Annotated in this window: 203 protein-coding genes, 9 tRNA genes and 1 pseudogene (2 of these 213 running past the window's edge); 24 read left to right on the top strand and 189 right to left on the bottom strand. The window is 43.2% G+C overall.

Going from position 1 to position 230,686, the window contains the following annotated elements; genetic code table 11:
- The 47 genes from fdhF (SRRS_RS10270) to SRRS_RS10040 all read right to left on the bottom strand — a co-directional run.
- On the bottom strand, positions 1–1,453 hold the 5' portion of the coding sequence (gene fdhF, locus SRRS_RS10270; protein WP_371368503.1) for a formate dehydrogenase subunit alpha. 689 nt of this gene lie to the left of the window's left edge; the window shows 1,453 of its 2,142 coding nt (coding positions 1–1,453); the start codon lies at positions 1,451–1,453; the stop codon falls past the left edge of the window.
- 219 nt (positions 1,454–1,672) lie between these two features.
- The gene (gene fdhF / locus SRRS_RS10265) at positions 1,673–3,814 is read right to left on the bottom strand and encodes a formate dehydrogenase subunit alpha (RefSeq protein WP_371368501.1); all 2,142 of its coding nucleotides are present in this window, start codon (positions 3,812–3,814) and stop codon (positions 1,673–1,675) included.
- Between the two features lie 261 nt (positions 3,815–4,075).
- Positions 4,076–5,290, bottom strand: coding sequence for a gephyrin-like molybdotransferase Glp (glp, locus tag SRRS_RS10260; protein ID WP_371368499.1), 1,215 nt, complete (start codon positions 5,288–5,290; stop codon positions 4,076–4,078).
- Between the two features lie 49 nt (positions 5,291–5,339).
- On the bottom strand, positions 5,340–6,137 hold the full coding sequence (fdhD, locus tag SRRS_RS10255) for a formate dehydrogenase accessory sulfurtransferase FdhD (RefSeq protein ID WP_371368498.1): 798 nt from the start codon (positions 6,135–6,137) through the stop codon (positions 5,340–5,342).
- A 4-nt stretch (positions 6,138–6,141) separates the two neighbouring features.
- Positions 6,142–6,987 carry an aminotransferase class IV gene (locus SRRS_RS10250; RefSeq protein WP_371368496.1) on the bottom strand — a complete coding sequence of 282 codons (846 nt, stop codon included), beginning with the start codon at positions 6,985–6,987 and terminating at the stop codon, positions 6,142–6,144.
- 19 nt (positions 6,988–7,006) lie between these two features.
- A complete protein-coding gene (gene pabB, locus SRRS_RS10245; RefSeq protein WP_371368494.1) occupies positions 7,007–8,413 on the bottom strand; it encodes an aminodeoxychorismate synthase component I in 1,407 nt (468 codons plus the stop codon).
- Entirely contained in the window at positions 8,413–9,015 is a 603-nt protein-coding gene (pabA, locus tag SRRS_RS10240) for an aminodeoxychorismate/anthranilate synthase component II (protein ID WP_371368492.1), read from the bottom strand. Before pabA ends, pabB begins: the two co-directional genes overlap by 1 nt.
- 114 nt (positions 9,016–9,129) lie before the next feature.
- A complete protein-coding gene (locus tag SRRS_RS10235; RefSeq protein WP_371368490.1) occupies positions 9,130–10,875 on the bottom strand; it encodes an NADH-dependent [FeFe] hydrogenase, group A6 in 1,746 nt (581 codons plus the stop codon).
- 2 nt (positions 10,876–10,877) lie between these two features.
- On the bottom strand, positions 10,878–12,179 hold the full coding sequence (locus SRRS_RS10230; protein WP_371368488.1) for an NADH-quinone oxidoreductase subunit F: 1,302 nt from the start codon (positions 12,177–12,179) through the stop codon (positions 10,878–10,880).
- A complete protein-coding gene (locus SRRS_RS10225) occupies positions 12,167–12,676 on the bottom strand; it encodes an NAD(P)H-dependent oxidoreductase subunit E (protein WP_371362176.1) in 510 nt (169 codons plus the stop codon). The genes SRRS_RS10230 and SRRS_RS10225 overlap by 13 nt, the downstream gene beginning before the upstream one ends.
- Positions 12,677–12,947: 271 nt before the next feature.
- Complete coding sequence (locus tag SRRS_RS10220) at positions 12,948–13,901, bottom strand: methylenetetrahydrofolate reductase (protein WP_371368487.1); 954 nt, start codon at positions 13,899–13,901, stop codon at positions 12,948–12,950.
- Positions 13,898–14,566, bottom strand: a complete 669-nt coding sequence (locus SRRS_RS10215; RefSeq protein WP_371368485.1) for a methylenetetrahydrofolate reductase C-terminal domain-containing protein — start codon at positions 14,564–14,566, stop codon at positions 13,898–13,900. Before SRRS_RS10215 ends, SRRS_RS10220 begins: the two co-directional genes overlap by 4 nt.
- Positions 14,567–14,587: 21 nt before the next feature.
- A complete protein-coding gene (locus SRRS_RS10210) occupies positions 14,588–14,995 on the bottom strand; it encodes a hydrogenase iron-sulfur subunit (RefSeq protein ID WP_371368484.1) in 408 nt (135 codons plus the stop codon).
- Between the two features lie 2 nt (positions 14,996–14,997).
- Positions 14,998–17,829 (bottom strand): FAD-dependent oxidoreductase, encoded by a 2,832-nt coding sequence (locus SRRS_RS10205; protein WP_371368482.1) that lies wholly within the window; start codon positions 17,827–17,829, stop codon positions 14,998–15,000.
- 117 nt (positions 17,830–17,946) lie between these two features.
- Positions 17,947–18,810 carry a CoB--CoM heterodisulfide reductase iron-sulfur subunit B family protein gene (locus tag SRRS_RS10200; protein ID WP_371368481.1) on the bottom strand — a complete coding sequence of 288 codons (864 nt, stop codon included), beginning with the start codon at positions 18,808–18,810 and terminating at the stop codon, positions 17,947–17,949.
- Positions 18,807–19,400, bottom strand: coding sequence for a 4Fe-4S dicluster domain-containing protein (locus SRRS_RS10195; protein ID WP_371368480.1), 594 nt, complete (start codon positions 19,398–19,400; stop codon positions 18,807–18,809). The genes SRRS_RS10200 and SRRS_RS10195 overlap by 4 nt, the downstream gene beginning before the upstream one ends.
- A 36-nt stretch (positions 19,401–19,436) precedes the next feature.
- Positions 19,437–20,228 (bottom strand): methyltetrahydrofolate cobalamin methyltransferase, encoded by a 792-nt coding sequence (locus SRRS_RS10190; protein ID WP_371368478.1) that lies wholly within the window; start codon positions 20,226–20,228, stop codon positions 19,437–19,439.
- A 91-nt stretch (positions 20,229–20,319) separates the two neighbouring features.
- A complete protein-coding gene (gene cdhD / locus SRRS_RS10185) occupies positions 20,320–21,288 on the bottom strand; it encodes a CO dehydrogenase/acetyl-CoA synthase subunit delta (RefSeq protein ID WP_371368477.1) in 969 nt (322 codons plus the stop codon).
- 21 nt (positions 21,289–21,309) lie between these two features.
- Entirely contained in the window at positions 21,310–22,065 is a 756-nt protein-coding gene (locus tag SRRS_RS10180) for an AAA family ATPase (RefSeq protein ID WP_371368475.1), read from the bottom strand.
- 39 nt (positions 22,066–22,104) lie between these two features.
- Entirely contained in the window at positions 22,105–24,075 is a 1,971-nt protein-coding gene (locus tag SRRS_RS10175) for an ASKHA domain-containing protein (RefSeq protein WP_371368473.1), read from the bottom strand.
- Between the two features lie 67 nt (positions 24,076–24,142).
- Entirely contained in the window at positions 24,143–25,486 is a 1,344-nt protein-coding gene (gene acsC / locus SRRS_RS10170) for an acetyl-CoA decarbonylase/synthase complex subunit gamma (protein WP_371368472.1), read from the bottom strand.
- 124 nt (positions 25,487–25,610) lie between these two features.
- Positions 25,611–27,740: an acetyl-CoA decarbonylase/synthase complex subunit alpha/beta gene (gene acsB / locus SRRS_RS10165; RefSeq protein ID WP_371368470.1), complete on the bottom strand. Its 2,130-nt coding sequence runs from the start codon at positions 27,738–27,740 to the stop codon at positions 25,611–25,613.
- Between the two features lie 77 nt (positions 27,741–27,817).
- Complete coding sequence (cooS, locus tag SRRS_RS10160) at positions 27,818–29,758, bottom strand: anaerobic carbon-monoxide dehydrogenase catalytic subunit (RefSeq protein ID WP_371368469.1); 1,941 nt, start codon at positions 29,756–29,758, stop codon at positions 27,818–27,820.
- A 194-nt stretch (positions 29,759–29,952) separates the two neighbouring features.
- Positions 29,953–31,719 carry a formate--tetrahydrofolate ligase gene (locus tag SRRS_RS10155; RefSeq protein ID WP_371368468.1) on the bottom strand — a complete coding sequence of 589 codons (1,767 nt, stop codon included), beginning with the start codon at positions 31,717–31,719 and terminating at the stop codon, positions 29,953–29,955.
- Between the two features lie 59 nt (positions 31,720–31,778).
- Positions 31,779–32,549, bottom strand: coding sequence for an AAA family ATPase (locus SRRS_RS10150; RefSeq protein ID WP_371368467.1), 771 nt, complete (start codon positions 32,547–32,549; stop codon positions 31,779–31,781).
- A 116-nt stretch (positions 32,550–32,665) separates the two neighbouring features.
- On the bottom strand, positions 32,666–33,313 hold the full coding sequence (locus tag SRRS_RS10145; protein WP_371368465.1) for a DUF3786 domain-containing protein: 648 nt from the start codon (positions 33,311–33,313) through the stop codon (positions 32,666–32,668).
- Positions 33,314–33,366: 53 nt separating this feature from the next.
- Positions 33,367–34,230, bottom strand: a complete 864-nt coding sequence (locus SRRS_RS10140) for a bifunctional 5,10-methylenetetrahydrofolate dehydrogenase/5,10-methenyltetrahydrofolate cyclohydrolase (protein WP_371368463.1) — start codon at positions 34,228–34,230, stop codon at positions 33,367–33,369.
- A gap of 18 nt (positions 34,231–34,248) precedes the next feature.
- The gene (locus SRRS_RS10135; protein ID WP_371368461.1) at positions 34,249–34,881 is read right to left on the bottom strand and encodes a cyclodeaminase/cyclohydrolase family protein; all 633 of its coding nucleotides are present in this window, start codon (positions 34,879–34,881) and stop codon (positions 34,249–34,251) included.
- Positions 34,882–35,117: 236 nt separating this feature from the next.
- Complete coding sequence (locus SRRS_RS10130; RefSeq protein WP_371368460.1) at positions 35,118–35,975, bottom strand: UbiA-like polyprenyltransferase; 858 nt, start codon at positions 35,973–35,975, stop codon at positions 35,118–35,120.
- A complete protein-coding gene (locus SRRS_RS10125) occupies positions 35,968–37,428 on the bottom strand; it encodes a menaquinone biosynthesis decarboxylase (protein ID WP_371368458.1) in 1,461 nt (486 codons plus the stop codon). Before SRRS_RS10125 ends, SRRS_RS10130 begins: the two co-directional genes overlap by 8 nt.
- A gap of 31 nt (positions 37,429–37,459) precedes the next feature.
- A complete protein-coding gene (gene tatC / locus SRRS_RS10120; RefSeq protein ID WP_371368456.1) occupies positions 37,460–38,299 on the bottom strand; it encodes a twin-arginine translocase subunit TatC in 840 nt (279 codons plus the stop codon).
- A gap of 9 nt (positions 38,300–38,308) precedes the next feature.
- Complete coding sequence (locus SRRS_RS10115; RefSeq protein WP_371368454.1) at positions 38,309–38,518, bottom strand: twin-arginine translocase TatA/TatE family subunit; 210 nt, start codon at positions 38,516–38,518, stop codon at positions 38,309–38,311.
- Positions 38,519–38,686: 168 nt separating this feature from the next.
- Positions 38,687–39,661, bottom strand: a complete 975-nt coding sequence (locus SRRS_RS10110; protein WP_371368452.1) for a polyprenyl synthetase family protein — start codon at positions 39,659–39,661, stop codon at positions 38,687–38,689.
- Between the two features lie 78 nt (positions 39,662–39,739).
- The gene (locus SRRS_RS10105; RefSeq protein WP_371368451.1) at positions 39,740–39,988 is read right to left on the bottom strand and encodes a 4Fe-4S binding protein; all 249 of its coding nucleotides are present in this window, start codon (positions 39,986–39,988) and stop codon (positions 39,740–39,742) included.
- Between the two features lie 12 nt (positions 39,989–40,000).
- On the bottom strand, positions 40,001–40,717 hold the full coding sequence (locus tag SRRS_RS10100; protein ID WP_371368449.1) for a 2-oxoacid:acceptor oxidoreductase family protein: 717 nt from the start codon (positions 40,715–40,717) through the stop codon (positions 40,001–40,003).
- 3 nt (positions 40,718–40,720) lie between these two features.
- Positions 40,721–41,491, bottom strand: a complete 771-nt coding sequence (locus SRRS_RS10095) for a thiamine pyrophosphate-dependent enzyme (protein WP_371368447.1) — start codon at positions 41,489–41,491, stop codon at positions 40,721–40,723.
- A 20-nt stretch (positions 41,492–41,511) separates the two neighbouring features.
- Positions 41,512–42,588 (bottom strand): ferredoxin oxidoreductase, encoded by a 1,077-nt coding sequence (locus SRRS_RS10090; protein WP_371368446.1) that lies wholly within the window; start codon positions 42,586–42,588, stop codon positions 41,512–41,514.
- Between the two features lie 265 nt (positions 42,589–42,853).
- Entirely contained in the window at positions 42,854–43,237 is a 384-nt protein-coding gene (locus SRRS_RS10085) for a phosphate acyltransferase (protein WP_371368444.1), read from the bottom strand.
- Positions 43,234–43,719 (bottom strand): AsnC family transcriptional regulator, encoded by a 486-nt coding sequence (locus tag SRRS_RS10080; protein WP_371368442.1) that lies wholly within the window; start codon positions 43,717–43,719, stop codon positions 43,234–43,236. The genes SRRS_RS10085 and SRRS_RS10080 overlap by 4 nt, the downstream gene beginning before the upstream one ends.
- Positions 43,720–43,768: 49 nt before the next feature.
- On the bottom strand, positions 43,769–44,218 hold the full coding sequence (locus tag SRRS_RS10075; protein ID WP_371368440.1) for an Lrp/AsnC family transcriptional regulator: 450 nt from the start codon (positions 44,216–44,218) through the stop codon (positions 43,769–43,771).
- Positions 44,219–44,283: 65 nt separating this feature from the next.
- Entirely contained in the window at positions 44,284–44,922 is a 639-nt protein-coding gene (gene yihA / locus SRRS_RS10070) for a ribosome biogenesis GTP-binding protein YihA/YsxC (protein WP_371368438.1), read from the bottom strand.
- Positions 44,922–47,237, bottom strand: coding sequence for an endopeptidase La (gene lon / locus SRRS_RS10065; RefSeq protein WP_371368437.1), 2,316 nt, complete (start codon positions 47,235–47,237; stop codon positions 44,922–44,924). Before lon ends, yihA begins: the two co-directional genes overlap by 1 nt.
- 147 nt (positions 47,238–47,384) lie before the next feature.
- Positions 47,385–49,079 carry an ATP-dependent protease LonB gene (gene lonB / locus SRRS_RS10060; protein ID WP_371368436.1) on the bottom strand — a complete coding sequence of 565 codons (1,695 nt, stop codon included), beginning with the start codon at positions 49,077–49,079 and terminating at the stop codon, positions 47,385–47,387.
- Between the two features lie 177 nt (positions 49,080–49,256).
- Positions 49,257–50,519, bottom strand: coding sequence for an ATP-dependent Clp protease ATP-binding subunit ClpX (gene clpX / locus SRRS_RS10055; RefSeq protein ID WP_371368434.1), 1,263 nt, complete (start codon positions 50,517–50,519; stop codon positions 49,257–49,259).
- 12 nt (positions 50,520–50,531) lie between these two features.
- On the bottom strand, positions 50,532–51,137 hold the full coding sequence (gene clpP / locus SRRS_RS10050) for an ATP-dependent Clp endopeptidase proteolytic subunit ClpP (RefSeq protein WP_371368432.1): 606 nt from the start codon (positions 51,135–51,137) through the stop codon (positions 50,532–50,534).
- 22 nt (positions 51,138–51,159) lie between these two features.
- Positions 51,160–52,449, bottom strand: coding sequence for a trigger factor (tig, locus tag SRRS_RS10045; protein WP_371368431.1), 1,290 nt, complete (start codon positions 52,447–52,449; stop codon positions 51,160–51,162).
- Positions 52,450–52,693: 244 nt separating this feature from the next.
- A tRNA-Gly gene (locus SRRS_RS10040) sits at positions 52,694–52,768 on the bottom strand.
- A gap of 232 nt (positions 52,769–53,000) precedes the next feature.
- On the opposite strand from SRRS_RS10040, the gene SRRS_RS10035 reads away from it, so the two are divergent.
- A complete protein-coding gene (locus SRRS_RS10035; protein WP_371368430.1) occupies positions 53,001–54,248 on the top strand; it encodes a radical SAM protein in 1,248 nt (415 codons plus the stop codon).
- Positions 54,249–54,600: 352 nt separating this feature from the next.
- On the opposite strand, the gene SRRS_RS10030 is transcribed toward SRRS_RS10035, so the two are convergent.
- The 23 genes from SRRS_RS10030 to SRRS_RS09920 all read right to left on the bottom strand — a co-directional run bounded on the left by SRRS_RS10030 (position 54,601) and on the right by SRRS_RS09920 (position 75,970).
- Positions 54,601–55,182 carry a hypothetical protein gene (locus tag SRRS_RS10030; protein WP_371368428.1) on the bottom strand — a complete coding sequence of 194 codons (582 nt, stop codon included), beginning with the start codon at positions 55,180–55,182 and terminating at the stop codon, positions 54,601–54,603.
- A gap of 110 nt (positions 55,183–55,292) precedes the next feature.
- Positions 55,293–55,375, bottom strand: a tRNA-Leu gene (locus SRRS_RS10025).
- 92 nt (positions 55,376–55,467) lie between these two features.
- Positions 55,468–55,543: transfer RNA gene (locus SRRS_RS10020), tRNA-Lys, on the bottom strand.
- Between the two features lie 357 nt (positions 55,544–55,900).
- Positions 55,901–55,976: transfer RNA gene (locus SRRS_RS10015), tRNA-Lys, on the bottom strand.
- Between the two features lie 119 nt (positions 55,977–56,095).
- A tRNA-Gln gene (locus SRRS_RS10010) sits at positions 56,096–56,171 on the bottom strand.
- Between the two features lie 9 nt (positions 56,172–56,180).
- Positions 56,181–56,256, bottom strand: a tRNA-His gene (locus SRRS_RS10005).
- A 175-nt stretch (positions 56,257–56,431) separates the two neighbouring features.
- On the bottom strand, positions 56,432–58,915 hold the full coding sequence (gene hrpB, locus SRRS_RS10000; RefSeq protein WP_371368426.1) for an ATP-dependent helicase HrpB: 2,484 nt from the start codon (positions 58,913–58,915) through the stop codon (positions 56,432–56,434).
- A gap of 61 nt (positions 58,916–58,976) precedes the next feature.
- Positions 58,977–59,618 carry a hypothetical protein gene (locus SRRS_RS09995; RefSeq protein WP_371368424.1) on the bottom strand — a complete coding sequence of 214 codons (642 nt, stop codon included), beginning with the start codon at positions 59,616–59,618 and terminating at the stop codon, positions 58,977–58,979.
- A gap of 218 nt (positions 59,619–59,836) precedes the next feature.
- Complete coding sequence (mglC, locus tag SRRS_RS09990; protein ID WP_371368422.1) at positions 59,837–60,850, bottom strand: galactose/methyl galactoside ABC transporter permease MglC; 1,014 nt, start codon at positions 60,848–60,850, stop codon at positions 59,837–59,839.
- An 18-nt stretch (positions 60,851–60,868) separates the two neighbouring features.
- Positions 60,869–62,386: a sugar ABC transporter ATP-binding protein gene (locus tag SRRS_RS09985; RefSeq protein WP_371368420.1), complete on the bottom strand. Its 1,518-nt coding sequence runs from the start codon at positions 62,384–62,386 to the stop codon at positions 60,869–60,871.
- Positions 62,387–62,567: 181 nt separating this feature from the next.
- The gene (locus tag SRRS_RS09980) at positions 62,568–63,602 is read right to left on the bottom strand and encodes a galactose ABC transporter substrate-binding protein (protein ID WP_371368418.1); all 1,035 of its coding nucleotides are present in this window, start codon (positions 63,600–63,602) and stop codon (positions 62,568–62,570) included.
- A 166-nt stretch (positions 63,603–63,768) separates the two neighbouring features.
- The gene (locus SRRS_RS09975) at positions 63,769–64,953 is read right to left on the bottom strand and encodes an ROK family protein (protein WP_371368416.1); all 1,185 of its coding nucleotides are present in this window, start codon (positions 64,951–64,953) and stop codon (positions 63,769–63,771) included.
- A gap of 8 nt (positions 64,954–64,961) precedes the next feature.
- The gene (galE, locus tag SRRS_RS09970; RefSeq protein ID WP_371368414.1) at positions 64,962–65,948 is read right to left on the bottom strand and encodes a UDP-glucose 4-epimerase GalE; all 987 of its coding nucleotides are present in this window, start codon (positions 65,946–65,948) and stop codon (positions 64,962–64,964) included.
- Positions 65,945–66,886, bottom strand: coding sequence for a hypothetical protein (locus tag SRRS_RS09965; RefSeq protein WP_371368413.1), 942 nt, complete (start codon positions 66,884–66,886; stop codon positions 65,945–65,947). Before SRRS_RS09965 ends, galE begins: the two co-directional genes overlap by 4 nt.
- Before the next feature lie 8 nt (positions 66,887–66,894).
- Positions 66,895–68,061, bottom strand: a complete 1,167-nt coding sequence (locus SRRS_RS09960) for a galactokinase (RefSeq protein ID WP_371368411.1) — start codon at positions 68,059–68,061, stop codon at positions 66,895–66,897.
- Positions 68,054–69,046 carry a galactose-1-phosphate uridylyltransferase gene (gene galT, locus SRRS_RS09955; protein WP_371368409.1) on the bottom strand — a complete coding sequence of 331 codons (993 nt, stop codon included), beginning with the start codon at positions 69,044–69,046 and terminating at the stop codon, positions 68,054–68,056. The genes SRRS_RS09960 and galT overlap by 8 nt, the downstream gene beginning before the upstream one ends.
- Positions 69,047–69,193: 147 nt before the next feature.
- Positions 69,194–70,462 carry an ATP-binding protein gene (locus tag SRRS_RS09950; RefSeq protein ID WP_371368407.1) on the bottom strand — a complete coding sequence of 423 codons (1,269 nt, stop codon included), beginning with the start codon at positions 70,460–70,462 and terminating at the stop codon, positions 69,194–69,196.
- 31 nt (positions 70,463–70,493) lie between these two features.
- Entirely contained in the window at positions 70,494–72,164 is a 1,671-nt protein-coding gene (gene ilvB, locus SRRS_RS09945; protein ID WP_371368405.1) for a biosynthetic-type acetolactate synthase large subunit, read from the bottom strand.
- Between the two features lie 3 nt (positions 72,165–72,167).
- Positions 72,168–72,410: an ACT domain-containing protein gene (locus tag SRRS_RS09940; RefSeq protein ID WP_371368403.1), complete on the bottom strand. Its 243-nt coding sequence runs from the start codon at positions 72,408–72,410 to the stop codon at positions 72,168–72,170.
- Between the two features lie 410 nt (positions 72,411–72,820).
- Positions 72,821–73,537: a class II aldolase/adducin family protein gene (locus tag SRRS_RS09935; protein ID WP_371368401.1), complete on the bottom strand. Its 717-nt coding sequence runs from the start codon at positions 73,535–73,537 to the stop codon at positions 72,821–72,823.
- 11 nt (positions 73,538–73,548) lie between these two features.
- Complete coding sequence (locus SRRS_RS09930) at positions 73,549–74,016, bottom strand: pyridoxamine 5'-phosphate oxidase family protein (RefSeq protein ID WP_371368400.1); 468 nt, start codon at positions 74,014–74,016, stop codon at positions 73,549–73,551.
- Between the two features lie 61 nt (positions 74,017–74,077).
- Positions 74,078–74,896, bottom strand: a complete 819-nt coding sequence (mutM, locus tag SRRS_RS09925; RefSeq protein WP_371368398.1) for a bifunctional DNA-formamidopyrimidine glycosylase/DNA-(apurinic or apyrimidinic site) lyase — start codon at positions 74,894–74,896, stop codon at positions 74,078–74,080.
- Positions 74,897–74,899: 3 nt separating this feature from the next.
- Positions 74,900–75,970 (bottom strand): GNAT family N-acetyltransferase, encoded by a 1,071-nt coding sequence (locus tag SRRS_RS09920; RefSeq protein ID WP_371368396.1) that lies wholly within the window; start codon positions 75,968–75,970, stop codon positions 74,900–74,902.
- Between the two features lie 258 nt (positions 75,971–76,228).
- Here SRRS_RS09920 and SRRS_RS09915 point away from each other — a divergent pair, with 258 nt between their 5' ends.
- On the top strand, positions 76,229–76,633 hold the full coding sequence (locus SRRS_RS09915; protein WP_371368394.1) for a hypothetical protein: 405 nt from the start codon (positions 76,229–76,231) through the stop codon (positions 76,631–76,633).
- 72 nt (positions 76,634–76,705) lie between these two features.
- Here the strand turns inward: SRRS_RS09915 and SRRS_RS09910 are convergent, their stop codons facing one another.
- From SRRS_RS09910 to citD (SRRS_RS09880), 7 genes are all read right to left on the bottom strand, one after another.
- Positions 76,706–77,566 carry a YitT family protein gene (locus SRRS_RS09910; protein ID WP_371368392.1) on the bottom strand — a complete coding sequence of 287 codons (861 nt, stop codon included), beginning with the start codon at positions 77,564–77,566 and terminating at the stop codon, positions 76,706–76,708.
- 27 nt (positions 77,567–77,593) lie between these two features.
- Positions 77,594–79,213, bottom strand: a complete 1,620-nt coding sequence (locus SRRS_RS09905; protein ID WP_371368390.1) for an ABC-F family ATP-binding cassette domain-containing protein — start codon at positions 79,211–79,213, stop codon at positions 77,594–77,596.
- Between the two features lie 124 nt (positions 79,214–79,337).
- A complete protein-coding gene (locus SRRS_RS09900; RefSeq protein WP_371368388.1) occupies positions 79,338–80,687 on the bottom strand; it encodes a pyruvate carboxylase subunit B in 1,350 nt (449 codons plus the stop codon).
- Between the two features lie 27 nt (positions 80,688–80,714).
- Positions 80,715–82,103: a triphosphoribosyl-dephospho-CoA synthase CitG gene (gene citG / locus SRRS_RS09895; RefSeq protein ID WP_371368387.1), complete on the bottom strand. Its 1,389-nt coding sequence runs from the start codon at positions 82,101–82,103 to the stop codon at positions 80,715–80,717.
- Positions 82,104–82,411: 308 nt separating this feature from the next.
- On the bottom strand, positions 82,412–83,950 hold the full coding sequence (gene citF, locus SRRS_RS09890; protein ID WP_371368385.1) for a citrate lyase subunit alpha: 1,539 nt from the start codon (positions 83,948–83,950) through the stop codon (positions 82,412–82,414).
- 16 nt (positions 83,951–83,966) lie between these two features.
- Positions 83,967–84,839 (bottom strand): aldolase/citrate lyase family protein, encoded by an 873-nt coding sequence (locus SRRS_RS09885; RefSeq protein ID WP_371368383.1) that lies wholly within the window; start codon positions 84,837–84,839, stop codon positions 83,967–83,969.
- A gap of 13 nt (positions 84,840–84,852) precedes the next feature.
- Positions 84,853–85,125, bottom strand: a complete 273-nt coding sequence (gene citD, locus SRRS_RS09880; protein WP_371368381.1) for a citrate lyase acyl carrier protein — start codon at positions 85,123–85,125, stop codon at positions 84,853–84,855.
- Between the two features lie 328 nt (positions 85,126–85,453).
- Here citD (SRRS_RS09880) and SRRS_RS09875 point away from each other — a divergent pair, with 328 nt between their 5' ends.
- From SRRS_RS09875 to SRRS_RS09865, 3 genes are all read left to right on the top strand, one after another.
- The gene (locus SRRS_RS09875) at positions 85,454–86,338 is read left to right on the top strand and encodes a LysR family transcriptional regulator (protein WP_371368380.1); all 885 of its coding nucleotides are present in this window, start codon (positions 85,454–85,456) and stop codon (positions 86,336–86,338) included.
- 223 nt (positions 86,339–86,561) lie between these two features.
- Positions 86,562–87,860 (top strand): CitMHS family transporter, encoded by a 1,299-nt coding sequence (locus SRRS_RS09870; protein ID WP_371368378.1) that lies wholly within the window; start codon positions 86,562–86,564, stop codon positions 87,858–87,860.
- 119 nt (positions 87,861–87,979) lie between these two features.
- On the top strand, positions 87,980–89,032 hold the full coding sequence (locus SRRS_RS09865) for an AbrB family transcriptional regulator (RefSeq protein WP_371368376.1): 1,053 nt from the start codon (positions 87,980–87,982) through the stop codon (positions 89,030–89,032).
- On the opposite strand, the gene SRRS_RS09860 is transcribed toward SRRS_RS09865, so the two are convergent.
- On the bottom strand, positions 89,029–89,241 hold the full coding sequence (locus SRRS_RS09860) for a hypothetical protein (RefSeq protein WP_371368374.1): 213 nt from the start codon (positions 89,239–89,241) through the stop codon (positions 89,029–89,031). The genes SRRS_RS09865 and SRRS_RS09860 overlap by 4 nt on opposite strands.
- Before the next feature lie 173 nt (positions 89,242–89,414).
- On the opposite strand from SRRS_RS09860, the gene SRRS_RS09855 reads away from it, so the two are divergent.
- The 4 genes from SRRS_RS09855 to ltrA all read left to right on the top strand — a co-directional run bounded on the left by SRRS_RS09855 (position 89,415) and on the right by ltrA (position 93,945).
- Complete coding sequence (locus SRRS_RS09855) at positions 89,415–89,693, top strand: hypothetical protein (protein ID WP_371368372.1); 279 nt, start codon at positions 89,415–89,417, stop codon at positions 89,691–89,693.
- Positions 89,694–89,697: 4 nt separating this feature from the next.
- On the top strand, positions 89,698–90,147 hold the full coding sequence (locus SRRS_RS09850) for an acid shock protein (protein ID WP_371368371.1): 450 nt from the start codon (positions 89,698–89,700) through the stop codon (positions 90,145–90,147).
- A 460-nt stretch (positions 90,148–90,607) separates the two neighbouring features.
- On the top strand, positions 90,608–91,849 hold the full coding sequence (locus SRRS_RS09845) for an IS110 family transposase (RefSeq protein ID WP_371369785.1): 1,242 nt from the start codon (positions 90,608–90,610) through the stop codon (positions 91,847–91,849).
- 713 nt (positions 91,850–92,562) lie between these two features.
- The gene (ltrA, locus tag SRRS_RS09840) at positions 92,563–93,945 is read left to right on the top strand and encodes a group II intron reverse transcriptase/maturase (RefSeq protein WP_371361643.1); all 1,383 of its coding nucleotides are present in this window, start codon (positions 92,563–92,565) and stop codon (positions 93,943–93,945) included.
- A gap of 118 nt (positions 93,946–94,063) precedes the next feature.
- On the opposite strand, the gene SRRS_RS09835 is transcribed toward ltrA, so the two are convergent.
- The 15 genes from SRRS_RS09835 to SRRS_RS09765 all read right to left on the bottom strand — a co-directional run bounded on the left by SRRS_RS09835 (position 94,064) and on the right by SRRS_RS09765 (position 111,771).
- A complete protein-coding gene (locus SRRS_RS09835; protein WP_371368369.1) occupies positions 94,064–97,198 on the bottom strand; it encodes an efflux RND transporter permease subunit in 3,135 nt (1,044 codons plus the stop codon).
- A 12-nt stretch (positions 97,199–97,210) separates the two neighbouring features.
- Positions 97,211–98,344, bottom strand: coding sequence for an efflux RND transporter periplasmic adaptor subunit (locus SRRS_RS09830; protein ID WP_371368367.1), 1,134 nt, complete (start codon positions 98,342–98,344; stop codon positions 97,211–97,213).
- The gene (locus tag SRRS_RS09825) at positions 98,341–98,994 is read right to left on the bottom strand and encodes a TetR/AcrR family transcriptional regulator (RefSeq protein WP_371368366.1); all 654 of its coding nucleotides are present in this window, start codon (positions 98,992–98,994) and stop codon (positions 98,341–98,343) included. The genes SRRS_RS09830 and SRRS_RS09825 overlap by 4 nt, the downstream gene beginning before the upstream one ends.
- 157 nt (positions 98,995–99,151) lie before the next feature.
- Positions 99,152–100,198, bottom strand: coding sequence for a glycosyltransferase family 9 protein (locus tag SRRS_RS09820; RefSeq protein WP_371368365.1), 1,047 nt, complete (start codon positions 100,196–100,198; stop codon positions 99,152–99,154).
- A gap of 34 nt (positions 100,199–100,232) precedes the next feature.
- On the bottom strand, positions 100,233–102,422 hold the full coding sequence (locus tag SRRS_RS09815; protein WP_371368363.1) for a DNA topoisomerase III: 2,190 nt from the start codon (positions 102,420–102,422) through the stop codon (positions 100,233–100,235).
- Positions 102,423–102,562: 140 nt separating this feature from the next.
- Positions 102,563–103,528 (bottom strand): EamA family transporter RarD, encoded by a 966-nt coding sequence (rarD, locus tag SRRS_RS09810; RefSeq protein WP_371368361.1) that lies wholly within the window; start codon positions 103,526–103,528, stop codon positions 102,563–102,565.
- Between the two features lie 39 nt (positions 103,529–103,567).
- Positions 103,568–104,212, bottom strand: a complete 645-nt coding sequence (locus SRRS_RS09805; protein WP_371368359.1) for a YitT family protein — start codon at positions 104,210–104,212, stop codon at positions 103,568–103,570.
- A gap of 283 nt (positions 104,213–104,495) precedes the next feature.
- The gene (locus tag SRRS_RS09800) at positions 104,496–105,026 is read right to left on the bottom strand and encodes a 2-oxoacid:acceptor oxidoreductase family protein (protein WP_371368357.1); all 531 of its coding nucleotides are present in this window, start codon (positions 105,024–105,026) and stop codon (positions 104,496–104,498) included.
- Positions 105,023–105,775 (bottom strand): thiamine pyrophosphate-dependent enzyme, encoded by a 753-nt coding sequence (locus tag SRRS_RS09795; RefSeq protein WP_371368355.1) that lies wholly within the window; start codon positions 105,773–105,775, stop codon positions 105,023–105,025. The genes SRRS_RS09800 and SRRS_RS09795 overlap by 4 nt, the downstream gene beginning before the upstream one ends.
- A gap of 2 nt (positions 105,776–105,777) precedes the next feature.
- On the bottom strand, positions 105,778–106,848 hold the full coding sequence (gene vorB, locus SRRS_RS09790; RefSeq protein WP_371368353.1) for a 3-methyl-2-oxobutanoate dehydrogenase subunit VorB: 1,071 nt from the start codon (positions 106,846–106,848) through the stop codon (positions 105,778–105,780).
- 17 nt (positions 106,849–106,865) lie between these two features.
- On the bottom strand, positions 106,866–107,075 hold the full coding sequence (locus tag SRRS_RS09785; RefSeq protein ID WP_371368351.1) for a ferredoxin family protein: 210 nt from the start codon (positions 107,073–107,075) through the stop codon (positions 106,866–106,868).
- Between the two features lie 169 nt (positions 107,076–107,244).
- Complete coding sequence (locus tag SRRS_RS09780; protein ID WP_371368349.1) at positions 107,245–107,871, bottom strand: cyclodeaminase/cyclohydrolase family protein; 627 nt, start codon at positions 107,869–107,871, stop codon at positions 107,245–107,247.
- A 121-nt stretch (positions 107,872–107,992) separates the two neighbouring features.
- Positions 107,993–108,883: a glutamate formimidoyltransferase gene (gene ftcD, locus SRRS_RS09775; protein ID WP_371368347.1), complete on the bottom strand. Its 891-nt coding sequence runs from the start codon at positions 108,881–108,883 to the stop codon at positions 107,993–107,995.
- Positions 108,884–108,977: 94 nt separating this feature from the next.
- Complete coding sequence (gltS, locus tag SRRS_RS09770) at positions 108,978–110,222, bottom strand: sodium/glutamate symporter (protein WP_371368345.1); 1,245 nt, start codon at positions 110,220–110,222, stop codon at positions 108,978–108,980.
- Between the two features lie 181 nt (positions 110,223–110,403).
- A complete protein-coding gene (locus tag SRRS_RS09765) occupies positions 110,404–111,771 on the bottom strand; it encodes a sigma-54-dependent transcriptional regulator (RefSeq protein WP_371368343.1) in 1,368 nt (455 codons plus the stop codon).
- Positions 111,772–111,971: 200 nt separating this feature from the next.
- On the opposite strand from SRRS_RS09765, the gene SRRS_RS09760 reads away from it, so the two are divergent.
- Positions 111,972–112,586 carry a HutD family protein gene (locus SRRS_RS09760; protein ID WP_371368341.1) on the top strand — a complete coding sequence of 205 codons (615 nt, stop codon included), beginning with the start codon at positions 111,972–111,974 and terminating at the stop codon, positions 112,584–112,586.
- Between the two features lie 110 nt (positions 112,587–112,696).
- On the opposite strand, the gene nifJ is transcribed toward SRRS_RS09760, so the two are convergent.
- From nifJ to SRRS_RS09700, 12 genes are all read right to left on the bottom strand, one after another.
- Positions 112,697–116,203 carry a pyruvate:ferredoxin (flavodoxin) oxidoreductase gene (gene nifJ / locus SRRS_RS09755; protein ID WP_371368339.1) on the bottom strand — a complete coding sequence of 1,169 codons (3,507 nt, stop codon included), beginning with the start codon at positions 116,201–116,203 and terminating at the stop codon, positions 112,697–112,699.
- Between the two features lie 735 nt (positions 116,204–116,938).
- The gene (locus SRRS_RS09750; RefSeq protein ID WP_371368337.1) at positions 116,939–117,106 is read right to left on the bottom strand and encodes a DUF1540 domain-containing protein; all 168 of its coding nucleotides are present in this window, start codon (positions 117,104–117,106) and stop codon (positions 116,939–116,941) included.
- A gap of 372 nt (positions 117,107–117,478) precedes the next feature.
- Positions 117,479–118,717, bottom strand: coding sequence for a peptidase T (pepT, locus tag SRRS_RS09745; protein WP_371368335.1), 1,239 nt, complete (start codon positions 118,715–118,717; stop codon positions 117,479–117,481).
- 61 nt (positions 118,718–118,778) lie between these two features.
- Entirely contained in the window at positions 118,779–120,152 is a 1,374-nt protein-coding gene (gene dcuC, locus SRRS_RS09740; RefSeq protein WP_371368333.1) for a C4-dicarboxylate transporter DcuC, read from the bottom strand.
- Positions 120,153–120,515: 363 nt separating this feature from the next.
- Positions 120,516–121,430 carry a response regulator gene (locus SRRS_RS09735; protein WP_371368331.1) on the bottom strand — a complete coding sequence of 305 codons (915 nt, stop codon included), beginning with the start codon at positions 121,428–121,430 and terminating at the stop codon, positions 120,516–120,518.
- On the bottom strand, positions 121,430–123,499 hold the full coding sequence (locus SRRS_RS09730) for an ATP-binding protein (RefSeq protein ID WP_371368329.1): 2,070 nt from the start codon (positions 123,497–123,499) through the stop codon (positions 121,430–121,432). Before SRRS_RS09730 ends, SRRS_RS09735 begins: the two co-directional genes overlap by 1 nt.
- Positions 123,500–123,514: 15 nt before the next feature.
- Positions 123,515–124,231, bottom strand: a complete 717-nt coding sequence (locus SRRS_RS09725; protein ID WP_371368327.1) for a LuxR C-terminal-related transcriptional regulator — start codon at positions 124,229–124,231, stop codon at positions 123,515–123,517.
- A gap of 171 nt (positions 124,232–124,402) precedes the next feature.
- Complete coding sequence (gene hpdA / locus SRRS_RS09720; RefSeq protein WP_371368326.1) at positions 124,403–125,350, bottom strand: 4-hydroxyphenylacetate decarboxylase activase; 948 nt, start codon at positions 125,348–125,350, stop codon at positions 124,403–124,405.
- Between the two features lie 41 nt (positions 125,351–125,391).
- The gene (locus tag SRRS_RS09715; RefSeq protein WP_371368324.1) at positions 125,392–126,693 is read right to left on the bottom strand and encodes a nitrate/nitrite transporter; all 1,302 of its coding nucleotides are present in this window, start codon (positions 126,691–126,693) and stop codon (positions 125,392–125,394) included.
- Between the two features lie 90 nt (positions 126,694–126,783).
- Entirely contained in the window at positions 126,784–127,050 is a 267-nt protein-coding gene (gene hpdC / locus SRRS_RS09710) for a 4-hydroxyphenylacetate decarboxylase small subunit (RefSeq protein ID WP_371368323.1), read from the bottom strand.
- Positions 127,051–127,054: 4 nt separating this feature from the next.
- The gene (hpdB, locus tag SRRS_RS09705; RefSeq protein ID WP_371368321.1) at positions 127,055–129,769 is read right to left on the bottom strand and encodes a 4-hydroxyphenylacetate decarboxylase large subunit; all 2,715 of its coding nucleotides are present in this window, start codon (positions 129,767–129,769) and stop codon (positions 127,055–127,057) included.
- A gap of 316 nt (positions 129,770–130,085) precedes the next feature.
- Positions 130,086–131,294, bottom strand: coding sequence for an MFS transporter (locus tag SRRS_RS09700; RefSeq protein WP_371368319.1), 1,209 nt, complete (start codon positions 131,292–131,294; stop codon positions 130,086–130,088).
- A gap of 205 nt (positions 131,295–131,499) precedes the next feature.
- On the opposite strand from SRRS_RS09700, the gene SRRS_RS09695 reads away from it, so the two are divergent.
- Positions 131,500–132,147, top strand: coding sequence for a 3D domain-containing protein (locus SRRS_RS09695; RefSeq protein WP_371368317.1), 648 nt, complete (start codon positions 131,500–131,502; stop codon positions 132,145–132,147).
- A gap of 1,193 nt (positions 132,148–133,340) precedes the next feature.
- Here SRRS_RS09695 and SRRS_RS09690 read toward each other — a convergent pair.
- From SRRS_RS09690 to SRRS_RS09665, 6 genes and pseudogenes are all read right to left on the bottom strand, one after another.
- Complete coding sequence (locus tag SRRS_RS09690) at positions 133,341–134,495, bottom strand: amidohydrolase (protein WP_371368316.1); 1,155 nt, start codon at positions 134,493–134,495, stop codon at positions 133,341–133,343.
- Positions 134,496–134,684: 189 nt separating this feature from the next.
- A pseudogene (locus SRRS_RS09685) lies at positions 134,685–135,637 on the bottom strand (ABC transporter ATP-binding protein).
- Complete coding sequence (locus SRRS_RS09680) at positions 135,604–136,629, bottom strand: ABC transporter ATP-binding protein (RefSeq protein WP_371368314.1); 1,026 nt, start codon at positions 136,627–136,629, stop codon at positions 135,604–135,606. Before SRRS_RS09680 ends, SRRS_RS09685 begins: the two are co-directional and overlap by 34 nt.
- Before the next feature lie 15 nt (positions 136,630–136,644).
- A complete protein-coding gene (locus SRRS_RS09675; protein ID WP_371368312.1) occupies positions 136,645–137,532 on the bottom strand; it encodes an ABC transporter permease in 888 nt (295 codons plus the stop codon).
- A gap of 23 nt (positions 137,533–137,555) precedes the next feature.
- Positions 137,556–138,485, bottom strand: coding sequence for a nickel ABC transporter permease (nikB, locus tag SRRS_RS09670; RefSeq protein WP_371368310.1), 930 nt, complete (start codon positions 138,483–138,485; stop codon positions 137,556–137,558).
- Between the two features lie 84 nt (positions 138,486–138,569).
- On the bottom strand, positions 138,570–140,126 hold the full coding sequence (locus SRRS_RS09665; protein WP_371368308.1) for a glutathione ABC transporter substrate-binding protein: 1,557 nt from the start codon (positions 140,124–140,126) through the stop codon (positions 138,570–138,572).
- Between the two features lie 346 nt (positions 140,127–140,472).
- Between SRRS_RS09665 and SRRS_RS09660 the strand changes: the two genes are divergently transcribed.
- Together SRRS_RS09660 and SRRS_RS09655 are read left to right on the top strand one after the other, a co-directional pair.
- Positions 140,473–140,709 (top strand): hypothetical protein, encoded by a 237-nt coding sequence (locus SRRS_RS09660; protein WP_371368306.1) that lies wholly within the window; start codon positions 140,473–140,475, stop codon positions 140,707–140,709.
- A 38-nt stretch (positions 140,710–140,747) separates the two neighbouring features.
- Entirely contained in the window at positions 140,748–140,924 is a 177-nt protein-coding gene (locus tag SRRS_RS09655) for a hypothetical protein (RefSeq protein WP_371368304.1), read from the top strand.
- Here the strand turns inward: SRRS_RS09655 and SRRS_RS09650 are convergent, their stop codons facing one another.
- The 13 genes from SRRS_RS09650 to istA all read right to left on the bottom strand — a co-directional run bounded on the left by SRRS_RS09650 (position 140,925) and on the right by istA (position 152,379).
- Positions 140,925–142,193: an MFS transporter gene (locus tag SRRS_RS09650; RefSeq protein ID WP_371368302.1), complete on the bottom strand. Its 1,269-nt coding sequence runs from the start codon at positions 142,191–142,193 to the stop codon at positions 140,925–140,927. It abuts the gene before it with no gap.
- 205 nt (positions 142,194–142,398) lie between these two features.
- The gene (locus tag SRRS_RS09645) at positions 142,399–142,743 is read right to left on the bottom strand and encodes a hypothetical protein (protein ID WP_371368300.1); all 345 of its coding nucleotides are present in this window, start codon (positions 142,741–142,743) and stop codon (positions 142,399–142,401) included.
- A gap of 125 nt (positions 142,744–142,868) precedes the next feature.
- A complete protein-coding gene (locus SRRS_RS09640; protein WP_371368298.1) occupies positions 142,869–143,036 on the bottom strand; it encodes a hypothetical protein in 168 nt (55 codons plus the stop codon).
- A gap of 378 nt (positions 143,037–143,414) precedes the next feature.
- Positions 143,415–143,462, bottom strand: coding sequence for a hypothetical protein (locus SRRS_RS09635; RefSeq protein WP_371369783.1), 48 nt, complete (start codon positions 143,460–143,462; stop codon positions 143,415–143,417).
- A gap of 301 nt (positions 143,463–143,763) precedes the next feature.
- Positions 143,764–144,270, bottom strand: a complete 507-nt coding sequence (locus SRRS_RS09630; RefSeq protein WP_371368296.1) for a hypothetical protein — start codon at positions 144,268–144,270, stop codon at positions 143,764–143,766.
- A gap of 213 nt (positions 144,271–144,483) precedes the next feature.
- Positions 144,484–144,873 (bottom strand): hypothetical protein, encoded by a 390-nt coding sequence (locus SRRS_RS09625; RefSeq protein ID WP_371368295.1) that lies wholly within the window; start codon positions 144,871–144,873, stop codon positions 144,484–144,486.
- 107 nt (positions 144,874–144,980) lie between these two features.
- Positions 144,981–145,631, bottom strand: coding sequence for a hypothetical protein (locus SRRS_RS09620; RefSeq protein ID WP_371368293.1), 651 nt, complete (start codon positions 145,629–145,631; stop codon positions 144,981–144,983).
- Positions 145,632–146,174: 543 nt separating this feature from the next.
- The gene (locus SRRS_RS09615) at positions 146,175–147,218 is read right to left on the bottom strand and encodes a hypothetical protein (RefSeq protein ID WP_371368291.1); all 1,044 of its coding nucleotides are present in this window, start codon (positions 147,216–147,218) and stop codon (positions 146,175–146,177) included.
- A 417-nt stretch (positions 147,219–147,635) separates the two neighbouring features.
- Positions 147,636–148,070, bottom strand: a complete 435-nt coding sequence (locus SRRS_RS09610; protein WP_371368290.1) for a hypothetical protein — start codon at positions 148,068–148,070, stop codon at positions 147,636–147,638.
- Entirely contained in the window at positions 148,063–148,404 is a 342-nt protein-coding gene (locus SRRS_RS09605) for a contact-dependent growth inhibition system immunity protein (protein ID WP_371368288.1), read from the bottom strand. The genes SRRS_RS09610 and SRRS_RS09605 overlap by 8 nt, the downstream gene beginning before the upstream one ends.
- Positions 148,405–148,759: 355 nt before the next feature.
- Positions 148,760–149,164 (bottom strand): hypothetical protein, encoded by a 405-nt coding sequence (locus SRRS_RS09600; RefSeq protein WP_371368286.1) that lies wholly within the window; start codon positions 149,162–149,164, stop codon positions 148,760–148,762.
- Positions 149,165–150,062: 898 nt separating this feature from the next.
- Positions 150,063–150,839: an IS21-like element helper ATPase IstB gene (gene istB / locus SRRS_RS09595; protein WP_371363668.1), complete on the bottom strand. Its 777-nt coding sequence runs from the start codon at positions 150,837–150,839 to the stop codon at positions 150,063–150,065.
- On the bottom strand, positions 150,829–152,379 hold the full coding sequence (gene istA, locus SRRS_RS09590) for an IS21 family transposase (RefSeq protein ID WP_371363667.1): 1,551 nt from the start codon (positions 152,377–152,379) through the stop codon (positions 150,829–150,831). The genes istB and istA overlap by 11 nt, the downstream gene beginning before the upstream one ends.
- A gap of 68 nt (positions 152,380–152,447) precedes the next feature.
- On the opposite strand from istA, the gene SRRS_RS09585 reads away from it, so the two are divergent.
- Positions 152,448–152,666 carry a hypothetical protein gene (locus SRRS_RS09585; protein ID WP_371368284.1) on the top strand — a complete coding sequence of 73 codons (219 nt, stop codon included), beginning with the start codon at positions 152,448–152,450 and terminating at the stop codon, positions 152,664–152,666.
- Between the two features lie 215 nt (positions 152,667–152,881).
- Here the strand turns inward: SRRS_RS09585 and SRRS_RS09580 are convergent, their stop codons facing one another.
- From SRRS_RS09580 to SRRS_RS09530, 11 genes are all read right to left on the bottom strand, one after another.
- Positions 152,882–153,496: a hypothetical protein gene (locus SRRS_RS09580; RefSeq protein WP_371368282.1), complete on the bottom strand. Its 615-nt coding sequence runs from the start codon at positions 153,494–153,496 to the stop codon at positions 152,882–152,884.
- Positions 153,497–153,508: 12 nt separating this feature from the next.
- Positions 153,509–162,013, bottom strand: coding sequence for a hemagglutinin repeat-containing protein (locus SRRS_RS09575; protein WP_371368280.1), 8,505 nt, complete (start codon positions 162,011–162,013; stop codon positions 153,509–153,511).
- Between the two features lie 15 nt (positions 162,014–162,028).
- A complete protein-coding gene (locus SRRS_RS09570; RefSeq protein ID WP_371368278.1) occupies positions 162,029–163,732 on the bottom strand; it encodes a ShlB/FhaC/HecB family hemolysin secretion/activation protein in 1,704 nt (567 codons plus the stop codon).
- A 224-nt stretch (positions 163,733–163,956) separates the two neighbouring features.
- Positions 163,957–164,295 (bottom strand): hydrogenase maturation nickel metallochaperone HypA, encoded by a 339-nt coding sequence (locus SRRS_RS09565; RefSeq protein ID WP_371368277.1) that lies wholly within the window; start codon positions 164,293–164,295, stop codon positions 163,957–163,959.
- Positions 164,296–164,323: 28 nt separating this feature from the next.
- Positions 164,324–167,023, bottom strand: coding sequence for an FAD-dependent oxidoreductase (locus tag SRRS_RS09560; RefSeq protein WP_371368275.1), 2,700 nt, complete (start codon positions 167,021–167,023; stop codon positions 164,324–164,326).
- A gap of 194 nt (positions 167,024–167,217) precedes the next feature.
- Positions 167,218–167,892: a hydrogenase nickel incorporation protein HypB gene (gene hypB / locus SRRS_RS09555; protein ID WP_371368274.1), complete on the bottom strand. Its 675-nt coding sequence runs from the start codon at positions 167,890–167,892 to the stop codon at positions 167,218–167,220.
- Positions 167,893–167,898: 6 nt separating this feature from the next.
- Entirely contained in the window at positions 167,899–169,305 is a 1,407-nt protein-coding gene (locus SRRS_RS09550) for a TolC family protein (RefSeq protein ID WP_371368272.1), read from the bottom strand.
- Positions 169,306–169,344: 39 nt separating this feature from the next.
- Positions 169,345–170,508 (bottom strand): ABC transporter permease, encoded by a 1,164-nt coding sequence (locus SRRS_RS09545; RefSeq protein WP_371368270.1) that lies wholly within the window; start codon positions 170,506–170,508, stop codon positions 169,345–169,347.
- Positions 170,493–171,659 (bottom strand): ABC transporter permease, encoded by a 1,167-nt coding sequence (locus tag SRRS_RS09540; RefSeq protein WP_371368269.1) that lies wholly within the window; start codon positions 171,657–171,659, stop codon positions 170,493–170,495. The genes SRRS_RS09545 and SRRS_RS09540 overlap by 16 nt, the downstream gene beginning before the upstream one ends.
- A gap of 1 nt (position 171,660) precedes the next feature.
- Positions 171,661–172,683 carry an HlyD family secretion protein gene (locus SRRS_RS09535; protein WP_371368267.1) on the bottom strand — a complete coding sequence of 341 codons (1,023 nt, stop codon included), beginning with the start codon at positions 172,681–172,683 and terminating at the stop codon, positions 171,661–171,663.
- Between the two features lie 24 nt (positions 172,684–172,707).
- Positions 172,708–173,310 (bottom strand): TetR family transcriptional regulator, encoded by a 603-nt coding sequence (locus SRRS_RS09530; RefSeq protein ID WP_371368265.1) that lies wholly within the window; start codon positions 173,308–173,310, stop codon positions 172,708–172,710.
- 655 nt (positions 173,311–173,965) lie between these two features.
- Between SRRS_RS09530 and SRRS_RS09525 the strand changes: the two genes are divergently transcribed.
- From SRRS_RS09525 to SRRS_RS09515, 3 genes are all read left to right on the top strand, one after another.
- Positions 173,966–175,945: a sigma-54 interaction domain-containing protein gene (locus SRRS_RS09525; protein ID WP_371368263.1), complete on the top strand. Its 1,980-nt coding sequence runs from the start codon at positions 173,966–173,968 to the stop codon at positions 175,943–175,945.
- A gap of 165 nt (positions 175,946–176,110) precedes the next feature.
- Positions 176,111–176,689 (top strand): TetR/AcrR family transcriptional regulator, encoded by a 579-nt coding sequence (locus SRRS_RS09520; RefSeq protein WP_371368261.1) that lies wholly within the window; start codon positions 176,111–176,113, stop codon positions 176,687–176,689.
- Between the two features lie 111 nt (positions 176,690–176,800).
- Positions 176,801–177,781 (top strand): DUF5692 family protein, encoded by a 981-nt coding sequence (locus SRRS_RS09515; protein ID WP_371368259.1) that lies wholly within the window; start codon positions 176,801–176,803, stop codon positions 177,779–177,781.
- Positions 177,782–178,090: 309 nt separating this feature from the next.
- On the opposite strand, the gene SRRS_RS09510 is transcribed toward SRRS_RS09515, so the two are convergent.
- Positions 178,091–179,080 (bottom strand): beta-ketoacyl-ACP synthase III, encoded by a 990-nt coding sequence (locus SRRS_RS09510; protein WP_371368258.1) that lies wholly within the window; start codon positions 179,078–179,080, stop codon positions 178,091–178,093.
- A 207-nt stretch (positions 179,081–179,287) separates the two neighbouring features.
- On the opposite strand from SRRS_RS09510, the gene SRRS_RS09505 reads away from it, so the two are divergent.
- Together SRRS_RS09505 and SRRS_RS09500 are read left to right on the top strand one after the other, a co-directional pair.
- Complete coding sequence (locus tag SRRS_RS09505) at positions 179,288–180,211, top strand: RluA family pseudouridine synthase (protein ID WP_371368256.1); 924 nt, start codon at positions 179,288–179,290, stop codon at positions 180,209–180,211.
- Positions 180,212–180,230: 19 nt separating this feature from the next.
- Entirely contained in the window at positions 180,231–180,869 is a 639-nt protein-coding gene (locus tag SRRS_RS09500; RefSeq protein ID WP_371368254.1) for a YigZ family protein, read from the top strand.
- Positions 180,870–180,909: 40 nt separating this feature from the next.
- On the opposite strand, the gene uraA is transcribed toward SRRS_RS09500, so the two are convergent.
- The 19 genes from uraA to SRRS_RS09405 all read right to left on the bottom strand — a co-directional run bounded on the left by uraA (position 180,910) and on the right by SRRS_RS09405 (position 199,451).
- A complete protein-coding gene (gene uraA / locus SRRS_RS09495; RefSeq protein WP_371368252.1) occupies positions 180,910–182,217 on the bottom strand; it encodes a uracil permease in 1,308 nt (435 codons plus the stop codon).
- A gap of 234 nt (positions 182,218–182,451) precedes the next feature.
- A complete protein-coding gene (gene bioA, locus SRRS_RS09490; protein ID WP_371369781.1) occupies positions 182,452–183,831 on the bottom strand; it encodes an adenosylmethionine--8-amino-7-oxononanoate transaminase in 1,380 nt (459 codons plus the stop codon).
- Positions 183,831–184,568 (bottom strand): dethiobiotin synthase, encoded by a 738-nt coding sequence (gene bioD, locus SRRS_RS09485; protein ID WP_371368251.1) that lies wholly within the window; start codon positions 184,566–184,568, stop codon positions 183,831–183,833. Before bioD ends, bioA begins: the two co-directional genes overlap by 1 nt.
- 4 nt (positions 184,569–184,572) lie before the next feature.
- The gene (gene bioF / locus SRRS_RS09480) at positions 184,573–185,748 is read right to left on the bottom strand and encodes an 8-amino-7-oxononanoate synthase (protein WP_371368249.1); all 1,176 of its coding nucleotides are present in this window, start codon (positions 185,746–185,748) and stop codon (positions 184,573–184,575) included.
- Complete coding sequence (locus SRRS_RS09475; RefSeq protein ID WP_371368247.1) at positions 185,732–186,514, bottom strand: 6-carboxyhexanoate--CoA ligase; 783 nt, start codon at positions 186,512–186,514, stop codon at positions 185,732–185,734. The genes bioF and SRRS_RS09475 overlap by 17 nt, the downstream gene beginning before the upstream one ends.
- Entirely contained in the window at positions 186,504–186,995 is a 492-nt protein-coding gene (locus SRRS_RS09470; RefSeq protein WP_371368245.1) for a hypothetical protein, read from the bottom strand. The genes SRRS_RS09475 and SRRS_RS09470 overlap by 11 nt, the downstream gene beginning before the upstream one ends.
- A gap of 3 nt (positions 186,996–186,998) precedes the next feature.
- Positions 186,999–188,006, bottom strand: coding sequence for a biotin synthase BioB (gene bioB / locus SRRS_RS09465; RefSeq protein ID WP_371368243.1), 1,008 nt, complete (start codon positions 188,004–188,006; stop codon positions 186,999–187,001).
- Between the two features lie 363 nt (positions 188,007–188,369).
- A complete protein-coding gene (locus SRRS_RS09460) occupies positions 188,370–189,452 on the bottom strand; it encodes a nitrogen regulation protein NR(II) (protein WP_371368241.1) in 1,083 nt (360 codons plus the stop codon).
- Between the two features lie 159 nt (positions 189,453–189,611).
- The gene (locus SRRS_RS09455) at positions 189,612–190,280 is read right to left on the bottom strand and encodes an oxidoreductase (protein WP_371368239.1); all 669 of its coding nucleotides are present in this window, start codon (positions 190,278–190,280) and stop codon (positions 189,612–189,614) included.
- A 13-nt stretch (positions 190,281–190,293) separates the two neighbouring features.
- Positions 190,294–191,439 (bottom strand): HD-GYP domain-containing protein, encoded by a 1,146-nt coding sequence (locus SRRS_RS09450; protein WP_371368238.1) that lies wholly within the window; start codon positions 191,437–191,439, stop codon positions 190,294–190,296.
- A gap of 137 nt (positions 191,440–191,576) precedes the next feature.
- Positions 191,577–192,320: a DUF169 domain-containing protein gene (locus SRRS_RS09445; RefSeq protein ID WP_371368237.1), complete on the bottom strand. Its 744-nt coding sequence runs from the start codon at positions 192,318–192,320 to the stop codon at positions 191,577–191,579.
- 209 nt (positions 192,321–192,529) lie between these two features.
- Positions 192,530–192,685: a hypothetical protein gene (locus SRRS_RS09440; protein WP_371368235.1), complete on the bottom strand. Its 156-nt coding sequence runs from the start codon at positions 192,683–192,685 to the stop codon at positions 192,530–192,532.
- Positions 192,686–192,801: 116 nt separating this feature from the next.
- Positions 192,802–193,239 carry a ribonuclease HI gene (gene rnhA / locus SRRS_RS09435; RefSeq protein ID WP_371368233.1) on the bottom strand — a complete coding sequence of 146 codons (438 nt, stop codon included), beginning with the start codon at positions 193,237–193,239 and terminating at the stop codon, positions 192,802–192,804.
- Positions 193,240–193,525: 286 nt separating this feature from the next.
- A complete protein-coding gene (locus tag SRRS_RS09430; RefSeq protein ID WP_371368232.1) occupies positions 193,526–193,708 on the bottom strand; it encodes a Spo0E family sporulation regulatory protein-aspartic acid phosphatase in 183 nt (60 codons plus the stop codon).
- A gap of 347 nt (positions 193,709–194,055) precedes the next feature.
- Positions 194,056–195,774, bottom strand: coding sequence for a methyl-accepting chemotaxis protein (locus tag SRRS_RS09425; protein WP_371368230.1), 1,719 nt, complete (start codon positions 195,772–195,774; stop codon positions 194,056–194,058).
- A gap of 250 nt (positions 195,775–196,024) precedes the next feature.
- Positions 196,025–196,813 carry a basic amino acid ABC transporter substrate-binding protein gene (locus SRRS_RS09420; protein WP_371368228.1) on the bottom strand — a complete coding sequence of 263 codons (789 nt, stop codon included), beginning with the start codon at positions 196,811–196,813 and terminating at the stop codon, positions 196,025–196,027.
- 280 nt (positions 196,814–197,093) lie between these two features.
- Positions 197,094–197,516, bottom strand: coding sequence for a DMT family transporter (locus SRRS_RS09415; RefSeq protein WP_371368226.1), 423 nt, complete (start codon positions 197,514–197,516; stop codon positions 197,094–197,096).
- 267 nt (positions 197,517–197,783) lie between these two features.
- Positions 197,784–197,966: a hypothetical protein gene (locus tag SRRS_RS09410; RefSeq protein ID WP_371368224.1), complete on the bottom strand. Its 183-nt coding sequence runs from the start codon at positions 197,964–197,966 to the stop codon at positions 197,784–197,786.
- Between the two features lie 264 nt (positions 197,967–198,230).
- Positions 198,231–199,451 (bottom strand): aminotransferase class I/II-fold pyridoxal phosphate-dependent enzyme, encoded by a 1,221-nt coding sequence (locus SRRS_RS09405; protein WP_371368223.1) that lies wholly within the window; start codon positions 199,449–199,451, stop codon positions 198,231–198,233.
- A gap of 228 nt (positions 199,452–199,679) precedes the next feature.
- Here SRRS_RS09405 and SRRS_RS09400 point away from each other — a divergent pair, with 228 nt between their 5' ends.
- From SRRS_RS09400 to SRRS_RS09390, 3 genes are all read left to right on the top strand, one after another.
- On the top strand, positions 199,680–200,492 hold the full coding sequence (locus tag SRRS_RS09400; protein ID WP_371368221.1) for a CoA ester lyase: 813 nt from the start codon (positions 199,680–199,682) through the stop codon (positions 200,490–200,492).
- 24 nt (positions 200,493–200,516) lie between these two features.
- Positions 200,517–201,068, top strand: coding sequence for a MaoC family dehydratase (locus tag SRRS_RS09395; protein WP_371368220.1), 552 nt, complete (start codon positions 200,517–200,519; stop codon positions 201,066–201,068).
- A 340-nt stretch (positions 201,069–201,408) separates the two neighbouring features.
- Positions 201,409–201,954, top strand: a complete 546-nt coding sequence (locus tag SRRS_RS09390; protein ID WP_371368219.1) for a nitroreductase family protein — start codon at positions 201,409–201,411, stop codon at positions 201,952–201,954.
- 49 nt (positions 201,955–202,003) lie between these two features.
- Here SRRS_RS09390 and SRRS_RS09385 read toward each other — a convergent pair whose 3' ends face one another.
- From SRRS_RS09385 to SRRS_RS09220, 34 genes are all read right to left on the bottom strand, one after another.
- Positions 202,004–202,165, bottom strand: coding sequence for a hypothetical protein (locus SRRS_RS09385; RefSeq protein WP_371368217.1), 162 nt, complete (start codon positions 202,163–202,165; stop codon positions 202,004–202,006).
- Between the two features lie 355 nt (positions 202,166–202,520).
- Complete coding sequence (locus SRRS_RS09380) at positions 202,521–203,000, bottom strand: hypothetical protein (RefSeq protein ID WP_371368216.1); 480 nt, start codon at positions 202,998–203,000, stop codon at positions 202,521–202,523.
- 137 nt (positions 203,001–203,137) lie between these two features.
- The gene (locus SRRS_RS09375; protein WP_371368214.1) at positions 203,138–203,917 is read right to left on the bottom strand and encodes a Zn-ribbon-containing protein; all 780 of its coding nucleotides are present in this window, start codon (positions 203,915–203,917) and stop codon (positions 203,138–203,140) included.
- Positions 203,918–203,963: 46 nt separating this feature from the next.
- Positions 203,964–204,515, bottom strand: coding sequence for a hypothetical protein (locus tag SRRS_RS09370; protein ID WP_371368212.1), 552 nt, complete (start codon positions 204,513–204,515; stop codon positions 203,964–203,966).
- Positions 204,516–204,788: 273 nt separating this feature from the next.
- Positions 204,789–205,070 (bottom strand): hypothetical protein, encoded by a 282-nt coding sequence (locus SRRS_RS09365; RefSeq protein WP_371368211.1) that lies wholly within the window; start codon positions 205,068–205,070, stop codon positions 204,789–204,791.
- A gap of 131 nt (positions 205,071–205,201) precedes the next feature.
- Positions 205,202–205,277 (bottom strand) — tRNA-Arg (locus SRRS_RS09360).
- A 19-nt stretch (positions 205,278–205,296) separates the two neighbouring features.
- Positions 205,297–205,370, bottom strand: a tRNA-Gly gene (locus tag SRRS_RS09355).
- 20 nt (positions 205,371–205,390) lie between these two features.
- Positions 205,391–205,467, bottom strand: a tRNA-Pro gene (locus SRRS_RS09350).
- A gap of 113 nt (positions 205,468–205,580) precedes the next feature.
- Entirely contained in the window at positions 205,581–206,138 is a 558-nt protein-coding gene (locus SRRS_RS09345) for a Fe-S-containing hydro-lyase (RefSeq protein WP_371368210.1), read from the bottom strand.
- 14 nt (positions 206,139–206,152) lie between these two features.
- Positions 206,153–206,998, bottom strand: coding sequence for a fumarate hydratase (locus tag SRRS_RS09340; RefSeq protein WP_371368209.1), 846 nt, complete (start codon positions 206,996–206,998; stop codon positions 206,153–206,155).
- A gap of 14 nt (positions 206,999–207,012) precedes the next feature.
- A complete protein-coding gene (locus SRRS_RS09335; protein ID WP_371368207.1) occupies positions 207,013–208,242 on the bottom strand; it encodes an NADP-dependent malic enzyme in 1,230 nt (409 codons plus the stop codon).
- Positions 208,243–208,292: 50 nt separating this feature from the next.
- Entirely contained in the window at positions 208,293–209,717 is a 1,425-nt protein-coding gene (locus tag SRRS_RS09330) for an aspartate ammonia-lyase (protein WP_371368205.1), read from the bottom strand.
- Positions 209,718–209,890: 173 nt separating this feature from the next.
- A complete protein-coding gene (gene citC / locus SRRS_RS09325) occupies positions 209,891–210,937 on the bottom strand; it encodes a [citrate (pro-3S)-lyase] ligase (RefSeq protein WP_371368203.1) in 1,047 nt (348 codons plus the stop codon).
- 145 nt (positions 210,938–211,082) lie between these two features.
- Complete coding sequence (gene citF, locus SRRS_RS09320) at positions 211,083–212,621, bottom strand: citrate lyase subunit alpha (protein ID WP_371369779.1); 1,539 nt, start codon at positions 212,619–212,621, stop codon at positions 211,083–211,085.
- Between the two features lie 10 nt (positions 212,622–212,631).
- Positions 212,632–213,501 carry a CoA ester lyase gene (locus SRRS_RS09315; RefSeq protein ID WP_371368202.1) on the bottom strand — a complete coding sequence of 290 codons (870 nt, stop codon included), beginning with the start codon at positions 213,499–213,501 and terminating at the stop codon, positions 212,632–212,634.
- Entirely contained in the window at positions 213,501–213,791 is a 291-nt protein-coding gene (gene citD, locus SRRS_RS09310) for a citrate lyase acyl carrier protein (RefSeq protein WP_371368200.1), read from the bottom strand. The genes SRRS_RS09315 and citD (SRRS_RS09310) overlap by 1 nt, the downstream gene beginning before the upstream one ends.
- 20 nt (positions 213,792–213,811) lie before the next feature.
- A complete protein-coding gene (locus SRRS_RS09305; protein WP_371368199.1) occupies positions 213,812–214,753 on the bottom strand; it encodes an alanine-tRNA synthetase second additional domain-containing protein in 942 nt (313 codons plus the stop codon).
- A gap of 25 nt (positions 214,754–214,778) precedes the next feature.
- A complete protein-coding gene (locus SRRS_RS09300) occupies positions 214,779–216,023 on the bottom strand; it encodes a methylaspartate ammonia-lyase (protein ID WP_371368197.1) in 1,245 nt (414 codons plus the stop codon).
- A gap of 47 nt (positions 216,024–216,070) precedes the next feature.
- Complete coding sequence (locus SRRS_RS09295) at positions 216,071–217,522, bottom strand: methylaspartate mutase subunit E (RefSeq protein ID WP_371368195.1); 1,452 nt, start codon at positions 217,520–217,522, stop codon at positions 216,071–216,073.
- Positions 217,523–217,546: 24 nt separating this feature from the next.
- Positions 217,547–218,929: a methylaspartate mutase accessory protein GlmL gene (gene glmL, locus SRRS_RS09290; protein ID WP_371368193.1), complete on the bottom strand. Its 1,383-nt coding sequence runs from the start codon at positions 218,927–218,929 to the stop codon at positions 217,547–217,549.
- Between the two features lie 14 nt (positions 218,930–218,943).
- Positions 218,944–219,354, bottom strand: coding sequence for a methylaspartate mutase subunit S (glmS, locus tag SRRS_RS09285; RefSeq protein ID WP_371368191.1), 411 nt, complete (start codon positions 219,352–219,354; stop codon positions 218,944–218,946).
- 5 nt (positions 219,355–219,359) lie between these two features.
- Entirely contained in the window at positions 219,360–220,337 is a 978-nt protein-coding gene (locus SRRS_RS09280) for a GntR family transcriptional regulator (RefSeq protein ID WP_371368189.1), read from the bottom strand.
- Positions 220,338–220,495: 158 nt separating this feature from the next.
- Positions 220,496–220,906 (bottom strand): RDD family protein, encoded by a 411-nt coding sequence (locus SRRS_RS09275; RefSeq protein WP_371368188.1) that lies wholly within the window; start codon positions 220,904–220,906, stop codon positions 220,496–220,498.
- Between the two features lie 96 nt (positions 220,907–221,002).
- A complete protein-coding gene (locus SRRS_RS09270; protein ID WP_371368186.1) occupies positions 221,003–221,479 on the bottom strand; it encodes a metallophosphoesterase in 477 nt (158 codons plus the stop codon).
- Complete coding sequence (locus tag SRRS_RS09265) at positions 221,476–222,072, bottom strand: XTP/dITP diphosphatase (protein WP_371369777.1); 597 nt, start codon at positions 222,070–222,072, stop codon at positions 221,476–221,478. Before SRRS_RS09265 ends, SRRS_RS09270 begins: the two co-directional genes overlap by 4 nt.
- Before the next feature lie 15 nt (positions 222,073–222,087).
- Entirely contained in the window at positions 222,088–222,831 is a 744-nt protein-coding gene (gene rph / locus SRRS_RS09260; RefSeq protein ID WP_371368184.1) for a ribonuclease PH, read from the bottom strand.
- Between the two features lie 31 nt (positions 222,832–222,862).
- Positions 222,863–224,182: a histone deacetylase gene (locus SRRS_RS09255; protein ID WP_371368182.1), complete on the bottom strand. Its 1,320-nt coding sequence runs from the start codon at positions 224,180–224,182 to the stop codon at positions 222,863–222,865.
- The gene (locus SRRS_RS09250) at positions 224,175–225,851 is read right to left on the bottom strand and encodes a hydantoinase/oxoprolinase family protein (RefSeq protein WP_371368180.1); all 1,677 of its coding nucleotides are present in this window, start codon (positions 225,849–225,851) and stop codon (positions 224,175–224,177) included. The genes SRRS_RS09255 and SRRS_RS09250 overlap by 8 nt, the downstream gene beginning before the upstream one ends.
- A gap of 21 nt (positions 225,852–225,872) precedes the next feature.
- Entirely contained in the window at positions 225,873–226,637 is a 765-nt protein-coding gene (locus SRRS_RS09245; protein ID WP_371368178.1) for an acyl-CoA dehydratase activase, read from the bottom strand.
- A 12-nt stretch (positions 226,638–226,649) separates the two neighbouring features.
- Positions 226,650–227,645, bottom strand: coding sequence for a 2-hydroxyacyl-CoA dehydratase family protein (locus SRRS_RS09240; protein ID WP_371368177.1), 996 nt, complete (start codon positions 227,643–227,645; stop codon positions 226,650–226,652).
- A 66-nt stretch (positions 227,646–227,711) separates the two neighbouring features.
- Complete coding sequence (locus SRRS_RS09235; protein WP_371368175.1) at positions 227,712–228,383, bottom strand: coenzyme F420-0:L-glutamate ligase; 672 nt, start codon at positions 228,381–228,383, stop codon at positions 227,712–227,714.
- A 12-nt stretch (positions 228,384–228,395) separates the two neighbouring features.
- A complete protein-coding gene (locus tag SRRS_RS09230) occupies positions 228,396–228,935 on the bottom strand; it encodes a hypothetical protein (RefSeq protein WP_371368173.1) in 540 nt (179 codons plus the stop codon).
- A 43-nt stretch (positions 228,936–228,978) separates the two neighbouring features.
- On the bottom strand, positions 228,979–229,809 hold the full coding sequence (murI, locus tag SRRS_RS09225; RefSeq protein ID WP_371368171.1) for a glutamate racemase: 831 nt from the start codon (positions 229,807–229,809) through the stop codon (positions 228,979–228,981).
- An 88-nt stretch (positions 229,810–229,897) separates the two neighbouring features.
- Positions 229,898–230,305, bottom strand: a complete 408-nt coding sequence (locus SRRS_RS09220; protein ID WP_371368169.1) for an acyl-CoA thioesterase — start codon at positions 230,303–230,305, stop codon at positions 229,898–229,900.
- A gap of 212 nt (positions 230,306–230,517) precedes the next feature.
- Here SRRS_RS09220 and SRRS_RS09215 point away from each other — a divergent pair, with 212 nt between their 5' ends.
- Positions 230,518–230,664 carry a hypothetical protein gene (locus tag SRRS_RS09215; protein WP_371368167.1) on the top strand — a complete coding sequence of 49 codons (147 nt, stop codon included), beginning with the start codon at positions 230,518–230,520 and terminating at the stop codon, positions 230,662–230,664.
- Positions 230,665–230,668: 4 nt separating this feature from the next.
- Positions 230,669–230,686: the beginning of a hypothetical protein gene (locus SRRS_RS09210; RefSeq protein ID WP_371368165.1), read on the top strand. Its footprint extends 216 nt past the window's final position; the window shows 18 of its 234 coding nt (coding positions 1–18); its start codon is at positions 230,669–230,671; its stop codon lies beyond the right edge, outside the window.

Here is a 230,686-nt window from a genome sequence, read left to right as displayed (position 1 = left end):
ATTCGCCAATAATAATCCAGTCGTCCTTAACATCACCTTTAGCATCGACAGCCTTTCTAAAACGTTGGAAGCGGCGGTCAGCCCCGCTGAATACCCCGCCATGCTCACCCCAGGCTGTGGCCGGCAGGATAACATCAGCAAAGTGTGCTGTTTTGTTCATAAAAATATCCTGGAATACAACAAATTCTAACTCCGTAAGCGCTTTGCGCAACCCAGCAGAATCAGGATCACTTTGTGCCGGATCTTCGCCAATAATATAAAAGGCTTTCAGTTTGCCTGCGGCAACCGCATGTGGAACCTCCGTTATGGTAAAACCAACTTTATCCGGCAGCTTCTCTACACCCCATGCCTTGGCAAACTTGTTGCGGTTAGCTGCATCAGTAACTGCCTGATACCCAGGATAGACATTAGGTAATGCTCCCATATCACAGGCTCCCTGCACATTATTTTGCCCACGTACAGGCCCCACCCCGGAGCTCGGCTTGCCAATTTGCCCTGTCAAGAGGCAAAGCGAACCAAGCCCTCTTACCACATCAACAGCCTGACCGAATTGAGTTACACCCATCCCCCACAAAATGAAGGAGTTCTTAGAATGAGTGTAGAGCTTCATTGCCTCTTCCACTAAACTTGGTGCAATCCCGGTAATGGTCTGAGCATATTCCGGCGTATAGCGCTCCACCGTTTTACGATATTCGTCGAAACCCTCGGTAAAACTGCCAATAAACTTATCATTTTGCCAGTTATTAGCTAAAATAACATTAGCAAAACTATTGACTAACGCCATATTAGAGCCGTTATTAAGCTGCAACCACAAATCCGAAATACGGGCAGCCTCAGTTCTGCGCGGATCTACAACAATGATTTTTGCTCCTTTTTGTTTAGCCCGTATAATCCGCTTGGCTACCAAAGGATGAGCCTCAGCAGCGTTATAGCCAAGAATCAATAAACAATCAGCGTTTTCAATCTCAGGTATTGAATTTGACATAGCTCCGCTACCAAAAATTAATGACAGACCGGCAACAGAAGGTCCATGGCATACCCGGGCACAATGGTCGACATTATTGGTCCCAATAACTGCTCGCATGAACTTCTGCATAACATAGTTAGTTTCATTACCTGTACCACGAGCCGATCCAGTACCCATAATCGCATCAGGGCCATATTTTTCTTTAATGGCCTTAAGCCTGTCGGCGACATAGTCCAAAGCTTCATCCCATTCAACTTCGTGCAAAGGTTCGTCGCGGTTATATCGAAGCATAGGTTTAGTAAGACGTTTACTCAAGATTTTAGTGTCGTTTAAAAAATCCCAGCCATAGTGGCCTTTCAAACATAATTCGCCTTCATTGATTGCTCCATTTGCAGGTTCAGCGCCAACAACCTTGTTGTTCTCAACCAAAAGATACATTTGACAGCCTGACCCACAGTATGGACATACTGTTAGTACTTTTTCCAACTAAATATCCCCCTTTATTAAGAAAATCCAATCTATAATAAAACGCCGGGGGAATTATTTAGTGAAGTAAGCAAAACAATCAGCATATAATTTTTTTAATTGCTGAATTTACTCCGCTAAGGCTTAAAGTTCTAGTAAAGCAGCACTAATCTTACGTAAACGCTTACTTATTCCTATTCTGCAAGGCTCTTCTAAACAGATTATCTATTGCAAAATAATCTAGGAAACAACAGCACCCAGTTTACGTTTAAGATCATTGTATGCCGCAACAAGCTCTTCCTCTGCCTTATTCTGATCTTTGATAGCTTCTACTTTAACTGCACAGTACTTATATTCAGGTGTTTTAGAAATAGGGTCAACTACGTGAATGGTGAGTTCATTACAAGCTCCAACCCACCATTGATAGGTCATATATACAACCCCTACGCCCACCCGATCAGTTACAAGGGCCCGGGTTATAACAGAGCCCCGCCGCGTAGATACACGTACAAGCTCCTCATCAATTATACCAAGTTTTTCAGCATCTTTAGGATTAATCTGGAGATACCCAGGTTCGTCGGCCAATTTTGCAAGACCCCAGCAATTGCCTGTCATGGTACGAGATGAATAATGTCCCACTTCACGTACAGTAGACAATACCATCGGATACTCAGCATCAGGCTGTTCAACAGGCGGACGCCACTCAGCAGCAAAGAAATTGCCTTTTTTGCTTGGAGTTTGGAACACATTACCCTTGAACAAGTATGGAGTACCGGTTTCTCCTACAGTACGGCAAGGCCACTGAATACTGCCCAACTGCTCAATCTTCTCGTAAGTTGCTCCTGCAAAGCTCGGCGTCAGGCTAATCATTTCGCTCCAGATTTCTTCCGTATCTTTATAGTTCATTTCATAGCCGAAACGTTTCGCTAACTCACTAATAATTACCCAGTCGTCCTTAACATCTCCTCTAGCATCTACTGCTTTACGGAAGCGCTGGAACCGACGGTCGGCGCCACTGAACACGCCGCCATGCTCGCCCCAGGAGGTGGCTGGTAATATGACGTCGGCATGCAGTGCCGTTTTATTCATAAAAATATCCTGAAGAACAACCAGTTCCAGTTCATCCAGTGCCTTTCTTACGCCAGCGGCGTCGGGGTCACTTTGAACCGGATCTTCACCAATAATATAGAAGGCTTTCAATTTACCTTCTTCAACGCAGTGGGGAACATCTGTCAGCATATAGCCAACTTTTTCCGGCAGGCTTTCCACGCCCCACGCTTTCGCAAATTTTTCACGATTGGCAGGATCAGTAACAGGTTGATAGCCAGGGAATACGTTAGGAAGCGCACCCATATCGCAAGCACCCTGTACATTGTTTTGTCCGCGTACAGGTCCAATTCCCGAGCTGGGCTTTGCAATTTGGCCTGTTAACAGGCATAAGCCACCAAGACCTTTTACTACGTCTACTGCCTGATTGTATTGGCATACGCCCATGCCATAAAGAATAAAGGATCTTTCCGATTTAGCGTAAATTTCCATCGCCTGTTCCACAAGTTTAGGATCAAGACCTGTGATCTTTTGCGCATACTCAGGCGTGTATTTAGCAAGAACTTTTCTATATTCTTCGAAACCTTCCGTGTACTTTTCGATATATTCTTTGTTTTCCCAGCCTTTGGATAAAATAAGGTTAGCAAAACTATTAACGGCGGCCATGTTTGAACCATTCTTTATCGGTAGCCAAATGTCTGCAATCCGTGCTGATTCCGTTTTACGAGGATCAACAACAATAATTTTGGCTCCTTTTTCTTTGGCCTTCACAATTCGCCGAGCAACCAACGGGTGAGAATCTGCTCCGTTATATCCAAAGATAAATAAGCAGGTAGCATCTTCTATTTCCGGAATGGAGTTTGTCATAGCTCCACTGCCAAATGTAGTAGCCAGACCGGCTACAGAGGGAGCGTGTCAAACACGGGCGCAATGGTCGACGTTATTGGTGCCGATCACCGCGCGCATAAATTTCTGCATCAGGTAGTTAGGCTCATTGCCCATACCACGGGCTGATCCTGTCCCCATTATGGCATCGGGACCATATTTTTCCTTAATAGCCTTGAGCTTACCAGCTACAAAGTCCAAAGCCTCATCCCATTCAACTTCATGAAACTCTTCGCTTCTGGTGTGTCTGAGTAAGGGCTTTGTCAAACGTTTGCTTAAAATTTTGGTGTCATTTAGAAAATCCCAGCCGTAGTGACCTTTTAAACAAAGTTCTCCCTCGTTGATGTGCCCGTTTGCCGGTTCAGCGCCAATTACTCTGTTGTCTTCAACTAACAGATACATTTGACAGCCAGCCCCACAATACGGGCATACTGTTAGAACTTTCTCCAAATTGTTCCCTCCCATCAAAATTTTTCGACATTTGAGTAAGCATTTTTGGCATTTCAGCATTAAATTATTGCGTCTAGGACTCGTAATCGTTATATTCTGAATTTATTCCATCTTTTTCAAAAAACTCCTGCTATCTTTTGAAATTTTTTTCACAAAGTCCTTATCGCTACATCTGACGGCTTTTTACCTATATATATTAACTGAAAATAATACAAAAAAAAAGCTGATTTAATCAGCCTTTTTTTTGCAATTTATACAGTTTTAGGCATCTGCCAATAAAATTACCTCTACTTCGGTACCAATTGGTAATGGAGGTGAATTCTCTGGAATAACAATCAACGCGTTTGCCCCCATAGCCGATTTTAGCATACCATTACCTTGAGCACCTGATGGTTCAACTAAAATATCAGTACCTGTTTGCCAACACCGAGCCCAAACGAAGCGCTTAGCACCTGTCTTTTTCTTAAAAGGGGCAGCGAGGACAGCCTTGATTCTTGGCCGCCACCACGTTTTGCGTCCACTCATTTTCATTAGAACAGGCCGTACCAACTGTTCAAAAGAAATAGCAGCAGCAGCTGGGTTACCTGAAAGTCCAAGATAGATTTTACCATCGCGGATACCCGCTAAAACAGGCATTCCCGGTTTAATGCTTACTCTATCAAATAATAACGTAATACCCATTTTTTTATAAACTTCACCAATAAGATCATAATCTCCTACCGAGGCTCCACCTGTTGTTATGAAAACATCACAATCCGAAGCTGATTCTAACAAATGCGATATTTCGTCAACATTATCTGATGCATTTCCTAACAAAATAGTCTGGGCCCCAGCCTCAGCAACTTGCGCGCTTAACATATAACTATTCGAGTTACGGATTTTCCCTGGTACTAGCGGAAAATCAACCGGAATAATCTCGCTGCCTGTAGCAACAAGAGCTACGCGGGGCTTGCGAAAAACATAGGGGCGACTCTTACCGAGTACTGCCAACATCCCCATTACACCCGCATTAATAATAGTCCCCTCTGAGACTATCTCTTCGCCGGTAAAGAGTTCTTCCCCCCGGAAACATATATTTTTATCGGCACCTCTACCATCTAAGATTGTCACATTGTCTCCGTTTACAATTGTATCTTCCAGCCTTACTACACCTGTAGCTACCGGCGGTAAGGGCGCTCCAGTCATGATACGGCAGGCAGTACCAAAACTAACGGAAGTATTGGGAGTGCCTCCGGCCGGAATATAATCAATTTGTTTGAGACATACGGGATTTTCCGGGGTTGCATTGACTACTTCTTCAGCAATAAGTGCGTAACCATCAAGCGGCGATCTGTCGAAAGGCGGAAAATCCATGTCTGATCTTACTGTTTCCCCTAAGATACGTCGCCAGCACTCAGATAACGCCACTCTTTCCGTAAGCATTACCGTTACTAAATTTAACAAAATATCCTGCGCAATTTCCAATTTAACTGACATTAACTTACCTCTCCTTTACCTCCGAACAAGCCAACAAAAGATTTACCGGTTAGAGTCCTAAAACCCGTTCCTTATGGCTATATATATTGCAACGTTGCCCTCTGGCAAAACCGATAACGGTAACACCAAGCTCTTCCGCCATATCAATCGCTAGACTTGTAGGAGCCGAACGAGCAATAATAACAGATATATTCATTTTACTCACTTTAAGTAGAATTTCTGAAGATACCCGTCCTGAAAACACCAGTATCTTATCATAAGTACTAATTCCTTCCGTTAAACAACGTCCGTAAAGTTTGTCAAATACATTGTGCCGCCCAATATCCTGACTCCAGCACACTAATTCGCCATTTTTAGCCAAAGCTCCTCCATGTACGCCGCCTGTCAGTCGAAATGTTTCAGACACCGCTTCCAGCAATTCGGAGTATTGCATAACTTCTTTGATCGATATAGTAAGTTCCGTACTTACAGTCTTTGCTGTCAATACATCATTGACAAAGTAAAAAGCGCTACGTCCTTTGCCGCAGCAAGCAGTAAGATAACGTTTTAAGAACATCTTCTCAGCTGCTGTTTCGCCCGATACTGTTGTAACATGGATGACCCCCTGCATTACATCAATATCAAGGGTCTTTATCTCATTTATATTTTGTATAATACCTTCGGTCGCCAAAAAACCGATAACAAGATATTTTTCTTCTCCGGCGGCAGCCAGCATAGTAACAAGTTCCTTGCCATTCAAAAAAATAGTAAGTGGTATTTCCTCAATAACAGGTTCATTCATGCTTTCAATACTCTGACCGTTAATTTTTACAATTTGATAGTTGGTTGTACCCTTGCACGCGTTCATAGCCTCACTCACTTTCGGCAAGTTTCCTATATGACTGGGCAAGCATTAAGGTTGTCTCACCTGGAACAGGTGCATGACCTACCGGCCGGCCGTCAAGAACAGTAACAGGAATAACTTCCATGATTGAGCTCGTTAGAAATATCTCATCGGCTTCAGCAAGTTCTTCCGGATTAACTTTCCGTTCTTCGACAGTTATCCCCGCGGCTTGCGCAAGTAAGATAACTGCATTTCGGGTAATACCCAGCAAAATGCCACTCTCGCCATCAGGCGTAATTAATCGGCCATTTGAGACAATGAAAATGTTACTCATCGAGCCTTCCGCAACAAGGCCGTCCGTATTCAGCATAATGGCTTCGTGAGCGCCCCGTTTCTTAGCTTCAGCTCGTGCCAACATATTATCAAGGTAATTCGCAGATTTTATTTTAACAAGCGGTGATGACAAGTTGCGGCGTAAACTTACTGTTGTTAAACTCCAGCCTGCAGCTGGCAGTGGTTTTGGCAAAGGTGAAGCATACACAGCAATCGTTGGTTGACCGCAACTGGCAGCATCCGGTCTTGCAGCGCCAATACCGCGAGATACAGTTAACCGTACCGAAGCATCTGGAAGGTTATTTGTTACTAAAACACTGTTTACTGCCTCGGCAAACACTTCTCTGTCAGGCAATACCGGCCAGCCAAGATACCCTGCACTAGTCTCCATCCGTTTCATATGGTCTACCAATCGAAAAACTCTACCTTTATAAGAGCGCATTGTCTCAAATAAGCCATGACCATACAGAAAACCATGATCGAGCGGCGATACAACACATTCTTCAGAAGAAACAATCTTTCCATTAAAATAAATAAACATTTATATCACCAGCCTTAATTTAGACCTGATAACCTAAAGCTCTCATAAGCGCCCGAGCCTTATCCAGACTCTCCTCATACTCTAGTTCAGGTACTGAGTCAGCTACAATTCCACCGCCTACCTGGTAATACGCCCGGTCTCCCTTAATAACGAACGTGCGTATAACAATATTTAGGTCAGCATCACCATTAAAATCTATATAGCCGATAGATCCGGTATAGATACTGCGGCGAACTTTTTCAAGTTCGTCAATAATTTCCATCGCCCTTACTTTAGGTGCACCAGTAATGGAACCTCCCGGGAAAGAAGCCGTTACCAAATCTATAACATCTTTGCCTTCACGTAGTTTGCCAACAACAGTGGAAACCAAATGAAATACTGTCGCATATTCTTCCAGGCGGATTAAGTCCGGTACCCGTACACTGCCGAACTCACAAACCCTTCCTAAATCATTTCGCTCTAAATCAATAATCATAACAAGCTCAGCCCGGTCTTTCTCGCTGGTAATCAGGTCTTCTCTAAGCTTACGATCAGATTCCGGATCTTTACCCCGCGGCCTTGTCCCTTTAATAGGCCTGGTTTCTACCATTTCATCGGTCACCAAAAGATAGCGTTCCGGTGAAGCACTGGCAACAATGACTTCTCCAAAATTCAAAAAGGCCGCAAAGGGCGCGGGATTGATATGCCGCAAGTAACGATAAAGTTCATAAGGAGGTACTGTTACTTTGGCATTAAACCGTTGGGTCAGATTAACCTGGAAAATATCACCGGCAGCAATATAATCAATACCTTTTTGGACCATATCACAATGTCCTTTATGGGTAAAATTAGACTGGTACTCTCCATCTGGTATCTGTGGTTTAGGTTCAGAAAGAGGTTGGGCCTTAGTTATCAGGGAAGTAAGTTCGTCAATACGAGCTTCCGCCCGTCTCTGTTGGGAGATAAAATCTTTTTCAGGAAAACCATTTGAGGAAATGTAAATCTTATTGGTGTAGTGATCAAAAATTAGTACCGTATCATAAAATCCGAAAACGCAATCCGGATTCTCTAAGTCATCTATACTTACAGCCGGAATTGTTTCCAGCAAATATCCCATGTCATAACCAAAATAGCCAATAATACCGCCAGTTAACGGAGGTAAATCCGGCATTTTTGGGGTTTTATAAATTCTTAATAGCTGTTGCAGTTCGTAAAAAGGATCGCTTTCAAAAGTTCTAATTTTTTGCTTATCTTTTATGTAGACGGTCCGGCCTTTGCTGGAAAATACCAAGAAAGGATCACGAGCAATAAAAGAGTACCGCCCCATACCATCAAAGTCTTTACCACTGTCTAAGTATACGCTGTAAGTTTCTTCGGAAAACACCGCAAAAATTTCAGCAGGTGTCAGTGTTACGGATACCTCACGAATAATTGGTGTCGGATGCATTACCGGCTGGCCCCTTTCCATTTGCTTGTCCAGTTAGGATTTAATGCGAGGAAGTTTTGCAGCATAGCATGTCCTTCTTCAGTCAAAATGGATTCCGGGTGAAATTGAAGACCTTCAATCGCGTATTCTTTGTGACGAATCCCCATAATTTCGTCAGTATCGGTCCAAGCGCTAATTTCGAGGCAATCAGGTAAGGTTTCTTTCTTTACAATAAGAGAATGATAGCGCGTAGCAATAAGGGGATTTTTGATACCGGCAAAAACACCTTTTCCGTCATGATAAACTACTGAAGTTTTGCCATGCATAAGACGGGGAGCGCGCACTACATCACCACCAAAAGCCTGCCCTATACTCTGTTCGCCAAGACAAACTCCCAACATTGGAATTTTTCCTTTAAAGTGCTGAATTAGTTCTAGGCTGATACCTGCTTCATTGGGTGTGCAAGGTCCCGGGGAAATAATAATGTGATCTGGACGCATATCTTCAATTTGAGGAATTGTTATTCTATCGTTGCGGAAAACCCGTATATCTTCTCCCATTTCGCCAAGGTATTGGACTAGGTTATATACAAAGGAATCATAGTTGTCGATCATTAGTATCATTTTCCATTCCTCCTCAGCACTATTTTATCATAGCCTTCTCCACTCTACAAAGGCTATCACAATATTATCTAATAAATGAGGACGGCTATTTTGAAGCCGCCCTCATTAGGTTGGTTACTTATGACGGGGATGGTAATGAGTGTGGAGAAGTTCATGAGACTTATGGCCAAGCGGTTTACCCAGGAACTCATCGTATAATACCTTAACAGCCGGGTTTTTATGTGACTGTCTGATTGGTAAATCGCGGTCAGCTTGATAAAGACCAGCCATACGCGCTTCTTTAGTAGCCTTAGTTGTTCCCCAAGGCTGACCGCCGCCACCGATACAACCGCCGGGACAGCACATAATCTCAACAAATTGATAATCACATTCGCCGGCCTTGATTTTATCAAGAATTACGCGAGCATTTTTCAAGCCATTCGCAATAGCCACCTTGACTTTTTTACCTTCTAAGTCAACTTCGGCTTCTTTTACGCCAGTCAAACCGCGAACTCCTTCAAAATCAACATTGGTAAGGTCTTTGCCTGTAACAACTTCGTATACAGTACGAAGCGCTGCTTCCATAACACCGCCGGAAGTGCCGAAGATAACGGCTGCACCAGTTGATAAGCCCATCGGATCATCAAATTTTTCATCAGCAAGTGTATTGAAGTCAAAACCAGCCTGTTTAATCATCCGGGCTAATTCCCGCGTAGTAAGAACAACATCAACATCCCGATAGCCACTGCCGCTCATTTCCGGACGAGCACTTTCGTACTTTTTAGCAGTACATGGCATGATGGATACTGAAAAAATCTTACTGGGGTCGATGCCTGCTTTTTGCGGGTAGTAGGATTTTACCAATGCACCAAACATTTGTTGTGGCGATTTACAGCTAGATACATTTGGCAATAACTCAGGATAGAAAGTCTCAACAAAGTTAATCCAGCCTGGGCTGCAGGAGGTAATCAGAGGCAGTGCACCGCCATGTCCCATGCGCTCCAACAATTCATGCCCTTCTTCCATGATGGTCACGTCAGCAGAGAAGTCGGTATCAAACACCTTATCAAAGCCTAACCGTCGTAAAGCGGCTACCATTTTACCGGTTGCAACGCTGCCAGGAGCCATTCCGAATTCTTCGCCAAGCGCTACCCGTACAGCCGGAGCTACCTGAACGACAACATGCTTATCAGTAGCAGCGATAGCCTGCCAAACTTTTTCAGTTTCATCTTTTTCATATAAAGCGCCTACCGGACAAACCGAGATACATTGTCCGCAGTATACACAAGTGGTATCTTGAAGCGGCCGGTCAAACGCAGTAGTAACTTCATATTCTCCCGAACGGTGAGCCGTGTTAATTGCACCTACGGTTTGTACTTCTTGGCACATTTCCACACAGCGTCCGCATTTTACACATTTAGCCATATCACGGACAATAACGCCATTAGAATCTTCAACTGGAATTTGTTTCGGCTCATTTTTGAAAATCGGGTTACTAAGACCAAAGTCATTAGCTAACTTTTGCAGTTCACAGTTGGTATTACGTACACATTTCAAACAATCCTGCGGATGCTCCGCCAAAATAAGCTCAAGAATATCTTTTCTGGCTTGGCGGATTGCCGGGCTGTTGGAAATAAACTCAGCACCGTCCCAAACTTCATTACTGCAAGCCGTCTTAAATTTTCTCTGCCCCTTCAGTTCTACTATACAAATACGGCAGGTAGCCCGTACTTTAAGGTCTGGATGATGACACAGCACAGGAATTTCGATGCCAGCCATTTTGGCAGCGTCCAGAATCATTGTAGTTTCAGGACACGATACAGGAATGCCGTCAATTGTAATATTTACTATTTTGTTAGGATCTGACGCATGATGACCCATTACTATTCACCTCTTCCCTGTTCAGTAAAACAAACTTGTGCCGGACATTTCTTGTTTAGGTGATCTTCAAATTCAGATTTGAAGTGTTTCCAGCAAGTATTTAAAGCTACTGCTGCCGCTTGCCCCAAACCGCAGAAGGATGCATTGGTCATGGTATCAATCAAGCGCCGGAGTATTACCATATCATCTTGGGAAGCTTCGCCCTCGGAAAGTCTACAAAGGATTGCGTAAATCTGCTTATTGCCTTCCCGACAAGGAGTGCATTTACCACAAGACTCGTGAATGAAAAATTCAGTAACACCCTTAAGGTAGTCAATAACACAAACATCCTCGTCCATTACTACGATTGCACCTGAACCTACACTCAAACCGGCATTACGAAGCGCTTTATAACAGTATGTAGTGTCAAGTTGAGCTTCACCGCCGATAGGACCGGACTGACCACCTAAATGGTAAAATTTCAGTTTCTTACCGTTAGGAATGCCACCGCCCAATTCAGGGTCATAAATGGCATCCCGTAAACTAATACCAAATGGAATTTCGTACACGCCCCGGTTAGCAACATTACCAGATAAGCAAATTAACTTGGTACCGCCACTGTCTTTTGTACCATAGCTAAGATACTTGTCGCCGCCCTCAAGAACGATCGTCGGAATGTTCGCAATGGACTCAACATTGTTAACAAGTGTCGGCAGTAAGAATAAGCCAACTTCAGCCAAATGTGGCGGCTTAATACGCGGACGGCCGGCTTTGCCTTCAATAGAATTTAATAAGGCGGAGTTTTCGCCGCATACATAAGCACCGGCACCTGTCATAATATGAATATTAAATTCAAAGCCGGTACCCATAACGTTTTTGCCAAGATAACCGGCTTTTACAGCATTGTCAATTGCACTTTGAAATACTCTTTGAATAGCACGATATTCACCGCGAATATAAATATAGCCGTCGTGGGAATTAAATACATGGCCGGCAATGGTCATCCCTTCAATTACCCGTAAAGGATCTTGGGCTAACAATATTTTATCTTTAAAAGTGCCGGGTTCACCTTCGTCGGCATTAATAACAATATATTTAGGAAACTCAGGAATTTCCAGAAGCTGTTCCCATTTTGAACCGGCAGGGTATGCTGCACCGCCGCGTCCTAATAGTTTAGCTTTTTTAACTTCATCAATAATCTCTTCGGGTTTCATGGTAAAAGCCTTTTTCAGACCTTCATAACCACCGGCTTTTACATAGTCTTCAACACTGTCAGGGCGAATGACGCCGCAATTGTTAGAGATGAGCTTATTTATTTTTGACATGACGACACCCCCCGGTAACTAGTAACAATCTCGGCTACCTTGGCTGCTGTCAGGTTACCATAGACTTCATCGCCAATCTTGGCAACCGGCCCAATATCACAGGCGCCAACACAGCTCGTGTGCATCAATGTAAACAGATTGTCGGGCGTGGTCTCGCCAAGTTTAATTCCCAGAGCTTCCTCAAACATAGCCACTACTGCGTCTGCTTTCGTTACATGGCAGGGTGTACTTTTGCAGATTTCAATGACGTATTTTCCTTTTTGTGAAATATTGAACATGGCGTAAAATGTCAATACATCATGTACCTTGCTAATCGGCAATCCCAATTGGCTGGCGACTATTTCGGCCCATTCCTCGGCCACGTAGTTTTCGCCAGAGGTAGCTTGGATATCCAGCAAAATAGATAACAGTTGCTCCTTAGCCTTGCCATACCGATTAATGATTGCTAAGACTTGATCGTATCTTCTAACGATTTCTAATGCTCGGTCTTTTGTCACTTTTGAACAACACATTCTTGTTATCTCACCCTTTCTTTTGACGTCTCGCAACACCAGGATAAGCCAGCATCTAGAGGTAAATAACAATGATGAGTAGTATATATAACAAAATAAATCAATTGTGAAAATTGGCACAATTCCAGATATGTATAGTAGATATGCGACATATAGAAGATAGGGTCAGCCAACTATTTCTGAGGCTGACCCTACCATTCTGTCTGGACTTATCCTTTTAACCAATGCTTAGCCAGATGATGGAATGGTCACTAAATTAAACTTTGGGGCGTGGCAGGAAACCGGCTCCTTTAACAATTTCAGGCAACGCTGCTTCCCAGCCAACAGGCATAATATGAATACCGGCTACACCCGGAATCTTTTTGAGTTGGTTACATAATTCAATTGAGATTTTGATACCCTCGGCCTTAGGATCTTCGGCTTTTTTCATCCGTTCAATCAGGCTGTCAGGAATTTCCATACCGGCAACATCTTTCTTCATGTACTGCAGCGCCTTTACTGAGCGTACAGGCAAGATGCCAGCCGTAATTTTTGTTCTTTCATGAATACCACGGGCTACTACCATTTCCATGAAGCGGGCAAATTTCTCGATATCAAAAATTGCCTGAGTTTGGATGAAGTCAGCACCAGCATTCACTTTCTTTTCCAGACGAATCGCCCGGAATTCAAATGGATCACCGAACGGATTTTCAACGGCGCCGATAAAGAAGCGCGCTTCATCGGTTTTTATAGGAGCGTCAGACAAAAATTTCTTTTCGTCCCGCATTTTCTTAACCATGGAAATCAATTGAACAGAGTCAACATCATATACATTTTTACTTGTTGGGTGGTTACCAAAAGATTGGTGGTCACCGCTCAAGCATAAAACGTCGCGAATTCCCAGGCTATAAGCACCAAGCAAATCACTTTGCATAGCAATACGATTACGGTCCCGGCAAGTCATCTGAATGATAGGTACTCCGCCGCCCTTTAAGACATGTATACCGGCAGCGATACTGGATAACCGGACAATCGCTGTTTGATTATCGGTAAGGTTGAAGCCGTCAACTATGTCTTTGAGCTCACCCGCGTGATGCTCTAATTCATGACCATTGGCATGCTGGGGCGGCCCAAGCTCACCAGTTACCACAAAATGGCCTAAGGAGTACAGTTTCTCTAGTTTGCTGTCTGTTTTTAGTACAGCTTGTTTATCAATCGCTACTTCGCTCATAACCGCACATCCTCCCTCACAATTTTGCGGGGGCCGCCGTCTCTGTTCTTCGACCAGTTTTTAGCCGGCAGAACTTCTGTCATAAGATCTAAGCGGTTTTGACCTTTGAGGCGATCATAGATAAGCTGCCAACCGCAAGGAGTGTCTTTGCTAATTTCGCAAACACCGTTCTGCGAACCACCGCAAGGACCGTTCAAGAGGCTCTTGGAACAACGGATAATAGGACATACGCCGCCTGTTTTGGCAAGTACACACTCACCGCACAGCATACAGCGTTCTTCCCATACACCGTGCTCAATAGCGGCACCGGCAAATTTGGTATTTTGACCAGGAACAAAGATAATGTCAGGATAGTTCTCGGCCATGAATTGGACGCCAACGCCGCAAGCCATGGACACAACAACGTCAACATCTTTGAGATGCTCTTTAAATCTTGCAGCATACTCGGGATCACATTGACGCTCATAGGTAGCAGTTTCGATTTGCATCGGGTGGCCGTCAACTTCCATCTTCATACGAAGAGCGCTGGCCAGCATGTCCGTTTCCTTCTGACCGCCAGACAAACATACAGTTACGCAGCCGCCGCAACCGGCAACCAATACCTTTTTTGCGCCTTTTATAGTCTCGGCAATTTCTTCTATAGGCTTGATTTCTGCAACTATCATATCGCTTGACTCGTCTCCTTTCTAGGCCTTCCGGGCCTTAAGCGGACTCGGACCCAATTTCTCTAAGAGGCCGGCCATATCCCGGGCGATATGGGCGAAACGCGGACCATGGGTACCGGATACGTTGTACATAACTAAACGCTCTCCGCCTACCCCTACTTGATCCAAAATTTCTCTAACATGCTCCAAACGTTTCCGGGCACGGGAACTGCCTTTGACGTTCATACACTCGTCTTCTGGGCAGCCAGCGACAAATACGGCGTCTGCGCCTTTTTCAAACGCTTCTAACAGCAGTCTGCCGTCAACTTTACCAGCGCAAGGCAATTCGACGGTTTCGATTCTTACGTTAACGTCGGCTGGAGGGCCAAGGTCAGAGGTAATTAGCGCACACATACGGCATACAAAGCCAACTACTTTCACATCACTCATTATTAGCCCACCTCCGTCAACGCGGTCTTAACCCGGGCGAGTACCTCATCGTCCTGGTAATGATGTACGAATATAGCCTTGTTCGGACACTCCGATGCACACATGCCACAACCACGGCAGTCAGCAGGTGGAATATAGGCAGCACCCATTGCCTTCTTCTCCCGGGTAATTTGTGGAATAGTATACGGGCAAGTCCGCACACAAGTCAAGCAAGCAGCACATTTTTCCCATTCTACTTCGGCCACCATGCCACCCATCATGAGTGCGGGCTGTGCCAAAATACGGGCTGCTCTTCCTGCTACCCCTTTAGCTTGGGTCAAGCAGTCAACGACCGATTTTGGGCCATGGGCTGCACCGGCGATAAAGATACCACCGCCTGGGAAGGCAATTGTGCCGAAATTGGAGTGAGTTTCAGAAAGGAAACCATCTGAATTGACTTGAATTTTAAATAGATCAGCAAGCTGTTTTGCTTCGGGAGACGCTGTCTGCGCAACTGCCAAAATTACTTGGTCAGGCTTTAAGTTCAAAGTAATGCCGGATTGCGGATCAATAACCGTCATAACAAGGTCACCGGCACTATCTTTTACTAAAACAGGTTTAGCAGCTTCTTCGTAATGAACAAATACTACCCCAGCTTTGCGTGCTTCACGGTATTTAAGTTCAAGATAGCCAGGAGTACGCATATCACGAGACAATACGAACACCTTGGCATCAGGATTTTGCTCTTTGATCTTCGTAGCAGCATAAACCGTTTCACCACAACAAGTGCGGCTGCAGTATTTATGCTCTTCGTTGCGGGAACCAACGCATTGTACAAAGACGTACGTAGGATCACCTTTTGCCGGTATACGGGCATCTGCCAAACGATACATAGCCTCAACACCAGTAATAATCCGTGGATCCTGTCCATACATATACTCGGTGGGAACATAGGTAGTCGTCCCTGTTGCCAGGATAACAACACCATGCTCAACCTTTTGGGGTTGACCCTGCCTGGTTGTCACAGTTGTAATAAAGTGGCCTTGACGACCTGTAAAACCAACAACTTCAGAGCTAGTTAATACCTCAATCTTATCACTCTTGCTTACTTGTTTTTGTAAGTCTTCCAGAGTTCTATCAAGGTTATCCGCTTCCAGGCTGCCGGTGAGATTACGAACATAGCCGCCAAGTTCAGCGGATTTTTCTACTAGTGTGGAGCTAAAGCCACGATCGGCTAAAGCCAGCGCAGTAGCCATACCGCTGATACCACCGCCAACAATAAGTGCACGGGAAACAACGGGTTCAGCATGCCATCTTAACGGCTTGTAGTCCTTAACATCAGCTACAGCACGGACGGCCAGAGCGACAGCGGCACTTGTAGCCTTATCGGCATTATTGCCCCAATCTTTAACTGGCACAGAAGGCATTTCAACAAGCATCCGGTTAAGTCCGGCATTTTGAGCAGCTTCTTGGAACAGATTCAGATTATGCTTCAGCACACAAGGAGCTACAACTATACGGTTGAGACCTTGTGTGGCAATTAGATTCTGAATTTTGGCTATGGACTCCGGTTGACAGAGGGATTGCTCACTCTCTACTACTGAGACTTCGCCTTGCCCCTTAGCGGCTTGAAGTACAGCATCAGCAGCAGCTCCCATCGCCTCTAAGCCGGCTTTACAAAGGAATACACCAACACGTGTCGGTTCCTTGGTAACGTCACGCTCGGGAACCGGCTTACGGCCAGGCCGTCCTTCTGCTTTACCAAGCACTCTGGCAGTAGCAGCAGCTGCTGCACTAGCTAAAGCCATGGTTTCCGGAACATCAAGCGGCCCTTGGCTGCCACCGATTGAAAAAACGCCTTGCCGTTTGGTAACAACAGGGTTGAGCTCGTCTACTTGAACAAAACCAAATTCGTTAAGCGGAATTTGTAAAATTCCGGCAGTTTCTTGTAAACGGGTAGAAGGACGAATGCCTGCAGCCAGAACTACAAGGTCAAACTCTTCCTTAACCGGTTTACTGGCTGCCGCGTAATTAATTGACAATTTTTCTGTAACAGGATCTTCTTTAACCTCTGAAATCATGGTGCGTACATAGTTAGCACCAAGTTCCTGAGCTCGCGATAAAAATGTATCAAAGTTTTTGCCACAAGCCCGAAGATCAAGGTAATATACGGTGACATCGGTCTTAGGAGCAAATTCTTTGGCAAGTATCGCTTCTTTAGCGGTAAACATGCAGCAAATTGCCGAACAGTATTCGCCTTTGGAAACTACATCCCGGGAGCCAACACACTGTATAAAAGCAATTTTTTCAGCGCATTTTCCGTCCGAAGGGCGTCTGATACAGTCTGAGCGATAGCGGCTTTCGGATAAGAGGTGTTCGAATTCTAAACTGGTAACAACATTTTTGTGATACCCATATCCGTATTCGCCTTTTTGGGAGACGTCATACATACTGAAACCGGCTGCCAGAATAACCGCTCCGACGACGAGTTCTTGGGTGCGCTTGCCTGTTGCGACATCGCTTATGGTAGCCTGGAAATGTCCTACATCTCCTTGCAATTCATCCAGTTTGCTGCCGGTATAAATGCTAAGAAGAGGATTGTTGTAGGCCCGGGTAATGAGTGAACCCAATACCGTACTGGATGCATGGAGATTACCACCCAAATACAAAGCAGAAATGTTAACCTGGTCGCTCCAGACACATGCCTGGCTGCTTGTTTTTGCCGAATCCACCAGTTTTCCGCCCAGATTTGTTTCATCTGTTACCAAATGAACGGGATATCCTGCCCCAGCTAATTCCAGAGCCGCCTGCAGACCGGCAATGCCACCGCCAATAACGAGCACATCCTTTTGCATGGCTCTCACTGCCTTTCGAATAAAAATATCTTTACTTTGCCACCATTACATAAAGCTGTATAACCAGAGAGAAACCGGACATACCTAATAATAGTTCTGCCGGTTTCTCCAAATTGGTTACAACAATTGCAATGATGTCAAGAGCGGTACGGGATCAATTATATGTTTCTTCAGCCATTTTTTCGCATCAGGATGTCCGAAACTAATCCCTAGCAATTCGGTGAAGAAAAATACAGGTATTGGTTTTTCTATTTCTTTCTGCCGGGTTTCCAGAGTCATCTGGCACAGCGGGCAGGCAGTTACGATGGCATCTGCGCCTGCTCGCTGGGCCGCAGTTACCAAATTCTTAGTTATCTCATAAACAACGTCAGTACGTGGTACTGTCAAGCTGCCACCACAGCAGTCGGTTTTATACGACCACTTTTTAACGTCAGCTCCGGCAAGCTTCATAAGCTTATCCATTGCCTGTGGCTGCTCTATATCGTCAAAAGCAACGTAGGTTGGTCTGGTCAACAAGCATCCATAATATGGAACAAGCTTGAGGCCTTTAAGAGGCCGTTTAACCTTTTCGCCTACTTGACTAAGATACTCTTTTCTCATGATAACTTCTAAAGGATGTGTAACATGAACGTTGCCGCTGTACGACGACCCCATTATGCTTTTGAGTTCTTCGTTAGCCTCTTTGGCTTCCGGAGTCCCCTCCCGCACGTAATGGTCAGCGGCTTTTACGAGATTATAACAGGCAGCACAGGGCAGCATTAACTCTTTTTGCTGTTCGGCTTCAGCGATAACAAGGTTTCTAAGGGGCAAGGCAAGCGCGAGAAAACGATCGGTGGAGTGTCCGGCGGTCGCCCCACAGCAATTCCACTCCGGAAGCTCAGCCAGTTCTAGGTCCAAGGCATCAAATACAGCCTCGGTAGCCATATTATACTCGGCTGCTGTGGAGTGTAGTGAACATCCCGGATAATAACCTAGTTTCATCGTGCCTTTTTCTCCTTTGCTCTCTGGAATATTTTCTTGATTTCGCCTTTGCGCTTTTTCAGTGCATTATGCGGTAAGAATGGCATCTTACCGCGCTTTGTCATTTCTTTGCCGAGATCCATGTCTGCCAAATACGTTCCTGTACACATTTTGTAAAGTCCCATGAGTCCAAGTTCATAACCGCGGCCTTCACCGCCGATGATCGGGAACCCTTTCATAGAGTCAAGGAACAATTCATAGAACAACTTGATATTGTAATGACTCGCTGGAATCTTGTCTTCCGCAATGGTTTCCATTTTAATGGTATCCATAACTTTCGACGTGTCAATTCCGTTCGGACACCGTACTGCGCAAGTCTTACAGCCAACACATAACCACGGAGTATTACTTGCAAATACTTTGTCCTTCTCCCCCAGCTGAATCATACGCAATATTTCGTAGTTATTATGTTCCATGACAAAGTTAATCGGACATCCACCCGCACACTTCATACAATGATAACACGAAGATATCGGCTGGTGAGATTTTTCCTCAATTTCGCGGCAGAAAGAAGCTTTACCTTTAACAGGTTGATTCACCGTTGACATCATTGACCTCCTTTCCGGGCGTACACCCCCAGCGGAAAATTACCGCTGTCTGAACACCTTAGCGTAGGAGTCGCAGTAAATATCTTGGTTAAGGATTAAGCGTGCAGTAGCAATGGCATCTACCAAAGCTTCGTCATTTGCATCGCAAATAGCTGAATCAAGGCCGGCAGTCATAGCCATTACAGCAAAAGTGCGGTTGATAATCGGACGGTGCGGGCTCTTCTGTGAAATGTTGGAAAGACCAACTGTAGTTTTGGGAGGAGGATTGGAAATCATCTTAATTTGGCGAATTGTTTCTAATGCTTCAATGCCATGCTCTTGTGCAACGTTTACAGGCAGAATGATCGGGTCAATGAAAAGATTGTCAGGTTGCAGACCATAAGCTTCCGCATTGGCGACAAATTCCATAGCCATAGCAACACGGTCTTCAGCGCTCTTAGGAATACCTACTTTGTTAATGCAGAGACAAACAACATCAGCTTGATATTTAGCAGCCATTGGGAAAACGCGGTCAATTTTTTCTTGCTCGCAGCCAATGGAGTTAATTAATGCACCTGGTTTGCCATAAGCTTCAAGAGCAGCTTCCATAGCATCATAGTTAGTAGTGTCGATAGCCAGCGGCAGATCGGTGCACTCTTTCAAAACATTAACCATCCAAGGAAGATCTACTGTTTGGTCTTCGGAGTTAGGTCCGGTGTTAACGTCAAGGTAGTGAGCGCCACCAGCTTTTTGCTTAGCAGCCCACTCTTGCAGGGGTTTCGGATCGTGTTCACGGATAGCCTGACCAATGTCTTTAAACATACCATTAATTCTTTCGCCAATAATTAACATTAAGTAAATCCTCCTCATATATTAAAATTTAAAAAACGCAAATTAAATAAAGGTATCAGATATCCAAATGAGATTATTGTTATTTTTGAGCTTAAATTTCAGGTTTAACCATTAAAGCTTCAGCATTTTTCTTGACAAGACGAACTGCTTCCGGATGACGAAGTACCATAATATGCGCACCGCCTTGAAGAAGACCAGTTGCAGTCATTGCTTCCCAAAGGATAGCACGTTCTTCTTGGTTGCCCCAGTTGGGGAAATCTTCTTCAGGAGCAACAGCTTCTTTAGCGCGCCATGCTTCATAACCAACTTGGCAAATTACTGGTTGGGACAGCATTTTGTCGCCGGCAAGAGCGCCCAGACGGCCGCGCTCAAGGATGGAGTAGGTATACTCGATACCATAACCCAGAGCAGCAGTAGCAGGGTCAATAATAACATTGTCAGCTGATAAGCCAAGCTCGGAAATAAGAATGTTCAGCTGTTTACAAATATTGATATCAAGTGGGCTTTGCGCCAGTACTTTGTGTTTATGAACCATAGCTGCAGCGGCAACAGACTTATAGTTGTCTTGTTTTGCCAAACCGATGAGCATATTTTCGCCAGAGGCAGCTTCTGCAACAACAGGCAGAACAGCGTTGTCCTTTTCGTCATCGCCACAGCCAATTACGATTAGAGGTACGCCAACAGCGCCAAGGACATCTTTTACAACTTTAGCACACTCTTCCGGGCTCTTATTGCCAGTATCCGGATGAGCACCCGCAAGTTTAAGATAGATCATGTCTGCGCCGAACTCTACGCATTTTTTTGCCCAAGCAACCGGGCAATCCATAACATCGGCAAATACCTTATTTAAAACAGGATGCCAGTCAGCTTTAATATCCTGAATTTCCATTGCAACTACCGGCTTTAAAGGCATATCGCCTTCGAAATGGAGGAACGGCATTGTGGCGTCGCCGCCAACTGTTACTGTGCTGGTACGGGTGCCACCCTGTTCTTTGGTTGCACCGAGGGTAACGGTATTGATTTTACCGGTATATTTTTCTTTCAACATATTAGTTGCCATAGTTACGCTCCTTCCAAACTTTTAGATTTTTGCTTCTTTACAAATGGCGTTAACTGCCTGAACAGCCACCGAGTTCTCAGGTAAATCAAACAACGGTTGGCTTAATAGGTCATACTTGGCTACCTGTGCATCATAAGGGATTACGCCGATTAGCGTAAGACCGGTTTTATCGATCTCGCCTTGTAATGCAGCCATATCCTCGTCGTTTTGGGTTTTAGTAACAATTAGGTATATATTTTTAACATCCGCTTTCAGGGTATCTACAAGCTGGCGTACGCGACCTGCCGAACGAATACTCCGTGCGGACGCATCACTGACTACAAACATATAATCAATGTCTTGAGTCACCCGGCGGCTAATATGTTCCAGCCCGGCTTCATTATCCATGATTACATAGCCATAGTTTTTACCAAGCTTATCCATGAAACCTTTGAGCAGATTGTTTGGGAAACAATAGCATCCAGGTCCCTCGGGTCCCCCCATCACTAGCATATCAACATGATCTGATTCAACTAATGACGATTGGAGTTTATATTCAATATACGTTTCTTGAGTCATACCAGCTGGTATATTTCTCGGGTTCTTCGTACTGGTTATTAATTCGGATATAGTTTGTTCTACATCCATACCTAAGGCTTCGTTCAGATTGGCATTCGGATCTGCGTCCACTGCCAGAATGGAGCCTTTGTTATTTCTAACCAGATATCGAATGAGTAGTGCGGTAAACGTAGTTTTACCGGTACCCCCTTTACCTGCCACTGCTATTTGTTTTGCCATGTCTTAAAACTCCTTTCAATACACCCATTGCCGCTTCTATCAAAGCCTGACATTGGGGAATAAAGTTAAATCAGTATGAGGGATAAATAATGATGAGACAAATTCATCCATAAATAAATTGCCTGCCGACAATTCAATATAAGTCAGTTTGCTTGCCAAATTGTTGGCTTCAGCCCAGGCCTCCTGTGATAAGAGTGCCATACAGGCTCCTTTTGCCGAGGTATTACCTACATACTTGTACTTCTCTAAAGGGATATCAGGCAATAATCCTATAGCAATGGCATCAGGAATATTGAGATAATTACCGAAACCGCCAGCAACATAAATGTGTTCGATACTTTCTAATTCAAAGCCGACTACATTTAAAAGCGTACGGATTCCGGCAAATACCGCTCCTTTCGCTCTGAGCAGATTTTTGACATCAGCTTCACTAATGATGATATCCCGGTCAAGGTCTGTCTCCTCTTGCCATACCAGAACAAACTCAGGACCTGCCTCACCAATGCGCATCCGTTCAGTAGGCAGGCTGGTTTGAAACTTGCCAGCCCTGTCGATGATACCAGTTTGACGAAGCTTGGCCAGACAGTCTATAAGACCTGATCCACAGATTCCCATTGGCTTGCCATTACTAACGGTGGTATAGGACACTTCATAAGTTTGAGGATCTATTTCCATGCGCTCGATGGCACCATACATAGCCCTCATCCCAAAAGTTATCCCCGATCCCTCAAAGGCCGGGCCAGCAGAACAGGAACAAGTTACCAGCCAGTCTCCGGCGCCTAATACCATTTCACCGTTGGTACCGATGTCAATTAATAAGGATATTGGTGCATCTTCATTGCCCATACCGGTAAACAAAGTTCCTGAAACAATATCTCCGCCAACGTAACTGGCTACTGACGGATAGCTAAATACCAAGGCATCTGCATTTATTCTAATTCCTAATTCCTGTGCCTTAACAACCGGGTAAAAATTAGCTGTGGGAATATAAGGCTCAAGGCGTATGAACTTGGGATTAATCCCCAGGAATAAGTGTGCCATTGTTGTATTGCCAGCTGTCATCATTACACGGATATCGTTCTCTTTAATATGTCTTTGCTTTACCAATAAGTCCATTATCAGTGTATTTATAGTGTCGATTATAGACTGATGAATGTTTTTCATTCCATCTTCCTCATCGACAGCATATACAATGCGGCTAATAACATCATCACCAAACCGTGCTTGACGATTATGTGTACCTGCCGTTTCTAGAATTCTGCCTTTATCCAAGTCAAGTAGGTAAGCAACCACAGTAGTGGTACCGATATCTACGGCAACACCGTATAACGGCTTAGACTCATGTCCTGGCACAATAGCAAGAACTTCCGCTTTACCATTAACCTCAGACAAGAGTACTCGTACTCTAAAATTATCAGCCCTGATAATTTCTCCCAAATTACGAATGATCGAGAGGGGAACATTAATGTCCGTACATTTGGTTTCTTTCTTAAGAGCCATTGTCAGTCGGTTAAGGTCATCGCGATTATCTTGTAAATTCGCAGGCGGCAAGGTCAGCTTAATCCGGCGACATAATGGATTAAGGGGATACCCGTTGAGCGCACACTCCTGCTTTTGTTGAAAAAGCTCCTTTAGCTGCCAAACATGCAATAAATAATCGCTCAAAGCCTCAGACATACCTTGACCTGCCGTACTGCTGTCAACTAGTACCTGATGCTTACTCATTGCCGAAGTTTTAGGTATTTCTACAACTAAATCCTCGTCTTGAACTATAGTCTGACAAGCCAGATTATAGCCCTTCTCTGCCATCCTTGCAGCTAAGTGACTGTCTCTGCGAGCTTTTGCGGTTCCACTCGTGAGCTTAACCGCACATTTACCACACGTACCGTCACCACCACAAGGCGCCTTAATCTCAATGTTAGCTTTGCTTGCAGCTGTAAGTAAGTCCGTTCCTGACTCTACCTCGACTTTGACTCCAGCGGGAAGAAATGTTACGAACTTTTTGTTCATCCTAAATTACCCTCCTAATTCGTTAGCAAGGCTGTTGATATCATTTTATAGCGTGTTTAGGGGGTGATTACTTCACGAGCTGCGGGTAACGTGCTTTAGCAAAAGCCGGAATGCCAGCAGCTTCCTGAGGTCCTACGATTACATCTAACCCAGATTTTTCTTTTAGTTTACCACTGATAATGGCAACATACCCTGGGATAACGATGTTTTTGTGGTTTACTTTGCTCATAATGCCTGTCTTCTCAACGAATTCAGCGATAGGCTCGGCAACAAATTTACCAGCAGCCCAGGCAGTAAGAACGGAAGAGCCATCAGTGTCAACAGCCACAATATAGCCTGGAATCTTGCTGCCAACAACTTCGCCTTCAACTGCAAAGTAGGTAAGAGCAAAGTTGGTGCAAACATATACAGGACAATCAGGTGTAACATCACCAATTTCATAAACTTTAGCTTCAACAGCCATTGGTTTTTGTGGATCAGTGTAAATATTCATGCGCCATGCCATTAACGGCAGAAGCTGGGATTGTTCGTCAGCTTTCATGCAAACGATGCTAGCATATTTAGCAACATAAGTAGCAGCTTCAACGATCTCTTCTTTACTTTCAGTTGCTAAGGTGAATGCAATCATCGGATAGCCGAAAGGACGGAATTTTTTCTTGATAGCCAAACGACGGGCATTAACCATTTCAGCCAAAGTTTTGGATTGAACTTGGCTACCGAAGTCTAAAACAAGTTCTTTATATTGCAAAGCCACTTTTTCAACTAAAGCAGCGGTGTCATCAAGACCGTTGCCTTTTACCACTACAGGGCAGTTATTAGCTTTTGCAAGAGCTACAACTTTCTCCCAGTTTTCAGCAGTAGCGGCATGAAGGAGCGGTTTTTTAGCAGCAACGGCAGGGACAGCGGCTTCTAAACCGGCTGCGTCCGCAACTAACATAAGAGCAAATTCAGTTTTAGCAGCTATGGTTTCAACAGCAGCTTTAAAGGTAGCAGCGTCGCCGGAGCAGTTAGTAACAGCAACCATTTGAATGGCAATTTTTTGACCAACGCGATCCATAACTAAAGCGTTAACTTTAGCGATTTTAGCATCAAGCTCAGCGCCGGACAATTTATCGGAAATTTGGATAGCTAGAGCGGTAGGATGATAGAAAGTTTTGTCATGACGGAAGAGGACAGTTTCGTCACCCATCACGATTTCATTTTCGCCTACACCAACTTTTACAGTACGTACGGGAGGTGCAGTTGCTGCGCCCAAAGTTTCTTTAGCAGCCTCGGTTGCATGTGGACACATGTCAAGGGATGCTTTACCATTAGCCATTGCCATTGCAAAAGCCAGGCAGGTAGGTGAACCGCAGTCTTTACAGTTAGTTTTGGGTAGTTGTTTGAAAATATCCAAACCTGTTAATGCCATTTTCTCTTCTCCTTTCGAATATAAGAACTTATTTTGATAAATATGAGAACCGGGACACATCTGGATGCTCTCTATTATGCGGCCCCGGGATGTGCCCCGAATTCTTACTATTAAGTAGTTAGAACTACATCATCGGATCCATTTTAAGAGCCGGATGTTGTTTTTCTTCAAGGAACGGCAGAATTTCTTCTTCAGTGATACCTACAGTTTCGTCAGCAATCTTGTTAACGAAGTCTGCGCCTAACCCTTCACGCTCAGCAGCATCAATTAGATCCTGACCGAGGTATTCTTTAAGTTCTTTCGGCATCCAGACAATACGTGCCATGCCGCCGTCAGCAGGAATAAACTTAGAGCTTGTAAGATAACGACGGCCTATGCCCATGAAGCCAGGGGTTTGCACGCCACCGCCGCAAGTACCGGCCAGAGCAGAGAAGGTCATACCGGAAGGAGTATCGCCACTATGCTCACGAGTAGTTATCATAATGCCGTTACACATCGGTAATATCGCCATGATAGCCTCAAAGCATCCGCAGGAGGTCATTGGGTCTTCCATCATAGTGTAGAAGTTTACATTTTCTACAGTGCGGTTGGAGTTAGCATAGATGAACTCATTTAGGTTCTTCCAGCTGCCTTTTACGGTGTCAGTGCACTCGCCTTTATCAATCGGCTGGTTCGGGCCAGTCGGGGTAATTTCGTTAGAAGCTTTAGCGTCAAGCCAGCTAACCGCACCGCACAAGCCTACGCGCTCAGGGGAAACAACGCAAACGTGATTCGGCGCAAAGGATTGGCAAAGGGTGCAAGAATAGTAGGTGTCAACCGACTCGTCAGTAAGCCCCTTAAGACGAGCGTCACGAGCTGCGTATTTTTCAATAGCAAGCTTGATTTTTTCTTCAACAACGCTTTGATCAGTAATGATAGTAACTTGTACCCGGTCAATAATAGCCGGATAATCGGATTTGTATTTTGCAATAAGAATTTCGCCAAGATCTTTAATTTTGAATCCAGCTGCATGCGCATTCTTACCAATACGTATCCACATCATATTACGTTGGGCAACGTGCCACAAACCTTCACCGTAGTTGATGAAATAGTGAACCCGGCGCTCAAGTACGCCCTCGAAGTCTTCCTGCATCTTACGACCATAGACGTCAACCATAATACCGAGCGGGAATACGCTGCCTTCCGGCATTTCATCAATTTCAGGTCCGATAACTTGGATTTTGCCGTCTTCAACCTCGTCAGCTTCGCACATCCGAACAAGCTCGAAGCTGGTAGAACGACCGCCGCCGAACTCAACATAGGCGTCTTTCTTACGGATTGTTTCACCTTCGAAAGCAGGTCCGATGGTGATAGGTACAGGGATATCAACGATCTTAATTTTGATGCCGCGCATTTCAAGACCGAGCTTGCCAATCTTTTCATAATCTGGTTCGGATTGATACCAGTCAGGAATTTCTTCGGCTACCGGTTGGTCGGTAACTGTCGGGAAGCCCATGAACATAGCACCGAACTCAGCAGCATATTTAACAACATCATTAGGTCCAAGCTGAATAACAAAGGCCAGAACGCGTTTTGCTTGATATTCGATAGCGCGCTCACGAGCACCGGCAGGAATACCGCCGAAAGCAAGACCGGCACGGAAAGCAAAGTTAACGGCATGAATAACTTGGGTGAAATTACCAAGCGGGAAGGTAATGAAGTCAGCGCCGATTTTAACGTTTTCTTCAATACATTGTTCAATTACTTCATTGACCAAGAAGAGCATAATGCCTTTTGCCTGAAGGCCTTTTACTAGCTTGGCAGTAGATTTGCTGTCTTTACCTTTACCGACGATAACAGCAACGCCAGGAATAGTACCGTCAACCAAAGGAACACCGAATTTACGAATTACCGGGTCGGCAATGAAGCCGGTATAAGGATATTGATCAGGCTGAGCACCATTCAAATAACGAAGAGCCTCTATAACTTCAGCAGCATACAAAGTTGCTTCGCCGTTAAGTTTAGCGTTTTCGAGGTTTAATTCTTCTCTAATATTGGTAGTCCGAATCCGGTTTAGAATCGGAGCAAGATCACCAATTGTGTTTACTTCCTCACCGCTCAGTGAAGTAATTACAGGCAATCTGTAAGCAGTATTAGGATATTTAACCGGACAGTCAGCACCATGTTCCTTTATAGCTTTAGCCAGAAGAATTTCCGCATAGCTGGTAGCTGTGACGGCACCTTCGTAGGCGCCTTTAAAAAGCTCCATAGACATATTGTTTTTCGTCCTCCTTCATAGAGTCAATTCTCATTATCTATTGGGGTAGTACACGATTACGTCCTAACTCTTATCTATTCGGCAGCCGCTTTGGCATCACGGGCTTTTTTACGCATAGCATTCTTCCAGTTACGTTCTTCAATGATTTCTACCAGCCGTTCAGATGCTTTCAGTGCATCAGGCTCCCAGAAGAAGAAACCACCGAATACATCTTCAGCAATTTTTGTAACAACATCGTTAACAAGCTGACTGCCAACAGTCGGAGCAATTACGCCAACATGGGTAGGATTACCATAAGCTACGTTCCAGGAACCGATAGCTACAGCTTTCTCAGACATAGCTTCCGGAGCGCTGACAACATAAGGAACTTCGTGGTTTTCTACACCCATTTCCTTAGCGAGCATGTTAACAAGATCTTGCTGCCGGCTATAGTCAACACAAGAACCGGTATGGAACATCAGCGGTAACTCAGTAGTTAAGCCTGCAGCTGCGTTCAGACGGGCAAAAAACTTTTTCAAGCCTTCGCCGGCATACTTCTTAACAGCTTCGCCATTCATCATGCCTGCTAAAGCATGAGCTTGCGCCGAGCAGCCACCTGCTAACAGGAAGACGTCATTTTTAGCTAATTCGATAGCAATGGCAGTGTGGTTTTGGTCATGAGTACCTTTAAGGTTATTACAACCGATAAGTGAAGCTATACCCTTAATTTCGCCAGCTTCAATTGCATCAACCAGTACGCGAATTGGGTTTTCCGGATTAATTTTACCAAAGATATTGAGTATGGATTCTAAGCTGAAACCGGCAACGACAGTATTCTTAATTTCAGGAATACTAACTTTTGATGCATCACGGTTTTTGTAAGCTTCAATAGCCAAACGGATGATTTCTTTTGCACTGTTGATAGCATTATGCTCGTCAAATGCAAAGTGATAGGATCCAGGAATCTTCATAATAGGCATTGTGGTTACAATTTTAGTGTGGAAGCACTCAGCTGCAGAGCGTAAGCTTGGCATGATACACTGAACGTCAACAACCATAGCATCCATTGCGCCGGTCATAACTGCCAATTCCTGGGTAGCAAAGTTGGTAGCTATGGCAACGCCTTCACGCATGAGAACCTCGTTACCGGTACAGCAGATACCAACAAGGTTAATGCCGGTAGCACCAGCAGCTTTAGCTTCGTCTTGCATTTCTTTAGCGGCATTAACAACCATTTGGCTTAAGAGAGGATTATGGCCATGAAGAGCAATGTTAACTTTGTCAGCTTTGATAGCGCCAAGGTTAGCTTCAGTTACTACAGGTACACCGGTACCAAAGAGAATATCAGATAAGTCGGTAGCAAGATGCTGACCGTCAATATCACACAGAGCAGCCTTCAAGCCGCCGAAGATAATATTAACAGGATCAGAGTCAGTACCAACGTGGGTTTGGTGTAATAATTGAGCAAGACTTAAGTTGATACCGCTAGGCATAATGGTAGTTTTACGCCACAGGTCAAGTCTCTTCTCATCAGTATAAGCGTTAATCCAGGTAAGTTCCTGAGTTTCGTCAACACGACCAAACTCAGCCAGAGCAGCGCTAGCAACGTCTTTAGTAATTGCCATTACATCGCGGCCTTCAGTTTCAACACCGATACGTTTTGCAACACGTACAAGTTTATCGGGATCGGTAACTTTATAGTCATGGAGCTTGCCTTCAGCAACATGCAGAAGGGTTTCAGCAATGTGACGGCCATGATCGGAGTGAGCAGCTGCACCGCCAGCAATGTAACGAACGGTATTTCTAGCAACGATGGTGTAATCAGCGGCACCACAAATACCTTTATTACCGCCTGGCTTCTTGGGCAGAATACGGCAAGGGCCTTGCAGGCAAATACGGCAGCAGATACCGGTGTTACCGAAAGTACAGCGAGGCTCTTGAGCTTTGGCGCGGTCAAATGTTGTTAAAAAGCCGATTTCTTTGGCTCTATCCAGCATTTGAGTGGCTGCCACGTCGATTGTTTTATGTTCGGACATTCTTCTTCTTCCTCCCTATGTTCATCATAGTTGTTTTTCAGGTGAGTCCACTTACAAGGAGCTTAGCTACTCAGGGTCATCTGTAATATGAGGATTTTTTCACATACTCTGTATACAGGTATTCGCTCTATGGTGAGCGAATACCTGCAAGTTTTTGAAAAAATTTGACTTGTTTATAAATTTTCAGTGTCAGCTTAGAATAAGCCGCTAACCTTACCAGTTTGAACGTCAACATCAATCCGACGATACGCAGGATCGGAACTGGTTCCCGGCATTAAGCTGATAGCGCCGGCCATCGGGCAGAGGAACTTGGCGCCGCCATAAACGAGGACGTCGCGGATCGGCAGTCTCCATCCTTTAGGTACACCTTTCCAAGCCGGCTCATGCGACAAGGACAGGTGGCTCTTAACCATCATTGTGCAGTAATCGGCATACTTGGGATCAGACTCAAATCTCTTAGCTTTTTCTTCAGCAAGCGGAGCCCAGTCAACACCGTCAGCTCCATAAACTTCTTTTGCAATTCTTTCAACACGTTGACGGAGCGGCATTTCCAGCGGATACAGGTATTGGAAGTTAACTTCTTCTTTACAAGCATCCATAACGGCATCAGCCAGATCAAGAGCACCGTCGCCGCCTTTGAGCCAATGCTCAGAAACAGCTGCACGAGCACCTGCCTGTTCAGCAATGCGTTTAACCAAAGCATGTTCAGCAGGAGTATCAGTATAGAAGGCATTGATACAAACAACCGGCTTAATACCGGATTTTTTGATCATGTTGATCAAATGTACCATATTTTCGCAGCCTTTTTCTAAGAAACCAAGGTTTTCTTTGGTATATTCATCAGGCAACGGACGACCCGGTACAACGGTAGGTCCACCACCATGCATTTTGAGAGCGCAGACAGTAGCAACAAGAATCGAAACATTAGGTTTCAGTCCGCTCAGGCGGCACTTAACGTTCCAGAATTTCTCGAAGCCGATATCAGCAGCAAAACCGGACTCAGTAACATGATAGTCGAAGCATTTCAGACCAATGCGGTCTGCAATAATGGAGGACTGACCAATAGCAATGTTAGCGAACGGACCAGCATGAACAAAGCAAGGCTGACCTTCAACGGTAGCACACAGGGTAGGATTAACGGTATTACGCATCCAAGCAGTCATAGCGCCGTCAACTTCGAGGTCACCAGTAGTTACAGGCTCACCTGCTCTGTTATAGCCAACAACGATGTGCTTGAAGCGTTCACGCATATCAGCCAAATCTTTAGCAACAGCCAGAATAGCCATTAATTCGGAACCAACAGCAATACCGAATTTGGAATGCATCATGAAGCCATCTTTTTTGCCGCCAAGACCCATGATAATGTTACGGAGACCTTGAGCAGCAAAGTCGATAACCCAGCCCATTTCAATATTTTTGGGGTCGATGTCGAGGCGCTTAAGATTTCTCTTAGCGAGTTCAGCATCGGTATAGTTAGCTTCGTGTTGCATTCTAGCGTTCATAGCAACCATAGCTAAGTTATGGGCGTTCATAATATCGTTGATATCACCGGTTAGACCAAGCGAGAATTCGGTCATAGGAATTAGAAGTGCGTTACCGCCGCCGGCAGCAGTACCTTTTACGTTCATGGTAGGGCCACCGGAAGGCTGCCGCAATGCGCCACCAACGTTTACGCCGCGTTTTCCAAGACCTTCCATAATTCCAATAGAAGTAGTTGATTTACCTTCACCAAGTGGGGTAGGAGTAATGGCGGTTACCTCAATGTATTTGCCATCTGGTTTATCTTTCAGACGGTCAATAACCTTCAAAAAGTCAACTTTTGGAGTTTTGCCGTAAGGAATAATTTCATCTTTTTGCAGCCCCATTATTTCCATGTACTTTTCAGTAGTAGGAATTCTTCCTTCTGCCTCTGCTGCTTCGGCAATTTGCCAGTCTTTCAATACCGTAGGATCCCAAGCCATAAATCTAAATCCCCCTTTTTTTAATTATTTCAGACTGCGTTGGTTCTTGTCTTACTGCATTACTTTTTGTCTTGGCAGTCTGTAATGACGCGTGAATAAATTTCTTCCATACTCGCTTTAAAGGCTCCGGTAAGTATGTCTGCTTCGTTTCCGAGAGCAACATCCAGCAGCTCGTCATCAAAACGAATGACGCCTAACAGTTCTTGAGCCGTAAACTGTTCCTGGATGAATTTTTCTTCTTTGGGAGAACGAATTTTATTAGCAACTACCTTTATTGCTTCAATGCCCAAATCTTTAGCTAACTGCATTACCACCCTAGCTGTCTGAACACTGGTCTTGCTTGCTTCAGTAACCACAATCATAAGATCCATGCCTTTTGATGTGCCCCGGGTAAGATGTTCAATTCCTGCCCCCATATCAAGGATAACTACATCCTCTTTATCCAAAATCAGGGAGTCAACAACTGAGAATAAAAAAGCATTTTCACGGCAATAACATGCCGACCCGCCCGGTTTAACAGCGCCCATCCTTAAAAACTTGATGTTACCCACGCTAATGGAATACTCATCTAATATGTCATCGACGTCGGGATTAAGGCTGTAGAGCAATCCACCACCGGCGCTTTTCTCCTTAATCACTTCCTCCATGTCAATTAGCGGAATTACTTTAGCCAAGATATCATCAGGAATACCTAGCGCAAGACCTAAGCTTGCATCAGGATCGGCGTCTACTGCATAAACCCTGCGACCCGCACAGGCAAATAATTTAGCTAAACTGGCAGAGACAGACGTTTTACCGACGCCGCCTTTGCCGGAGACTGCGATTTTCAAATCTTCACCTCCTCCGCTACGTGTTTCTATCTAAGGATAGATATTCGCGGAAAATTTCGTATTACCTTTATTTGTGGAAATATTTGGCAAGTTAATTAGACATTGTGCCAATTTGTTTAGCTCAGAGTTTTGGCCGTCTTGCTTAACAAACTGGCGCCAGCCGCAGCCGCCACTACTAAATCTTCGGTTGGCAGATAGTACTGAGCCGTGAAGTCAAATAATGCCGTCGCATTAGCCGGAAACTCTTCGTCACCTTCCCAGATAACATAGGTAATTGGAAGCTGAGGCAAAACATTCAGGGTGACAGCAGCATCGCCAAAGCGCGCAATTTGTCCGCCAAGCTTTTCACCTGCTTGGGTTAGAAGATTGGCTTTCTTGCCAAAAACCGCTTTAAAGAAGCCCAATACCCGACCATTAAAGGGCTGTAAATAAATCATACCACCTGGAATTTCTTTAAAAGAAACTAGCTGTCCAGATAAGGGCTGTCCGCCTGCAGTGAGCAAATAATGCAGCAATACAACTTTAGCAGCCACCGGCACAAAATCCTGACGTCCAGCAAAGTTTACCTCGCCTTCAGGATAACTTACGGTATATACGTCCTTTAGATATTTAATAGTAAAAAGACTCTTATTACTATCAAATTCAGCGCCACTGTTTGTAGCCATTGCTTCAGGGTTATTCGCGGCGAGACCAGCGCAAGCTTTTTCATAAGCCAGTTGATAGCCATTTTGCAGATGCTGGGGAGTGCTGTTATCTGTTTGCATCAAACGTGCCTCCTAGTACAATTAAGAGAATTATCGAAGGTTGTTATCTTTACTTAAACTAAGCCATTTTGCATTTCGCAAGCCTGGATCGTTTGTTTACAAAGCACGACAGTGGTTACTGAGCCAACGCCGCCGGGAACCGGAGTGATTTTTTCAACTATCGGCTCTACCTCGGCATAATCCACGTCTCCACAATACTTGCCAGGATTATCCGGATCTTCGTTAATACCTACGTCAATTACTACTTGACCAGGTCTAACAAAGTTAGCTTTAACCATCTTGGCACGACCGACAGCAGCAATAAGAATATCGGCATCCGCACAAACTGCCGGTAAATTATCGGTACGGGAGTGGCAAATTGTTACAGTTGCATGTTCCCGAAGAAGCAGCATAGCAACAGGTTTACCAACTACTTGAGAACGCCCCAGTACAACAGCTTTTTTTCCTTTTAAAGAAATATTATAGAATTTGAGTATATCCATACAAGCAGTAGGTGTGCAAGGAGGGAAGCCGGTAGGATCATCGGTGTAAACCTTAGCTGCACTGCCGATAGTCATACAGTCAACATCTTTTTCCACCGGAATCAAACTGCGAATTTTCTTCTCATCTAATTGCTTGGGCAGCGGTGCAAACATCAAAATACCATTAATTTCTTTGTCAGCACCCACTTCCATCACCGCTTTTTCAAAGGCGGCTTGCTCAATGTCTGCGGGATACTCGAAAACTTGATAAGCCATTCCTATAGAATCACAGGTCTTTTTTGCTCCGCCTTCATAGAAAAGGTCGTCAGGACGAGCACCAACCCGGATAATGCCTAACTTGGGAGTAATCCCTTTTGCCTTGATCGCTTCTACCTTCTGTGCAAGTTCCGTTTTCATGGCATCGGCGACCGCTTTACCGGCTAATCTTTCGGCCATTCCAGATTCCTCCTATTTCTATTTCTTTATTTTGTTAAGCACTAATTCCAGGGTGGCATCAGCGATCTTAGAGCCTTCAGCCAGCAATTTTTCCATTTCCGCCCGATTTTTATTAACATATTCCTGATCCTTAATGGTGTTAAGATTAATAACAACATTAAGCATACCGCTGATAAGAGCCGATTTTAAGAAAACAACACCGCAGCCTACATCGGAAATTGCCAAGTTAGTACCAATTTGCCCCATACGTTCATGGATTTTGATACCTTCGAAGCATTTACGCATAATTTCCATAGGCCCTTCGCAGGCATCTTTAGAACATTTCTCCATAACCTGTTCTTTATAAGCGATTTGCTCCGGAGTATCTTTTGGCAATCCATAAGCTTTGGAAAGAGGCTCAAACACCGCAGCGTCCTCATCCACTAAATGTTTTAAATCAGCAATTACTTTTTCGCCTTTAATGATTAACTCTTTGACTTCATCTTCTACTTCGGCGTATTTCTTTTTGCCTACAGTTAAATTGCCGACCATGTTGGAAAGAGCCATCCCGATAGCACCGCCAAGAGCTGCAGCACCGCCGCCGCCAGGTACCGGAGCCTTTGAGGCCAGCACTTCAAGAAAATCGGAGCAAGATTTGTCTAACATACTCATGATTTTTTCCTCCCAATCCTTCCGTTCTTTTTTGAAATAACAACTGCAAAAAAGTTTCAAAATTAATTAGTTTGTTATTTCACATACATTCCAATGGAAAAAATTCGCTTTATATTCTAAAAATCCTGCTAATTTTTAATTGTCGCAAAAAAATATTATTGTCAAACATTGTCGACTTTGAGCATAAAATAAAATGTGCCTTCCTGTCAGAATTCAGGAAGACACAAATAAAAAAATTAATAATTGCTTTTCATTAAAGCTATAACTGTAGTAAAAAACAATACAACTCCAACCAATCCATTACGCATAAAGTACCGTTGTGTAACCTGACTTAAATCAGTCGGACTGACAATCAGATGTTGATAAATTAGAACAGTCGCCGCGATAATAACACCCAAATAATAAATCGTTGGCAAACCGACAATCACACCCACAAGGATAAAACCAAGAATGCTAAAGGTATGCATAACTCTTGCTATTCTTAAAGCTCCGTCAACACCAAACCGAACAGGCATTGAATTTAATCCATGAGCTTTGTCAAAGGCAACATCCTGACAGCCGTATATTACATCAAATGCCGCAATCCATATTCCAACCGACAATCCCAAGGTAACAGCAACAAGGGATATATCTCCCCTAACAGCTACCCAGGAACCCACCGGCGCTACTGCCAGAGCCAATCCTAACACCAGGTGGCATGTCCATGAAAAACGTTTCATGTACGGATAGATCACTAATGGCACCAACGCCAATGGCCACAGTTTTAGACATAATGGTTGAAGCTGCGCTGCGGCCAACAGAAACAGCAATAAACTACCTACAATTAGTCCCACTGCCTCCCATTGTTTAACTTTGCCAGTAACCATGGGACGCTGGGTGAAGCGCGGATGCAAACGGTCATACTTTAAGTCTATCAAATTATTAAGGGCTAAAGCGGCACTACGCGCCCCAATCATGGCTAACGTAATCCAAAGGAGATCATGTATTGTTGGCAAGCCGCCGGCTGCTAAAAAGCCGCCCATATAAGCAAAAGGCAATGCAAAAACAGAGTGGGACAACGCAATATTTTCCAAGTGGGCCTTTAGCTTACTCAAGGCCCAAATCCTTCCACTTACTGTCAACTACTTTTTTTATTTCGTCCGACATGGTAATTTCATCAGGCCATTCCCGGGTTTGCCCCTCTTGCGCCCAAGTCTTGGTCGCATCTATCCCTACTTTTGTCCCCCAGTTAGGCATTGGTGAGGAATGATCAAGAACATCCAGCGGTCCATCAACCATAACAATATCGCGCCTGGCATCAATATTGTTAAACACCCTCCACCAAACCTCGTTCATATCTTGCACGTTGACATGAGCATCAACAACAATAATCATTTTCGTAAACATCATTTGTCCCATCCCCCACATGGCATGCATTACCTTTTTAGCATGCTGGGGATAGCTCTTTTTAATTGATACTACCGCACAATTATGGAATACACCTTCTAATGGCAGATTAATATCAATAATTTCGGGAAGTTGCGTCTGCAGTAGAGGTAAAAAAATGCGTTCTGTCGCTTTAGCCAAAAAACAGTCTTCCATTGGCGGCTTACCTACGATTGTTGCCGGATAAATAGGATTCTTCCGGTGGGTTATGCAGGTAATATGAAAAACAGGGTACTCATCAGCAAGAGAATAGTAGCCCGTATGGTCGCCAAACGGCCCCTCTACTCTTAATTCATCCATATTGACATAGCCTTCGAGGATAATTTCCGAGCCTGCCGGCACTTCAATATCAACGGTCTCACATTTAACCATCTCAACTGATTTTTTCCTTAAGAAACCGGCAAATACCATTTCATCAATATCCCGCGGCAAAGGAGCTGTAGCCGAATAGGTTATCACAGGATCGCCACCAATGGCAACGGCTACCTCAATCTTATCTTTACCCAATTCCTGATGGGCACGATAGTTTTCGGCACCGTTTTTATGAATATGCCAATGCATCCCCGTAGTATTCTCATCAAATACCTGCAAACGATACATGCCAACATTGCGTTTGCCAGTAAGCGGATTTTTAGTAAATACTAACGGCAGTGTTATAAACCGCCCTGCATCTCCCGGCCAACATTTGAGAATCGGAAACCTGGCCAAAGACGGTTTATCCTTAATGATAACCTCTTTACACGGAGCGTGTTTCACATACTTGGGGAAGTTGATTGCCCTTTTTGCCGCTGGGATAATTTTTATCAAATCCATCTTATTTTGAAGCGAAATATAGGGGAGTTTCAATATCTGCCTTATTTCCTGGGCAATATCGTCAATCTTCTCGACCCCAAGTGCTAAAGCCATACGTTCCATACTGCCAAAAGCATTCATTAATACAGGCATATCATAGCCTTTCACGTTTTCGAACAGCAAGGCAACGTTTTTATCTCCTTTCATCTTTGAGATCCGGTCGGTAATTTCAGTAATTTCCAGTTCGCAGTCGACAGGCTGAGTAATACGTTTAAGCCAGCCTCTCGACTCTAGTTCAGTAATAAATTCCCGTAGGTCATTATAGGCCAAATTGAAATACTCCTTTCAAACTACGAGATAATTATTTCTTCAATATGTATTTTACGATTAGTAAACTAACTTCATAGAGTAGAATCATTGGAACTGCAATCATGGTTTGGGAAAAGACATCAGGCGTCGGTGAAATTACTGCCCCAACGACAAACGACATTACAAGCACCAATTTGCGTTTAGCTGCAAGAAAAGTCGAACTGATAATCCCCATTCGCGCCATAACCAATATAAATAAGGGCAATTCAAAAATGAATCCGAACGGAATCAAAAAGGAAACGACAAACGATAGATATTGCCCGATTGAAAACATCGGTTGAAGATTCTCTGTGGCAAACCCCATAAAAAACTTAATTCCGGCCGGCAAAACTAAGTAGTAAGAAAATACTAAACCGACAAAAAACAAAATAATGGAAGCAGGCACCAAAAAAATACCGGCAGTGCGTTCATTATTAGTCATAGCCGGCACAATAAAAGACCATAGTTGATACATAACCACCGGAAGCGCAATTAGAAATCCGGCAAAGAAAGAAACTTTAAGATAAGTAAAAAAAGCTTCTGCCGGATTCATATAATAGAGTTTTCCTGCCGGAGCCGTTATCAATCCCGTAATCTCAGCAGCATAAAAATAGCAGCCAATACTACCAATCGCAATTGCCGCTATCATAATAATTATACGGCGGCGTAGTTCTTCCAGGTGTCCAATTAGAGACATTGAATTTTGGGGCTGCTCTTCTTCTATGGACTCTTCTTCAGCAAAGGATTCAGCCGGTGAGTCGTTTTCCCGAATAACCTTATCACTATAAATTAGAACATCAGTTTCCGGTTCCGCCTGTACCGGCGTATTTTCATCACGCGTGTATTCTGGCATCAAACACCCTCACTTTTTCTCGTCAGGTTGCTTAACGTCAGGTTTAGCCTCAACTTTAATCGGTTCCTCTTTTGGATTAGTAATATCAGTGCTGGCCCGACGAAATTCTTGAATACCCTTGCCAATAGCCTTACCAACTTCGGGTAGTTTGCCAGGACCAAATACAATTAAGGCAATTACTAATATTAAAACTAATTCTGGCATGCTGAAACTAAACATTATTACCATCCCCTTTGTTCATACTTACACACATATTATACCTGCCAGTCCCCAAAAACACAATGTGGCAAAATAACAGGAAAAAACGGCCGCCTTGCCTGTCCTAATGCTGGACGGTATAAAGGAGAGCCGCAATTCGCTGTTAGGAAATTTATATTTCTATCCAAGTTAATATTTGCGCAGTCCCACAAAATCAGCGACCGCTACTAATGCTTCTTTTACTTCGCTGCTCAATGTCGGCGGCAAAATATTACGTGCATGCTGCAAATATTTATTTACTTGAGCATAACTGTATTCTATCGCTTCCGTTTGGTGGATAATTTCCAGTCCTCGTTTAACATCATTATCGGTCATGTTCTGCTTTATAATAATGTTTCTCAATTCATCTCGATCAGGACTATTCTTCAGAGCATAAATAACAGGCAATGTTACTATCCCCTGCCGCAGGTCGTTGCCAACCGGTTTACCCAGTTGTTCGGCGGAAGCTGTGATATCTAAAATATCATCAGTAATTTGGAAGGCCATACCTATTGCATTCCCATACTCCTTCACCTGAACAACTTCTCTTTCATCGAGTCCGGCAGCCATAGCGCCCAGCTCACAACTAGCAGCGATAAAATCTGCCGTTTTTTGTGCAACCCTAAGCCGGTAATCAGCCTCATCCTGATCCGGATTAAAGGATTCTTTCATTTGATCAATTTCGCCTTCACACATAACAGAAATTACATCTGTCAAAACCTTCAGCATCTCTTTGTCAGCGCCAACAGCGACGGCTGAAAATGCTTTGGCAAACAGATAATCACCTGTTAACACAGAGCTATAATTACCCCACCGGGCATTAGCCGTCGGACGCCCCCGGCGGGTTGAAGCATCATCAATAACATCATCATGGACTAAAGTTGCCATATGAATGAGTTCAATAGCAACTGCCAACGGCAGCAATTTGTTGTGATCAGGACAGCCGCCACGGGCACATAACAGAAACAAGGCGGGTCGTAAGCGTTTACCGCCCGCCTGCACCAAATGCACACTAATGTCGTTAACTAAGTCTACCGGAGATTGTATTATAGAATACAGTTCCTGCTCCACTGCCACGAGGTCATCTTGAACTATATCAAATATGTTGTTTGGGAATTTGCTCACTAGATAATCACCTACAAGACAAAATCTGTTTCTATAATACACCATTATGCTGGCAATCGTCTACCATAATAATACGTTTTATTTATTTTTTTCCACACGAATTGCGCAATCCGGGCAAACCATTTGACAAATGCCGCAGACAATACACTTTTTCATATCTGCCTCTACGCGCGGCGTGCCGTAGACACCCAAATCCTCCGACCAACTTATACACTTAACAGGACATTTCTCTATGCATAAGCCACATCCTTTGCATAGGTTAGGGAAATTTGCCCAGAGGCCTTTTTCACTGTCATATTTTGCTGATTTCCAGTTAACTTTAGCCATTTTTTCCCCTCCTTACATCGCACTTTTAATGAGTTGATAACCGCGTTCAAGAGCCTTGAAGTTCATCTCACGAAGTTCGGGATTTTTATTAAATTTGTCACCAAGTTTAGTTTCAAGTGCTCGCTTGATGCTATCCATCGGCAGCACTTCAGTTGCTGCAATTACAGCGCCCAGGATAATTACGTTGAAAACGCGTGGATGCATTTCATTTTTAGCAATATCATTGGCTGGGATGGCTACAACTTTCTTAACTTCAGGAATATCATCAGGATCTACCCCCGGCCCCGGCTTAGTAAATGAACAGGTTTTTGGTTCCCCCGCGATCAAGTCTTGCGGCAAATCGGCGTTAGGATGTTCTGCCGTAGGACAAGGCGGGGTTACGTCAAAATATTGAAGACCAATAATGTTGTCATTTACTTCGCCTTCTTGGATCAAAGAATTATCGTAAATATACACGGTATCTTTGCCTGCATATGTTTTGGTACGCTCTACAGCACGTGGACTTACAGGAATAAGAATATCTGCCTTCTGAAACTTAGGTGCACCAATTTCGCCATCACTTACCTGCACAAAAGCAATAGAAACACCACCGCGCTGCTCCACTCCGAAGTTAGGAATATATAAGGCGTTTTTCCCTTCTTCATTTGCCGCTTCAGCCAGTATTTCAGCAATTGACTGAACCCCTTGTCCACCTTCGCCGGCTATTGCAACTTTTATAACTTTTGCCATTGTTTAGCCCTCCTTTACTTGCGGCGTACGCAGTTCGCCGACTTTAAAGTATTGAGCCATATCTTTTTCAACAAATTCCCATGTTTGTTTAGCATTAGTACGCCAGTTAGTGGGACAGGAGGACAGGCATTCTACAAAAGAAAAACCATTACCGTCAATTTGATTTTGTAACGCTTTTTTAATGAACCCCTTGAGTTGGCGGGCATTAGCAATGGTACCCCGAGCAACATACGCACCTTCAGGGGCTACTGCCGCAACCATTTCCGGTCCTTTGGTCGGATGTCCGGTTTGCTCAACATCACGGCCATAGGGAGTAGTTTCTGTTTTCATACCAGGCAACGTTGTTGGTGCCATCTGTCCGCCGGTCATACCATAGTTACAGTTGTTGCACAAAATTACAGTAATTTTTTCTCCGCGGACAGCCGCATTAAATAAATGCTGAGAACCAATTGCGTAGCCGCCGCCGTCTCCCATATAGGCAACACCGACAATATCCTCATTGGCTCGTTTCATACCGGTAATTACCGGAGTAGTCCGCCCGTGATGGGTTTGAACAGTATCCACATTAAAAAAATCCCAGGCCAAAAGTGAACAACCAATATCACAGCCAAATACCATTTTGTCTTTTATCCCCAGTTCATCAATGGCCTCACCAAGACATTTCAAGATAATACCATGGCCACAGCCCGGACAGAACTTATGGGGTTTTGTATCTTCATTCCAGCTTGTCGGAATGGCCGGCTGGAGAATGCCTTTTTCATTTAACTCTTGCATGGTAGTCCTCCCTCCTGTTTCTACAGTTTGTTATATTCTTCAAGGATTTCTTCAGTGGTAATACCAACACCCGGTCGAAGCATGGGGACAAGCTCGATAGTACTGCCGAAAATTTCTTGTTGAACAAGCTTCAAAAGCTGCCCGTAGGCTGATTCCGCGACAAGCAGCTTCTTAGCACCTTTAATAGCTTCTTTTAGCTCTTTACCTGGGAAAGGACGCACAGTAATCGGACGGAAATATCCGACTTTTTTGCCCTGAGACCGCAATTGATTATAGGCGGTTAGGGCTGCGCGGGATACGATACCATGAGTAATGAGTATTACCTCCGCATCTTCACACCCCTTGGCATCCCATTCAACGACTTCTCCAGCCATTTTATCCCATTCATGCTGGTTCTTCATTACCACTTCGTATAATTCATCTTCGGTATTGTACGTATTACGAAGATGCTTAATTTCACGCCCCGGCTTTTCAGTATCGCCAAGGATGGCTTCCGGTTTAACCAAAGACATTCCCTTTTCTTCCGGATCATATATGGTTAACGGTTCGCGCATTTTTGCCTGATAACCGTCACCCAATACAAAGGTAGGAAAACGGTATTTCCAGGCGGAATTAAATGCTTTTATCGTGTAATCAAATAATTCTTGATGGGTAGCGGTTGAATAAACAATACGATGCCCTTCGCCATTACCGCCGAAAGTGGTTAGGGTTGTTTCTTGCTGTGCATAAATTACAGTGGCTGTCGAGGGACCGCCCCGCTGCTGAATTATGTACACGATTGGCAAACGCATCATTTCGGCCATACCAGCCGATTCCTGCATAAGTACATTTCCAGGACCTGCAGTAGCCGTAAAGGCCTTTCTGCCTGTCATAACGCCACCAAGAGTGGTAAAACCGGCAGAGATTTCATCTTCTGTCTGGAGGAAGCGTTTGCCGTGCTTGGGAGCAAGTCTTGTCCAATAATGCATAATCTCATTTTGCGGGGTGATTGGATAGCCATACATAATATCGGCTTTAGCTGCCACCGCAGCCCAGGCACACACCTCATTGCCTGTCATAAAAACTCTTTGTTCACCTTTCAGTGAAACTTCGGCCATAAGAGCACCTCCTGAAATATGTAACCTTGTGTAGTTTCAGATTTTGACTGAAACTACTCAGACCATAGCCTGACTGCCGCCCACAAATGGCTTTATGGACAGTAGTAAAGCTAGGGAGTGCGCGAAGTAAAATAATATGAAGGTGGGTATATTTTCCCCACCTTCATATCATACCCAGTACATACCGTTTCTATATACTAAGTTAAATCTATAAAATTTTATTACTAAAAAAATTCATCCATATAATAATCTAGACATTGCTATGTTAAGCAAACAGGGCTCCTAAAGCAATAGACATGATTTTAGCTTCATAACTATCTGCCCGCGAGGTCACCACTACAGGTTTGGCAGCGCCTAAGATTAGACCGGCTATTTTGCCGTTAGCTATATAAACCAATGATTTGCCAAGCATATTGCCTGCTTCAATGTCGGGTGTAATCAAAATATCGGCCATGCCGGCAACAGGACTGCTAATACCTTTATGCTTTGCCGCCTCGAAATTGATAGCATTATCAAGCGCTAAAGGACCATCAATCAAAGCACCCTTAATCTGACCGTGATCTGCCATCTTGGCAAGCGCGGCGGCATCTAGAGTAGCCTGCATATCAGGGTTAACTACCGCAACGGCAGCCCGGCCATATTCTATCACTCCTTTTTCAGATAGGCGGGAAAATAACTCATACTGGTTTTTTTCCATTCCCGGGTACTGAATAATAAAATATAACCTTCAAGGCCTGCCGCCTGAGCTAATTCAGCGGCTAACATCTGACATTCCGCCCGCGTATGTGCATGCAGCATTGTATAAAAATTATAAGGCCACTCCGGTTGTTCCATGCGGGAGTAACAATGGGTAACCGTGCGATAACCTGACATAAGTCGTCCAACTTCACCGAGACGTGATTGCGGAACTTTCCAAGCACAAAGAGCATTGGCGGCAAAACCCACTTCCCGATGCTTAAGCACCGCACCCATTTTCCTAAGTTGCCCAGATTGACGGTATTTCTCCAATCGTGTCAGAAGTTCTTGCTCATTAATCCCAATCTTAGCCGCTAATTCCTTATATGGTTCAGCAACTAACGGAAAATCTTCTTGCATAACTGCAATAATCTTCTTGTCCAGGTTATCTAGCATAAGGCACCTCACCGACCACTTGATAGTATTTTAAACAGTCTGATTTTTCTTATAAATTGAACTCTACGCTTACCTTGAATTTTTCAACTGCCGGAAGACTGATTAATGCATCAACCCCCGGCAGATTGCGTATAGCCGTGAGCGTTCGCTCCTGTTCGGTCTGTTCAGGAGTGAGTAGAGTAAACCAGAGGTTATATTGCCCTTCGCGCTCATAGTTATGTGTTACACCCTGGTAGGAATTAATAGCTTGCGCAACTGAGCTTACATGTTCCGGTCGTACTCTAGCCGCTGCCAATGTGCTTACATAACCCAAACATGCGGAATCAAAAAAAGCTCCCATACGCCTGATGTAGCCATTTTCCTTAAGCCAAGATAATCGTTCCAAAACAGTGGCTTCATCAACATTCAGCCACTCTGCTACTTTTGCAAACGGACAAGGCTCAAGAGGGAGCTTTGTTTGAATTACATTAAGCAATTCTTTATCAAAATCAGTCAGCATATACCCCTCCAGGTTTTGACGAAAATTAAGGGACAGCCGGCTGACTGTCCCTCCGTATAGCATTATTATTTTAACAAAATGTTCCTGATAACGTCAAGAAGTTCGTCCCGGCCAGTCCCATTTACCGCCGAGTAAGCAATAATTTGGGAATCAGGATTAAGTGCAGGCATTTTAATATCCTTTTTAATTATCTGCACATGCTGCGCCACCCGGCCCCTGGTAATTTTGTCGGCTTTCGTAGCCACTACTTGAACGTTAAGCCCATGCTCAATTAGCCATCGATATACATTAATGTCACTTTCCATTGGCGGATGACGCACATCGATAAGCTGACACACTAGTTTAAGCCGCTCAGAATTCAGCCAGTATTCTTCAATAAATTTTGACCAGGTTGCCCTGGCGGTCTGGGCTCTTTTCGCGTAACCATAACCAGGAAGGTCCACAAGCATAAACTCTAATCGCGATTGATCGGAAAGCTTGCCGGTAATTTTAAAATAATTAATAGTTTGGGTTTTACCGGGTGTACCGCTGGTACGGGCTAAACCGTTATGCCGGCAAAGGGAATTAATAAGTGAGGATTTGCCTACATTAGAGCGACCGATAAATGCAATTTCGGCCAACTCACCTTCCGGATATTGGCTGGCATTGACAGCGGTAGCTGCATAACTGGCATTTATGATAGTAAAGGAAGCCGTCTCAGTCATTATTCTGTCACCATAGCGGTTTTGAGTACTTCATCCATATGTTCGACCAGCACAAATTCAAGACTGCGTTTTACATTAGGCGGAATTTCGTCAATATCACGCTTGTTCTCTTTCGGCAGGATTACTTTTTTTATTCCTGCACGATGCGCGGCCAAAACTTTTTCTTTAACACCGCCAACAGGCAACACCCGTCCACGGAGTGTAATTTCCCCTGTCATTGCAAGATCACTTCTAATAGGTTTACCGGTCAATGCTGAAGCAACTGCCGTTGCCATGGTAATTCCGGCTGATGGGCCATCCTTGGGTATAGCGCCTTCCGGCAGATGAATATGAATATCTAATTTTTCATGGAAATCTTCTTCTATTCCTAAGTCTGTGGCCCGTGAACGAATATAGCTAAAACCCGCCTGAGCAGATTCCTGCATTACGTCACCAAGCTGGCCTGTTAAGGTCAGTTTTCCCTTACCCTTCATCGTAGAAATTTCAACAGCAAGTACATCACCGCCAACTTCAGTCCAGGCCAGCCCGGTAGCTACACCTACCTGACTGTTTTTTTCCGCTTGAGCATGGCGGAATTTGGGTGCACCTAAGAAAGTGTGCAGATTTTGCGCTGTTATTTTTATAACAGGCCCTTTATCTTGAACAATTCTCCGGGCAGCCTTACGGCAAAGATTAGCGATGTTACGCTCTAGGTTCCTCACACCGGCTTCCCGGGTATAATCACGGATAACTTTTTGAATTGTACCTTCAGAAAACGAGATTTGCTTAGCTGTCAAGCCATGGTCGGCAGTTTGCTTGGGTACAAGATACCGTTTAGCAATCTCTACCTTTTCCTCTTCCGTATAGCCAGCAATAGTAATAACTTCCATACGGTCTAACAACGCCCGCGGAATATTATGCATTACATTGGCTGTCACTACCCAGAGTACTCGGGATAAATCATAGGGCAGCTCAACATAATGATCACTAAAGGTATTATTTTGTTCCGGATCCAATACCTCAAGTAACGCTGCCGAAGGATCACCACGGAAATCGGCACTCATTTTGTCAATTTCGTCTAAAAGAAACACTGGGTTTTTAGATCCTACTGTCCGCATTCCCTGAATAATCCGTCCAGGTAAAGCGCCTACATAGGTCCGGCGATGACCTCTGATTTCAGCTTCATCACGAATACCACCCAAAGAAACACGAACAAACTTACGTTCCATGGCACGAGCTATAGAACGCGCCAACGAGGTTTTACCAACGCCAGGTGGTCCGACAAGGCATAAAATTGGTCCTTTCATTTTTTCCGTCAATTTACGAATCGACAAATACTCTAAGATACGTTCTTTTACTTTTTCCAAGCCATAATGGTCTTCGTCAAGAATTTCTTCAGCGACAGTAATATCCAACCGGTCTTCGGTCTCCACATTCCAAGGCAGAGCTAACAGCCAGTCCAGATATGTACGTATAACTCCGCTTTCAGCCACCATCGGCGGCATTTTTTCCAGACGGTCAATTTCTTTATTAATCTTTTCCGTTACATCTTTAGGTAAATCTTTTTCTTTAACCCGCTGCCGGTATTCTTCGACCTCGGCAGTACGTTCATCTTTTTCCCCTAGCTCTTTTTGTATGGCTTTGAGCTGCTCACGCAAATAGTACTCTTTTTGCGTCTTTTCCATTTGTTTGCGAACACGGACATGTATTTTCTTTTCTAGTTCGAGAATTTCCATTTCACGTCCGAGTATTTCACATAACCGCTCTAACCGCTCATTAATTTCTACTGCATCTAATAAAGTTTGCTTATCTTCAATTTTAAGTGATAAATGACTGGCAATAAGGTCCGTTAAGCGGCCGGGTTCTTCTACCACAACAACCGACACCAACGTCTCCGGAGGGATCTTCTTACTTAATTTAACCCATTGCTCAAATTGATTGATGGCAGTACGGGTAAGCGCCTCGATTTCCGGTGTTTTAGGTTCATTTTCGGTAAATTCACGAATTTGGACTTGATAGTAAGGATCAAAGTTAATAAATTCTTCAATTTCGCCTCGATGAAGACCTTCTACCAATACCCGGATAGTACCGCCGGGCAATTTTAATAACTGTTTAATTTCAGCAACAGTGCCGACTGAAAAAATATCTTCAGGCTGAGGCGTATCGTTTTGAGCATCCTTCTGTGAGGCCAGCATAATCAATCGATCTTGTACCATGGCTTCTTCCAAAGCACTAATGGACTTTTCGCGACCAACATCCAGATGAATAATCATATATGGGAATACTAGTATTCCCCTCAGCGGCAAAAGTGGTATTGTACGCCGTTTTTCCGCCAAAATTGCTTCCTCCCTTCGCTAACCATGCGGTATTGTAATGCAATTAGTAGTAGTTTCAACACCACTATCTAAAATATTCTGAGTGCCTATTAAAAAATCCTTTTATTTGCCAATAATAACAGCCGGGCTAAACTACCCGGCTAAAAGTTAAACTTTATCAACACCAGCAGCGGCTAAGACTTCTGGTCTAACTGCCGGTACATCCTGTCTAAGCACTTCGCCAGTTTTGATCATGGCATGTTTCAGTACTTCCTGAAAGGTTTCAACGGGAATGACTTCTATATCCATATTTTTATACAACTCTTGCCAGTTTTCACTTGGAATTATTACCCGTCGCGCTCCGGCTTGTTTTGCAGCCACTATTTTTGCACTTACCCCACCGACCGGCTTAACAAAACCGCGAATAGAAATTTCACCAGTCATAGCCACGGTATTGTCAATAGGAATATTGTTTACCGCAGAATAGACCGCCGCAGCTACCGTTACTCCGGCTGAAGGCCCATCAACAGGAGTTCCTCCAGGAAAATTAACATGTATGTTATATTTATGATATTCAATACCAAACTCTTTGGCTAATACTGTAAGTACATTATCCAGCGACCCTTTTGCCATGCTTTTGCGTCGCATGGTACGCCCCGGGGAACCAATTTCTTCTTCATCCACTATTCCTGTGATAGTCAAATTACCAGTACCATAAGGATTAGGTACTGCAGTTACCTCCAACTCCATAAGCATTCCTATATTTGAGCCATATACAGCTAAACCGTTTACTACGCCAACTTGCGGTTTCAGCGGAATCTTTTTTTCCGGACGCGGACTGTACTGTCCAAAATTGATAACCCATTCCGCATCAGCCTGGGTAATCGTGCGTTCGGCTTTACCGCTGCTCTGCACAATACCTGCTGCAATCTGAATGATATTAACAGCTTCCCTGCCATTTGTTGCAAAACGCTTGATAACTTCCAACGCACCCTCATCTAGTACATAATTAATCTTTTTTGCGGCATTCAGCGCGATGGTGCTAATCTCATCAGGCAGCAAGGGCCGGAAAAATATTTCTACACAGCGGGAACGAATAGCTGGCGGAATATCTTGCGGCATCCGGGTAGTAGCACCAATTAATCTGAAGTCTGCAGGCAACCCATTTTGAAATATATCATGTATATGCTGCGGTATATTGGTATCCTCGCTGTTATAATACGAACTGTCGAGAAATACCTTCCTGTCTTCTAGCACCTTTAATAGTTTATTCATTTGGATATGATGGAGTTCGCCAATTTCGTCAATAAACAATACTCCCCCATGCGCTTTGGTTACAGCTCCGGGTTTTGGCTGGGGAATACCTGCCATGCCTAACTGACCGGCGCCTTGGTAAATAGGATCATGCACGGTTCCAATAAGCGGATCGGCAATTCCTCGCTCATCAAACCTGGCTGTTGTGGCATCAAGTTCGATAAATTTAGCAGTCATGTTGAATGGTGAGTACCCATTTCGCCTTGCTTCGTTTAAAACTAAACGGGCTGCTGCCGTCTTGCCTACCCCTGGAGGGCCATAAATTAAAACGTGCTGAGGATTAGCGCCGCATAATGCTGCACGAAGCGCTTTCAAGCCTTCTTCTTGACCGACGATTTCGGAAAAGTCGGATGGACGAGTTTTTTCTGCCAATGGTTCAGTCAAAGATATTTCCCGCATCTTTTGCAGCTTGTCCATTTCTTTTTTGGATTCACGCTCTACCGCTACTTTATTTCCTTGCTGCGATTTGAGCAGATTCCAAAAATAAAGCCCTATAACCACGGCAAAAAACAGCTGAATCACACTGATAATATTGACAGCATAATCCAAAATTCCATGAACCTCCCTTCCCGGGCAAAGATTTTGGGTGCTTTTTTTTTATCATGAGTCTAGTATAGGCAATGCCAATTATTTTATCCTGGCAAAACCCGGCAAGCTGATTGCACAAAATACAAGTTTAAAACGATTAATGAGCAAAAAAATAAAGGAGCGCAATGCTCCTTTATTTTAAGCAGATTCTTCTTTTTTCTTACTTTTGCGTTCGGCAGCTACCAGCATCGGTTCTTCTTTATTGACGATAACTTCTTTAGTGACAATGCATTTCGCAATATCAGTACGTGAAGGGATATCATACATAACATTACGCATGATACCTTCAATAATTGCTCTGAGTCCTCTAGCGCCGGTATTTCGCTTTAAAGCTTCGGCAGCAATAGCCCGTAAAGCATCTTCTTTAAACTCAAGCTGAACATTATCTATTTCCAAGAATTTTTGATACTGTTTAACAAGAGCATTCTTGGGCTCAATCAGAATACGCACAAGAGCATCTTCGTCAAGTGCATCCAATGTAACAATTACCGGCAGTCGACCAACAAATTCGGGAATAAGTCCAAATTTAAGAAGATCTTCCGGTAGAATGCTTTTAAGCATTTCACCTAATTGTTTCTTTTCTTTGCTGCGTACTTCAGCACCAAAACCCATAGATTTTTTGCCTATTCTAGAACCGATAATTTTATCAATTCCATCAAAAGCCCCGCCACATATGAAGAGAATGTTAGTAGTATCAATTTGGATAAATTCTTGATGCGGATGCTTGCGACCACCTTGCGGCGGTACACTGGCAACCGTACCTTCAAGAATTTTTAGAAGCGCTTGCTGCACTCCTTCACCAGATACATCACGGGTGATTGAGGGGTTTTCCGACTTGCGGGCAATTTTATCGATTTCATCGATATAGACAATTCCCTTTTCTGCCTTTTCCACGTCATAGTCCGCAGCTTGGATGAGTTTTAATAGAATATTTTCTACATCCTCACCTACATAACCCGCTTCGGTTAACGAGGTTGCATCTGCAACGGCAAAGGGAACATTAAGAATTTTAGCCAACGTTTGTGCTAAAAGCGTTTTTCCACTGCCAGTTGGGCCAAGCATAATAATGTTGGACTTCTGCAACTCAACATCGTCCATTTTTGCGCCTAAATTAATACGCTTATAATGATTATATACAGCTACTGCCAGTGATTTTTTAGCTTCTTCCTGGCCGATAACATATTGATCAAGAATATTATTTATTTCCTTAGGCTTAGGAACATCGCGAAGTTCAACATCAATGTCTTCACTTAGCTCTTCTTCAATGATTTCATTGCACAGTTCTATGCATTCATCACAGATATATACTCCTGGCCCGGCAACAAGTTTCTTTACTTGTTCCTGTAGTTTGCCGCAAAAGGAACACTTTAGTTGACCCCTGTCATCACCAAATTTCAACATATTACCACCTCTCTACTTGGGAGTCTCCTTGTGTCTGTCACCCCGCACCACGACTGCATCAATGAGACCATATTCTTTTGCCTGTTCACTGGACATAAAGAAATCCCGTTCGGTATCATTTTGAATTTTTTCCATAGGCTGACCGGTATGGTGAACAAGAATACTATTGAGGTGTTCACGCATGCGAAGGATTTCCCTGGCGTGAATTTCAATATCGGTGGCTTGCCCTTGCGCGCCTCCCAGCGGTTGGTGAATCATAATCCTTGAATTAGGCAACGCATAACGTTTGCCTTTAGCACCGGCGGCGAGTAATAAAGCGCCGGCACTAGCTGCCTGACCTATGCAAATAGTAGAAACATCTGGTTTAACATATTGCATGGTATCATACATAGCCAGGGCGGCAGTCACCACTCCCCCCGGGCTGTTAATGTAAACGTGAATATCCTTATCAGGATCTTCTGATTCTAAAAACAACAGCTGAGCGATTACCAAGTTAGCCACATTGTCGTCAATTGGTCCACCGATAAATACAATACGATCTTTTAATAACCGTGAGTAAATATCATATGCCCGCTCACCACGGTTAGACTGCTCTACTACAATTGGCACATAAGACATGAGAAATCACCTCAAACTAAAATTATTTTGCTGCTACACTATCAATAATGAGTTGAGCAGCCTTTTTCCGCAAAACAGAATCTTGCAGTGCCTGGAAGCGGCCTGTTTCGCGAATAACTTTCATAATTTCTTCCACAGTAGTTTGATAATTCATCGCCATTGACTGAACTTCCTGCTGCATTTCTTCAGGAGTTGCAGTAAGCTCTTCAGCTTTTACAATAGCTTCCAATACTAAGTCGGTTTTAACATTATAGAGTGCAGACTCACGGTAGTTGTCGCGAAGAGCTGCTATATCCATTTTAGTATATTCAAGATATTTATCAAGTTTCATACCGCGTTGCTGCAGGTTAATATCAAAATCCTGAATCATGTTATCAATTTGATTTTCAACCATTACTTCAGGAATATCAAGAGTTGCATTATCTACCGCTGCTTTGATACCCGCTGTACGGAACTCACGTTCCGCTTTCATCTCCGCAGCCTGTTCTAACTTATTCTTAATGTCGGCTTTTAATTCCGCTAAGGTTTCAAAATCGCCGGTTTCTTTAGCAAATTCATCATCAAGTTCAGGCATTTCCTTGCGCTTAATGTCATGAATATTAACGGTAAAAGCAGCCGCTTTACCAGCTAATTCAGCAACAAAATATTCTTCTGGAAAAGACACATTTACTTGACGCTCTTCACCGGTCTTAGCACCGATCAGTTGGTCTTCAAAACCAGGAATAAAGCTGCCGGAACCAATTTCCAGCGGATAGCTCTTGCCTTCGCCGCCTTCAAATGGAATACCGTCAATAAAACCTTTGAAATCGATAACAGCTAAGTCGCTCTGCTGAAGCTCGGCATCTTCAACGACAACCATTTTTGCATTCCGGTTACGTCTCTTTTCAAGCTCGCTATCTACATCAGCATCAGTAACTGGTGCAACAGTTTTTTCTACAGCAAGCTCTTTATATTGACCTAGAGTAACTTCTGGTTTTTTAACCACAGTGGCTTTAAACACCAGCGGTTGATCTTCAGCTAAAGTAACAACTTCTATCTCCGGACGGCCAACAGGGTCAATGGCTTGTTCAGCCAGCGCCTTATTGTAAGCCGCAGGAGCCAATATTTCAAAAGCTTCGTCAAGCAGAGCCTCTTTACCAACACGCGTTTCAACTACCTTGCGTGGTGCTTTGCCTTTACGAAAACCAGGGATGTTGACTTGATTGGCCAGCTTATGGTAAGCCTTGTCCAGGGCTTTAGCCACCTCTTCTTGTGGGATTTCCAGGTTAAGCACTGTTTTATGATTGTCTATTCTTTCCGCTGTTACCTTCATTTATGTATTTCCTCCTTATTAAATTAAACTGCTGACACAGCTTATCGACTGTCAACATAGTCCCTATAGTAGTATTCCCATTATTGACATAATTTTTATGGTTTTCCTGGTATATCCATAAAAAACCTCAACCAGTTTCCATTTTTTGCAGCAATGTCATGCATAATATCATACCACAATTAGCTATTAAAGACAAGATATGAGCAAAAAACCCAGCAGATATTGCTGGGTTTAAATTTCGATATGGAGCGGAAAACGAGATTCGAACTCGCGACCCTCGCCTTGGCAAGGCGATGCTCTACCGCTGAGCTACTTCCGCAATTTCCTTAAGAACGAAATTAATTATATACCATAAAAATGTGTTTGTCAACAAGAATCCAAACAAAATCACGTACAACTATCACCTCCAGCCCCCCCCTGCATATTATGGAATAAACATATAATAACACGGTTTGCGCCAAACCCTGGCCAAAACCACTGTTATCCTATTCTGTTTTCCCATAGCTCCTTGTGTTAAATAGAAAAAAGATGCTTTAAAGGAGGCCGACCAGTTGTATTACTATTTAAAAGACGAATGTATTCTTGTTGAAGGTAAAAAACGAGGCGCCATTTACGATCTAATCTCAGGACGGGTGTACTCTATCAATCGAGGTGCAGTTGAACTTTTAAAAGCATGTAAAACGGAAGCGTTAGAGAATATCCTGGATGCTACAGCTACCGAAAGTAAACCGTTCTTGTCATTCCTCGACAACCTGACAGGCAAAGGGCTTGTTGTAGCCTATAATGATCCCCCCTCTCCAATAGTAAAGAAAAAGCTCCCTACTTATGAGTCCAAACTGGAATTTATTTGGTTGGAACTCACATCCACTTGCAACAACCGCTGCTTGCATTGCTATTCAGCCAGCAGTCCGGATATTGCTGCAGGCTGTGTGTCACATCAACGCTGGCTTGAATTAATTAGTGAGGCTCGACATGAAGGAGCAAATGGCATTCAACTTATCGGCGGTGAGCCATTACTTTACCCGAAGTGGCGCGATTTAGTAATTAGAGCCCGTGAAGAAAATTATGAGCTAATCGAAATATTTACCAATGCTACACTCGTTGATGACGACTGTATTGAATTCTTTAAGAAGTATGATGTAAGCATCGCTACTACCATTTACGCCAATAATGCAGAAATTCATGATAAAGTTACCCTCCATCCCGGCAGCTTTGATAAAACTATTTCAGCCATAAAAAGAATAGTCGCTAAGGGCATTCCTCTTCGTGTTGCCTCAATCATTATGAAAGCAAATGAACACGAAGCCGAAAATATCATGAATCTCTGTGCGCAACTCGGAGTTGAACCTACCCCGCCGGATGTTGTCCGTCCTACAGGCCGTGGTGACGACCTTGACCTGTTGCCGCAGAATTACAGCAAACAGCCGATCAAACCACCGTTTTTTACTGACCCTGAATCATTTAGTAAAGCCAAACAATTCCATAGTTGTTTGGCAGGACGATTAGCAGTAACGGCTACAGGTGATGTTATACCGTGTATTTTTGCCCGCGATCAGATTTGCGGGAACATAGTAACAACCTCTCTTTCTACGATACTTAAGGACCAGGAGTTAACTACCTGCTGGCAAACAACTAAGGATTGTATAACCAAATGTAAAGATTGCGAATACCGCTACGCTTGTCCCGATTGCCGCCCGTTATCACAAAGCCAAGACGCTCAAAAATGCTGGTATGCCGCCCCTGTCGACTGTTCATATAATCCTTATACCGGAAACTGGGAGGACGAATCGAATGCCTAATGATAAATATAAAAATCCAAAATGGGAAACTCCGGAAATGGAAGATTGGGAAGATGAGCTAGAAGAAGACGAATCAGACGATCGTGTTAACAATGTAGGTTGCCAGCCTTCTTGGAGCCCTTGCTGGCCAACTCAGAATGTAGGCTGCTTGCCAACATCAACCCCATGCTATCCTCGGTATTGTTACCCACGTCAATGTTATCCGCGCTATTGCTGGCCACGCCAATGCCGCCCCCGTCAGTGCAAACCGCGTTGTTATTGTAATCCTCGCACGTGTTTCCCGTACAGCCATCGTCCCTGCAATCCACTATAAATTCCAGGACTGCAAAGTGCCCGGCACCTTGCAGTCTATCTATTTTTTAACACTACCACAGCTAAACGACGTTACAACCGTCGCATGAACAGCTCCCAGCAGCGACCCTATTACATCCGCAATTAAATCCAAATTGGTATCAGTCAAACTTGGTTGACTAGGAATACTCGGCTTTGTTACCAGATCACCGATGAATTCCCCAATTTCGTAAAAAACTCCAATACCCAGCCCTAGCGAAACTACTAACACGAAACTGCAAATACGGCTTAATACAGGTTGAGTCAGCTTGCAAAGTAGCGTGTAGGCAAATAACGAAAAAGCATAACTTCCTAAAACATGTTGGATTTTATCAAACACCGTGGACGTCGTGTAGAGGTCAAAATAGAGGCCAATTAAACTATCATTGATAATCACCAACATAACGAACACCCGTATGTAATGATTTATTCCAAATCCATATTTCATTTCCAAAGATGTATAAATAACCCATAAACACGCTTTTATAGCAATATTTTGCGCGTACGTATGGCGGCCTTGGTCTGCCAGGATAAACACTAAGACTAATAAAACAGCAAGAAATACGCCAGTAAATACCAAAGTTATTTTTCCGTAATTAGTCAAAATAACTCCCCCTCCATGCGTCTTATTATTGTCAAGGCATGCCCAATATAATCGTTTGAATAAACAAAAACAAGACTTTCAGGAAATAATCCTAAAAGTCTTGTTTGAATTGGTGCGGGAGAAGGGACTTGAACCCCCACGGTCACCCGCCAGATCCTAAGTCTGGTGCGTCTGCCAATTCCGCCACTCCCGCATATGAGTATTGCAAGTGATATATTATCATAGCAAAATTACTATGTCAATATCTAATTTTTGGATATTCCGCGCAATTGCTCGGAAGTAAAATGGTGACCCACGATGGACTCGAACCATCGACACCCTGATTAAAAGTCAGGTGCTCTACCGACTGAGCTAGTGGGTCATCGTATAAATAAGATAAGCTGTTATACTACGTTAAACTATTTTGAGGAATACTCCTACTGGACATAGTCGCAATAGATGAATATTCAAAGCTACACAGTAGCTACCTACTCGTATAAATATTGATTAATTCTATACTGCAACCTTACTACATTGAGGAATACTCCCATTGTATATAGACGCAACAGGAGAAAATTCAAAGCTACGATAGTAGCTACCTCTTCGTATAAATAAGATAAGCTATTATACCACGTTAAGCTATATTAAGGAATACTTCTACTGAACATAGTCGCAATAGATAAATGTTCAAAGCTACGCCGTAGCTTTCTCCTCGTTTACTCCATCGCAAAAAAAAAGTTGGTGACCCACCCGCGACTCGAACGCGGGACACCCTGATTAAAAGTCAGGTGCTCTACCGACTGAGCTAGTGGGTCAGAACAGTATAAATTTACCAAGAGCCAGCATATGATGTTCCGCGCTACGCTTGGAACTAAGCGATTCACACAGTTTCTCGTTTCGTCTATCGACTCGCGAGAAACTGGTTCTCTGCTTATGGCAGGGGCGGCTGGACTCGAACCAACGCATGACGGAGTCAAAGTCCGTTGCCTTACCGACTTGGCTACGCCCCTATTATTTTTTGGGGTGACTGGAGGGTCTCGAACCCTCGAATACCGGAGCCACAATCCGGCGTGTTAACCGCTTCACCACAGCCACCATTAGTACTTGTCGTTAACGACAGAATTCATTTTATCATACTGCCATCAATTATGTCAAGCATCTATTCCAATGTAAAAAACTACCTTTATCTGAAGGATTTTTCACTTAAATATTTATTAATATAGCATAAGCATCTGGTGTTTCACAGCAATCTTTAGGATCAAAAATACCATTATGGTTTGGGCCGAGTACGATTTGTCGGCACAGCAGTCGTGGGGTCGTCCGGCCAATAATGCTTGGGGTATCGTCCTTTTAAATCCTTCTTTACTTCAAAATATGTATTATCCCAGAAGCTGGATAAATCACGAGTTACTTGCACCGTCCGGTGTGCCGGCGACAATAGATGCAAAGTTAAAGGGACTTTCCCCAAAGCAATACAGGGGGTTTCTTTTAATCCGAACACTTCCTGCAGCCTAACCGCCAAAATCGGGCTCTCCGGTGTACTATAATCTATAGTAATACGCTGACCACTCGGCACCATAATATAAGGTGGAGCATATCGGTCTAGTTCCTGTCGCTCAGACCAAGTAAGCAGGCCTTCCAGGGCAGTAAGCAGATTGATTTTTCCCAGTTCCACCCGGCTTGTTATCCCATAAATATGAGGGCCAAGCCAATCATTAAGCGCAGCAAGCAAATTTTCATCTGAAACGTCGGGCCATTTGTTTTCTTGAAAATAGGCAAACAGTAATCGCTGCTGAAACTGTCGCGCAGCTTTGCTCCAAGGCAGAATTTCCAATCCCTCCAAAGCGATTCCTTTTAATAAAGCTTCAGCAATATCAGACTCATTAGGATTATTGCAGGGAGTCTCCTTTAGAACCAAAGCCCCGAGGCATTCATACGTCCGGGCACGCACAGCCTGGCAGGAAGTATCCCATGCAACCTGTGTTTTATTGACTATCTGCAGATCAAAATATTGTTTTATCTGTTCAAGTTGTACCGGAGCAGCTAGAAAGATCCTGCTATCTGTACCCTGATCGTCAAGATCGGCAGTCACAATATATTGGCTTTGTGCTAACGCTTGTGACTCCGCTATCATTGCACCTCGTCCGCTCTCTAACAGAAACTTACCACAGCCACGTAGCTGCCCAATCCTGTCAGGATAGGCGAAAGCCAACACCAAACCACAGGCTTCGATATCATCTTGCGGTGCTGCATTAATATTAAAATTCTGTTTTAAACGGTTACTTTCTGTTTTGATACGGCGACCTGCCGCATCAGTTACACCAATATGGTTTTTAAAATTGCGAATAGTCTCAACCCTAAAACGCAAGTCAACATCTAGGGCAGCAGCACTACCCCTGAAGAAATCCCGTTCACTTAGAATAGCAGCCAACTCACAACTCAAAGCGCCAAAGCCAATCTCTGTCGCCTTAAGCACCATATGCGCCAAACGCGGATTGAGACCTGTTTCAGCCATTTGACGTCCGTGAACTGTAATAGCTCCGTCAGACTCCAATGCCCCGATTTTGACAAGCAGTGATCTGGCTTGAGTAAATGCCGCTGCCGGCGGAGAATCAAGCCAAAGCAACTCGCTCGGATTGATTACGCCCCAAGCGGCTAATTCAAGAGCCAATGGCGTTAAGTCAGCCGCTAGAATTTCCGGCGTATTATTAGGCACTAGATACGCATCCTCCTGCCTAGTCCATAGACGATAGCATACACCAGGTCTAATCCGGCCGGCGCGACCTCGCCGCTGGTCTGCAGCAGCCCGTGTAACCCGTACCGTCTCCAGCCGGGTTAAACCTGTACGCGACGAATAGGCTGGTACCCGCATCAGGCCGCTGTCAATAACAGTGGTGACTCCTTCAACTGTAAGGCTTGTTTCCGCAATAGCTGTAGCCAAAACCACCTTGCGCTTTCCTAGTAAACTCGGCAAAAGAGCGGCATCCTGAGCTGAGGGAGGTAAATTACCAAAGAGCAGTGCAACTTGCGCATATTTTTCAATACCGCCTGCCAGCAGTTCTGCATGTACACCCCGTATTTCAGCAGCTCCGGGCAAAAAAACCAAAACATCACCATCAGTATAGTTCAAAGCCCGAAACACCGTTTGGGCGACGGCAGTTTCGGCAGAGACTGTCAACTTCCGGTCCAGATAGTGAGTTTCGACAGAAAAACTTTGTCCGCTCCCGCAGATTACCGGGCAATGACCAAGAATAGAAGCTACTGGTTCAGCCTCTAACGTTGCTGACATGACTAGTAAACGTAGCTCCTCTCTGAGTATGGCCTGCACTTCTAGCGCTAGTGTCAATCCAATATCTGCGTGTAAACTCCGTTCATGAAACTCATCAAAAATTATCAAACCTACACCTTCCAGAGCTTGGTCGGTTTGGAGCATGCGCGTAAGGACGCCTTCAGTAATTACTTCTATCCTAGTATCAGCCCCAACACAAGTATCAAGCCTAATACGATAGCCTACTGTTTGGCCAACCTCTTCTCCTAAAGAGCCAGCCATATACCTCGCCGCTGCCCGCGCTGCCAGACGCCGTGGTTCCAGCATCAAAATGCGTTGCCCTTTTAGCCAAGGCTCAGAAAAAAGCGCTAAGGGAATTCGAGTTGTTTTGCCCGAACCGGGCGGCGCCACCACTACAGCATTCCCCTGCGAGCTAAGCGCCGCTTTTACTTCAGGCATTACGTTATCTATAGGCAAAAATTTCATTTGGCACCTCAAAACTGCAAAAATTACTGTATCAATATTATACAGCAAAGCTAACATTACTTCACGGGTTAACTACCCCGGTAAGAGCGCCGATATTGATTACATTGTGATATTCTCCTGAAAGTACAATTCCTTTAGCAGGAAGCGCCAACCCAAAAACAGTAATCGTCCCAGATACAATTAATGGGGCTATTGTCTCTGAACCAACTGTCAACAAAATGCTGCAATCATGAATCTCCAGTAACCGTCCGCCTGTTCGCCAACTTCCCAATGTTTCAATACCGATATTTCTGCCTTCAAGCACCTCAACAGCTTCAGCAAGCTCTTCCAAATCATTACTGCTCTCCGTTGAGAAGTCCTTGCTCCTGGCTGGATAAACATTCCGTGTAACTGGCGCATCACTCAGGGCAAATGGCAGCGCCGGGAATGGCCCAAAAATAACTTGAGCGATGTCTTCACATTCTAATAATACTTTATTAGCTAAAATTTCCTTAGCATTAGGTGATGCCGGTGCAGGCCGGTATACTGCCTGTGTTATCTCTGCGGTATTTATTGGCGGAAATACTTTCAAAACGCAGTCGTCAGCTTCACCTATCCACCCAAAAGCCAGCGAGCCGTCATCAAGTAAAATAAGTGCGTTATTATCTAGCCGTTCTAATACTTCCAGTAAGAACTCGCTGTTACAAAAATCCCGATTAATCATAAAATCCCCCTATTTTGTTTTTACATAATATCTTTACTATATTTTATGTAAATAACCGAATAGGGTGAAAAAAATATAACGGCTGCTTTCAAAATTGAATAGCAGCCATCATAGTACGCTTTATCCGATGACTAACCCGCTCTAAGATGCCCTTTTCTCTAAAGGGGTATACCACTACGGGCACAGGCGAGCAGTTAAGTCCCTGGATAAGGGTGACTTTATTTCTTTGTCAAATATTTGCGTATGTCGAAGGCGACGGCAGCAACGATAATTAAGCCTTTAATAATGAGCTGCCAATACGGATTCATCCCAATAAAGGTAAGACCATAGTTAATTACGCCAAAAATCAGTACACCAGCCAGAACTCCCGGTACGGTACCAATACCGCCGGCCGTTGAAACCCCGCCAACAACACAAGCTGCAATTGCATCAAGCTCGTACATATTACCATAGTTGTTAGTCGCCCCGCCAGTTCTGGCCGCTTCTAAGACACCGGCTAAACCGTAGAGAGCACCGGCAATCGAATATAGAATAAGTAGGTTAAGGCCGACGTTAATGCCTGACACAACAGCAGCATTCACGTTGCCACCAATGGCATACATGTTTTTGCCCAATCTGGTTTTATTAAAAATAACCCATACAATGAATGCTATTATAATTGCAAATAAAATTATATAAGGAATAGGATAATCTCCTGTTCCAAACGCTCCTGACCCTAACTCGGTAAAGTCGGGACGCAGTCCGCCAATTGGCTGGGACTCGTTAGGTTTCAAGTCAAAATAGATGGAATTAACACCATAAACAATAACCATTGTACCTAGCGTGGCAATAAACGGCGGAACACTTAATCTAGCAACAATAAATCCATTGATAATCCCCACTAGGAGACCAGCCAATACAGCCAATAAAATAGGCATCCACAACGGCAAATCAGGCATGTTCGGATAAAACTTACGGGAATAATCAGCAACTTGCAGCATGGAAGCCGATAATACGGCTGTCAAACCAACAACCCGCCCGGTAGATAAATCCACACCGCCGGTAATTAAGATAAAGGCTGCACCTAAAGCAATAATTGCCCTTGTTGATGACTGGAGCAAAATATCGCGAATGGTTGTTATTGATAAAAATCGGGGGTCATAGATTGCAATAGCTGCCGTTAGCACAACAAGCACAATATATATAGCATGCTGCATAAAAAAGTCCTGGATTTTCTTTGCATCAAAACTCACTGCTTTCCACCCTTCCTGTTATACCATACGCAGCGTTGCAAGGCGCATGATTTCTTCTTCTGTCGCAGCTTTTCCTTCAACTACACCGGTAACCTGTCCTTCACACATAACCATAATACGGTCAGACATTCCTAAAAGTTCAGGCATTTCCGATGTTATCATAATAATGCTTTTGCCTTGCTTAACTAACTCTGTAATAATGGTATATATTTCAAACTTTGCCCCAACATCAATGCCCCGAGTAGGCTCATCTAACAGGAGGATTTCCGGCTCAGTTAACAGCCATCTGGCCAATAACACTTTTTGCTGATTTCCACCTGATAAATTTTTTATTGCGGTTTTGATTGACGGCGTTTTGACCCGCAGCTTTTGGATGCTCTGAACAGTCTCCTCTTTTCTAAGCGCGTCGTTAAGGAGAAAAAAACGCGTTTCATAGTTGGCTTGTTTAGCAACAGCTGTGTTTTCCAGGATGGATAATACCGGGAATATCCCCGTTACCCGCCGTTCTTCCGTCAACAAGGCCATCTTATGCTTTTTGGCATCACTAGGCGAGTTGATTTTCACTTTTTTACCTTTTACATATAGCTCACCGGCAGTCAGCGCACGCAGTCCGAACAATGCTTCAATAAGCTCGGTGCGCTGGGCACCAACCAGACCACCTATCCCCAATACTTCGCCTTTTCTAAGTTCAAAGCTGACGTTTTTAAAAGACTTCGATCTTGGAGAAGTAAGATCGACTGCTTTCAGTACTACCTCTCCCGGAATACAATTGCGTTCCGGAAATCGATTAGTAAGGTCACGACCGACCATTTTAGAAATAATTATGTCGGTGGTCAGTTCTGCCGCTGGCCATGTACCGATTTTCCGGCCATCACGCATAACAGTCACTTCATCCGAAATTTCCAGAATTTCTTCCATCTTGTGCGATATATAGATAATCGCTACTCCTCTTTTCTTTAAGTCACAAATGATTTTAAACAACTGTTCTACCTCATTACCAGTAAGCGATGAAGTAGGCTCATCCATAACAATGACTTTAGAGCTGAAGGAGACGGCTTTTGCAATTTCAATAGACTGAATCTTTGATACTGACATACCACCGACGGTTGCCGTCGGCTTGATATCCATTTCAAGTTCTTTAAACAGAGCTTGGGTATCTTGAAGCATTTTTGTTTCATCAATAAATTTAAACAGACCAAAACTTTTTACCGGAAAGCGTCCAAGCCAAATATTGTCCATTACATTTCGGTGCGGAACCGGATGTAATTCTTGATGAATCATTGAAATACCATTGTTAAGCGCGTCTTTAGAGCTATTAATATCTACTTTTTCCCCATTTAGAAATATCTCGCCAGAGTCCGGTTTGTATATCCCGAAGAGGCATTTCATCAACGTTGATTTGCCTGCACCGTTTTCCCCTACCAAGGCATGTACCTTGCCAGCACTTATCCTTAAAGTAACATCGTTAAGCGCTTTTACACCAGGAAACTCTTTTGATATGTTATTCATTTCAAGTAGAATTGGGGGTTCGGTCATTTTAGCGCCTCTCTTCCGCCACGGCTTACATTTACATTTTAAAATCAAGGGGCAAGAGTCACCCCTGCCCCTATACTACTTTATCCGACGACTAATCCGCTGTAAGGCTCCCTCTTCTTCAAACAGGAGTTATACTCCTACGGGTACAGTCGAGCGGCTAAGTCTACTTTTTCAAAAAATCTTATTTTGCGTCGTTCATATTTTCTTTGGTAATTTTTTTGTAAGAAATCCAAACATACTTACCATCAACTATGTCGAAACCGGTGTTCTCTTTGTTCGGGGTAAGGCCTTGGGCTAAAGCATTAGCAATATTTAAGGTAGCTTTCCCTTGGTTATTGGCATCATTTAGAACGGTGCCCAATAAAGTACCATCTTCGAGGGCTTTAAGAGCCGGAGCAGTAGCATCAACGCCAACTACCGGAATATATTTGCCATCTTTGAAGTAGCCTTTCGCCTTAAGAGCTTCAATAGCACCTAAAGCCATATCATCGTTATTGGCAAACACAGCTTCGATCTTATCTCCATTAGCGGCCAGAAAAGCAGCCATTTTTTCCTGACCTTTGACCCGATCCCACATACCTGTGTCTTCAGCCAGCTTTTCTACCTTAATTCCCGCATCTTCTACGGCTTTTACCGAAAACTTGGTACGAAGCTCGGCATCTTGGTGGCCCGGCTCACCTTTGAGCATTACATACTGCAGCACACCATCCTTGTTTTTGTCCATTTCAGGGTGGGCTTTCCAATAATCAACAATAAGCTGACCGGAGATAGTACCGGACTCTTCTGCTCTGGCACCAACATAATAGACTTTATCCCATTTTTTCATGTCCTCGGGTAGTGGTTCACGGTTTAAAAATACTACAGGAATATTAGCCTTTTTAGCTTTATCAATAATCACACTGGCGGCGGTGCGGTCAACAGGGTTGATCGCAAGTGCATTTACTTTCTTGGTAATAAACAAGTCTACTTTATCATTTTGGGTAGGTTGAGAGTTTTGGCTGTCCACGATATCAACTTGTACTTTACCTTCCGCAGCTTTAGAAATGGCATTCCGAACACCGGTCATAAACGTGTCGTCAAATTTGTAAATAGCAACACCTATAACCGCTTTAGCCTTGTCCGCAACAGAGGCAGACTGTTGAGAGCCGCCGCAACCAGCTACTACTAAACTAGCAAGCAGCGTGGACGCAATAAGTCCCTTCATGTACCGTTTCACTTAATAACCCCCTTATTTGTTTTTAGCAAAATTCTATTATAAAGTAGCGATATCGGCCGATTATCTCTACTCCATAATCCCCAAAATGATTAGTTTTTGTTTTATACCAAATTTATATGTAATCAAAAAGCATAATAGTATAAGCATCGCCCACAAAGTAATGATATCAATTAATATCAACGATTTTACCGGCTAATTCCGAAAATACCATATCGGCAGCGCCTTTCATGGTATTTTCATTGGTCTCAGTTGAATATTTGATATTAAGTACACTGCTGCAGCTTTCAAACGAGCGGAAGGCCACCGTGTCCCAAACCGTCTTTTCAATATATTTACTGGCTTTGGCTAACCCACCACCAATGACCACAAGCTCGGGATTAAAGATATTTACTAAGTTGGCAATACCAATTCCCAGATAACCGGCAACCTGCCCTAGCATTCTTATAGATAAAGCATCGCCGGCATCCGCGGCCTGGTAAATATCTTCCGGAGCAATGTTTAATAAATCCCCTTTGACAATATCTGTAACCCGCGAAATTTGCCCCGCCCGTATACCTGCTGCCACTAAATTAACCAGAGCAGTTTCGGACGCCACTGCTTCCATGCAGCCGGTATTACCGCAACTACATAACGGCCCGGCCACATCGATGACGGTATGGCCGACTTCCCCGGCGCTGCCGTTTATTCCCCGGTACAGAGAACCATTAAACATAATTCCGCTGCCAATTCCGAAGCCAACTTTCAGCAAAATCATGTTAACAGCATCTTGTGCAACACCAAAGAAGTACTCGCCATAGGCAAGAACATGACTATCATTTTCAATAAAGGTTGGAATACGGTTCTTCTCTTCAATAATGTATTTCAGAGGGACATTTTTCCAACCGATATTAGGAGCAAAGACGGAAATTCCTTCCTGCGTCCTGACCGGACCGCGTATGACAACTCCAATAGCCAAAGGCTGCTTTGCCGCCGCTTTACGGCAATTGTCAATTACTTCTTGTATTAGTTCCAGGATTGTTGAATGTTCCATACCTCTGATACTGACTGTCTGCTCAAAATGTACCTGAAGAGCAGTATCTACTACATACCCAATCATTTTAAATGATCGGATATGGATAATAATTACCTGTCCGGAATCCGGATTAACCTTTAAGAGCAATGGCCGGCGTCCACCGCTTGACGCACCTATCATGTAGTCAATAATAATCCCTGCATCCAATAATTTATTAGTAATATTGGTTACTGTGGGCGGAGTCAGACCTGAAAATCGTGCTATATCAGCTCTTGAAACCGGCCCGTGGCGCCTGATTATATTAAAAATTTGCCCGTCATTTGGGCTCAGTACAGACATATTACCCCTCAACCAGCAAAACCATCAGGATTTTGTTGATGCCAATGCCATGCTGTTTCGATTATTTTGTTAATATCGGTATATTCAGGCTGCCACCCCAATTCCTGACGGATTTTCTGTGAGCCTGCAACCAAAATCGCGGGATCTCCAGCACGACGGGGTGCTATTTCTTTTGGTACAGTAAGACCAGTGACCGCTTCGGCGGCTTCAATTACTTCCTTTACCGTGAATCCATTGCCATTGCCAAGATTATATACGGCAGACCCATGACCGTTATACAAGGCTTTAAGTGCTAAAACATGGGCTTGGCCCAAATCATTGACATGAATATAATCCCGTACACAAGTGCCGTCTGTGGTCGGATAATCCTCCCCAAAAATTTTGAGCTTATCGGTTTTCCCTAAACAAGCCTTAAGAACGAGTGGTATCAGATGTGTCTCCGGTTGATGATCTTCACCAATATCACCGGCAACATCCGCACCACAGGCATTAAAATAGCGCAGCGCTATATAATTAAGTCCATAGGTACGCGAGTAATCAGCCATAACATTTTCCATGATCAGTTTAGTGCGCCCATAAACATTAGTAGGATTTTTGGCAATCTCTTCTGTTATTAGTGAGGTTTCAGGCTCGCCATACACAGCAGCCGTTGAGGAGAATACCAGTTTATTAACGCCGTTCGCCAGCATAACATCCAGAAGATTGAGAGTTCCAACTACATTGTTATGATAGTACTCACGGGGATTAACCATTGATACTCCCACTAAGCTGTACGCCGCAAAATGAACTACAGAACTTATATCAAACCGCTTTAGAGTGTCCGTTAACTTTTCACTGTCAAATATATCGCCTTCCACGAACAAGCTGTTCTTTATTGCCTCTTTATGACCTGTTACCAAGTTATCATATACAACAACCTTACCGCCTGTTTTTTCTAAAAGCCGTACGGTATGGGAGCCGATATAACCAGCGCCGCCTGTTACTAAAATATTCATGGTAGTTCCTCCAAGTTAATATTTAAATACCATTGTAGCACAGTTCCAGGTGCCAGTGGTTCAATAGAACCAAGTTTATAAGCAATTTCTGGTGAGTCATAAAAGCCGGATGCCGGTTCTAATGCACAATTGTATTCTCCTTTGAAACCGCCTTGATTTATCCATATCCCTAAATAAGGGACTTTGTTTTCAGGAAACATCAACTGATACAGCAGCCGGTTATTATTCAAAGTTAACGCTGCCTGCCCGGTTTTTACTTTACCATTCACATAGAGCTTTTCGGTATCATTGGCCGTTCTAGGCTTAATGCCATCAAGTCTGAAGGTAGCGCCGCTCTTATCTACCGTCTCAGGGAAGTTATACAAGGTACCTGCTGATCCTAACTTTGCACTTTCGTGCACATTGACCACAGTGGTTATTTCCGGCAAAATAATTTGCGTACTTTCATCACAAGCCACTAGCCCGTGAAATGCCCAAACTCCATATAATGGTTTATCTCCTGTATTTATGATTTGATATTCCATTTGGACACAACCATCGTGTAAATACATGGCACGCTTAAATTCATAAGGCAAAACTCGCCCGCGTGTTTTAAAACATAAGCGGTTACCTGTTGCTTTCATCCGCCAGGGAACACTCCATAGCTCGCCATGATCTGGCAGTTGTAGCCCCTCATAATAACCACAGGGATATTTACAAGCGTCAATGGTCGGATACATTTCATCGGCACCAGCCGTGTCGAAATCCGCAAATGCAGCGCCATATGCACTTAAGCGAAAACAGCCATCGGTGGGTTGAAAGAAGACTTCAAAATTTTGCGGCTTATATATTAATGAAGCAATTTTGGCACCTAGTTCTGGTAAAACAACAAGTTTAAGCCACTTGTTTTCCATAACTACCGCATTAAGCCCCTTGAAGTTTACAAAATAAATCTGCATCTATCCACTTACCCTTCAAGCCGCTTTACCCCATCAGCAATTCCGACAACATAAAATTCTGCATTACGGCCAACTTCCGAATTATACCTTGCACCGACTATTGTCATAAATCCAGGCAAAAACTCAGTTTCGACTAAGGCGATAGCACACCCGCCAAATCCAGCCCCTGTCATTCGCGCGCCAATACACCCCGGTGCCTGTAGTGCATTTTCAACAATAACATCGAGTTCAAAACCGGTAACTTCATAATCGCATTTAAGTGATAAATGCGACTCTAACATTAACTTACCAAATCCTTCGATTTCCCCTTTATCCAAAAGACTTACCGCCATTTGCACCCTATTGTTTTCAGACACAACATGCCGGGCCCGTTGACGTAAAATACCGTCCGGGAGATAAGTTTCAACCTCAGGAAGAGTAGCTTGACAAAGATTCTCTAAATCCCTATGGCGTTTAAGTATTGCCAATGCCTGCTCGCATTCGCTGTGCCGTTCATTATATTTAGATTCGGCCAATTCGCGTTTTTTGTTGGTATTCATTATCACCATACTATGTTCCTTTAGCACAAAAGGTATATAGTTATACTGCAAAGTCTGGCAGTCAAGCAGAATAGCATAGTCCTGCCTGCCCATGGCAACAGCAAACTGATCCATGATGCCACAGTTAACCCCGATAAAACGATTTTCAACGTTCTTACAAAAACTAGCCAGCTCTGAACGATTAATAATGCTAATTGGCTCCATGCTTCTAAGCATATAGGCGGTAAGTACCAGTAAAGCTGCCGAAGAAGACAAGCCGGTACCATCGGGCAGATTTCCGGCAAAAAGAATATCATACCCACCAAGAGCATAACCCGCTTCTAACATATGTTTGATAACGCCTTTGGGATAATTTGCCCAACCGTCTTCCGGGCAGTTTTCCAAAAGCTTGGTTATGTCCAGTTTCACTGCCGGAACTGCATTAGTAGATGTTAAGACAATAGAAGTATCCTGCCGCCGCCTAATGGCTCCGTATATTCCTAAAGATATGGCTGCGGGAAAAACCTGGCCGCCATTATAATCAATATGTTCGCCAATCAGATTAATCCGGCCCGGCGAAAAATAATACTGCACCGGCTGACCATTGGCACCATACACCTGTTCAAAGGCGGTTCTCACAGCATGAACATCAAGCATCCTGTTCCTCCTCCGCCACAAACCGTTCATAAGCTTCTCGCAGCGCTACTGCTGTTTGCTCTACTGACATAGGATTGCAAGCCGCCCATGCCCCCATTTCCGATGAAGCATAGAATTTTATTTTATTAGCCTCCCTTAGAGGAGGATAGAACTCAATATGAAAATGGTAATATTCATCCGAATCGCGATATTCCTCTGTATTTACAGGAGTTTGGTGAATACACATCATATAAGGAAATAGTTTATTGAAGAGATTATCAAACGCGCCGGCGATATTTTTAAGCATAGCCGCTAAATCACGTCTTTCCTGCTTGTCGAATTGAGTTATATTGCCTTTATGAAGTTTGCTGACAATAAATACCCCATAAGGATAATCAGTAAAAAAAGGTAAATAAGCAATAAAGTTCTTATTTTCAGCAATAATCCGCTGCCGGACGGAAGACTCTTCCTTATTCATATCACAAACCAGGCAGCGTCCTTCCTGACGAAAATACTGCCGGCAGTTATTAAGCTCAAGTTGAATTTTCTGCGGCACAAATGGATAGGCATAGATCTGCCCATGGGGATGAGGCATAGTAACGCCGACTTCTTCTCCCCTGTTTTCAAATTGAAACACATATTTTATTTTAGAGTCACTCGACAATTCTGTGTATCTCTCTGCAAGTAAATTAATCAGCTTCGCTATATGGCTGACAGGCAAATTCGATAAGGTTGCATAATGCTCGGGCGAATATAAGATAACTTCACATTTGCCATAATTCGGTGACACTTTATATGGCGCACTGCCCATCGGGTCCGGCGTCTCCGGACTTAAGGTCAATGCCGGAAAATCATTATCATATTTATAAACATCATAATTTTCGGGTACCTTTCCTGACCCAGGGCAAAATGGGCACCAATCTGTTGGCAGATGTGGTCTGGCCTGTCTGTTTGCTGCAACCATTGTCCATGTTGATAATAACGGATTCCACCTTAGTTCTGCCATAGTACGCCTCCAAACAAAAGCAAATACTTTATTAAATACTTTATTAAGTCATTATTTAGATAATTCCTTAAAAAATAGTAAAATCCTCCTTCTTTTGGAAGTTTTCTCAAAATAAATAAGACTTAGCATACGCTAAGTCTGTCTAAGTTAATTAGCAACTTCTCCGGCGAGATAGTCGATAAGTTGTTTAGCAATCCGTCCTGACCGGCCTGAATGCGACATCTCCCATCGTAAAGCTTCAGAACGAAGTTCAGCGCCGGTCAGATGAATACGGCTTTTCCGGGCAATTTCCTCGACAATTTTGAAATATTCCTCTTGATTAGGTAAGGTATAAAACAAAGTTATACCAAAGCGGTCGGCTAACGAGATCTTCTCGTTTATGGTATCCTGACGATGTAATTCATTGCCGCCGCGTTCTTCCCAAGTTTCCTTTACCAAGTTTCGCCGGTTGGAGGTAGCATAAATTAAAACATTATCCGGACGAACTTCTACTCCGCCATCAATCAGTGATTTTAAAATCTTATATTCTGCTTCATACTCCTCAAAAGATAAATCATCAATAAAAATAATGAACTTTTTATCCCATTGGCGCAATACCGACATAATTTCCGGTAAGTACTTAAAATCGGATTTACTTATCTCAACGAGTCTAAGCCCCTTATCACTATATCGATTAGCCACTGCTTTAACAGAGGATGACTTACCCGTTCCTCTAGCCCCTACCAGCAGGACATTATTAGCAGGTCTGCCTTGCACAAAGGCCTCGGAATTACGGACAAGTTCGGCTTTCTGATATTCATAGCCAATAATATCCTGCAATTGGACAGTATCGGAATGTTCCACTCCGACAAGTTCCCGCCGTTCCGCATTCCAGCGAAATGCACTAAAGCCGGCCAGTCGACCGCAGCCATAACGATGATAATGTTGAATAAGTGCCTTGGCTATTTCTTCCTTGCTGGGCCTTGGATTATTAGAAAGGAATAACTGCTTAAAATCTGCTAAGTACCGAAGACGGTTTGACTTCATAGCATCTTTCGAACTCGCCGGCTTATAGTCTTCTATAATCGCACGTATTTCTTGAGAAAACAACCCACTTAGCGTGGGTTGCAATAGACTTTGTATAATCCCGATATCGTGGACAACCGCCTTTATCAAACCACTATCTATCACTATATTGGTTCTTTGCGCCGTAAGACTGATGATATTCTCATCCCGCCCCAAAAGACCCAAAAAGTAATTATCGGGAATACTACCCGTTGCTCCGTTCTCCTCTGCCCACTCAATCAAACTGCCAGCAAGTTCATATTCGTGACTATTGCCTTTGTCTCCGAGTGTTAGCAACCCCTTTATAACATTATCCTTTAACAAGGTACGAAAAACCAATAATTTGTTAAGTTCCTGATAAATTTTCGCCACGATAAACCTCCTATGGAAAATTTGCGAGACACTATTCGATAAACTGGTCGATAGGTTTACCTGGAGCTGTCATCGGAGTAACTACAAGATCCGGATCAATATTGGCCACAACAACAGCCGGTTTATTGGCTGTAAGCGCCTGAGTAAACGCTGCTTCAAACTCACGTGGGGTTGCCGCTTGCAAGGCTAATGCTCCGCAAGCCTCAACAAATCCGGCAAAATTGAACTCCGGTAAACTTGTCGAAGAGTATCGCTCTTCAAAAAAAAGCTTCTGCCATTGACGTACCATTCCTAAAGACCTGTTATTCATCACAACACATACTATCGGAAGATCATGGTTAACAATGGTATATAACTCCATGCCGGTCATTTTAAAACCGCCATCCCCGGCAATCAAGACAACTCGTCGCTCAGGACATCCGGCCTGAGCTCCCAGGGCAGCCGGTACGCCAAACCCCATTGTCCCTAAGCCACCTGAGGTAAGCCAACTGCGTGAGCCGTCAATAGCTAGATGCTGTGCTGCCCACATTTGGTGCTGCCCGACATCGGTAACCCAAGTAACGGGTATATTCGCCGTTTTTTCTGACATATACCGCATAATCCAGGGAGGTGTCAAGTGCTCACTCTCGTAAGCAACCGCATATTCCTGCCGCCACTTGGCGATTTCTTCCCACCAGGCACCTCTCCTATTCTTATTGTTTTCGGGCAGATAGCCTGTTATTTGCGAGAGAATGGTACATAAATCGCCCGCAATCATAATGTCCGCAGTAATGTTTTTATCAAATTCCGCTACATCCACATCGAGGTGAATGACTGTTTTACCTGTTGAGTACTGTTTGGGATCACCTGTAACTCTGTCGCTAAACCGGGTCCCTACCGCTACGATAACATCAGCTTTTGTAACCGCTAAATTAGCTGCTTTATGTCCATGCATTCCAGTCAAGCCTAAAAACTGTGAGTGTGAAGCGGCAAAAGCTCCTAGCCCCATTAAAGTACTGACAACAGGTATACCGCTAGCCTCAACCAGCTTCCTTACAGACACTTCAGCTTTCCCAGCCTTTACCCCACCGCCAATAACCATCACCGGACGTTTTGCTGCTGTCAAAGCCGCTGCCGCAGATCGAACGCTTTGATCAGACAGATGTGCAGTTGCCCGCTGGGATTGATGTAGTATCTGCGGCATTTCCGGGCAATAATCAGCAAGACCTGTTAAAATGTCTTTGGGAACATCAATAAGTACGGGTCCCGGCCGGCCGCTGCCGGCAATCGCAAATGCCTGCCTAATTGTATCTGCTAACATGGTAATATCGCGCACCAAGAAGTTATGCTTGGTAACCGCCATAGTAACGCCAGTTATATCAATCTCCTGAAAAGAATCCCGTCCCAAAAGCGTCGTCGGCACCTGGCCGGTGATAGCAACAACCGGCGAGGAGTCCATAAACGCTGTCGCCAAACCGGTGACGAGATTAGTGGCCCCCGGACCCGATGTAGCAATACATACTCCCACCCGGCCCGTTGCTCTGGCATAGCCATCCGCAGCATGGGCCGCCCCCTGTTCATGCACTGTCAAAACATGTTTGAGCGGCGCGTCATATAAGGCATCATAAAGGGGCATAATTTGCCCGCCAGGATAGCCAAATACTGTATCGACACCCAAAGCAAGCAGTGATTCTATAATAATATTGCTTCCAGTTTTTTTCATTACTTAGCCCCCCACGTAACAATCCTCGACCTTAACCACATCAATAAGCTTTGCTACATGGCTGTAAAGCTGACGGGGCGCAGCCTGATTATTGGTGACTACTGCTGTAACTTGTACATGCTCCTGACAAGAATCAGGCTCTACCGAAAGACTCTCTATAATATAGCCGCGCCTATATAAGAGTCCGGTCAGCCGCACAAGCGCATCTCCCTGACGCTTAAGTATGATTGAAATCCCTTGTTTCATGGTTTACACCCCTTTTCAATAAAATTAAAACGCCCCTGTTGCATAGATACGACTATGCAACAGGGGCGAAAAATTCCGCGGTACCACCCTGTATTTTACTCATCCACCGGCCATCACCGGCTGCTCTGCTAACGTAGAGCCTACGCCCCAGCTTACGGCGCTAACTCATTGGAGCTTAGCACTTTGGGCAGGAAGTTCGTGGGTGATTTAGAATAAACACACCGTACCGGTTCACACCATCCACCGGTTCTCTGCAACGGGTTTATGATTATTCCGCTCCCAGTCATCACTTTTACGAGTAGATTATTCAATTGAGATTACACACATCAAACAACACTGTAATGTTGTAACGTTATTTATATTATCCCAAAATCAAAACGAAATGTCAATAGCGATCTTTACAGTTTTTATCATTTTTCTGTTGAATTTCGATAACATTGTAAACCACAACTTACTCCACATATGCCGCCAGGATGTCTTCCCGCTATACCCATTCTTCTTCTAATTTGATATAAATCCTGGACTTGTTTGTTTGATAGCTCTTGCGCATTCCCTAGCTGATTTGATAAGAAGGTTAGCTTAGCGTAAAACTCCACCGACTCTAATTTATGATATGCGGTGAGCAAACTGTCGCTCCATGCTAATGCACCGTGATTAGCTAATAAAACCGCATCGAAGTGTTCCAGGAACGGGGCAACCGCGTCAGGTACTTCATTTGTCGATGGCGTTCCATAATCGGCAACCGGCACACAGCCAAGCATGACAACAGCTTCGGCAATAAGCGGTCTATTGAGCGAAGTATGACTAATGGCAAAGGTAGTTGCATAGGGCGGATGGGCATGAACAACGGCCTTAACATCCGGCCGCTCCCGATATACTCGAAGATGCATTTTAAGTTCGGAAGAGGGACGCCAATCGCCTTCGGCGCTAACTACTCTACCTTCCATATCCACTGTAATCAGCATCTCCGGAGTCATAAACCCTTTACTTACTCCGGTAGGAGTGGTAATAACCTCGTCAGTGTTAAGCCGTACACTGATATTTCCATCATTAGCGGCAACAAACCCGCTGTCGTACATCCGCTTACCGATCTGACATATATCTAGTTTAAGTTGGTTCTCCGTCATTTTTCTATCTCCTACTGCGGTCTTACTTTACCTGTTATATGTTCAATAACAATTTTGACCACGGTTGTTTTCTCATTACTCTTTTGGATGTATTCTTTCCCTTTTTCCATATAATCAGGTGCATATTTTTCTATCAATGCCACCAATGCATCGTTCTTTTCCTGCCCCTGAATTATAGTTGCTTGGCCAAATACAATAACACTTTCGTAAGCTGTCGTAAATTTTTCCGGTATCGACTGTTTGTCTCCGATAACACAAAAAGAAACCTTATTATTCGTTTTAATGTTATCCAGCTTGACTCCTTCGTTGGCGCAATGAAAATAAATACTGTCGTCCCTGTACACATAACTTACCGGCACACCGTAGGCATAGCCATTCTGATTTACAGTTGACAGTACACCGTACTCACATTTTTCTAAAATTACAGCAACTTCCGCCCCACTTACTTGCCTGTCCTGCCTTCGCATGGTCTTAAACATTTTATCACCTTCTCTGGTTATTTTGGTATACTATACCAAAATCTCAGGAAAAGGTAAATACTTAACGCTGACACACAGGACAATAGAAAGCATTTCTGCCACCTACGCGCTTAGTTTCAATAAGAGTTCCACATATATAACAGGGCTTGCCGGTACGATAGGCAACTTGCAAATGCGGCTCAAAGCCACCGGTAAGTGTATCGTCTGAGGTAAACTTTTCTTCATAGACTCCGCCTAACTTAATTGCGCGGGTTAAAATATCACGAATACAATAATATAAATTAGTCCGTTCCTCTGCTGTCAGCTGCGATGTTTTTCGCTCAGGTCTGATCCTGCTGCAAAACAAAGTCTCATTAGAATAGACATTGCCAATACCGGCAAGAAATTCTTGATCCATAAGCAACGGTTTTATCATCCCCTTCCGTTTTGCTAACAGGTTTAAAAAAAACGCTAGCGAAAATTCTGCCGAAAGCGGCTCCGGTCCGAGCCCAGCCAGTTCTGGCATACTAGCAAAGTCACTACCAGGCACAAGATGAAGATAGCCAAGATTAAGTTTATAAAAAGCTAATTTTTCTCCCGAGGCTAACACAAGAGAAACAGAAGGGGTAGCTTGTATTTCTTCATGATTATAAAACAAGCGCACATATCCCTCCAGCATAAAATGCACCACAAGCGAGTATCCGTTTGCCAAACTAATAATTATCTGTTTGGCCCGTCTCCCGATGGTGCTTACTTGCTGGTTTACTATTGCGCTACTAAAATCCCCTGTCGATACATTAAGCGCTTTCTCCCGATTAACGGTTACTGCGCTTATTACCTGGCCCTGAAGCTTTTGTTCAAGATGATATCTTACTGTCTCAATCTCAGGAATTTCCGGCACTTTCTAGTACCCCTCTTTCTTAATAGTGTTTTTAAAATGCTTGCCGGTAACAGGCTTCGTTCTCATTATTTTTCTTACAGCTTCCCGCCGCTTAGTTACTGAAGGTCGATACATCAAGTAATAGGCCAAATCATTATTAAAACCCAAATTTTCAAGTGCCGCTTTTTTGGACAAATCATCATTATATATAGTAGTGGTTATTACACCCTGGCTGTACTTTTCCGCAATAATGCTAACAGCTTCTGTAAGCAGACCTAATCTTAGCCGCTCAAAGTCGGGATGAAGAATAAGGCTGATCACGTGGCTTTTTACCTTCAGGTAACTAACGACCGTAAGCCACGCAACGATTTTCCCCTCCCGCTCTATGACATACTCCTGCTTTCGTTTGCGCATTAAATAGCTCTTAATACTGTCCAGATGTCTGACCATCATACTGGGATTAAACTCTCGATGCATCCGTTTGACTACCTGCCTCATGGCAGCCGACACAGATTCTTGATATAGATAGTAAAGCTTGGCTCGATCCTCTTCGGCAAGCGGTCTGAATCCCTCTAATTTTATCGCCGGATGTTTTATCTTAGCCTTATCTGACCCTAAGTGCAGTTCATAATGTAGTATTTCCGCTGCATTTCTAAATCCTAGCCGCTGATAAAAACGGTAGGCAGGATTATCAACCCTGACTTCAAGAACAACATCATAATCATTCACATCGGCAACATTAGCCAGCAGCTTAGATAAAACCCACCGTCCTAATCCCTGCCCCCGGCATTGTTTACTGAACGCAAGATAATCTATATGCATTTGCACAGGGTTTAAAAAAGAAATCTGGATAAAACCAACTACCTTGGCACCGAATTTTACAACATAGATATTGAAATGATTTTTTATCCACATGGAAAACCGGCTTAGTGGCTGCAAAAGATAATAAAACTGGTGTGCGCGGCGAATGCGTCGTTTCAATTGCTCTATTTCTACTTCTCCATGAAAAGCACTGGCAAATAACTTTTCCAGTTGGTCAAAGTCTGTCCGCCGAACTCTTTCAATTGTTACATTTTCCAATGGTTTTTCCGACATAGGTGCACCTCTGCTAGCAGTTTAATCCTACACGAGAAAATCATGAAGTTAAACTCATTGTGTGATAGGCAATTAATCTTTAGGTAGCTGCCCTATTGAAAGTTAGTCTACTTTATTGACTATTATCGGTTATAAGCGCTTTTTTTACACCCTAGACTTGGAATACACTAAACTGCCGGATTGTTTGTCCTAACTGCTTTTGTTATAATTAATTTGATTGGTTACTACTAAACCGTGCCGATGGAGGTTTGATTATAGATGATTTGTCAAAAATGCAACTCTGAAATCCCCGCAGGCGAAGAAGTAAAACACCGGGGACAGTTACTCTGCGAGGACTGTTATATTGAAGTACTTGAGCCACCTCGCAGTTGCGACGTAGCTGCTGTATACAGCGCAAAGTCTGCCCGCAGAGCCGCCGGTCACCAAGGCACCGATGGCCTGACCGACTTGCAAAAAGCCATTTATAATTTTGTAAAAGCGGAAGGCCCGGTTACCCATGATCAAGTCATGCAAAAGCTTAAGATTTCGCGTCAGCAACTTGATAAAAACTTTGCCATTTTACGTCATTGCGAACTACTTCGCGCCTTCCGGGAAAATGGTCAGGTTTTTGTTACTATATGGACTGAAGGCGGACCCGGTGAAATGAATATTGGTAATCGCTAAGAATGCCAATCAGTAGCGATTACCAATAAGGTCTAAAAAAGATTGCCATGCTATGGCAATCTTTTTTTTATTTTAGTGTATGGCTTTTTTCTTAAACCGGCCGCCGAATACCTCATGCACCTCATTAATAGTAACAAAAGCATCTTCGTCTTTTTCATAAATAATCGACTTTAATTTGGCGATCTCCAACCGAGTTACTACCGAATACAATACCCGTTTAGGCTCTCCGGTAAACCCCCCGGCACCATGCAGTACAGTAACGCCCCGGCCTAGACGGGCCATGAGTGCCTCAGCGATTTCATCGGGGTAATCAGTAACAATCATAATCCCCTTCGACTCATCCAAGCCCTCAATGGTAATATCAATAACTTTAAAAGCAACAAAGTAAGCTACCAGAGAATACATAGCTTTTTCCCAACTGAATACCAATCCGGCGCTGCTCAAAATGAACAGGTTAAAAAACATGATAATCTCGCCGACAGAAAAACCTGTCCGTTTATCTAACAGTATTGCCATAATCTCAGTTCCGTCAAGCGAGCCGCCGTTTCTGATAATTAAACCTACCCCTACGCCTAAAATGATCCCGCCAAATATAGCCGCCAAAAACAAATCGTTAGTTAATTCCGGCACGGGGTGAAATACATATACCCAGCAGGACAAAGATATAATTGAAAACAAGGTTGACAAAGCAAACGTCTTACCAATATGGTTATAACCTATATAGAGAAACGGTAAATTTAGCAAAATCAAAAATACGCTAATATCCAGACCGGTAAGAGAACTTGCCATAATTGCAATACCAACAACACCACCATCAATAATCTGGTTAGGAACAAGAAAAATTTCCAGACCTATGGCAGCAAGGATTGATCCAATAAATAAAATACAATACTTCTTAATAGTAAACATTACTGGATTCCTCGTGTGTGGCATAACATGCCCCCTTTATTCAGACTATATCTACTTACGATATAACTCCGCTAACAGGTTCTTAACATCGGCATTATCCAAATATTCATCATAACTCATCCGCCGGTCAACAATGCCGTTTGGCGTGATCTCAATAATACGGTTGGCAATCGTTTGGATAAACTGGTGGTCGTGCGACACAAACAGAAGTGTACCGTCGTAATTAATTAAACCATTATTAAGGGAAGTAATTGATTCTAAATCCAAATGGTTTGTGGGTTCATCCAGCAGCAGCACGTTAGCACCGCTCAACATCATCCTCGCCAACATGCAGCGTACCTTTTCACCGCCTGATAACACATTAGCAGCTTTTAAGCTTTCTTCTCCTGAAAATAGCATACGTCCTAAAAATCCTCGAATAAAGGACTCTTCCTGATCGCGAGAAAACTGCCGCAGCCAGTCTACCAAATTCAGTTCTACCCCATCGAAAAACTCCGAATTATCTTTCGGGAAATAGGCTTGGCTCGTAGTCACGCCCCACTTGAAAGAACCACTATCTGCTTCAATCTCATCCATCAAGATTTTAAATAATATAGTTTTGGCAATTCCCTCAGGGCCAACGAAGGCAATTTTATCGCCTTTGGTTACAGTAAAGCTTATATCGTTAAGTACCTGTTCCTCTTCGACTTTTTTACTTATATTCTCAACCGTCAATAGTTGTGCTCCTGCTTCACGGTCAGGTTTAAACGCAATATACGGATATTTACGCGACGAAGGTTTAATGTCGTCCAAAGTAATTTTTTCAAGAAGCTTTTTCCGGGAAGTAGCTTGCTTGGATTTTGAAGCATTAGCACTGAAACGTTGGATGAAGCTTTGCAGATCCTTAATCTTCTCTTCTTTTTTCTTATTGGCTTCCTTGGCTAACTGCAAGGCAAGCTGACTTGACTCCAGCCAAAAATCATAGTTGCCTACATACAACTGGATATTCTGAAAATCGATATCAGCAATATGCGTACATACTTGGTTTAAAAAATGCCTATCGTGAGAAACAACAATAACGGTGTTGGGGAAGTCTGCCAGGAAATTTTCCAGCCAGGAGATCGAATCTATATCCAAGTGGTTGGTTGGTTCGTCCAAAAGAAGAATATCGGGACTACCAAATAAAGCTTGAGCCAAAAGAACCCTTACTTTTTCGTTGCCGCTGAGTTCACTCATTTTTGCCTGATGAAGTTCATCTTTAATACCCAGGCCGTTTAACAATTTAGCTGCCTCAGTCTCGGCATCCCAGCCGTTAAGTTCAGCAAACTCACATTCCAATTCAGATACACGAATGCCGTCTTCATCGGAAAAATCCGGTTTAGCGTACAATTCGTCCTTTTCTTCCATGATAGCATATAAACGGACATGACCCATTATGACTGTTTTTAAAACTTCAAATTCATCAAATTCGTAATGATTTTGTTTAAGCACGGCCAAACGTTCGCCTGGAGTGATAGCAATTTCGCCGGATGTTGGCTCAACTTCACTTGATAGTACTTTTAGGAAGGTGGATTTTCCGGTTCCATTCGCGCCAATAAGACCATAACAATTGCCTGGCGTAAATTTAATATTGACATCTTTGAAAAGAATTCGCTTACCAAATTGTAGTGTTAGATTATTTGTGCTAATCATGAATTATACCCATCTTTCTTTTTATTGCTCGGAATTTTAATTTTAACATATTTTCCAAAAAAAATAAAGTTTTCCGTAAACATAAAAGCAGCACTGTCTAGAGACAGTGCTGCTTGTTACTATTCTACCGGTGTTTGCTAAAAAAGTTTAAGGCTACATCTGGGAATACCGCATAAGACAATACGTCTTCCGTTGAAGCGTTCGGATAGCCCTTTTCGGCAAGTTCCTGCCGGAGAAAATCCATTTGTGGAGCAATATCATCCGCCGGACGATGAGTAATAACCGGTTCATCACCAACAATCATTTTTCTGAATTCAGGATCGATGGGGGCGGGAGTACGGCCATATTTGCCACGAACAAGATCTTTAATTTCCCGTGGGATAACTTTGTAACGCCCTAACATAACGTTGAAAGCAGCCATTGAACCGGTAATCTGGCTAGTCGGAGTAACCAGCGGCGGATAACCAAGTTCTGCCCGGACACGCGGCATTTCTTCCAAAAGATCCGGATATTTATCGGCCATTCCTTGCTCCTTCATTTGATTAAGCAGGTTCGACAGCATACCGCCAGGAATCTGGAAGGATAATACCTTGGTATCAATATCAATGGCAGTATTAAGATTAAAGTCTTGTGCTAGCGATTTTTTTACACTACGGAAGTGATCTGCAATAGGATATAATTGTTCTTTCTTAATACCGGTATCACGCTCAGTACCTTCCAACGCAGCCACAATGGCTTCCGTCGCGGGCTGGGAAGTGCCAAGGGCAAACGGCGATAAAGCACAGTCAATAATATCAACACCGGCCTCAATGGCTTTAAGATAAGTCATGGAAGCCATGCCGCTGGTATAGTGGGTGTGTAATTGAATCGGCACAGCAATATCCGCTTTTAGCGTTTTTACCAGTTCATAGGCTGTATAAGGCGCCAGCAAACCGGACATGTCTTTTATGCAGATAGAATCTGCGCCAAGTTCAACTAAATCTTTGGCTACTTTTAAGAAGCTTTCTTGATTGTGGTAGGGGCTGATAGTATATACAAAAGCGCCTTGGACATGAGCACCGGCCTTTTTTGCTGCCCGCATCGCCACTTCCAGGTTACGAACATCATTTAGCGCATCAAATATTCTAATAATGCCTACACCATTATCGACAGCCCGGTTGACAAATTCTGTGACAACATCGTCGGCATAATGATTATAGCCTAAAACATTCTGGCCGCGTAACAGCATTTGAATAGGTGTCTTTTTAAGATGTTTCTTCAGGGTACGCAGACGTTCCCATGGATCCTCGTCCAGAAAACGCAGGCAACTGTCAAAGGTAGCTCCGCCCCAAGCCTCAAGCGCATGAAAACCAATTTCGTCAAGCTGCTCCAGCATCGGAAGCATATCAGAAATTCGCATACGTGTGGCCGCAAGTGATTGGTGGCCATCTCTCAGCACAGTCTCCATAATTTTAACCCGGTGGTTAGTAGTCATTTAAAATCGGCTCCTTCCCAGATCAATTTATTTATTATAATTTTCGACTAAGTATAAAAAATAGGTAGCGGCTAGTAAATCAGCAACACCGCCAGGGCTAATATTGCGCTTAATAAACTCATCATCAAGAGCACTTATTTGCACGCGGCCGGTTTCTGTAAGCATACCACCTGAATCCATTACCCGCTTAGCTTGGCTTTTTACATCTAGCAAAACCTGCATATCATGGCGATTAAGAATTGTAGTATCTTCAACAACTGTCATTAAACTCATAAGAGTATGCACTAATGTGTCATTTAAGGATAAGCCGCGTTCAAGAGCTTTCTTAAATATGGGCAACCCTTGGTTTCTAATACTGGGTATACCGGCCTCAACCTCTCCCCGAATACCTGTTACACCATATTTTATATATAGTTTTTCCCCTGCTGTCAATTCTGTTGGTAGTTTCTGGTGCAGAGGAGTAAGTTCCCTTGCTACTATTCCCTGAGTCATTGCTGCTGTTACGTCTAAAACTTTGTTGGCATCAGCCGTTCCTGATTGCTTTAAGGCAAACGCAGCGGCAGCGGTTAAAATACCCAGCAAAAACATCAATCCTTTTTGGGTATTGACACCTCCTGTTGCCTGCAGCATTTGTTTTTCACCGTCTTTGCCGATATAACGTAAAACAGGCAGTAATTCCTGCGGTGAACCGCTATGCTTGTACCCGGCATCGGCACAACGAAACATACTGCCGGCAAGCGCACTGCTGCTCATAAGAAAAGTAAAAAAATCCATATCATTATGCGCACCGGAGTTATCACGGTCAACAAGTCCCGGTGATGGTGTACAGGCCGCTTCCATGAGCATAGCCTCAACGGCCCATGAACCTAAATTCCAAACAGTCTCCGGCCAATGGCCTGTAGCTGCTGCTTTAAAAGATGTCAGGCGTTCGTCAACGTTCTGTTTGAGTTCTTGACTGGTATGTTTGCTGGAACGGCGGCATAATACAGCAGGTTCAGCGCACAAAAAACAGGTACGATCCGTATATCCCATTTTACTACGAGAAATTTGCCTTCCCTCAGCATCAAACACATCGATATCAAACAACCTAGCGTATAATCCTGACTCTTCAATAGCAATAGCACTCTGTTTGAGAGTATCTGCCTCACCAGCAGCAGCCAAGATGGCCGCTGGCCCGGTAGACATATACATAAACCGTTCTTCCAGAATAGAAAAACCGGCATCCAACGCCAAAGCTCTAAATCTATCTACCGCGCCCCGTAATAACTGCTGTATGTCAGGGCTGTCTTTTACTGCTCCAGGAATGTTCACGGTAAAGCTGACTACAGGTAACCGGTGAGCACGACGCAATTCAGCCTGAAGGGAAGCAAGCCGTTCTTTAGCCTCCAAAACGGCTTCTAGGGTTATTTCCTGCAACGCCCTATCCCCCTTGCTAATTTTCATTTAATTTTAACATACTTTACCCTAAATAGTAATTATGTATGAGTTTTGTTTATATGTATACATTATCACATCTGCCCAGCTATTTCCAGCATTACCGGTTGATACTAATTTACAAAATACGACAGAGCCTTAACTATAGACTCTGTCGCATTATCGCTTCCATTATAAGCGTTACTATGCATCAGAATTTCCGTCGCCAAATCCCACATATAGAAATTCTTTATGCCGTTTTATCCGCTATTTCTAGCGGATATAGAATTCCACCCGCAGCCAAGTCTACTTTATAACGGTTTGCGAATTACATCGATGATAGTACCGTCACGATATTCGACGACAGCCACAACTTCATCACTTACCTTGATCGGCTCAGGTTTTCCCGCCATATCATAGGCAATTTTCTGCAAGTCTTGGATACTCATAACCGGCAATCCAGAACCCTTTAAATTATCAATTAGATCTGTACGGCGCGGGTTAATCGCAATCCCCCGTTCCGTAACTATAACATCAACGGTTTCTCCCGGAGTTACTATAGTATTTACCCTGTCAAGAACCATCGGCAATCTGCCCCGCAAGAGCGGCGCAACCACTATTGCCAGGTTTGCGCCGGCGGCAGTATCCGAATGACCGCCGGAGGCACCCATAATAACCCCATTGGAATCAGTAATAACATTGACGTTAAAATCAACATCAACTTCGGTGGCACTAAGAATAACTACATCAAGGTTATTTACTATCGGACCGCCATTATGAGGATTAGCATAAAAAGAAGCCGACATTTCCAGGTGATTCGGGTTGTTTTTCAGCGAGTCGATAGAGGGAATATCAAAATCCTGGACATCAAAAATAGTTTTTATTAATCCCTGCTCAAGCATTTCCACGAACGGTGCGGTTATACCACCAACACCGAAACTGGCAGAGATACCTTGAGCGAGCATTTTTTCCTTGATAAATTTGGCAGCGGCCAGCGAAGCCCCTCCACTACCTAATTGCAAAGACCAACCGTCTTTAAAATAGCCTGAGTATTCAATTACACCGGTAGCATATTCGGCCATTAATAATTCGCGTGGATCCCGGCTGATTCTAAGCGCACCGGAAGCAATACCTTTAGGGTCACCAATGCTGTCAAGCACTACAATAAAATCCACCTGTGTCTGCGGTATGCTAATAGGAAATACCGGATGCGTCACAAGATTATCGGTAATAGCCACTACTTTATCAGCGTAAGCGGCATCAACCATAGCATAACCCATGGAACCACAGGCCGAGGGACCGTTAATTCCATTAATATTGCCATTCCTGTCACAGCAGGGAGCCCCAATAAAAGCTACATCAATTTTTAGTTCACCGGCTTCAATAGCGCGGGCTCTGCCGCCGTGGGAGCGAATAATTGCCGGGTTGGCCAAACAGCCGGAAGTCATAAGTTTTCCAAGTTTACCGCGGGCACCGCTTGTCTCAATAGCGGTAATTATGCCTTGCTCAATGAAAGGGATAATAGCTTCATTTATATCATTAAGTGAGCTTGGTGCAAGCGTCAAACCCTTTATTCCTTTTTTGGCAATGGCTGAAACTACCTGGTTTAAAATATAGTCACCGTTCCGGAAATGATGGTGGAAAGAAATTGTCATACCATTTTCCAAACCAGCGGCATCAATCGCGTGTTCTAAGGAATTTACAAGTTTTTCAGACTTGGGCATATTTACCCTGATTTTAGGACCGGCCATCCTTCCCTGAGGAATAGTGGCAAAAGGGCCGGCATAAGGGCGAACTGCCGCAAGCCCTGGTATTTGATCCGGAATTGTTCTTCCAGCAGCATTTATCATGACGTAAACCTCCCTGTTACTTTTTTACCGATTTCGCATAGGCCAGTACTCTTTCGGCTCTAAGCACCATCGGCGTGTCAATCATCTTGCCATCCAGGTTAATTACCCCGGAGTTGCGTTCAATTGCCGCATTATAGGCAGAAATAACTCGTTCCGCATGGGCTACTTCTTTTTCTGTCGGTATAAAAATCTGGTGAACAATCCGAACCTGCCGGGGATTAATTACCGATTTACCATCAAAACCTAATTGCTTTATCATGTTTACTTCGGCAATAAAGGTCTCTTCGTCATTTATATCAGAAAATACGGTATCAATTGCATCAATACCGGCAGCACGCGCCGCTAGCAGCAATTGCTGACGGGCAACAAATAATTCTTTGCCGTCTTTGCTGCGGGTAGTTTTCAAATCAGCAATGAAGTCTTCGCCGCCAATAGCAAGTGCTACCATCCTTGGGCTGGCAGTGGCAATCTCATACGCATTACGAAGACCTTTGGCTGTTTCAATAGCCGCCATCATATTAATTGACCCCGGCACAAAACCATGTTTCTGTTCTGCTTCGCTAATAATCGTATCAATTTCTTGAATATCGCTAGGAAATTCAGCCTTAGGCAAGCGAATCAAATCTGGTTTCGCAGCAAGAACGACATGTAAATCATCCACACCGTAAGGGGTCTGAATGTGATTAATCCGTACAGCTACTTCGCAAGGATATTTAATAGTTTTTATGGCATTATGCACTAGGTGACGCGCAGCATCTTTTTCACTAATAGCAACAGCATCTTCCAGATCAAAGATGATTGTATCGGCACCGTAAATACCGGCGTTTTGCAACATAGCCGGATTGTTTCCGGGCATAAACATCATGGCGCGGCGTAATTTCTTTTCCATAGTATTTCCCTCCCTAACTGCGGGCCCGGTCGACGGCTGTTCTTACCCGGGCTTCGATGGTAAAATCTAAAGCACCTTTATCATTTGCATGTACAACAGCATCCTGAATGCCAAAAGACATAAGGCTTTGTACAATCACATTTTTAATTTGCTCACCATATTGCTGCATGGTAGGACTGACCAATTCGACCTTTATACCATCTCCAGGTTCGGCTGGAGCCAACATGATAAGGATATCACTTGATTCTACGCTGCCGGCTTGTGCCGCTTTCAGCAATTTTGTCACGATATAATCCTCCCCCGTTATAAATGAGACTTGATTCAGATGGGGTTTTAACCCCACCTGAATCTTAGTCGAATTATCCAGGGACTTAGCCGTTCTTTACTCCCGCCTACAGAGGACGGGAGTATTAGAACGGGTTAGTCATCGGATAAAAAACAGTCTAACTACGGCATATTATAACTAATATTCAGAAAGAGCAAAAATACATATACGCGATTGCAAGCCATAACATATTTGTATATCACGAGTTCCACCACTTTCTCGTATAAAGAAGGAAACAAGGTATTGGCGGCGTAAATATAACATATCGACTACTGTGGGAGGCTTGCCGATGGAAGACAGAGACTGGCGAATACTACAGGTGCTTTACGAACAAAAAAACATTACGAAAACGGCTCAGGCGCTTTTTATCTCCCAACCGGCATTAACTGCGCGACTTAGATATATTGAAGAGTACTTCGGCGTAAAAATTGTCTACCGTACAAGTAAAGGCGTACACTTTACACCCCAAGGAGAGTACGTCGCCAAAGCGGCGTCTGAAATGCTGCTTAACTTGCGCAACATAAGAGAAAAGGTAACAGATATGAATAGCACTGTTGCCGGTACTCTGCGGTTGGGGGCGTCAAGCTATTTTACCATGTACATGCTGCCCCGGCTGTTAACGTTTTTCAAAAAGGAATATCCGCATGTTGAGTACAAAGTAACGACCACCTGGAGCCGTGATATATTTAATTTGGTGCATAACCAGGACATTCATGTTGGGTTTGTCAGTTCGGATTATGGTTGGCAGGGAGCGCAGCATATGCTATTTGAGGAACCCATCTGTATTGCATCTACTGATGCGATCGATCTAGATCAGCTTCCCCGGTTGCCCCGGATTAATTACCAGAGTGACGCATTAATAAAAGCACTCGTAGATAAGTGGTGGCGGGAAAACTTCAGTGAACCGCCTACCATCAGTATGGAAGTGGATAAACTTTCCACTTGCAAAGAAATGGTAGTAAATGGACTAGGCTATGGCATTATGCCCTCTATGATTGTAAAAAACAATGAAAATATCCATAAGACCATCCTCACAGATAAAGAAGGGCGGCCATTACTCCGCCGTACCTGGATGCTTTATCACGAAGATATGCTTGAGATGAACGTAGTCAGTGCGTTTGTTCGATTTGTCCGAGAAATGGATTTTCCTAATGTCATTTTTTCCCGAAAATAAATACTGACAGTAAGAAAGTATGCTCATGTGCCCTTCGGGTACGTGGGCATACTTTCTTTAACAATAGGGTGTCGGTGTTCTTTAGTTTTCAAAATTCTTATAAGTTTCTTTGATAACCAGCCATAACTAGTTTGAATTTTACTTATATACAGACATACTCTATACTCAAAATCGTAAACGACGCGAGTTGTCGTAATTTTTAGTCAGGGAGGAGATTATTTACATGCTCGCAGTAGCAGGATTCTTAATGGTTATTGTCTTTATGTATCTTATTATGTCCAAGCGGCTTTCGGCAATGACCGCCTTAATGTTGGTGCCGCTTGCTTTCGGTATTGCTCTTGGATTTGGCCCCAAGCTTGGCGCCATGTCCCTAGATGGTATTAAAAAGGTCGCCCCTACCGGTATTATGATTTGTTTTGCCATACTCTACTTCGGGGTTATGATTGATGCTGGTCTGTTTGACCCGTTAATTAACCGGATTTTAAAAGCCGTCAAAGGCGACCCGATGAAGGTTGTTGTCGGTACCGCGGTACTAGCCGGTATCGTCTCACTTGATGGCGATGGATCAACCACATATATGATTACTTGCTCAGCTTTGCTGGCTGTTCATAGACGTATCGGTATTCATCCGCTAATCCTGCCTGCTATGGCTATCATGCAAAATGGTGTTATGAATATCCTGCCATGGGGCGGACCTACCGGCAGGGTTATGAGTGCCCTAAGTTTAGAAGCTTCGGAAGTGTTTGTTCCTTTGATTCCGGCAATGATCGCCGGTACGATCTGGGTAATGTTTGTAGCATACCGTATCGGTCTAAAAGAACGCGCCCGTCTAGGCACACTACACATTCAGGACGCTATCACAGACACTACCGCTACGTTAGCTGACGATGAAGCGGAAAAACTCAAACGTCCGCACTTATTCTGGGTTAACTTAGGCATGACTGTTTTACTGATGGCTGCTTTAGTCAAAGAGATACTGCCTCTTAACGTCCTGTTTATGCTCGGAACATCATTGGCTTTAATCATTAACTATCCGAAACTAAAAGATCAGCAGGCCCGGATTGCAACCCATGCCGCCAATGCACTGCCGGTTATTGTAATGGTATTTGCCGCCGGTATATTCATGGGTATCATGTCCGGCACTAAGATGGTTGACGCTATGGCTAATTCCCTGGTATCTGTTATTCCACCTTCCATGGGGCCGCATCTAGCCCTAATCACAGCTTTTGCCAGCCTGCCGTTCACCTTCTTCCTGACAAATGATGCTTTCTACTTTGGAGTTGTGCCTATTCTTGTTAAAACTGCCGCAACCTATGGTATAACCCCTGCGGAAATTGCTCGCGCTTCATTGATCGGCCAAGGCGCTCACCTTTTAAGCCCACTTGTCGCTTCTACCTATCTTTTGGTCGGTTTATGCGGAGTTGAATTCGGTGACTTCCAAAAATATACCCTGCTGTGGGCTATTGGAACATCACTTGTTATGCTGGCACTTTCACTGGCAATTGGAATTATTCCATTCTAGGAAAACTGCTATAGTTGTAAAACAAAAATACGACAGAGCCTGCGTTTTAGGCCTGTCGTATTTTCACATTCGTTTATAAGTGGTAAGATATAGTCATTACATTAATGAAGGTGACATAAATGCATAAACAATATTTAGCTATCTTTTTGCTCGCCGCAGCTAACGGCCTGTTATTCAGTCTACTGCACCTACCGTTGCCCTGGACGTTAGGCCCTTTAGTTATGGCTATTCTTTGGAAAACAGTTTTGAAAAAGCCTGTATTTTGGCCAAAAAAAATACGAAATATGGGTATGGTAGTGTTAGGATACATGATGGGAAGTCCTTTTACGCCCTCGGTTGCTAGCCAAGTCCTGCAACAGTTGCCAATCATGCTGACAATGACCTTGACATTAATAACCATCTGCTTAGTCACAGGTTATATATCCGGCCGCTATACCGGTGTAGGCCTCTCCAACAGTTTGATCGGCAGCATCCCCGGCGGCCTGTCTCAGATGTCGGTTATCTGCGAGGAAATCAAAGGAACCAACATTTCGGTGGTTACGCTTATGCAAACCGTGCGGGTTATTACTGTTGTATTCATGGTGCCCTTACTGGCACTGCATGGACTTGCTGATCACGCAACTCCGGCTGCCCGTGTGGTCAAACCTTTGGAAATGCACCAGCTTCAGCTACTGGTGTTAATCGCAATAATCCTTATTGTACTAATAAAGATAGCCAAACGGATACATTTGTCCAATATATATATTTTAATTCCGGTACTAGGCACAGCGGCTTTGGTTTTGACCGGCTTAGATGCTCCGGCTTTACCGGCTCCGGTTATTTCCTTGGCTCAAATCGTTGTCGGAATAAAAATGGGCAGTGATGTTGATTTTGGCAGCTTAGGCAATTGGAAAACGATCGCTTTAGTTAATCTCCTTACTGTTTTGTCCGTTATTTTTTTCATACTCGGCGCCGCCTATACCTTTTCTCACATATTTCCGATGTCATTTGTCACAGCTTTTATCAGTATGGCTCCTGGCGGCATGTCAGAGATGGCGCTTACTGCGATGTCGGCAAATGCAGATCTGCCAACTGTTGTTGCCTACCAGTTATTCCGTCTGTTGTTTATTTTACTAGTTTGTGTTCCTGTTACCAGATGGTTAATTCATAGACAACAACTCAAACACGCTTAACTCTTTTTTTCAATATCCTTTAATCTAACGAGGAACTTCTCAACTTTACCAATTTCTCCGACTAATTCATATTCATATGACCAGCCGGCAGCGTGGCTGTGACTCTCCACAAACCGCACCTGAATCAGACATTCATCACCCAAAATCTCAACCCGGCGCGGTTCAAGCGGTGTAACTATACTCTCAGTGGTTTTAAAATGATTACGCACAAATATTATCCTCACTTACCAGTCAAATTAGCTCTTGTTTTTACTATTATAGCAAGGTTATGAGCGACAGTCACCCTTTTAACTCTTAACCTTGACTTTTTTTTACTTTCATATTACATTAGTGGTGTCGAACCCTCGCTTTTAGGGCAAAATTTACAAAGTGGTGATTATTAATGTCGGAAAGAATGACCTTGCAAGACGTTTTACGGGAGTATGGAATTCCGCTCGCAACTCTAAATGTAACGGCATCCCATCAAGATTGTTTAGCACTTCGTGAGCGCCTGATGGCCATACGCGACCTCAGTCATGGAAAAGAGCAAGGTTACCTAGAGGTAGCCTGCACGTTTTATATCGATGTCCATGATATTGACCGTTACTTATCAGGAGAACTACCTGCACTAGCGGAAATATATCCATTCCCGGAAGATGTAAAAACGCATAAGGAGGAATAAACAGATGAAAAAAGTTTTATTGTTTACTTTTGTATTTATGTTCGCACTTAGCACAGTCAGCTTTGCCGCTGTCAGCGGTTCCAAGTCCAGAACCTCCTCACCGTCCACCAAGCCCCCAACAACCCAATCAACTCCTTCTAAAGATACTACAAATAGCTATAAACCTTCGGCTCCGGCCCAAAGTTATGATGCAAAAGCACCTGCTGCTGCCAAGCCGAATACCGCACAACAACCGCAATCGAACACCGGTGGTTTCCTGCGAAATGCGGGTCTGTTCGGTGGCGGTATGCTCTTAGGCAGCATGCTTGGCGGCATGTTCGGTTTCGGTAACTCCGGCATGTTCGCTACGCTCATGGGCATGTTGTTCAATGTGATAATACTAGCCGGTATATTCATGGCAGGACGCTATTTGTGGGATAAATTTAAAAACAGAAATAATAGAGAACGGCGTTAATAAGAAAAACCACTAACGAGGTCCTTTGGTATTGAGTACATCCGAAATTCGGTACTCAAATCCATTAACCCCGGCAACTCCCGTAACCCCTGGCCCTTTGTCGGAGAAAGCGTTCCGAAGGAGAAAAGCCGGGCGGTATTCCGTTAAGAAATCCGTACTGTTTGAGCGTGTTTACGGATTTTAGGAGTACCGCCTGGCTTTTCAGCTTTTGTAGGCTTCGGGCCTAGACTTTTTGTTACTTGGTACTATTTAAGTGTAATTGTTAACCATGAAAATGGTTGATCAATTACACTTATTCTTTTACAGTAAGAGGGTAATTGGCCTGGCATTTTGTTTACAGGTTTTCTACAACCGCCACAAAAGCTGTCAGCCATCCTCTTGTTGTATCCATTCGATTTAGCAGGTTGAAACCGTTTTAGGCTTTCGTGTAACGAACCAAGTTGAGTGGCAATAAGTGTTGATGGAACAATTACCGACTTTATCAAGGGAGGATATCTGGATGATTAGCGTTGGGATTGACGTTTCAAAAGGAAGTAGTCGTGTTTGCGTCAATAAGAATGGTCGTGTTATGCAACAGTTCTTTGTAGAACACTCTCAATTGAGCATGAAAAAGCTTATCGATTTGCTCCTATCTTTCGAAGAAGAAGCAAAGGTTATACTGGAAGCCACAGGAATTTATCATCTTCCGCTTGTACAATCGCTAATCCGTGCTGGTATTTTTGTGGCCGTAATTAATCCTTTGGTTTTAAAGAAATATGCAGCTCTTTCACTTCGCAAGGGAAAAACCGATCAACTCGATGCCGTTAAAATTGCTGATTATGGTCTGGCAAACTGGCATAAATTGATTGGTTATTCCGTATCGGATACTACCTATACCGAACTAAAAGACCTGGGCCGTAACTATGCCTACTATGTAAAATTGAAAGTGATGCAAAAGCAACACCTTACTATGCTTCTAGACAGGGCAATGCCAGGAATTACAGAACTTGTACGGACTGCTGGTAATGATAATTTGACTAAGAACAAGCTGCTGGACTTTATAGAGCACTATCAGCATTATGATCGGATTACGGCCAAATCCGAGAGACAGTTTGTACTGGATTATTGTCGGTGGGCAAAAAAGAAAGGATACCGGCCTGATGAAAGCAAAGCATGCTCAATCTATGCTTTAGCCAAGGCCAGTATCCCCACTTCTTCCTCCAAGAGCACACCCACCACGGCCTTGCTTTTGGAGGCGATAAAAGTCTTACGCCAGCTATGCGAGACTTTACAATCCATTTTAGCACAAATGAAAGAACTTGCGAAAGAGCTGCCCGAATACAACGTGGTTTGTGCGATGCATGGTGTTGGAAATATCTTAGCAGTACGCTTGATCGCCGAGATAGGCGATGTTCGGCGATTTCATTCAGGCAAATCATTAGTTGCGTTTGCAGGTCTCGATTCTCCACCTTATGAATCAGGAAATTTTATAGGTACGAAAAGAAGTATATCCAAGAGAGGATCACCGTTTCTCCGCAAAACAGGCTTTGAAGTCATGAAATCACTTATCATGCACAAACCCAGGGAAGACAATGCAGTCTATTTGTTTATAGTAAAAAAGGTGACTGAAGGCAAGGCGAAAAAGGTGGCCATGATTGCAGGTTTGAATAAATTTCTTAGAATTTACTATGCACGTGTGAAAGAAATATATGATGCTGTTTAGGTAAGTTAGAAAAAATCTCGATTGCCATAACTACTTTAGGCTATGGTTTGTTTGCTATGCCCTTAAGAAAAGGGATGAGCCATCAAACTTTTTCATTTTACTCTTGACATTGCTTAGCAGGCTTTTGGGGAAATGCCAAAAGTAAGACCCCTTTCTTCTGTTTTATACTGGCGATGTATGTTTTTTTCATACGGCTCTATTTCCGCAACCCGCGCCATTCCTACTGCCTCAGCCTCTGAAAACTTATACTTTCTTATCTTATAAAAAAGGGATGCACTTAAGTGCACCCCTTTTTTTATGTGCGCCCGGCATGGGCGCAATCTAACGGGTGAAAGTCCCGAGCGCGGGTAGATAGTGCCAAGCGCATAGCTCAAGACAAGGGTGTCCACCGCGAGGTGGAATCTGAAGGAAGTCGGCGGCAAATCTCTGGTCTGACGAACAGAAATCACATATAAGGCAGTGTAAACTGGGTAAGGTTGCATAACAAACCGAAGCCCGAAACTATCCGAAAGTTTGCGCTGTAAATGTGGCAGATAGATGGAGAGAAAGATTGCGTTCTTACCCGGGGAGATCTCACAGACATGTGAAGATAACTCAATCGAAGCATGGTTGAAATAAGATTTACTGTGAGAAGTCAGCAGAGGTCATAGTACCGAAGTTTTTCGAGAAGGACTGAACAATAATCGAGTTCTTGAGCAAAGGAAGGTGAAGTCATGTTAAGAGAGCAGAAAACCAGTAAAATGGGCTGCCCTTGCCAGGGTATGCTGGAAGCAGAGAGTAACAAGGGAGCGCGGAGCATGACGACACTGGAAGATGCAAAAGAGAACCGCGTAAATCTGTTAGAAGAAATACTAGACCGAAACAATCTCAATGCAGCATATGCCCAGGTACTGCGCAAGAAAGGTGCAGGCGGAGTGGATGGCATGCAGGTTGGAGATATGAAGCAGTGGCTGAAAGACAATAAAGAAGAGTTTCTTGAATCCCTGCGAACCGGAAGATACACCCCTCAACCCGTGAGAAGGGTAGAAATACCTAAGCCGGACGGAGGAACCCGAAAGCTAGGAATACCGACCGTACTAGACAGGTTAATACAACAAGCCATAACCCAAGTGTTAACGCCCATCTTTGAAAAGAAATTTTCAGAAAGAAGTTATGGTTTTCGAGTAGGCAGAAATGCGCATCAGGCGATAAAGCAAGCCGAAGCATACTATAGGGCAGGATACACGAAAGTAGTAGACATTGACCTGGCGCAGTACTTCGATACGGTAAATCATGACATGCTTATCAACATGCTCCGTGAAGAAATCAAGGATGAACGAGTCATCGTCTTAATCCGGAAATACCTGAAAAGTGGAGTCATGGAAGGCGGTATAGTCAGCCCCAGTACATCGGGAACCCCGCAGGGAGGAAACCTGTCACCACTGCTATCCAATATCTACCTGACGAAATTTGACCAACTGCTGGAGAAGCGCGGACATAAGTTCGTAAGATATGCAGATGACTGCAATATCTATGTCAGGACGGAACGTGCAGCCAAGCGGGTCATGGCGAGTTGTGTGAAATTTCTTGAGGGAACTTTGAAGTTACAAGTAAATCAGCGGAAAAGCCAAATCGGCAGTCCGCTGAGGGTGAAGTTTCTGGGATTTGCATTGCATAAGGTAGCGGGACAAATCGGAATACGTCCGCATGGGAAAGTCTTGAAACGTTTCAAAGAGAAGATCAAGGAAATAACCAACCGAAGTCGTGGGTGGGCAATCCAAGACACACTGCAAGAACTGAGGAAATATACAACAGGCTGGTTGAACTACTTTTCCATTGCAAACATGAGCAATAACATGAAAGAAATGAACAAATGGATACGGCGCAGGCTGCGAATGTATCTATGGAAGCAATGGAAGAAAGTTCAGACTAAGTTTGTGAATCTACAAAAGCTGGGACTGGATAGGAATAGAGCTTGGCAGTATGCCAATACACGGTTAGGGTATTGGCGTGTTGCGGGAAGTGCTATTTTACAAAGGACACTAACAGACAAATACCTCGAATCTCTAGGCTATATGAACATAGCGAAGAAATACGAGGCATTTCATTTACGTTAAAATTATTGAACCGCCGTATACCGAACGGTACGTACGGTGGTGTGAGAGGTCGCTAAATAAATTAATTATTTAGCTCCTACTCGATTATCATATTTTCCAAACAGCTTTACCTAACATATCAACCGGCACGGCTTATTTTAAATGATTTTATTTTAGCCCGGCTATATTCAATAACAACGAATAGTACAGGTACCAGGAAGATTCCAAGGCCTGTAGCAACCAACATACCACCGACAACAGTTGTGCCTAACGCTGTACGCGCGGCAGCACCGGCGCCTGTTGATATCGCTAGCGGAATACAACCTAAGATAAAGGCAAATGATGTCATCAGAATCGGGCGCAGCCTCAGTTTGGAAGCCTCAATAGCTGCCTGCACCGGTTCCATGCCGTTGTCAGTACGCACCTTGGCATATTCTACAATCAAAATAGCGTTTTTAGCTGCCAAACCGATAAGCATAACCAGACCGATTTGCATGTAAATGCTATTTTCCAGTCCCCGGGCATATATGAAGAGAGCTGAGCCCAAAATGCCTGTAGGCACCGATAATAATACAGCAAACGGTATATTCCAGCTTTCATACAAAGCCGCCAGGCACAAGAATACGAACAACAGTGCCAGCCCGAAGATAACCGGCGTATGTCCGCTGGAGAGCTTTTCTTCCCGACTCAAATCAGCCCATTCGTAGGTAAAGGTTTTAGGTAATACTTCAGCCGCTACTTCTTCAAGTGCGGTCATAGCTTGGCCGGAACTATAACCTGGAGCCGTAGTGGCATTAATTTGCATGGCGGGATACCCGTTAAACCGCTTAATCAAAGTCTGGCCGCTTGATGAAACAGGGGTAACAAGGGTATTAAGCGGTACCATAGTACCAGCAGAACTACGTACATAGAAGAAACGGGTTGCATCGACATCAGAACGGAACTCTGGTTCAGCCTGCAACATAACTTTATAGGTACGGCCGAATCTATTAAAATCGTTGACCTGAACCCCACCCAGGAAAGTTTGCAACGCTGTGAATATATCCTGAACCGGAACGCCCAGTGCTTTTGCTTTTTCCCTATCCACCTCATATTTATAGGAAGGGGTATTGGCGCGAAAACTTGACTGAACCATACTGATTTCCGGCCGTTTCCGGGCGGCTGCAGTAAACTGTTGTGAGACATTATTTATTTCTTCCATAGAAGAACCGCCGCGATCTTGAATCATAAAAGTCAAACCGCCAACACTGCCGATACCCGGCAAGGCAGGCGGGTTAAAGGCGAAAACAGTAGCTTCAGGCATACCACTTACTTTACCCATGGCTTGCCCGATAACTGCGTTCAGTTGTGATTCCGGCGTTGTGCGCTCAGACCACGGTTTCAGACCGGCAATAACCATCGCGCCATTTGGCTTTTGACCACCGGCCAAAATATCAAAACCGGCGACTTCCATGGTGTTTTCTACTCCGGGCAGGGAGCGGTAAATATCACCTACCTGCGTAGCAATCGCGCGGGTACGGTTCATGTTGGCCGCTTCCGGCAAACTAACAACTGATAGCATAAAACCCTGATCTTCGTTCGGTACAAAGGTGGAGGGAATCATGCGCAGCAATCCAACACACAAAACTAAGATTACTAACAACCCTACGCCCCATAAACGTGCTTTACGAATAGAGCGCGCTACACCATTAGAGTAGTTTTCGGTTATCCGTTCAAACCACATATTGAACCGGTCAAAAAATCTTCCCAAAACACCGGAGGGTTTTTCATCCGTATAAGGCTGCAGTAAAAGACTGCAGAGCGCCGGTGTCAGCGACAAAGCGACTATTGCTGACAGGGCCATCGAAACAGCAATTGTAAGCGCAAACTGCTTATACAAAACGCCTGTTGTACCTCCGAAAAAAGCTACCGGAATAAACACGGATGCCAGCACGAAGGCTATCGCGATAACTGGTCCGGATACCTCTTCCATGGCCCGGATAGTTGCCTCTTTCGGATTGAGTTTTGAATGACGCATATGATGCTCAACTGCTTCAACAACAACAATGGCATCGTCTACAACCAGACCAATTGCCAATACCATGGCAAACATTGTCAGAGTGTTGATGGAAAAGCCCAGCAAAACAAAGGCACCGAAGGTTCCGACGAGAGAAACCGGCACCGCCAGCATCGGAATCATAGTCGCGCGCCAATTTTGCAGGAATAGATACACAATTACCAGTACCAGAGCCAGAGCTTCAAAAAAAGTGTGAATAACCTTCTCCAAAGATTCTCTGATGTATTTGGTATTATCAGTAAGAATACGATATTCCATGCCTGGAGGAAAACGTTTAGCCGCATCTTCAATAACTTGATGAACACCGGCAATAGTCTCTAACGCATTGGCTTCTGTTGTCAATTGAACAGCAAAGACTACTGAATCATTTCCATTAAAGCTGCTTTTAAATGTATTATCTTTGGCACTTAATTCAACGGTAGCAATATCACCTAAATGAATCGCCGAACCATCCGGCTGCGAACGGATAATTACTTTTCTGAAATCATCCTCAGTCACAAGACGGCCTTGAACACTGGCCGTGTATTGAAATTCCTGTTTTGCCGGGGAAGGAAGCTGACCGATAGTACCAGCCGGTGCCTGAATGTTTTGTTCTTTAATCGCATTCGAAATGTCGGCGGCAGTTATCCCAAGCTGGGCAAGTTTATCCGGCTTGAGCCAAATACGCATACTAAAATCAGTACCATATTCAGAAACATCGCCTACACCTTTGACACGGCGGATATCATCAATAACGTTGATACTGCCATAGTTCTTGAGAAATACACTATCATAGGTGTTATCAGGAGAAATTAAGCTGAAATACAATGCCGTATCCGGTGAAACCTTACGCGTAGTAACACCTGTCAGCTGTACATCCTGAGGCAGTCCGGAATTAGCCTGAGCAACCCGGTTTTGGGTATACATTGTTACCATATCGGGGTTTTGTCCCAATTCAAACTTAACATTGAGTGAATACCGGCCCGAGTCGGCGCTGGTTGAAGACATTGCAACCGCACCTTCTACCCCGTTAACCTGCTGTTCGATAACTTGGGCTACCGTTTTTTCAACGACATCGGCGTTAGCGCCGGTATAGGAAGTACTGATACTGACTTGTGGCGGCGTTATCTGCGGATATTGAGCAACAGGCAGATTAAATGCGGCAATACTTCCCGCTAATGTAATTATGATAGATATGACTATTGCAAAGATGGGTCGGTTTATAAAAAATTTTGCCATAGAACCATCCCCCTACTTCGCGACCGGAATAGCTAAATCATTTAGGCCGATCATGGTAACTTTCAGCGGGCTTCCCGGTTGTGCTTTGGCAAACCCTTCGACAACCACCACATCCTGAATTGTAAGCCCTTCTTCTACAATCTGCAAATTACCTATTTTGGGTCCTAATTTTACCGGCTTGCTTACAGCTTCGCTATTAGATCCAACAACTGTGACAAAGGTTTTACCCAGCATTTCTTGAACAGCCCGTTGCGGAACAAGCAGGGCATCCTGTCTTGTTTCACCAACAGCCACTACTCTGGAAAACATACCAGGTACCAACAGTTGATTTGGATTATCGAAAGACGCTTTCATGGCCAGAGTACCCGTCTGATTAGCCAAACCACGGTCTATCTGATCCAAATGACCGGCAACCGGATATTCGCTGCCATCACTAAGAATAAGCTTCAGATTTTTTCCCCAATCATCAGGTGAATTGCCCATTCGCGCAAACTTTAAATATTCGTTTTCACTCATGCTGAACCGAACCTGAACAGGGTCAACTGTTGAAACAGTCGCGATCACAGTGCTGCCAGCCTGGACATATTGACCGGCACTTAACTCATTCACGCCGATTTTGCCATCTACCGGCGACACAACCAGTGTATCATTTAAATCATTCCTAGCCTGATCAAGTTTAGCCTGATAAGCATTCACCTGGGCTTGTATTTGTTCAGCTTGCGACTCAGAAGTATCAAGCATTTGGTTAGCAATAGCGCCTTGGTCTGCCAGCTTTTGATAACGCCGTACATCGCGGCTAACATTGCTAAGGGAAGCTTGCGCTTGTGCTACCTGGGCCTGAGCATCGGCTACGGTAGCTAAATATTTACGCTGATCAATTTCAAACAATGGCTGTCCCGCCCGGACAGTATCGCCACCCTTTACTAATTTCCTGGCAATACTCCCAGATACCTGTGCCTTTATTGGTACTTCATCTTTTGCGACAATTTCGCCGACAAACTCATATGTAACAGGTGTGGTTTGCTGCATAACCTGCATTGCTTTAACTGCAACTTCTTGCGGCGGACGAGAAGCTTGTTGTTTACCGCAGCCTGTTACTACTAACAAAAGTAGTATAGTTAAGCAAATAATACTTTTTTGATTCACTTTCCGTTTTCTCCTCCCATTTTTGATTCATCTAAGCTTTTACCAGTTACCCCATATAAATAAATTTGCAGTGCATGTGCCATGTACTGTTCGGTAAAATTCTCTGCTTCGGGTAGCAGTTCACTAAAAAAATTCTGAGCGGTAAATGACAAATTTAATATTTTCATCATAGATAATGCGGCAAATTCCGGTTGAATATCTGACCTAAATTCCCCGCTAGCGATGGCCTCCTTAATGCACCCCTGCAAAAACAGCTGCAGCCGGAAAACAGAAGCTTTCACAATAGTATTGAAATACTTGGTTGGGCTAATAATTTCAAGAAAAAAAAGACGATCCAAATGTGGAATCTTCTTATTTGCATCAAGCAGCATATCGCAAAAACGTCTCAGCTTCATAACAGGCGAAATTTTTTCGTCGCTAATACTATTCATAGCATCGCCTAGTATTGCCAGCTGTTTTTTCAGTACAAAAGCATACAAATTATCCTTTCCACCGAAATAATAAGAAATCAAGGCGACATTTACACCGGCAGCGTCGGCTAATTCTTTTACAGAAACAGCAGCTAATCCTTTAGCAGCAAATAAAGGTATTGCTGCTTCAATAATTTTATTTACTGTAGGCTTCTCGGCATCAACCTCAAATCTCAACATATCCCCCCCATAGGCAAGACAATACCTTAAATCAAAATTTTAAACGCACATTTAATTATAAGATTTTTCCTCTCGCTTGTCTACCATGAAAATCCATTTCCCCATAAAAAGAATAATCTTCCTGTATTTTTTCACAGGAAGATTATCAGTATTGTTGTTACCGCAACTTTTTTAATACATAGTATACTTGCTTAACTACCTGATCAGGCGTCACACTATTCGTGCAAATGGCCTTGCCCTTCGGACACTTGGTCTTATGACAATAGGCACATGGTTGTTGGTTAAATACCGCGGTATTACTATTGCCTGGCGGAGTATATGTTTCCGGATTGGTAGGCCCAAATATGGCTACGGTAGGTGTACCCAGAGCTGCCGCCATATAAAGCGGCCCGGTATCGCCGGCAATAACTACTGTCGCTTTTTCTAAGAGAGCCGCCATCTCTAACAGGCTGGTATGGCCAATTGCATTAATTATCGGCATATCTCCGGCTTTTGCAGCAATTTCCTGCCCCAAAGGCAATTCACTTTTGCCGCCGCACAACAATATTTTGAAGTCTTTAGCGAGCTGTAGTGCTGTTGCTGTAAATAATTCAGGCGGCCAATTCTTAGTTGGCCAGGTTGTACCGGGAACCAAAACTGCCAGTTTATCCAGCGAACAGACATTAGCTGCCTGTAAGTAATCCCTGGCAAACTTTTTGGCTGTTTCCGGCACCACCAATGTCATTTCCCGGGAAGAAGGAGTAATACCCAGGTTAGTAAGTACACTCAAATACCGGTCAATAATATGGTGACCACTAGGAGCTGCCGTTTCCGTCATAAACCAGGGATTGCACTCCCCCGACTGACTCATGCCAATCCGCCGGTTAGTCTTTACCTGCTTTGCAATCATCGCCGTCAAAAACAAACCATGTATATCAAGTACAGCATAAAAAGGCCTGTTGGCCAACGCTCTCTTCAACTCTTTCCATACGGCAAAGGCTTGGGAAAATTGACAATCCTTCACGTATTTATCAAATCGTTCCCGGGACCAAATTATTATTTCATCCACATGGGGGTTATATTTTATCAGGTCGGCACAAACTTCACCAACAAGCCATGTAATTTTACAGTCGGGCCACGCGGTTTTAAGCGCTTCCGCTACCGGAGTACAGTGGATAACATCACCAATTGAACTTAATCTGATAATTAATATGTCCCTACTCATAAATTACCGCCTTTACCAATCTTAACCAGCTGATTTACTTCAGTTTAAGCTTAGCTAACGCGTCCGCCAGCGCATTATTAAACGGCTGGGAATCTGAGGTCTGTTGTTTTAGATATTTCGAAACTTCTTTTTTGGAAACCTTGGTAGTACCTTCTTGTTTTTTCCGCTCATTAAATGCGGAAAGTTTCTCCCGGTAACCGCAAGCACAGGCAAAAGTACGGGCTTCTCCTTCGCCCCTGAGTTCAAGCTTTTTATGGCAGTTAGGGCAGCGGGCATTAGTTATTTGGGCTACATTTTTCCGGTAACCGCACTCCCGGTCCTGACACACAAGCGCTTTACCGCGTTTACCGTTAACCTCAAGCAAATACTTACCACATTCCGGACACCGGGTACGGGTAAGGTTATCGTGTTTGAAGTTTTCCTGACTATTTTTTATTTCAATAATAATTGACTTGGTATAGTCTTTTATCTCGGTAATAAATGCCTGCTTTTGCAATTGGCCTTTGGCAATAGTGCTGAGTTTCTGTTCCCAGGAGGCGGTTAACGCCGGCGATTTCAGTTCATCAGGCACCAGTTCTAAGAGTTGTTTGCCTTTGGAAGTTATAAAAATATCTTTACCTTTTTTTTCAATAACGAAACTGCTAAATAACTTTTCGATCATATCGGCCCGGGTAGCAACAGTACCAAGCCCGCCTGTTTCGCCAATAATTTGCTTAAGCGCCTTACTTTCACCCGCCATATATTTTGCCGGATTCTCCATAGCCGACAGTAAACTTGCTTCATTAAAAGGAGCCGGGGGTTTAGTTTCGCCTTTGGTCAGCCTAACATCAGCAATAGGCAAAATATCTCCTTTTCTTAAGCCAGGAATCACTTGCTCAACTATGCCGTCAACCGCCTCCTCCTCATCATGATTATTACTGTATAACTCCTTCCAGCCAAGGGAGAGTATTGTTTTGCCTTTTGCGATAAAGATTTCATTGCCAATTTGCGCTCTAACCGTTGTCTCGGCGTATTCAAACGGCGGACAAAGCACTGCCAAGAAGCGCTTGACAACTAAATCATAGATTTTCTTTTCCTTGTCAGTCAACGTGCTTACTGCTACAGGCTGCTCAGTAGGAATAATGGCATGGTGGTCTGAAACTTTGCTGTTATCAACAAAATGACTGCCTGCTTTTATCGTACCTCTTAGTATCTTTAGAATCTGTTTAGAATAAAGACCTGTATCACACGCCTTCACCCTGTCTTTTAATGTTTCAACAATATCTGTAGAAATATACCGGGAATCAGTACGCGGATAAGTCAAAGCTTTATGGGTTTCATAAAGTTTTTGCATGACAGCTAACGTTTCTTTGGCGGAAAACCCAAATATTTTGTTAGCGTCCCGCTGCAATTCGGTTAAATCATATAGAGCCGGCGAAAAGCTCTTTTTATTGACTTTATGTACGTCAATTACTTCTGCCCTTTTTCCGGAAATATTCTTAATAATCTTGTCACAGATCTCTTTATCAAACGTCTTATAGTCTTTCGTTTTGCTGTCTTGCCAACTCAGCTTCAGGCGGTCGGCAGCTGCTGTGATTCCATAATACGTCCGGGGCTGAAAATTCTTTATCTCAGCCTCCCTGGCAGCAATGATGGCTAACGTCGGAGTTTGTACGCGTCCGCAGGATAACTGAGCATTGTATTTTGTCGTTAACGCCCGGGTGGCATTAATGCCTACCACCCAATCGGCCTCGGCCCGGGCCACGGCCGAGGCATATAAGTTTTCATAGCTCTTGCCTGGTTTAAGGTTGGCAAAGCCGTCACGGATTGCCTTGTCGGTAACCGAGGAAATCCATAGTCGTTTAATAGGTTTATTAACATGTGCTTTCTCTAATATCCAGCGGGCTACAAGCTCGCCTTCCCGCCCCGCATCGGTGGCAATTACAATTTCATTTACATCCTTGCGGTTGAGTTGTTCCTTTACGGCGTTAAATTGTTTGCCTGTTTGTTTAATCACTACAAGTTTAAGATCCTTGGGCAGCATCGGCAAGTCTTCCAAGCGCCACGCCTTATATTTATCATCATAGGCTTCAGGGTCAGCTAAAGTTACTAAGTGCCCCAACGCCCAGGTAACAATATATTTTGATCCTTCCAAATACCCGTTGCCTTTGGTGTTGCAATTCAACACCCTTGCTAAATCCCGCCCAACCGAGGGCTTTTCTGCTAACACTATTGTTTTACTCATGGTAACCTCACAAAAAAATAAATTTAGTTACTATTATACCCGTTATTTTCTAGATGTTAAAGTAAAAGGAAAACTGCCGGAAAACACTTTCACCGGCAGTCTAGCTGAATGTTGATAGAAATATCGTATTTCTCTGCTTATCAGGAGGCATCTTGCTGGCTTTGCTCTTTTTTCAGCAAACCAGCTATCCATTCCTCAGCTCCGATAAACGGTTTAGTTCTAGCTAAGGAAAACACCGTTAGGGCCAGCCAGATAAAGCTAAAGGAAACAAGGTGCGTGTTTGTAAAAGCTTCATGATAAACTAATAGCCCTACCATCAAAGAAATTGTGGGCGACAAATATTGAATAAAGCCCAATAAGCTTAGGGGCAGCCTATTCGCCCCTCCCGCAAATAACAAGAGCGGCGTAGCTGTTACCGCACCGGCTCCCCACAGAAAAGCAGCTGTCACCGGAGCACTGATACTAAAAGCGGAAACACCCTGATAAGATAAGTACAGGATATACCCCGCCGCTATCGGCATTACAATAAGCGTCTCCAGTGTCGTCGAAGTAATCGCACCAATATTGAGAATCTTTTTGCACATGCCGTAGAAAGCAAAAGAAACTGCCAATGCTAACGATATCCAGGGGATAGAGCCGAAATTAACTGTCATATTAAGCACACCAATGGCGGCCAGCACAAAGGATACACTCTGCCAAAACGACAGTTTTTCTTTTAAAACAAGCATGCCTAATACAACGCTGACAAGCGGATTGATATAATAACCAAGACTTGTTTCCACAATTCGGCTTTCGTTTACTGCCCAAATATAGGTCAGCCAGTTGACACTTATAAGCAAAGAGGCAATAACTAAGCCAATAAATTTTTTCCGGTTATGGACAATGGCCATCGTTTCTGCAATAAACTGGCGTAACGTGCGTGTCACTAAAATAATTCCGAACGTAAAGAGAAAAGACCAAATGACGCGATGCGCTAAAATTTCATAAGCCGGAACATACGATATCTGTTTCCAGTATATCGGCAGTATTCCCCATAAAAGATAAGCCCCCACGGCTGATATTATGCCTTGCAGCCGTTCTTTGGCTTGTTCAGTTTGCTCTCCCAAGACTACCCCGCCTTTGTTTGTATCTTGATTCATGTACTTTTAATCAGTATCACTTTCTGTAACCGGTTTTCGCCAGTAAAACAACGGATCATGCTCAATATCTTGCGCTCGTTTACCCATAATGCTAAATGCCCATTGTATGGACGGCCCTAATGTAAAAGCAATAATAATTGTTCCAATCCCAATCGGACCGCCGAGAAAATAACCAATTACAGCTACTAGAGTTTCAATAATCGTTCGTATTTTCCATACCGGCCAATCTGTTTTTTTTATGACTCCAACCATTAAACTGTCACGCGGCCCGGCACCAAAAGCGGCCGATAAGTAAAAGTAACTGGCCCAGCCTATTATCCAAATCCCCGCAAGCAGCAGCCCCAGCCTCGCCATCCAGTTATCAAACACCGGAACCCAGCCGCCAGCCATGATAATATCAATAAATAAGCCTATGAAGTACATGTTAGCCAGACTGCCCCAACCCGGTTTTACCCCTAACAACCAGCTTATCGCTATAACGAGAACGCCTGTTATCTGAGATATTTGCCCCATAGTAAACGGCAGATAGTTGGTAACTCCTAAATGCATGACATCCCAGGGAGCTGTTCCAAGATTACTTTGCACTGTCAAAACAATACCTAACGCAAACAGGAATACTCCCCAAAATAAAAAAAAGATACGCTTTACCATTGGCACCCTCTCCTACTACTGACACATTGCTGTGAAAGTCGAGGCTTTCATTACAGCATAACACCAAAACATATTTTTCTCAAATAAAAAAAATTTTACTTTACATTAAAATTAGTAATGAAAGCGGAAGCCGATGTTGCCCTTATCCAGGCGAAAGTTACACTTTCTATCAGGATAGGAAAGAGACTGAAACTCTTACTGAGTTCAGTCCCTTGTTAGCTGACACCTTACCTATTGATTTTTAGATAAAACCCAATAGACTATGTGCACACGCACAAGATTATTATCGTTCTAGTCCCTTTTTAATTGCTGCAACATTCAGTTCGTACAGTTCAGGCTTTTTCTTGCCGACTACCTCATCCATAGCCTTTGTAATACTTTCCATGTTAATAAGCGATAGTGCCGGCAGCAAGGCTCCCAGGCAAACCATATTGGCCAAACTGGAGTTACCGATTTCATTTGCCAGTTCAGTGGCCGAAACAGCCACAATCTTAATATCATCCCGCTTCTTAGTCAAATTGATAATAGAACTATTAACTACCAGTGTTCCACCGGGTTTAATCCTGTCTAAAAACTTATCATACGACGGCTGATTAAGCACAATTCCGGCGTCGGCTTGATTAATAACCGGAGAATTAATTTCCTCATCGGAAATAATTACTGAACAGTTTGCTGTTCCACCCCGCATTTCCGGGCCATAGGACGGAATCCAGCATACCTCCCGCTCACCGAGCATGCCGGAATAGGCCAGCACCTTGCCGATAAACATGACTCCCTGACCGCCAAAGCCGGCTAAAAGAATTTTATCCATCATAGGGCTTTCACCTCCTCCGGAACTTTTAGTTCACCCATTTCGTAGACAGGCAGCATGTTGTCCTGCAGCCACTTGAGGCTATCCACCGGTGATAATCCCCAGTTAGTCGGACAAGTGGATAAAACGCTGACAAAAGCAAAGCCTAATCCCATTTGCTGTACCTGGAAAGCCCGCTTAATGGCTTTTTTAGCCTGCATAATATTTTTAGGAGAGTCTACTGATACGGCGGCTACATATACTGCACCGTTCAAGGTGGCAATCGTCTTCGGCAAGTCAATGGGCGCACCAACCAGCATGGCATCACGACCGTAAGGGCTGGTTGTAGTTACTTGGCCCGCCAGGGTAGTTGGCGCCATTTGTCCGCCCGTCATCCCAAACACTGCGTTGTTTACCATGATAGAAGTAATCTTTTCACCCCTAGCCGCCACATGAATAGCATGTGCCGTACCAATGGCGGCAATATCGCCATCGCCCTGGTAGGTAAAAACAAGCCTATCCGGCAATGCCCGCTTGATGCCGGTTGCTACGGCCTGCGCCCGTCCGTGAGCAGCGCCAACGAAATCACAGCTAAAAAAATCCAGGGAAAAACCGGCACAGCCTACCGGGGCTACTCCAATTGTTTTATCAATAATTTCAAGTTCTTCCATGGCTTCGCCAATCAAGCGGTGAATAATACCATGGGTACAGCCAGGACAATAGTGAAAGGGGATATCTGTCAACCCTGTGGTCTTACTAAAAATCTTTTTCACAGCTACACCTCCCGAACAGCGGGAATATCAAATTGTTTGATAAGATCCGCTAATATTTCATCCTCATGCGGCAGCATGCCGCCTAAACGCCGGTGAAGTTTTACAGGTACACTGCATGCCAGCGCAAGTTTAACATCTTCAATCATTTGTCCGGTATTTAGCTCGACAGTCAGCACACCCTTAACACTATTTCTATAGGGTAAAAAAGCTTTTTCCGGGAACGGCCATAGTGTAATGGGGCGAATAAGCCCAAGCTTTATTCCTTGCTTGCGAGCTTTGTTCACAACAGTTTTAGCAATCCGTGCGCAAGTGCCATAGGCGGCAATGAGGTATTCAGCATCCTCAGTATGGAATTCTTCCCATTGTTGTTCTGCTTCTCTAATACTTTTATATTTTTCTTCCCAATAAAGATTATTGAGTTCGCCGATTTCATTTGTCAGTGAATAGCTGGCAATCTTACGTTTTGCCCTGCCTCGACAGCCGTCAGTTATCCAGTCTTTTTCCGGCAATATAGCAGCCGGCGTGCCTTTCAATTCCACCGGTTCCATCATTTGCCCCAAAAAACCGTCAGCAAGAATAAGCACCGGGTTTCTATATTTATCGGCAAGATCAAACGCCTTCATGGTGTAGTCATACATTTCCTGTCCTTTAGATGGTGCAAGCACAATTAGACGGTAGTCCCCATGTCCGCCGCCTTTAGTACATTGAAAATAATCGGATTGCGTTGGTCCCAGACCGCCGAGACCGGGGCCTGATCGATTAATATTTACTACAACAACAGGCAGTTCAGCTGCCGCGATGTATGACAAGCCTTCCTGCTTAAGACTGTATCCGGGACTTGAGGAAGCGGTCATTACTCTTGTACCGGTACAGGCGGCTCCATAGCACATATTAATGGAAGCAATTTCATCTTCACCTTGCAGCACCGTTCCTCCGGCTTTAGGCAAATGCTTGGACAGATATTCGACAATCTCGGTTGATGGAGTGATAGGATAACCAAAAAACAACTTACAGCCAGCCTGTATAGCTGCTTCAGCAATAGCTTCATTACCTTTAATCAGTTTTTTATCCATAGAAGTCGCTCCTTTCCTTATGATTCCTTATAAATTTCCAGTGCAACGTCAGGACACATGAGGGCACACAAGGAACACCCCACGCAGTTTTCTTCCTCTGCGGCAACGATTGTGTAATATCCCCTGGAATTAGCTTTATCACCAATAGCTAATACTTTTTGCGGACATACCGCAATACACAAACCACAACTCTTGCACTTTTCACTAAATACGCTAACCTTGGCCATCGAACTCACCTCCGCACACTTTTGTCCCACACCAAAAGTCACCAACTTCGTTAACATAACAAAATTATTAACAAGTTCTACAAAATTAACCTAAATAGTAAATTCTACGTTATGGTTTATTGTCCTTCAAATAAAAAAAACTCCGGTCGATGACCGGAGGATTTCGTTATTAGCCAATAACTTTTGCAGCAGTTGCTAAAAGCTCTGCATGCAGTTTGTTATCTTGCTCAATGATCTCTTTTACCTTAGCTTGAGTGGCAGTTATGTATGCTTCATCTTTAATACTGCCTAAGTTGATTTTTACGTTATATAGTGCGCCATGTAAACCGGCATGCGCCATAAGTCCGGCTACTGCAGCATCACTGGCAGCATTAGAGTTACCAATAGAGAGTACCCGTCCGGCCAGTTTAAGCACCTTTAAAGAAGATTCGGCCACACCTAGCGGCAAATTAGCGGCATGCTGCATTGCTTGTTGGATGGCTTTGCTTCTCGCGGCTTTCTCCTCATCAGTTGCCTTAGGCAATTTATAGGCATCCATAACCTTATTAAAAGCCTCGGTATCTGCGTCTACACATCTTGCCAATTCGCCTCTGAGCTGATCAGCTTCGGTTAAAATAGCCTCAACTTCGCTCTGAACTTCCGCATACTTACTATTGCCAATCGTCAGACGGCATACCATTGCCGCCAGGGCTCCGCCCAGCGAACCTGCCAAAGCGGAAATACTGCCGCCTCCCGGTGCTGGTGAGTTTGACGCCAGTTCTTCAAGAAAATCGTTAACTTTCATTTGAATCAACATTGCTTTCGACCCTTTCTCTCCGATAGTTAACCGCCTCAAATAATTTGAACACCCAAACTTCTGCTTAGTCGAATCGAGCCACAGAGAATTTGAAAACCCTCTGTGGCCGGTTTATACCCTATTAGATATTTTCTTCCAATACCTGTTTACGGTCAAACCCTTCAAACCGCAGGTAGAAATCAGCTGTGTCAATAAGTGCTTGTAGTGGTACCATGCCAACAATTTCACTGCCGATTACATTAACACCATAGCGGGCTGCTTCAGACTTAACAGTTTCAAATACCCGGTGAAGCGGTGTACCAGTATAGTCTACCATATTAATGGTAACTTGCGCCATATTTCTGTCTTCAATCATTACACCCATTGCCCGGCAATATTTAAAGCCGCCTTTCGCTTCGCGAATAGTACTTGCTATCTTTTTAGCAATATTGACATCACTTGTGCTTAAGTTGATGTTGTATGCAATCAAGAATTGACGGGCGCCAACAACGGTAGCACCTGCAGTCGGATGCATCTTGGCAGGACCATAGTCAGGATGACGTTCCGGAGCGGCGATAGCAGTTTTTAAACCTTCATATTCGCCTTTACGGACATCAGGCAGTTTAACCCGGGCCGGAGTTTTGGCCGCTGCTTCATACATGTACACGGGAATGTTAAGTTTTCCGGCAATTTCCTGGCCAAGTTCATTTGCCAGCTGTACGCATTCCTCCATGGTAATTTCGCTAACTGGAATGAACGGAATTACGTCAGTAGCGCCGATCCGGGGATGTTCACCATGATGCTGTTCCATATTAATAAGTTCAGCAGCTTTGGCGCAAGCGTTCAAGGCAGCAAGTTTCGCTGCTTGCGGTTCACCGACAAAAGTAACTACCGTACGGTTATGGCTGGCATCGGAATTAACATTGAGCAGCGTAACACCTTCTACTTTTTCAACCTCTCCAGCAATGGCCGCGATAACTTCCGGGCGACGTCCTTCACTAAAATTAGGTACACATTCAACAAGTTTTCCCATTTGATACACTCCTCATTATTTATTGTAAATTATGCCAAGTTTTATTTTAGCATATCAGTCAATAGCTCCAATGTTTGGAGCCTTACCAGACTAATTACTTGGCAAAATGGTTAATGAACCATACGATATTCGGAATACCGATAATATCGACAAGCACTGCGCCGCACAGCGGCACGATGATTAACGCTTTCGGAGAAACTACCCCATAGCGGCGGCACACGGCATCCATATTCGCTACGGCATTGGCAGCAACCCCTAGATTATGGCCAATCATACCGGCACACATAACAGCAGCATCATAATTGCGTCCTAGTATTCTAAACAGCGGGAAGATACAGAAGGCAATAACAAAAATGGTCTGTATAACTAGAATTATTATCAACGGTAACGCCAGGTTATACAATTCCCAAATTCTTAAGGACATCATCGCCATCGTTAAGAAAACACCCAAGCTGATATCGCTAATTAAGTCAATTGATTTTTGACTCAATTTAATCATTGGTTTCACATCATTAAGATTACGGAAAATTATAGCCATAAACATACCGCCAACATAGCTTGGAAGATCGAAACCAGTAAGCGCCTTTATTTTGGCGGCTACTATTGCCCCTAATGTCATCATTACAAGTATTAAAGAAAACATTCCCATTACTTTTCCACTGGTTATAGTGTCTTCACGCTTTTCGGCGTCAAGAGAAGCCTGTAAGGCTGTCAATTCTTTATCTTCGTCAGTTGTAATAGCTACTTTATTACGATCAATCAGCCATTTTGCCAGTGGGCCACCGATAAAACCAGATACAATAATACCATAGGTTGCTGAAGCAATTCCTACTACAGTAGCTCCCTGAACCCCTAATTTTTCTGCCATAGGACCAAAGGCCGCTGCATTACCCGGACCACCTTCCAAAGACACGGCACCGGCCATAACTCCTAAGACTGGGTGAATTCCTGTTGCCATGGCGGTAGCAACACCAATTACGTTTTGCAAAATTGCAATTAACCAACAGGCAACCACCAAATAAAGTACAAACAATTTGCCGCCCCGCATCAACATTCCCAGACTGCCGCCAAGACCAATGGCAGTAAAGAAAACAAGCTGCGCCGGCGTTTGCAGCATACTATCAACCTTAAAAGTTACTATATTGGCTTCTTTAAGGCCCCATGCCAGCATGGAAAAAGCCACACCGCCAATAACGGCTGCCGGAATACAGTATTTCTCTAATGCAGGAAAAGTACGGCGTGCCCAGTTGCCCAAAATTAAAAGTACGGTTGCAACAGTAACTGTTGCCAAGAAGTCAAACTTGAGCATAAGTACATTGTTTACAGTTTCGAAACTCATGGCAAAACCTCCTTTACTTATTTGCTTTAAGTACTATGCAAGTATTAGGCCAACCCATTTCCTCTAGCAAACACTATATTTTTTCTATTCAATCAAGTTTGAATTTACTGCACATTTTGCATTGCTGCAAATTGTGCAGTAATGCAAGAAGCATCTGCGGCAAATACCGCAGATGCTTCCATCAATTTTTGTCCTGTTCGTATTCTTTTATTTTATACCATAGTTTCCGCTCACTAATTTTTAATACCTTGGCCGTTTCCTGCTTATCATCATTCAGATATTTTAAAGTCTTAAGAATAACCTTCTTCTCAATATCTTTGAGATTTTCACCAATATAAATCGGAATAAGCATTCCCTTTTTATTACAAGCAGCATTGCGTGGAGAGCGCACAACCTCTTCCGGGAGATCGTTTACTAATATTTGCGGCCCCTCAGCAAAAACTATCGCCCGTTCGATGATATTCTCAAGTTCCCGTACATTGCCCTTGCATTCATACCCACACAGGCAGTTAAGTGCCTCTGTCCCAATTCCCGTAATATTACGCCCCATTTTCTGATTATACTTGTCAATAAAATATTGAACTAAAACCGGAATATCCTCAATACGTGCCCTTAGCGGTGGCATATTAATAATAATAACGTTCAACCGAAAAAACAAATCTTCGCGAAAATGTCCGGAAGCGACCGCTTGACGTAAATCGCGGTTAGTAGCGCAAATTATCCTGACATCAACCTTTTTCCTCGTACCTGCGCCCACAGGAGTAATCTCCCGCTCTTGTACCACCCGCAATAATTTGGATTGTAAGCGCAGATCCATTTCTCCGATTTCATCTAAAAACAACGTTCCTTTATGCGCAAGTTCAAATATGCCTTTTTTTCGATGCGTTGCCCCGGTAAAAGCACCCTTTTCATAACCGAATAATTCACTTTCCAATAATTCGCCAGGTATTGCGGCACAATTAATTACTTCAAAAGGCTCATCTTTGCGACCACCGCTATAATGGATAGCCTTGGCGACAAGCTCTTTTCCTGTGCCGCTTTCCCCGGTAATAAGGACAGTAGAGTCTATATTTTTAATTTTATCTATTTGCTGAAAAACGCTGCGCATTGCTGAAGAAACACCAATGATCCCTGGTATTTCATACAATTTGGTTATTTTATCATTAAGGTAATTGACTTTTGTTTTCAAATTGAGATACTCTGCCGCATTTGTCAGAAGCATGCGCAGTTCGTCAATATTAATCGGCTTTGTAATATAATAAAAGGCACCGGCCTTAATGGCATCAACCGAAGACTGAATACTGCCATACGCTGTCATGATAATTACGGCCATACGATCATTTAACTGCTTAATTTTTTTAAGAACTTCAATTCCGTCACTGTCACCAAGCCTTAGATCAAGCAGTACCAGATCAATTTCGCCGTTCGCAATGATGTCTATCGCATCTGTCTCGTTATAAGCAGTATATACCTCGTAATCGTCCTCTAAGGCAAACTGTAGTGAAGAACAAATAGCCGGCTCGTCCTCTACAATCATAAGTTTATACATATCCTGCACCTCGTTTGTCGGTGTTTCTTCCCTTTTTTTGCTAAAATCTGCCCTACTTTGCGTAGAATTAAGCTTTTATCTCCAAAAATTCGACAACAATCTATCAAATCCTGTATCTTGGAAACTAATACTATGTTTAGTTTAATATTAGTGTATAATTAAAATGAATATAGTCTTAGTTCGATTGGAGGAGAAATTGAATGTCATATGCAGTTGAGTTAGTACGAAAACAACAACAAGCTAGCAGCAATTGGTCCGGCGGCACAACAACCCAAATTGCCATCTATCCCAAAGATGCCGTCTACAGCGAACGCAATTTTAAGTGGCGGCTCAGTTCCGCTGTCGTTGAACTGGAAGAGTCCGTGTTTACTTCCCTGCCGGGAATACATCGACTGATTATGGTTCTTGACGGCGAAATGAGACTAGAACACGAAGGCCATCATACCGTATTATTAAAGCCATTTGACCAAGACAGCTTTAGCGGGGACTGGACTACCAAAAGCTTTGGTAAAGTACGTGATTTCAACCTAATGATGGCTGCAGGCTGCACCGGCCAGCTAACTCCTTTTGAGCTTGAAGATAAAGGCTCCACTACAGTCACTGTTACCAAGCCCGGCTCTCATAAAATCACTTCCGCCCTTTATTGCGTCGAGGGAACGTTAAACGTCCTTATAGGTGATAAAAGCAGCTATGATTTACAAACAGGCGATTTACTGCTTTTATCAGGCACTGGCGGTACCGAGGACCTCTCCCTGACGCTGACAAATAGTGGCGGCAGTTCTGCTCATGTTGTCAAAGCCGACATAAAATATTAAAAGGGTTACCTTATAGATAACCCGCAAAGTCTTATACTTATTCATTATTAAAGCGCTAGCTGCCTATTGGCAGCTAGCGCTTTATAGTTAAATCAGTTTTTTAATTGCTTTTATTCTGCGGCTAAACGTTTGTAAGTAGCACGTCTTTCAGCAGCGTCTTTAGCAGTTTTCTCAAAGAGATCGTCAGCAAGCTCTGGGAACTGCTGCTTCAGTGAAGAGTAGCGAACTTCGCCCATGAGGAACTCTTTGAAGTCGGCGGTAGGCTCTTTGGAGTCCAACGTGAACGGATTTTTGCCTGCCTCTTTAAGCGCAGGGTTGAAACGGTACATTGACCAGTAGCCGGAGTCAACAGCTTTCTTAGCTTCAAGCTGGCTGTTGCCCATACCAATCTTGATACCATGATTGATACAAGGAGCATAAGCAATAATGAGGGATGGTCCTGGATAAGCCTCAGCTTCAGCAATGGCTTTGAGAGTTTGTGCTTTGTCTGCACCCATAGAGATTTGTGCAACATATACATAGCCATAGCTCATAGCAATCATGCCAAGGTCTTTTTTCTTAGTAGTTTTACCGCTGGCAGCAAACTTCGCAATAGCTGCAGTCGGAGTAGCTTTGGAGGACTGACCACCAGTGTTGGAATATACCTCGGTGTCAAATACCAAAACGTTAACATCTTCATTGCTGGCAAGAACATGGTCAAGACCGCCGAAGCCGATGTCATAAGACCAGCCGTCGCCGCCTAAGATCCATTGTGAACGTTTAACAAAGAAATCTTTGTCGCTGTAAATCTCGTTCAGAAGGGCATTATTGCCTTTTTCTGCTTCTAAGAGAGTAATCAGTTTATCCGCACGTTCGCGGGTGCCGTTGCCGTTGTCTTTGTTAGCAACCCAATCTTCCAGAGCGGCTTTAAGGTCGGCGCTTACGCTGAGTTTAGCAGCTTCTTCCATCTTAGCAGCCAAAGTATTGCGAACTTGTTTCACGCCAACATACATACCTAAACCGAATTCGGCGTTATCTTCAAACAGGGAGTTAGCCCAGGCAGGACCATGACCGCGATGGTTTTTGCAGTATGGCATGGCAGGTGCGCTAGCGCCCCAGATGGAGGAACAACCAGTAGCATTAGCAATCATCATACGATCGCCGAAGAGTTGGGTAACAAGCTTAGCATACGGAGTTTCGCCGCAGCCCGCGCAAGCACCGGAGTATTCTAATAGCGGTTGTTCAAATTGGCTGCCTTTTACAGTCAGCTTGTTCATTGGGTTAGCCTTAGGAGATACGTTAAGTGCATAATCCCAAACTGGAATTTGATTATGTTGAGTTTCCTGAGGCTTCATTTCTAATGCTTTTTCTTTAGCTGGGCATACTTGTGCACAGTTGCCGCATCCGGCGCAATCAAGCGGAGAAACGGCGATGCTGAAGCTGAGGTCTTTAATGCCAGTAGCAGGTTTTGCTTTGAAGTCAGCAGGTGCAGCTTTCAATTCTGCATCATTTACAAGGACCGGACGGATAGCTGCGTGCGGACAAACATAAGCGCACTGGTTACATTGGATACATTTTTCCACATTCCATTGAGGAACGTCAATAGCAATACCGCGTTTTTCATAAGCAGCAGTTCCTGTCGGGAAAGTACCGTCTTCCATGCCAATAAACGCGCTTACAGGCAGGCTGTCGCCTTCTTGGCGGTTCATCGGTACAAGGATTTTCTTAATGAATTCCGGAGCATCGTTGGCAGCAGCAGCTTCGTCTTGAGCTCCTGCCCAAGCTGCCGGAACATTAATTTTAACAAGAGCGCCAACGCCTTTATCAATAGCAGCATTGTTCATGTCAATAATTTTTTGACCTTTGTTGCCATAAGAGCTAACAACAGCTTGTTTGAGGTACTTAATAGCATCTTCCAACGGAATAATGTTAGCCAGTTTGAAGAAAGCAGACTGCATGATCATGTTGATACGTCCGCCAAGGCCAATTTCTTGAGCAATGCCTACAGCATCAAGGGTGTAGAACTGGATGTTGTTTTTGGCAATGAACCGCTTCATTTCTGCAGGCAGTTTCTCATCCAATTCTTGTTCATTCCAGATGCAGTTTAACAAGAATACGCCGCCTGGTTTTAAACCTTCAAGAACGTTGTACTTGTAAACATAGGACTGGTTATGGCAGGCAACAAAATTTGCCTTATTAATGAGATAAGGGGATTTGATCGGCTTTTTGCCGAAACGGAGGTGAGAAACGGTAATACCGCCAGACTTCTTGGAATCATAGGAGAAGTAACCTTGCGCATACATATCGGTATGGTCACCGATAATTTTGATTGCGCTCTTATTAGCACCTACCGTACCGTCAGAACCTAAACCCCAGAACTTACAGGATGTGGTTCCGGCAGGAGTAGTATCAATATCTTCAGCTAAAAGCGGCAATGATTTATGGGTAACATCGTCGACAATGCTTACAGTGAAACCGTCTTTAGGCTGGTCAAGCTTGAGGTTTTCAAATACAGGTACAACATGAGCAGGTACGATATCTTTTAAGCCTAAGCCGTAGCGGCCGCCGACAATAACAGGCTGCCATTCTTTACCGTAGAAAGCGGCCTTAACATCAAGATATAAAGGTTCAGCAAGGGAACCAGGCTCTTTTGTACGGTCAAGTACAGCAATTTTCTTAACAGTCTTAGGGATATATTTGAAGAAATGCTCAAGGGAGAATGGACGATATAGATGAACTGTTAACAGACCAACTTTTTCGCCTTTTGCATTTAAGTAGTCAACAGTTTCTTCAATAGCATCGCAAGCTGAACCCATAGCAATAATCAGGCGGTCAGCATCTTCTGCACCATAGTAATTGAAGAGATGATACTCGCGTCCGGTCAGTTTGCTGATTTCAGCCATGTATTCTTCTACAATAGCAGGAACGGCATCGTAGAAGGAGTTGGATACTTCACGCTCTTGGAAGTAGATATCAGGGTTTTGAGCAGTACCACGAACTACAGGATGATCAGGGTTCAAAGCACTCCGGCGGAAAGCATTAACAGCATCCATATCAACAAGTTTAGCTAAATCATCATAGTCGAGAACTTCGATTTTTTGTATTTCGTGGGAAGTACGGAAACCATCAAAGAAGTTAATAAACGGTATACGGCTCTTAAGTGTTGCTAAATGAGCTACAGCACCCAGGTCCATAACTTGTTGAACACTGCTTTCAGCCAGCATAGCAAAGCCTGTCTGTCTAGCAGCCATAACGTCTTGGTGGTCACCAAAAATGTTTAGGGAGTTAGCGGCAAGAGCTCGAGCGCTAACATGGAATACGCTCGGTAAAAGTTCACCGGCAATTTTATACATATTGGGGATCATGAGCAGTAAGCCTTGGGATGCAGTATATGTAGAAGTCAATGCTCCAGCCTGCAACGATCCATGAACTGCGCCGGCTGCACCAGCTTCAGATTGCATTTCTACAACTTTTACAGGTTGACCAAAAATATTCTTTCTTCCTTGGGCTACCCACTCATCAACGTGCTCAGCCATTGGTGATGACGGAGTAATTGGGTAAATTGCGGCGACTTCAGTAAATGCATAAGAGACGTGAGCTGCTGCTGTGTTTCCATCCATGGTCTTCATTTTTGCCATAGGGGATCCCTTCCTTCTCATATATATTTAAATTAAGGCCTAGCATTGTTAGATTTGTTTGAACTAACAAATGCTAATAAATTAAACGTTGTATTTTTTATACATTCTTGTAAAAAACTCAGAATCCTGCTGCTAACATGAAAAAATGGCATTTTTTTTTGCATTTCTTCACTTTTTGCCCATTTTCGGCCTTGAATTCAAAATTTATGTATGATATAATAAATTCTGATTTTTTCGAATTACACATAAATAAACCTCAGAATAATTTTGTTCTTGAGGTTTTTTTCATATTTTTAGAGCCTCTTTCGCAGTCTTTTTTTGTGGCACTACAAGTTATGTAAAACATCGGAAATAATTTTTATAGTAACAGTATATCACATCAGTTAACCGGGGTTGAGTAGATTTTTTTCGTTCACACGTATACTAATCCACCCCTTTGGGAATACTACCTGCTAAATGCAGTTGGAGGTGACGGGTGTGGGGGATAAAAAACCTGGTCGCGGCCCTAAAAAAAGCACAAAAACTAAAAAAGATTCAGAAGCTTTGACGCAGGAAAGCGCAGCTAGAAAATAGTTAAAAAACCAAGGGTACTCTTAGCCAAGTGGGTGAGAGTGCTCTTTTTTTGGAGTTAGATTATTAAATTATTTTGCCTTTCCTGTTAGCCCCACAGATTAACTAAAAAACCGCAAAAATAAACGAGCTGTGTTCTCACACAGCTCGTTTATTGTAAAGCCTTTACATTGAAGTCTGGAAGGTTTTGCAATTAGTCTCCTGACTTTGTCTTGCAGAACTTCCGCCGCCGTCAACATTTACCTCGATAGCAGAAGCGGTACAGAGACTGCCCGCATCATTATACTTGCAGTTCTTTACACTGCATTTTACTCCTTGTAAAGCATTACTCATTCTATCACCTCCGCTACTATTCTTCCAAATCTTAAGAATCGTATGCAAAAGTTATCTTAATTTTCCTATTCGGGATGGCCAATGAAACACTAAATAAGTTATAGATTAATAACCGTTCTTCCAGCTCATTTGTATTCATTAGGATATACCTCACTTTAGAAATGTCTATGGCTAGTTCGCTTTATTTACTCTCGTTACCTTTAGAGGAAAATCCTAAAAAACCCTGCTTATATTATACTTTTGAACAACTGGGAGCTTCAGTGAGGCGGTTATAAAAATAAAAAAGGGCTTCGCGGAAAGTAAGTAACCTTCTACGAAGCCCAATATCTTCATTGAGTAATAACCGAAAACAGCAATCTCTTTATGTCTTATTTATTTTGTTTTTGCACGACGAATAATTTCGACTACAGTTTGAGCTGACTTTATTAATGAAGGTATTGGCAAAAACTCGAATTTGCCATGAAAGTTATGTCCACCAGTAAACAAATTAGGACAAGGTAAACCCATGAAGGATAGACGAGCACCATCTGTGCCGCCACGAATCGGCTTTATCTTAGGTTCTACCCCAACAGCCGCCATAGCTTCACAAGCTAAATCAATAATATGCATTACCGGCTGGATTTTTTCCCGCATATTGTAATATAAATCATGGATTTCCAGTTCAATTGTCCCTGAACCGTACTTTAGATTAAAAGTTTGGGCCATTGACTCCAGTAAAGCTTTGCGCTTTTCGAAAGACTGACGGTCATGATCCCGCACCAGGATGCTCATTATTGCAGATTCTACATTGCCGCTCAATTTATTCACATGGAAAAAGCCTTCATAACCTTCTGTATATTCGGGGCGCTGACCCGCCGGCAACAGGTTTTGCCAGTCAGCAGCAATGCTGAGCGCATTCACCATCTTGCCTTTAGCTGTTCCAGGATGGACAATTCGTCCTTGAATTTTCACATTGACATTAGCGGCATTAAAATTTTCATACTCGATTGCCCCAATTTCTCCCCCATCCACGGTATAGCCAAAATCTGCGCCAAACGCTTTTACATCAAAAAGTTGCGCACTTCGACCAATCTCTTCATCCGGGGTAAAAGCAATCCGTACCTTGCCATGTGGAATTTCTGTATCTTTTATCAAGTATTCCATAGCACTAATAATTGCGGTTATCCCCGCCTTATCATCAGCGCCCAGCAGAGTTAAACCATCAGTAACTACTAGTTCTTGCCCCACATAAGCTTCTAGTTCCGGAAAATCATGAGGCGATAACACAATGCCTGTTTCAGCATTCAATACAATATCCTTGCCATCGTAAGCCTTAACTAGACGAGGTTTAACAGGAGTACCCGCCATATCCGGGCTTGTATCCAGATGGGAAATAAATCCCAGTACGGGTAATTGCTGACCGCAGTTAGACGGTAAAGTAGCGGTTACATAGCCATGTTTATCTACCTGTACCTCTTCCAATCCGATACTTTTCAGTTCCTCCGCAATATGCATCGCTAAAACCATTTGCCCTTGAGTACTAGGACACTGGCTGTTCTTGCTATCTGATTGCGTATCAAATGAAGTATATCGTATAAATCGTTCTACTAGTTTCTCCTTATTTATTTCCATGTAATTAGTCCCCTTCCTGATGATATATTTTCATGATAGGCACATAGTTATTCGCATTTACTTACTTATAGAAAAGTATCATTGTTACAGCAATATTAACTACGATACCTAAGGCTATCGGTATACAAGTACGCTTTGCCAAAGATACAGGTGATACACCGGCAGCGCCGCTGACTACCATCATAACGGCTGCGATAGGAGATAAAGAGCGAGCCAAGTTAGACACAAAGTTCATGGGCAGCAACAACAATACAGGGTGAATTCCTGAAAGTTCCGCTACCTTCGGAGCTAAAGGAGCAAAGGCAAAGAACGGAGCATTTCCCGATCCCATAACAAGAGTAGAAGCGATAATAATTCCTACAACTACGAACATCATCCCGATGCCGCCAAAACCGGCACCTTGCGCAGCATTAATCATAGTATCAATAGCACCCAGAGACATTAAGCCTTTAGCAAAAGTTTCACCGGCTACCACTAATGTGACTACCGCTGCCATCTGCAAGCCCATACCATCCCAAAAGCTTTTTAAATCATTAAATATTTTCAGTCCGTTTCTGTTGCGAATGAATTCAATAAGCATAGTAAATGCTACGCCAAGAAAAGTGGCCAAGGCAATGTCCATTTTTACGGATTTAACAACGGTTCCAAAAAACAGAATTAAGCACAAAGGAATTGTTGGCAGTAACGCATAAAAGCCTGGAACATGTATTTCCTCTTGCGTCTTAGTTGGATCAATATTCACATTGGCACTCTCTAAACCGTGACCTTCTCGTTTATCAAACCATTGCTGCACAAAAAAATGACCAATAGCGATAGCCGCGACTGTACATAAACCTACCGGAACCTGGTAGTTAAAAAAGTAAGGTATAATATCCATACCTGCTAGCTCGGCCGCAAAGATATTATCTGACGCTGCTGGTCCCCAGCCCGGAGCGGATGCTGTAGCGATTACTGCAGCGGCTGTTAAACGGCTAACTCCGAGGTTTACCAATACAGGAAACATAGTGACCATAAGCAAAAGACCGAAACCTGATGCACTGCCAATAAACATGGCAAGAAAATTTTCTAACACAGAGGTTAAAGCCAAAACTACATAGGGTAATCCAAGTTTCTGCAATGGCTTGACAGCTATTTTTACCAGGGCTGTACTGGCACCAATAGCGTCCATGTATTTGGAAAAACCCCCTACTAACATAATAATTAATCCAAGGTTGGCAGCCCGGCTGCTAAAGGTTTGTTTGATGAACTCAAACGTATCTAACCAGATTAAGCCCGTGCTTTGTTTGGCCGGTAAAATACTCCCCATGTTAAGAGCAACCGCAATGAACATCATTGCAAGTCCTCCCACGAACAGTACCGGTTGAGGTGGATACTTTTTCAGCACATACCGGGCAACGATGACTACAATGACTGATGCAATAATTATTCCCAACATTTTGACATCCTCCTTTAATTTTTTGAATACTACGAAATTATTTTAGCAAATAATTCCATGTTTTTCTAGAGTGTACTAATCTTTGACTTTTTTTGATATTCTTTTTATTTATACCAATTGTAAAAACACTGTATTTTATAAAGAAATATTATATTTATTAAGTAATGTTAATTAAGAATATCTGCAATATGTACATTGAGAGAAGACTTTATTTTCGTAATTGCGTGCAAATATATTTTTATTGATAAAAAAGTTATATTTTTTACTAAGTAACTATAAATCAAAAGGCCGTCTCAATTTTCTTATTGAGACGGCCTTTTTCAATAATCCAGTATCTTACGAAATAAATGACCTATAAAGAATTTAATTGGCGATCGCCAGTTTTTCCATAATCTTTTCATCTTTAATAAATTGATGCAGTGCTTCAACCACGACAGTATTCCAGTACCCTTGCTGTGCTTCTTCCTGCAGCAAATCTGCAGCCATTTCACGGTCTGGTTGTACAACACATAAATCAATAAACCGATTAACTGTTGTTAATATCTCTAGTTCAGGCAGAACATTTCTTTCCAGAGCTAATTCCCGGGGAAAATGAGGGCTGTCTGCCTGTTCATGATGGTGCTGAACTAAAATGTTTAACCATTTACTCATCTTTAACGGCCGGAAAATCTGCGCACCTGCGGTTTGATGATCTATGGCGGGAGGACCTGCGATATAACCGATGTCTTGCAAAAAGGCGCCGACCGAAAGTCTTGTTCGCTGCTGTTCGTCTAAGAAAAGCAGACCGGCTACTCTGTCACAGTATTTATGTGTAGTACAAGCCCGCGTATATAGTAAAGCATCGAAATTTTGAATCATGGTTAAAAAGACGTCGACTAATTGCTTATAGTTTTCCATACTGTCAATTGTCATTTTCCGGTTGATAAACGTTGAAATCAGGTATTTCAGTTCATTATAATTAATGGGTTTCGATAAGAAGGTATCCGCTCCTACCTTTAGCCCCCGCAGCCGGTCTTCTAAATCATTTAATACAGTAAGCATAATAATGGGTATGTTTTGTGTTGTCTCATTACGTTTTAGTTCATGGCATACTTCAAAACCGTTCATTCCGGGCAGCATGACATCTAGTAAAATGATATCCGGCAGTTGTGTTTCTGCCGATTGAATAGCGTCTACGCCCTGGTAGGCTTTCACGACACGATACCCCCATGTCGTCAGTATATCTTCAATCAGTTCGCAATTCTGTATATTGTCATCAACAACCAAAACTTTCCCCACTATACTTCCTCCCCGGCCGCTATAGAAACAGAACGGTCCAAATACTGTTCCACATCCAGCGGCAATGTGAAGATGACTTCGGTTCCTTTTCCCGGTTTGCTGGATAAATAAATATGCCCGCCATGCATCTCAACCAGTTTTTTGGATAAAGGCAGCCCTAGTCCGGTTCCCTCATACTGCCGTCCATAAGAGCTGTCTACCTGTTCAAACTCGCAAAAAATCCGTTCCTGGTCTTCTTCCCGGATGCCAATGCCGTTATCTTTGATACTTACCTGCATTACCTCGTCCCGCCCAATAACGGCAACTTCAACATGACCTTGCTCGGGCGTAAATTTCACAGCATTGGATAATAGATTATACAAAATTTGCTTAACTTTCTTACCATCTGCCTTAATTAATAAATCAGCCGGTGAAATAGTAAAACTTACTTGGATGTTCTTGCGATAGGCTAAACTCTTGACCAAGAGATAACTATTTTCTATCACTTCCGCTACCGAAAATGTAGACAATGACAACTTCATTTTTCCGGCCTCAATTTTAGAAATATCAAGAATATCATTGATAAGTTGCAACAAATGATTACCGCTGTTGGCAATACTTTGTATGTATTTGGTTTGTTTCTCGTTCAAAAAACCAAATAATCCATCTTGCAGCGCTTCCGCACTGCTGATAATAGCATTGAGCGGGGTACGCAGCTCATGACTCATATTAGCCAAAAACTGCGATTTAACCGCATCGGCGTTTTTTAGCGCAGTAATGACTTGTTGCAAAGCGCCGGTCCGGGCAGCCACTTTAATTTCGAGTTCATCGTTCATAGTTTGTAACTGCCAGGCCAAGTTCTGCTGCTGCCGTTTTTCTTGTTCCAGCTCATCCATAAAAATTCGCTGCTGCTCTTCACTTCGCTTTAAATCTTGAGCCATCTTATGAAAGGTCCTGAGTAAAACAGACGTTTCTGTTCTGCTGTCATAAACCCAATCAGGTAAGGTGATGTCCCTTTCCCCTTTGCTAAGCAAGTTGGAAAAACGGGTAGCAAGAATGATAGGATGGGTTATTCTGGTCGCGAAGTACCGGCCAAAGAGGATCATCACAAACAGGCTTATGGCCGTAATAATCAGAATCAGGTTATGATTGGTCGCCAGCATATCGGAAAACTTGTACTCAGGGATTCCGACACCTAGCATCCCGATTGGCTTGCCTTGATTATTGTAAATGGGCTGATCCAAAAACACATGCACTTCGCCGTCAATATTCACCCGCCCGAAATAGTAGTACTGCTCTCCTTCCCGGCTATTTGACGCAATTGGAATCCGGCTGCCAATATAATTCTCTTGCTTGGGCGTGCGGATATTCGAGGTAACACGAACCCCTTCGACCGAAATCGCCAGAAAAGAATCCTTTACACTCTGGCTATACGCGGTGGGAAAGTAACCGCTATTATTAGCAATATTGCCTACTATCAGAAATCCGGCCATGTCGGACTGGCTGTTGACGGAAAAAATGGGGGTTACCACCAGCCCGGCTTGGCATTTAGTAAAAAATTTATCCTGACTCAGGTTGGTGGCATCGACTTGTTTAATCCTGTATTTATTGAATTCGGGTGAATGGTTAGGAAATACATCTTCCAGCTCAAAAACTTCCTCTGACACTAATGGGGACTTATTATGCTGAACATTTTCGACTAAACCAGTAAGTTCTTGGGGAAGATGGCTGCTTACATTTCCCGGAAAGGACGCAATGGTCTTTTTATTCTTATCCAAAACAATAATAAAGTCCAAATAATCATAGGTTAACCTGAGTCGCGCGAATTCTTCTTCTAACTGCCGCTGATTTCTCGTGGTAACGGCCTCAACAAACTCGGTGTCCTGACTTAACATCCGGCCACCTTTCAACATTTCGTCACCCCGTGCCAACATTTGGTTGCGGGCAATTTTTATGGAGTTTTCCAGATAACGCTGTTCTTCATCCTGCAACTGTTTGTTCAATATATGTGTTGATGCAACGTACAGAATTATCATAGGCACTACTACAGAGGCTGTGGCAAAAATCATAAGTTTTCGGCGAATTGACATATTGTCACCAATACCCTAACTTCGATAATTTTCCCGGCAATAGATGATTAACTGAGTTCGATCTTTGAGACCCATTTTGCTTAAAATATTACTAATATGGGTCTTAACGGTTTTTTCACTTATATATAACTGATCGGCAATGGCTTTATTGCTAAGCCCGGTGAGAATACCCCAGGCCACTTCTAACTCCCGGTTGCTTAACTTATCTTGTATACACTTTAATTCATCCCGGACAAATACATTATTGTCATCCAACAGATTGCCGGTACTATCGCTCTGGTCAAAAGTAACGATATCAAAAACCCCGGTTATTAGCTCAATAATATCTCTTATTTTTCTTTCTGTAATAACCGGAATGTTACTGCTAAGCATTTTGTTGGAACTAAGCGTAAAACCACTGCCGTAAACCAGGCAGACAACTTCATTTTGATAACAAATGGGACATAAAAAATAGGATATTCCTGTGTAGCAGGTAAATAGTTTCGGTCTGCGCGTCTTCAAAATGTAGGTAACGGCATTGTCATGTTCCTGCTCACATCTTGCCTCATAGTGTTCTTTAATAAAATGACAGTGCAGCGAGGAGTTCGACCAAATAGTGAGTGGTTTTCCTTTTACGGACCAAATACAAAGACTGATTTCAAATGCCCGGGCAAAAGCGTCCTGAAATGATTGCAATTTTTCCTTGCCGGTCACCTTAATCCAGCGTTGGAACACGTTCACCGGATTTACCATGCACTTCGCCTCCGAAACTACGCATTGAACTACAAAAGGACTAATCATTTTCCTTTTATTTACATTTCGCTAATTAGACAAAAAAACCTTTTTCGGAGACAGGCATCTTCTGCAACCAGCCAAAGCAAGGAGACGGCTGTTCCCAAACCGCCTCCCGCTCGCTATTTTGTTCTAAAACGGGGTTTCGTGGCCGACATAACAAATAATTCCCCGGCGTTGAATCATTTGCTGAATATGTCTCAGCTTTTCTTCCGGAACAGGCTCGGTTTCACTATAGGGATAAACCATACCGCACTGCCGCCATTTTGAATCACCTAACCGGTGAAACGGCAGAATATTGATTTCCTCTAAACCTAAGCTGTTAACATACGCCGCTGTAGCCGTTATGTTGGCGTCATCGTCATTATACCCCGGTATAATGGGTATGCGTATGACCAGTCTGCCGTTCCATCGCTTGGATGCCAGCAGTCCGATATTTCTTAAAATGGTCTGGTTCCCTACCCCGGTTTGCTCCCGGTGCTTATTTTCATCCATATGCTTTATATCAACAAAAGCAAAATCCACATATTTCATTACCTCCATGAAGATGTCCTCAGAAAAACAGCCGCTGGTTTCAACCGTTGTGTGGATGTAGGCTTCCTGGCACCGTTTTAGGACCGCGGTAAGAAAACTGTGTTGGGTCAGCGGATCACCGCCACTAAAAGTCACACCGCCTTCCCGGCCCCAGTACTGTCTGTCGCGATTCACTACCTTAAAAACATCAGGTACGGTATACCATTTACCGCAGGGCGCCAGTGCTTCCTGCAAGCAGGCATCGACACATTTCATGCCGGTGCAGTTCTTACATTTGTTCCAGTCAATAGTCACCGTGTCTTGACTGGTATCTGCCGTAATGGCCTCCTGCGGGCACGCACCTTGACACCGGCTACACCCCTGTTTGCCACAAACACATTTTGACACCCGGTACATGGTCCGCTGGCGATTTTCCCACCCCTCCGGGTTGGCACACCATTGGCATCTGAGCGGACAACCCATCAGGAAAAAGACCGTCCGGCAACCGGGGCCATCATGAACAGAATAGCTTTGAACATCAAAAACTAAGCCCTTAGTTTCTTGCAATTCTCCCCCTCCTTTTGCTGCGCTAGCTAGTCCGGGTTTCCTTACATTTTTCCAGTCTTAGAAAACGTATCGCCGGCCGGAACCGATGGTGTTGCCGATAAAGGCAGCAGTGCGGCCACGATCGCCGAAAGTATAAATGATCCCATAGCGAAATTTATGGAGTTAGAATAGTTACCGGAAATATCAAACAGGTAACCTCCCAGATAACTGCCCAAGGCCGGCCCGATTCCCATAACAATTAACGTAGCCAAACCCCATATTTTTCCCAGACTGACCCGGCCATAGACAGCGCCGGTATAGCCTACCACTCCGCCTGGTTCAATCGCCCAGTAAACGGCAAACAGCACGCAGGCCAATAACCCATATCCGACCGAAACACCGGTCATGAGTAAGCTTATGCAAGCCACCGCACCCACAATCGGGGCAAACACCAGCATAACTTTTCGGCCTTTAACTTCATTTTTTAATATACCAACTACCTTATCGGCCACAATCCCCATTATCGGCATACTAAAGATCCCGACAATACCAATGGCAACATAGAGATTGGTAGCCTCATTGAGCGACATCTTGAGGTCCTTCGTCCAGTACATGACGACTTGTGTCCAGATTAGGAACTCGGCTACCATACTGGTAACAAAGGCGAAAATAGCTCCCCACACAGCCAGTTTGCTGAAGGCTTCCCCGACTCCCCATACATACTCGGGCTTGGGAGCGGCCTGGGTTCCGGCCGGCGGCAATCCGAATGGTTGCAGCCCGTATTGTTCCGGATTTTTCTTAGCTAAAGCCGAGGCTACCAATAAGGCCCCCAACGTTACAAAAGCCAGATAAAACATGGCAGTACGCCAATCCATAGTCTGTAATACCTTTTTTACGCCAAGACTCAATACCACCTGCGCCATCGGCGCGCCCATAAACGCGAGACCCCACATCTTAGCGTAGGACTTGCCGACAAACCATTTACGAACCGATACGGTAGAAGATACCCACAGCATACCGGTACCGATGCCGGCAAAGATTGCATAGGCAGCATAGTAAGCGTAGAGACTCTCTACTAAACTTGTCAGGTAAAAGCCCAGCATACCAAAGACGGCAGCAATAAAATAGACCGGTTTTGTCCCCCACTTATCAATAATCATGCCGCTGAAGAACGCCGTCACGGCATAAATCGTCATCATGAGTGAATACCCCAGTGATGTCTCCGCAACCGACCAGCCCATGCCTTTGGCCATCGGCCCCAATAATACGGAAAAAGTCGCTCTATATCCGAATAGACAAAAAACGGCAAGCCAGGCAGCCCCAATAACCATATAGGACATCCTTTTAGCATTGTCCTCTTGCATACTTTCCCCTCCCATAATCTAAGTTGAATAACCTCGTATTGCAACCGGGAGGATGCATGATTTGCACCCTCCCAGTTTTGGTTTATTTAGCTACGCTTGACTGTACTTTTCACAGGTTACTGTTTTGAGGTCGGCCATCGTCCAATAATTATCGCCAAACCCTTTACAGGTTCCAATGCCTTTTTCGTCGGGATTAACGAAGTTAGTGCAGTTTTTGCACTTGGCTACCGCCGCAAACTTCGGACAAGGTTCGCCGTCAATCAGCACCTCGGTATTATTGGTAAGACAAAATCCTTTGGCGACGTCGATGGGAATAAACGAACAGCAATCGCTATGATTACATTGACATTTACTCATCACATTACACCCCTTCGTACTCAGTTCTGGCGATAACTTCATCTTGAATCGGCTTGCCGATTTCTACCCAATATTGGGTGAATCCGGCTACACGGACAAGCAATTCCCGATAATCATCCGGTTTTTCCTGAGCATCTTTCAGCACTTTGGAGTCAACAACATTGTATTGGATATGGAAGCCGCCACGTCTCATATACGCGCGGGTAAGCTCTAACAGCTTTCTGGAACCGGCGTTTCCTTGTACCGCACTTGGATGGATTTTCAGGTTCATCTGGGAATTCTGCGATTGAGAATGATCCCAGCAGGTAGCTGAAGTGAATAAAGCGTAAGGACCATTGCGGTCGGTTCCGGGATAAGCCGACATCGAACCGTCGGAGTAGGTAGTACCGGCAAGCCGGCCATCCATCGAAGCCAGTGTTGCCGCCCCTTGCGGTCCATGTGTGGAAACGGAAATCTGACAAGAATACATCGGTTTGCCATATAGGGATTCAGCCCCACGGCACATTTCACAGAACCACTCTTCATATTCTTTCAGAATGGCATCGGCATAGCTGTCATCATTGCCATATTTCGGGGCCCGCAGGCAATCACTGTGGATAACGTCAAATTTATCGGAAGCCTCTTCCCGTTTTTCCTGGGCTGCCAGCGAGAAACTGCCAATCTCAGCTGCATTTTTGAAGCCGAAGTTTTCCCGTAAAGCTTCTTTGATTTGTTCGAGGGTATATTTCTTTTCGTCATACACCAGTTTTTTAAGAGCGGCCAAGGAGTTGACCATCGTAATCTGACCACAGCTTTCCACGTTAAAGGTGGCATTGAAGCGGTAGCCCATATTGCCAATATGTTGGCCTTTTTCCAGACAATCAGGTTTCAGCAGGGAGTTAAATACGGCCATATTCTGTTTACGCCAGATATCATGCTGAATGTTGTTGGTTGTTGCCAAACAATCCACAACCAGTTCGTAGTACTCTTTGTACTGCTCCCAAATGGCCTCATAACTTTCAAGAGGTTTGTTGTGCTCCGGCAATACCTGAAACTTAATCCGGTAGTCATAGCCATTGAATAGTACTAATTCCAGAATTTTGGGGTTAGCGATAAAGTGAACACCAACACTGGTTGGCTGACCGGCGCCGCCGGGAATCCAATATTTTTTACCGTTTAGCGTGAGTTCTTTCCAGACGCAAGGGGAGGTTTCCAGACAGCCGCCGATGGCTACCGCTCTGGCATCTTCCATAGTCATACCCTCGGCCGAATATTGACGAAGCATGAAGTCAATGGCGCCGCGATTGTTCATCCAGGCGGGATAGCCGGTACCTGTTTTATCACATTCAATCGCTTTCAAGACGAATTCTTCGGGTAATTTTTCGTCATATAAAACAGACAAGGTAGGTTGTGGGCATTCGCACTTAATACCAGCTTCCAGTATCAACATTTCCAGGCGATTGGCCGCTGACTGACCATCATGAGTTAGCCCGCCAAGGCTAAGGTTATTGAAGGTATTTCCCGAAAGTACGCCACCGACAACACCCATCGAGGCAAAGCAATCAATACAGGTCATTTTTATCCGGTGTTCTTCCAACAACTCTACCACCTGATCTTCGGTTATGCGGCCGGCTTCCATGTCTTGCTCAAACCAGGGATATAACACTTGCCCAACACGTCCCGGTGACATGCCGGAAATAGCGTCTTCATTGATAACCCCAATGTGAATGAGGTACAACATTTGTAAGGCTTCACGGAAATTCCGCGGTTGATTATGAGCGATCCATTCCATACAATCGGCAATTGCCTGATACTCACCCTTTTGCACCGGATCATCGGTCCGACCCGCCAACCGCTTAGCTTCCTTGGCGTAGTTCAAATGCCAAGCCTGGATACCTTCCAATGTCAAGATGGCGGCTTCATAGAAGTACAGGCGGTCCATACCGCTGACACCATCACCGTCGGCCCGGCCGGCAACTTTGTTCTTACCGGCTTTGGCCATCGCAAGCAAACCATCATAGCCATATTGCAAGGGGAAGTAATAGTTGATAACTTCACGGCCCTGAGGCAGCGTATAACCAGAGTCGAACATGCAGATAACGGCTTTCATAACGTTTTCTTTTATCTCATACTCCGGAACCATTTGCTCGTATTTATGGCCTAAATCATCTACCGACTTACCCACCCAAGCTTTCGCCAGTTTCAGCAATGCCGGGACTTCTTCAGCTCTGATGCCAAATTTACCGGCAATAGATACAACATTGCCAAAGCTCTTGGTTACATTGCCGCCGCCGGAACCAAACTTACTAACTTCGTCAGCACTGGCGCCACCTTTGGCCAGCGCGGCCTGATACAGCTCATCTTCTTTCGCCATGAAAAAGCCTTCTGACAACCACGGCATAGGGAATGAACCGCGATAATACGCAGCTTTGCTGCCGATCAGTTGTTCACCCGGCCAAATAACCGGAGTAATATGGGAAAAAGCATGCTTCAATGCTGCCGCCCGGCGAACAACCGGAATTTCGTGTTCAAGTTCCTGATACTTCCGGGTATACCAATACGGAAACTCCATGGAAACTGAGGACAAGGTTCTGAAATATTGGTCTCTTAGCTTTTTAGTCCGGGGGAAGGGTTCTTTTTTCACTTCCCGTTCCACCATCTCGACAGGAGCTTCCCCGCCATACTGCAGGTTCATGGATATTCCTTTTTCCGCTAGGATGTCAACCAATTTCTGCGCCATAAACAATCCTCCCCGATTTGATTTGAAACTGCCTTACTGTCAAATACCGCCTTGTCTACCCCGCTAAGTTATCACCTCACAATGGCGGCAAAATCCTTGCAAGTTAGAGCGCTTGCCTTCATTGTAGATAAAAAAAAACCTTGGCCATATTCGCCAAAGGTCTGAACATCTGTCTAAAATTGCCTGTCTATTCGTTCTCCAGTCGGATACATTCACATAGGTCTGTCTTATGACGTAAAGGAATCCATCTTTACACATACAAAAAAAATAAAGGACTCTTCTGTTTCAACAGAAAAGTCCTTCCGACTTAGGCCACTTAAGTTCCACTGCTATCTTCTGCAACCGCCAATTTCAGCCCCGCCATGTCATCACTAATAAGCAGAGTTAACCCGAATGCAATGATAGGCAAACACGCAAGTATGTCAAACACGACCGGTAATGACCAAATGTCTGCAATCCGTCCCAACAGCAGCACCCCCATAGCACCTAATCCTACACTAAAACCAAGCGTTAAACCGGAAGCCATCCCCACATTCCCCGGCATCATTCTTTGGGTTAACACCAAGCTGCTGGCAAAAGCAGCCGAAAGACAGGCACTGGTAATACCAAGAATGACAAACACGCCCGCACCGGGAACCATGTTAAATACCGTTAGCAGAACGCTAACAGGCACAATGGACCACAACATCACTTTTTTACTGCCGTATTTGTCGCTCAATAATCCTCCTGCCAATGTTCCGGCAGCGCCGGCTGCCAAAAATACGGTTAACAGTGAACCGGCATACATAGCGTCACCCTGAAGATAGGATACATAATAAAGAGGTATAAACGTGCTGATGCCTGAGCTGACAGTAGCCCGCATGAGAACTACACCCAATAAAGCCGCCAGCGATACAGTTACCATTCCTTTTAGACTGCCAAGGCTTGCTGCTTTTTTAACTTCCGGCGGCGGCAACGTCGCCACAAGCCGATACAGCAGGAAACCTGTAATTATACAGGGGATTACGTATACACCGACATAATTCATGAGCGATTCCGCCAACAGGAATCCCATGAACAATGAACCTAATGCAAAACCGGCGTTCCCCCCCACTACAAACATACTAACGGCTTTTCCTTTCGCCGCCCCGCTTAACCGGTTGACCGTCTTGGCTCCTTCCGGATGAAAAGCAGCAATCCCCAGACCGGTTAAGGCCGTACAGACTAATAACAACCAATAGCTATTGACCAAGAAAGAGGCTAACATGGACATCCCCGACAATGCGCAGCCCGCAGCCATAAGCCATGGTCGGGGATTCCGGTCGCTCCAATAGCCAAATACAGGCTGAATAACCGATGATGTTAAATTTTGCATTAGGGCAATGGCACTAACTTCTGCATAACTTAGTCCGAATTTTGTCTTAAAATACGGCAGTGCTACCAAGAGGGCTCCCTGAGATAAATCCGTAACCAAATGTCCCAATCCAACCAAGGGCACACCCCGGGGTACTGCCCTGACCATATCAACAAGTTTAGAAAAAGGCATTTTCACCCTCCTGTCATTTAGTCCTTCTATTATTGCATATCCCACACTTTCTTGTAAATCTATCACTTTTTGAAAATTACCACTTCCCCTGACATGCATGTTTTTTTGCATATCTTATTTTCGCGAACTGGATTAATATGGTACAATACTGTTAAAAATTGCTTGTCCAACAAAGTATACTAATAAAAAGCGGAGGAATGGACTAATGCAAAAGAACTGGCGTATCTTAGGTATGAGCCTCCTACTACTTTTTGCTACTCTGCTCATGACCACTGCAGCAACGGAAGCTGCTCCTCCTAAGAAGTCCCCGGTTAAACCGCCTGCCTCCCAGGGATCACGCGAAAAAAAACCATCGCCTAACATTAATAAAAGTGATGTAAAAGTAAAACAGTTACAGCAACTGCTGGCAGATACCGGCTTTTATCCCGGCCAAATGACCGGCGTATTAGACAGCACTACCAAGGATGCCATTATCCGGGGACAAAAGGCATGTAAGCTGGCGCAAACCGGTAAATATGATCAAAAGTTAGTTGAATTACTGACACGGGAAGCGCGCAATAAACCCAGTAAATACCGCAAAAAAATGACCATGCAGGCAACTGCCTATACGTCACAGGATCCCGGCAGTGGAAATCTGACCAAACGGGAGCACCGCCTGCGCAAAGGACTTGTGGCGGTTGATCCCCGGGTCATTCCCCTAGGCACCCGCCTCTACGTGGAAGGCTACGGTTATGCGGTAGCCGACGACATCGGCAGTGCCATCAAAGGCGCTAAGATTGATCTGGCTTATGAGAACCGTAAAGAAGCGCTAAAATTTGGCCGGCGCATGCTTACCGTGTTTGTGCTCGATTGACACACGGCGAGAGAAATTTACCCCAGAGAAGATAAGAAAAACCGTTAACGCGTTCCTTTGGCTTTGCACACGCCAGTTGATTCTGGAATGCAAGGGTCAGGGTTTTACTTTTGTCATTGCCAAGTAAACAAAAGGTCTAGGCCCAAAGCCTCCAAAAGCTGAAAGGCCGGAGGGGTACGGGAGCTGCCGGGGTCACCGTCTCCTGGCTCAACCGGGGCGTAAACTTACTGAGGCGCAGGCGGCCGTTATGCATAAGCGGAGGTTAAGCGCCAGCGGCGCAGCGTTGTATAATGGTCGCCTATGCCGGGCTTTGTTCCTGGCACCCTTTTTTCCAGAAATGACCGGAAGAACGAGGCCCGAAGGAACGAACAAGACGGTGCTTTCCATTCCTTACATTCCTTGTTTTCGTCCTTCCGACCATTACGGAAATGACCGTCCCGCAGGGTGGAAGCAGGCCTTCCTTGCGGGATTAAAAGGGCAACTGTTTGAGCGCAGCGAGTTTTGCCCTTTCCGCAAGGAAGGTCTGTTTCCAAGGCCATTTCCGTACAGGTCTTGATTTTTTGGTACTTTTGTATCAAGACAAAAGTACACTACGGGCATAACTTTCTCCTTACCTTGCTTCGCCTAACAGCCTGGGTCTCATAAATTTATACTTCTTACAGTCTCCATTTCAATGCGCGGACCTGAAAAGCCAGGGGTTACGGGAGCTACAGTTGTCATCACCTAATTCACAGATGACCTTGATTTATAAGGTCTTTCAGCACCTCAAAACTTATAAATCCTGCGGAGCACCTTTTTTCCAGAAATGCCGGAAGAACGAGGACCGAAGGAACGAACAAGACGGTGCTTTCCATTCCTTACGTTCCTTGTTTTCGTCCTTTCGACCATTACGGAAATGACCGTCCCGCAGGGTGGAAGCAGGCCTTCCTTGCGGGATTAAAAGGGCAACTGTTTGAGCGCAGCGAGTTTTGCCCTTTCCGCAAGGGAGGTCTGCTTCCAAGGCCATTTCCGTACAGGTCTTGACTTTTTGGTACTTTTGTGTCAAGACAAAAGTACACTACGGGCATAACTTTCGCCTTGCCTTGCTTCGCCTGACAGCCTGGAGTCTCGTACTTATCTTACAAAAAAGCAGTCCGTACCCGAATAGGTACGGACTGCTTTTTTGCGATAACTCTGTAGTGGCAACTGCCCTCCTATGCTTCTGTTGTCACACTCTCCAAAGCTCCATCGACCATTACCAGCTCCGGACGACTGGACAGGTGGAACGGATGACCGCTCCACACGACAAGGTCGGCGTCATAGCCTGGCGCGATACGGCCAAGCCGCTCCGCGTAACCTAATATTTTGGCTGCTTCGGCCGTAATCATTTGCAAACCTATCTCTTCCGGCAAACCGAAACGAGTAGCTAACCCTGCGTAGACAGGTAGGAAGCAACTGGGGATAACTGGATGATCGCTCATCATGGCAAAGCTGACGCCATTTTGGTAGAGAGCAGCCGGCGCCGCCATGCTTTTGTCTTTTAATTCTAATTTAGCGCGCGTTGTCAGAGTAGGCCCAAGTATGACAGGAACATTTTCTTTGGCAAGTACTTCGGCAACCAGATAACTTTCGGTAGCATGTTCGATAATAATGTCCAGATCAAACTCTTTGGCAATCCGAATAGCCGTAATAATATCGTCTGCCCGGTGGGCATGGGCCCGGAGTGGCATTTCCCGGCGCAGGACACGGGCAACCGCTTCCATCCCTAAATCGAATTGCCAATCTTCCTTGCCCTGCTTTTTACTATACTGCTTGGCCTTATAAAAAGTCTCCCGAATCAGATTAGCCGTCGCCATCCGGGTAACAGGAGCCCGCTTCTGGTCAATACCGTGACAACGCCGCGGATTTTCGCCGAAAGCGACTTTAAGGCCAGCCTGCTTACAGATAACCATTTCATCGGCAGTGGGCTTCGGTTTGGTTTTGGCGATGACACATTGGCCGCCAACAGGATTGGCGCTCCCAGGAGCAATCATAACGGTAGTGATCCCGCCCCTGTAGGCTTCGTTGATACCAATATCGGCAGGATTAATGGCATCCAGCGTATGCATCCCCGGAGTAACCGGATCGCTTTTTTCATTTACATCTTCGCCGGCCCAAGCCATGCCTTCCCCGTACACGCCCAAATGGGTGTGAGCGTCGATTATGCCTGGTGTTATGATTTTATCGGCCACGTCAATACACCGAAAACCGTCAGGCACGCCAATATGGCAGCCTACCGCCAGAACTTTACCTTCCTTAACCAGTATCGTGGCGTCCTCCATAGGATCGCCATTCATGGTAAAAACTTTTGCCCCAATTAATGCAATCATAGACATCCTCCTCTTTTACCAAACTATGCGGTACATGGACACTCATTACTCACTGCGTCTGACTAATTTATCCGATGACTAACCCGTTCTAATACTCCCGTCCTCTGTAGGCGGGAGTAAAGAACGGCTAAGTCCCTGGATAATTCGACTAAGATTCAGGTGGGGTTAAAACCCCATCTGAATCAAGTCTCATTTATGGCTAAAGTGGCAGGCCGCATAGCGGTCTTGGCCAACCGGCAGCAACTCCGGCGTCTGCTCAGAACAGATTTCCTGCCGGTAAAAGCATCGTCCGTAAAAGCGGCAACCCGGTGGCGGATTGACCGGACTAGGGATATCCCCTTCCAGAATAATCCGCTCCCGCTTACCATCCAGCTTGGCCAGCGGTATCGCGGAAGCAGCGCCTGGGAATACGGGTGAACGGGATTTACGAATATGGACTTATAATCAGCTACCTCTACAATTTTGCCCAGGTACATAACGGCAATCCGGTCACTGACATGTTTGACAACACTCAGGTTATGCGAGATAAAGAGATAGGTCAAACCTAGCTCACGTTGTAAATTTTTGAGCAAATTAAGGATTTGTGCCTGAATACAGACATCCAGCGCCGATACCGGTTCGTCAAGTACAATGAACTCGGGCTTCAAGGCCAACGCCCGCGCTACGCCAATCCGCTGGCGCCGGCCGCCGTCCAGTTCGTGGGGGTAAGTGGTTATCAGGCGTTGTGCCAGCCCCACAGTATCCATGAGTTCCTTAATCCGTGCTTCCTTCTCACTTTTCGTCTTATACACACGGTTGACATAGAGCGGTTCGGCAATGAGCTCAAAGACCGTTAACCGGGGATTGAGCGAGGAATAGGGGTCCTGAAAGACAATCTGCATCTCGCGGCGCGCTTCTTTTATCTGGCGCGACGTATATTTCAGCACGTCGTCACCGTTATAGAGTATCTGCCCGCGATCGGCTTCTAAGAGGCGAATCAGCAGACGCCCTGTGGTAGATTTGCCGCACCCGGATTCCCCAACCAAACCTAATGTTTCGCCTTTATCTATATGGAAAGATATATTGTCTACCGCGTGCAGCAATCCCTTCTTTGTCGAAAAGTACTTGGTCAGATTCTGAATGTCCAGCAATTTTTCAGCCATTCCCGGTACCTCCCCCCCCCTGAAGTTGCCTGATACATGAGGCAGGCAACAAAATGCCCCGGCTCGGCTTCGACCATAGCCGGCCGTTTTTCCACGCAAGCCGCCTGCGCCTGAGGGCATCGCGGATGGAATGTACAGCCTGAGGGAAGATCGGTGGGATCAGGCATTAGTCCTTTTATCACCTTTAGCTCGGTCTCGTCGGTATCAATATCCGGCACCGAATTAAACAACCCTACTGTATACGGATGCAGCGGCTTTAGGAATAACGGGCGTTTGTCGGCATACTCCACAATAGTACCGGCGTACATGATGGCCACTTTGTCACAAATCTCCGCCACAATTCCCAGGTCATGCGTAATCATAATCAGGGAAGTTTGGTATTTGTCCTTTAGCTCTTTCATGAGTGCCAATACCTGAGCCTGAATGGTGACATCAAGCGCCGTCGTAGGTTCATCGGCAATCAACAAGGCCGGATTGCACGCCAGCGCGATAGCAATCACTACTCTTTGCTTCATACCACCGCTAAACTGATGGGGAAAATCCGGCGAGCGGCTGGCCTGGATACCTACTGTCTCCAGCATTTCCCCCGCTTTCTTCATAGCTTCGTCCTTACTCAGATTAGTATGCAGGCGAATCATCTCGGCAATTTGTTCCCCTACCGGCTGGACCGGATTTAGGGAAGTCATCGGGTCCTGAAAAATCATGGCAATTTTATTACCGCGGATTTCCCGCATTTCTTTATCGCTTTTTCTTAACAAGTCTTCCCCGCTTAATAAGATCTGCCCCTGGATGAACCGTCCGGGCGGATTGGGAATAAGACGCATTATGCCCAGAGCTGTTGTGGTTTTGCCTGCTCCTGTTTCCCCTACAAAACCTAATGTTTCTCCCTGTCCGAGGCGGAGGTTCAGGTTTTCGACAGCCCGCACAGTCCCTTCGTAGGTTACATAATGAATGGTCAAATCCTTAATCTCTAACAGTGGCGTTTGCTTCATGGATTACCTCCTCCGTCAATTTTTCAGGCGCGGATCAAGGGCATCCCGCAAGCCATCGCCCAACAGATTTAATCCAAATATCGTTATCATAATCGCCAACCCCGGAAACATAGTCATAAACCAGTAGTTGCGGATATATCCTCTCCCGCCGGATAACATAGCGCCCCACTCGGGTGTGGGCGGTTGTATGCCAAGACCGATAAAACTCAACCCGGCCGCTGTCAGTATGGCGGTAGCAATCCCCAGCGTTGACTGCACAATAAGCGGGGCCAATACGTTGGGAATAATGTGTTTTAAGATAATACGCAGGTCACTGGACCCAACGGCTTTGGCCGCTTCCACAAATTCCTGCCCCCGGATGGCCATAACCGAAGCCTGTACGATCCGCGCATATTGAGGAATGGAAGATATACCGACAGCAATCATCAGATTTACCAAACCGGGTCCCAAAGCCGCTACAATAGAAATAGCCAACAGAATCCCGGGAATAGAGAGTAAAATATCCATGGTCCGCATAATCACTTGGTCAACTTTGCCGCCATAATAACCGGCAAGTGCGCCAAGCATTCCTCCCGCTACCAATGATATTCCCACAGCAATAAAGCCTACCTGCAAAGAAATACGCGAACCGTAGATTACACGACTAAAGATATCTCGGCCAAATTCATCGGTACCGAACGGATGCTGCCAACCCGGCGACTGAAAGTTCTCCTGCAGATTTTGTTTGTCATAGGGATAGGGCGCGAGGATATCCGCAAACAAGGCAGTAAATAGCAGCGCAAGGATAATCAGCAAGCCGGCGACAGCCAGTCTGCTGCGTTTAATCCTGCGCCAGATTTCAGCCAGATAACTCCTGTTTTTCTTCGGCGGAATGACTTCTTCCGGTAATTCGTGACGTTCCATTCTCGGGGGCCCTCCTTTCCCGCTTATTTATATTGAGAACGAATCCTGGGATCAACGTAGGCATATAAGAGATCGACTAACAAATTAATCACACTGAAGGAAAGGGCAATAAACAGTACCCCGCCCTGGACAACAGGAAAGTCACGCATCTTTATCGAATCCACCATCAGTCGGCCGACTCCCGGTATGGAGAAAATCGACTCTGTCAGCACCGCCCCGCCTAATAGCTGTCCGAACTGCAACCCGATAACGGCAATAATGGGAATAAGAGCATTGCCCAAAGCATGCTTTAAAACAACAACGGATTGTTTTTGTCCTTTGGCCTGGGCCGTGCGGATATAATCCTGACGGATGACCTCAAGCATACTGGAGCGGGTCATCCGGGTGACAATGGCTGCGGTCATAGCTCCCAGCGCTAACGCCGGCATAATCATATGCTTGATACTGTTAAATCCCGAAGCCGGCAGCCACCCAAGATAGACGGTAAATAGCAAAATAAGAAGTAACCCCAACCAAAAGACCGGCATGGATACCCCCAGCAGGGCAATGATCATAGATACCGTATCAAATACGGAATACTGTTTTATCGCCGAAATAATGCCGATGGGAATTCCGATAAGAATAGCCACCAGCATGGCCGAAGTTGCCAATGTAAAGGTAGCGGGAAAAGCTCCGAGTATTTCCTGCATAACAGGCCGGTTAGTCACATAAGACCGTCCAATATCCTGCTGCAATACAGCCTTTTTTACATAATTGTAATACTGGATAAGATAAGGCTGATCCAGACCCATTTCCTCCCGCATGGCTTGGACGGCCTCCGGCGGCGCCTGTTCACCAAGGATGAGCTTGGCCGGATCGCCGGGTGTAATATACAACAAGGTAAAAACAATAAAGGTAACGCCGAACAATACCGGAATCAGGAAAAAAATCCTGCGTAACACATATCTAATCAAGGCAACGCCCCCTCGCGGTTAAAAACTTGCGCAGGGGGCATAGCTGCCCCCTGCATGCGAACAGTCAAAGAAGCCTTCTACCGGTTATTGACCTTCAAACTTAATGTTATACAGTGTGTGATACCCTACCGGACTTGGCTGGAATCCGGTTATATTTTTGCGTACAGCCACCACCTGCTCACTATTGTTGAGAAATACCCAGGGTGCGTCAGCAATAATCATATCCTGCACATCATAATAGAGCTTCTGGCGGGCGTCCGAGTCTTCCATCTGACGGCCCTGCTCCAATAAGGCATCAACCTTCGGATTACTATAGAACGCCCGGTTACCGCCAGCCCCATGCTTACTGGAATGGAACATAGCAAACAGCGAGACATCCGGATCGTTTCCTGACGCCGTCCAGCCGATAATATACATATCCTGATCACCTCTGGCAGTGCCTTCCAGATAGGCGCCCCACTCCACTACCTTGATTTCGGCGGAAATACCAACCTGACTTAATTGGTTTTGCATAATGGTAGCCATATCGATCCGTTCTTTCCGGTCATTGGTCCAAATGGAAGTTTTGAAGCCGTTCGGATAACCGGCTTCGGCCAGAAGCTGCTTGGCTTTTTCTATATTATATTCATGGGTTTTCAGCGCCGGATTATGATACTTTATGTTAGGAGGAACCGGGCTGACCGCCGGCTTGCCGATACCTCTCCATACCGTATTGACCACAGTCGGAGTATCAATGGCGTAGCTGATAGCCTGCCGCACCCGGACATCGTCAAAAGGCTTCTTCGTAGTGTTCATCCCCATGAAGGCAGTTCCATTATCAAGAACCCGTACTACTTTTACTTCCTTATTGTCCTGAAGTCGCGGCAAGTCATTGGCCGAGACCTCATAACAAACGTCAATTCCCCCGCTCTCCAATTCAATTACCCGGTTCGTTACTTCGGGAATGGGACGGATAACCAGTGTCTTAAAGGCAGGCTTATTGCCATAATACCCGTCAAAGCGGGACAACTCGATCCGGTCCCCTTTAACCCACTTTTCAAATTTGAACGGCCCGGTTCCGACCGGATTCTGCCCGTAGTCTTTACCGGCGGCTTTCACGGCTTTTTCATTTAAAATGCTGCCGCCTGTATGGGTTAGCGAAGTGCTGATAAACGGAGGAAAAACATATTTCAGCTTAATTTGAATCGTATAGTCGTCCACCACTTTGAGCGCACTCACATCGAGTGGTTCGAATAAATGAGCCACAGCTGCACCGAGCGGAGAGGCCGCCCGTTCCAGAGTGAATTTTACATCACTGGCTTTCATCTCTTCGCCGTTATGAAAGGTAACACCCTTTCTCAGTTTGAACTCATATGTTTTATCATCCAGCTTGGTATAGGATTCGGCCAGCATAGGAACAACTTCACCCTTGTCGTTTACTTGGACTAACGTGCCATAAATTTGATTCATTACGTTGGAAGAAGCTACGTCATTGGTAGCAATCGGGTCGAGGGTCTTGGCATCATAGCCGGTGCCAACAGTCACCGTATCCTTGACTTTACCTGCCGCCTTCTCCCCACCGCAACCGGCCATTAAGGAAGCTACCATCATTACACTAAGTACCATAGCTAACACGGTCTTACCTCTGCCTTTACTAAACAAGATACCACCTCTTTCTCATATATTAAGGGGTTGTATACTATCACAATAGGGTAAACGGCGTTCTCTGCCAATATCTGGAAATCAGTTTTTTTTGCTTGCTTCCTGTAAAATCACACCCAATCAACTTGTTGCTTATAAAATCTCAATCTACTAAAAAGAAATAAAAAAACAGCCTATCGACTGATAAGCTGCTTACAGGCTACCCTGCGCCCTACATCTCCGGACATATAATAATAGCGACGCAAACCTATCTCCCTATCCAGTGCAGGATTCGCCACCGGTATGGCGAATATTGAATTACAGGAAAATTTTACCTGTAATTTTTTCACGCAAGAAAGGAGCTCCTATGATTACATGCGCTTATTGTTGCCATGAATGTCCGGATAGTGCGCAACTATGCCCGAAATGCGGTAAACCGATTTTTAGACTTCCTGTGGACGATACACCTAATTATGACGATTTAGCACAAGAACTTCTTCGGGAAACCGATAAAAAAGAACTACTTTCGCCGAAACAGGCTATTATTATTGCCTGTATGGTTCTGCTATTGGCGTTGGTTGCTTATACTATCTTCGCACGATAAAGTCATCCCTAAGATATTTTCCGTAGAGGTGAAAAGTCATGGCTCTCACGCGAAAAGAAAAACGAAGAATCTATGAGGAAGAACTTGAACGAATCAAAGCCCGGGAACGTATTGAGGCTCAACGTAAAAGAACACCTTATTCTTTTAAGCCTATGGATTTAGTGATTGTCATAGGCTTTTTGCTTATGGGTTATGTGCTGCTGGGTGGCAGGTAATCAAAAACGACATTGGTCCCGGGAAGAAAGGCTGCCGGACTGAACATAAATCGGGCAAGCCTGTACCCGGAATACCGATAAATGCCGGGCAAAATAGGCAGCGCCGGCCAAGGAACACACGCCGCCCAATACTAAGGTATAAATAACGCCAATCTGACTTGCCAAAAAACCTGCCAATAAGCTGCCGAAAGGACCAATTCCCATCAAAATCATGGTATAAAAACTCATGACCCTGCCGCGCATGGAATCATCGACCATGCATTGCAATAACGTGTTACTTCCTACAACTTGAATCAAAAAACCGACGCCTAAAACAAACATCACTACTGCGGCAAACCATACCCCGCCAGGCAGTAAGAAACTGATAAGCCCTCCCCCGATCAGGGAAGCCGCAACAACCAGTAACTTTTCCAGTCCTTGAAATTCAGACCTGGCTGCAATCCCAATGGCGCCAAGTAGTGAGCCACAACCCGAAACAGCCATTAAAAAGCCCAGGGTCCCGGCACTAGCCCCTAAATGCTGGGACACAAACACCGGTAGCAGTACGGTATAAGGCATAGCCGTCAAACTAATGATGCCAAGTAACAGTAAAATATTTCGCAGTGGCAATTGCTTAAAGGTATACGCATACCCTTCCTGGAAATGTTCAAGCATATTAGCAGTCCGCTGTTCTGCAACGATTGGCTGTAACCGTAACGCAATAAGCGAAATTATAGAAATAAAATAGCTGGCTACATTTAATAGAAAACAATACCCTTCACCAATAATCGGAATAAGAATGCCGGCGGTCGATGGACCAAGCAATCTTGCCAAATTATACGTAACCGAATTCAAGGCAATCGCGTTTTGCCGTTCTTCCTGGCTATCCATCATCTCTACTGTAATAGCATTGCGCGCCGGTAAATCGAAGGCGCTTATACAGCCAAGAAACAGGCTTAAATATAAAATATAGTTAACATCTATGCGATCTGTTAATGTAAGCCCTGCTAACAGGGACGCTTGAACTAAACTGAGTACTTGTGTAGCAACAAGCACACTGCGCTTACCCCACCGGTCTACCCATACACCGGCAAAAGGCGAAAGTACAAAATTGGGAATCTGCCCCACAAAAGCCACCAATCCCAACATAAACGCCGAATCAGTAAGCCGGTAAATCAACCAGCTTAAGGCAATATTCTGCATCCAGGTCCCTATGATGGACAACCCCTGTCCGGCAAAGAAGATCTGATAATTGCGATTATAAAGAGCTTTGATAATATTTTTTGACATGGTTCGCATCCTCCCTAACTATACCAATTCGCGTCCAAAATGAATTCTCCTACCTCGTGAAGCGACCGCCTTTTGTGAAAGCAGTGGTTGGGCAAAAAAGGTCTGACTCCTATGCATATAAAAAACCAAGAACTAGCCTTGACTAAACAAACTAATTCTTGGTTTTTTATATTTGATTGATTTTAATTGGCAGTTGGGTTTGCGGCTAGTAAGTGGAGGGATAATGATACCCTTGCATTTTCTTCTGCATAAAAGTGGCGAATTCTTGACGTACGCCGCAGCTATCAAGAATACCTTCCCGATAAACAATTTCAGCCGCTAATACGGATTCATGGTTAGTGGCGGCCTCATATTCCATAACCAGCCGAAGCAGTTCCGGGTGCTGTGCTTCCAGTTCGCAGGCAATTTTCATAAGCTGTGTTAGTACGGAGTCGGCCTCTTTCACTGCTTGCTTGTATTTTGCATCAACAACACCGGCTATACTGAGGATATTATCCATTCTGTCAAAGACGTACTGCTCAAACGCTTGGTTTAAAATACTATTTAACATAACAAAGCCCCCTATACTTAGGCTGCGGCCTGCACGTTAGCGCTGCCGTCAGCTTTTTTATAGGGGAAATTAAAAAGCGCATGCGAGGCTTTTACCCCTACACATGCGCTTTGCTTCGTCGTCTGCTAAATCCCAATACCAACAAGCCAGGTCACGACCCGGCCCTCAACAGAAAAGCGATCAGAAAATAGGTAAGCGTACGCTTGCCTTTCCGTTGATGGTTTATTAAGGATAGGCTCATCATTTGCTGCATGAAGTCGCACAGTCTGCTCCCGCCCTGCCGGCATCTTCATTACACACTGCGCCTCGCTTGTATTCAAGCGGGCGGCGTTGTATAATAAAAATGTCGTCGTGGACAGCTTGACTGTTACGTGTAGGTGCTTACTCCACCTGCGCGTGCTCGGGAGTGCTCGCTACACTTCCGGGTCACGGCGACTTTTTAATTTCCACCTATTTCTAATTATAGCTCATTTTAAACGAATTGCAAGTAAACTAAGCCTCGCAGACGGGATTTTTTCCTGACCGATTGCATATTTTTATTCCAATGGGTATAATATAAGAAAAGGACTGACGTGCTCGATACACGCCAGCCCCATAGGTTGTCTAACCGGAAACGGTTAGCCTCGGTTTTTGATTATTTTGGAATAACCGCATTCCTTGGCTAGGGGCGGTTATTTCCTTTTTATGATTAAAACAACAAGTGTTGCAAATGCTATCATCAGATACATTGCTTCAAATATTGTCATCATACCACCCCCTTTCAAAAAGGGTGTGGCCAACCGCTCCCTTGACAACCTTGCGCTTATTATAACATATTCTGCCAGAACGAAGAGGAAAAATATCAGCTTTAATCAGAGTCACCGCGCCGCCTTTCCACTAAGGGCGGCATTTTTCATTTCGTCCGCCGAACAGTTTCATGGCTTGCTTTCTTGAGGGACAAGTACCAAGAGGGTTTTCACTCGGTTTACCGTCTCCCCCGACTCGACATCACCTGAAAGAAAAAGAGAGGTCAGTGGTTTTTTACATCCACTGACCTTGTCTCGTTAAACCAGCTAGATACCTGTTAAGATTATCTCTCCAAACTTTTTTCTGTTCAACTCCACCTATATTGATTCCAAAATAAAAGGATGGATCTAAAAATAAAACTTGTTTATTTTTTAGAATTAATTCGATAGCATCACAGATTAGCTCTTCTTCTTTTTCTTCTGGATTATATAACTTGATGCTGTCTATACAATTGTCAATTGCGCCATCCTGTGTTAAAACAATTGCACTTATAGATGATTTTCCTCGTATCATATCTTCATCAATCGCAAAATTATGATTTACTGAACTAACTATTTTAATCCTAAGTTTAGAAAATTGATTAACCGATTCAAATTCTATAAATTTCGAATTAATTTTAAAATACATGAACCGTAAATCAGGATAAAACTCTGCAATGCCATCTTCAACATCAACAAATCCTGTTAAATATATATCTTCAATATCATTATCTTTAACCACTTTTCTTAACTTTGCTATCATTTCATTCTCGAACTTTCATTATTTTATCATTTGAATTGCTCAGTCTATTCCTTCTCTAGATTCTATCATTGTACCAGATTCATTATAACAGTTACCTCATCTCCATCCATTCCTTAAGCAAATGATGATTGGCTAGACCATTGCACAAAACTTCATTATACAATAGAAAATCTCGGTAAAATTTCTCAAACATTGTAGATACATTTTCTTTTCTCATATTTTACTAGGTTCAGGCACCCAATCATTTCTGCTAATGCATTCTAAACTTACTATCTCCTTATCAACAATAAAATTTATTTTTCTTTCAATTCCCTGTTCATAAAAATCCAAGTTGAAGCTAGAATCTTTATTATTAAATTTACTAATTATTTCCGGTAACTGTTCAATTATAACTGGAAGGTCAACACGGCAATCGACAGACCAGTTTTCATCTCCAAAGCCAGATACAAAAAATATTATTTTTTCCGTATCTGCAAAAATTTTGCATATATCCGATATTACAGATCTTCCATCATCTAGTTCATTATCATACTCACTAATATCATATACTAGAGAGCTAATATCATTCAGCGGTATTATGCTTTTCAACTCTATACTAAACATATTAGGTTTTCCTTTTCATACATATATTCACGGATGATTAATATACTCCGGAATACAATCTGCCGTTCCTTGTTGACTAATTATTCAAGCCTGAGTTCTAGATTCATTTAACTTCGCGATTTTAAGTTTTGAATGATTATTTGAGCCTTTTGGTATAGTTTCATTTTAGTCTTTCTATCCATCTCAGTTTGTTCTGGATTTCTAAACTCATTCAGAGTATCCAACTCCAAAGAATTGTTTTCTAGAATATAGTTTAACGTTTCATAAGCTCTTAACTCATACAACTTTTTGATAGTCTCTTTATCTACTATCTTACCGTTCCTAATCTCAAAATCTACCACATATTTCGCAATTTCTCTACTTTCGACGGCTGTTTTTATATTTTCTATTTGATAACCTTCTAGCTTATGCTTTTTTAATAAGTTTATTATTATGCTTTCTAAAACAATGTACTTTTCTTCCTGATAGCATGTAATTAACTCCTCTAATACTAAATCATCAACAACATTATTATCGAATAGCAAATGATAGTAATAATGCCAAACTAAATGTTCTTTAACATTATTAACCACATCAATCTTATTCCTAAGTCTAACTAAAGTGTCTAGAACTTGTAGTGGCAATTCACTATGCAAGCTTAATTGCTCACTTACATCTAATTTTGAAAAAGATTTTGCTAGTTTATGAGCCAACAGTTTATCGTTATCTTTTATAGTTTCTGTTAGTAATTGAATCTCCTGTATTATTTCATACTTCACATTAAAATCTCCTTACTGATTGTTCTTAGATCCATCTATTACACTTTTAGGTATTCCAGTCTTCCTAGCTATTTGCCTTATCGTTATCTCTTCTATTTTTTCATCTTGTGTATTGCTTCTTCACGCTGTTCTTTATTTAGTTGTTGTAATTGACTAATGCTTACAATATCTTTTTCATTTAAATATTCTATTACTTCTTTATCCAATACAGCTATTTTTTTTGTATAGTCTAAGCATTTAATAAAGCTATTTTTAAAACTTCTCTTTAGGTCTATTGACAGGAACGTTCTCAACGAGTATGTGACCTCACTCAGCCCCACCGGTTGATCGTTTTCCAGCAGTTTAAATAATTTCACCGAAAGGCAAGAAGAACGGTATGAAAATAACCTTAAAGGCAGTAGCTTATATTCCGAACTATATCAAATAGGCCTTTCAAAATATTCAAAATTTTGAAAGGCCTATTTGATATACCTCATTTGAGAAGTATATTTTTAGTTAGCTGGACTCTATTGACTCTTCTGTCCCCAGACTCATATTGTTTCTCTACCTAAATTCGAAGTTGAAGAAATCAATTTTATCAGATATATTTTTGGATTTTAACATATTTTTGAAATCATTGTTTTTCTTATTGCTACCAAAGCCACAAGCCACTCTTTTTAAATTTAGAAGCGATAATAATACTCTTAATTCATCAGGGTCTGTACTTGGGGCTTCGGATAGGATGAATTCTTCAAGATTTTCAGCTTCCTTAAGTTTACTAAAATCCTTTAATCCCTTCATATTTTGTAAGAGAATTCTTCTAAGGTTTTTTAAGTTTTTAAATGATGGTAATTCCTGCACTTGAGGTAAACTTTGTAAAAACAAATATTGCAATCCCTCAAGTTCAGACATAAAACTTAAGTCTTTCAAATCTCTAATCTGCCATAATTCAAGATATTTTATGTGATCCATTCCTTTTATTGAAGAAAAGTCTTTTATACCCCCGAGCTTTACATCAAGTGACCATAGTTTTTTTAAGTTAGTTAGGTAACTCACATCAGGTGTAGAAATAGACCTAAGAGTAATGTCCTCTATGTTCTCTAACTCTAATAACACATCAATATTCTTGCTTTGCCCTTCAATATATAATTCCTTTAAATATCTAAACCTTTTTAAAGGCTTTAAATTCGGTTTTTTCGAAGAAGTTCTCCCTAGTGACAGACCTTCCAAGTTTTCATTAATAAAATCAAGAAAATCAAATGTTTCAAGATTGTATATGTCAACAGATAGGTGCTTGAGGTTACTCATCTGGGGTATGCTTTCTACTTCGGTTGCATTCATAAGACAGTCTGCTGAGAACCTCTCAACATTCACTAATTCTCTAACAAACTTCAAATTACATTCCTGCGAATAAAATCCATAAACTCTCAGTTCAATATCTTTCCTTATTGAAAATACAATATCATTCAATAATTTCCATGAATTTATCTTCAAAGGTTCTGATGTTTGCAATACTTTAATGTCTTTATTGTCTATCATTTCGAGTAATTCGTTTTCATTAAATGGTTCACGCATTTCGTATCTTCTTCTATCTAAAGCTTTATACATATTTGCCCCCTAATTTATTATGCAATCGCCTATGAGTTGCCCCCCTCTATTGAATCATTGGCCTACTGCAATGAAATCATCACATATATCTAATGCCTTCAAATCATACTACTTAACCTTTACATAGTTTCTTTTTTGCTCAAACAATTCCTTTAAATGATATTATTGACTTGATCTGGCAACTTTCTGGGACGATTGAAGAGACAAGGAACCTATCCCCTCCTAGAGTATTACAACAACGACAAAAACTCTGGATGTATGAACCCATTAAATACAGAACGTTTCTCGCAAAATCCGTGACAAAAAAATATCGACAATCACGAAAACATGATTGGCGATACATAAATTTTTTCTACTGTCTACTTAATCGGGCGGTTCATTTTTGTCTGTTAACCTGTCTTTTAATGAAATTCTACTTTAAAAGTCAATTATGCCATCGACTATTTTCTTCCAATATCCATCAGGTATTTGATATTTAATTCCATTTTCCGGTAGCGAAAGTGTCTTGTTTTTTAGGTCATGTTTTAATTTTAATCCAGATTCATTATAATCAACCTTTTTTTCAAAATGTGGATACCAGTCAGTTCTATTAATATTTTCCCATCTCTCAATATCAGCACCAATATAATTTTGTGCGGCATTTATTAATTTGTCAAATTCATCATAATAGGCTTTTATTGATAGTCCCCCTTCATCATATCCATATTGATTAAATTCAACTTCTAAGATCATATCCTGCATAATTATTACTTCTCTAACATACCCAGGATATTGATCTAATAAACATCTATCAATACAAACCGTCCTTGTACTTCCTATCTGAATATATTTAAGAATCTCATCTTTAGTCATTGACTAATCCCCTTTTATATTCCTTATTGCCATCTCTCTTCTCTTTTACTTCATTTAAACTGCGTTTAAGTTCTATAACCACATGTTTTAACCATTCAGTTGGACTCATTTTCATTGCAGGGAAATATATATCTGCATTGTCCCTAATAAAATTATTTTTTTCCTCTACTGATAATTCACTTTCCAGAAAACTAATTATATTACTTATTAGTGTCCGAATCCAGTCATGGTCAACTGATCTTATATACTCTAATAGAGCTTCCTCTGGAGAATCAACATCTTGGTGGAATGTTCCTCCAAGAAAGTTTCTTAATATTTTCCATTTAGTATCCACTATACTCCTCCCTATTTTGTAGGATATGGTGTCAAAATATCATATCCCCTTTTCCTTTCCCTTTAAGGACTACTTTTGCATTTGTCATATCTTCAATGATCCTCTTGAAACTCCTCTACCAATTACTTATGTACCTTTATAAGATAATGGCAGATTGCCTTTTGCTCCATTAGCTAACCATGCATTGATCTCTTTTATATTTACAATGAAATACCAAGAGGGTTTTCACACGGTCTGCCGTCCCTTTGCTTCCTCCTCAAGATGTATCAACTGAGATGAAGAAAGAGGTCAGCGGATTTTCCACGTCCGTTCCTCGCTTGTTGTTACAGTTGCGTCACTGTAGACAATCACATCTTTAATTAAAATCTATCAATGCATATACTCCCTCATGATGAAACATCCAAATTTTCTTTAAGTCTACACTTAAAATCAAAATATCGGTATCCAAAAAAGTTTCTCCAAAACTCTGTTTATGTTTTATTACAAATTCATTCAAATCAAAAGCATCTACATGAAATGGCCCTAACTCTTTTTTATATGAAGCGTCTGTGATAATAATAAGTTTTCCTTCAAGAGTTTTTAAATTATTAAATAGGCTAATTATCTCTAAGCTATTAGCATTTTCCCAGTCATCTAGTGGAAACCACTCTGTATCTTCACGAAAGAAATCATCTACTTTTATGAAATTTACACCAAACTGTTGCTTTATCAAATTTCTTACATGTTCCCATGTAAGTATATCGTATAACTTGTTTGTCATTTAAAAAATTCCTTTCCTTCGATAAATATTTTATCAACAACTCTCCATCTTCCCTCAGGGGTCAGTTCTCTAATCGTCACATGAGGCCCTTCATTAGTATTTCTGTGCCCAGCTGGCTCCCACTCAATTTTTTCTGTCCATCTTTGCTTACCCAGCAGCCTGGCTTGAGTTCTGTGTATTTGTCTAAAGACCCTCCAGCAGCTTTTTCAGCGTCTTCCTTCCCTTAATTAAAAATTGGTATCTGAGAACCTCTTTCTTTGAACATCTAAATAATCCTTCCATTTTTCATATAATCGGGCTTCATTTAACCCTACTGTACCTAAATTCATTGCCCTCTTCTATCAATAAATGCACCTGATTACCCATTATGCACCAACCATAAATTTTTAGTTCGCTTTTTTTTTTCGCATTTATCCAGGATCTCTAAAAATATTTTACAATCTTCTTCGTCATGGAATATCTCTTGCCTGTTTGATCCCCTTAACATTATATGGTATATGCCGCTTTTACTCCCGCTTCCTTGCCTGCCGTGGCATCTAACTCTCACCCTTTTTCTTTTTTCCTAAATGCACCGTAATTTTTAAAGAGAAGCAACAGAACCGTCCGAAACAACTGAAAAAGTCAGTCCCAAAAATTTATAAACAAAGCAAAGACTTTTGAGTCATTTAAAAGGCATATAACGATCGTTTTTTGCTTAGTTATACATTTTAGTACCCCAGAAAAATTATGATTTTAAAAACAGGTACTTTTTCAGTGGTTTCAACCTGTCCCGCTGTCCCTCCAACAAGAATGCAAGGATTGTGGTGAATATTCTTGTGCGATGAAATCGCAGTTCCGGAAACAAGGAAATCATGAGTCCGGAACTGGAAATCATACTTTGGTAGTCCAATGCCTTAATTTATTCGCTTAGTCGTTTATCTAATCCATAAACCTCTCTCATCGATAAATCTTTCGTTGGATCAATGCTTTCGATATTTATCTTGTACGAATCATGAACGATTCGATCAAGAATGGCATCAGCCAGAGGTGAAGCATCACCGCCAAGTTGATCATACCAACCTTCATGCCTGTATTGAGAACAAAAGATTGTAGATGAACGTTTTCTTCGTCGATGAAGGAGTTCGAAAATGTCCTTTGCTTCATTTTGAGTAGGTTTCAAAAGTAGCCATTCATCAATTATCAGAAGAACGGGATTAGAGTATTTCATCATTACTTTTTTATAAGTGCCTTCATCCCTTGCATGTTCGAGATCTAGAAGTAGATCCGGCAGACGAACATACTGTGTTTTGTAGTAATGCTTACAGGCTTCCATGCCAAAGGCATTGGCAAGATATGTTTTACCACAGCCTGTTGCACCAGTGATGAAAATATTTCTGAATTCTGCGATGTACTCGCAAGTCGCAAGGCGTTTGATCAAATCTTTGTTGATTTTTCGTCCTGATGAATAGTTGATTCCCATAATACTGGCATCCGGTTGCTCAAACTCAGCATTTTTAATGAGGCGATTCAAGCGATTGTTTTTTCTTCTGGTATATTCAATATCAACCACCATGCCCATACGGTCTTCGAAGTCAATCTCCTTCATCTTAGGATCAGAGACTTGTTGCAGATAAGCTTCGGCCATTGCAGTTAAACGCATTTCTATAAGTTTATCAATTGTTGGATTATTTATCATTGCCTTTACCTCCATAGTAATTTGCACCGCGTGTTACGCCATAATTGTTTTTCGGGGGATTCTCTGTGCCTGGTTTTAAGCTCTCTTTAATTCCTGTGGTAAGAATATTTTTGATACTCTTATAACTTGGACTTGCTGTGTAGCTCAAAACTTTCTCACAAGCCGATTCAAGACGTGATTCTGAATGTCTTTCGGCTAACTTGAGTAATCCCATGCAACTTTTATAGGTTTGTTGTTCCACGCGGCTGGAGGATAGGATGGCAATAATGACTTTATGAGTATTAGTCCCAATTTTTTTGGCCCAATGCTTAAAGCGATCTCCATTCCATTCTAGATACTTCTGATGATCCGGCGGCATATGTTCCAGAATAGTATTGTATTGCCCCTTGCGGCCGTAAAGGCGTTTATGAGATGCAATACGATTGTGATTGTAAAAGATTTCTAAGACTCTATCAGTTACCCTCACATCGACTTTGAGTTTGATGTATTCATATGGAACAGAATATAGCATTCCTTCGAGTGATATGTGATAATTAAACTGAACGGTGGCTTGTTTCCAGTCCGCCAGTTCGTAAAAGGTAGCTGGTAGGGGGCTTAGGAAAGGCAACTCTTCGTGGTGGAAGAGGCTCCATCTGCTACCTTCTTTCTTTTGAAAAGTTCTTAAGTTAAATGCTTCGAGTTTTTCTCGGATTGCAGCATTAAGTTCATCCAAAGAGAAGAATTGTTCATTTCTAAGCGCAGCGGTTATCCATGTGGAAATGTTGCCAACAGTACCTTCAACATTTGCTTTATCTTTAGGTTTTCTAATCCTAGCTGGAATAATGGCAGTGCCATAATGTTCAGCCATTTCATGATAAGTTACATTAAGTTTAGGTGTATACCAATCTTTTGTATGAACTACAGCAGTTTTGCAGTTATCTGGAACAAGAATTTTTGCAACACCGCCGAAGTAGTTGTACATATGGACATGAGCCGTAATCCAAGCACGCTGCTTTTCATTGATAAAAGCCTCCACATAGGCGTACTGGCTATATGTCATAACACCGACAAAAAGATAAGCTTCAGTAACCTCACCAGTATCAGGATCAATAATCTTTGCTGGATCTCCAGCCCAATCTACTTCGACCTGTTCAGCTGGTTTGCGGCTAATATGCATCGTAGCACGACGTTTTTGCTCATCTTGCAAAAGGTAATGGCAGAACTGCGAGTACATAAGCGGTTCATCGCCGTTTAGTCGGCAGTCTTCTAAATATTCAGTCCATAATAATTTTTTACTTACACCATTTTTAAGCAATTCCTTACGAGTGTGGACTAAATCGGGGAGTCGTTTATTCCCAAAGTTTTTCTGTTCTTTTGGAAACATCAAATTTTCCAAAGATTTGTCGGTCATTGATTCGTCTAAAGGCCATGATATTCCTAGCTCTTTAGCACGGCGTTGAATCTTTACGACAGTTTTCTGAGCAACACCACAACTTTGCATGATATTACGTTGTGAGAATCCTAGGCTTGTCAGCCTAAGGATTTCTCTGTACTTGGTCATAAATTTGACCCTCCTAATAATGAATTTACATCATTCGATGTATAAATTCATTATAGGACAAGCAATTATTGATTTCTGTTTGCCGGTATGTTGATTTCCATTTAGTCGGTATACTGATTTCCAATCACCGGTCAGGTGATGACTTTGAGACCGGAATACTCATTGTGGTGGAGTTTATTGTAATAATTGTTCTGGAAATGGTTATGGGGGTAGCTGTCCATTTTGTGGTAGTAATGAGTCTAAGTCATTCTGATTCACGAGATTTGATTTTCGCGGATTATCGGTAATATTATCCAGTTGTTGTTTGTTCACGAGACGACACCTGAGATAGAAGAAGAGGTCAGTGGATTTTTTACGTCCGTTGACCTCTCTTTTAGTTTACTTACCCGATATTTTCTTTAATACATCCAAGATAACGGACAATGATTGATATCTTTAAATATTGCTTCCTTCACCTTGCGCAATTCATACCTTTAATTTTTAGCAATACCATAATGCACTTTTAATATGTTTCCTTTAATCTTTCTATCAAGTTTCTTCCTTCTGTCTTTTCAGATACTTTTAACATAAAATTTTCAATAAAATTATTAATTACTTCCTGAAACAGCTCAAATGGCACATAGTATATTCCTTTAGGATTGGTAAACTTTATTTCATTATATAAATCCAAATTATCCCACGCTATTTCTATTGTGTTCTCTACTCTTCTAAAAATTACATCTGCTAAAAATGACCCTCCATTATCTGAATACCATGAGTGTCTAAAGTACCAATCTTGTCTTTTTTCAAACCACAAATCAAATTCGTCATCATCATCTGAGTCAAAATCTCCACTATTCTTGTAAAATTCTAATGAATTATTTCCTTCAATAGGTAATGGAAATTGTGTTTCATTAAAAATATTATTTTTGTTCTTACAAAGCCACTCAACAATACAAATTAAATCCCACTCATATTCACGTATTTTATCATCCATTGAAAATGTACAAACTGATTTGTTATCAACCCACATCTGAAAAACTCCCCATGTAGGCTCATTCTTTCCAGATTCGCTAAATGGGCTTTGTTTTAATTCATATGCAACTGCAAAAACTTCCTTACTACCGAAATATTCCATAAGCAATCATCCTTACTTATTTGTAATAAATTTTTTATATTGCACCTTGGTAATTAATCCATTATCAAGCATCTGCCTTAGTACATCTGCTGGAACTTCTTTGGCTGGATTTTTAACCTCATAAGGGTGCCAACCATCACCATCCGGCTGAAACTTTATAAGTTTATCCTCATAAATATTATACTTCTGCTTATTTTTAGATGATGTATATGCATTGTCTAATAGTTCTTGTCCTATTTTTTCATTTGGAATTGGATTTGGACTTCCCCATCCTGACTTAGGATCGTGTTTAGGGCTTGGTTTATAAATAGCTTTATTCGACCCTTCAGTAGACGCAGTAATAACACCAGTACCAGTAGTAGGATTATTCGCTGGATTATCATATACCTTTGGTTTATTATTATCATCCGTTAATGGAATACCTGGAATAGGATTCGAACCATTTTGATTTCCAGGTACCATTGTAGTACCAGTATTATTGATTGGAGCGCTATTAGGTAATGCAGTAGAGCTATTACCTTGCTCTTTAGCGTCAGTACCCGGTATCGTTTTATCTGGAATATTAACCGCTGTTTCTGAAATTTGTCCACCTGTACTCTTACCAATTTCAAAACTAATATTAGATGAATTTGTAACTACATTTCCTGTTTGATTATAACTCGGTTCAAGCCTAATCTGGTTATCTTTGTTAAATAGTGGTGACCATTTATATTCGAAAGGTATAGGTGTGTACTCGAACACTGGTGCTTTCCAACCACTATCAATAACAATTTCGGGTCCTGCTTGAGAATTTGTAGTATAAGGGAAATCATAGTTTCCTAATCCAAATTTAGTAAGATATTCAGGATTAACTTGATATGTTGGTGAATAGCTATTAGGAATACTAGGGTTAAATACATTTGTTATCCACGTTTTCCCGTCATCTGCTAAAGTAGCTACGGCTTTTCCAGCTTCATTAAACAAATAAACGGTTCCGTCCATTGCTTTCTTTATATTATAGGCTACTCCAGCAACCATAATTGTTGAGATAGCGGTAGAAGGATCAATCTTTGGATAACCATATCCCAGGAATTCCGTTGGATAACCATATCCCTGGGAATTATTTTTTGTTCCACTGGCAGAAGCAGACCCTCCTGCTTGTGCATCTCCACCAGCAGCTTTAGCCGCAGCTGCACCAATAACATAACTGGCCCATTGCCATACATCCGGTTGATCTTTAAATTGTTTCTTTAATTCTTTCTGTACTAATTCATTAACACCGGCACCCATAGCTCCTGATTTGAATCCGCTGCCGGTAAGTTGAGACATAATACCACCAACTACCGCATGGAGAGCTACCTTTTCTGGACTTCCATCTTTCCATCCATTTTTCTCACTAATTTTATGGACTTCTTCAAAAGCTATTTCGCCAAATAGCGCGGCTAACTCTTGTTTTTCTTGAACCGTCTTCTTATCAAATATTTTTCCTAGTGCATTTAATGAATTAGTAGTATCACGACTTAATCCACTGAGATCTTGATGTGGGTTACTCCGTACTTCAATCGTTCCTTCAGAAACAGCAGACTTAGTGGTACTATCTGAATCGCCTTTGGCTGTTACACCAATATTAGGAGTAACACCCTTTTCATTGTATTTTGCATCTTTGGAAGTATCGATACTAACACCTGAACTGCTCGCCTTATACTCTGCCTTATTCTCAATGTCCGAGTAAGTCAGCGTATCGGTACTAATCTTATTCTTATCCGGTGTAGCGTCACTGGCAATGACCGCACCCTTCAGATCGGTGTTCTTACCAACTTGGACGTCGAAGCCGCCTTTTCCTGCGTAGATACCGGCTTGTTCTGTTACACTTTCGTAGTTGGAATTGATTTTTCCTTTGCTGGCCGAAGCGCTGATGCTTCCTACTCCGATAGTTACTCCGGCAGATTTGTTCTTCTCATCATAGCTTTCTTTATCTTGGAGGCTTTCTATGTTTAGATTTTCTCCAACGTTAACTTTTACGGTTTCACCTGTTACTTTTGATCCTATAATATTTGTATCTTTACCTGATTCTGTTGTTAATTTTTCTTTTGCGGTAATAGTACTTTTGTTATAGGTGGTGCCATTTTCTTTTATTTCGCCGGTTTGCTTACTGCCACCTACATTAAAGCCACCTACGTTACCTGTACCTAAATTGATATTTACTCCGATACTGGCGGAGCTATTTTTGCTTTGACTATTTATTTTATTTTCGTTTTTGCCTGCAGTTATTTCTATATTTTCCTTGGCTTTTAATTCAACGTTCTTGCCTTCAACCTCAGAGCCTTTGACTTCTATATCGTGTTCTGTTGCTTTAATGTTGATGTTACCATCAGATTTTATACTGCTTCCCTGAGCAACTGTAGTTTGGCTGTTAGATTGGCTTTCTGATTTAGTTGTCCCTAGACTTACACTTAGGCTAAATTGGCTTTCTTTAGCTTTAGGCGTTTCTTTGCCTGTGCCTTGTGTATTAGATGCCTTGGGATCAGAAGCAGTCGTATTAGGTGTAGTAGTTTGATCTTTTCCTACTCCATTTTGTTTAGACGTTTGCTCTGTAGTTGATTTATTAGGTTCTTTTGCCTTTGTAGCATCATGTACTTCTTTTCCTGCCTTATAGGCATATAACGCTTTTAGGCGGTCATCAGAAACTTCACTTGCTCTTTTTAGCGGTTCGTATACCTTGTTTACAGTGTCTATGGTTTGACTTTTGAGAGCTACGGTTAAGCCGCTTTGTTTGAATTCGTGTTTTTCCTCAGAATTATAGGTGTTGTCCGCACTTTCGATTTTGACATTTTCGCCGGTGATATTTATATCGTCTTTTGCGACAATATCACTGGCTTTAATATCTACGTCTTTTCCAGCTTTTACATCTACTTTTCCTTGCAGACTGCCCACAGTTGAGCCAATTTGTTCGGTATTCTGATTTGCCAGTTGATCTCTTTGTTTTTGAGTTCCTATTGTTATTCCTAGGCCGCCGCCAGAGAATAACCCGGATTTTTTAACTGTTTTTTCGTACTGGCTTTGGCTTTTTTGCTGATCTGATTCAATGTTGATATTTTCAGTTGCCGTTATGTTTACATCTTTATCAGCAATGACTGTTGATCCTTTAACGGTAGCGTTCTTACCGGAGTTAACTACGATTTCACTACCACTCAGATTGCTGCCATACACAGCATCTACTGACTGATGATCATAGATTTTCGTTTTGGTTGTAGATAGGAAGCCTGTTTTCTGTCGTTCTTCCTCATGCAGGCTTTCATGGTGTTCGCTTTCCGCATTGATGTTTACATTTTCTTTTGCAGCAAGGGTTACTTTGCCTTTTTCACTATTTACGCTGGAGCCCTTAATGGTGATATCTTTACCGCTTTGGATATCCAGGGCTTTACCGGCTGCGATTTTGCTGCCGACAACGGTTTCATCGCTGTCCTTTTGCCGGTTGAAGTAGTACCCGCCACGATTACCCACGGATACGTCAGATTGAGTACTATCTTTTTCAGCGATTATGCTTACGTTATTTTGTGCTGTAATTTTTACGTTGTCGTCGGCTGCAACGGTTGATCCTTTGACTGTTACGTTGTCGCCGCTGTTAATTGTTATATTTTGTCCGGCAATGTTGCTGCCGATGTTGGCCTTGCTGTCTTGTGAAGCACTTGATTTAGCATGGCTTACCGCAACATGCCTTTCTTTTGATATGCTCTCAATGTCGATATCTTTTTTGGCTGTTAATACAAGCTCTCTGCCGGCACTTAGATTTGCACCCTGATTCTTGATTGAGTTTTCGGCAGTAAGTGTCAGGTTATTTTTTGCTTCTATGCTTGCCGTATCCAGGGCTTTTGTTTGTTGCAGTTCACGATAGTTTTCTGTTTGGGTATTCGTTTTGTTGATGATATTGTCAGCGGTTATTGTGATATTGTTACCTGTGATTGTTGCACTATTATTCGCTACTGTTTCTTTGGCGGTTAGGTTAATGTCTTCGCCGGCAATTCTACCATTTTCATTGGTAATATTTTGGGCATTAATCGTTACTTTTTTGTCACCTTTGATTGTCCCGACATTTCTTAGGTCGTCACTGGCGATTAGTTCGACATCTGTTCCGCTGATGATTGCTCCACTATTGGTTAAATCTCCGCTTTTAAGCATAGCTACGTATACTTCGGGAACAAGGACGGTTTCACCGTTTATTTCTTTTTTTACTAACCATACAATATCACTAGTTAGCAAGGCCATTTGCTCTTTGGTTAAGGCTACACCGACTGTCAGGTTATATTTTTGCGCAAAGGTCGCTGCATTTTCCATTAGGGCTTTATATTGCTCTAATTCAGAGGTATAGTTGCTGAGAAATCTCCTACCGGTAAGGTTAGTAATTTGTTCGGTTACTAATTTTTGCTCGTAGTAACCATCGCCTAATCGTTTCATTACTTTTTCCGGATCGCTCTTGATCCGTTCCAACAAGTAGTCGCTCGATAGGAAGTTATGATAGTCAGCAAATTTAGGGTTTGTCTCGACTAAATATTTCGCCGTTGGATTGGTATTAACTGTATAGATTTTTGTGTTTATGTTTAAACTGCCTAGTTTGAAGCCTGAGTCTGAAGCTGTATTGATTTGCGTATTTACTTGACTTGTCCCTTTGTTTTTTTCAGTCAGTTGATTTAGTACATTCGCCGTTACTGCCGGCCGGTCTTTTGTCTGAATAATATTTTTCCCGGCATCAAAGGTCTTATTGTCAATAGTCCCCGCATTTACCGTTACTTTATTGACAGCACTTAAAATTCCCGGTCTTGCAGTTTCATCATCAACTATAGTCTGGTTATAGTACGGAATGACGGTCGTTCCGTAAACCATATGACAATGCCTATGGAATCTTCTGTGTTTTTTATATTTCCATGAATGATAGTCATTTCCAACATCGGTAGTAATGATTGTACTTTGATAACCGAAGTTTTCTAATGACGGCGCTTTAATTGTCAGGTCGTGCCCAGCCGCAATAGTGCTATAGTGATTAACCACATCTGCTTCAATGCTAATATCTTTGTCGGCTAAAATTTGCGCGGTGGCAGTCTCTTGTTTTATTGTGCCTGTTTTTATTTCCCGGGCAAAGTTTCTCGTTGCCTGATAGTGCCCGTCTATTGGTGAGATACCATAAGATATATTTTGGTTTTTTATGTCCCAATAGGTTTCAAAGATGGTTTTTTCATTAGTCAATTTATTCGCTTTAATATTAATATTGCCTTGACTTTCGATACTAGAAGACTGGTTTAAGATATTATTTTGTGCTGTTACTGCCATGTCTCCTGTACTATAAATCATAGAATCGTCAAGATTATTGATATCTACAGCAGAAAGCTGGGCAGTCCCATTGGCAGCAAGTACTGATTTTTGATTGGTAAATTTATCTGCAATCGCTAAACTTAAGTTACCTTTTACAAATATTGCAGAGTTTTTTTCATTTTTTACATTTTTGGCGCTTAAATCAGTGTTACCGTCTACTATAATGTCTGAGTTTATATTCTGGATTGTATCGGCTACCTTAAGAGCAAGATTACCTGTACTAGAAAAGGAGGCTTGGTCATTGACAAAGTTCTTGCTGGTAATTTTGGTATTGCCTTTACTTTTTATTGCGGATTTTTGATTAGTGATATCCTTTTCTACTTCTAGCTCGGTATTGCCACCACTACTTATCAGCGCTGTTTCCTGATTCGTGATGTCTTTTGTTTTTACTGTGAGATCAGCATTTGTTTTTATTGCTGACGCTTGATTTTTCATATTATTTTCAGCATTTACAGTTAAAGCGTTTTCACTATAGAGAACTGAGCCTTCTTGGTTCTCCAGCTTTTGAGTGGTAATATGCGTATCTGCTGAACTTTTTAGAGCTGATCCTTGGTTTACGATGCTGTCCTCGGCGTTGACAGTAAGGCTTTTTTTACTTGATAAATACGCACTGTCTTGGTTTACCAAGGTTTTACTGCTTATAGCCGTTCTTCCATCACTTTTTATTGTAGATTTTTGGTTATTTACTTCATTGGCGACTGCTATCCTTAGATCGTTGCCGCTATGAATAAAGGCATTATCCGTATTCTTCACGGCATTTCCAGTAAACGCTGTCTTCCCGTTTGCTGAAATTGTCGATGTTTGATTATCTATATCGCCATTTACTGAAAGGTCTAGATTTCCACCGCTATACAGCAATGCAGTTTCTTTATTATCAAAACTCTTACCTGTAATCGTTGTGTTACCGTCGCTTTTTATCGCAGATGTTCTATTGCTTATTTCATCAGTCGCAGTTAAGGTAAAATCTTTACCTGTTGTAATTGCCGCATGATCATCGTTAATAACCTTTCTGCCAGCAATGTTTCCTCTGCCTTCTGTTGAAATTCGTGAGGCTTGATTTGCGATATCGCCGGTCACATTTATGTCAAGATTCCCTGTACTGTAGATGACAGCACCGTCTGAATTACTCAGACTTTTGCCTGTGATGTTAGTGCTGTCTGTCATAACGATTTTACCGGTATTGGTTATATTGCCGTTTGCCGATAAAATTAGCTGGTTCGCCCATAATTCGGAAGCAGTATTGGAAAAGTTATTGGTAATAATTTTCAAACTATTGGTAGATGCAGCATTTAAGCCGTCCCCTTGAATTAAAACATTGCTGTGTATAGTTGGATAAAATTCTACGCTGCCATTTTGCCAATTACTTATCGTACCGGTAGACAGCGTCGCATTACCGGCATTGATGTACCCAAAGCCGTTGACATTGATGCCGTTAGGATTGGCAATAATCACGTTCGCCTTTTGTCCGGCAACTTCGATAAAGCCATTTAATTTACTAGGATTGGCGCTTGTTACTTCATTTAAAATAGTTCTGGCACTAATGCCGCCTAGACGATAATTATAATCAATATAGCCACCTAGTTTGGTACTTGCGTACTTTGTCGCGTTGTTTAATATAAGCCCCCGGGTATTGACGTTGAAATCAGTATAAAGATTTCTCGAAATACCACTTGCCGATGGTGTCGCTATTTGAATTAAGTCGACTCCGCTTGCGGTTTTGTCAACGATCGGTTTATATTGACCTTGGGTTGATTGATCGGCCGTAACTGGTAAGTTTTGTTCCTTTTCAACCGCTTTAGTTGTTGCGACCGGCATAGATGAGATATCCGGCAATTGGGGAAGCTCTGGGGCCTTAGGATTAACTACAATATTTACAGGATCTTTCGGAGTTGGATCTTTCGGGTCTTCTTTACCAGGATTGTCCGGTTTTCCTGGGTCAACAGAAGGAGTATCCGGTTCGGACTGGTTTGCCGTTATTTTCTGTGCAGCGACTTTACTGGCCTCATAATGCACTTTTTTCCCGGATAAGATAACATCCTTACTTGCACTAAGATTGCCACTAATAGTAATATTCTCTGTGGCATTAACAGTAAGATTCGCTAAAACAGGCTCCTTGGTCGCATTACCATTACCATCATCATCATCGTCTTCTTCTTCGCCTGCGGTGATAAAACCACTGCTTACCATATTTTTTGCGCTAATATCGACATTTTGGTTTGATGTAATCTGACCATTATTATGAATAGTGTCACTGGCAGTTATTTTTACATCTTCTTTGGCATGGATATTGCCATTGATGGTGATTTTTCCGTCATTACTTAACGTTAAGCTATTTTTAGCAGAAATTTCCCCGTTCAGGGAAACGCCTAATCCCTTTTCCGTTCCGACAAGCATTATTTTTCCTGCATACATACCGCCTACTGCCCCTACATCCAGCGCAACGGCAGGTTTTTTCGTTGGATCTTCGGCAACAGCTTCGGTCTTTAGTGTCTGATAATCTATCTTGTTATTCCCGGTTATTACATTAAGTTCATCTGCCCAAATTGCCGCATTTACTTTTGCAGCCCTGGTCATTATATCTAGTTTGGTAGCAGGATTTTCTTCCCTGATGCCTTTTCCCTCAACAACAACTTCACCGCTATTTACATGGAAAGAATCTAAATTCCCATTTGCATCTATGTTGGGCCTGCCGGTTACAAGGCTTATCCTGTCAGCATTGATGAACCCAAAATTATCGCCTGTTATCCCATTGGGATTTGCAATAATCACGGAGGCCTTACTACCCGCAACCTCGAGTACACCATTTAAGTTAGTACGGCCAGTTCCAGTAACCTCATTTAGTATCAGCCGTGCAGGTGCGCCGCTCAAATTCCCGTTTGCTTGCAGTTTACCGGCAAGCACGGTGTCTGTCATTTGCAGTGCATTATTTAGAATAAGACCATTGTTATTTACATTAAAATCGGTGTAGAGATTGTGTGATAATCCCTTGCTATTCGGTGCGGCAATATCTACTACTGTTACATTGTTTACTTCTTTAACAGTAGGTTTATGCGCGGCATCAGCACTGGAATCTGCCGTTGTGCTGGCAAAACCCACAAATGATTGTAAGGTAAAGGTTATAAGTACAAGAAGGGATATTATTTTTTGTTGTATTTTAACTTTTTTCTTCATGTTATTTAACCCTCATTATATTTGCATTGTAATTTGAAAACCATATGCTTGGTTCGCAGTTTTAAATCCATCCGGTTTTTTTAACGGCCAACCAACAAAAACATCATATTGAATGTCTTTCATTTTCCCTCTAACACCCACGGCACTGCCTAAAAGTTCTGTACCTAGCAAATATTCGGTGGACGCTCCCTGCACTCGTCCGTAATCTAAAGCAGCATATATTTGACTGTGTCGATTAACTGGCAACTTAATCTCATTTCGGATAATAAAGCCATTTTCCGCAGATAATGTTTGTTCACCGTCAAAACCTCTAACGGTGTACTGGCCTCCGATACTAAAGAATTCCGAGCCGTAGATAAAGTCATTGGTTTGCTGGCCCCTGATATTTAAACTATAGGCGCTTTGCAGCTTGCCGATTTTTAATGGGATATCCAGATTCAAATCCAGTAAGTACATCTCATATTTAGTAGTTGGCTGCCCTGGCAGGTTATCTGTTATACCAGGTTCCGCGCCTAACCAGGGTACTCCCTTTTGATAGCGTAAGGCTACATCCAGCACGGTATTTCCGAAATACTGCTTATGTAACAGCCCTAACCGCATTGCCGTAGTGTCTTGATGTTGTACTGTGATCTCGGTATCGTCAATAAAACTGTGACGTTTTTTATTAATGATGCCAAATTCAAAATTCGTTTTTTGGGTCTGATCACGATGTAAAAGATGTGTTAATGTAAATTGATAATTTTCTGTTTTCCCGGAGTATATAGAAGGAAGTACTGCAGTATTTACTGTCTGATGATAAGAATAACTGGATTTACTAAAAGATAGCGTATCTCTGCCTAAAGGAATGGAGTAATAAAAACTATTTGCTCTTGTACCACGTTTTTCTCCTTCCCTTTCCGCATCTTTATTAAAGGATATATTGAAAATATCGTTGATCGAAAATAGATTATCGATTCCTAAAGCCGCCGTGGATTGCAGTTTTCCCGTGCTTTTTGTCCCCGAATCGTCAATTGTTGTTACGACTTTCCAGGATTTACTCCGCTTTACTGCCAAAAGGAGATCGCTTTGTCCCTCTTCCTTTGCCGGTTGTATTTTGATATCAACTTCCTGCGAAGGCACACGTTTCATTTGTTCCAGCCCTTGTTCAATGTCACGGATATTTAAAAGATCGCCTGAATGGACAGGAAAAGCATTTTTCCACGTACCCCAGGTTTTTTCATCTGCAAAACGGATTTCGCCAATGGTTCCCGCCGCAAGATGCAAGACTAGTACGCCTGTAGATAAGTCTTGTTCTTTTACATACACACGACTTGTAATATATCCTTTATTGACAAGGGCTTCGTTGATATTTTTTACAAGTAAGTTGATTCCCTGTAAACCGATTTTTTGATTTTCGTATTGCTTTAAGTATTTTTCAGCCCAAATAAGCTTTTCTTTATATAAGCCCTGTAATTGAATCTCTGTAATATAAAAACTTGGGGTCTCTTGTGGCAATTCAATTTTAGACAATGTTTGGCTGTCTTTTTTTAATCTTACCAGTTGATCTTTACTTCGCCTTTGGCTATCTTCGTCGGCCTCTTTGGCGGTAATTCTTTGCTCTTGTTGTTGTATAAACTTTTCTTGATTTTTGATATCTTCATCACTTGGTTTTGCCAATGCGTTATGAGATGAAATAAAAAAAATAACGACAAGAACAATTAACTTTGTAAAATACTGCATTAATTCACCTCTTTTGGAAAATTTATGGGTAAGATACAAATTTTACCTCAAATATTAATTCTTTGTTTACCATGTTTTTCCCTTTAATTTTCCTTTTTTGTAAACATTTGCAAAATAGACAGAAGATTATAAAAAAAGGTCTGGCCCCTATAATGAATATAGGAACCAGACCTTTGCCTTTAATTAGCTATCTTTATACCGGTAAAAATTTGCTCTTGTCAAATTTAGCAAGCAATGATTTCTTTAATTATAAACTCTTTTCCGCATAATAACTCCCGTTCTTTACTTCCGCAGGCTGGACATCGATTATTCGCAACGGGGTTAAAAACTTTATTACACTTTTTACAAATAGCATTGCCAGGTAGTCTCTCAATTTTTAAATTAGTCTCTTGCAATAATGTACCATCCACTGCAGCGGGGTAACATGCCTCAATATATCTCGGAATTATCGATGAGAGCTCACCAATTTGGATAACCACTGTATCGATTTTGGTTAATGCGTTTTTTTGGGCAAAATTTTCAATAATTTTTACAACTTCAATCACAACTCCCAGTTCATGCATAGGACCCCTCTTCCTCGTCTAAATTTCCTTAATTGCCTTTTTCACCGGATAAAATAGATTCAAAAAATTTTAATGGTTTTTTTACAACAATTCTCACCTTGCGTTTTATTGCATGTTTAACAACGGCTGGTTTTATTTCTCGGAGTTCTACGCCCTCGGCATCATATTTTCTGACAAGAGAAATCGCATCGAACTTGCATTTAGTTGTGCATACACCGCAGCCTACGCATAAATATTCATCCACAACCGTAGCACCGCAGCCTAGGCAACGTTCTGTTTCCTTCTTAACTTGTTCTTCTGTAAATGTACCGCGTGAGTCCATGAACGTTTCTTTGCATTTATGTTCGTCACCATGGCTTGCTCTTTGTCGTGGCAGACGATCGTATCCGTTAATTTCAAGGTTCGCTGTATCAAGTGCCCGGTAATCTCTCTTGGTACGACCGATAGTTAAACTTTGTCCCGGATGAACAAAACGATGGATTGAAATTGCGCCTTGTTTCCCCACAGCGATGGCATCGATGGCAAACTTTGGTCCGGTTAAGGCATCACCGCCGGCGAATACATCCTTCTCACCGGTTTGGTAAGTATCAGGATCTGCCTTAATTGTCTTGTTGGGATTCAATTCGATCTTGCTGCCAAAAAGCAAGTTACCCCAATCTATTCCTTGCCCTACCGCAATCAGGATATTGTTTGCCTTGACTATCGACCTTGTATTTTCATCAAATTTAGGATTAAATTTTCCACTTTCATCGAATACAGAAATACATTTTTTGAATTCCACACCCGTAGCACGTCCATTTTCCGTAATAATCCGTACAGGCCCCCAGGAATTGTTAATGACAATCGCTTCCGCTAAGGTCTCTTCAATTTCCTCTTCCAGTGCCGGCATTTCCGCCCTGCTCTCCAGACAGTATAAATCCACTTGCACTGCGCCGACTCGCCTGGCAGTTCGGGCTACGTCAATCGCCACGTTGCCGCCGCCGATTACAATCGTCGGTCCTTCCATTTTAATCTCTTCATTGAAATTCACCTTGCGTAAAAAATCCACACCGGTAATTACGCCAGCGGCCTCTTCCCCTTCTATCCCGAGTTTTCTACCTATTTGCGCACCAATTGCCAGATAGAAGGCTTCGAATCCTTGACTTCTTAAGTCACTAAGGCTTACGTCTTTACCCACTTCAACACCGGTTTTAAACTCAATACCCAATTCTTTCAAAACATCGATTTCCGCATTTACTACATCCTTTCCAAGCCGGAAAGCGGGAATTCCGAGGGTCAACATACCGCCAAGCGCTTTTTGTTTTTCGAACACTGTTACTTTATAGCCATCAAGAGCTAAGTAGAAAGCGCAAGAAAGCCCGGAAGGACCTGCACCGATAACTGCGATTTTATTCCCGTATTGATGTTTTACTTCAGGTACATAGCGCTTATCTTGATTCAAATCTTGTTCCGCGATGAATTTCTTGATATCGTCGATGGCAATAGGCTCATCAATATCGCCTCTGGTACAAGCAGATTCACATTTTCTCGGGCAAATACGGCCGCATACTGCGGGGAACGGATTTTCATGCTTGATAAGTTCCAGTGCTTCCGCATATCTCCCTTGCGAAGCCAGCTTGATATAACCCTGAATACCAATATGCGCAGGACATCCTGCTTTGCAAGGACTTGTGCCGGTAGCGACAACCACTTGCCTGTTAGTACGATACTCGGGGTTCCATTTGTCCGGCCCCCACTCTGTATCATAGGGAAGAGGACGTTTTTTCTCGGCTATGGGCGTTTTGGTGCAAATTTTTTGACCTAATCTTAATGCGTTAACTTGACAGTTTTCAACACATTCTCCACAAGCGACACATTTATCTTTATCAACTCGTGCAACATAGTTTGACCGTACCATATCAGTGTTTAAGAACATTTCTGCCGTTCTTAAAGACAAGCAGGAACAGCCGCAGCAGTTACAAATCGCGTGAGTTTTTCCAGGACCATCTGTATTCGGTATCTGATGCACCAAACCATCTGCTTCGGCTCTTTTAATTATTTCAAAAGCTTCTTCACGCGTAATCTGCCGCCCTCTGCCTGTACGTATATAGTATTCGGCAGCATGCCCCATCTGAATACAAATATCTTCCTTCAAGTGACCGCAGCCTTCTCCCATGACTTCTCTTGCTGTACGGCAAGAACAATCCGAAACGGAAAAGATTTCATTTTCATTGAGATATTTGGAAACTTCCTCATAAGAGGCTCTTCTGGTTTCACCTTGAATGGCGCGTTCAATAGGAATGACACGCATTAAGCCTATACCTACCGGGAAATTACCTGCCGTCTTCGGCCCTCTTATTCTTCCATAGGCTTCGAAAGCCTCGGCAATTTGCGGATACTTTTTAACATTCTCCTTGTTGTTAACCATCATTTCCATAACACCCGGAACCCAAGTGTCAAGCCAGTATTTGTCAACGCCGTCAATTTTATTAACAAAACAAACACCGGCGACTGCCAATTCCCAGAGAAGGCTTGCTGTTTCCTTTACAGATTTACCACACAGATCTGCCACTTCTGCCGCACTCTTGGGTCTACGTAACTCCAGACAAAGTCCTACTTCTGCCATCTCATCCGAAACAACGGGCTCCAAAATCTTATATTCCGGGTCTTCCGGTTTAATTGCAAATTTTGAACCGCGTTTTGATCTGTTTATATGATTAGCAAGATCCAATATTCTTTCTTTAACCATATCTATTCCCCCAAAAAATATAGTTTCTCTCTGAGCTGTTTGCTTTCGAAATGCCGCAGCCAGTGCGAAGGCATAGCAAAACTTATGCCGTTACTGATTAACATTCGTAAAAGTAACGGCACTTTTAAGATTAAGTTCTCATCATAAGTTAGTAACAATATCAATCGTCAGGTTTACATTCTGCCAAACGTCTCTTACGCTTTCTTCCACTTTCCAACTTCAGCACGAATCCAATCAGCCCACACTGCAAAGCCTTTGCCTGTCTTTGCGGAAACGGGGAAGATTTGCGCTTCCGGATTCAACTTTTTAATCCGGCTTTTCGCTGCTTCCATATCAAAATCGAATACACTCAGGGTATCGATTTTATTGATAAGAACTACATCACAAACAGAAAACATCAGCGGGTACTTCAGGGGTTTGTCATCGCCTTCAGGAACAGACAAAATCATGGCACTTTTCACTGAACCTGTATCAAATTCTGCCGGGCATACCAAATTACCTATATTCTCCAGCACAACAAAATCCAGATCCGCAGTCCCCAATTCCCTTATCCCCTGCCGGGTCATAGCTGCATCCAGATGACACATCCCACCGGTGTGAAGCTGAATAGCCTTCACACCGGTAGTTGCAATCTTTTCAGCATCAACAACCGAGTCAATATCTGCTTCCATAACGCCAATACACATTTCATCTTTCAGCATACCGATGGTACGCATCAAAACAGTTGTTTTACCTGAACCGGGTGATGACATCAGGTTTAACAAAAAAATTTTCTCTTTTTTTAATTCTTCCCTGAGTAAATCTGCTTGACGATTGTTATCTTCAAAAACACCTTGTTTAATTTCAATAACCTTAAACGTATTCATCATTTAGATTTACCTCTTAACAACACCCATGGCTCTTTCAAGCTGGGCCCGGCCTATATGATAATCATATAACGCCTGAATATAGTTAATCTTGGCTTGCGTCATATGCAGTTCTGCGTCCATAACGTCAAGGTTTGTGCCAACCCCATTTTCATAGCGCTCCTGCATTATCTTGTAATCGGTTTCCGATTGATTGACTGCGACTTTATTGTTTTCAAACCTTCCACTGGCTTCCTGTACATTTAAATACGCTTGGCACACATCTAGTGTAATTTTATCTTTTACTTGTTCTACTTGTTGTTCTGCTCCGGTTATTTCATTTTCGGCTTGCTTAATTTCCGACTTTGTCAAGCCATTATCAAATACATTGAACGAGACAAAAGCGCCTGCCTGCCAGTAAGATTTTTCCTTCATGGTACTTGGATACGTATCCTGCCAGGTTTTATTGGCGAGCAAAGCAACTGTCGGCAAATTGCCGCTTTTGGCGATTTTACGGTGGTCATAAGCTACCTCGACCCGGAGTTTAACCTGGGCCAATTCCGGCCTCTTGTCCAGGGCTGCAGCAATACATTCATCCACTGTGGGTTTGAAGATTTCATGTTGGAACTCTTCAGTCAATATCGCCTCATTATGCAAGGGCAGGCCAATAACCTTATTAAGATTGTAACGGGTTAATTTAAAGGCGTTCTGAGCTTTAATCAAGTTATTACGGGCATTAGCCAGCCGGACCTCGGTTTGCAGCACATCAGACAGCGCAACTGTGCCGGCATCATAGTGGTTTTGCACAATCTTTAAATGAGCACTCAAATCTTCTACCGCCTGATTGGCAACATCGGCAAGATTCCGTGCCTGTAGTACGCGGAAATATGCAGTGGTTGCCTCGGCCGTCAATTGCTGTTTAGTTAAATCAACTGTTAAATCAGCGACCTCTTCACCATGTTCTGCCATTTTAATTGAGTTTTCCACTTTACCGCCGGTATAAAGTGGATACACCAGTTGTAACTGGTGTCGATAAACACCATACGTGGTGTCCCAGGCAGGATATTCAATTTGATGAAAACCAAGGCCGATAGGATTAGTTGGTGTTTTAGGCACCTGTACAGGTATAACGGACACAGGATATGGAATCGTAGTGTTATTGTACCAGGACGGTGCTTCATTGGTCCGGCCTCTGAGATAATCATATTTTAGCGTTATGCCTTGATGAGAACGAGCCTGATTTATTCTCCAAAGCGCCTGTTCCTTAGCAGATTCGGCAATTTTCATGGATGGATTATTTTCCAGGGCTAAAGAAATACTATCGGCCAATGTCAGCTTCTCCGGCTCAGGTTCAGCGGCTTGAACCGATGTAAAAAGCATAACGAATACCAGTATCATAACCAATAATAAAATCCTGCGATAATTCCTGCAGTTCATCTGAATACCTCCTATATGAAAGTACGTAACAGTTTATAGTTACCCTGCTAACTCAGATTGATTGCCTGTTAGCATTCGCTTTCGCCTGTACGCAAAAACCCCGATGGACAAACTAATCAACACAATTCCCGCTGAATATAATATCAGCACATTTCGGATTAATAGCGGCGTATATCCACTTAGCAGCAAGTCTCGCAAGGAGTCGGCAAAATACGTCAGGGGAATAATATAGGATAAAAGTTGGCTAAAAATGTCCATGGACTGGAAAGGCCACATATAGCCTGACAGTGTGAACGCCGGAACTGCATAAATAAGAGATAACTTACTAAAAGTAACTTCACTGTCACATAGCGATGAAACTAATGCACTTAGTCCCATTGCGCAAAAAATAAAGGCAGTCGCTAACATAAGTATGCTGACAAAGTCTGCTCGGCACGGGATTGCGAACACCTTTACCGCTAGCAGCAGTGTCAGAAAGAATGAAATTGTATCCAGCAGATAGTATGGCAACATTTTAAGGCCAACAACTTTCAAAGCTGATTTATCTCTCAATTCATCCAGCCTCGTGTACTCGCGAATCATGCTTGCAGCAACAGGCAAAAATACTGCTTGCTGAAAAGCTGCCATCGACAGTCCAATGGCAAAAAAATACAGATAACTGAGTGTCGGATTTCCATGAATACGGAGCGAAACCCGTACCGGGGCAGTCTTGCTATCTGCCATACTTGGCTTTACACCAATCTTTTCTGCCAGCTTGGTACTGATACTATGACCAAACGCTCCAACAATCTCCGCGGCAGCAGATGTTGAAGTATTCGTTATCGCCAAATTGATACCACTGGTAACAAAAAACACAGGCGATGACCGGCCACTAACAATTTCCTTGGCAAAACCTCGCTGAATATGGACTGCAGCATAAACCGTATGACTTTTAAGTAATTGCTGCATCTCCTCCTCGGTGTTAGGCTGTACAACGATATGGAATTTCTCTGAATCAGCAAAAGCTTGGACAAGGGCACGGCTGATATGGCTCTGATCTTCATCATAAATTGCCAGTGGCACATTGTTTACGACATGTGTTCCGTATAGCAAAGAGAATATTACCAAATAAATGAGCGAAGCGCCGAATATGATCACGGCTAACCGTGGATCTTTAAGAAATATTTGGCGAATTTCCCGTTTAATGATCATCCACCACTGCATGTAACGCCCTCCTCCGGTTGCGCATGTGCATTAATTTTTTTGTAGCGCAGCGACAATATCGTTGTTGCCAGCAAACAGCAACCAATGCCAAAGGCAAGCAGAATCAGAATGTTTTTCAACATGTCCGGAGAAGCAGCGGACAACATAACTTCCCGAATAGTGACGGCGCAGTAAGTAATCGGCAGCATAGCAGAATAAATACTGCCAAATTCATTAAAAGCAATCGATGGCCAGCTGTATCCACAACAAAGAAAGGCAGACATAATGTACACAGCAAAATTCACGATAACCAGTATAATGTTTGGCGTAATCGAAGAAACGAACAAGCCAAACGCGCTCACAGCAAATGAAAATGCCCCGGCAACAGATAATAAATGAAGTATACTGCCGCGTAATGGAACGTGGAAATAACCAATAAGCAACGTAAACGACAGCGCAAAGGATGTCATTGCTAATAACCAACAAGGCAGCAGCTTGCCGGTGATAATTGCCCAGGTTGGCAGATTTCGCCGTGCCAAATCAAAATAGTCTGCCGTTAAGAGCGTGCTGGTCACAAGGTACATAGCAATCATCCAACCATTTATAGTAAAGCCAGGCAAAACGAAATTGGAATAAGCGGCTGTTGGATTGTCGACAACGCGAACATTAATTCTTGCCGGGGCCGCTGTTCTTACTGCCTGAGCCGGCGGTTGAAACATCGCTTCCAGTTGCTTTACAGCAACACCAACGCTAGCTAAGCCGGTGATTTCCGGATAAGTAGAAAGAACGGAATTAGCATACATTATATTAGCAGCGTTGATTTCCATGGAAAGATTCACTATTTTACTTTGCTTAATATCACGGGATAGATGGTAGGGGATGGTAAGAGCTGCTATTGCCTTTTTTTCTTTTATATACTCATCCAGTTCTTCCTGACTGTCCACTTGACCAACAATTTCATACCGCTCCGAATCGGAAAAGGCTTGTATCAGAGCCCGGCTAACCTGGCTCTGATCCTGATCATAAATCACCATTGGGATATTCTTGATGACATTGGAGCTATAAAGATACCCAAATAACAAAGTAAATATAAATGGCACACCAAAGAGAATGGCAATTGACGCATGCCGGTTTTTCCAGGTCTTAATTTCCTGAATTATAAACTCCCACATCTCACGATCCCTCATTGATAATTTTAAATCTCATCCCTGGACGGAGACTATCAGAATTGACCTGGATTTTAACATTAAAGGTAATGATATCATTGTCATCGCGCTCATTTGTGGAGCGGTAGGTGGCAAATTCTGCTTTTTTACTAATGTCTACGATCGTCCCCTGCACTTTTACGGCACTGTCCCGCCCCTGCAGCTGAATGGTTTGGCCGACCTTATATTTATTTAGTTCTGTTTCCTTGACTTTGACATTAATCCAATTGTCCCCCGAATCCTGAACAGCTACAATCGGCATTCCCGTTGAGACCATTGCCCCTTCTTCCACATATTTGGCTGTGATTAGTCCGTCAAAAGGAGCCTTAATCTCGGTTTCATCGAGCGCAACCTCTACAAACTGCAAGGCAGCTTGGGTTTGTTGCATTTTTCTGAGTGCCGTTTCTTCCGTATCTTTACTCATAGATACTTGTAACAATCCCGCCTGCGCCTTGGCTACATTGGATTCAGCCAGAGCATACCCTGCTTGTGCCGCTTCGTAGCGGGCATTATAGGTATCATACAACTGGCGGGAAACCGATCCGGACTCTACGAGCTTTTTGAACCGTTTGTAGTCCGTTTCCGCCAGTGCTAAATCAGATGCCGCCTTATTTAATTGTGCCTGCGCTGCATCGACAGTTGCCTGAGCAGTCTGACTTTGCAGGGATGTCGCCGTAGAAGCTTGTGACACTTGAGCCGCTACCGCTTTAATTGCTGCCTGAGCCTCATTGGCCTTGGCAGTAATATCGCGATTGTCAATACGGGCAAGGACTTGGCCCTTTGTCACATGGTCGCCTTCTTTTACCATCAGGTTTAAAACCCGCCCCGGTATCTTTGAGTTCACATCCACTTCTTTGGCTTCCGCCCGACCCCAGACTTCTTTTGCTGTCGTGGCAGTGGAGCATCCTCCCAAAATGATACCGAGCATTGTCACCACTAAAATATACACCACTTGACGTTTGAGCAAAAAAAAGTGATTTTCAGTCAACATATTCCAACCTCCGCCACCAATACTTTATGTTGATATACTTTCGTTTTGAAGCAGCCCTTGCGTAAGCAAATCAATTAAAACCTTGACAGAATATCCCAGGGGCTCTTTGTCTTCTTCTAAATCGCGTGTCTGCATGCAGTATAGAAACATCTTCAAAATAACACAGGCTATACTAACGGTATCAACATCGCGGATTTTCCCGTTCTTCTTTCCCTGAATAAGGATTTCTGCGATTAATGGAATTAGGGATTCTTCCACTTCTTGACGATATTTTTTTTGCAAAACGCTAGGAAATAAAGCATGATCATCATTTAAAAACCTAACGAGAAACCGATTTTGGTTAAAATATTCCACCGTGGTTTTAATTAAAATTTTCAGTTGTTCGACCGGGTCATCAAATTCTCTGATTTTAGCCAAAATATGATTCTTTGCTGTCCGGCTTTCGTACAATAACAGACAGTAAAACAAATGTTCCTTGTCTTTGAAATAGGAATAAATTGTTTTTTTGGAAATACGGCAGTCTCTGCTTATTTCATCCATTGTCGTTTTCTTGTAGCCGAACCGGTCAAACCTATATTTTGCGTGATCAATGATTAACTTTTTAATGTCGTTCATACATAAAACCATATTAACCTTCCTAAAATCAGTTAATGCGTAAAGCTTGTAATTGCCCTTGCATCGATAATTGGATACATCATATTTTTTTCAATAGCGCCCTCCTTTCTAATATTTACCAGAAGCAACTTTAGCTACTGCAAAATTCATGCCATTTTAGATGGCGATAAGATGTTTAATGAATCGCACTGTCAGCAGCCTACTTTATCCCTTTCGGGGTATTGCCTTTCAATCCGGTGAGAATTATATTTTTTCAAACTAAACAAAAAAACTATTTTCGCAGTTACAGAACTTTCGTAACCTGCAAAAATAGTTTTTTTATTTTTGCCTTTATTCTATTGCCACAAGCCAAGAGCTTGCCATACTATGCCACTTATGGCTTACTATGCGCCATACCGTGCCACATCATGCCAAACGAATCCATGTCGGGAGTTAATTGCATTTACTATTGTAATCTGAATAATCAAAACTACCTTGAATTATTAACCATTTTATAGTAATCTCAAAATGAATATATTCCATAAATTGATAGTATAGGTGGATATTAGCAACAAAAAGACAACAATCGTTTCAATCCGCGGCTAATTTTAGCCCGGTTCTACAACTGATTTCTAGACAAACTTACTAAAACCATAGTAAATGAACACTGTTGGGAGGAGAATATTCCGTGAAAACCCAAAATAATTCTATGGATAAATGGATGCGCATGCACATTGATTCTAACGCGCGGCAGGAACTGGACGACCTTACTCGGCAAAGCTGGGAAAGGAGTATTTCCTACAACTTAGATTATACGAACGCACTGCCTAAAGAAATTTCATCGCAGGAATTCAAACGAATCCAAATAGAAAGACAGAGGCTGTGTGTCTGCGCCAACAATGTTCTAGAACCACTGGAGCAACGTTATATCAATAATGGGTACGGTTTGATATTGTTCGATCAATCAGGCTGCTTGTTACGACTTTATGGCAAAGAACGATTTCAAACATGGGCAGCCGATAATCATATCAAAATTGCAACCCGCTGGTCGGAAAAGACCATAGGAACTAACCCATTCTCGTTGGGTATCCAGCATGAGATCGCGGCATCGTTGATCGGCGAAAAAAACTTTTCCCGCTTTTTAATAAATGGAGCCTACTTTTTTGCACCGATTAGACTTGAAAATGGTGATCTTTATGGCGGAATTGCATTGGCTATACCCAAAGATAGTTCAAGCGACAATATGCTGGCTTGGACAATTACACTAGCGCGGGCAATCGAACTGCAGCTATTCTGGTTCGGAGCAGCAAGTTTATTCGGTAACATGTCGGATAACTGCGGTATGTTAAGTGTGGACCGCTTCAACGGACAAGTTCATATTTTGATCATGAGCGACGAAGTTATTAAAATATTTGGGCTGCCTTCGAGGGATTATTATTATGAAAAACTTGATAACATTATCCCTAATACGCCCACCAACAAGTCTTTTTGGAATATTATTAATACGGACTCAAAAATTGCCGATAAAAACATCCATTTGAACGTGAACGGAAAATCTGTCGATATCAACGTTAGCGCCGCCCCCATCAGGCAAACAAAATTTCATATGCATGCTACGCTTCTTTATATCACTTCTATCAAACGCATTAATAAATTGATTTCTCAGTATTCCAGCAACATCGCACGCTATGGTTTTGAAAATATTATTGGCCAAAGTGAAGCCATGCAGACAATTATCCGGCGCTGCAAAACCGCCGCACTCACTGATAGCAATATTCTGCTTCTTGGTGAAAGTGGTGTTGGTAAAGATGTTATTGCCCAGGCAATTCATAACAACAGCGACCGATCTAAAAAACCTTTTATTGCAATTAACTGCGCATCCTTTTCTAAAGATCTTATTGCGTGTGAACTATTTGGTTATGAAAACGGCGCGTTTACCGGTGCAAAAAAAGAAGGGGCCTTAGGTAAATTTGAGCTTGCTGACAACGGTACGCTTTTTCTGGATGAAATCGGCGATATGCCATTAGATCTGCAGGCTGTCTTACTGCGGGTACTTGAGGAAAAAAGTTTTCGCAAGGTAGGAGGCAACGTGGTTGTCGATGTAAATGTACGCATTATCGCCGCTACTAATAAAAATTTGATAAAAAAAATCGCAAATGGCCTGTTTCGGGAGGATTTGTTCTACCGTTTGGGCATCATACGAATTTATATCCCCCCACTGCGTAGCCGCGAAAACGATATTATGATACTTGCAAAACACTTCATTACCCAAATCTGTGCCCGACTAGGCAAACCCGTCGTGAACTTGTCAAATAGTGCTGCCGCCTTTTTCAAAAACTATCCCTGGCCGGGAAATGTGAGGGAATTAAGGAATATGCTAGAAGGAATTATTAGCACCAGCGACGATCTGGAGATTAGCGAACAAGAGCTTCGCCGCTATTTAGGCGATTTTGCCGCTGAAGCGGAATCTAGCGATCACTCAGCTCAGATCTCACACTTCTTGCAAAATATAGAAAGCCAGGATGAGTGCATCTATGACGAACGTAGAGATATTGTGAGGGCGCTAAAGATTTGCCATAATAATAGGACTAAAGCGGCTGACTATCTTGGTATGCCACTTCGTACATTTTATCGGAGATTGAAAAAATATGGGTTGCTAATGCTATAAAAAATGATTATGGCGGAGTGAAAATAGATAATTTACTAAAGAATTATCTATTTTTTTATATACTGGCACCGTTTTTGCATTACATAAGTCTAATATGTAAAGTCTTAATCTATAAATGCTTACAGGAAACCGAGAGCGTACCCATCTTTAAAGGAGGAAATACCTATGAAGCATTCTGCTAAAACTGCAATAATTAATTCATTTAAGGAATTATTGAATAAGCGCCCTTTAGACAAAATTACCATAAAAGAAATTTGTGAGTATTGCGATGTAAACAGACAGACCTTTTACTATCACTTTACAGATATTATGGATATCTTCAAATTCATAGTATCAGAAGAATTATCTGCAGAAATTGCCCAAAATAGAACCTTCGAAACCTGGAAAGGCGGGTTTCTGGCTACTATGAATTATTTGAAGAAAAATTCGAGAATGATTTTACACATTTACCATTCTTCGTACCGGTCTGAAGCCAATACCTATTTTACTAATCTTTCGAATAAACTGCTTCACAATGTGGTTACAGAATGTATTGAAAGAATGGAAGTAAAAATATCGGATGAAGATCAAATCTTCATCGTTAATTTTTACAGACGTGTTTTTAATGGGCTAATTATAGATTGGGTAATTGCAGGAATGAAAGAAGATCCACAAATTATTCTTAGTAAACTTCTGGTAATGATATCGGGAAGCATTCCTCGCTCAGTGGCTGGCTTTGCAAAAAACAAAAAATATAATTTTTAGAACTAATGCGCGATTCTGACATATTGCGTTATCTGTCTATTGAAGAATATTCCACAAGACTTATAATGAACATACCAGAAGCTAAATTTTTCATATTAAGGAGGTTTGTGGATGTTTACTTTCAACTATGCCCAAGGTGCATCATTACTAAGTGTATGGGGTGTCTGGACACTCGTTTTTGTTGCACTCTTTGGCTTAAATGAAATAACCCGGAGATCGAAGTATATTGGTTTTTTCTGTTTTGCTATTTTGCCAATACTGCTTTCAATATTGTGGTTTACCGCATTAAAAGATACAACATATACAGATTGGTTCCATTTAGCTAAAGTGTATTCTTCTACGGCTGGTTGTCTTGGTTTTTGGTGTATCAGGCACATTACGGGGAAAAACAAATCAACCGGTAAAGAATGGAAATTGTCAGAGAAAAAGTGGGCGCTATGTTTTCCGCCTTTAATTCTTGCTATCAATATCGCAGAAGCAGTAGCCCGAGATTTTGAGGTTGGTCTTCAATATGCCGGCGGTGGAATGTTAGCAGATGAAGCCATGTATGTTCTTGGCGGCTCATGGAATTTCATGAATGGCATTGCCGGTATTTTAAATATCATAACCATCACTGGATGGATGGGAATCTGTATACGGAAAAAGACCAAAGAAGATGGAAGTATGGACATGTTATGGCCTGACATGTTATGGTTCTGGATAATAGCCTACGACCTTTGGAATTTTGCCTATACCTATAACTGTTTACCGGGTCATGCCTGGTACTGCGGCTTTGCATTGCTCTTAGCTCCAACAATCTGTGCATTTACTGTTGGCAAAGGAGCCTGGTTGCAGCATCGTGCACATACGCTGGCGTTATGGTGCATGTTTGCACAAACATTCCCTGCGTTTATTGATAAAGGAGCTTTCGCTGTTGCATCCAGTTACGATCCTGCTCCTTTGTTTGCCTGGAGTTTCGCGGCGTTGCTTTCAAATATATTCGTATTTGTCTATATGATTTACAAAGCAGCTAAGACAGGAAAAAATCCTTATCTTGGCGACCTTTACACCGAACTTAAAGCATATCAAAAAATCAATACTCTTGCCGGATAGAATTATTGTTCTCGACAAGTACAAAGAGACGGAGTTATTAACACCACTTCCAATAGCTCCGTCTCCCCTAACAAATTCAATATTAAATGTGTTCAGCTGATTTCTTGGCCCGCTCTGGTCTAAGAAACCAGCTTTTTTCTTTGTTATGATATGGAGTTGGCTTGCGCCGAGCCTTTGGCGAAAGCGGAAGTCGATGTTGCCCTTATCCAGGCGAAAGTTATACTTTCCATCAGGATAAAAAAAAGTCCGGCTCCTGCGAAACACAGGAACCAGACCTTTGCATTTAAAATATTTCTATCTACAGCTTGGCTAAAACCACCTAATAATAGCTGCGCCCCAGGTCAGTCCCCCGCCAAAACCGGCCAGCGCAATTACATCATCTTTTTTTATCCGGCCGTTTTTAACGCCTTCATCCAGTGCAATGGGAACTGATGCCGCTGAGGTATTGCCGTATTTATCAACATTAACCACAACCTTGTCCATGGGAAGCCCCAGACGATTTGCTGCCGACTGGATAATTCGCAAATTGGCCTGATGTGGAACAAGACAGGTTATATCCTGGGGAGTAAGCTGCGCGGCGGCTAGTGCTTTCTTAACCGTTTCCCCCATTACCTTTATGGCAAATTTAAAAACTTCATTACCGTTCATCTGGATAAAGTGAAGTTTATTGGCAATAGTCTCAGCGGTAACAGGTTGGCGTGTTCCTCCCGCAGGCACCTTCAGAAGATCGCCGCCGGTACCTTCCGCCCCCAAATCAAAGCCAAGAATACCATAGCCCGGTTCAGTCTCACCTAGCACAACTGCACCGGCTCCGTCACCAAACAAAATGGCTGTATTCCTATCCTCTTTGTCGGTGATGGTAGACAACGTTTCTGCGCCGATGACCAATATTTTGCGGTATGTCCCATTCTTTATAAAGGCACTTGCAGTAACAAGTCCATAAATAAACCCTGAGCAAACGGCGGTAAGATCAAAAGCCGCCGCATTGTAGGCTTTTATCCTATCTTGAACAAGACAGGCCACTGATGGAAAAAACATATCAGGAGTAACTGTTCCAACTATGATTAAATCAATTTCTTCAGGGCCGATTCCTGCATCCGCAAGCGCTTTTTCAGCAGCTTTAGCTGCTAAATCTGAAGTTGCCTGCCCCTCTGTTACATTACGCCGCTCGTGGATACCGGTTCGTTCTACAATCCATTGATGCGATGTGTCCATCACTTTTTCCAAATCATAATTCGTAATAACTTTTTCAGGAACATAGGAGCCTAATCCTAAAATTCCTACAGATATTTCACTCACTAACTGTCCTCCTTATAAAGTATCTCGTGATCTATTTATATTTGCGTCAGCAAATTTGGCCAGAAAAAAAACAACTCCTAAAACGAGTTATTTTTACTCTATCCATAAATCACCAGAAAAATACCTTTTTTCCTATCTTACTTTGCTTTAAAGATGCTTTTGTATTATCATAACATTTATATAACAATAAGGAAAGAAGGCTTTGTGTTGAAATCATTTCAAACGCACAAAATCTCACAAGAATATTCCGGCCTTACTATAGAAAATTATCTCAAACAGATTCTTCATTATTCCGGACGAAAAATACAAAAGCTGACCCGGCAAAAAGGTCTTTTTATAAATGGCAAGCCGGCCTTTCTACAAAGACAGCTTAGAGTAAATGACAGTTTGCGGGTGTTAGTTTTTGAGGATTGCTCCTACGGCGTACAGCCTGAACCGGGAGCAATTGAAATCCTATACGAAGATAACCACCTGCTGGTCTTAAGTAAGCCACCCTTTCAACTTGTCCATCCTACTGGACAAACTACCGGGGGTACATTAGCGAATTTTCTGGCACACCATTTCGCCGAACGTAGCATCATAAGTACCATTCGGCCTGTCCATCGGTTAGACAGAGATACCTCCGGCTGCGTAATCTTCGCAAAAGACGCTCATAGCCAATCCCTGCTGGAACAGCAATTACAAGCAAGGAGACTCAAACGTACTTATTGGGCCCTAGTTAAAGGCACAGTTGAGGCACCTTCTGGAACTATCGATGCTCCCATTGGGGCTCACCCTACTTTAGCCAATCGGCGCGCCGTTACTTCGAAAGGAGAACAAGCCGTTACCCATTATCGGACAATCCGTAAATTTCCCGATGCGACACTTTTAGAGCTAACCTTGGACACCGGCCGTACCCATCAAATTCGCGTGCATTTGGCTGATTTGGGCTACCCCGTGCTTGGTGACCGTATGTATGGCAGCCGTTCGCCCCTTATATCCAGACAAGCTCTGCATGCCGTGTCAGTTAGTTTTGAACACTTAGAGACCAATCAGCCTGTTACCGTAACGGCTCCACTCCCTGCTGATTTTGAACGGCTTATGTCTTATTATGAAAAAACATCTACCTCTTCGGCAGCAACAAGTGTATAGTAAAACATGAGGTGTATTTATGCTACCAGCTTATCGTACCGTCAAACAGCCAAGTGAGGCTAGATTAGAGATTAACAAATCTTTGTTTATCGCCTATGTAACCCCTGCCGATACCGAAGAAACGGCTGCTCAGTTTATTGAAGAAATAAAAAAACGCCATAAGGAAGCCAATCATAACTGTTCGGCTTATGTCATCGGCCAGCATGGTCAATATCAAAAAGCTGACGACAATGGTGAGCCCAGCGGCACGGCCGGCAAACCAATCTTAGAAGTTCTACTTAAATCCGGCGTTAAGAATGCCGTCATTGTAGTCACCCGCTACTTTGGCGGCATCAAGCTTGGCGCCGGCGGCCTAATTCGCGCCTATACCAAAGCCGCCGCTGACGGCCTGGAGGCGGCCGTAATTATCGAAAAACAACTGCACACCAGGATGATCATCTCCCTTGATTATTCTTTGCTCGGAACGATGGAGAATCAATTACGTCTTCATAATTATCCTATCGAAAATAAAGAATTTACCGATGTAGTTAAAATTGCCGCCTTAGTCCGCAAAGGCGAAGAAGAACAATTGCGTGAGTTAATCGCCGATTGCACCGCTGCTAAAGCTACTATAAAAATAGCAGGCAAACTATATCTGGATGCTGAACTGGAAAAATAGCAGCGCCGCGTTTGCGGCGCTGCTATTTTTCTATATCTGTTTAGGCATTTGCCTTAACAGATGATTCATCGACCTCTGCCGCTTGCTCTGCTAAGAGTCCCATTTTGCCGAAGATCTCAAAGCTCAGGCTGATAACTACCGCTACTACCGTACCCAATGCCATGCCTTTTAGCTCAACGGCCCCCAGCTTGACGGCTGCACCGCTGATTCCAAGAATCAGTACTGTAGAGGTTAAGATCAGATTTTTAGCTTGCGTGTAATCTACTTTTTTCTCAACCAGCATGCGAATACCGGCTGCCGCTATGACCCCGAACAGCAGGATACAGACCCCGCCCATAACCGGTACCGGGATGCTGCGAATAAGTGCGGCCAGCTTGCCTACAAAGGAGAGAACGATCGCGAAGGTTGCCGCACCGCCGATTACCCAGACACTATATACTTTGGTAATTGCCATTACACCAATGTTTTCGCCATATGTGGTATTGGGGGTGGCGCCGACAAAGCCTGACAAGACATTTGAGATACCGTCGGCAAACAGTGAGCGGTGAAGTCCAGGCTCTCTGATCAAGTCGCGATCAACAATATTTCCGGTAACAACCAAGTGGCTGATGTGTTCAGCCAGCACTACCAGCATTGCCGGTAAGATGATCACCATGGCACTTACGTTAAATTCAGGAGCATATATTGTAGGAACTTGAAACCAAGGAGCATTTGCTACACTGTTTAGGTCGACAATTCCGAGGAAAAGGGACATGACATAACCGGCAACTACACCAATGAGCACCGGGATGACTGCGAAGAAACCGCGAAACAATACGGAACCCGCGATGGTTACTGCCAGCGTGAAGACTGATACCATTACTGCCTTGTCCGCCGGGATGTTTAGCTGCTGCATCATATCACCGGACAAGCCTGCCATGCTGACTGCAGCCGGGGCTAACTCCAGACCGATGGTCGCAACAATAGCTCCCATGGCAGCAGGCGGAAATACTACGTCAATCCACTTGACACCTACTTTTTTCACGATAAGTGACATGAGGATGAAGCACAGGCCGAACAGAATAAAACCGCTTTGTGCTGCCGCATAACCATATTGCGACATAATGAGAAAGACAGGCGAGATAAAGGCAAAACTGGAACCAAGATAGGCTGGGATTCGGCCTTTGCAAATAAACAGATAGATAAGAGTGCCGATACCATTCATTAATAAGCAAGTTGCCGGATTAACTTTAAATAAGAACGGAACAAGTACCGTTGCGCCAAACATGGCAAATAAGTGCTGTAAGCTAAGCGGAATAGATTGGTACAAGGGAAGCTTGTCTTCAACCTGGATAATACGTCTGGACATCGAGAAATCCTCCTTTGATTACCCCGGTACACAATATAAAAGCCTCCCGCATAAGCGAGAGGCTGCAAAGTCGCGTAAAGAGACTATCATTGCGTACCTTGCCGGCCTCTCTGGACCGTCTTAAAGGTTCTTTTGTTATAGTATAGTAAACCATTCCTGTTTTGTCAATGCCTACTAACTATCCTGTAACTAACCCGCTCTAACCTGACAGCTTCCACCTGAAGCCAGTCTACTTTATAAATCTGTTGGCTGCAGGTCGTTATCAACATGCCCGCCTTCCGTAATCTCTTTAATTGCCCGGGCAATAATGTCCATCATTTCTCCAAGCTCACCCACGGTACTGGCCAATGGCGGCATAAAGACAACAACATCACCGATAGGGCGGATAATCAGCCCTAATTTACGGGCCTGCAGACACACACCGGCGCCGGCGGCCTGTTCCCACGGATAGGGAATTTTCTTTATTCTGTCCAGCATTAATTCAATACCGATAATCAAGCCACGCTGCCGTACTTCGCCCACATGCGTAAGCTCCCTTATTTCAGCAAGCTTTTGGGCGACAACAGCTATTTTGGGGGCAAGCCCGGCAATTACTTGTTCTTCACGGAATATCTTAAGATTGGCCAGCGCCGCCGCACATGCCAGCGGATTGCCGGTATAGGAATGACCATGGTAAAGAGTCTTCTTCTCTGCATAACCGCCTAAAAAGGCTTGATAGATTTCATCGGTTGTCAATGTGGCTGCAAGCGCTAGATAGCCGCCGGTTATACCCTTGGACAGCATCATCATATCTGGAGTAACGTTTTCGTGCTCACAGGCAAACATTTCGCCGGTACGGCCAAAGCCTGTGGCCACTTCATCGACAAGCATAAGCACATCATATTTGCGGGTAAGCTCCCGTACTTTTGCCAAATATCCGGGTGGGGACATCAGCATTCCAGCCGCGGCCTGCACTAACGGTTCAATAACCAGACCGGCAATTTCCTCATGATGCGCAGCCAATACCTGTTCCAATTTATTGACGCATAGCATACCGCAGCTTGCCGGGTCTGATGCTAACCGGCAATGATAGCACGACGGAGCCGGAATTTGTACCGGAGTAAATAACAGTGGCTTAAATATGCGGTGAAATAAATCGATACCACCAACACTCACTGTGCCGACTGTATCGCCATGATAAGCCTGTTCTAGCGAAATAAACTTCTGCTTGCCCGGTTTTCCTTTATGCTGCCAGTATTGAAAGGCCATTTTTAACGCCACTTCAACGGCTGTTGAACCGTCATCTGAGTAAAATACCTTATTTAATCCTGCCGGAGTTATCTCAACTAACTGTTCGGCCAGTTCGGTCGCCGGGATATTGGCTAATCCCAGCATGGTAGTGTGCGCTACCTTGCCAAGCTGTTCAATAATGGCTTCATCAATTGCTGCCTTACGATGGCCATGAATGTTAACCCACAAGGAAGACACTCCGTCATAGAATTCATTGCCTTCGGTGTCAATAAGTTTGATCCCGTTGGCAGCAGCAATCGTTTTTTGCGGTTTTGCCTCCCATTCCTGCATCTGAGTAAAGGGGTGCCAAACATACTGTTTATCTTTCGCTTCTATATCCTGCATCACTTCTCACCTCTCATGCCTTGTAGCAACTGGTCAATGGCTAAATGCTGTTCTGCCAATCCAGCCAGTTCACGCATTGACACTTGGTCCTCTTGCACTACCGGAACCGAAGGAAACTTCCCCAGTACCGGTAATCCTGTCAAACGTTCTATGTATGCCACATTACTTGTTTCTAATAGGGTAACTTTATCTTCATCCCAGCGGTTAACGATAATGCCGGCCAGCTTAATACCCCGCTGTTTAGCATACGCTGCCGTCAGTACCGTGTGATTAATCGTTCCCAGATTGGGTCTAACAACAAGCACCGCCGGTAAGCCCAGCTCCTCAATCATATCGGCAACAAGATAATCCTGCCAGATAGGAGCAGTAATACCGCCAACGCCTTCAACCACTGTAACTTCAGAGTTCTCCAGCATGTGCCGGCAAGCGCCGTTAAGCTTGGCTACATCAATAGTTATGCCACACGCCTCGGCGGCTACGGCCGGTGTCAGGGCCGGTTCCAAACAAACCGGATTAACCTCGTGCCGCCGTTCTTCCCCCATTCCGGCGGCCGCCATCAAAAAATTGGCATCTTCGGATACTAGCTGTCCATTTATCCCTGTTACACAACCTGAGGCTACCGGTTTAACAACACCGATTTTTATCCCGCGTTCCCGTAAAGCAGCGGTAATAGCGCCGCTGATAAAGGTCTTGCCTACCTCAGTATCTGTTGCCGTAACAAACAATCCTTTACTCATCCCATTACCTCACAATCATTTCCGACTGCTTAACTGTTGCAACAATCGTATTAACAGCCGCAGCCAACTCTTTCCGGTCATGAGAAGCCGTTACCGTAAGCCGGAGCCGGCTTGTGCCTACGGGCACAGTCGGCGGCCTGATAGCCGAAATAATAATCCCCTGCTGTTTTAGTTCAGCCGTCAGCTTCACTGCCTTGTCGGCATCCCCCACGATGACGGGGATAATCGGCGCCACGCCGTCAAGTACCACCGGCATTTGGGCATATTCCAGTAGTTGCCTTACAAGCTGGGCATTTTCCTGTAACCGGGTAACGAGCGCAGGCTGAGCTCTTAATTGGCGCAGGGCAGCTAAACCAGCCGCGATCGTCGCAGGCGCTAAGGCTGTGGAAAAAATAAAACTGCGCGCCTTGTTCCTTATGTACTCGATAAGTTCCTGCGAACCGGCCACAAAGCCGCCTTCCGCCCCTAAAGCCTTACTGAGTGTCCCCAACTGTACCTGGACCTTATCCTGAACGCCGAAATAGGCAGCCGTACCATGTCCGCCCGGCCCGATGACACCGGTGGCATGAGCATCGTCAACCATGACAATGGCTTCATACTGTTCGGCCAAGGCAACGATTTTATCCAATGGCGCAATATCACCATCCATACTAAAAACTCCATCAGTTACGATAAGCCGCTTGCCCCGGCAAGATGTAGCTTTTAGAAGCTCTTGCAATTGTTCCATGTCACTGTGGCGATATACAACCACCCGTGCCCTCGATAACCGGCAACCGTCAATAATGCTGGCATGATTAAGCTCATCACTGAAAATAACATCTTCCGCTCCAGCCAAAGCACTGATAACGCCGACATTAGCCATATACCCGGTATTAAACACAATAGCGGCCTGGGTATCTTTGAAATTTGCTAACTCCTGTTCCAACTCGTCGAACAGCGGATGTGTCCCGGTAGTCAGCCTCGCCCCGCCCGAACCCGTTCCATACAGCCGTACCGCTTCAATTGCTGCCTGCTGCACTACCGGATCATGGGTCAACCCCAAGTAATTATTAGAAGCTAAGAGCAGGTAAACTTGACCGTTTTCCTGCACATGCGTCGCACTGACAGGGTTGTAAACAATGGTTTGGCGATAAAGTTTTTTAGCCTTTACCTTCTCTAAATAGTCACCTAGAAACTGCATCGTTAGTCTCCTCTGCCGGCACTTTAACCATCACCGGCCGGTATTGTAAATAGTCGGTCAATTGCGCCAGGTCGGTATTCTCCTTAACGAAAAAAACTCTACCGCCAATCGAGCAGCCATATGGTTTTAAATTCGTAAACCGGGTGTAAACCGTTGCCGAAGCAATATATCCTGTTGTATATTCCGGATCATCTGACCAGCATAACTCGGCAACAACCCCTGGGGCTGACAGCACTTTAGATGCTAAAACCAATGCCTCCCGAATATGCATGTTGCCATATCCCTGCCGTCGCAGCCAATTCAAATAGGCCTGATTATCGGCAATATCCATCCGTGAAACGCGAATTCCCCGTTCACCGCTGTCATCCAGCCGCTTGCCTGTTTTCGCACACAATACCATCGCTCCACGCATACTGCCTTGCAAGCCGGCCACAGCCGCTACCCCGGCGCTAGCTGCGGCCGGAGCTACCCCGGCTTTAATCAGCTCAGCCTGCGCAGCCTTACGGCCTGCCGGAACATCTGACCCGGCTACTGATTGAATAGGTAAGCAGGTAATTTCCTGCACATTGTTCCGTGAAACGGTTTCGACAATCAGATTGATAAAGTCGGCGCTTCCTTTACTGTGCGATACTGCCCGCTCCAGCATTTCCGCCGCAACCTGCTTCCACTCTGCTTCACCCACCAGCCGTTCGGCTCCCGAAATATGAGTACCGCCTTGTTCATGCGCCCCACCCTGAGCCGCCCGCATCCGAACGCTATACAGCATCCCCGGTCACCTTGCCTTTCCGGATTTTTACCCGCTTGAGCACGACGGTAAGCGGCCACGCCAGCAAAGCCGTATAGCACATTCCGGGAATAGCTGCCATCACTAACGGTATTGCCGCCTTACCAATAATACCGCCTAATGCCAGCCGCGCCACCGCAGAGCCTACAGGCCCCACCAGTGCCACTACCGGCCAGGAACGGCCAAACGCTACAATTATCAGGCCAACGGTTAAACGAAATATCATGGCAATTCCAACATTGAGCAGGGATTGCGTTCCCAGTATCAAGCCGGCGGCGCTTGATACTATGCCTGCTGTCATATACTTGGTAAAGCCAAACACTGCACAGATTGCTACGGCCAGCGGCGCCGACAGTTGAAATTCTGTCCCCGGAAATATCCCGGGCAGCTTAAAGGTTCCCGTTATCGTTATAAAAGCGGCCAACAGACTAACTTCTGTTATCCAACCCACTCTGCTGTTCATTTGTTAGTCCCTCAGAGTATCGCTTGCCGACAGCGGCTGTAAGCCTAAATCCTTAACCATAGCCAAATCCATATCGTACCTGCGTCCGCCTGTTGTCAGATAACCGCCAATTAACATACCGTTGATACCACCCATTAAGCCGATAGCCTGTAAGTCCCTTAGATTTACTTCGCGCCCGCCGGCTGTCCGAATCCCCTTCTCAGGCATAATGAACCGGAAAAGCGCAAAAGTCTTCAAAATCTCCCGCGGCGGCACAGGTGGCTGCCCAGCCAGAACTGTACCTTTTATCGGATTGAGGATATTAAGGGGTACGGAGTGAACCCCGAAGGCCTTAAGTTCAAAAGCCATGTCAATCCTGTCTTCCATGGATTCACCTAAACCGATAATTCCACCGGAACATACCTCTAAACCGGCTTCATGGGCAGTACTGATAGTAACTGCCTTATCATCATATGTATGGGTTGTGCACACGTTAGGATAGAAGCTGCGGCTGCTCTCGATATTGTGATGATAGCGGCCAACTCCCGCCGCCTTTAGCGCTTTGGCTCTCTCCAGTGTGAGTGTTCCAAGTGAAGCACATACCATTAATTTTGTTTCCTTTTTAATCCGTTCCAGCGCAGCGATAATTTGAGGAAAATCATTATCGCCGTCCACACCTCTGCCGCTGGTAACTATGCTAAAACGCAATGCACCACCATCTTGGGCCTGTTTGGCAGCAGCCACGAGTTCGTCTGCGCTTAGCAAGGGATACACGGAAATATCCGCCTTATGATGTGCCGATTGCGCACAAAATGCGCAGTTTTCAGAACACATGCCAGATCGGCCGTTGACAATGGCACACAAGTCTACTTTGTCCCCCACAAACTGCTGTCTTATTCTGTCGGCCATAGCCAAAAGAAACGGTAATTCCTGATCTTCCACAGTGGCTAAAGCCAACGCTTCTTCCCGGACTATTTCACCACCGTTCAATACTTTGTTACCAAGCTCCAGGATTAAATCAATTTTTGACATTTTACTACCTCCGTCCATTGTAAACCTATTTAAAATATTTAAGTTAACCATATTTGCATACGTTAACCGTTAAAATTTTACTGGTTAACACTGAAAATTATACTATGAATCTGTCCCTCTGTAAACCAAAATTATTTAGAAGGTTAACCAATATTGACAGAGAAATTAAAGTTCTCGCTAGCAAGACGGTTGTTCCTGGCACTAAAATGACCCTCGAAGGCGGCATTACCTGGTTTCATTACGCCTTCTTATCGACCCAAATACAACAAAATTGCCCGATTAAGTAAAAGTAAGGCGACTTACCTAACTGGTAAGCCGCTTTTGATTGTGCAATATCTTTTGTTATTACGTTTCTCCATGATTTCAACGCGGCATCTCAAACGTAAAGATTGTTCCGTTCGCACTCGTTTCGTACTCCAATCTCGCATTATGACGCTGAGCAATAGCATAGCATACAGATAACCCTAATCCAGTACCATTACTCTTAGTAGTAATGAACGGGGTACCAATTTGTCTCTGAACAGATTCAGGTATTCCATCCCCTTGGTCCGCAATTGATAAACTAATCGCACTCGGCGTACATGCTGTCTTTATTGATAATAGTCCTGGTTTTTGCATTGCTTCCAAACCGTTCCTTGCAAGATTCAAAATTAGTTGCCGGATTTCTTTTTCATCAATATAAACCTCCGGCAGATTATCTTCTTTGGTAAAATGCAGTCTGTGGCCTTGGAGATTCGCGTCGGCCTCCATTAATGGCAATAAGATTTCGATAATTTCATTAAGGCTCTTGCGCTGTTTTTCAATTTGCTTATTTTTGGCGAGGGAAAGAAACTCACTGATAATGGCGTTTGCCCTGTCAATTTCCTCAATCATTACTTTTAGTGTTTTCTTTTGTTGATTAAATTCCGGCTTTTTCTCTAAATGTTGCAGATAACCGCGGACAGTAGTCATGGGATTGCGCACTTCATGACTTATACTTGCCGCCATTTCTCCTACTAGATTTAACCTATCCAGTTTGGCAATCTGGCTTTCCATTCGTTTTTGCTCTGTAACATTCCGCAAACAGAGGATAACAAATTCAACTTCACCTTGTTCATCAAGCAGCGGAAAAACAACCCAATCCCAGTATGTGGGTCCTGCTGTTGGATTGTCAGGAAAGAGAAATGGTCGTGCATAAGCCCTAACAGGCTGTTTCGTATCGACTGCCTGTTGAAACAACTGCTTCGCTTCATTAGACGGATATAAGTCAAAATGGTTTTTTCCGATAAAGTCTTCTGGCTTTCGGTAATTATCTCGTGCATAAGTTTCATTTACCTTGCAAAAATTGAACTTCCGGTCAAGAATGGCTACTCCTTCAAGATTATACTTAAAAAAGGATTCCAATATCCGTTCATGTTTCTGCTGCTGAATTTTAAGCTTATAGTGTGAATCTTGCAAATCATCCACTTGTTCGAGTCTCCTTCGCGTCTAGAATCAACCATAAGACCATGCTTAAATTTATAATTTCTTGATTTCCAATCCAAATCCTGCCATATTTATCATTGAGTTATAATAAAAACAGCCAAGATGCTCTGCTAATCTTTCTCCAGCAAAGCATCCTGGCTGTCATTTTATCATCTGGTTAATATCCCGGGACTCATAAATATGAATTCCTTCTTGTTGCCTAGCAGCCACAAGCTGCATGGCCATCGCCACCGTTTGTCCTTTGATAGGCTTGACCCGGCGAAAAAATCCTATAAAAAATGGTGCAAGTATGCGGCTGGCGATTGTGGCTACTTTCTCACCCACCCGGAATTCCCGGCGATCTCCTAATAGCAGCGAGGGGCGGAATATCTGCAGGGCGGCAAAATCTTTTTTTGCCAGCGCAGCCTCCACTTCCCCTTTAACCTTATTATAAAAGAACGGGGATTTGGCGTTCGCGCCAAGGGCCGAGACCAAAAGAAATTGCTTAGCGCCGGCCTGTTTAGCCCTATCTGCAATAAGTAAAGGATAATCTTTGTCCACTTTCTCAAAAGCGGCCTTGCTTCCCGCCTGTTTCATAGTTGTGCCAAGACAGCAAAACACATCATCAACTGCGTAAAACTCCCCCTCAAACTCGGCAAGCTTGGCAAAATCCGTAACAACCTCTCTGAGCTTGGCGTGTTTTATCTGTAGTGACCGTCTCGTTAATACACGTATTTCCTGATATCTTGAATCTGCAAGCAATAGCGGCAAAAGCTGAGAACCAATTAACCCGGTCGCACCTACTAGTAATGCAGTTTTCTTATTCAACAACGTCCTCAAGCTCCTAACAAACTAATTTGGTTATTTTTATCTTTCGATGTCCGCCAATATCCAAAATCTTACCGTCAGAAAAGCGAATTAGGCAGCTTTCCTTACCGGTGCGGTTCCAAAACACCAACTGCCCGGTGCGCCCGTCGTTCAATGTTACAAACCGGCCAATAAGCGTTTCGCATAACTCCTGCAGAAACGGTGTAGTATGCTGAGGCGAAAACTTACCCGAAAAGCTGTCACTTTGAATGGTTTCTATAGCAGCAAACGGTGATACTTCCTGTCCATATACCTTTTTCGATGTCATGGCATCATAAACATCTGCTATGCCAATAATCTTCGCGAATAAATGGTTTTTCGAACCATTTGTCTTGAGTGGATAGCCTGAGCCGTCGTCACGCTCATGATGCTGAAGCACGCCATAACGGACGCTATCCGGAATCTCCTTGAAATTCCGGAAAAACTTAAAAGCAAAAGCAGGATGCTGACGCACCAAATTAAATTCCTCTTCTGTGAGCTGTTCAGTTTTATAAAGAACTTGCATCGGGATTTCTAGTTTGCCAATATCGTGCAAAACTCCCGCCATAACTAAGTTCCGCTGTTGGCTTGGCTGAATCGCTCCACTTAGAGTACCAATGATATTGGCCAAAATCCCGACATTGACCGAATGATGAAACAAATAATCTTCCGAACGATTTGTCGTATGCAGTAAAGCAGTAGCACTAATACCGCGCATAGACAGCTGCAGCAGAGAATCAACAATTTCATTTAGCAGGTCACAATCCAAATGCTTTTCAAGCTTAACCAACGTAAAACACCGTTTTAAGTTTTTCAAAGCAGTGTTATATATATGTAAAAAATCATTCTCTTGTTCTTGAGCGCCCTCTGGAATATCAGGTTCGCAATACGCAACAGGGACATCTTCTTCTGACTCTTCGTCTGTTTCCGGACAGCCTTCTACAACATCGCCACTTTCGATCGTCCGGCGAATTCGGACAGCTTCAACCCCGTAAGTGAGTATCCTCTCAATATGTTTTTGGGTAAGTATGGTTCCAGCGTAAAGCAATATTCCGCCATCAGCCGAAAATACTGTTTCTCCTAGTTCTAATCCTGGATGCAGTTGGTTAACCTGATATCGAGCAATACTATATTTTTCAGCCATATGTTTCTCCCTTTCTGGACGCCGCTCAAACTAAACCGTTAAAAGTATTTTTAAACGTATAAAATGAATCTAACTCTCATTATTAGCTATTTTAAAAAATTATTCAATATACTTACTAGTTTTTTTATCTGTAAGTGTTACAATCTATCCGGAATACGCTCTGCTACTTTGTGCCAGTCATGCTTATCCAGAAAACTGCCTGGCACATTGTCTTCCATTTCTTTAAACATGCCGAACGGTACACTGAACGACAGCAAATCCGCATCAATAACCGGCCGCGCAGTGATATCTGTCATCCCAACCACTGCCCGGGGACGTTCTTTGGCTGTTTCTCCCCACGGAATCAAACATACCGACTGGCAGCCCGCACCAAAAGGAATGACAACATTATCATTACCGGTACGCCCATAATTCGCCAAAACCACTAGCGCAGACAACTGATCCGGATTAGCGTAAAAGACCACTACCCTTGGTTCTTCTTTGCTGCTATCGACATCGGCCAACGGTTTAAAAACGACATACTGCTCCGGAATATCTGTAATAGGCAGAGCATCAACAAAAGTGCTTGCCAGTTCAGGAGTTTTTTTGTACGCTTCCCCTTCCCGGAAACCTTCTTTCCCTGTGGATAAAAAGTATTCAAAGCCACCGGGAAACTGCGGATACATATTTCCTAGTCCAAGGCCTACGCCACCCCCTAAACAGCCAAACGTACTGCGGCTAAACACAACCTGACGCCCCTTAGCTGCCGCAGTCATTAACGCTGCTACACACCCCCAGCGTCCTTCGGCAAATTCCAAAGCGCCTTGCGGTTTTTCGTTAGTAAATAAAATAGCAACCGGAAAATACCTGAGTTTTAGACGTTGTGCGATTTGACTCTGCATAACCTCGCCTCCATGCTATTTAAATATTCTAGTAAAAATATTAGCGATCATTGGTTATTCTCCTGTCAGCTTAATGTAAATATTTTCAAGGACAAATAATAAGGCCTACTCGCTGCTCTCAGCTGTCTGAGCAACAGTAGGCCTTGTCCAGTCAATAATTGTATAAAGCCCGGGCAATATCATGTTTTCAATAAAATTGTACCATCAACCTAGCGGTATAATAGGTAGTAACTTGACATTGCAATGCTTAGACGTTCATTCTCATCTAACTCTTCTAAGGCTACAGCCTTACCCGCAGGTATATCCAATAAATCAGGATAAGCATAGTCTTGGTAAACACCTTTCGATTCACGATGTTGTTTCATAGCGTCACTCCTTTCTTTACCTTTATTATGTTTAAAAGCAGCATTTTTACTTCATCTAAAATATAGAAAGGCTTCCGATTACTCGGAAGCCTTGATTTTACGTTTAGCTTAACACCTTACATCCTATTCTTTATCGCCGTTCTTGCCAATAAATCGCACCGGTTATTCTTAGCGTTATCACTGTGCCCTTTTACTTTTACCCAGGTGGCGTTATGACTTTTAAGCAGGTCAATTAGTGCCATCCATAAGTCTTGATTTTCGACCGGCAATTTTTTACTAGTCTGCCAATTATTCATTTGCCATTTCTTCACCCAGTTATCAGTAAACGCTTTGCATACATAAGCACTATCCGTGTAGAAAACAATCTCACATGACCGCTTTAATGCTTCTAACGCCTTTATCGGTCCCATCAGCTCCATCCGGTTATTTGTAGTATGCGACTCATAACCGGATAATTCTTTCTCTACCCCTTTATAAATGAGTATTGCCCCCCAGCCGCCAGGCCCGGGATTCCCGCTGCAGGCACCATCCGTATAAATTTCAACCTTATCCATATAATCCTCATTAGTATTATTTTTTCTATTCTTGCCACGAAACTCATCAATAACGCAATGTGTAAGAATAGAATTATTCAAATTCCAAATTCTACATATTTCACCTATATTCCTTTATAACAATTAACAGTTGTTAAAAAATCTCCTGAAATTCCAAAGCGTAAGCCGATGTTGCCCTTATCCAGGCGAAAGTATACTTCTATCATGATGAAAAAGACTTCCGAGTAATCTCGGAAGTCTTTTCGTATTGCCTGCTAAAGCTAACTACTATGTATAGTATCTGATTTTATTTAAGCATCGGTGCTGAGTTAGATTGCACTTTAGCAATACAGCGTAGGTATTCATTAATGACACTGTCTAATTTTTGACTAATCAATAATACTTCGGGATGAGATATACCTTTTTCAAGAGCAACTTCATGCAAAAGCCGGCGTAGATTTTCAAGCCTTACTAAAATATCCTCCAGCATGATTAATCACACCTTCCCTTTCCACTAATTCCGATACACCTCATGAAATAGTTAACCTACAGTTGAAACATAGTTTGAGGAAGGTTGGTTTTTTTTACTTAAATTCTACCTCTATCATAGCACTTTGTCAATAATAATTATTAATTACTGTCGATTGTTATTTCAATCACTTACCCTGGTCGAGCCCTGCCTAAAAGCTTCATGCTGTAACAAGAGTTGTCTTCTCGATCTACCACAGTAAATTAGCCTGGTAGACCCCGAGTTTTTAACTTTTTAGCTTCGATTACACTAAATAAAAACAAGCAGGCATTAGCTGCTGCTTGTTTTTGTACATAATACTAGTTGAATTATATCTTAAATTTGCTTACCTCTTTTTTCATTTCTTGCGCCATTTTAGTTAATGCTTGACTCGACGCTGCGATTTCTTCCATAGATGCGGACGTTTCCTCAGTAGCAGCCGAAACAGTCTGGGCCTGGCTAGCGGCTTCCTTACTTAATACTTCAATTTGTTCGACGGAATTAACAATTTGCTGATTAGAATTTGCAAGTTCATTAATTCCCCCCGAAATCCCTTGCACCTCAATAGAAACTTCTTCCACTATTTGAACTATACCTTCAAAATCTTTTCCCGCCGCATCGATAGTTTCTGCACCAACTTTAACATCCCGAATTCCTTTTTCCATAGCAATAACTGCTTGATTTGTATCTGCCTGAATTTCACCGATTAAACTTCCAATTTGCTTTGCAGCATCCTGAGATTGTTCCGCTAATTTTCGTACTTCCTCGGCTACAACGGCAAATCCTCGTCCTTGTTCACCCGCTCTAGCTGCTTCAATTGCCGCATTCAGTGCCAATAGATTTGTCTGCCCAGCGATACCTGCGATGGTATCAATAATCTGGCCTATTTCTTTAGACCGTTCACCTAATTTAGTTACCACCACTGATGATTCTGTTACTGATCCATCTATGTTTCTCATCTGGTTAATTGCGGATTCAATCGATCTTTTACCATTATTTGCAGTTTGGGCAGCATTATTAGATTTCTCTGCTGCATTATTGGCTTGTATAGTAATATTCTGAGCCTCATCCGATATTCTTTCTACGATTACGTGTGTAGAGTTTACTGCCTGGACTTGTTGTTCAGCTCCGCTTGCAATCTCGGCAGTAGAGACGGCTACCTGGGTAACGGCCTGAGCCGATTGCTCAGAGTTTGCATTAAGCTGCTCTGAAGCTGCCAAAAGTTGTTCCGCCTGTGATTGTACGGAATTGAGCAGATTTCTTATCTGTGCCTTGGATTTTTGCAACCCATTATAGATATCGCCAAATTCATCAGATCGCTGCAAAGATACATTAACTTTATCAATCAGATTCCCTGATGCAATTTCATTAAGTTCAAGAAGAAGAGCATTCACGGGCTTTGTGATAACGCGCCTTAATATGATACTAAGAATAACTCCTAGTAAAACAGCCGATACCATTAGTACTAAAGAAATTATGGAAGCTCTATTGGATGAATTTTCTGCCTGCCCGACTTGCTCTTTCACCAATTTTGACTCGCGCCCAACGGTATCACTTATTATCTTCTGGTTGGATTGGGTTAATTCGGTTAAAGATTTAATGTTATCAGCAAGTTTTCTATTGATTTCTTCTTTTGCTTGAGAATCAGCCTGTGATTGCGCTTTTAGCAAAGGGATGATTACGTTTAGTATTCCATCTTTGTATTTTGTTGTACCATCAATAAGCTTTTCAACTTCCGCTTTATTCTCATCTGTTGTATATTGAAGCAGTTGATTTTCCATTTCAATTGTTTTTGTCATGCGTTGTTCAAAGCTGGTTTTATATTGATCGTTTCTTTCAACAATATAACGCCGCATATCGAGTGCAGCAGAGGTTAGCTGGTTTTCAATTTGAGATGCTGTAACAGACCTATTGTATCCCGCCTCAATACCTTTAATATCCTGCATAAAACTGCGTGAATTCATAAATGCATTTGTCCCTAATATTACCAACATTACTACGATAACAAAAAGTGCGATCGAAATTCTGGTACTAATTGTAATCCTCATAAACTTGCTCCCCTTCCGCTGTTTACAAAATATATTTAATTAATACTATATTTCCGCAGTCTTGTAACAAATCCTTTCTATTTTTTACCACTCTAGACAAACTTCACTTTAGTATGACAGGAATCGCCCCCTATCAACCACTTAGGAAAAGCATTATACCTTTTTGCAAAAAAGAAAAGCCGAAGAAACACCCTGAATAGGTAATTCTTCGGCCTTTAGTCTGTCTAATCAGCCTAAATGATATATATTCCTATTGCTTTTTGCCAAACCATTTCTCACATATTTTATCGTACTCGCCACTTTGTTTTATTTCTTCAAGGGCTTTATTGATTTTTTCAACCATTTCCGTATTGCCTTTCTTAACAGCAATACCGCAATATAGCGCCCTATGAATATCGCCTACTATTTTGGCGTCTTTTGCACCACCGCCGTTTTTCAGATAATATGCATTTACGGGTACGCTGTTAACTACTGCATCCACGCCGCCGGCCTTTAACTCCAAATTAGCTTCTGAGGTGTTGTTAAATTCCCGAATATCGGCATTAGGCACTTTTTTAGCTTCGGCAGCACCTGTGGTGCCAATTTGTACACCAATCTTTTTGCCCTCTAAGTCATTCCAATTTTTGATGGCAGTATTGTCAGCTCTTACTAAAATATTTTGTCCTGATTCATAATACGGATTCGAAAATAACACTTTTTTGGAGCGTTCTTCGGTAATTTGCATTCCGGAAACAATGGCATCAATAACTCCTGCATCCAACGCCGGAATCAAACCATCAAACTGTGTGCTTACAATCTCTGGTTCATAGCCGGCTTTAGTAAATACCGCCTTGGCCAAGTCAATATCAAAGCCAACATAATCTTTGGTTTTTTCATCTTGGAATTCAAAGGGGGGAAAAGTAGTTTCTGATCCGATCTTAACAACTTTTTTACCAGTATTAGTCGACGCCGCTTGTTTTTGTTGTTGGCCACATCCGGCAAGCAACACTAATGACAGTAAAAAAGCCGCTAATACAAAATACACCATTTTCTTATTCATCTTAGTTATTTCCTCCTTTATCTAGTTAAAACAATAATGTACTAAACAAATTATTGCATATTACTCCTATTTATGCAACCATATGCATAAATATAATTTTGCGATTACTAAATTATTGCGCAACATACGGCAATCAAGTTAATTAAAAATCAGGACAAAAAAAGACTGTCGCTAGTAAACAGCCTTTTATTTCAAATGAGTTACTATCCAACAAGCCGGAAATATTAAAACCTCCTTTTTAGTGGCGAAGAATTATTGCTAAAAAACAAGATTTAGGCTTTTAAGAAGTTTTAGTTAACCAATAAACACCGGCAATTATTAGTAAACAACTGGCAAAGCGTTGTAGATTAAATGGAATTGGCTCGACTCCAAGCAAACCAAAATGATCAACAACACTTGCGGTAATAACTTGACCAACTAAAACTAGTGCAAATACATTCAGAGTTCCTATATTCCCTATCGAAAAAGCAAACCCATACATAGCAAATATGCCTAATATTCCCGATATCAATATCCATGGCGAGACTATACCTTCCATTTTTTGCTGTGTATAAAAAAGCAAAATGAGCCCCAATACAATTTGCACTAATGAAACTCCAACTATCATAACGAATTGACCTGATAGTTTTCCTATATTCGCGTTAATTGCCCCTTGTATTGTCAAAACAATACCTGTTAAAACGGAGGCAACAATGCTTATCATATTTCATTCACCTCCCACTGGACTATAAACTGTATAGCAAAACCTACTTACATTAAGAATAAAAAAGCCAGTAGTTGCTCCCTCCTGAAGTACGCCAGAGCTATTTACTTCCATTTCTATACATTCTGTATAACTCCTTCTTATTGGTATTCCTTAGTTATTTCACTCTAGAGATTGACGGAGCTTGATTAAATCATGTTGCTGTTTTGCTTCGCCTATATTTTTTAGGCAATGCTTGTCCAGTTTTATGATAGCCGGATTCACCGGCTATTTTCTTTTGATACGCTTATTTAATGTCGTTTCCATCCGTTTAACCGCTGATAGGGCGATGTTCAATTTGGAATACGTCATCATGCCTCTACACCGGGCTATGTAGGCATTACCTAAAGGCGTTGTCGGCACAATTTGAAATCCTGCCTTACCAGCGTTGATAACAGCAAAGTGAGACAAAGTTACATGCCTCCTTATCAAACAATAATCTGCTATATCATATTCAACACACTGCTTAATGTGAAAAGGCTCCTTTAACATAACAAGAGACTCCCGATTACTCGGAAGTCTCTTCTTTTGCGAAACAAACAACAAGTTTTTATATCTGCTCCGTCGCGTATTTGTTGATTTATGACACATTAAAAATAAACGTTTTGTTGGCAACATTTTTATATTCCAAGGTTTATTTACTTATATCTATTTGTGAAAACTAAGTCAGTTACATCAAGAACCAAAATTCTTATAGTCTAAAGCAATTTTATTAACTGCCTCTAAGAAACCAGTAATATCCTCCGTATCCATATCAGCTCGCATCATGATTCTAAGCCCTGCACGCCCCTTGGCTACAATCGGGAAAAACACGGCAGACGAATAGTACCCCTCCTCAAAGAGCCTTTTTGAAAATTCTATCGCGTTATTCGAGTTACTCAATTCGATAATACGTATAGGCAAGCCATTATCTTTGTTGGACGTTGGGCATAATTTATCGAATGTGTACAAATTATCTTGCAGTCTATGTTGAAGAGTTTCAAGCTCATCGCTAAGATGAATTTGCGCCGATGCAATAACACCGCCAAGCCCAGCTGCATTCAAAGGCTGAGACCATGCTTGTGGTCCTGAGGACGTATTGATGAAGTCCTCGTATGGCGCATTGTAAGCAGTCAAGATAACTCCACCACACACACCAAAAGCTTTGCCTAATGATGCGACTATAAACGTTCTATCATTAAACGATTTCAATTTCGAACGAACATACCCGACACCATTTTTTCCATATGCAGACAACGAATGAGAATCGTCAAAGTACAAATATAGTCCATATTTATCTTGTAGTTTTTCAAGTTCCTCCACTGGCGCATAACCTCCCATGCTATATGCACCATCTGCAATATATACAATCTTTCTCGTTGGATTTTTCAAACAAACATCTTCAATAAAAGCAAGATCGTTGTGCGGGCATGTCAATATATCAGTCTCGTCTCCACACGATGATTTCATATGTGCCATTGAAAAATGTACAAACTTATCGAAAATCATCAAGGGGCGTTCTTTCTCGGTAAGATATCCTGAGGCAAGCAAAGGCAACATGCCTGACGATGCTGCTCCGCAAGAGAGAGTAACACGTGCTTTGCAGTCAAACACTTGTGAAAGAATTGCTTCAGCTTCATCTATAAGTGACAAACCAATTCGAAGTCTCGATGTTGGTAGAGTTACTGTATTTGCTCTTTCCAATCCTTGTATGGCACCCTGAACTATCTTTGGGTGCCTGTCAAGACCAAGATAGGAACAGGAACACATATTAATAAATCTGTGATTGTCAGATGTAATTACACGATTAGTATCTGTGTATCGAACTCGAATATCGCTTAAACCGCAATCCTTTAAGCTATTCCAGCTTTCGTTGCCAAATTCAATCATTTTTTGTACATTACCATATTTTCCCATAATCATTCCCCTTTACCCTAATAGTGAAGATGCTTAAAGTAACCCCACATCATGTTACCATATATTTCCATACACGGTCAATCCGGTTTATTTTGAGGTTTATTGGAAGAATAACACGATTTTAGAATGTAATAAATTCCTAAGTTACCCATATATTAACACCGGGGTGGTTAATTAAATAAAATTAAAATAGTGCTAAGTTTGTAAATAAAAAAAGAGGTGGGGAAAATGCAAAATAAAAAATTTAGAAGTTTTTTATTTACACCAGCGATTAAGATTAAGTCTTTAGAAAAAGCAAGAGAAGTGAATGCCGATATTGGTATCCTTGATTTAGAGGATGGAGTTCCTAAAGAGCGAAAAGCAGAAGCTAGACGAAATGTATTTAACTTTTTTCAGATCCAACCCAGTTTTGCCACAGGTCTAAGAATAAATAAATTAGAATCTGAAGAAGGAATTAAAGATATATTATTGCTACTTCATATGAAGAATGTTCCAAACTTAATTATTGCTCCCATGGTTGAGTCCGCTGATGAAATTAAAATTGTTAGGAATTTATTATCGAAAAAACCGCTAATTAAGTTATATTCCACGCTGGAAACTCCTAAAGCATTATCGTGTATAAATGAAATTGCTAAGGTAAGTGATGGGCTTATATTTGGCTCAGCTGATTTTTCAGCCTGTATGGGAATTAATATTACGTGGGAAGGATCTTTATTGGCGCGAAGTTTATTAGCAGCAGCTGCTGCAAGTAACGAAATTCCTGCTATTGATACTGCCTGTTTTAATTTAACAGATAGCCTGGAGTTGGAGAAAGAATGCTGTAATGTAAAAAAACTTGGGTTTACGGGAAAAGCGGCCATTCATCCCTCCCAAGTCCAAACTATAAATTTGAATTTTTCTCCTTCCGAAGACCAAATTAATTTTGCCAAAAATATAATCGCCGAATATAATCGTTCCCAAGGTGGGATATCTCGTGTTTCCGATACAATGATTGGACCACCATTTGTAAAAATGGCTAAACAAATATTAGGTATTGCTTAATTGATAAAGATGGGAGCAGATTTGATGAAAGAATTAGTTAGTGCCCATATTCAAATTGAAAAAAACCGTTATAGAGAAACAAACGGTTTATATTTTGAAGATTTTGTTGTTGGCGATATTTTTGAACATAGACCAGGAAGAACAGTGACAGAAATAGATAATGTATGGCAATCATTGATCAATATGAATCAATGTCCGTTGCATATTGATGATAATTATTCACAAAGAACAGAATTTAAAAAACCATTAGTATCAAGTTTGGTTACTTTTTGTATTATAAATGGGATGACAGTCACTACAATGAGTGCTAAAGTGATAGCAAATTTGGGTTGGGATAAAGTCCGACTAACAAATCCTGTCTTTGTTGGTGATACACTGTATGCTGAAAGTGAAATATTGGAAGTCAGGGAATCAAAATCACGTCCAACACAAGGAATTGTTAAGATAAAAACAACTGGAATAAAACAAGATGGGACAGTTGTCATGATTTGTGAACGAACATTTCTCGTTCCTAAAAAAGGCAATGCGGTTAGTTATTCAGTACTCGAGTCAACCGCTACTATAGTTTCTAAGTAATTTCCAAATTTATAAAAAAAACAAAGCAATGCAAAGTCCACACACAGGGGATATTTTTTTTGTTTGCTTTACTTTTTTTAGTGACAGCCTCGGTAGTGTTAGGTCTACCTACCACCCGTGGCATTTATAAAACAACGCCGACTTTGGAAAAAACAAATCCCAAATCGGCTGTTTCATTAAGGCGTCTCACCAGCTAAATGCGTATTCCGTAAGCTAACTATTTTCCTACTTATGACTATGAAATTTCTCTTAGCATACGTTTTGCGTATTTTACTGGCGAGACCCATTCAATTTACTACTTTCCGTAGCCTTGATTAGTCTGGGATACTATTGAGCAAAAATGAAAGGAATGGTTATAAAAATGAGTTCCTTAATGGGATGTATATTAAACCGTAGAAGTATTAGGTCCTACACATCACAAAAAGTAGAACCCGAGGATATAAAAAAGATACTAACAGCCGCTAGTTGGGCACCCTCCGGGAATAACTTGCAGCCATGGAAATTCTCAGTGGTAATGAATGATGAAAACCTAATTAAAGAACTTTCCTCTTTAACAATTTTCCAGAATTGTCTAGAAAGTTCTCCCTGTTTAATAGCAGTCTTTTTAGATACTAAAACAATAGATAATCAAATACAAGGCATTTATTTAAAACATGTACTAGCCATCGGAGCTGCAATACAGAATATGTTACTTGTTGCCCAGGAAATTGGATTAGGTACTTGCTGGATTGGTGAGATATTAAAAAATGAAGACAAGGTAAAAAAACTATTAGGCGCTTCGGACGATTTAGAATTAATGGCGGTTATAACCGTTGGATACTCAGCTATAGATTCCATCACTTCCGATAGAAGAGATCTTGCCGACAGTATTATAAGCTGGTTATAGATAGACAGTAAAACACCCCCGGCACGCGCCAGAGGCTTAGTTTTCCTACTTAATAGTCGTCTTCACTGGGTAGGTAATCCGAAAAATAAACATTAGTACTACCGCATTTAGGACAACATTCTAAATATCCACCGTCGCCTATTGGTTTCAATACTGCTTTCTCTGCATCAAATACTGTTCCACAACTCATACATTTAGTGATTTTTGCCATTTATTTGTCTCCTTTACTAAATTCCCTAAAAAAATAATAAGATGTAAACTTCGCCGCGCCTTGCCTTGCCACAACGGCATTATTATAGCACAATCTGGGAAATATGTTACCTTTATATTTAGTTATTATTTTACATGTTTATTGTTATTCTGCCAATAAAAAAGTCGCCCGCCAAGACGAACTCGGCAGGTGACTTTTTCTTACTCTATTGCACATCTAGCTTAGTAGATGTCACCCATTTTTATACAAATTCTTTCGCTATTATTATCTTCATGAGTTAATGAATCTAGTGGTTATTCCTACAATTAATTCTTGGATGTTTAACTGCTGTAGTAATAGGTTAGTAGGCAGACAATTAGTGCCCTCTAATATCTAAATCTGCTGAATATCCTCCGTCATATATTAGCATTATATAATATTTAGAATAATCCGGAGAAGGTTTAAGTGTGTCAAACGAAATGCTACCATGTTCAAGATACTCGGTTTCTAGTTTATTACCTTTAACAGGTAAAACCTGTTTTTCAACTTTATGGTTTACGTCATTCTTCGCAGTTTGAAAAACTATTCCATCATAATATTGCTGTATTTCCTCTAGTGACAAATCAGATTTAACTAATATACATGCTAAAAAATCCATACCGTTACCATTACCATTCAGTTTTCCACAAATAGTTTTTGATTCAACCAGTGTAATATTCTGCGGTAAAGTTTTTAGCTGCTGCGCAAAAGCGAACAATCTATAATCATTGAGTAACGGAATAAAGATAAAAAGTGACATTACAAATATAAACAAAGATACAATCATATATGTAATAAGTTTAATTAACTTTCTCATCTCAATCTCATTTCTTCAGAAATACTTAGTGCGAAATAGGTGTTGGATGCTTTACTATATAATTTTCCAGTAAAATAATTAACTCAGTCTTGTTTCATCATTCTATAAATATGTTAATACAAAAAGAGGGTCTCTTATTACTCAGGGCTTGGTCGAACTGACCAAGCAACATTTGATAACAGCCTGCATTTTTTACATCTAAAATCAAATAATCCATGAAGTGGCTCACGAAGTAACCATTCACCGTTACAAGATGGACATTTCCTTGCTTGTTCTGCCTTCAATCCCTTACCGCTTGATTTTGGCAGATAGTAGTATGTAGGTATTCCAGTAGCAATAGTTATTCGGTTACAAATGTCTCTCCCTCTCTCTGTTAGACTACTATCGTATTTCGATAGCTGCGCAAGGCCAAAGCGCTCCCCTGTGCTACAGTTCATCTGAAGCGTATCACAAGCTTTGTAATCACTTTCCCAAGTAAGGACATCTACGTATTCGCCATCCTTAGTCACAGGCAATCGATACAGAGGTATGCTCCCAAAACAATCTCCGCATTGGATAGGTGATTCAAGTGATACATATGTCGTATATAAAATATAAGACTTCGGTTTAACACATTTGCATATATGGTTACTATATAGCTCTGATCCCAACACTCTCCATGAATATTCAACACCTAACTCATCCATTTTATCAAGCCATTTAAGGACATAGGTGTTTGCTATACACTTAACTAAAGAATTCTCTTCGGGTACAAAAAGAAAGGTCTGATATCCTTCTCCAACGCTTACTACGGGATATTCTCGACCCAAAATCTGTCCATTCATCCGTAAGGCACCTAATAAAAGATCAATCACTTCTTGTACCTTCTCAATATCATAAGTTACAGTAGGTTTAAAGATACCTTCTACCACAAACATGATTCCATTCTTCCTTTTTAGAAGTTTTCACCAGTTATACATTTGATTACTGCCTATCCGATTCGTGCAGCGGCGTTCTTCTCCAAGGGTACTCTTTGAGAAGTATTGACTCAAGATCATCATACTCTGAGTGATAGTAATGCACATGTGGGCTTGGAATGTTTACTGACTCCTTCTTCAAACCGATTTTGTCAATAATATGTAGGTGGCCACCTGTAAAACCATATAAATATATTAGATTATGTCGGTCATATACGATAGTTGTATTTGTTTCAGGTGAATAAAACCAAATATCATGGCGTGCGTCTTTCTCAAAGAAGTCTCTAAATTGGTTGAGAATCACACTAATTTCGTCGTAAGCAAACTCCTTACTCTGATATCTGCCTGGTTCTTCACCATTACGTGGAGTATGTAAAATATATAACAGGTAAAACGGCCCATTAAGAGCAGCCATTAAATCTAATATAATGTCAATATGGCTCTCTGCGAGTCCCATTACTATTCTTTGATAGTTACTGTTTTGCTCAACATTATATAAATTAGAGTATTTATATTCCTGGGATTCGTTATTGCTGTGGCAACCGAATTTAAACATCATTCTCACATCCCCCGATTTCGCAAACTTACTTCCTTTGTTATTTCTATTTTCTTCCTAGAACCACAAAAACCTTTATAGCCAAAAGTAGCCTGTGTAGTTTGACAAGGTCAGGCTTAAGTTATGTTTTTCATCTATTACTTTATCTTTTTTCACTATGAATATCAGGCAAAAATAAGAATTAAGCACTCTGACTTCTGTAAAAATATAAATCGGGAGTGTAAAATTAAGTGTGTAAGTTCGAAAGAACTTCTGCACTTAATTTTACACTCCCGGCTATAATGCTTTTCTTATTCTGTTTATATCCTCGTCATGCTGTACACTTTGCCGTGTTAAATATCTAATACTTTCACTCATTCTATCTTGATTCTTTTCCACTTCTTCAACTTTTCTGTAAGTCTTTTCAAGTATACCTAATATAGCAGAATCAGACTCTTTAAGGCTTTTAAATTCCGCTTGCATTGTGGCTTCTATACGTCCCTGACCATCCTTAAGTTCCTGAACCTCTGCTATTAATCGTTTTTGACCTTCTACTAATTGCCTTAGTAACTCTTCCACCCTATCACCTCTTAGTAATTATTATAGCATACTTTTTTAATATTAGCTGTGCTTATAAAGAATAAACACTAAACAAATACCATCGTTTACACAACAAAAGACTTCCGAATACTCGGAAGCCTTGATTTCCCTGGCACGCCTGGTAGGAATCGAACCTACGGCCAACCGCTTAGAAGGCGGTTGCTCTATCCTCTGAGCTACAGGCGCATTATCCTTTTAAATAAAATGGAGCGGGTGAAGGGAATCGAACCCTCGTAGCTAGCTTGGAAGGCTAGTGCTCTACCATTGAGCTACACCCGCAACAAGGTCTTTTTATAAAGTGGTCGGAGCGGCAGGATTTGAACCTGCGACCCCCTGGTCCCAAGCCAGGTGCTCTACCAAACTGAGCCACGCCCCGTAGTCACAAAACATATTATACTGATATTTTATTTGTTTGTCAAGCAACTAGTTCTAGTAATTTTTAGCGGCTGCCAACCACCATTTTTTTGGGGTTGGCAGCCGCTTCATTTTTTACAGATCGCGGTATTTAGCTTGACCTTCTGTATAGAAGTTACGGCCTTCGCTGTCAATAACAACGATTGCCGGGAAGTCTTCTACTGTTAAACGGGCCAGAGCTTCAGGACCCAGATCTTCATAAGCCACAACTTCATACTTCTTAATGGTTTTGGCGATGAGGGCTGCTGCACCGCCGGTAGCAGCAAAGTATACTGCATCATGTTTTTTCATGGCTTCTACAACTTCCGGAGTACGGTAGCCTTTACCAATCATGCCGCGTAAGCCTTGTTCAAGCATGCGCGGGGTATAGGCATCCATACGGCCGCTGGTGGTAGGACCGGCAGAGCCAATGGCTTTACCGGGCTTAGCAGGAGTAGGTCCAACGTAATAGACAATTTGATCTTGGAAATCAACAGGCAGTTGTTCGCCTCGGTCTAAGGCTTCTACCATACGTTTATGTGCTGCATCGCGAGATGTATAAATAGTTCCGGTGATAAGGACAAAGTCGCCCGCTTTAAGCGCTTTGGCTTTGTCTTGAGTCAGCGGGGTGACAATTTTGATAACGTCATTCATTGAAGCAAGCCCCCCTATAGTTCAACTTCGGCGTGGCGAGTGGCATGACAGTTGATATTGATAGCCACAGGCAGTCCGGCAATATGTGTTGGATAGTATTCGATATTAACAGCCAATGCGGTAACCCGGCCACCAAGACCCTGGGGACCAACACCGGTCTTATTAACTAAATCTAAAAATTCTTGTTCCAATTTGGCGTATTCAGGATGGGTGCTACGTTTGTTAATTGGACGCAGTAAAGCTTTTTTCGCTAAAAGCGCAGCTTTCTCCATAGTACCGCCAATGCCCATACCAACTACGATTGGCGGGCAAGGATTGGAACCGGCATTAAAAATAGTTTCGGTAAGGAACTTTCTAATGGCAGGCAAGCCCTCAGCCGGTTTAAACATTCTAAGTGCGCTCATGTTTTCGCTGCCAAACCCCTTAGGAGCCAAAGTAATTTTTACTTTATCTCCAGGTACAATGGTAGTGTGCAACACTGCCGGAGTGTTGTCACCGGTGTTTTTACGGTTAAACAAAGGCTCGGTAACAACAGACTTACGCAGGTAACCTTCGGTATATCCTTTGGCTACGCCAGCGTTAACAGCCTCAAACAAGTCACCGCCGGTAATATGTACATCTTGTCCAATTTCCATGAATATAACAGCCATACCGGTATCCTGGCAAATAGGTACTTCTTCGTCGCGAGCAATACAAGCATTTTCCACCAGTTGGCCAAGAATAGCTTTTCCTAATGGAGATTCTTCACGCTCTTGGCCGGCTTCTAAGGCCTCGCGAATATCATCTGATAAGTAGTAGTTAGCATCAACTGCCATTTTAGCAATAGCTGCTGTGATCTGAGAAACATCAATTGTACGCATTTTGTCCTCCTTACTTAACGATTACGTGCAACGCGTTCGGCTGTTTTCTTGCGAATTTCTTCCGGATCTACTTTTATGCGAGCCACACCGGTGTCCATAGCTGCTTTCGCAACAGCGGCAGCAACGGCAGGAGCAACCCGTGGGTCAAAAGCGTCAGGTACAATATAATCTTCTCTGAGTTCATTTTCCGGAATTAATTCTGAAATTGCGTAAACAGCCGCAATTTTCATAGCTTCGTTAATTTGGCGGGCTCTTACATCCATCGCTCCCCGGAATACTCCCGGGAATACAGTTACATTATTAACTTGGTTAGGAGCATCCGAGCGGCCAGTTCCCGCAATTCTGGCTCCGGCAGCTTTCGCTTCCTCGTAGCTGATTTCGGGAACAGGGTTAGCCATAGCAATAACGATAGCATCAGTATTCATACTTTGGATAATCTCTTTGGTGAATGCACCAGGAGCTGACACGCCAATAATAGCATCGGCGTTTTTAGCTACTTCGGCCAGATTGCCTTCGAATTTAGTCAAATTTGTAACTTTAGCCAACTCAGTTTGCACCCGGTTGAGTCCAGGCATACCTTTATACAGGGCGCCATGAACATCAACCATGATTACATTCTTAGCTCCAGCATTGACTAACAGGCGGCCGATAGCCGTACCAGCAGCCCCAGCACCGTTTACTACGATTTTTGCGTTAGCTAAGTCTTTTTTGACAAAACGCAGTGCACCAATAAGTGCTGACACACCGGCAATAGCTGTACCATGTTGATCATCATGGAACACCGGAATGTCCATTTGCTCTTTTAGAGCATCTTCAATGTCATAGCACTTAGGTGAAGAAAAATCTTCTAAATTTATACCGGCAAAAGTAGGTTGCAGAAGTTTAACTGTTCTAATGATTTCATCAGGGTCTTTAGTATCAAGGCAGATAGGTACTGCGTCAACATCTCCAAACATTTTGAACAGCACTGCTTTGCCTTCCATTACCGGCATAGCTGCTTCAGGTCCAATGTCACCAAGACCCAAAACACGGGTACCGTCCGACACAACGGCAATCATATTGCCACGGCAGGTAAGTTCAAAGGATAGGTCTTTGTTTTCTTTAATATCTTTGCAAGGTTCAGCAACTCCGGGAGTATAGGCCAGACTGAGGTCATGGCGGGAGGATAGAGGCACCTTTGAGGCTACTGCCAGTTTACCTTGATTTTCGCGATGAAGTTTTAATGCGGCTTCACGTACATTCATGTGGTTAACCCCCTACTATATTAATTTGCACGGTTCAGCTTAAATAACAATTAAGCTATATCTAGTTTATCATTATTTAAGTACTTTTTTCCAGCAATTCCTGGCTTGGTCATTTCACCTGGTGAAAGGATAACTTCCAACTGCTCGGCAGGAATAAGGCCTTTGGCTTTAACAATTTCTTTTACCGGGCGTGAGGTATTTATAGCCTCTTTCGCAATAAGAGAGGCTTCCTCATAGCCAATATGCGGCAGAAGAGCTGTAACAATTCCAATGCTGTCATTTACCAGCTGCTGGCAACGGATATCGTTTGCGCCAATATTCATAACGCAGCGGTGGTTAAGTATATTCACGGCATTCGTTAATATAGTAAGCGAATTAAACAGATTATATGCTATAACCGGTTCCATAACATTGAGTTCAAATTGACCGGCTTCTACTGCTAAGCTGATAGCTTGGTCGTTACCAATAACTTGGAAGGCAACTTGGTTAACCATTTCAGGAATTACAGGGTTAACCTTGCCTGGCATAATGGAAGAACCTGGCTGCATTGCCGGTAAAATGATCTCGTTGAAACCACATTTCGGGCCGGAAGCCATTAGTCTTAAATCATTTGCCATCTTGGACAGACTCAGAGCACTAACTTTCAGCGCACTGGAAAACTCGGCTAATTCATCGGTGTTTTGGGTTGCGTCAACAAGGTTAGTAGCTGAGATAAAGGTCTCATCTGTCAACCAGCTGATTTGACGAACCACTTCCTCAATATACTCTGGTTCGGCATTTAGGCCAGTACCAACAGCTGTAGCCCCCATATTGATGGCTGACAAGTTCTGCATAGCGCGTTGTACACGTTTAGCTGCCCGCTTAACCCCTGCCGAGTATGCCGCAAATTCTTGCCCTAAGGTAATAGGCACAGCATCCTGCAAGTGAGTGCGGCCCATTTTAAGAATATCACTGAATTCTTCGGATTTGCGGGTTAAACTGTCAGACAGCATTGTCAATTCCTGAATTAAACGATTGGCTTTTTTTATAGTGGCAATACGAATAGATGTAGGAATGACATCATTGGTTGACTGAGCCATATTTACATGGTTGTTCGGAGAAACTATGTTGTATTCGCCTTTATTGTGGCCCAAGATTTCCAGGGCGCGATTGGCAATTACCTCATTGGCGTTCATATTCATGGATGTTCCGGCACCACCCTGGATGGCATCAACAACAAACTGATCATGCCATTTACCAGAAATAATTTCGGCGCAGGCTTGAACAATAGCGGCCCCGATATTAGTCGGCATCCGGCCTGTTGTCATATTAGCCTTGGCTGCCGCTTTTTTTACAATAGCTAAAGCAACAATAAATTCTTTATCCAGTTTGTGTCCGGTAATCGGGAAGTTTTCTACCGCCCGTTTGGTTTGTACACCATAATATACTTCACTAGGTAATTCAATTTCTCCAAGAAAATCATGTTCAATACGCATTAGTAAGCCTCCCCAACGAAAGATTTTATTGTTCAATAACAATTGCACACACTGAAACAATCATTTTGAACTGAATTATCAAAATAATTATAACATGTACTCTGTATTTTGTATACAATATTCTCTCGTTCGGGAAAAATACATTTTTTTTGCAGAAACTTGCTGCTGTCGACCTAATGCCTGGAGAAGCTTGATTTAATTTTATCTATAATGGGCTTGGCCTCAGGTGAGATTATGTACTGGTAGGTTGTCTCAGGAACCAATTCTTTAAGACTATCCCACTGCTCCTGTCGGATAAGTTCTCTGACTCTTGACGCGCTAATAGCTTGTCCGCTACTGGTAATCCGCGGCATAACAGCTAAACTTATACCGAACTCAGGCAGAATCTCGGCCAAAGCCTCGTTATAGCAGTTGGTTGTAGCACAGTACGGCTCATCGCCTACATAACGTTTGGTAATATTCAAGGCTGGTGCAATATGGCGGGCAAAAACGGTGGCATCAAGCCGGGTTTGCGCAGCAACAGTGGCTGCCCCTTTAGTAAAATAGCCAGGAAATGTAGCGGAAGAAACAAGATACTTACCAGCAGGTACAACCAAAACATTTTTTAGATCGGCAAGTCCTTCTTCTACTAAACGCAGACGGACAGAAAACGGGAACAGCGATTTATCTTCACTAACAACAAAAACTATAACTGCTTGGTTTTCTTCTGCAGCACGGGTAATTACCGCCTTATGCCCCAGGGTGAAAGGATTGCAGTTGACAACAAGCGCCGCCCGCGGTCCAGCCGGCAATACCTCAGCTTTTTTAGCTATTTCCCGGCAATAACTTTCAATGGAACCCATTCCTGATTCCAGCAATACAACATGAGGCTCAGCTCTCGCTATTTCTTTAAAGCCGAGTGCCAAAAACATCGCAGCGGCAGACGGTTTGGTAAAAATGAAATAGTGATAAATACCACGCTGTCCGGCCTGCTGAATGAGATGACTAACAACATTGGCTGTTAAGCCTTCGCCTTGAAGTTTGGGAGAAACAGCTATGTTTCTTAGAATCTCACCCGCTAAAGAACCTGTTGCAATGATTTGGTCATTTTGATAAAAAGCTACCGTATAATCGACAACTCCGTCAAAACTCAGTTCAAAGTCTGCCAGGAAAGTGCGGACTGCTTCTACTTCTCTGCTATTATCCAGGTTTATTTCTCTTATTTCGTAATTAGCCCACATACCAAGTTCCCCCTCTGCACCACACCAGGTTTTATAAAGGTTAGTCACAGGATAAAGTAATGAGATTGCCACACAATTCGCAGTTTAGAACAAACAGTTATGTTCTAATACCGCGAACCAATGAGCAATCTCATATCATTATTAATTATCCAACCTGTCTAACAACGTCAATTACTGTGCCGTCACGATATTCCACAATAGCAACTACTTTATCAAGTGTTTTGATGCTTTCGGGAACACCGGCAATTTGCTCTGCCAGTTGCTTTAACTCTTCAGCACTCTTAAGCGGCAGTCCTGCAGCTTTGAATTGCTCCTGAAGATCTGTGCGGCGTGGGTTTACAGCTACACCACGTTCCGTAACTAACACGTCAACAGTTTCACCAGGGGTGGTCGCGGTCAATACTTTATCCATGATGATGGGTAAGCGTCCGCGCAATAGATTGGCAACAACAATTGTAATTTTGGCGCCGGCAGCAGCATCACTATGACCGCCGGAGCCGCCCATGATTACACCGTCGGAACCGGTTACCACGTTAACATTGAAATTGGTATCTATCTCGGTAGCGCCCAAAACCACTGCATCGAGTTTGTTAACAGCGGCGCCCATGTTGAACGGGCTGGCGTAGAAGTCAGCACCACACTCAAGATGGTTAGGGTTATTGGCTAAAGAGCGAACTGCATCCAAGTCAAAGCCCTGTACATCAATAAGATTTCTAAATAATCCTTTTTCCAGCATTTCTACCATATAGCCGGTTATGCCGCCTAAAGCAAAACTACCAGTAACGCCGGATTCTTCCATCATTTGACGGACATAGTAAGCGGCCGCTAACGAGGCGCCGCCAGCACCAGTCTGGAAGGAGAAACCGTCTTTTATAAGGTCGGCAGCTTTAATTACTTTAGCTGTAGTTTCAGCAATTCTCAGACCTACAGGATCGCGGGTTATTTTAGTTGTACCGGACACTATGCCTTTAGGATCGCCAATGCAATCTACTTTAACAACATAGTCTACTCTTGTTTGTGGAATAGAGATCGGAGAAAGCGGATAAGGAACCAAGTTATCGGTAATGGCAACTACATTGTCTGCGTATTGTGCATCCGGGAATGCATATCCCAGCGAGCCGCAAGCCGCCTGACCCTGTACGCCGTTTAAGTCTCCATAATCATCAGCCGTAGGAGCTGCAATAAAGGCAACATCAATTTTTAACTGGCCGCATTCAATGGCTCTGCCCCGGCCGCCATGTGTTCTAAGAACAACAGGATGCGGGAACAGACCGCGCGATACTGCCTGTGCTACCGGACCTGACATATAGTTGGTGTCCAGTCTTGTAACAACACCAGACTTCACGTGTTCAATAATCGGCGCATGCACTGGAAAAACTGAGCTCATTGCCAGTGTTAAATCTTTAATGCCTAATTTAGCGGCAACTTCCAGTACCATATTAACAACACCATCGCCATTACGGAGATGATGATGGAAAGACAATGTCATACCATTAGTAACGGGAATACGTTTAAATACTGTTTCTAAGTCTTCAACAAGCTTTTGCTCACCAGGTAAAATACGTTTAACTTTCGGCGCTTGGCGCGTCATGTCGGGTTCAGTAGCAAAAGCACCGGCAAACGGTTTTACCTTGCCATAGCCTTCAACATATTCGGGCAGACTACGTCCGATGGCATTTTTTATCTGATTCATATTAAGCCTCCTCTGCCAAGCCCAACAAACGGGCCAGGAACAGTATGCGCTCAGCTCTTGCAACAATTGGTGCATCAACCATCTTGCCGTCAAGCGAAGCCACGCCGGAACCTTCGGCTTCGGCTTTGCGAATAGCTCTCAGCACCCGCTGTGCCCAATCAATGTCACGTTCGGTAGGATTAAATACGCTATGTATGTCATCAACCTGCCGCGGGTTAATAGCTAGTTTTCCTTTGAAGCCAAGCCGTTTTGCCAAATCAGTGTCAGCAATCAAACCTTCCCGATCGTTTACATCAGTAAAGGGAGTGTCAATCGACTGAATACCGGCAGCAGCGGCGCTGTTTACTACAGTTGTCCGTGCGCTGAAAATTTCAGTTCCTTCTTTGGTACGTTTTGCCCCCAAAGAAGCAGTATAGTCTTCAGCACCAAAAGCCAAAGCTACTACTCTTTCATCCGCTTTAGCAATTTGATAGGATTCAGCAATGCCACTAGGAGTTTCCAAAAGCGCAATCAACTTAACCGGTGTTTGACCCGGTTGTTCGGCAGCAGCTACCATACGAACTACTTCGTGAATATCTTCTGCTTTTTCCACTTTGGGAACCAATATGGCGTCAGGACGGCACGGTACGATAGCAGGAATATCTTGACGGCCAAAAGTATCAAGCGGGTTAATGCGCACAACTTTTTCGCTGTTGGCATAGTCCACTGTTTTTAAAGCTTTAGAAACTAATAGACGCGCTGCATCTTTTTCTAAAGGTGCTACAGCGTCTTCGAGGTCAAGAATAATTGCATCGGCACCAAATACTCCGCCGTTTTGCAGCATGCCCGGATTATTGCCAGGCATAAATAACATAGTCCGGCGCAAGTCCATTATATCAGCTCCTTCTGGAGAATAACACCGGCCCGAGCCAGAGCCGTCAGGGTACGAGCCTGAATTGTGCAATCAAGTGCTCCCCTGTCAACCGCTTTAATGTATATATCAATAACGTTTTGCTCGGCTAAGGTAGAGGTAATTACCTGTTTTATTGCTTGGCCATATTGAGCCAACACAATGCTTTCCAGCTCGATTTCAATTCCGCTGCCTTTAGCGCCGGGAGCTACCGTTATCATAATGTCGTTAGATTCAAGAGTGCCGGCATGCGCCGGTTTAAGTTCGTTCATACTAACCTCCTAAAAAGCCTCTATCTTTTGATGGTGTTTAAAAGCGTAAAGCCATCAAGCGTATCAGACATTGGGCCAACAAGACCGATAATAAGATACGTACGGGTTTTGGGGTCATATTTGTATTCCGGCAAGAGCCTGAAATTCTCAATTTCTTCAGTATTGCGGACATGTGTTCTCGGCCCTGAACAAGACCAAGTCAAATCGCCAATTTTGATGTGACCTTCATCACAATAGCTAATATTAATTCCTTCATTAATCAGCTTTTTTACCTTAGCTTCCACTTCTTTTAGATCAGCTGCAAGTTCTAATGGATATTCCAGTACAAAGCCATGATGCACATCGCGATGTCTAAATTCCAGTATCGCATCATAGTCGTTAACTAAAATTTGGTTAGTAAGGTCTTCTGCTGTATGTGCCATTTTACGGAATTGCAAGGTCTGAACAACAACATCTCGTATTTCCTGCGGCACAGGGCCAAAAACTGTCGGCCTAACTACAATAACCTCGCCACCAACGCCGATGAGAACATCGGCATTGGTTTTGAGTAATGGATACAAAAGATCAAAGTGTTCGACGATAACCCGCTTATCATGAGCCAGCGCTTGCTGGACTGCTTCAGCCAGCACATGCATCTGGGTAAACGCTAATTCAAACCGGATATCCACATGATAGGTATGGCTGGAAAAAAAGCCTCTATCGATGTTCTTCAAAAGTGGCAACGGTCTGATGTTGACCCCGTCGTCATCATTCGTCAGCTCTAATCCGGGAAACATGCCTTTAACCAGAGATGATTTACCTGCACCTGCATCGCCAATAATTCCGATAAGTCTATCAAGGGGCGACAAATAGCGTTCGCTAAGCTGCTGCCCCACTGTATACATACGGTTGCGGCCGCGAGGCGCAAAATAACTCGAATACATGAGTTGGTCACCAAGCCCAAGCGTTACGGTGGATTTCATGCACGGGTACCCCCAATTTTAACTTTTACTTTCTCGCTTTGCGAACTGCGAGAATCCGTTGCATTTCATTATATACAATCATGTAGCCTTCGTCTACACCCATGCCAGGTTTAGCCAGCATTTGAACAGGTTGGGTAGCCATAGCCACGTGAACGCATACTTCTGCTGAACGGTTAGTTTCGTTGCAAGTACCGCCTTGATAAGCGCCAACGCCTTTTTTCTTGCAATATAGTACGGATTCAATAATATTATTGATACCGCCAAGGTCAGGAGTTTTGATTTGAAGCATATCGCCAGCGCCTTTGTCAGCGAAGTCTTTAATGTCTTCAAAAGTATTGCACCATTCGTCAGCAACGATTTCTACATTAATTTTTGCTTCATGGAGACGGGAAGTGATTTGAGCAAGTACTTCGATTTGCTTTTCACGTTCTTCTACGTCAACAGGACCTTCGATGCGAAGTTTGAGAGGTGCTGCAGCTTTTTCAAGTTTGCCTAAGTATTCTACGATTTTGGCAACGTCATTTTTGAAAGCAAGGCCGATTGTGCCATATACGTCAATGTGAAGTACAGGAGCATAGTCAGCAGTAGTTTTCAGTTTAGCTACACGGTCTCTTAACCAGCCAACATATTCGATAAGCAGTTCGCCGTTTTCGCCCAATTTTTCTTTAACATTGTTAATCAGACCATGAGGAAGTACTTCCGCATGCTTAATGATCATTTTGTCAACGTTGTTGTAACGGTCGTCGCCAGATTGAGTGAAGATAGCAATTTCTTTGTCGCTAACTTGGGTATTGTATTCGTCGGCAATAACTTCGCACATGAGTTGTTTTTTAGCTTTAGCTACAGCGTCAAGGATTGCTTGCGTTACACCATAACGAAGTGCAGTATGGATGCGTTTGCCGTTTTGATCATTTAAGCTGTCGATTTCTTCAGCAATTTGCTTGAAGGAATTCAGCTCGCGGCCAACAAGGCGAGGCTTAATCATTTTTTCGATAACAGGAATGAAGTCATCGGCTAAGAATAAGGGGTCACGTCCGCCAGCACCGCTATATTGAACAGCAGCGCAATCGCCATAAGCGATTTGACCGTCTTCAAGGATGATCATAACAGATACTGCTTCGCCAGCTTGGCGAACAGCACTGAAACCTTCAGTTACAGGTGTTCCGATATAAGTAAAACCGTCATGGCCAGCGCCTGCTTTAATAGCCCGCTGATCGTCAAAGTAAAAACCAGTACGACCTTTTGAACAAACTACGTCAACTATTTTCATTGTAAATATCCCCTTTACATTAAATTATATGGAGGAAACCCGCGTGATTAGCGCGGGCGTCCTACTAAATTACCTTTGGAAATAGCATAGATATCGTCAATTACCATTTGGAAGCTAGCTTCGCGGCCTTCCGCTTTAGCACGCTCGTTCATTTTGTCTTTATGGAAAGCAACAATATCAGGAGTGAACGGCAGGTTACCGACGTCGAACAGACGTACAGCACCATTGTTGTCACGTGCAGGCAGGATTTTGTTCAAGCTGAATTTGCTAGGAGCAAATGGTACGTCAAGTACGCCAGCTTCGAATGCACGAACAGTACCGACAGCATAGTCACCGTTACCGAGTTCAAATACTTTGTCAAGGATGCAACGGGTTTCTGCTTTAATCATGTTGATTTCTATTTCAAGTTCTTTAGTCATCGGGAAGCTTTGGTCTTTAAGCATGTTGATCATTTGCTTGGTTGTGCGGAGACCTTGGGCATTAGCTTCTTTAGTCGGGATACCAAGAGCTTCGTGCGGAGTCTTAACAATAACTTTAGTAGCTTTAGCAAGTGCTGCTGCAGCTGCGCCCCAGGAAATAACGCCGAATGCTTTAGCTTCGTCTTGCGGGAAGCCACCCATCCATTGATGGAATACAGTTGTTAATACAGTGTCATTGTAACCGTGTTTAGCCATGTATTCGTCAGCAAGTTGTTCCAACGCTTTGATAGCTGCGATATCTTGTACTAAGTTACCGCATTGGCCATAACCTAAAGTGATATTTTTTACACCTTGCTCAGCAGCCAGGATACCTTCGATAACTGCTACTGCATGAGAAACACTGGGGGGAACCAGAGTACCGGTAAGCGGTCCGAACGGTTCGCGGTTGATCTCAACGCCATGCTCGGCATAGAGACCAATCATGCGGTCGCAATATTGCCAGTCATAGATGGTTCTTTCAAGAGAAACGCTTTTAGCATAAGGAATGTTGTAGGAAATACCGCCGCCCTCGTAGGAGGTGTAACCAGCAGCAATCGTGATTTCACCAAGTAAACGAGCATCAGGGGTGCCATGACGTACTTGAAGAGGAGCGTCAACGCTTTCAACTACACGGCGTACGCCTTTTACACCATGGTTTACCGCCGGGAAGCCGTTTAACAATGAACGGCCAGCTTTGAGGCTTTCCTCAATACCGTTTTGTGCTTCTTTGTATTGATTTTGACGAGTATAGCTGTCGATGGTGCTTGGCAGCAAATCAGCTTCGCCTTCGTTTTTAAGGAAGTTTAAGAGATTGATGTGCTCATCAATAAGGGCAACACCCGCACGAGGCTGAGTTAAGGTTTCACCATTATTTTTTGCTTTAACAAGACGCTTAGCGAAATGACGCTTAGCAGGGATGTTTTCATGGTATTTTACAGCTTCTTCAAAATTTACTTCGCTGCCTGTTGGCCAGTGGGTAAGAACTTCCTTGCGGATGGCATTAAACTCGTCATGAGTCCACTTTTTATTCTTAAGTTCCATGTGGCAAAAGCCTCCTCTAATAATCTATTTTTTTCGGATGTAGTTTTTCATCATGCGCACTGCTACATCGGGATGTTCTTCTCCGAGCAGCCCCATCGCAGACATGATATATTCTTTATCAATTAGGAAGTCGCTCTGCTTTGGTTTCAACACCTGCGGATTGCTTTCATCAAACAATATGCCTTTTAAGATCTCATCCGGCTTTGGATTGTTGACAATAACTCCGCCTGTGCCAATTACAGTAGTTACTTTAGTTAGGTCTTTACCAGTTTGTAAAAAGGTGCTGCCCATCGGCGTAAAGTAGTGAGTAAGATTTCCTGCATGGCGGTCGGCACCCAGGCAAACACAGGCTTTTCCCATTGCGATTTCAATCCCGGCTTCGACATCATTCTGCGGCAGATGGTCAATATCTGCTTCTACTTTTAACGCGTAGGCTTCCGCCTCTTGGGGAGTTACTCCGGCATACTCGGCAATCAATTCCGCTCCGGCTGCCTTTAGTAAAGCTCCGGCACTGTACCTCATACCCAAGTCGCCTTCTACAGTTCGTTTACCAAATGGTTCTTGCAAACCTTTGAGCACTACCCCGGCAACAGTAGGATCACCTTTGGCGATAGAGTAAACATCCGTAGTTGCCCCACCAATATCTACAACCATTAAGTCACCTAGTCCCCGTTCTTTGCCACTGCCTTGGCTTAACAGCTCTGCGGCACGAAGAACGGCTGCCGGTGTCGGCATTACTAAGCGATCAACCATCTTGTTAGCCCGGTTTAACCCTTTAGCCTCCGTAATCCGGCGCAGGAAAATGTCGCGGATAGCAGCTCGGGCTGGCTCAATATTGAGTTCGTCCAATTTCGGCATAACATTTTCCGTTGGACGAGCTTCAATATTCTTTTCGGACAAAATTTTAACAATTGTAGGAGTAACTGATTTATTGCCTGCGACCACAACAGGTATGTCCATACCCAGTTCGGCCAACATCCTGGCATTATGCAATATAACTTTTTGGTTGCCGCCATCGGTACCGCCGGCGAGGAGAATGATATCAGGCTTTAATTCTGAAATCTCTTCCACTTCGTATTCGCTAAGTTCATGAGTAAATACCTTAAGAACTTTGGCGCCGGCACCTAAAGCGGCCCGTTTGGCAGCTTCAGCAGTCATTTCGGGCACTAAACCGAGAGCTACCATTTTTAAACCGCCGGCAGCGCTTGAACATCCAAGCACCTTCGTAAACTCCAGTTTGCCGGTTTTGGCAAACAGAGCAGCTAGCGCCTCATTGAGGCCGTCCATTATGTCGGTTTCAACAGTAGTAATACCTCTGGCTGTACCTAATACTTTTTCTTGTTCAACGTCTACTGCCGTAATTTTGGTATAAGTACTGCCGAAGTCTATTAGCAATACATTATTCAAAACTAAGACCCCTTTTATTTCAAGTCCGCTTTAAGGTCAGCAAGTACTTTGTCAGGCAGAGTGCCTGGCTCGTAAACTTTGTCATAACCCATTGCAAGGAACTTCGTCTCAACTTCTTTAAAGTCAGTTTTACCGACAACCAGGTTGCCGCCAACATAGAGCAGAATGTCTTCAATACCGGCTTCGCGGCAGCGATCTCTCAAACCACGGCAGTCGATTTCTCCATGGCCGTAGAGGGAAGCAACCAAAATTGCTTTAGCGTCAGTTTCAATTGCCGCATTAACGAATTCTTCTTGAGGAACCAGTACGCCTAGGTTAACAACTTCATAACCGGCAGCGGTAAGAGCATGGTTAAGGATTTTGTTACCAACTGCGTGACAGTCAGCGCCAATTACACCTAAAATAACCTTTACCTTGTTTGTCATTTTCACTACTCCTTTGCTTTATCAGTTTTTGCAACCAACCGGCTAACAACCTGTTGGAGCGAGCCCTGGTCGATTTCATAATAGAAGGTAATGATACCCTGCGTTTCTACTGCTACTTGGCGTACAGTATTTTGCATAGCTTCGGCAATAACAACTACCTGGTACTTGGCAATGCACTTTCGAATTGCTTCCCGGTCTGTCCCAACACAAGGCTTTAAGATAATTCCATTACAGCCAATTTTGTTTAGGAGCCGGCTTAACGCATCCACGAACTCTTGGGTCTTAGCAACAACAGCTACTTCAGTACCAGTTTGGAGACGAGCCAACTTTATAACTGCTTCCAGATTCGGCGCGGTGGCTACTGATATTAGTTTAGCGCTATTGTCAATAAATTCTGCTACAGCGGATTGGTGTTCAATGGTTGTGATCACCAAATCGCAGGCGGCTAAAAATTCTGCTTTTACAGCGCCGGTTAATAAATCAGCCAACACAACCGGTTCAATCCGGACTTGTGCCATTTGGCCAAGTTGAGCGGTAAAGTGTTCAACATACTCCAAGGTACAGTCAACAACAGCTACTCTTAGTTGGCGAGTGGCCATTTCCCGCTCTTTAGCCCGGATGGTCGCTATAGCCGCAAATTGTTCAACCGTAAAACCGAATTCAACTACTTGTACCATAGCTGCATCAATGACCTTGAGAGCCCGTTCAAGCCGACTGCCTGCCACATCTGCTCCAGCCGCCGTTATATCGGCGTTCTGCTCACGAACAAAAGTACCTCGTCCCTGCCTCGCTTCAAGAATGCCTTCTAATAGCAATTCTTTATACGCTGCACTGACAGTATTGCGGCTAATTCCCAATTCTTCCGAAAGTTGCCGTTCCGTAGGTAGCTTGTCGCCCTTTTTAAATTGGCCTGATTTTATTTTGTCCAAAATGTAGCTTTTCACTTGCAAATAAATTGGGACACCAAGCTTTTGTACAATCACAGTTATCATCCCTGTAATTGGATTAATGGATTAATCCAATTTCTTTTCTATAATTATTATCTCATAGTATTTACGAAAAAGCAAGAAAATTCTACATGGTTTTCCATGACGAAAAAATAACCTATCACCGCCTAAAGGCCGAAATAGGTTATACATAATCAGTTAACTCTAATAACCAGCGTTTTAGCTATTTTATCCCCCAGTCGTTGGTTCTGCACGGAAATCCAAACTAAAATAGCAGCCACTAAATAAACAAATAAACCGTCAATGATCCGGCAAATAGTTCTCAGTGCTGCCGCCTCAAAATCACAGGGAGTACCATCAGTCTTTACAACCTTAAGGCCACACAGGGTTTTACCCGGTGTAGCACCTTTACTACTTTCAAAGTAGGTATAGTAGCAAAAGCCAAAAATCAGCGAAAAAAGATAGTATGACCCGCTAGATCCTATCACTGCCGCTGCTACTACCCCGACAATCCCGAGAATAATTCCATCTATAATAGTAGACAGAGCGCGAATACCAACCCCTGCTCCTATAATAGAAACATTAGTCTCATCAGGTATATTCATATATTTCACCTCCCTTTATCGGATATTACCCTGACGTAGTAATATATGCGTTCATATTCACATAAGTGCAAAAAGAAAACTCGCCAGAAGGCGAGTCTATAGTTCTATTATATTAGCTTCGATAATACCATCTTCTAGTATATGTATAATTCCACAACTTGGAAACGATCCTCCTCGCGGCAATCGAGGACTTCCCGGATTAAGCAACAACAAACCCTCATGCCAAGCATTATAGGGCATATGGGTATGACCGAAAACGACTATATCAGCGCCATATTGTTTTCCCCACCAGACTAGTTCCTGCACCCCGTACTTGACATTATGACGATGACCATGGGTTACCCAAATGGTTTTCCCGGCGATTTCAACGTACTCATCAGGCAGCACAGACAAAGTCCTGTCACAATTACCGGCTACTACCGTTACCGGCAGATTCGTAAGTTCACCCAGTAAATAGCCGTCCTTACAATGATCTCCGGCATGAAGCCAATAATCCACCTCACCGGCAGCGGCAACTACTTGCTTGAGTGACTGTACATCGCCATGTGTGTCACTGATAACGCCAATTTTCATTCGTTCATCTGTGCCAGTTGTTCGACCAGCATCTTTATGGCCCGCCCCCGATGACTAATGCCGTTCTTTTCTACAGGCAACATTTCCGCCATAGTTTTGTCAAGTTCCGGTACAAAGAACAAGGGGTCATAGCCAAAACCATTATTACCACGTGGTTCAGTCAGCACAATACCTTCGACCGTACCATTAGCGGTAAGTAGCGTTTTCTCCGTGTCAGCAAGCGCTAACACACACCGAAATCTGGCGGTACGTTTCTCCGCCGGTATACCTGTCAAATTATCAAGCAGTTTCTTATTACTATCTTCATCACTGGCATGTTCACCGGCGTACCGGGCGGAGTAAACCCCAGGTTCCCCCTTCAGGTAATCAACCTCCAAACCAGAGTCGTCAGCCAGACATAGCTTACCGGTAAGACGCGCATAAAATTCTGCTTTAGAACGGGCATTTTCCTCAAAAGTCACACCGTTTTCCGGAGCTTCGGGATAAATTCCTAAATCCGTCAACGACATCACTGTATATGGCAGCCCGCTTAAGGCTGCTTTAAATTCTGTTACTTTGCCAAGATTTTTAGTGGCGACAACAATTTCTTTTATATCCTTGCGCACAAATTATCCCTCCCGGCCTACTTTCCACGATAAAGCTCCCAAAGTCTCTTTCTGAATATCCAGAAGCATGTTAATTCCCTGACCACCTACTGTCAGCATCTCATTAAGCTTATCTTGGTCAAAGGTTCCTTTTTCACCGGTTCCCTGCACCTCAACAAATTGTCCACTGCCTGTCATAACTAAATTCATATCTACAATAGCTGTCGAATCTTCACTATAGCACAGATCCAGATAAACGCCGTCCTGTAGAACCCCTACACTAACAGCTGCCAAAAAGTCCTTCACCGGAAATGGTTTCGAATTCTGACCCCACATACTGTTTACGGCATCAACAAGTGCCACAAACGAACCGGTAATAGCAGCCGTCCGGGTTCCACCATCAGCTTGCACCACGTCACAATCCAGCCAAATTGTTTTTTCACCAAGTGCCTTTAGATCGATTACACTACGTAATGCCCGGCCAATTAGTCGCTGAATCTCATGAGTACGCCCAGTCAATTTTCCTCTGGCAGCTTCTCTGACATTCCGGCTTTGGGTGGAACGGGGCAGTAATGAATACTCGGCGCTTACCCAACCTTCTCCTGAACCTTTTAAAAAGGGCGGCACTTTCTCTTCGATAGTAGCGGCACAAATAACTTTGGTATCCCCGAATTCAACAAGCACTGACCCTTCAGCATATTTTAAATAATTACGGGTAATTTTTACTTTTCTCATTTCGTTGGCGGCACGCCCATCTGCTCTGGTCATATTGACCTCCTTAAATAATTTGATCTGTTGCTTATATTTGTTCTAATAAATCTTTCTGCTTATCCTGAATAAAGTAATACTCATGTTGACCTTCTTTTTTCGCCTTACACACCGCATCCTGCGCCTGATTACGACAGACGCTGCAAGCATTGCGGGGGATAACAGCGGCAAAGGCGGTTTTTAAACCAAAGGGATATCCCTCAGCCTGAGTAGAAATGGTATTATAGCCATGGCAATGTGGACAAAGCCGTACTGCCTCTATTTGTCTTTCCTGAATGCCGCTATCGTCATAGTAAATATTCCGCCGGCGCTGCCAATAGTCTCCCGACTTGGCTATCGCTTCATTACGGAGTATATTACGTCTTTTCCAGATATCCTGCCATTCGGAAACCAATTTATCAACATACTTGGTATTTGTATCTGATTGACGTGGACAGCGAACGATATCCGGTTCAACTACCCGGCTATAATCTAGGCCGGCCATCGCCAGAATAATACCAGTATTAATATAAGGCAGGGCATCTTCAATGGAATAACCACCCTCAAGCACTGCAATATCGGCTTGCAGTTTTTCTGCTAAACGCGCATAGCCTTGTGCCGTAACTGCCATATTGGCGAGCGGATCGCTATAATGATTATCCTGCCCGGCAGAGTTAATTATAATGTCTGGTTTAAAATCTGCAAGTATTGGCAGCACCAAATTGTCCAATACATAATGCAGCCCCATATCAGTAGTTCCCGGCGGCAGCGGAATATTCACCGTTGAGCATAAAGCCCCCGGACTGCCTAACTCAGCCATTGCTCCTGTTCCCGGATATAGAGTGCGGCCATCTTGGTGAAAAGATATAAACAAGGTATCCGGATCATTATAAAAAATATCTTGGGTTCCATCGCCGTGATGTACATCGGTATCAACAACAGCCACTCGGTTTATACCATAATGGCGCCGCAGATATTCAATCAAAACAGCTTCAATATTAATTGTACAAAAACCTCTGGTGCCATGCACCACCCGCATAGCATGATGCCCTGGCGGCCGCACCAGTGCAAAAGCATTTGTTACTTCTTTACGCATAACCGCTTCGGCCGCCGCAATAGCTCCGCCGGCCGAAGCCAAGTGAGCATCGGTAATCAGTGACGCAAGATCCGGAACACCGATATGCACGCGTTCAGCGTCTGTCAGGCTGGCAAGCTGTGGCCGATACTCCTTAATAGCCGGTAAATCCAAAAGCCCTTCCTCGACAATTTGATCTCGCGTATATAGTAAACGTTCTTCCCGTTCTGGGTGAGAAGGTGTTATTGCCCAGTCAAACGCCGGAAAAAAGACCAACCCTAATGATTTATCACTCATTGTCCAGCCTCCGCATCTGCACCGGCATAAGAACTCCCGGTTTCAACTGCAGTCTACAGGTCATAATTTTACCAACTGTATTAAAGCCGCGTATTACGTTAAACTGCTCCTCATACAGGTGTTCACTATGTGCAGCAACTTCAAGCATTCCCCCAGCCTCAGCACGTTCTGCAAGATGAGTATCAGCAGCCTGCCATGCATCGTCTAGTGTAAACCGGTGTTTATTCAGTTCCCGTTTAATACCTAATTCCGGAACTGTATAGAATCCCTGCGCCGTATCGGCCCTAAGCGTGATTTCTGTTGTTGGTCTGGCCGAAGCGGCACCGATGGCGTTGGCTACCATATGTCCTGGCGGTATCTGCCATGGCAGTTCCAGTCGTTCGGCTACCAGCGGCACAAGCCCGCCAGCGGCGCCCCCAGCACCAATAATCAGTTCGGGGGTAAAAGTCTGACCGTGAACAATATCTTCCACTTTGTACACCGGTCTGGCCGCCTGTTCAGCCAGCATACCTTTTATCGATTGACATATAGTATTTACGGCCAAATGCAAAGTTTCCCACGCAGCGTCTTCCGGAGTCTGATCTGTTGTGGCAACTAGTGCCATAGCTTGCTGCGCCAGTGCCAAATCTCCATATTCAATTAAGCCGGCCACCCTAAGAGCATCGGTCACTGTTGGTTCAGAGCCGCCCTTAGCCATCGCCGGACCAAGGCGCATAGGGCCTACAGCCAATTCTCCATTCTCGCGTCGTACATAGCTGTCACCGCCAATACCTACCGAGCGTAGCCAAAAAGATCTGACTGCCGTAGGGTATTGATTTACCCTTGCCCCGCCTACGGCAAACAACGGCACACCGTTTTCCCATAAAGCAATATCTGTCGTAGTACCGCCAATATCTAAAGATATTGCCGATTCTGTCGTAGTGGCCAAGGCCATAATACCGAGAACACTTGCCGCCGGCCCGGTAAAAATTGCCTCTACCGGCACAAACTTAGCTGCTGCCAATGGCAAAGTCCCACCATCAGCTTTTAATACATATACCGGTGCAGCAATGCTCCGCTCGGCAAGCGCCGCCTCGATGGCAGTGGCAAACTTACTAAAAGTACGCCATACAGCAGAATTATAATAGGCCGAATTAATCCGCCTGGGGTAATTCAGCGAACCGGATACCTGAGCCCCCAGCGTTATATATTCAGGGTGCAAATACTCATTTACACAGTCGGCTGTTATTTGCTCCTGAGCCGGGTTGCGAACGGCAAATTTACCAGCCACGGCAGCAACCGTATACTCCTTTAACTCCCGGCAAATTGCAACAATTTCTTCTTTCACCGTTCTTGCCTTTTCCCGGCCGCGATGGTCAGTATAGCCAGTAAGAAAATATGGCTTTCCTGGCGTCAGGTCTGCCACGTTTAGTCCGGGACCTGCAAGAAGGAATAGCGCCACTTTATCGGTTTTTTCCTCAATCAAAGCATTTGTCACAATAGTTGTGGACAATGCCACCCGGCGGATTGCTTTTACATCCACGCCAACAAGCACCTTATCAATGGCTGTAACAATTCCACTCAGCAGTTCATGATGCGTAGTTGGGGTTTTGGCCGTTTTTAGCACCTGCCCATTGGCAACCACCACCGCATCCGTAAATGTCCCGCCAACATCTATTCCCAGCAACATCTTTTCCGCCTCCAAATCAAGCTAGGCCGACTGCTTACATACAGCACAGCCAATTGCCCCATTCAGTTGGGGATATTTAGGCACTATCACTTCCACACCCATTTCCCGGGTAATAAATTCCTTAATAGCTGTCCCCAAAGCCACTCCGCCGGTGAAAACTATTGTATCGCTTTTCAAAGCACTAAGCATCGGTTTTATCCGCTTATAAATCGTATAGTTGACACCGGCAGCTAATTCCGCCGTACTATACCCTTCAACAATCCGGCCAATAAGCTCTGATTCTCCAAAAATTGCACAGGTCGCGCTGAGCTCAACCGGATTTTCGCAGTAATTAGCCAGTTCATCAAGACTAATATCTAATACGGCAGCCATGTTTTCCAGATAGCGGCCAGTGCTTGCAGCACATTTATCGTTGGTCTGAAAATCAACCATCCGCCCTTTGCGTACCTTAATTACTTTGCTGTCCTGACCACCTAAATCAAGCAATGTAAAATCAGTCAGGCTTGTTTGATGTATTACTCCAAGCATATGTGCTTTAAGCTCAGGAATGACTGTTGCACCAACAATATTTATAGTATTACGTCCGTAGCCGGTGGCTGTCAGGGCTGTGACTTCAGAGAACCCCAAAGCTTCAAAATTTACTGCCAAACCTTTTTCTGTCCGTTGTCCGTAATCCCGATAAAACTTGGCAGTCTCATATATATTCGTCGCCTTAAGCTCCTTAGCAGCATCATCCATAATAACTAACTTAACACTACGGCTGCCTAAATCTATTCCACAGCGCATTTTTCATCCCCTCTAGCGAAGCATCTCAAGAAAACTGTCAATTCTAAGGCGGGTTCTGGCATCGATCTTACCCGGCTTATCGCCTTCAATCGTTATAATAGGCACATCGAGCTTCTGCCGCAAAATGATATCCTCAATCTGGCGGAAACAAAAACCCTGTACATAGTGAATAATTCCATCCAAATTTCGCCGCTCAATCTCGGCTTGAATATCCTTAATCCGGCCAAATACACCATAAGGATAAGTATACTGGCGGTATTGTTCTATAATATCATCGGTTGCAAAAGGCATGGCAAACTGCCGTTGCACTTCGTTGTACACAATCCTAGCGCCCATCATTTCCAAATAAGGATACAGATCCGTAAAAATCGGCGGCACACCGATATAACCCAATCTGAGGTCGTCAGCATACTCGGAAGCATTGGTAGCCTGGGTCAAAAAACGATCAACATCTTTCTCAAAGGCCGGTACATCGCTGTTAAAATCACTGCAGCTTACCTGGTACAAATGATTATGGAAACCGCTGACAACGTTTTCCTCCCAAGTCAATCTGTCAATTTCAGCCACCTTAAGCCGTAGCTTGTCCAATTTCCGTTTTACAGTTGTTACAGCTTCCCAATTAGTCCCTAATACTGACATAAGCTTTTCCATTTGTAGTTTTAACAAGTCATAATCTTTGTCAAAAGGATACGCAAACGGGATTGTTTCAATTCCTGCCAATTCATACGTTTCCATTAGAGCATGCGTATTACTGCAATCGCCTTGAGTAACGGCTATAACCTTATCGATCCCGCCAAAGCTGTCATTAAGCTCCTTATTTACCACAACAGAATACAAGCCCTTTATCCAACCACAAATATTTCTGGGGTATCCGGCTTCCTCGGCTGTTTCCACCATACGCCCTGCTTCCGGACTAGTTATAAATATATTGTTAAGATCGACAGGAATATGTCCTGCCGCCAGAATAATCTCGACCGGCACAGTAGTTGTAATGCCGATGCGGGCCATACCTTTTCGCCTCCTAGATATATAAGACAGAGGATAGTGCCCTACCCTCTGTCTTGTGCAAAATTCTTATTGTGCGCTAGCTTTTTGTGCAGCTATTCCGTAGTTTTTTATAATAACAATAGGGGTTTTTTGACTGGCATTACCAAAAGGATTGTCAATCAGTATCCGTGCTAATTCCTTAGGATTAAGCCCCTGTGTCACTCCTAGTACAGCCGCCCGTTTAAGGTCATTAACATCAGCCACGGCGGCGCCGTAACAGCCCAGCCGTTTCTTTATAGCTTCTGCCACCCCGTTAGGATCAGCCGGTCCATATACCAAACACTTATCAAAGGGCGGCATCGTGCCGGTAACATCATCAATTAATGCTGCCTGTTCACCAGCTAACTCATAAAACACGCCATTTTTTCCTACTAATTTCGCCAACATTCCTAAAAACATAGCCCAAGCTACCCGCCAAGTGCCTTCCGCATCCATAGCGCTTTGCATGCCATATGAGCTAGATAAGCTGCCCTTTTGGGGCACAAACCGGCATAGCACTCTCGCCATCAGTGACAGTTTCATATCTTCCGGGCGGACAAATCGCCCCTGAGTAATAGCAACAACGCTTTCAGCCACTGAAACTACATCATTGGGACCAATGTCGTCTTTTGCATATTTTTCAATAATATCAACAATATCATCTTTATTTGTAAGTATCCGGGTAGGTACTGGTTTCAGCTCCAACGCCTGCTCTGTCATATGTATATCCCCCTATCTGGCTGCAGCCTCACTGGCGGCAAGAGCCTTCTGTATTTCGGCAGCTGTCATAACCAACCGTGCTTTATCAATATACCAAGGACTGCGGGCAACTACCTGAAAGACAATGTCTATTGGCATGTCCACCATATCGGCCAGCGCCGCTTTGATGTCGCCCGCCTTTGCTGTAAATTTCACTGTCAAGATTATAGAACCCCCGGTAGTCTTAGGAACAATATACGCTTCCCAATAGCCGTCGTTACGGTTAACGCTATCCAGCGTCAACCGTGTATCTGTATCAACTGCGTCAAATTGCTCATAGGGCAAAAAGTGGCGCGAAAATACATCCATAAGAGTACCGTCTTGGGTACCGTCGTTGACAAAAGGTATTGTTGTTGTAAACGTTGCTGCATCCTGTGTCTTCTCTTTAAGACTAAATTCAGTACGTTGATCAACAATAAACTTAAAATGAGCATCCCCTTGATTGGCAATAAACAACCATATGCCAACAACTGCTACTAGCACAAGAATAATCAAAACAGTTAAAAATTCCACACTACTGCCTCCGTATCCGGGTATCGGCAAGAAACCCTTAAAATTAAACTTTTACACAATAATCCTGTAATTTAACCATTTCAAACGTAGGTAAAAACTCCTGAGACCGCGAGGACTCGATAGCACAAGCGGTAAACCTCTCAGCCCGTGGTAAATCAGCGGAAAAACATAACCGGACTTTACCTTGAGCGCGGGTAGCCAGCTTGTCGTGCTGAGCCAATTCGGTACGTGCCTCAGCTGCTGTCTCTCTAGCCGGATCGATAAGTACTACATCAGGCCCCATAACCTCTTGAATTACAGAACTGATAAAGGGGTAATGTGTACATCCTAGTATTAGAGTATCCACTCCGGCTTGTTTTAGTGGTATCAGATATTCCCTGGCAGCCGCTTCAATCTCGGGCCCGGACAACTTTTCCTGCTCAATAAGCGGAACAAACTTGGGGCAAGCCTGAGGAAAAACAACCACATCAGGGTTCTCGGCTTTAATTGCTTTTTCATGCTTCCCACTATTAATTGTAGCTTCAGTAGCAATGACAGAAATATGGTTATTACGACTGGCCTGAAGTGCCGCCTTGGCACCATTATTTACTCCGATTGATAAAAAAGGCATTGCCTTTCTTGCCTGTTCCAAACCAAGAGTTGTCATCGTATTACATGCAACTATTGTCATCTTAACTTTTTGTGCTAAAAAGAAAGTTAAAATTTCGTTCATAAACTGTAAAATTTCAGCTGGCGGCCTCGAGCCATAAGGAATGCGAGCAGTATCGCCAAAGTATATAATATCTTCCCCAGGTAATAAATTTAAAACTTCTTTAACGACAGTAAGCCCACCCAGTCCGGAATCAAAAATTCCGATTGGCGCATTGTCTCCCATGACGCCACCTCCTATCTAGTTAGTCTTTCTTGGCGCCATATATAATATGCAGCAGCCGCTACTGTTGACAAGGAATCTACGAAGCAGTCTAAATTGTTTTAAAAGGGTTATTCAATTTCTCAAAGTACTTATCCGGCAAACGAATAACCTTGCCTTGTTTGTCAGTAAATGCGTTCTGAGTACGCCCGGTAGCCAAAAGCATATTATCTTGTTCTCTGAGCACCCTGTAGGTAAAGACCATTTTTACTTTTGACACCTCAGCCAAAACAGCTTCAATAAGAATATAATCGTCAAACTTCGCTGATGCCCGATACTTACAATCAACATCGGTTATCGGAAAAACTATATTGTCGTCCATCATGTCGTTGAGCAAAATACCAATCTCGCGCAAATACTCCACCCTAGCCATTTCAAACCAGCGAAAATAATTGGAGTGGTGAACCACTCCCATCATATCTGTTTCAACAAACCTTACCTTTTCTCGTACCGTAATCATAGCTTACTTCCTATCCTTTTCATTACTGGAATACAATTTAGGCTTAGCCAACACAACGACAGCTAAACCCCTGCCCTTAGGCATAAGAAAAAAAGCACGCTATCAGCATGCTGGTAGAAGAAATTACATGTTTATTGTACTCTTCCATGGACAATTTTGTCAATGCCAGATTAACTTCGAGTTTGGACAAACTAATACCGGAGGTGAATATAATGACCATTATCAAACAAAGTATTAATAACGGTGCTGCGTCTAGAAAAGTAACTTTTGGCAACAAAAAAAATACGACCAACCACTCCAGTGATCATGACAAAAACGATCAAACCGCCCCCTTAAGACCAAACAAAGATGAGGAGTAATATTATGTCAACAATTTACAAA

The organism is Sporomusa rhizae (assembly GCF_041428845.1).
GTDB classification, from domain to species: domain Bacteria; phylum Bacillota; class Negativicutes; order Sporomusales; family Sporomusaceae; genus Sporomusa; species Sporomusa rhizae.
This window is presented reverse-complemented; position numbering and strand designations above follow the sequence as displayed.

Coding starts and splice junctions, on each gene's coding strand:
- glp (WP_371368499.1), bottom strand. CDS start 5,290: ATGTCAGTTAAATTGGAAATTGCGCAGGATATTTTGTTAAATTTAGTA.
- fdhD (WP_371368498.1), bottom strand. CDS start 6,137: ATGAACGCGTGCAAGGGTACAACCAACTATCAAATTGTAAAAATTAAC.
- SRRS_RS10250 (WP_371368496.1), bottom strand. CDS start 6,987: ATGTTTATTTATTTTAATGGAAAGATTGTTTCTTCTGAAGAATGTGTT.
- pabB (WP_371368494.1), bottom strand. CDS start 8,413: ATGCATCCGACACCAATTATTCGTGAGGTATCCGTAACACTGACACCT.
- pabA (WP_371368492.1), bottom strand. CDS start 9,015: ATGATACTAATGATCGACAACTATGATTCCTTTGTATATAACCTAGTC.
- SRRS_RS10235 (WP_371368490.1), bottom strand. CDS start 10,875: ATGGGTCATCATGCGTCAGATCCTAACAAAATAGTAAATATTACAATT.
- SRRS_RS10230 (WP_371368488.1), bottom strand. CDS start 12,179: ATGTCAAAAATAAATAAGCTCATCTCTAACAATTGCGGCGTCATTCGC.
- SRRS_RS10220 (WP_371368487.1), bottom strand. CDS start 13,901: ATGAGCGAAGTAGCGATTGATAAACAAGCTGTACTAAAAACAGACAGC.
- SRRS_RS10215 (WP_371368485.1), bottom strand. CDS start 14,566: ATGATAGTTGCAGAAATCAAGCCTATAGAAGAAATTGCCGAGACTATA.
- SRRS_RS10210 (WP_371368484.1), bottom strand. CDS start 14,995: ATGAGTGATGTGAAAGTAGTTGGCTTTGTATGCCGTATGTGTGCGCTA.
- SRRS_RS10205 (WP_371368482.1), bottom strand. CDS start 17,829: ATGCAAAAGGATGTGCTCGTTATTGGCGGTGGCATTGCCGGTCTGCAG.
- SRRS_RS10200 (WP_371368481.1), bottom strand. CDS start 18,810: ATGAAACTAGGTTATTATCCGGGATGTTCACTACACTCCACAGCAGCC.
- SRRS_RS10195 (WP_371368480.1), bottom strand. CDS start 19,400: ATGATGTCAACGGTGAATCAACCTGTTAAAGGTAAAGCTTCTTTCTGC.
- SRRS_RS10190 (WP_371368478.1), bottom strand. CDS start 20,228: ATGTTAATTATTGGCGAAAGAATTAATGGTATGTTTAAAGACATTGGT.
- cdhD (WP_371368477.1), bottom strand. CDS start 21,288: ATGGCAACTAATATGTTGAAAGAAAAATATACCGGTAAAATCAATACC.
- SRRS_RS10180 (WP_371368475.1), bottom strand. CDS start 22,065: ATGGCAAAACAAATAGCAGTGGCAGGTAAAGGGGGTACCGGTAAAACT.
- SRRS_RS10175 (WP_371368473.1), bottom strand. CDS start 24,075: ATGAACAAAAAGTTCGTAACATTTCTTCCCGCTGGAGTCAAAGTCGAG.
- acsC (WP_371368472.1), bottom strand. CDS start 25,486: ATGGCATTAACAGGTTTGGATATTTTCAAACAACTACCCAAAACTAAC.
- acsB (WP_371368470.1), bottom strand. CDS start 27,740: ATGTCTATGGAGCTTTTTAAAGGCGCCTACGAAGGTGCCGTCACAGCT.
- cooS (WP_371368469.1), bottom strand. CDS start 29,758: ATGTCCGAACATAAAACAATCGACGTGGCAGCCACTCAAATGCTGGAT.
- SRRS_RS10155 (WP_371368468.1), bottom strand. CDS start 31,719: ATGGCTTGGGATCCTACGGTATTGAAAGACTGGCAAATTGCCGAAGCA.
- SRRS_RS10145 (WP_371368465.1), bottom strand. CDS start 33,313: ATGCAAACAGATAACAGCACTCCCCAGCATCTGCAAAATGGCTATCAA.
- SRRS_RS10140 (WP_371368463.1), bottom strand. CDS start 34,230: ATGGCCGAAAGATTAGCCGGTAAAGCGGTCGCCGATGCCATGAAAACG.
- SRRS_RS10135 (WP_371368461.1), bottom strand. CDS start 34,881: ATGAGTATGTTAGACAAATCTTGCTCCGATTTTCTTGAAGTGCTGGCC.
- tatC (WP_371368456.1), bottom strand. CDS start 38,299: ATGCCAGAATACACGCGTGATGAAAATACGCCGGTACAGGCGGAACCG.
- SRRS_RS10115 (WP_371368454.1), bottom strand. CDS start 38,518: ATGTTTAGTTTCAGCATGCCAGAATTAGTTTTAATATTAGTAATTGCC.
- SRRS_RS10105 (WP_371368451.1), bottom strand. CDS start 39,988: ATGGCTAAAGTTAACTGGAAATCAGCAAAATATGACAGTGAAAAAGGC.
- SRRS_RS10100 (WP_371368449.1), bottom strand. CDS start 40,717: ATGGCAAAAGTTATAAAAGTTGCAATAGCCGGCGAAGGTGGACAAGGG.
- SRRS_RS10095 (WP_371368447.1), bottom strand. CDS start 41,491: ATGCAAGAGTTAAATGAAAAAGGCATTCTCCAGCCGGCCATTCCGACA.
- SRRS_RS10090 (WP_371368446.1), bottom strand. CDS start 42,588: ATGGCCGAAGTTTCACTGAAAGGTGAACAAAGAGTTTTTATGACAGGC.
- SRRS_RS10080 (WP_371368442.1), bottom strand. CDS start 43,719: ATGCTAGATAACCTGGACAAGAAGATTATTGCAGTTATGCAAGAAGAT.
- SRRS_RS10075 (WP_371368440.1), bottom strand. CDS start 44,218: ATGCTGACTGATTTTGATAAAGAATTGCTTAATGTAATTCAAACAAAG.
- yihA (WP_371368438.1), bottom strand. CDS start 44,922: ATGACTGAGACGGCTTCCTTTACTATCATAAATGCCAGTTATGCAGCT.
- clpX (WP_371368434.1), bottom strand. CDS start 50,519: ATGTTGAAATTTGGTGATGACAGGGGTCAACTAAAGTGTTCCTTTTGC.
- clpP (WP_371368432.1), bottom strand. CDS start 51,137: ATGTCTTATGTGCCAATTGTAGTAGAGCAGTCTAACCGTGGTGAGCGG.
- tig (WP_371368431.1), bottom strand. CDS start 52,449: ATGAAGGTAACAGCGGAAAGAATAGACAATCATAAAACAGTGCTTAAC.
- hrpB (WP_371368426.1), bottom strand. CDS start 58,915: ATGAAATTTTTGCCTATAGATAACGTAATGCCTGAAGTAAAAGCGGCG.
- SRRS_RS09995 (WP_371368424.1), bottom strand. CDS start 59,618: ATGATTAATCGGGATTTTTGTAACAGCGAGTTCTTACTGGAAGTATTA.
- SRRS_RS09985 (WP_371368420.1), bottom strand. CDS start 62,386: ATGACCGAACCCCCAATTCTACTTGAAATGAATAACATATCAAAAGAG.
- SRRS_RS09975 (WP_371368416.1), bottom strand. CDS start 64,953: ATGTCTGTACTGAGCCCAAATGACGGGCAAATTTTTAATATAATCAGG.
- galE (WP_371368414.1), bottom strand. CDS start 65,948: ATGAATATTTTAGTAACAGGCGGCGCTGGTTATATCGGCTCCCATACC.
- SRRS_RS09965 (WP_371368413.1), bottom strand. CDS start 66,886: ATGCAGATTTATTTTGTAAACTTCAAGGGGCTTAATGCGGTAGTTATG.
- SRRS_RS09960 (WP_371368411.1), bottom strand. CDS start 68,061: ATGCTTGATGTTCATGCTGTGAGAACCGCCTTTGAACAGGTGTATGGT.
- galT (WP_371368409.1), bottom strand. CDS start 69,046: ATGGCAGAACTAAGGTGGAATCCGTTATTATCAACATGGACAATGGTT.
- ilvB (WP_371368405.1), bottom strand. CDS start 72,164: ATGAAAAAAACTGGAAGCAATATTATTATAGAATCACTGCTTGCTTTG.
- SRRS_RS09940 (WP_371368403.1), bottom strand. CDS start 72,410: ATGAAACAAGGGATTTCAATCATACTTAAGCGTCAGGGAGATGCGCTT.
- SRRS_RS09935 (WP_371368401.1), bottom strand. CDS start 73,537: ATGACGGAGAACCAACTTAAACTAGATATATGTCAGATCGGTAAGCGG.
- SRRS_RS09930 (WP_371368400.1), bottom strand. CDS start 74,016: ATGTTTAAGACCATGCGAAGGCAGGACAGGCAAGTAAGTGGGGCGGAA.
- SRRS_RS09920 (WP_371368396.1), bottom strand. CDS start 75,970: ATGTCGGAAAAACCATTGGAAAATGTAACAATTGAAAGAGTTCGGCGG.
- SRRS_RS09915 (WP_371368394.1), top strand. CDS start 76,229: ATGATTTGTCAAAAATGCAACTCTGAAATCCCCGCAGGCGAAGAAGTA.
- SRRS_RS09910 (WP_371368392.1), bottom strand. CDS start 77,566: ATGCCACACACGAGGAATCCAGTAATGTTTACTATTAAGAAGTATTGT.
- SRRS_RS09905 (WP_371368390.1), bottom strand. CDS start 79,213: ATGATTAGCACAAATAATCTAACACTACAATTTGGTAAGCGAATTCTT.
- SRRS_RS09900 (WP_371368388.1), bottom strand. CDS start 80,687: ATGACTACTAACCACCGGGTTAAAATTATGGAGACTGTGCTGAGAGAT.
- citF (WP_371368385.1), bottom strand. CDS start 83,950: ATGATAAATGCTGCTGGAAGAACAATTCCGGATCAAATACCAGGGCTT.
- SRRS_RS09885 (WP_371368383.1), bottom strand. CDS start 84,839: ATGGAAAAGAAATTACGCCGCGCCATGATGTTTATGCCCGGAAACAAT.
- SRRS_RS09875 (WP_371368380.1), top strand. CDS start 85,454: ATGGAAGACAGAGACTGGCGAATACTACAGGTGCTTTACGAACAAAAA.
- SRRS_RS09870 (WP_371368378.1), top strand. CDS start 86,562: ATGCTCGCAGTAGCAGGATTCTTAATGGTTATTGTCTTTATGTATCTT.
- SRRS_RS09865 (WP_371368376.1), top strand. CDS start 87,980: ATGCATAAACAATATTTAGCTATCTTTTTGCTCGCCGCAGCTAACGGC.
- SRRS_RS09855 (WP_371368372.1), top strand. CDS start 89,415: ATGTCGGAAAGAATGACCTTGCAAGACGTTTTACGGGAGTATGGAATT.
- SRRS_RS09850 (WP_371368371.1), top strand. CDS start 89,698: ATGAAAAAAGTTTTATTGTTTACTTTTGTATTTATGTTCGCACTTAGC.
- SRRS_RS09845 (WP_371369785.1), top strand. CDS start 90,608: ATGGAACAATTACCGACTTTATCAAGGGAGGATATCTGGATGATTAGC.
- ltrA (WP_371361643.1), top strand. CDS start 92,563: ATGTTAAGAGAGCAGAAAACCAGTAAAATGGGCTGCCCTTGCCAGGGT.
- SRRS_RS09835 (WP_371368369.1), bottom strand. CDS start 97,198: ATGGCAAAATTTTTTATAAACCGACCCATCTTTGCAATAGTCATATCT.
- SRRS_RS09825 (WP_371368366.1), bottom strand. CDS start 98,994: ATGTTGAGATTTGAGGTTGATGCCGAGAAGCCTACAGTAAATAAAATT.
- SRRS_RS09820 (WP_371368365.1), bottom strand. CDS start 100,198: ATGAGTAGGGACATATTAATTATCAGATTAAGTTCAATTGGTGATGTT.
- SRRS_RS09815 (WP_371368363.1), bottom strand. CDS start 102,422: ATGAGTAAAACAATAGTGTTAGCAGAAAAGCCCTCGGTTGGGCGGGAT.
- SRRS_RS09805 (WP_371368359.1), bottom strand. CDS start 104,212: ATGGTAAAGCGTATCTTTTTTTTATTTTGGGGAGTATTCCTGTTTGCG.
- SRRS_RS09800 (WP_371368357.1), bottom strand. CDS start 105,026: ATGATGGATAAAATTCTTTTAGCCGGCTTTGGCGGTCAGGGAGTCATG.
- vorB (WP_371368353.1), bottom strand. CDS start 106,848: ATGGATAAAAAACTGATTAAAGGTAATGAAGCTATTGCTGAAGCAGCT.
- SRRS_RS09785 (WP_371368351.1), bottom strand. CDS start 107,075: ATGGCCAAGGTTAGCGTATTTAGTGAAAAGTGCAAGAGTTGTGGTTTG.
- SRRS_RS09780 (WP_371368349.1), bottom strand. CDS start 107,871: ATGTTGATTCAAATGAAAGTTAACGATTTTCTTGAAGAACTGGCGTCA.
- ftcD (WP_371368347.1), bottom strand. CDS start 108,883: ATGGGAAAACTTGTTGAATGTGTACCTAATTTTAGTGAAGGACGTCGC.
- gltS (WP_371368345.1), bottom strand. CDS start 110,222: ATGAGTTTCGAAACTGTAAACAATGTACTTATGCTCAAGTTTGACTTC.
- SRRS_RS09765 (WP_371368343.1), bottom strand. CDS start 111,771: ATGTATAAACTTATGATTGTAGAGGACGAGCCGGCTATTTGTTCTTCA.
- SRRS_RS09760 (WP_371368341.1), top strand. CDS start 111,972: ATGTCATATGCAGTTGAGTTAGTACGAAAACAACAACAAGCTAGCAGC.
- nifJ (WP_371368339.1), bottom strand. CDS start 116,203: ATGGCAAAAATGAAGACCATGGATGGAAACACAGCAGCAGCTCACGTC.
- SRRS_RS09750 (WP_371368337.1), bottom strand. CDS start 117,106: ATGAGTAATGCTTTACAAGGAGTAAAATGCAGTGTAAAGAACTGCAAG.
- pepT (WP_371368335.1), bottom strand. CDS start 118,717: ATGGAAATAAATAAGGAGAAACTAGTAGAACGATTTATACGATATACT.
- dcuC (WP_371368333.1), bottom strand. CDS start 120,152: ATGTTGGGAATAATTATTGCATCAGTCATTGTAGTCATCGTTGCCCGG.
- SRRS_RS09730 (WP_371368329.1), bottom strand. CDS start 123,499: ATGTCAATTCGCCGAAAACTTATGATTTTTGCCACAGCCTCTGTAGTA.
- SRRS_RS09725 (WP_371368327.1), bottom strand. CDS start 124,231: ATGGTAAATCCGGTGAACGTGTTCCAACGCTGGATTAAGGTGACCGGC.
- SRRS_RS09715 (WP_371368324.1), bottom strand. CDS start 126,693: ATGCAAGAGGACAATGCTAAAAGGATGTCCTATATGGTTATTGGGGCT.
- hpdC (WP_371368323.1), bottom strand. CDS start 127,050: ATGAGTAAATGTCAATGTAATCATAGCGATTGCTGTTCGTTTATTCCC.
- hpdB (WP_371368321.1), bottom strand. CDS start 129,769: ATGGCGCAGAAATTGGTTGACATCCTAGCGGAAAAAGGAATATCCATG.
- SRRS_RS09700 (WP_371368319.1), bottom strand. CDS start 131,294: ATGCCTTTTTCTAAACTTGTTGATATGGTCAGGGCAGTACCCCGGGGT.
- SRRS_RS09695 (WP_371368317.1), top strand. CDS start 131,500: ATGCAAAAGAACTGGCGTATCTTAGGTATGAGCCTCCTACTACTTTTT.
- SRRS_RS09690 (WP_371368316.1), bottom strand. CDS start 134,495: ATGATTGCATTAATTGGGGCAAAAGTTTTTACCATGAATGGCGATCCT.
- SRRS_RS09680 (WP_371368314.1), bottom strand. CDS start 136,629: ATGAAGCAAACGCCACTGTTAGAGATTAAGGATTTGACCATTCATTAT.
- SRRS_RS09675 (WP_371368312.1), bottom strand. CDS start 137,532: ATGGAACGTCACGAATTACCGGAAGAAGTCATTCCGCCGAAGAAAAAC.
- SRRS_RS09660 (WP_371368306.1), top strand. CDS start 140,473: ATGATTACATGCGCTTATTGTTGCCATGAATGTCCGGATAGTGCGCAA.
- SRRS_RS09655 (WP_371368304.1), top strand. CDS start 140,748: ATGGCTCTCACGCGAAAAGAAAAACGAAGAATCTATGAGGAAGAACTT.
- SRRS_RS09650 (WP_371368302.1), bottom strand. CDS start 142,193: ATGTCAAAAAATATTATCAAAGCTCTTTATAATCGCAATTATCAGATC.
- SRRS_RS09645 (WP_371368300.1), bottom strand. CDS start 142,743: ATGTTAAATAGTATTTTAAACCAAGCGTTTGAGCAGTACGTCTTTGAC.
- SRRS_RS09640 (WP_371368298.1), bottom strand. CDS start 143,036: ATGAAGATGCCGGCAGGGCGGGAGCAGACTGTGCGACTTCATGCAGCA.
- SRRS_RS09630 (WP_371368296.1), bottom strand. CDS start 144,270: ATGATAGCAAAGTTAAGAAAAGTGGTTAAAGATAATGATATTGAAGAT.
- SRRS_RS09625 (WP_371368295.1), bottom strand. CDS start 144,873: ATGTTTAGTATAGAGTTGAAAAGCATAATACCGCTGAATGATATTAGC.
- SRRS_RS09615 (WP_371368291.1), bottom strand. CDS start 147,218: ATGTATAAAGCTTTAGATAGAAGAAGATACGAAATGCGTGAACCATTT.
- SRRS_RS09610 (WP_371368290.1), bottom strand. CDS start 148,070: ATGACTAAAGATGAGATTCTTAAATATATTCAGATAGGAAGTACAAGG.
- SRRS_RS09600 (WP_371368286.1), bottom strand. CDS start 149,164: ATGACAAACAAGTTATACGATATACTTACATGGGAACATGTAAGAAAT.
- istB (WP_371363668.1), bottom strand. CDS start 150,839: ATGATAAATAATCCAACAATTGATAAACTTATAGAAATGCGTTTAACT.
- istA (WP_371363667.1), bottom strand. CDS start 152,379: ATGACCAAGTACAGAGAAATCCTTAGGCTGACAAGCCTAGGATTCTCA.
- SRRS_RS09580 (WP_371368282.1), bottom strand. CDS start 153,496: ATGGAATATTTCGGTAGTAAGGAAGTTTTTGCAGTTGCATATGAATTA.
- SRRS_RS09575 (WP_371368280.1), bottom strand. CDS start 162,013: ATGAAGAAAAAAGTTAAAATACAACAAAAAATAATATCCCTTCTTGTA.
- SRRS_RS09570 (WP_371368278.1), bottom strand. CDS start 163,732: ATGCAGTATTTTACAAAGTTAATTGTTCTTGTCGTTATTTTTTTTATT.
- SRRS_RS09565 (WP_371368277.1), bottom strand. CDS start 164,295: ATGCATGAACTGGGAGTTGTGATTGAAGTTGTAAAAATTATTGAAAAT.
- SRRS_RS09560 (WP_371368275.1), bottom strand. CDS start 167,023: ATGGTTAAAGAAAGAATATTGGATCTTGCTAATCATATAAACAGATCA.
- hypB (WP_371368274.1), bottom strand. CDS start 167,892: ATGATGAATACGTTTAAGGTTATTGAAATTAAACAAGGTGTTTTTGAA.
- SRRS_RS09550 (WP_371368272.1), bottom strand. CDS start 169,305: ATGAACTGCAGGAATTATCGCAGGATTTTATTATTGGTTATGATACTG.
- SRRS_RS09545 (WP_371368270.1), bottom strand. CDS start 170,508: ATGCAGTGGTGGATGATCATTAAACGGGAAATTCGCCAAATATTTCTT.
- SRRS_RS09540 (WP_371368269.1), bottom strand. CDS start 171,659: ATGTGGGAGTTTATAATTCAGGAAATTAAGACCTGGAAAAACCGGCAT.
- SRRS_RS09535 (WP_371368267.1), bottom strand. CDS start 172,683: ATGTTGACTGAAAATCACTTTTTTTTGCTCAAACGTCAAGTGGTGTAT.
- SRRS_RS09530 (WP_371368265.1), bottom strand. CDS start 173,310: ATGGTTTTATGTATGAACGACATTAAAAAGTTAATCATTGATCACGCA.
- SRRS_RS09520 (WP_371368261.1), top strand. CDS start 176,111: ATGAAGCATTCTGCTAAAACTGCAATAATTAATTCATTTAAGGAATTA.
- SRRS_RS09515 (WP_371368259.1), top strand. CDS start 176,801: ATGTTTACTTTCAACTATGCCCAAGGTGCATCATTACTAAGTGTATGG.
- SRRS_RS09500 (WP_371368254.1), top strand. CDS start 180,231: ATGCTACCAGCTTATCGTACCGTCAAACAGCCAAGTGAGGCTAGATTA.
- uraA (WP_371368252.1), bottom strand. CDS start 182,217: ATGTCCAGACGTATTATCCAGGTTGAAGACAAGCTTCCCTTGTACCAA.
- bioA (WP_371369781.1), bottom strand. CDS start 183,831: ATGCAGGATATAGAAGCGAAAGATAAACAGTATGTTTGGCACCCCTTT.
- bioD (WP_371368251.1), bottom strand. CDS start 184,568: ATGAGTAAAGGATTGTTTGTTACGGCAACAGATACTGAGGTAGGCAAG.
- bioF (WP_371368249.1), bottom strand. CDS start 185,748: ATGCAGTTTCTAGGTGACTATTTAGAGAAGGTAAAGGCTAAAAAACTT.
- SRRS_RS09475 (WP_371368247.1), bottom strand. CDS start 186,514: ATGCTGTATAGCGTTCGGATGCGGGCGGCTCAGGGTGGGGCGCATGAA.
- SRRS_RS09470 (WP_371368245.1), bottom strand. CDS start 186,995: ATGAACAGCAGAGTGGGTTGGATAACAGAAGTTAGTCTGTTGGCCGCT.
- bioB (WP_371368243.1), bottom strand. CDS start 188,006: ATGTCAAAAATTGATTTAATCCTGGAGCTTGGTAACAAAGTATTGAAC.
- SRRS_RS09450 (WP_371368238.1), bottom strand. CDS start 191,439: ATGGCTGAAAAATATAGTATTGCTCGATATCAGGTTAACCAACTGCAT.
- SRRS_RS09445 (WP_371368237.1), bottom strand. CDS start 192,320: ATGCAGAGTCAAATCGCACAACGTCTAAAACTCAGGTATTTTCCGGTT.
- SRRS_RS09440 (WP_371368235.1), bottom strand. CDS start 192,685: ATGAAACAACATCGTGAATCGAAAGGTGTTTACCAAGACTATGCTTAT.
- rnhA (WP_371368233.1), bottom strand. CDS start 193,239: ATGGATAAGGTTGAAATTTATACGGATGGTGCCTGCAGCGGGAATCCC.
- SRRS_RS09430 (WP_371368232.1), bottom strand. CDS start 193,708: ATGCTGGAGGATATTTTAGTAAGGCTTGAAAATCTACGCCGGCTTTTG.
- SRRS_RS09425 (WP_371368230.1), bottom strand. CDS start 195,774: ATGAGGATTACAATTAGTACCAGAATTTCGATCGCACTTTTTGTTATC.
- SRRS_RS09420 (WP_371368228.1), bottom strand. CDS start 196,813: ATGAATAAGAAAATGGTGTATTTTGTATTAGCGGCTTTTTTACTGTCA.
- SRRS_RS09415 (WP_371368226.1), bottom strand. CDS start 197,516: ATGATAAGCATTGTTGCCTCCGTTTTAACAGGTATTGTTTTGACAATA.
- SRRS_RS09405 (WP_371368223.1), bottom strand. CDS start 199,451: ATGGGAAAATATGGTAATGTACAAAAAATGATTGAATTTGGCAACGAA.
- SRRS_RS09400 (WP_371368221.1), top strand. CDS start 199,680: ATGCAAAATAAAAAATTTAGAAGTTTTTTATTTACACCAGCGATTAAG.
- SRRS_RS09395 (WP_371368220.1), top strand. CDS start 200,517: ATGAAAGAATTAGTTAGTGCCCATATTCAAATTGAAAAAAACCGTTAT.
- SRRS_RS09390 (WP_371368219.1), top strand. CDS start 201,409: ATGAAAGGAATGGTTATAAAAATGAGTTCCTTAATGGGATGTATATTA.
- SRRS_RS09385 (WP_371368217.1), bottom strand. CDS start 202,165: ATGGCAAAAATCACTAAATGTATGAGTTGTGGAACAGTATTTGATGCA.
- SRRS_RS09380 (WP_371368216.1), bottom strand. CDS start 203,000: ATGAGAAAGTTAATTAAACTTATTACATATATGATTGTATCTTTGTTT.
- SRRS_RS09375 (WP_371368214.1), bottom strand. CDS start 203,917: ATGTTTGTGGTAGAAGGTATCTTTAAACCTACTGTAACTTATGATATT.
- SRRS_RS09370 (WP_371368212.1), bottom strand. CDS start 204,515: ATGATGTTTAAATTCGGTTGCCACAGCAATAACGAATCCCAGGAATAT.
- SRRS_RS09345 (WP_371368210.1), bottom strand. CDS start 206,138: ATGAATGACGTTATCAAAATTGTCACCCCGCTGACTCAAGACAAAGCC.
- SRRS_RS09340 (WP_371368209.1), bottom strand. CDS start 206,998: ATGCGTACAATTGATGTTTCTCAGATCACAGCAGCTATTGCTAAAATG.
- SRRS_RS09335 (WP_371368207.1), bottom strand. CDS start 208,242: ATGAATGTACGTGAAGCCGCATTAAAACTTCATCGCGAAAATCAAGGT.
- SRRS_RS09330 (WP_371368205.1), bottom strand. CDS start 209,717: ATGCGTATTGAACATGATTTTCTTGGAGAAATTGAATTACCTAGTGAA.
- citC (WP_371368203.1), bottom strand. CDS start 210,937: ATGTGGGCTAATTACGAAATAAGAGAAATAAACCTGGATAATAGCAGA.
- SRRS_RS09315 (WP_371368202.1), bottom strand. CDS start 213,501: ATGGACTTGCGCCGGACTATGTTATTTATGCCTGGCAATAATCCGGGC.
- citD (WP_371368200.1), bottom strand. CDS start 213,791: ATGAACGAACTTAAACCGGCGCATGCCGGCACTCTTGAATCTAACGAC.
- SRRS_RS09305 (WP_371368199.1), bottom strand. CDS start 214,753: ATGAAATCCACCGTAACGCTTGGGCTTGGTGACCAACTCATGTATTCG.
- SRRS_RS09300 (WP_371368197.1), bottom strand. CDS start 216,023: ATGAAAATAGTTGACGTAGTTTGTTCAAAAGGTCGTACTGGTTTTTAC.
- SRRS_RS09295 (WP_371368195.1), bottom strand. CDS start 217,522: ATGGAACTTAAGAATAAAAAGTGGACTCATGACGAGTTTAATGCCATC.
- glmS (WP_371368191.1), bottom strand. CDS start 219,354: ATGACAAACAAGGTAAAGGTTATTTTAGGTGTAATTGGCGCTGACTGT.
- SRRS_RS09275 (WP_371368188.1), bottom strand. CDS start 220,906: ATGAATATACCTGATGAGACTAATGTTTCTATTATAGGAGCAGGGGTT.
- SRRS_RS09270 (WP_371368186.1), bottom strand. CDS start 221,479: ATGAAAATTGGCGTTATCAGTGACACACATGGCGATGTACAGTCACTC.
- rph (WP_371368184.1), bottom strand. CDS start 222,831: ATGACCAGAGCAGATGGGCGTGCCGCCAACGAAATGAGAAAAGTAAAA.
- SRRS_RS09255 (WP_371368182.1), bottom strand. CDS start 224,182: ATGAGTGATAAATCATTAGGGTTGGTCTTTTTTCCGGCGTTTGACTGG.
- SRRS_RS09250 (WP_371368180.1), bottom strand. CDS start 225,851: ATGTTGCTGGGAATAGATGTTGGCGGGACATTTACGGATGCGGTGGTG.
- SRRS_RS09245 (WP_371368178.1), bottom strand. CDS start 226,637: ATGCGCTGTGGAATAGATTTAGGCAGCCGTAGTGTTAAGTTAGTTATT.
- SRRS_RS09240 (WP_371368177.1), bottom strand. CDS start 227,645: ATGGCCCGCATCGGCATTACAACTACTGTGCCGGTCGAGATTATTCTG.
- SRRS_RS09235 (WP_371368175.1), bottom strand. CDS start 228,383: ATGACAGAGCAGGCGTTGGAGCTGAAACCAGTACCTACCCGGATACTT.
- murI (WP_371368171.1), bottom strand. CDS start 229,809: ATGGGAGACAATGCGCCAATCGGAATTTTTGATTCCGGACTGGGTGGG.
- SRRS_RS09220 (WP_371368169.1), bottom strand. CDS start 230,305: ATGATTACGGTACGAGAAAAGGTAAGGTTTGTTGAAACAGATATGATG.
- SRRS_RS09215 (WP_371368167.1), top strand. CDS start 230,518: ATGACCATTATCAAACAAAGTATTAATAACGGTGCTGCGTCTAGAAAA.